Origin of the sequence: Variovorax sp. W1I1 (genome assembly GCF_030815625.1) — a bacterium.
In the GTDB taxonomy this organism is placed as follows: Bacteria; Pseudomonadota; Gammaproteobacteria; order Burkholderiales; family Burkholderiaceae_C; genus Variovorax; species Variovorax paradoxus_C.
The window spans coordinates 1,963,602-2,187,318 of sequence record NZ_JAUSWZ010000001.1; the positions used below are offsets into that span (position 1 = coordinate 1,963,602).

The window sequence follows — 223,717 nt, forward strand, 5'->3', positions numbered from 1 at the left end:
TGCCCGCTCCACCTTCGAGATCATGGCCTTGCTGACGCCCGACAGCTCGGCCAGCTCGGCCAGGCTGAGTCCCTTGGCCTGCCGCAGCGCGAGCAGCCGGGTCGCGATGAGGGCGTCGAGGTGGCCGGGGGCTTCGCTGGGCGGGGGTGATTCGTTTCTCATATGAGATTATTATTCTCTTATATTGAACGACAGAGAAGCACCATGCGCCTCATCACCTGCACCGAGGAAGCCCACGCCGGCGCCATCCTCGCGATCCTCAACGACGCCATCGTCACCTCCACCGCGCTGTACGACTACAAGCCGCGCACGCCCGAGAACATGGTCGCGTGGTTCGCCACCAAGCGCGTCAACGGCTTCCCGGTGATCGGCGCGGAGGACGAGAACGGCAAGCTGCTGGGCTTTGCGAGCTACGGCAGCTTTCGCGCCTTTCCGGCCTACAAGTACACGGTCGAGCACTCGGTGTACGTCGAGGCCGGCCATCGCGGCGCGGGGCTCGGGCGCACGCTCATGGAAGCGATCATTGCCGAGGCGATCGCGCGGGACGTGCATGTGATGGTCGGCGCCATCGACGCTGCGAATGCGGGCAGCATCGGCCTGCACGAGCGGCTGGGGTTCGAACACTCGGGCACCGTGCGGCAGGCCGGCTTCAAGTTCGGCCGCTGGCTCGACGTGGCGTTCTACCAGCGGATTCTTGCGACCCCGCTGAACCCGGTCGACGGCTAGGCGAGCGCGAAGAATCGCATCACGACTTCGGCCGGGTGCCTGACACCGGCGCCGACGAACATGCGCTCGTTGATCCATCGCAGCGCAGGTGAGGCCGTCTCGAAGCGCGGGTTGCAGCGGAAGTAGACCTCTGCCGGATCGACCGGCTCGCCGCGCAACAGCTTCGCCATCACCTCTGGCGCAGCCGAGCGCACCGCATGGTTCTGCACATAGATCAGGTCGCCCGCGTCGGTCTCGAGGCCATAGCGCGCATCGAGTTCGGAGAGCGTGTCGCTCACGATCAATTGAAAGTCGCTGCCGCCCGGCAGCACGCGTGCGCGCCAGCCGTGGCCCGACGCCTCGCCGCCCGTGATGGGCACGATGCGCCGCAGCCCGCGCGCGCTCTGGCCCAGCACCTGCGGCACGCCCACCTGCACGCGCAGGTCAGCGAAGTGCTCCAGCGTGGGCGCGGCGATCGAATCGAAGATGTTGCTGCTCATCGCTGAGGTACGGTTCAGGCGGCCGTCTCTGCGCTCGCGCGGTCGAGCATTTCGATGGTGCCTGCGTCGAGCTTCAACTGCGTGGCGACCACCAGCTCTTCGAGCTGCGCGATCGATGTGGCGCTGGCGATCGGCGCCGTCACGCCCGGCCGTGCGATCTGCCATGCAATGGCGACCTGGCCCGGCTTGGCGTTGTACTGCTGCGCCACCTTGTCGAGCGCATCGAGGATGCGCAGGCCCCGCGGGTTCAGGTACTTCTTCGTGGTGTTGGCGCCGCGCGCGCTCTTCGAGGCATCGGCTTCGGTGCGGTACTTGCCGGTCAGGAAGCCGGCCGCGAGCGCGTAGAAGTTGATCACGCCCACTTCGCGCTTCACGCACAGCGGCTCCAGTTCGTCTTCGAATACGGCACGGTCGTACAGGTTGTAGAGCGGCTGCAGGCTCTCGTAGCGCGCAATGCCCAGACGCTCCGACACGTCCAGCGCCTCGGCCAGCCGGGGCGCCGTGTAGTTGGATGCGCCGATGGCGCGCACCTTGCCTTCCTTGATGAGCGCATCGAAGGCGCCGAGCGATTCCTCGAGCGGCGTGTTGGCGTCGTCGTCGTGCGACTGGTAGAGGTCGATGTGGTCCGTCTGCAGGCGCTTGAGCGACGCCTCGACCGCTTCGCGGATGTACTTGGGTGCGAGGCCCACCTTGCCTTCGCCCATCGGCTTGCCGACCTTGGTGGCCAGCACCACGCGGTTGCGCTTGCCGCTCTGCTTGAGCCACTTGCCGATGATGGTTTCCGACTCGCCGCCCGTGTGGCCCGGCACCCAGGCCGAGTAGACGTCGGCGGTGTCCACGAAGTTGAAGCCCGCGTCGAGCCAAGCATCGAGCAGCTTGAACGAGGCGGCCTCGTCGACCGTCCAGCCGAACACGTTGCCACCGAAGGCGAGCGGCGAAACCAGGAGGCCGGAGCGGCCGAGCGGGCGAAATTGAGACATGACGAGGTTTCCTGAAGAAGACAGATGGAAGGCAAATGGAGGGAAGAAATCAGACGAAGCCCACGGCGCCGAGCAGCGCCCCCGCGCCCAGCAGCCAGAGCAGGTGGACGCGCGTGCGCCAGACGATAAGCGCGGCCACGCCGGTCAAGAGCCACAGGTGCCAGGCAGGCGCGTTGCCGGCATGGTTACCCGCGGCCAGCACCCAGCCGGTGGCGATGAGAAGGCCGACGACCACCGGCGCCATGCCCTGCTTGAAGGCGCGCACCTCGCGGCGCGTGCGGTTGCGGTGGCCCCAGCGGGTGGCGAAGTAGGTGAGGGTGGTGCTCGGCACCATGATGCCGAGCATGGTCACCATCAGCCCGAAGAGGCCGAGGAGCCACGCCGTCGGCCCGGCGCCGATGCCGCCGCCCGCATTGAGCCCGACGTTCCAGCCCATCAGCGCTACGAACAGCACGTTGGGCCCGGGCGCCGCCTGGGCGATGGCGACCGACGAGCTGAACTGCGCATCGGTGAGCCAGCCGTGCTGGGCGACGAGGTAGCGGTGCATGTCGGGCACCGTGGTGATGGCGCCGCTGATCGACAGCAGCGAGAGCAGCAGGTACTGACCGAAGAGAGCGAGCCAGTCGTGCCATTGCATCGCGATGGTCATTCGAAAACCTCCGCCTTCGGCTGCGGTGCGAGTTTGCTGGGGGCGGCCCGGCGCGCACTCATGGGGCGATCCTCTTCCAGGTCCAGACGCAGGCCACGCCGCCGACCACCAGCAGCACCCAGCCGAGCGGCACCTTGAACACCGCGATCGCCGCGAACACCAGCGCCATGAACGCGAGGCAGACCGGAAAGCCCAGCGGGTGCTTCTGCAATTGCGGAATCAGCTTGATGCCCGTAGCGGCGATCAGCCCGCCCGACACCGCCCCCATGCCCCGCAGCGCCGCCGCCACCTGCGGGTTGCCGGCGTAGTGCGCATAGAGCACGGCCAGCGCGAGGATCACGACGAGGGGAATGGTCAGCATGCCCGCTACCGCTGCAACGGCGCCGCGCAGCCCGAAGTAGCGGTCGCCGATCATCAGGGCGAGGTTGATCACGTTGGGCCCGGGCATCACCTGGGCCACGGCCCAGTCTTCGAGGAACTGCTCGGGTGTGAGCCACTTCTTCTTCTCGACCATCTCGCGCTGGACGATGGCGAGGACACCGCCGAAGCCCTGCAGCGCGAGCCAGGTGAATGAAGCAAAAAGGTCGCGTGGCGACCGGGGCTGTGGCGTGTCTTGCGGCGTTGCCGCATCGGAGAGGGGCGCTTGCATGTGGATGCGATTATCGTAGGCAGGCCTGCAACATGCCGGGCATCGCGCCGACATGACCCGGCCGGTTCAACAGGGAAATTCCATGCTCATGCAAATCCGCGCGCTCTTCGATCTCTGCAAACGGGCCTTCGCATCGTGGTCGAACGACTACGCCCCCAGCATGGGCGCTGCGCTGGCGTACTACACGGTGTTTTCCATCGCGCCGCTGCTCCTGATCGTGATCGCAGTGGCGGGCCTGGTGTTCGGCCAGGAGGCCGCGCGCGGCGAGATCTTCGCGCAGCTCTCGGGCCTCATGGGCGCGCAGGGCGCAGCGGCGGTGCAGGGCATGCTGCAGGCGGTCAACAAGCCGACCGAGGGCATCGTGGCCACGGTGATCGGCATAGGCCTGCTGGTGGTCGGCGCGACCACGGTTTTCGGCGAATTGCAGGACGCGCTCGACCGCATCTGGCGCGCACCGGCACGCACCAAGAGCTCGGGCATCTTCAACCTGCTGCGGGTGCGGCTCCTGTCGTTCAGCATGATCATGGGCATCGGCTTCCTGCTCATGGTGTCGCTGGTGGCCAGCGCGGCACTGGCGGCGCTGGGCAAATGGTGGTCGCCGATGTTCGGCGCGTGGGAGAGCCTGGCGCAGGTGGTGAACTTCGTCTTCAGCTTCGTGATGGTGACGGTGATCTTCGCGATGATCTACAAGATCATGCCGCGCGCAAAGGTGCAGTGGCGCGACGTGTGGGTGGGCGCGGCGGTCACCGCGCTGCTCTTCACGGTCGGCAAGCACCTCATTGGCCTCTATATCGGCAAGAGCAGCGTGGCCTCGGGCTACGGCGCCGCGGGCTCGCTGGTGGTGGTGCTGGTGTGGGTGTACTACTCGGCGCAGATCTTCTTGCTGGGCGCCGAGTTCACCTGGGTTTACGCGCGCACCTACGGCTCGATGAAGGACAAGGCGGGCCTGCCCGATGCCAACCCGTCGCCGACGCGCGACGTGCCCCTGGCGCACAACGACACCTGAGAAGGCGTGAATAAACCTACTGCGCGGTCCGATCTCGCACCTGCGGTCCTCACCGTACAGAGTACGGCTCCGGTCCTCGATGCAAGCTCGAACCGCTCGCTACGGTTTCTTCACACCTTCTGAGCGCTCATTGGATCAACCGGCGAAGCCGCCTTCGTCGAGGAACTTCTGTTCTTCCGCAGTCGTGCTGCGCCCCAGCATCCGGTTGCGGTGCGGAAAGCGGCCGAAGCGCGCGACGATGTCCCGGTGCAGCACGGCGAAGCGCTGCGTGTTGGCGTCGAGCGCCGCATTGAGTTCGACCGAGCGCTCCTGTTCGGCCAGCACTTCGGAGTGCATGAAGGGCAGGTAGAAGAAGGGGCGCAATTCCTTTTCGAACTGCTGGTCGAAGCCCGCGGCGAGCGCCTTCTTCGCCACGGCCAGTGCGAGGCCGTCGGTGGCGAGCATGTGCGGGTTGTTGCGCCAGGCGTTGCGCGGCAACTGGTCGAGCAGCACCAGAAGGGCGAGCGTGCCTTCGGCATCGTCGGTCCAGTGATCGAGTTCGCCGCGGGCGGCGGCCTGGTGTGCATCCGAGAAGCGCGAGAGGAATTCGGCATCGAACGCATCGCTCTTGGCGAACCAGCGCGACGGACCGGCTTCGCGCCAGAAATCGACCACTTCGCGGGCGGCAGGGAGGGCTTGGGAGGTCATCGTTGCATTCTCTTTCACTCTGTGGCGCACCTGCAAAGACGGGGCGGTGGCCGACATGACGAGACGCGGGTGCTGCCTATGCTGTGGAAGCTTTCACAACTTCAGGAGACAAGCTCATGACCCGATACGGCACTTTTTTGCGCGCAGCCCTCATCACCGGTGTGACCAGCGCTGCGCTGGTCGGCTGCGGGATGATGTCCAAGTCGAACACCGCCAGCTTCAGCGGCGCGATGAACGCGGCCAGCGAAGTCCCGCCCAACATGACGCGCGGCAGCGGCATGGCCGAGGCCTGGCTCAACCGGGACACCAACGTCCTCAAGTACAAGATCACCTACACGGGTCTCAGCGGCCCGGCCACTGCGGCGCACTTCCACGGTCCTGCCGCCGCCGGCGCGAATGCCGGCGTGGTGCTGCCGTTCGCCAACGCGGCCAGCCCGATCGAAGGCCAGGCCACGCTCACGCCGGCGCAGGCGGCCGACCTGGTCGCGGGCAAGTGGTACGCCAACATCCACACCGCGGCCAACCCGGGTGGCGAGATCCGCGGGCAGATGCTGCCGAAGATGTGACCCTCTGTCGGCGGAGGGCACCGGGGACTTAGGCCTCCGGTCAGGTTGCGGTCGCGGGCGTGGTGTCAAATGAATGCATGACGACGCCCCCTCAGAAGAAAGCCCGTGCGGCATCCACCCAGCCCCTCAACCCTTTCGCTTCGCGTCGCGAAGACATGCGCCAGGCCCGCAAGGCCCTGGTGCTGCAGGGCGGCGGGGCGCTCGGTGCTTACCAAGCCGGCGTGTATGCCGCGCTCAGCGAGACCGAACTGCAGCCGCACTGGATCGCCGGCGTCTCGATCGGCGCCATCAATGCAGCGCTGATCGCGGGCAACGCGCCCGAGCACCGGGTCGACAGGCTGCGCGAGTTCTGGCACCTCGTGTCCTCCGGGCCTTCGCAGCGCCTGCCCTCATGGTTTGGTGATCGGGCCACGCAGAACCAATACAGCGCGGCGATGGCTTCGCTGGTCGGCATTCCGGGATTCTTCGAGCCGCGCTATTCGCCGGCCCTGCTGATGGGTGGTGCGGCGCCGCTCCTGAGCTACTACGACACCTCGCCGCTGAAGGCCACGCTCGAGCGCCTCATCGACTTCGACCGCATCAACGCCTGCGAGGCCCGCTTCAGCGTGGGCGCGGTAAATGTGCGCACCGGCAACTCGGTGTACTTCGACAACACGCGCCAGCGCATCGGCCCCGAGCACATCATGGCCAGCGGCGCGCTGCCGCCGGGCTTTGCGCCGGTGCACATCGACGGCGACGATTACTGGGACGGCGGCATCGTCTCGAACACGCCGCTGCAATACGTGCTGGACATCCATCCGCGCAACGAACCCCTGGTGGTGCTGCAGGTCGACCTGTTCAATGCGCGCGGCGAAATGCCGCACAACATGGCGGGCGTGATGGAGCGGCAGAAGGACATCACCTATTCGAGCCGCACCCGCATGAACACCGATGCGATGGCCGCGAACATGAACCTGCAGCAAGCGATTGCCGACCTGATCACCAAGCTGCCGGCCAACCTGCGCAAGGACCCGAGCGTGCTCGCGGTGCAGTCGCAGCTCACGCACGAGCCCATCGACATCTTTCACCTGATCTACCGCGACAAGCCTTACGAGCTCGAATCGAAAGACTATGAGTTCTCGCGCGCCGCGGTCGAGGAACACTGGGAGTCGGGCGCGCGCGACATGCGCACCACGCTGGCCCATCCGGAGACCCTGCGCGCCGACGCCACCGTCAACGGCGTGACGACCTTCGACCTCGGCGAGCACGGCGCGGGCCGGGTCAAGCGGCCGGGCCTGTCGCGCTGAAGAAGGCGATTCAGCCTCGACTAAGAAACCAGCGCGAGACTGGATCGGTCACTTCACCAGGAGGAAATGTTCATGAACATTGAAGATGTACGGCGGCAGGCTTTCGCCATGCCGCTCACCAGCCCCGCCTTTCCGCCCGGACCGTACCGGTTCATGCGCCGCGAATTTCTCATCGTCACCTACCGCACCGACATGGACGCATTGCGCGCCGTGGTGCCCGAACCGCTCGAAGTGGTCGAGCCGCTGGTGAAGTACGAATTCATCCGCATGCCCGACTCCACCGGCTTCGGCGACTACACCGAATCGGGCCAGGTCATTCCGGTGCAACTGCGTACCGCCAAGGGCGTGGAGAAGGGCGCGTATGTGCATGCGATGTACCTGAACGACCATCCGCCGATCGCCGGCGGCCGCGAGCTCTGGGGCTTTCCGAAAAAGCTCGCCTCGCCGACGCTCGACTACGAGACCGATGTGATCGTCGGCACGCTCGACTACGGCAAGGTGCGCGTGGCCAAGGCGACGATGGGCTTCAAGCACCGCGCACTCGACCCCGCGCCGATCCTTGCAGGCATCGCGCAGCCGAACTTCCTGCTCAAGATCATTCCGCACGTCGACGGCACGGCCCGCATCTGCGAGCTGGTGCGCTATCACATGGCCGATGTCACGCTGCACGGCGCGTGGACCGCGCCGGCCTCGCTCGAACTGCATCCGCATGCGCTCGCGCCGGTGGCCGACCTGCCGGTGCTGAAGGTCGAATCTGCGGTGCACTACATCGCGGACATGACGCTGGCGCTGGGCACGGTCGAACACGATTACTTGAAATGAGCACACCCCCAGGCTGCGCGCACTTCGTGTCGCTTCTCCACCCCCCTCGCCGGGGGCGACACCTACGGCCCGGCAAAGCCGGTTCCGCCGTGTCTCCCGAATGGATCGCGGCGTAGCCGTCTTTTCCCCAATTTCTCCAACCCTCAAGGAACATTCACCATGCAACTCAAGGACAAGGTCGCCTACATCACCGGCTCGGCCAGCGGCATCGGCAAGGAAATCGCCATCCTCTTCGCACAGGAGGGCGCCAAGATCATCATTGCCGACCTCAACAAGGAAGCCGCCGACGCGACGGCCGCCGAACTCAAGGCCACGGGCGCACAGGCCGTAGGCGTGGCGGTCGACGTGACCAACGAAGACCAGGTCAACGCCTCGGTCGAAGAGGGCGCGAAGGCCTTCGGCGGCATCGACATCCTGATCAGCAACGCCGGCATCCAGATCGTGCATCCGGTCGAGGAGTTCAGCTTTGCCGACTGGAAGAAGATGCTCGCCATTCACCTGGACGGCGCGTTCCTCACCACCAAGGCGTGCCTGAAGCACATGTACGCGCAGGGCCGCGGCGGCAGCGTGATCTACATGGGCTCTGTGCACTCGAAGGAAGCGTCGCTGCTGAAGGCGCCCTACGTCACGGCCAAGCACGGGCTCATCGGCCTGGCCAAGACGGTCGCCAAGGAAGGCGCCAAGCATGGCGTGCGCGCCAACGTGATCTGCCCGGGCTTCGTGCGCACGCCGCTGGTCGAGAAGCAGATTCCCGAGCAGGCCAAGACGCTGGGCATCAGCGAAGAGGAAGTCATCAAGAACGTGATGCTCAAGGAAACGGTGGATGGCGAATTCACCACCACCGAGGACGTGGCGCGCGTCGCGCTGCTGTTCGCGGGCTTCCCGACGAATGCGCTCACCGGCCAGTCGCTCGTCGTGAGCCACGGCTGGTTCATGCAATAGGCGCTAGAGCTTCATCTCCCACGTTTCGCCCACGAGCTGCTTTCCATAGCTCTCGTGCGGCTCCGACTTGACGAGCTGGAAGCCGCGCTTGGCATAGATGGCGCGCGCGGCCACGAGATCGCTGTTGGTCCACAGCGTCATCTTCTTGTAGCCCTTGCGGCGTGCGAAGGCGATGCATTCGTCAACCAGTTTGCCGCCCAAGCCCAGTCCGCGCGCGGCAGGTGACAGGATCAACAAGCGCAGTTGCGCCACGCCGGCCGACTTGCGCACCACGAAGATCGAGCCCATGCGCTCGCCGTTGAGCTCGGCGATCCAGCAGCGCTCCCATTCGGGCTGGAACTTGAGCAGGAACTCCCCCGCGATCTGCGCCACCAGCGCCTCGAAGCTGCTGTCCCAGCCGTATTCGCGCGCGTAGATCTCGCCGTGCTGCTGCACCACCCAGCCGATGTCGCCGGGCGCCGGGTCGCGCAGGATCGCGGCCTGGGGTTTGGCGGGCGCGGCGGCCGGATCGAGCAGCGATTGCATCGTGGAGATCGCCTGCACCAGCTGATTTCGCTGAGCCGGGGCAAGCGGGGCGAGCAAAGCGGCGGCTTCTTCGCGAGATTTCTGTTGCAGCGGCGCGAATGCGGCATGGCCGGCCTCGGTCAGCCGCAGCACGCTTTGCCGGGCATCCCGCGCATGGGGCTCGCGCGTGAGCCAGCCCTCGGATTCGAAGCGGCGCAGGATGCGGCTCATGTAGCCGGCATCGAGCCCGAGGTCGCGGCCGATCTCGCTGGCGACCGCTGTTTCGCGGTGCGCCAGCTCGTACAGCACCCGCACATCGGTGAGCGACATGGCGCTACCGAGGTACGGATCGAGGGCGCCGATCCGGCGCGTGTAGAAGCGATTGAACTGCCGGATGGCCTTGACGGCGGCAACGTCGATGGTGGGCGAGGGCGTAGACATGGTTGCCATTGTCATTTTATTGATTGACTTTGGCAACCAATGGAGGCCGCATTAGAGCCCGGTCACTGGATGTTTGTAGCGACAGACATGCTCGAAAACCCTAAAATCGCGGGTTGCCCACGACAGCACCAGAGCCCCCCAGGCTGGGTCTGTCCCTAACTCCCCACTGATGAACGCCCCCGTCGACGTCTCCTTTTTTGCGCGCGCCGCCAAGCCGCTGACCAGCTACCGCAAGTACTGGGCGGCCCGTTTCGGCACGGCCAAGTTCCTGCCGACCTCGCGCAAGGAGATGCAAGCCCTCGGCTGGGACAGCTGCGACATCATCGTGGTCACGGGCGACGCCTATGTCGACCACCCCAGCTTCGGCATGTCGGTGATCGGCCGCATGCTCGAAGGGCAGGGCTTCCGCGTGGGCATCATTGCCCAGCCCGACTGGCAGAGCGCCGAGCCCTTCAAGGCGCTGGGCAAACCGAACCTGTTCTTCGGCGTGACCGCCGGCAACATGGATTCGATGATCAACCGCTACACGGCGGACCGGAAGATCCGCAGCGACGACGCCTACACCCCCGGCGACATCGGCGGCGCGCGCCCCGACCGTGCGGCCATCGTGTATTCGCAGCGCTGCAAGGAAGCCTGGAACGACGTGCCGATCATCCTGGGCGGCATCGAAGGGTCGCTCCGTCGCATCGCGCATTACGACTACTGGTCGGACAAGGTGCGCCGCTCCATCGTCGTCGACTCCAAGTGCGACCTGCTGCTGTACGGCAACGCCGAGCGCGCCATCGTCGAGATCGCGCACCGCCTGGCCGCCAAGGAACCGGTGCAGCAGATCACCGATGTGCGCGGCACCGCCTACGTGCGGCGCGAAACGCCCGAGGGCTGGTTCGAGATCAACTCCACCAGCGTCGATGAGCCGGGCCGCGTCGAGGCGCACGTCAATCCATACCTGATGGTGTCGGACCAGGCCAAGGCCAACGGCGCCACCTGCGCGAAGGAAGACGAGGCGCAGGACGTGGCCAAGGCCGCGGAAGCCGCCGGATCGCCTGCGCTTCAGTCGGTGCAGTCGGTGGTGAACCCAGCCATCAAGCCGCTCACCTTCATGCCCAACCCCGCGCTGCAAAGCCGCGGCAAGATCAGCGTTCCGCCGCGCGACCGCTCGGTGATCCGCCTGCCTTCCTACGAACAGGTGCGCAGCGACCCGGTGCTCTACGCGCACGCCAACCGCGTGCTGCACCTGGAAACCAACCCCGGCAATGCCCGCGCGCTGGTGCAGGCGCACGGCGAAGGCACCACGGCGCGCGATGTGTGGATCAACCCGCCGCCTATTCCGCTCACCACCGCGGAAATGGACTACGTGTTCGACCTGCCGTACGCGCGCAGCCCGCATCCGCGCTACGCCGACGAAAACGGCAGCCACGACGGCGCGACCAAGATTCCCGCGTGGGAAATGATCCGCTTCAGCGTGAACATCATGCGCGGCTGCTTCGGCGGCTGCACCTTCTGCTCCATCACCGAGCACGAGGGCCGCATCATCCAGAGCCGCTCCGAAGAATCGATCATCAAGGAGGTCGAGGCCATCCGCGATTCGGTAAGCGGCTTCACCGGCACCATCTCCGACCTGGGCGGCCCGACGGCGAACATGTATCGCCTCGGCTGCAAGAGCCCCGAGATCGAGTCGGCGTGCCGCAAGCCGAGTTGCGTGTACCCGGGCATCTGCCCGAACCTGGGCACGAACCACGATCCGCTCATCAAGATCTACCGCCGCGCGCGTGCGTTGCGCGGCATCAAGAAGATATTGATCGGTTCCGGCCTGCGCTACGACCTGGCCGTGCAGTCGCCCGAGTACGTGAAGGAGCTGGTGCAGCACCACGTGGGCGGTTATCTCAAGATCGCGCCCGAGCACACCGAGCAGGGCCCGCTCACCAAGATGATGAAGCCCGGCATCGGCAGCTACGACAAGTTCAAGCAGATGTTCGAGAAGTTCTCGGCCGAGGCGGGCAAGAAGCAGTACCTCATTCCGTACTTCATCGCCGCGCATCCGGGCACCAGCGACGAGGACATGATGAACCTGGCGATCTGGCTCAAGAAGAACGGTTTCCGCGCCGACCAGGTGCAGACGTTCTATCCGAGCCCGATGGCCACGGCGACGACGATGTACCACACCAACAAGAACCCGCTGCGCAAGATCACGCGCGAGAGCGAGACGGTGGACATCGTGCGCGGCGACAAGCGCCGCCGCCTGCACAAGGCGTTCCTGCGCTATCACGATGCCAACAACTGGCCCCTGCTGCGCGAGGCCTTGAAGAGCATGGGCCGCGCCGACCTGATCGGCAACGGCAAGCACCATCTCATCCCGACGTGGCAGCCGCTCACCGATGGCGGCTACACGAGCGCGCGGCGCAAGAACTCGACCTCGGCGCCGGCGGCTGCCAAGGCCTCGGCGCCCGTCAGGCTCGCGCCGGTGAAGCCCTCCAAGGGCCGCATGCTCACGCAGCACACGGGTCTGCCGCCTCGCGATAACGGCAGTGGTGGCGGCAGCGGCAAGCCGGTCAACAAGCCTTCATCGCGCAAGGTGCGTTGATCGGGCGGGTAGCGGGCGACCGCTACGCGTACTGCATCTCGCCGTTCCCGAACGACCAGTTCTCCTTCATCACCTCCACGAGGTTGATGAAGACGTCCTCGCGACGGATGCCCAGCTTCTTGTGCAGGTCGTCGGCCACGCGCTTGTAGAAGGCCTTCTTCATCTCGATCGTGCGTCCCTGGTTCAGCGTGATCTGAATCAAGACGAAACCCGCCGAGTACTCGACGCCCAGGTAGCTCTTGGGATGAACCAGGTCCTGCGCGGCATGCCGGGTGATGACTTGGAATTTGTCGTCCTTGGGCACATTGATGGTTTCGGTCATCGCCTGGTAGATCAGGTCACCGATGGCCGGGCCCAGCGTTTCCGGCGAGGCATCCGACAGCTCGATTCGAACGAATGGCATGGAGGTTTCTCCTGGTTGGGATCGTTTCAGTCTAGGACAGGGATACCCCGCAGCCAGAACACCCAGGCCAGCACCGCCGCGCAATGGAGCACGACGGTGGCGCGGTACACCATCAGAAAGCTCTGCTTGCTCGACTTGTGGCGAAGCAGCCGTTGCCCGGCCCAGGCACCCGGCCAGCCGCCCGCCAGCGCAAGCAGGTGCAGGGTGCTTTCCTTCGTGCGCCAGCGGCCGGTCTGCGCGGCGTTCTTGTCGAAGGCATAGGCGAAGAAGGCCAGCAGGCTCAGTCCCGGGACCACGCCGAGAACCAGCAGCGGCAAGCGGCCGGACCAGACGGCCGCACCGAGCAGCACTCCGTACGCCAGAAGGAAAAGCAGGCCCCACGAGGCCGAGGGTTCGGAAGTGCTGGAGCGGCGCGGATTCGACCGCCTCGATACGGGGCGGCGATGGCTGTTGATGGGCGTGTGCTTTGGCACCGGCCGCGAAGCCCGAGCCGACACCGCCTGCACAGCCACGGCGCGCGGCCCCTTGCCGCCGACATGGATCTCTTCGAAGCTCAGTTCCATGCCCACCTGCGGCTTTGCTTGCCGGTCGCTGAAGTCGCGCAGATGTACGAACACATCGGCCGATATCTCAGGACTGCGGATGAAACCGAAGCCGCGGTCGGCCTCCCAGCGGACGAGTCGACCTTGGCGTTTCATGCGGTGTGATGAGCGGGAAGAGGGCACATGGCCGAGATTCTCTCTTGCCCCTCCAGGACCCGGCTTCTATCATCGGCCGCTCATGAATCTGCACCACTCTCCCCCCACCATCGCCTGCCTCTGACGCGCGCCTCGCGCCGCGCTCAGACCCGCAAGTGGTCGCCGTCGTCTGCCTCCTGCAAGGCCGGGTGACGGCCGGATGGTCATGCCTGCCCTCTACAGAAACAGAGCGGCGGGCGTCATGGAGAACTTTCAACAATGAACGCAAGAATGTCTGCCGCCCTGGCCTGGGGCGGCGTGTTGCTGGCTGGCGCGCTATGGGGTGGCGGCGCGCTGGTGGCGCAATTTCTCATCGATGGCGGCATCGCGCCGCAGAGCCTGTCGCTGGCGCGCTTCGCGCTCGGAGTACCGCTGTTGTGGTGGCTGCATTGGCGGGCGGAGCGCGTGGCGCAGTCCACCGATGCGCACTGGCGCGATCTGACCCGGCGCGAGCAGGTTCAGGTCGTCGGCACCGGCGCCGCGATGGCGCTCAACGTGAGCTGCTGGTTCGCGGGCATCGCGCACCTGGGCGCCGCATTGCCGACGGTGATCTCGATCTGCTGCGCGCCGGTGATCGTCGCGCTCGTCTCGGTGCTGCGCGGCTACGAGCCCTTCGGCCTGCGCCTCGTCGCCGGGCTGTTGCTGGCACTCGCCGGCGTGGCACTGCTCGTGATGCCCGCAGGCGGATGGGGCCCGCTACCTGCCGGACATGCCGCCGGCCTCGCCTGGTCGTTCGCCTCGGCCTTCTGCTACGCGCTGGTGGTGCTCGGCAACGCGCGCATGCCGGCGCGGGTGCCGGCTGTCACCGCGTCGGCGTGGGGCATGAGCGTGGCGGCGCTGTGCATGCTCGCGGTCGCGTGGCCGAGCGGCATCACCTGGCCCAGCGGCGCGGCCCAATGGCTGGGCGCGGCCTACACCGGCATCATCACGACCTCGGTGGCCTACCTGGCCTTTGCCTGGGGTGCACGGCGCCTGTCCCCGACCGCCGCGGTGGTCGGCACGTTGATCGAGCCGCTGGTGGCGGCGTTGCTGGCGGCGCTGTTGTTCGCCGGGCCGATGGCGCCCCGGCAGTGGCTGGGTGCCGTGCTGCTCGCGGTGGCCATGCTGCTGCTCATGAGGCGCGGCGCGAAGACGGCACCTGAAACAGACGCCGATTGAAGCCAAAAGTGGTCGCGCCGTTGTATGGTGTGGCTCCATGAGCAGTTCGCCCCACCTGCCGGCATCGTGGACACGCACCCTGTGCGGCGCCGTCCTGTTCGCGTCCTCGCTGGCCTGTTGCGCGGCACCTGCCGAGTCCGCCGCGCCCGCCCAGGCGCTGCGCGACACCCACCAGCGGCTGAGCGACAAGCTCGACCACAGCAGCTTCGGCCGTCCCGTGCAACTCGATTCGAGCGAAACGCCCGGCGGGCTCGAGGGCGACGTCTACGCGGTGATCGACCATCCGCTGTCGGAGGTCACGGCGGCGTTCAAGGGATCGGCCCACTGGTGCGAACTGCTCACGCTGCACATCAACAACCGGCGCTGCAAGACCGGCACGGCGCAGGGGCGCGAGACGCTCACGCTCTACGTCGTGCGGCGCTATGACAAGCCGGTCGACCAGGCCTTCGAGCTGCCCTTCGTCTATCGCGTGGCAAGCGCGACACCCGAGCACCTGTCGGTCGAGCTCTCGGCTGCAAGCGGGCCGTTCGGCACGAGCAACTACCGCGTCACGCTCGAAGCGATTGCGCTCGATGCGCAGAAGAGCTTCGTGCATTTCAGCTACGGCTACGACCACAACATGATGGTGCGGCTCGCCACCCAGGCCTACCTTGCGACCTTCGGCCGTGACAAGGTCGGCTTCACGGTGATGGGCAAGGCGCCCGACGGCAAGCCCGAATACATCCGGGGCCTGCGGGGGCTGGTGGAGCGCAATGCGATGCGCTACTTCCTCACGCTCGATGCGTACCTGTCGAGCGACGCGAAGGATGCCGACGAGCGCCGCCAGCGCCACTGGTTCACGGCGGCCGAGCAGTACCCGCGGCAACTGCACGAGGTGGATCTCGACACCTACCTCGCGCTCAAGCGCGAAGACCGGCAGCGCGACGGTCGCTGAAAACCCGGGCCTTCAATCGGCCAGCGTGAGCAGCGGCACGTCGCGCTCGCGGCTCATCGCATCGAGCTCGGCGCGCGTGCGGGTCGCGAGCCATGCGGCCAGCGCCTTGTGCGTGGCCGTGGCCATCATGTCGGGCGGCGTCACGCCGGCCGCTTCGCAGAGGCGATTCGCGAAATGCGGCTCCAGCGCCGCCACCGCCACGCGGCCATCGGCACAGGGATACACACGGTAGCCCGCATGCGCCCCGCCGACCGCGCCCGAGGGCCGCGTGAGGCCCCAGGTGCGCGGCAGGGCCAGCCAGTCGGCCGAGGCGTTCAGGGCCACTTCCAGATAAATGCCGCTTGCCTTGCCACCGCCGCGGGCGCGACGCAGCACGGCCGTCAGCACCGCTTCGCTCGCGAGCAGCGCGCCGCCCATGTCGGCGTAGAGCGTGGGCGGCAGCTCGGTGCCGGTCACGAGACCGCTCTCGGCGACGTAGGTGAGGTCGTGGCCCGGCTCCTCGGCGCGCTCGCCCGGCGCACCGACGATGGCCACCTGCGACAGCGACGGATGGCGCGCCTGCAGCGCCGGCCAATCGAGGCCGAGCTTGCGCAGCGCGGAGGGGCGGAAGGAGGTGAGCAGCACGTCGGTCTTGGCAAGTTCGGCGTGCAGTTGCTGCTGGCCCGCTTCGGTCTTGAGGTCCGCGGTTTCGATGGCGATGCCTTCGTGCAGCGCGGCATAGGCCGGCTGGTTGTAGAGCGCCATCGGGTCGCCGGCCGGCGGTTCGAGCTTCAGGCAGGTGGCGCCCATCTGGCGGCAGCGCAGCAGCGCGGCCGGGCCGGGCAGGTTGAGCGCAAGGCTCAGGACGCGCACGCCTTCGAGCGGCAGGAAGGAGATGAGGCTGGACATGGTTGTCGATCCGGAGAACAGGTCAAAAGACATTCTCACCCGACCCGCGCGGGAGCCAGATTCCGCAAGCCGCCGCGTCGGCGCCGCGCGTAGCATGCGCGATGGCAGCGCACGTTCTTGCCGTTGCCGCACGATCCAACGTGACTCAAGGAGACCCCCATGTTCCAACCTTCCCTGATGAGCGGCCAGCGCATCCTCGTGACCGGCGGCGGCACCGGCCTCGGCCGCGCGATGGCCGAGCGCTTCCTCGGCCTGGGCGCCGACATCGCCATCTGCGGCCGGCGCCAGTCGGTCTGCGAGGAAACGGCGGCCGAGTGGCGCCAGCAGTTCCCGGGACGTCGCATCGACACCTTCGGCGTCGACATCCGCATCGCGCAGCAGGTCGACGAAATGGTCGAGAGCCTGTTCCAGAGCGGCGGCCTCACCGGCCTCATCAACAACGCGGCGGGCAACTTCGTCGCGCCGACCGAGAGCCTCTCGCCGCGCGCCTTCGACGCGATCGCGAACATCGTCTTCCACGGCAGCTTCTATGTGACGCAGGCGGTGGGCAAACGCTGGGTGGCGGAGGCCAAGTCGGGCAAGTGGAAGCAGGGCGACCCCTTCCGCAGCGTGATGAGCATCATCGTGACCTGGGTCGACAACGGCAGCCCCTACGTCGTGCCGTCGGCGATGAGCAAGGCCGGCATCGAGGTGATGACCAAGTCGCTCGCGGTGGAGTGGGCGCGGCACGGCATCCGCCTGAACGCCGTGGGCCCCGGCGAGATTCCCACCGAAGGCATGAGCAAGCGCCTGAACCCCGGCGAGGAACCGGGCGCGCGCACCAAGGAGATGAGCCCGATGGGCCGCACCGGCCGAATGAGCGAGCTGCAGAACATCGCCGCCTTCCTGATGGCGCCGGGCCAATGCGACTGGCTCACGGGCCAGAGCATCATGATGGACGGCGCCAACGCGCTGGCCAACGGCGGCAACTTCTACGAGCTGCGCCAGTGGAGCGACACCGAATGGAAGGACGCGCGCGAACGCATCGAGGCGCAGAACCAGAAGGACAAGGCGCAGCGCTGACGGCTACTTGCGCGGCGGCTTCGCCGCATGCACGGTGACGTGCTTGTTCACGGGGCTCGACAACACCAGGGAGGTGGTCACCGCGCCGTCCACCGCCAGCGCGTCGACCACGCGCTGCAGGTCGGCCGGCTCGGCGATGGCGCAGCGCACGAAGAAGCAGTCTTCGCCGGTCACGCGGTCGGCGCTCAGCACCTCGGGCATGGCATCGAACAGCTTCAGGTATTTGGCGATGCCCGCATGCGTGGTCTCGATGCGGATGATGGCCTGCAGCCCCACGCCCAGCGCTCGCAGGTTGACGCGGGCGCCGTAGCCTTCGATCACTCCCGCATCCTCGAGCTTGCGCACGCGCTCGCTCATCGCGGGCTGCGAGAGGCCGATGCGCTTGCCCAGTGCGGCCAGGCTCTGGCGCGCATCGGTCTGCAGGGCTTCGAGAATCAGGCGGTCCTTCTTGTCGATGTTCATGGTGTGTTTCATGACCGATGGGTGATCGGTTTGCGGCCCTGATTTTCGATGGGTTGCCATTCGGCGCGAGCGCAGCCGCCGATATCGTGGCGCACACCCTTCAGGAGAAACAAACGATGCAACTCGTCGGCATGCTCGATTCCCCTTATGTGCGCCGCGCCGCCATCTCGCTGCGGCTTCTCGGCCTTGCGTTCGAGCACCGCCCGGTCTCGGTCTTCAGCACCTTCGAGCAGTTCCGCGCGATCAACCCGGTGGTCAAGGCGCCCACGCTGGTGTGCGACGACGGCACGGTGCTCATGGACTCCACGTTGATCATCGACTACGCGGAAGCGCTGGCCGGTCGCAGCCTGATGCCTGCCGAGGTGGCACAGCGGCAGTGCGCGCTGCGCATCACCGGGCTGGCGCTGGCCGCTTGCGAGAAGACGGTGCAGATCGTCTACGAACACAACCTGCGCCCCGCCGAGAAGCTGCATCGGCCATGGCTCGACCGGGTGCAGGGGCAGCTCGTCGCGGCATACGCGGCGCTTGAGAAAGAAGTCGCTGCGATGCCGCTGCCGGCCGATGAATCGACGATGACGCAGGCCGGCGTTTCAGCCGCGGTGTCCTGGTCTTTCACGCAGCTGATGACGCCTGAAGCGATTGCGCCGGCCAATTTCCCACTGCTGGCGGCCTATGCCGCACGCGCAGAAAGCCTGCCGGTATTCCTGGCTTCACCCCAGGTGTGATTCAGTCCGCGATGTCCGCGCCGCGCTCGGCCAGCAATCCGCGCAGCAGCGAGCGGTGGCAGCGCGATTCGTCCTCGCAATAGCAGCCGACCGCCAGCGCGGTGCCGTGCGAGAGCGCGGCGAGCAGGTCGAGGCTGCGGCTCGCGTCGGCTTCGGCCATCTCGGACTTGTACTTGCGCGCGAAGGCGTTCCATTGCGCGGGCTCCTGCGTTGCCTGCGCCTCCTGGCCCAGCTTCATCGTCTCGGCGGATGGCGCGAGGTTGGGGTACCAGACGTCGTACCAATCCTGCGAGGCGAACTCGGTCTTCGGAACACCGCGCGGTGGACGGCGAACGGTGCCGATACGCAGGCCCTCGCCGGGTGCCCGAGGCGTACCTAGTCGAACGATGCGGATGCTCATGGGTGGGTCCTCCTTCTGTCCTGTCTTGTCAGGTGCCGACGATGCCGCCGTCGCGTCGCCGGATCGCCAGCGTCGCCGAACGCGGCCGCGCGCTGCCCGGCGCGGTGCCGTCGGGCCATGCGCTGTTGTGCGTGGTGCTGCCATCGTCGCGCGCCTCGCCCGGATGCTGGATGTTCACGAACAGCGTGCGGCGGTCGGGTGTGACCACGCAGCCGGTGATCTCGCTGCCGTTCGGTCCGGTCAGGAAGCGCTTGATCCGGCCGGTGGCCGGGTCTGCGCACAGCATCTGGTTGTTGCCGAGCGAAGCGTACGCGGGCCTGCCGATCACCTGGCCGCTCATGTCGGTCTGGATCCAGAGCAGGCCGCCGCTGTCGAAGTGCAGGCCGTCGGGGCTGCCGAACATGTCGGCATCGGTCGAGGGATACCGCGCACCGCTGCCCGCCTCTGCAGGGTCGCCAGCGAGCGCGAAGTGGTCCCAGGCGAAGCCGGTGCTCGCCGCATCGCCGCCGTCCTCGCGCCAGCGCAGGATGCCGCCGAAAAGATTGTTGGCACGCGGGTTGGCGGCATCGGGCGCGGGCTTGCCGGCATCGCCGCGCTGGCTGTTGTTGGTGAGGGTGACGTAGACCTCGCGGCTGTGCGGATGCACGGCGATCCACTCGGGGCGGTCCATCTTCGTGCCGCCGACGATGTCGCCTGCAAGGCGGGCGTGGATCAGCACCTCGGCCTGGTCGGCAAAGCCACTGGCCGCATCGACGCCGTTGCGGCCGTGCGTGAGTTCGAGCCACCGGCCACGTCCGCCGGCGTCGTAGCGCGCGACGTAGAGCGTGCCGTCGTCGAGCAGGTGGCGGTTGGCGGCGCGCGCTGCAGCGTCGGTGCCGGGGCGCACTTTCTCGCGGCTCACGAACTTGTAGATGTATTCGAAGCGCGCGTCGTCGCCCATGTAGACCACCACGCGGCCGTCTTTCGATGTCGTGCAGGTGGCGCTCTCCTGGCGCTTGCGGCCGAGGGCCGTGCGCTTGATCGGCGCAGCGCTGGGTTCGAAGGGGTCGATCTCGACCACCCAGCCGAAGCGGTGCGGCTCGTTCGGATGGCGGCTGAGGTCGAAGCGTTCGTCGAAGCGCCAGTACTCGACCCACTGCGTGGCCGGGACCGTGCCGTAGCGGCGCTGTGCGTCCGTCATGCCGGTCGCCGCTTCCTTCGGGCCGCCGAAGTAGCCGTGGAAGTTTTCTTCGCAGGTGAGATACGTGCCCCAGGGCGTGACGCCCATCGCGCAGTTGGCGAAGGTGCCGAAGACCTGGTCGCCGGCCGGGTTGGCGGCGGTGCGCATCAAGGGCGTGCCCGCGGCCGGGCCGGTGATGCGCATCGGCGTGTTGCCGTGGATGCGGCGCGCGAAGGGCGAGGGCTGCACCTGCTGCCAGCCGGTGGAGGTGTGGCGGACCTCGATCACCGAGACGCCCATCGCGTGGAGCGACTTGCGCACCTTCTCTGCGGTCCACACCTTGACGCCGTCGGTGTGCAGCAGTTGCTCGTCGGTGTACTCGTGGTTCATCACGAGCAGGCCGCGATCCCCACGCGCGTCGAGCGCGAAGAAGTGCATGCCGTCGTGGTGCATGCCGGCCTGCACCGCTTGGTCGGCGGCGCTGTTGGCGCCGTCCGGCGCGAAGGCCGGCATCTGGCCCGCGATGCCGGTGGGCGTGCCCCAGGGGTAGAGCAACTGCCATTCGTATTCGGGCGGCACGGCGACGGCATCGCGCAGGGACACGGGCACGCCGGTGAACCCGAGCGCATCGCCGTTGCTGCGCGCCGTGGAAGGCACCGCGCAGCCCTGGCCGAACAGCGCCACCACGGCGGCGGCCGAACCCGATTGAAGAAGGAAATGGCGACGGTCCAGCGGCATGGCAGAGGTGTTGGGTAGGCGACAGCCGCCATCATCGCCGAGGCACTGTGCCGGGCGATACTGGCCAAAACCCAACGAAACCCACAGGAGACCCGCATGAGCGATCGCATCGAATGGACCCGCCACCCCGACGGCGTGGTGGAACTGCAGCTGGCACGCGCCGACAAGATGAACGCGCTCGACCCCGCGATGTTCGATGCGCTGATTGAAGCCGGCGAGGCCTTGCGCGGCGACGCGGCGGTGCGCGCCGTGGTGATTTCCGGCCGAGGCAAGGCGTTCTGCGCGGGGCTCGACATGGCTTCGTTCGAGCGCATGCAGCAGGGCGCCGGCGAGGGCGTGTTGGGGGAGGGCGCGGCAGGGGCCGATCTGGTGAAGCGCACCCACGGCATCTCCAATGCCGCGCAACACGTCGCGATGGTCTGGCGCGACGTGCCGGTGCCGGTCATCGCCGCGGTGCACGGCGTGGCTTTCGGCGGTGGTCTTCAGGTGGCGCTGGGCGCGGACGTGCGCATCGTTGCGCCCGACACGAAGCTGTCGGTGATGGAAATCAAATGGGGCCTCGTGCCCGACATGGCCGGCATGGTGCTGATGCGCGAGCTGGCGCGCAACGACGTGGTGCGCGAGCTCACCTTCACCGGGCGCATCTTCTCGGGTGAAGAGGCGCTGCAGATCGGCTTTGCCACGCGCCTCTCGGCCGACCCGCTGGCCGAGGCGCTGCAGATGGCGCACGAGATCGCGGGCAAGAGTCCCGATGCGATTCGCGCCGGCAAGCGCCTGCTCAATGCAGCCATGTCGCAGAGTGCCGCGGAGCTGCTGATGGCGGAATCGGTCGAGCAGAAAGCACTGATCGGCAGCGCGAACCAGGCCGAAGCCGTGAAGGCCAACATCGAGCGCCGCGCACCGCGTTTCGGTCCGCCCGCCTGACCCGCAAGCCACCGTTGCGTTGCATCGTCCGCGCTCCGAAAGGAAGCGCGGCGTCTCCCTTTCCGAACGATTTACGCATTCCGATTGCCGAATAAATCCGGCATTTAACACACATCGGGTATCTGTGTGTAAGAATTAAGTAGTTGTTCTATGGGAGGGATGGATGGAAATGGAATCACTTTGTGTGCAGAAGGTCACGTCTTGTCGGGGAGTAGTCCCTTGGAAGGATGGCTCCTGAACGCGCACTCCTTAACAATCGACGGCTTTGCCTAGCGACGGCGGCCCCGCATGTCGACCACCACGTTCTTTTGTAACCTCAGCGTGCCCATCCTGGTGGGCGAGGATCGCTACAAGTACATCCCCATCGTCGGGGTTTTCCGCAGCATTCCGTTCGATCAAGTCGATGAGTGGGTGATGCACCCCGACGGCGGGCCACGCAGCGATCGCGAACTCGCGGCCGAAGTGCTTGTCGAGATCCGCAAGCCCCTCGGCGCCAGCGGGCGCACCGCGCCGCACGCTTTCGATGTGGCCGACATCCTGCAACTGGATCGCGCTGCCGCGATCGTTGTCTCCACTTTCCTTGCCGCGCTGCCTCGCGTCTGAGGCTTCGCTTCCTTTTCCTCTCTCGTTCTTCTTGCGCCTTGACCCAGCTCAGGCCGCAATCGCTCCCACCGCCCAGTAGAACGTCGGCCTTGCTCCGTTGAGCAGGTGGTCGCCGACCACGCGCCCCTTGTAGATCGTCGGGTTGTGCGATGCCAGCGTGCGCGCGTTGCGCCAGTGGCGATCGAGCCGGCGGTCTTCCTGAAGCGCCGAGGCGCCGCCGATGTCGAAGAGCCGTGTGCCCGCCAGCAGCACCGCATCGACGATGCCGGCCTGCGCCTTCGCGGTGTTGAGCTCCACCTCGAACAGCAGGCTCTCGGGAACGGGCTCGCCGCGCTGGCGGAAGCGGTCGACCTCGCCGAGCCCGCGCGCCACCGCCTGCACGGTGGACGCCGCGATGAACGCGGTGCTCGCCAACTGGCCGATGACCTGCTGCACCAGCGGATCTTCGCGCGGCGTGTCGCCGCTGCCGTGGCTGTAGACGCGCTTGCGCGGCTGCACGAAGGCGACCGCATCACGCACGATCGCGCGTGCAATGCCCGCCAGCGTGGCGAGGTGCGTGAGCTGGAAATGCGCGGTGAGCGGGGTCGGCTGGTCGCGCACGTAGAGCAGCACGTTCTCGGGCTTCACCCGCACGTTGCGAAAGCGCGTGGTGCCCGATGCGCTCAGCCGCTGGCCGAAGCCGCGCCAGTCGTCCACGCGCTCCACGCCTTCGGCTTCGGAGGGCACGAGCGCGATCACCCGGTCGCTGCTGCCATCGGCGTTCAGGCGCTGGGCCGAGACCGAGATCCAGTCGGCGTAGAGCGTGCCGGTGCTGTAGTACTTGTCGCCGTCCAGGCGCCACGCATCGCCGTCGCGCGACAGCGTGGTCTGCAGCGCGCCGAGCGCGCCTTCGCCGAGTTCGGTGGTGGCGTTGCCGAAGATCACGCCTTCGGCCGCGAGCCGCATCCACGGGCCATGCAGCGACGGATCGATCTCGGCGAACAGCCGCTCGATGAAGCCGAAGTGCGCGCGCAGGATCTGCGGCAGGTTGGAGTCCGCTTCGCCGAGCTCGATGAGCAGGTCGTACAGCTGCTCGACCGACGCTCCGATGCCGCCGTATTCGACCGGCACGCGCAGGGCGCCGAAGCGTTCGGCGTTGAGCCAGGCGACCGGCTCATGGGCCAGTTCGCGATCGTTTTCGCGCTGCGCCGCATGCACGGCGATGCGGTTGAAGATGGGGCGAAAGCGCGCGAGGAGTTGCTGCGAGGAGGGCGCAGCCGGCGCCGCGTTGGCGCGCGCCGGGCGCGGGGTGTCTTGGAGGATGGGCATTGGCCCCGCACTGTGCCCGCCGCCACGTAGCTTGGGAAATGCGCTTTCCGAGTTTGCTTATGCCGGGCGCACCGCCTGCATCGGGCTATCGCTTCCCGCGCGCATCCACCGGCCAGATCGCCACCAGCGCCCCGCCTTCGACCACGTGATAGACGTCGTGCAGGTTCACCGTCGGATCGCAGTGCGGCGTCACGAACTCGATGCGCGTGCCCAGTGCGGGGCGCGGCCCGGCCGGCATCAGCTTGCCGTGCTCGTCGCCGAAGAAGGCATAGCGGCTCGCGGCATCGGTGCCTCGCGCGACCAGCGGCACGCCGCCGTCGGTGGCGAAGCACTTGGTGCCGCCGTCGACGGTGACCCAGTCGGCCGCGTTGGTGCTGACCACGGCTGTCTGCACGAAGAGCGCCACTTCGAAGGGCGAGGGCTCGGTGCCGGCGGCCAGCACCTGCGTGTATTCCGCGTCCATGAAGACATAGGAGCCGGCCTGCAGTTCGGTGAAGGCGTTCTGCTCCGAATCGAGGTCGTGGGTGCCGGTGCCGGCACCGGTGACGATCTCGAAGTTGAATCCCTTGCGCCGGGCCGCCGCGACGATGCCCGCCACGGTTTCGCGCAGGGCCGCCGCCCTCGCGCTGCGCTCCTCGCGCGCCACGATGTGCTGCAGGTTGCCCGCATAGGCCTGCAGGCCGCGCAGCCGCAGGCCCGGCTCGGCGGCGATGGCGGCGGCGAGCGCGAGCACCTGTGCCTCGTTCGCGGCGCCGGTGCGGTTGTAGCCGGCGCCGTAGTCGACCAGCACAGGCAGCGGATGCAGCAACCCGCTCGCGGCCCGGGCCAGATCGGCCACGTTGGTGAGGTTGTCGGCCACCACCATCACGCCGCCGGGCGCCGCGCGTTCCGCGAGTTTCACGAGGCGCGCGATCTTGCTCGGCGTGACGGCGGGCGAGGTGATCAGCACGCTGCGGATGCCGCCATCGACCATGATTTCCGCTTCGCCCACGGTGACGCAGCTCACGCCGATGGCGCCCGCGGCCACCTGGCGCCGCGCGATCTCGATCGACTTGTGGGTCTTCACGTGCGGCCTGAGGCCGATGCCGCGCGCCTTCGCAAAGGCGGCCATGCGTTCGATGTTGCGCGTCATCGCGGGCAGGTCGATCAGCAGGGCGGGGGTGTCGAGCAGATGGCGGCCGCCGGGAACGCCGATCAGCGGCGAATTGGCGTGCAGGGGTCTGGGCATTGTTTTGTCTTCCTTTGTTCTCGGATTCGGGAAATCAGGCAATCGGCGAGTCGGGGTCTCGCGACGCAGGGATGCCTGCGCGCGAAATGATCGCATCGAAACATCCGGAATGCGCAGCCGGCCGGGCAGCTTCTTTCGCTGCACGCAGGCGAAGGTGCTACCGGGGCCGCCTTGCCGTGTGCTTCGGCAGGCTCGCGCCGCGTTAAAGCGGCGGCCCGACGCGCCGCAGCGCCATCCACCACAGCAGCCCCGCGTTCACCGCCCAACTGCCCGCGAGCAGCATCAGCGCGGTGTTCGCCACGCCGGGCGACAGGTCGAGCGTCAGCAGGCCCAGCGACCACGGCAGGCCGCCCGCGATGGCGAGCAGCATGCCCGCGTCGCTGTCCGGCACGGCCGCGGTCCCGAGCACGCACACCACGCCGGCGACCGTGTAGATCGACGCCGCGATGCGCCAGCCGGGGCGAAAAGTCGGTTGCGAGCGTGCCGTGGACATGACCCGAGCATCGCCGATTGCGGTGACGGCCGTGAAGGCTGGATACGCGCAGGAACGTAGTGTTTTGGCGACGGTTCGTCGGCGGGCCTGCCAACGAAATCACGATCGCGGGGCCTCGCTGCGGCAGCAGAACCTTCACAGCCGTTTCGCGCGACTGTCACTTGACCGCGCCACCATGCGCCCATGGCTGGCCAACTCATCTCCATCGCCCTCACCGTCGACCAACACGACGCCGGGGATTACTTCTGGGTGCTCCTCGAATCCTTCGACAACTCGATGGAGTTCGAACCGCTGATGGAGGCCGCCACGGGCTTCGCCACGTACGGCGATGCGCTGCAGGCAGGCTACGTCGTGCTCAAGGGCCTGTCGGAAGACCTGGGCGTGGGGCCTCGGGAAGAGGGCGACGATGCGAGCCTGATGGCGATGGACGACGTGGGCGACGCCGACTGACGCTTCGCGTCTCCGTGAAGACCCGGCTCGGCAGCGGCTGGGCGTAAGTAGCTCCAGGAATTCGCAGCATTCGCAATAGCCTGCGATCGCCTTCGCAAGAGTTCGCCCTTTCAGTCCTTCTGCAAAGTTCGCAATCTGCGTAGATTGCGAAGCATGACGACACCCGTTGGAACAACCGAACTCCGCGAGCTGGTACTGCCGGTGCACGCCAATCACCGCGGCACGCTCTTCGCCGGCCAGGGCCTGCAATTGATGAGCAAGGCGGCCTTCCTGGCCGCACGCGATCTGGCACAGCGCGAGGTGGTGATGGCCGGTGTGACCAGCGTCGCCTTTCTTGCGCCGGTGCCGGTGGGCTATCAGCTCATCCTGCGCGGCTGGGTCAGCCGCATCGGCCGGTGCTCGATGACCGTGTGCGTGACCGGCATCGCCGACGTGCCGGGCGTTCCCGCGGAAGAAGTCCTCAAGGGCGTGTTCGAGATGGTGGCGGTCAACGCCGCCGGCCGCCCCACCGGCATCGATCGCTCTTATCTGAACAAGGAAACCGCGTGACCACGACCACCACCGCCACGAACGAAACGGCCGCCCCGGCTGGTTTCAAGCCCAAGAAATCCGTCGCCCTCTCGGGCGTGACCGCGGGCAACACGGCGCTGTGCACCGTCGGCCGCACGGGCAACGACCTGCACTACCGCGGCTACGACATCCTGGACATCGCCGAGGTCTGCGAATTCGAGGAAATCGCCCACCTGCTGGTGCACGGCAAGCTGCCCACGCGCGCCGAACTCAAGGCCTACAAGACGCGGCTGAAGGCGATGCGCGGCCTGCCGGCCAACGTGAAGGCCGCGCTGGAGAGCCTGCCTGCCGGTGCCCATCCGATGGACGTGATGCGCACCGGCGTCTCGGCGCAGGGCTGCGTGCTGCCCGAGAAGGACGACCACAACCTGCCCGGCGCGCGCGACATCGCCGACCGCCTGATGGCCTCGCTCGGCTCGATGCTGCTGTACTGGTACCACTGGAGCAGCCAGGGCAAGCGCATCGAGGTGGAGACCGACGACGATTCGATCGGCGGCCACTTCCTGCACCTGCTGCACGGCCAGAAGCCCTCCGAGGCCTGGGTGCGCGCGATGCACACCTCGCTGAACCTGTACGCCGAGCACGAATTCAACGCCAGCACCTTCACCGCGCGCGTGATTGCTGGCACCGGCAGCGACATGCACTCGGCCATTGCCGGCGCCATCGGCGCGCTGCGCGGCCCCAAGCACGGCGGCGCGAACGAGGTCGCCTTCGAGATCCAGAAGCGCTACGACGCGCCCGACGAAGCCGAGGCCGACATACGCCGCCGCGTGGAGGCCAAGGAGGTCGTCATCGGCTTCGGCCACCCGGTCTACACGGTGAGCGATCCGCGCAACGTGGTGATCAAGGGCGTGGCGAAATCGCTGTCCGAGGAGGCCGGCTCCACCAAGATGTTCGACATCGCGGAGCGCCTGGAGACGGTGATGTGGGAGGTCAAGAAGATGTTCCCCAACCTCGACTGGTTCAGCGCGGTGAGCTACCACATGATGGGCGTACCCACGGCGATGTTCACGCCCCTCTTCGTGATCGCGCGCACCAGCGGCTGGGCCGCGCATGTGATCGAGCAGCGCGTGGACAACAAGATCATTCGGCCGAGCGCCAACTACACCGGTCCGGAAGACCTGAAGTTCGTGCCGATCGCGGCGCGCGTCTGAGAGGCTTTCCGATTCCCCCGATGAACCCACGACACAGAAAACAACTCCCCGGCACCACGCTGGACTACATCGACGCCCGCGCCGCGGTCGATGCGCTGCAGCGCGGCGCATGGGACACGCTGCCCTACACCGCGCGCGTGCACGCCGAGAACCTGGTGCGGCGCTGCGACCTGACGATCCTCGACGAGTGCCTGCTGCAGCTCATCGAGCGACGGCGCGATCGCGACTTTCCCTGGTTTCCGGTGCGCGTGGTGTGCCACGACATCCTGGGCCAGACTGCGTTGGTCGATCTTGCAGGTTTGCGCGATGCGATCGCGGCCGAGGGCGGCGATCCGTCGCAGGTGAACCCGGTGGTGCCGGTGCAGCTGATCGTGGACCACTCGCTGGCCGTGGAGTGCGGCGGATTCGATCCGCAAGCCTTCGAAAAAAACCGCCAGATCGAAGACCGCCGCAACGAAGACCGCTTCCATTTCATCGACTGGACGAAGCGCGCCTTCGCCAACATGGAGGTGATCCCGGCGGGGAACGGGATCATGCATCAGATCAACCTGGAGAAGATGTCGCCGGTGGTCTACGTGCAGGACGGCCTGGCCTTTCCCGACACCTGCGTGGGCACCGACAGCCACACGCCGCACGTCGATGCGTTGGGCGTGATCGCGGTGGGCGTCGGCGGCCTCGAAGCCGAGAACGTGATGCTGGGCCGCGCCTCGTGGATGCGCCTGCCCGACATCGTCGGCGTGGAGCTCACCGGTCGGCGCCAGCCCGGCATCACCGCCACCGACATCGTGCTGGCGCTCACCGAGTTCCTGCGCAAGGAGAAAGTGGTCGGCGCGTACCTGGAGTTCTTCGGCGAGGGCACGCGTGGCCTCACGATCGGCGACCGCGCGACCATCTCCAACATGTGCCCCGAGTACGGCGCCACGGCCGCGCTGTTCTACATCGACGACCAGACGTTGACTTACCTGCGGCTCACCGGCCGAGAAGACACGCAGGTCGCGCTGGTGGAAACGTATGCGAAGACCGCCGGCTTCTGGGGCGATGCACTGAAGACCGCGAGCTACGAACGCATGCTGAAGTTCGACCTATTGAGCGTCGTGCGCAACATGGCCGGCCCTTCCAACCCGCATCGCCGCCTGCCGACTTCGCAACTCGCCGAGCGCGACATCGCCGTCGGCCTGGCCGAGGCCCGGCAGCAGGAGGCTGCGGGCCTGATGCCCGATGGCGCCGTCGTCATCGCGGCCATCACCTCGTGCACCAACACCTCGAACCCGCGCAATGTGATCGCCGCGGGCCTGCTGGCGCGCAACGCGAACCGCTTGGGCCTCAAGCGCAAGCCGTGGGTCAAGTCGTCACTGGCACCGGGCTCGAAAACGGTGGAGCTCTACCTGCGTGACGCCAGCCTGCTGACCGACCTGGAGCAACTGGGCTTCGGCATCGTCGCCTTCGCCTGCACCACCTGCAACGGCATGTCGGGAGCGCTGGACCCGAAGATCCAGCAGGAGATCATCGAGCGCGACCTGTACGCCACCGCGGTGCTCTCGGGCAACCGCAACTTCGACGGGCGGATCCACCCGTACGCGAAGCAAGCCTTCCTCGCTTCGCCGCCGCTGGTGGTGGCCTACGCGATCGCGGGCACGATGCGTTTCGACATCGAGCGCGACGTGCTGGGCGTGGTCGACGGCAAGGAGATTCGCCTGGCCGACCTGTGGCCGAGCGATGAGGAAATCGACGCGATCGTCGCGGCCTCTGTGCGGCCCGAGATGTTCCGCAAGGTGTACGAGCCCATGTTCGCGATCCATGCGGACAACGGCGAGAAGGTGAGCCCGCAGTACGACTGGCGGCCGCAATCGACCTACATCCGCCGCCCGCCGTACTGGGACAGCGAAGGCGTGGGAGCGCTCGCTGCCGTGCCGCGCACGCTGCGCGGCATGCGGCCATTGGCCCTCCTGCCGGACAACATCACGACCGATCACCTGTCGCCCTCCAACGCGATCCTGCTGGACAGCGCCGCCGGCGAGTACCTGGCGAAGATGGGCCTGCCGGAAGAAGACTTCAACTCGTACGCCACGCACCGCGGCGACCACCTGACGGCCATGCGCGCCACCTTCGCGAACCCGCAGCTCGTCAACGAGATGGCGGTGGAGGGCGGTGTGCAGAAGAAGGGATCGCTCGCGCGCATCGAGCCCGAAGGCAATGTCGTGCGCATGTGGGAGGCCATCGAGACCTACCTGGACCGGAGGCAACCGCTCATCATCGTGGCCGGCGCCGACTATGGCCAGGGGTCGTCCCGCGACTGGGCCGCCAAGGGCGTGCGGCTGGCCGGCGTGGAGACCGTCGTGGCCGAGGGCTTCGAGCGCATCCATCGCACCAACCTGCTGGGCATGGGCGTGATGCCGCTGGAGTTCAAGCCCGGCACCACGCGGCTCACGCTGGGCCTGGACGGCACCGAGACCTATGACGTGATCGGCGAGCCCAGGCCGCGCGCCGACCTCACGCTGGTCGTGCACCGCACGAGCGGTGAGGTCCTGCAGGTGCCGGTCACCTGCCGGCTCGACACGGCCGAGGAAGTGTCCATCTACGAGGCGGGCGGCGTGCTGCAGCGTTTTGCGCAAGACTTCCTGGCCGAGAACAAACTCGCCGCCTGAGACAACCCTCATCCCCAACGCTATGGCATCCGTTCCCCAGATCAAGATTCCCGCCGTCTACATGCGCGGCGGCACCAGCAAGGGCGTGTTCTTTCGCCTGCAGGACCTGCCAGAGCCGGCACAGCAACCCGGCCCGGCGCGCGATGCGCTCCTCCTGCGCGTGATCGGCAGCCCCGACCCCTACGCCAAGCAGATCGACGGCATGGGCGCGGCCACCTCGTCCACCTCCAAGACTGTGATCCTTTCGCGCTCCGCGCGGCCGGACCACGACGTCGACTATCTCTTCGGCCAGGTCTCCATCGACAGCGCTTTTGTCGACTGGTCGGGCAACTGCGGCAACCTGTCGGCGGCGGTCGGGCCGTTCGCGATTGCGCAGGGGCTGATCGAGCGGGCGCGTGTGCCGCAGAACGGCATCTGCACCGTGCGCATCTGGCAGGCCAACATCGGCAAGACCATCGTGGCCCATGTGCCGATCACCGAGGGCGAGGTGCAGGAGACCGGCGACTTCGAACTCGATGGCGTCACGTTCCCTGCGGCCGAGGTGCCGCTCGAATTCATCGATCCGGCCGACGAGGGCGACGGTGAAGGCGGCGGCGCGATGTTCCCGACCGGCAAGGTCGTCGACGACCTCGAGGTGCCCGGCGTGGGCACGCTCAAGGTCACGCTGATCAACGCGGGCATTCCCACCATCTTCGTCAACGCCGCCAACATCGGCTACACGGGCACCGAGCTGCAGGATGCGATCAACGGCGACGCGAAGGCGCTGGCCATGTTCGAGACCATTCGCGCACACGGCGCCGTGAAGATGGGGCTGATCAAGAACATCGCCGAAGCGGCCAAGCGCCAGCACACGCCCAAGGTCGCCTTCGTCGCACCGCCGAGGGACCACACGGCCTCCAGCGGCAAGTTGGTGAAGGCAGGGGATGTCGACCTGCTGGTGCGTGCGCTGTCGATGGGCAAGCTGCACCACGCCATGATGGGCACGGCGGCCGTCGCCATCGGCACGGCCGCCGCGATTCCCGGCACGCTGGTGAACCTCGCGGCCGGTGGCGGCGAACGCCAGGCCGTGCGCTTCGGCCATCCGTCGGGCACGCTGCGCGTCGGTGCCGAGGCCCGCAAGGCCGACGATGGCGAATGGGTGGTGACCAAGGCCCTGATGAGCCGAAGCGCCCGTGTGTTGATGGAAGGCTGGGTGCGCGTACCCGGCGACAGTTTCTGATGATGATCGGCAGTTCTCTGATGTCCACCCGCAAGCAACTCAAGTCCCTCGCCGAAGCCCGACGCGGCCTGATCGTTCCCGGCGCCTTCAATGCGCTCTCGGCCAAGGTCGTCGAAGACCTGGGCTTCAAGGCGATCTACATCACCGGCGCCGGCGTCACCAACATGTGGTTCGGCATGCCCGACCAGGGCTTCATGGGCCTGGCGGAAATCGCCGACCACACGGCGCGCATCCGCGACGCGGTGTCGGTGCCGCTGATCGTCGATGCGGACACGGGTTTCGGCAATGCGCTGAATGTGCGCCACACGGTCCGCACGCTCGAGCGCGCGGGCGCCGACTGCATCCAGTTCGAAGACCAGGTGGCGCCCAAGCGCTGCGGCCATTTCTCGGGCAAGGAAGTGATCGCGACGGAAGAAGCGGTCAGCAAGATCAAGGCGGCCGTCGATGCGCGTCAGGATCAGGATCTCTTGATCATGGCCCGCACCGACGCGGCCGCCGTGCATGGCTTCGAGGCTGCCGTCGAGCGGGCGCAGAAGTTTGCGGAGGCGGGGGCGGACATCCTGTTCGTCGAAGCGGTCACCAGTGCGGATGAGATTCGTGCGCTGCCGCAGCGACTGGCCAAGCCGCAGCTGATGAACATGGTGATTGGCGGCAAGACGCCGATCTTCAACGCCGAGGACCTGGGCGAGCTCGGCTACGGCATCGTGCTCTACGCCAATGCGGCGCTGCAGGGGGCCGTTGCCGGCATGCAGAAGGCGCTGACCGTGCTGCGCGATGAGAAGCAGGTGCTGGAATCCAGCGGGCTGGTCACGACCTTTGCCGAGCGCCAGCGGCTGGTCGGCAAGCCGGAGTGGGATGCGTTGGAGCAGCGCTATACGTGATGAGGCCGCGGGAAACTGCACTCACGAGGCAGGCGTGAAAAGCACCGTCCCCTGCGCAAGCACACTGGTCCGGTCATCCGCGCTCTTGATCGCACCCTGCAGTTCGAGGACGCAGCCGCCTTTCGAATGCGCGGCCATCGACGTCACGCGCCACTCGATGAGCACTGTCTCGCTCGCCCGCACGGGACGCAGCAAGTCGACGGAGAAGTTCATCCCGAGCACCTTTCCCTTTTTGCCGAAGTGGCTGCCGGTCAGCCCCATCAACAGCGAGGTGGTGTGGGTCGCGCTGGCGATCAATCCGCCGAAGCGCGTGCCCTGTGCAAACGCCGCATCGTGGTGCAGGGGGTTCTCGTCTCCCGCGGCCAGCGCAAAGGCCCGCACCTGCGCTTCGTCGAAAGTGTGGTGTCGCGAGAAGCGGTAGCCCGGTCCGACCGGCGCCAGGGCCGCGGCGGCTTCGAACTCAGCCATGGCTCGCGAGCCGCGTGATGGCATCCTGGCTTCCGGCCTGCTGGCGCAAGCGGAACTTCTGGATCTTTCCCGTGGCCGTCTTCGGCAACGGGGTGAAGATCACCCGGCGCGGACACTTGAAGTGCGCCAGCCGCTCCCGGCAGAACGAAATGATCTCCTGCTCGGTGGGCGCGGCGACACCGGTCTTGAGTTCGATGAACACGCAGGGCACCTCGCCCCATTTCTCGTCGGGCTGAGCCACCACAGCCGCATGCAGCACCGCCGGGTGTCCATGGACGATGTCCTCGATCTCGACCGACGAGATGTTCTCGCCGCCCGAGATGATCACGTCCTTCGAACGGTCGGTGATCTGCGCATACCCGTTGGCATGCAAAACCGCGACGTCGCCGGTGCGGAACCAGCCGTCGGCGAGCGCCTTGCGCGTTGCCGCCTCGTTCTTGAAGTAACCCATCATCACGGTGTTGCCGCGCAGCATGAGCTCGCCCGCCGATCTGCCGTCAGGCACGACGGCCTCGAGGGTGTCGGCATCGCCGACCATCAGGCCCTCGAACATGGCGGCGCGCACGCCCTGGCGCACCCGCAGCGCGCCCTGCTCGGCGGGCGCAAGATCGTCCCAGCCGTCCTGCCACACGCAGCTCACCGGCGTCCCCGAAACCTCCGTGATGCCGAAGACGTGCTCCACGTCGAAGCCCATCGCCAGCACCGCATTCAGCACGGCGAGAGGCGGCGGCGAGCCGGCGGTCAGCACGCGCACGGGGCGCGGCAGCCGGGTGTCTTTGGCCGCGTCCGCGAGCATCGCCATCACGACGGGTGCTGCGCAGAGGTGATCGATCCGGTGCCGGTCGATGGCCTCCAGCACCGCTTCGGCGGACACCCGGCGCAGGCAGACATGGGTGCCCGCGGCCGCGGTCACGGCCCAGGTGAAGCACCATCCGTTCGCGTGGAACATGGGCAGGGTCCACAGATACTTCGGCGCCCGGGGCATCGCCCAGTTCGTCATCTGCAGCAGGCTCATGAGGTAGGTGCCGCGGTGGCTGGCGACCACGCCCTTCGGGTCTCCGGTGGTGCCGGAGGTGTAGTTCAGGGCGATGGGTTGCCACTCGTCGCTGGGCCACCGGCCGGAGAAGTCAGCGTCCCCGCTCGCCAGCAAGGATTCGTAGTCGGTCTCGCCGATGGGTTCGCCCGGTGGTGCGAGGTGGTCGTTGATGTCGATGACCGCAGGCGCGCGGTCGAGGAGCTTCAGGGCCGCGGCCACCGTGGCGGCGAACTCGCGGTCTACCAGCAGCAACTTGCACTCGCCGTGGCGCAGGATGAACGCGATGCCTTCGGCATCCAGCCGATGGTTGATCGCGTTGAGCACCGCGCCGGCCAGCGGAATGCCGAAGTGGGCCTCCAGCATGGCCGGTGTGTTGGGCGCGAGCACCGACACGGTGTCGCCCGCCTCGATGCCTCGCATCGCCAGCGCCGACGCCAGCCGATGGCAGCGCTCCCGCGTCTCGGCCCAGGTTCGCGTCAGCTCGCCGTGCACCACCGCCACGCGGTTCGGATGTGCCAGGGCGGCGCGGTCGAGAAAGCCCAGCGGCGTGAGCGGCACATGATTCGCCGCGCAGCGTTCGAGGCCCTGTGCATAGGATGGCGCGCTCATGCGGTGGTCTCCTTGGGGGTGTCGTGAAATGTGGTGAAGGCGGACACGGGCTCGCGCTCGGTGACGAGCGAGTTCTCGACCGACGACGGGTCGGCGTAGCCCAGGCTCATGCCGCAGACCAGCATCTGGCCGGCGGGAATGCCCAGCAGGCCCGCGATCTGGCGATGGAATTTCAGGAAGGCGGCTTGCGGGCAGGTGTGGAGGTTCCGGCCGCGCGCGGCCACCATCACGCTCTGCAGGAACATGCCGTAGTCCAGCAGGCTGCCTTCCTGGAGTTCGCGGTCCACCGTGAAGAACAGGCCCACGGGCGCATCGAAGAAGCGGTAGTTGCGCCCGTGCTGCAGGTGCATGCGCTGCTTGTCGCCCTTGGCGATGCCGAGCAATCCGTAGAGGTCCCAGCCGACCTTGCGACGCCGCTCCAGGTACGGCGAAAACCATTCGCGCGGGTAGTAGTCGTAGGGCTCGAGCAGCTCGCCCGACCGGCCGGGATCATCGTCGAGCACGGCAATCGCAGCCGACAGACGGGCCTTTGCAGGCCCCGTCAGCACATGCACATGCCAGGGCTGCATGTTCATGCCGGAGGCGCTGTAGCGCGCGGTCGAGAGGATCGCCTCGATCTCGTCCCTAGGCACCGGCTGGGGCAGGAACGCCCTGACGCTGCGTCGGGTGGCAATGGCCCAGTCGACCGCTCCCCGCAACGCCTCTGCATCCAGCGGCGACGCCATCGTTCGGTTCATTCCGGTTTCCTTGCTATGTCGACGCCGGGCGAATCGCCCCGTCGCGGTCACGGCCGAGGTGCTGCATGTTGTCTCCTGTCGTTCTGGCGTTTTGGCTATCGCGAGATGCGATTTCGAAAGGAGGTTAGTTCTGCAGGCGCTCCGCTTCCATGCCCGCGCGTCTCGATCTGGATGGGGCATTCGGACATGCCGGCGCCCCTGGCAAACGCCGAAAGGTTCGGCTTATTCCCGCGTGGGCGCAGACGAGCGATAGGCGCCGGGGCTCACGCCTGTCCATTTCTTGAAGGCGCGATGGAAGGCACTGGTTTCCTGGAATCCGGTGCGGGCGGCGACTTCGGCCACGGTCAGCGATGCGCTCGACAGGAGGTCGATGGCGATGTCCCGCCGCAAGTCGTCCTTCACCCGCTGGTAGCTCACGCCTTCCTGCTGCAGGCGGCGTTGAAGCGTAGTGCCGGAGATGCAGAGTTCCTGTGCGAGCTTTTCCAGTTCCGGCCATGCATCGGGCACCTGGCTGCGCAACCTGTTGCGCACCTGCGCACTGGTGCTCGCGTCGTTGCGGTACTTGACCAGCAGGTTGGCCGGCGCCGCCTTCAGGAAGTTGTCGACCGTTGCCGGCGACTCCGCGATCTTCAGGTCCAGCAGATCGCTTGCGAAGCTGATGTGCGTGGTCTCGCCGTTGAACTTCAGGTTCTCGCAGAAGCGCGTGCGGTAGTGGCTGTCATCGCCGGGAGGCGGGCACCGGAACTGCATCTCGCGCAGGGGAATGCGCCTGTGCACGAGCCAGCATGCCAATCCGTGGACCAGGATGAACCAGGTGCCATAGCCGAACAGCCGGCGCAGCACGCCGCCGTCATGCAGGACGACGCGCGCCTCGTCGCCGTCGCAGACGAGCTCGCCGCGAAAGTCGTCCAGGGTCGAATGAAGGAACCTCAGGATCCGGCGCAGCGCATGCGCCAGGTTGTCGGCGTTGACCGCCGCGCGCGTCATGAGCGCGTAGCTGCCCCGCCGGAGCCCGTGGCTGTCCAGGCCGAAGAACTCGTCGTTCATCAGGTCGGCCATCGCCACCCACATGCGCGAGTACGCAGCCGCCGAGATGCGCGCACGCGGCGCGTTCAACAGCTCGCGATCGATCTTTGCGCTTTCGAGGACGCTGCTGATGTCCATGTTCCGGAGCACCGCGGCGTAGATCGCCTCGTGCACCAGTTCGATGGACACGGTGCCTTTCAAGCCTGCGGACTTCATACGCGCTCGCTTAAGAATCAATGATGGGGGCGAGCGCTTTATAAGCGCATTTCAGCCGCGACCCGCGGGAACTCTCGGCCGGACGTCGCCGCATGTTTCGAAGGGTAGTCCGCACTGCTATGCGGACACGGTACTTTCCTACGCACGGGGCCGGCCGCCGGCTCCACGTTCGACTTTCCCGATTCATTGATACATCCAGCGGAGCCCACGATGCCCATCAGCAAACGCTCAGAGCCCGATGCCGACCACCGCGGCGTCGGTGAAGGAAGAGTTTGTGGAAGCGCTCGGCGCCGCCCCCTGACAGAGGAGGCTTCATGACGAAACTTGTGTCACGCCTTTTTCCGAGCGCGACGAACATGATCCGGCTCGATCACACGCACGTGCTCTCCACCTTCCACCAGTACAAGGCCAGCGCGCCCGTGCGCGTGAAGAAAGGGCTGGTGAACACCATGTGCACCGCCCTGGAAGTGCACGCGCAGCTCGAGGAGGAAATCTTCTATCCGGCAGTGCGCGCAGTCACGCAGAACGAACTCATCGCCAAATCACTCGACGAGCACCAGGAAATGCGGCGACTGATCGGCCTGCTGCGACAGATGGAGCCGGAGGCTCGCGACTACGACGACACCGTGGCCGAGCTGATGCGCGATGTGATGCACCATGTCGCGGACGAGGAAACGCTGGTGATTCCCGAGGCCGAGCGCCTCCTGGCCGACGAACTGGGCGAACTTGGCATGCGGATGACCAAACGCCGCCTGCAACTCGTCGGGCCGCGCAGCGGTGAGATCGCGCTCGACATGGGGCGGGCTGCCTCGGGCAATACCGCGGCGATCGCCATGGTGGGGCTCGCTGCGGTCGGGCTGTTGGTTGCGCGGCGTACCGGTTATCTCGGTTCGGCGCGCAGGCTTGGCAGGAGCCTTTGAGTGCGGTGTGAAGAAAGCGGCGGTGTGGCTCGCGTCGAACGCCGCTGCTTTCCGGTGTTTGCCGGCACTGGCTGCAAATCCGTCTGGGTTTGCGAAACCTGAAACGGGCGGCCGATATTTCGAGAGGCAAAGAAAAACCCGCCACCCTGTGAGAAGTGCGAGTTCCGCGGCAGCGTGAAACTGCATGAAATAAGGGATTGGCCTGCCCGGAGGGGATCGAACCCCCGACAACCTGCTTAGAAGGCAGGTGCTCTATCCAACTGAGCTACGGGCAGATTCCGGGCCGGACAGAAGCAAAAACGAAAACACTTAAAAGAAAACTTGGTCGGGGCGAAAGGATTCGAACCTTCGACCCTCTGGTCCCAAACCAGATGCGCTACCAGGCTGCGCTACACCCCGACAAGCCTTCGATTCTAGCCCGGATATCGACCGGTTCCGGATTTTCTCAACGTTTCTCGTATTGAGTCTTGCCGAAAAGAACCTGGCGCTCCTTGTCGCCGGTGAGCGGCTGGCGCAGATCGGCCAGCACTTTCACGCCGCGCTGCACGGCCGGACGCGCGGCGATGCCGTCGAACCAGGCCTTCAGGTGCGGGAAGTCGGTGAGGGTGATGCCCTGGTTTTCCCAGCTGCGCAGCCACGGGAAGATGGCGATGTCGGCAATCGAATAGCTCTTGCCGGCGATGAACTTGTTCTTCGACAACTGCTTGTCGATCACGCCGTAGATGCGCTTGGCTTCATTCGTGTAGCGGTCGATCGCATAGGCAATTTTTTCGGGCGCGTACAAGCGAAAGTGATGCGCCTGGCCGAGCATCGGGCCGACGCCGCCCATCTGGAACATGAGCCACTGCAGCACGTCATAACGTTCGCGGTCGCCGGTGGGCAGGAACTTGCCGGTCTTGCCCGCGAGGTAAACGAGGATCGCGCCCGATTCGAACAGCGAAATCGGCTTGCCGTCCGGACCGTCGGGGTCGGTGATGGCGGGGATCTTGTTGTTGGGGCTGATCTGCAGGAACTCGGGCGCGAACTGGTCGCCCTTGCCGATGTTCACCGGGTGTGCGCGGTAGGGCAGGCCGCACTCCTCCAACATGACGTGAACCTTGTGGCCGTTGGGCGTGGGCCAGGAATAGACCTCGATGGGCGATGCGGGCATGTCTCGGGCTCCGGAAGGGGATGGGTATGAGGGGAGGGCCGCAGCATATACGTGCGATTCCAAACCCGTGCCAGCGCGGGAATTCGCCTTGCGGCAGTGCGCTTCAGCCCACCTGCAGCTGGTGCGAGTTGCACCACATCCAGTCTTCGCCGGGCTCGAGCGACTGGATGACCGGATGCCCTTCGGCCTGCGAATGCCGCGTGGCATGCCGGTTCTTCGACGAGTCGCAGCAGCCCACGTGGCCGCAATGCACGCACAGGCGCAGGTGCACCCAGGTGTCGCCGGTCTTCAGGCAGTCTTCGCAGCCGCGCGCGGTGTGGGGTGGCGCGATGGTGGCGGGCACGTGGTCGCAGGCTTTGATGGGCACCGAAGAACTCCTATGGATGTTTGATTGAAAAAGCAGGTCAGGCCACGGCCGTCGTCTGCGACAGGTGCTGATGAATCAGCGCCACCGCCGCCGCACCTTCGCCGATCGCGCCACCCACGCGCTTGACCGAGCCCGAGCGCACATCGCCGACGGCGAAGACGCCAGGCACGCTGGATTCGAGCGCCGTGGCCGGCCGCGCGGGAAAGCCGCTGCTCGCCGCCGCACCGGTCAGCACGAAGCCGTGCTTGTCGACCGCGACCGCGCAGCCCTCGAGCCACGAGGTCTCGGGTTCGGCGCCGACGAACAGGAAGATGTTGCGTGCCGGGCAGTCGTGCTCGTTGCCGCTCGTGTGGCAGCGCCACGTCGCGCCGGTGAGGCCTTCGTCGGAGCTGCCGTGCAAGCGCACGAGTTCGGTGTGGGGCTGCAGCTCGATGTTGGGCGTGGCCTCGATGCGGTCGATGAGGTAGCGCGACATGCTGGCAGCGAGCGACGGTCCGCGCACCAGCACGTTCACCTTGGCCGCGTGGCGCGCGAGGAACACCGCCGCCTGGCCCGCCGAGTTGCCGCCGCCGACCAGCGCCACTTCCTGCTGCGAGCAGATCTTCGCTTCGATGGCCGAGGCCCAGTACCAGATGCCGCGGCCTTCGAATTCGGCAAGGCGCGGCACGTCGGGGCGCCGGTAGCGCGCGCCGCTCGCGATGACCACGGTGCGCGCGTGGATCGTGCGGCCGTCGGCCAGCGCGATGCCGAGGCTTTCGCGCTCGTTCTCGCGCGAGCAGTCCAACGAGGTGACCTTCGCCGGAATCAGCATCTCGACACCGAACTTCTGCGCCTGCACGAAGGCTCGCCCCGCGAGCGCCTGCCCCGAGATGCCGGTCGGAAAGCCCAGGTAGTTCTCGATGCGCGCGCTGGCGCCGGCCTGGCCGCCGAAGGCGCGGCAGTCGAGCACGATCACGCGCAGGCCTTCGGAGGCGGCATACACCGCGGTGGCGAGGCCGGCCGGCCCCGCACCGACCACGGCCACGTCGAACAGCTCGTTGTGCTCGACGGTGTCGACCATGCCGAGGCAGCGCGCCAGCGCGTCCTCGGCCGGGTTCACCAGCACCGAGCCGTCGGGGCACACGGCCAGCAACTGGCAGGTGCCATATTGCTCGAGCAGTGCGGCGGCATCGGGGTCTTCGGCGGCGTCGACCAGGTGATAGGGATAGCCGTTGCGTCGCAGGAAGTTTTCGAGGCGCGCCATGTCGGCCGACTGCGGCTTGCCGATCAACACCGGCCCGCTCGCGCCGGATTCGATCAGCGCCACGCGCCGCAAGATCAGCGCGCGGGTGATGCGCTCGCCCAGATCGGCTTCGGCGACCAGCAATGCGCGCAGTTGCTGTGGCGACACGAGCAGCGCCTCGACGTCTTCGTCGGCATGCCCGTCGACCAGGGCGGGGCGGCCGCTCAACTGGCCGACTTCGGCCAGGAATTCGCCCGGACCCTGCCGCACGATCGGCACCACGCGCCCGAGCCCGTCGCGCTGTGTGACGGCGACCACGCCCTTGAGCAGCACGAACATGCCGGGGCCGGTTTCCCCAGCGGTAAAAAGTCGCTCGCCGCGCGCGAATTGCTGCACGCTGCCGAAGCGTGCGATGCGCGCAATCTCGGTGTCACTGAGGACGGGAAAGGTCTGGTGAAAGCGGCTGCTGTCGGTGCCGTTTGCTGTGGTGGCCATGTGTCCAAGCTCCATGTCGCGGGTTCACCGAATTAAACGACGAAGTGCGCTGGACCGGCTGTAACACCGTCATACGCGTGCAATCTTCCTGACACGCCGCCTTCATCGCATGTGCGGAGACTCCCTCGGCAGAAAGGGTTCCCCATGAAAGAACTGCCCAACCCGACGTTTCCGCTTTCGCAGCTCGGGCTGCGCGCGGCCTTGTGGCCTGCGCCCACGGCCGTCGCTGTCGCCGCCGGTGCTTCCACCGCGGCCCGTGTGTCGGTGCCGCAGGCACCCGCCGTCATTCTTCCCCCGCCCGTCGAAGCCAAGCAGGGCATTACGGTCGGCTGGGCCCGCCATCTGGACGACGTGCGCGCCGCGCAGCGCCTGCGCTACGACGTGTTCGTCGGCGAAATGGGCGCGCGCGTCTCCTCGCCGCTGGCCGGTCACGACATCGACCTGTTCGACGATTTCTGCGAGCACCTCCTGGTGCGCGACGAGCTCACGAACCAGGTCATCGGCACCTACCGGGTGTTGACGCCGGCGCAGGCGCGCCGCGTCGGCAGCACCTACAGCGACACCGAATTCGACCTGACCCGCCTGCGCGACCTGCGCGAGCGCATGGTCGAGCTGGGCCGCAGCTGCGTGCATCCCGAACATCGCCAAGGCGGGGTGATCCTCGCGCTGTGGGGCGCACTGGCCGGCTTCATGCACCGCAACAAGCTGGACACCATGATCGGCTGCGCGAGCATCCCGATGTCACACAACGGTGTGACGAATGGTGACGCGGCGGCCAGCATCTGGCGGCAGGTTTCGGCCAGCCACATGGCGCCGATCCAGTACCAGGTGCAGCCACGGCTTCCGCTGCCGGTCGAGCGGCTGGACAGCACGCTCGACGTGGAGCCGCCGGCACTCATCAAGGGTTACCTGCGCCTGGGTGCCAAGGTGCTGGGCGCACCGGCCTGGGATCCGGACTTCAACGCCGCCGACCTGCCGATGCTGATGCGCATCGACGACCTGCCGGCGCGCTACCGCAAGCACTTTCTCGGCGCATGAAACCGGCGGCCGTCCGTCCTGACGACGGGCCGCCCGCCCACCCGCCGGGCATGATGGAGCCGCACAGGACAGGGGACGCCGCGTCACGCGAGCGTCATTCAACTGTCACAAATGACATCGACACTGTCATATTTCCGCCTACGTTTGCTCCCGTGCCGCTTGCTCCAGAATCAGTGTCCATGTCACCAGCCCCCGCAGACCGGTCGCTCGCCGTTGCGGCGCCCACTTTCTCCCTGCTCGACCGGGACCACAGCATCCTGTCGTTCAACGAGCGCGTGCTCGACTGGGCGCACCGGCCAGAGGTCCCGCTGATCGAGCGATTGCGCTACCTGTGCATCGTGTCTTCGAACCTCGACGAGTTCTTCGAGGTCCGCGCCGCGCCACACCTGATCGCCGGCAACGCCGGCGACCACAAGGGCACCTACACCGTCGATTCGTTCGAACAGCTGGCTGAGGCGGCACACAAGCTGGTGGCACGCCAGTACGCGCTGTACAACGACGAACTGATGCCGACCTTCGCGACGCACGGCATCCACATCATTTCGCACGGCGAGCGCAATCCGGCGCAGCGCAAATGGGTGAGCGAGTATTTCGAGCGCGAAGTGCGTCCGCTGCTGATTCCCGTCGGGCTGGACCCGGCGCATCCGTTCCCGCAGGTGGCCAACAAGTCGCTCAACTTCATCGTGCGGCTGGGCGGCAAGGACGCTTTCGGGCGCGAGAACCCGATCCAGATCGTCAAGCTGCCGCGCGTGCTGCCGCGACTGATCAAGATGCCGGCCAAGGTGTCGGACGGCAAGACGCTGTTCGTGGCGCTGTCGAGCGTGGTGCGGGCCCATCTGTCGAGCATGTTCCCGGGCCGCGAGGTGGGCGACTTCTCGCAGTTCCGCGTCACGCGGCACTCCGATCTCGCGGTGGACGAGGAAGACGTGAAGAACCTGCGCACCGCGCTGCGCCAAGGTTTGCAGCACCGTCACTATGGCCAGGCCGTGCGCCTGGAGGTGTCTGCCAGCTGCGCCGAATCGCTCGCGAGCTTCCTCTTGGCGCAGTTCAACCTGCCGCCCGAATCGCTGTACCGGGTGCACGGACCGGTGAACCTGGCCCGGCTCACGCAGCTCATCGACCTGATCGACGAGCCGCAGCTGCGCTTTCCGCCGTATTCGGCGTCGTATCCCGTCACGCTGTCGCCCGCCCAGTCGTTCTTCGAGCGACTGCAGCGCAGCGACGTGCTGATCCATCAGCCCTTCGAGAGCTTCGACGGCGTGCTCGCGTTCCTGCGCGAAGCGGTGCTCGATCCGCAGGTGCTGGCCATCAAGCAGACCATCTACCGCACCGGCGCCGACTCGGAGCTGATGGACCTGCTGCGCGAAGCCGTGCGCCGGGGCAAGGAAGTCACTGTGGTGGTGGAGCTCAAGGCGCGCTTCGACGAAGAAGCCAACATCAACTGGGCCGAGATGCTCGAGTCGATCGGCGCGCAGGTGGTGTACGGCGTGGTGGGCCTCAAGACCCACGCCAAGATGCTGCTGGTGACGCGCCGCGAGGGCAAGCAGCTGCGCCGTTACGGCCACCTTTCCACCGGCAACTACAACCCGCGCACCGCAAAGCTCTACACCGACATCAGCCATCTCACGGCCGATCCGCTGCTCACGGCCGACATGGAAGCGGTGTTCGTGCACCTGGCAAGCCAGAGCCGCCTTCCCAAGCTGAACCGCATGTGGCTTGCGCCCTTCGACCTGCACAAGAACCTGGTTGCGCAGATCGACGCGCTGGGCCTGGCCGCATCGAACGGCGAGCCCACGCGCATCGTCGCCAAGATGAATGCGCTGACCGACGAAGGGCTGATCACCGCGCTCATCCTCGCGGGGCAGAAGGGCGTGAAGATCGACCTCATCGTGCGCGGCGCCTGCACGCTGCCGGCACAGGTGCCGGGGCTCACCGACAACATCCGCGTGCGCTCGGTGATCGGGCGCTTCCTCGAGCATTCGCGGGTCTTCTATTTCCGCAACGGCGAGGACGAGTCGCTCTATCTCTCGAGCGCCGACTGGATGAACCGCAACATGATGCGGCGCATCGAGCTCGCCTGGCCCGTGACCGACCCAAGCCTGCGCCAGCGCCTCATCGACGAGTGCCTGGTGGCTTACCTGCACGACGGCCGCGACGCCTGGGACCTGGGCGGCGACGGCATCTACACGCGCGTCGACCGGGACACCAATGCGGGCGAGGAGGGCGCATCGCGCGCCGTCGAGGCCCACGGTGCCCAGACCGCGCTCATGAACCGGTATGCATCGCGAGGGCATCACGGCGATGCATCCAGCAACTGAAGACCGAAAGACGATGACCATGGACTTGATCTTCTGGCGCCACGCCGAAGCCGAGGACTGGACCGAGGGTTGCGACGACCTGCAGCGCTCGCTCACCGCACGCGGCGAAAAGCAGGCCAAGCGCATGGCCAGCTGGCTCGATCGGCAATTGCCCGATGGCACCCGCATCATCTGCAGCCCCGCGCGGCGCTGCGAGCAGACCGCCCTGGCGCTGGGCCGCAAGTACAAGCTGCGCAGCGAACTGGCGCCCGACACCACGGCCGAAGCCATGCTCGGCGCGGCCGGCTGGCCCAACGGCAAGTCGGTGGTGCTGATGATCGGCCACCAGCCCTCGGTGGGGCAGGCCATCTCGCTGCTGCTCGGTCTCAAGCAGGACAGCTGCCCGGTGCGCAAGGGCGCGCTGTGGTGGATCCGCTCCCGCGAGCGCGACGGCGACGTGCAGACCGTCGTGGTGACGGTGCAGTCGCCCGAACTCCTTTAAGCCGGGCTCAAGCCCCGCTGAGTTCCACGCGCCAGTTGCTGGTCTTCTGCCAGGCCAGCACTTCTTCGCGCAGGAGGTGCGCCGACTGCGGATAGGCATCGGCCCAATCGGGCGCGCACACGATGGTGAACGCCCGCGCGCCCAGTGCCGCGAGATGCAGCGCTTGAGGATCGGGGTCGCGGCGCGCATGGCAGAGGATCACGGCCAGCCGCAGTGCCAGCAGTTGCATCACGAACGTCTCGTCATCGAGCGCGGCTTCGAGCTTGCGCAGCTTGCCGCGCTGTCCCAGCACCAGTTGGCCGAGCGCGTGCAATTCGTTCACCGCGAAGCCGGGCGCGTCGGTGTTGTCGAGGATGTAGGCGCCGTGCTTGTGATAGTCGCTGTGCGACACCAGCGCGCCGATCTCGTGCAGTTGCGCGGCCCAGCCGAGCTTGCGCAGCGCGCGGCCGGCGCGGTTCGACGTGCTGCCGCCGCGCGCGGCGGGGGCGAGCTGCACGAACAGCGAAGCGGCGGCATCGCCCACCCGCTTGGCCTGTGCGGCATCGACCGCGAAACGCGTGGCGAGCCGGGCCACCGTGGCGGTGCGCATGTCGGCCACGCTCTCGTCGCGTTCCAGCAATTCGTAGAGCACGCCGTGGCGGAGGGCGCCCTGGGCGACCTTCATTTCCTCGATGCCGAGCAGGTCGAACACCGCGCGCAGCACGCTCACGCCGCCGCCGATCACGGCCTTGCGGTCTTCGCGCATGCCGTCGATCCGCAGCTTGTCGACGCTGCCGGCCTTGAGGAGGCGGTCGAGCAGCCAATCGAGGCCCTCGCGGGTGACGAGGCCGGGCTCCGCGCCGGCCGCGGCCAGCACGTCGCCAACCGCGCCGATGGTGCCCGAGGCGCCATAGGCCACGTCCCACTGGTCGCGGGTATAGCTGCCGAGCGCGTCATCGAGCACCGCCTTGGCGGCCACTTCGGCGGCGCGGAAGGCGGCGGGGGTGAACTGGCCTTCGGCGAAGTGCTTCATCGACCAAGCGACGCTGCCCACGCGGTACGACTCCACCAGCTCGGCCTGGAGCGAGCGACCGATGATCATTTCGGTGGAGCGCCCGCCGATGTCGACCACCAGCCGGCGTTCGTTGTCGGAGGCGTCGGTGTGCGGGAGCATGTGCGCCACGCCCTGGTAGATAAGACGGGCTTCTTCCCGGCCCGGGATCACGTCGATGCCGAAACCCAGGATGGTGCGCGCGCGCAGTAAAAATTCTTCGCGGTTGCGCGCTTCGCGCAGCGTCTGCGTGGCGACGGCGCGTACCTGCGAGCGCTTGAAGCCGGCCAGCCGTTCGCCGAAACGCGCCAGCGCATCCCAGCCGCGCTGCATGGCTTCGGTCGTGAGATTGCGGGCGCTGTCCAGGCCATTGCCCTGGCGCACTGTTTCCTTCAGGTACTCGGTGCGGTGGATCTGGCCGTGGTCGACCTGCCCGATTTCGAGCCTGAAGCTGTTCGAGCCGAGATCGACTGCCGCGAGGCGGGTGCCGTTTTGCATGTAGTTGTAGTGAAGAGGGCGGTTGCTTTGATCGTAGCGCCGTGACAGGCGCGCCACCTCCCGAATCGCTCGGCGGCGAGGTCGGGAAGGCTAGGCGCGCCCCATGACGGTTGTGTGACAGCGTCACACGGCCGAAGAGGGAAACACAGGCATTTTCCCTCGACAGCAGGGTGTCATATGGATGTCACACAAGCTTTCTAGAGTCCGTCCCAAGCCCGAAAGGGACTACTTCTTACTTCTAAAGGAAGCTTCATGAAAACGACGTTCAAATTTGCAACCGCCGGTCTCGTGGCCGCGCTGTTCTCGATTCCCGCCCTCGCCCAAGACGTGACCGGCGCCGGCGCCAGCTTCCCGGCACCGCTGTATGCCAAGTGGGCTTCGGACTTCAACAAGGCCACCGGCGTCAAGATCAACTACCAGTCGGTCGGTTCGGGCGCAGGCCTCAAGCAGATCGAAGCCAAGACCGTCGATTTCGGCGCGTCGGACGCTCCCCTGAAGGACGACGAACTCCAGGCCAAGGGCCTGATGCAGTTCCCCACCGTCATCGGCGGCGTGATCCCCGTGGTCAACATCACCGGCATCAAGCCGGGCGAACTGAAGCTCAACGGCCAGGTCCTGGGCGACATCTACCTGGGCAAGATCACCAAGTGGAACGACCCCGCCATCAAGGCGCTGAACGGCTCGCTGGCCCTGCCCGACGCTGCCATCGCCCCGGTTCGCCGCGCCGACGGTTCGGGCACCAGCTTCCTGTTCACCAACTACCTGAGCAAGGTCAATGCCGAGTGGAAGACCAAGGTCGGCGAAGGCACGGCCGTGAACTGGCCTACCGGCGCGGGCGGCAAGGGCAATGAAGGCGTCGCAGCCTTCGTGAACCGCCTGCCCAACTCGATCGGCTACGTCGAGTACGCCTACGTCAAGCAGAACAAGATGACCTACGCCCAGCTGCAGAACGCCGCCGGCAATTTCGTCTCGCCCGACGACACCGCTTTCAAGGCCGCCGCTGCCGCTGCCGACTGGAACAAGAGCTTCTACCAAGTGCTGACCAACCAGGCCGACAAGGGTGCATGGCCCATCACCGGCGCGACCTTCATCCTGATGCACAAGGTGCAGGACAAGCCCGCCAATGCGACCACCGTGCTCAAGTTCTTCGACTGGGCCTACAAGGGTGGCGACAAGACCGCCGACGACCTCGACTACGTGCCGATGCCCGACGCTGTGAAGGCCACCATCGCCAAGTCGTGGGGTGAAGTGAAGGACGCATCGGGCAAGCCCGTCGCGTTCAAGTAAGCAACCCACTCACCAGTCCAGAACGGCGCATCCATGAGCAGCACTTCGCTCGAGGACGCGCCGCTTTCGTCTTTGCCGGAGCGACCCGTGTCATCCACTCTTCCTGCTGCCGCCTCGTACGACCTCGCGGCCGACCGTGGCCGCGCCACTGCGCCGCCACCGCCGGTGAAGGCGCCGCGTTCCGGCCCCATGGCCGACCGCCTGTTCGGCTGGGCCGCCAAGGGCGCCGCGCTGCTGACGCTGGCGATGCTCATCGGCATCCTGTTGTCGCTGATCGTCGGCGCCTGGCCCGCCATTTCCAAGTACGGCCTCAGCTTCCTCACCAACAGCACGTGGGACCCGGTCAAGGAGGAGTACGGCGGCCTCGTGATGATCTACGGCACGCTGGCCACCTCGTTCATCGCCTTGGTGATCGCGGTGCCGGTGAGCTTCGGCATTGCCCTCTTTCTGACGGAACTGTCGCCCAACTGGCTCAAGCGCCCGCTGGGCACGGCCATCGAACTGCTCGCCGCCGTGCCGTCCATCGTGTACGGCATGTGGGGCCTGTTGGTGTTCGGCCCGATTCTTTCGACCTGGGTGCAGCAGCCGCTGCAGAAGCTGCTCGCCGGCGTGCCGTACCTCGGCGCCCTGGTGTCCGGCCCGCCCGTGGGCATCGGCATTCTGTCGGCCGGCATCATCCTGGCGATCATGATCATCCCGTTCATCGCCTCGGTGATGCGCGATGTGTTCGAGGTGACGCCGCCGCTTCTGAAGGAGTCGGCCTACGGCCTCGGCTCCACCACCTGGGAGGTCGTCTCCAAGGTCGTGCTGCCGTACACCAAGGCCGGCGTCATCGGCGGGATCATGCTCGGCCTCGGCCGCGCGCTGGGTGAAACGATGGCGGTCACCTTCGTGATCGGCAACATGAACCAGCTCAACTCGCTGTCGGTGTTCGAGGCTGCCAACAGCATCACCTCGGCGCTGGCCAATGAATTCGCCGAAGCCGGCGCGGGCCTGCACCAGGCTGCGCTGATGTACCTCGGCCTCGTGCTGTTCTTCATCACCTTCGTCGTGCTGACGCTCTCGAAGGTGTTGCTGGCCCAGATGAAGAAGAGCGAAGGAACCAAATCGTGAGCACCGCGCAAGACCTCATCAGCGCCAAGGCGCTCGCCGAAACGCGCCAGGCCCGGTTCGCTTCGCGCAACCGCGTCAACAAGATCGCGCTGACGCTCTCGCTCGCCGCGATGGTGTTCGGCGTGTTCTGGCTCGTGTGGATTCTCTGGGAAACGCTGCGCCTCGGGCTGGGCGGCCTCGCGCTCGCCACCTTCACCGAGATGACGCCGCCGCCGAACGAAGTGGGCGGCATCGCCAACGCGATCTTCGGCTCGTTCGTGATGGTGATGCTCGCCACCTTCGTGGGCACGCCGATCGGCATCATGGCCGGCATCTACCTGGCTGAGTACAACCCCAAGGGTTGGCTCGCCTCGGTCACGCGCTTCGTCAACGACATCCTCTTGTCGGCGCCCTCGATCGTGATCGGCCTGTTCGTCTACGCCGTGGTGGTGGCCTACTTCAAGACCTTCTCGGGTCTGGCCGGCGCGCTGGCGCTCGCGCTGATCGTGATTCCGGTGGTGATCCGCACCACCGAGAACATGCTGCAGCTGGTGCCGCCGGGCCTGCGCGAAGCGGCCTACGCATTGGGCACACCGAAGTGGAAGGTCATCATCAGCATCACGCTGCGCGCCGCACGCGCCGGTGTGGTCACCGGCATCCTGCTGGCCGTGGCGCGCATCGCGGGCGAAACCGCGCCGCTGCTCTTCACTGCGCTGAACAACCAGTTCTGGACCGCCGACGTGAGCCAGCCGATGGCCAGCCTGCCGGTCACGATTTTCAAGTTCGCGATGAGCCCGTACGAGAACTGGCAACAGCTGGCCTGGGCCGGCGTGTTCCTGATCACCGTCGCCGTGCTCGCCCTCAACATCCTGGCGCGGGTCCTCACGCGCAACAAACACTGATTGAAGAAGAAGATCTCCCATGCCAAACACCGTCGCACAACCGTCGCGCTCGAAGATCTCGGTCAAGGACCTGAACTTCTACTACGGCAAATTCCACGCGCTCAAGGGCATCAACCTCGAGATTCCCGAGAACAAGGTCACGGCCTTCATCGGCCCGTCGGGCTGCGGCAAGTCGACCCTGCTGCGCACCTTCAACCGCATGTTCGAGCTCTACCCCGAGCAGCGCGCCGAGGGCACGATCGCCCTGGACGGCGAGAACCTGCTCACCTCCAAGCAGGACGTCGCACTCATCCGCGCCAAGATCGGCATGGTGTTCCAGAAGCCGACGCCGTTCCCGATGTCGATCTACGACAACATCGCCTTCGGCGTGAAGCTGTTCGAGAACCTCTCGGCCAGCGAGATGGACGATCGCGTCGAGTGGGCCCTGAAGAAGGCCGCGCTCTGGACCGAAGTGCGCGACAAGCTGCAGCAAAGCGGCTCGGGCCTTTCCGGCGGCCAGCAGCAGCGCCTGTGCATTGCGCGCGGCATCGCGATCAAGCCTGAAGTGCTCTTGCTCGACGAACCGTGCTCCGCGCTGGACCCGATCTCGACCGCCAAGATCGAAGAGTTGATCGCCGAGCTCAAGAACGAGTACACCGTGGTCATCGTGACGCACAACATGCAGCAGGCCGCCCGCTGCAGCGACTACACCGCCTACATGTACCTGGGCGACCTGATCGAGTTCGGCGCGACGGAGCAGATGTTCTTCAAGCCGCAGCGCAAGGAAACCGAGGACTACATCACCGGCCGTTTCGGCTAAGGAGACAAAACCATGAGCGAGAAACATCTTTCCAGCCAGTTCGACAGCGAACTCAACGGCGTCTCGTCGCGCGTGATGGAGCTCGGCGGCATGGTCGAGTCGCAGATCCATACGGCGGTGTATGCGCTGCTGCAGTTCGACCCCGAAGCGGCCGACCGCGTGATGGAAACCGAGCACCGCGTCAATGCGATGGAAATCGACATCGACCGCGAGCTCTCGTCGATCATTGCGCGCCGCCAGCCGACGGCACGCGACCTGCGCCTCTTGATCGCCATCAGCAAGACCACGGCCAACCTGGAGCGCGTGGGCGACGAGGCCAACAAGATCGCGCGCATGGTCAAGTCGATCATCGAGAGCGGTTCGGCCCGCCAGTTGCCCACGACCGAGCTGCGCATCGCGGCCGACCTGGCCTCGGGGCTGCTCCGCACCGCGCTGGACGCCTTCGCGCGCCTGGACACGGCTGCGGCGCTGTCGATCCTGAAGGACGACGACCTGATCGACAAGGAGTTCGACGGGTTCGTCCGCAAGCTGGTCACCTACATGATGGAAGACCCCCGCACCATCTCGGCCAGCCTGGACCTGCTGTTCCTGGCCAAGGCCATCGAGCGCATCGGCGACCACGCCAAGAACATTGCCGAATTCATCATCTACATCGTCAAGGGTGCCGATGTGCGGCACACTTCGATGCAGGAAATCGAGTCTGCGCTGCAGTGACCTCGGCGCCAAGACTCCCATAAAGCATGAGAGAAACCCAGAGTCCTGATCGTCGAAGACGAGTCCTCGATCGCCGAGCTGATCGCCGTCAACCTGCGCCACAACGGCTTCGAGCCGATCTGGTCGGAAGACGGTGCCGCAGCCCAGCGCGAAATCGACGCCTTCCTGCCCGACCTGATCCTGCTCGACTGGATGCTGCCGGGCCAGAGCGGCCTGCAGCTTGCCCGCCAGTGGCGCAAGGATCCGCGCACCAAGGCCATCCCGATCCTGATGCTGACCGCGCGCGGCGACGAGCCCGACAAGGTCGCGGGCCTGGATGCCGGCGCCGACGACTACATCACGAAGCCCTTCTCGACGCAGGAAATGCTGGCCCGCATCCGCGCGGTGCTGCGCCGCCGCGCCCCTGAAGTGGTGACCGAGCGCGTGGAAATCGGCGAGCTGGCGCTCGACACCTCTACGCACCGCGTGACCTGGCAGGGCGGAGCGCTCAAGGTCGGCCCGACCGAGTTCAAGCTGCTGGCCTACCTGATGCAGCACGCCGAACGCGTCCACAGCCGCGCGCAACTGCTCGACAAGGTGTGGGGCGACCACGTCTACATCGAGGAACGCACGGTCGACGTGCACGTCAAGCGGCTGCGCGAATCGCTGGGTGCCGCCGCGCCGATGGTCGAAACCGTCCGGGGAGCAGGCTACCGCCTGACCGCCCAAGTCACGGTTTGAACACCGTGGCGTCCCTCGGCCGCGGGCGCGGATAATCGCCCGCCATGCCTTTCCGAATTGCTACTTTTTTAATAGCGTCCCTTGTAATAGGAGCGGGCGCTATCGGCATTTTTGGCTGGAAGTTCGGGTGGCTGGGCGCCTGGCTGGGGGCGGTGCTGTGGCTCGCGCTCGATGCCTGGCGCGCCGAACGGCTGCTGCAGGTGCTGCGCAACGACGCCACGGGTTTGCCGACCCGCGGACCCGGTGTCTGGGGCGAACTGGCCGAGCGCATCCGCAAGCTGCTGCGCGACCGCGAGCAGCAGACCCGCCAGGCCGAAGACCGGCTGCAGGAGTTTCTGGCGGCCATCCAGGCGTCTCCCAACGGCGTGATCCTGCTCGACGAGCAGGGCCGCATCGAATGGTGCAATCAGACGGCGGCCGGGCAGTTCGGCATCGATGCCGAGCGCGACCTGCTGCAGCACCTTGCCAATCTCGTGCGCGATCCGGCCTTCGTGGCCTACCTGGCGTCGTGGAACTACAGCCGCGACGTCGTCATCGACGCTTCCGGCCCGGGCCACACGCACCAGCGCAGCCATCCGGTGCGGCTATCGGTGCAAGTGCATCCCTACGCGGGCAACCGCCGCATGCTGCTCACGCGCGACATCACGGCGCTGGAGCAGGCCGAGGCGATGCGGCGCGATTTCGTGGCGAATGTGTCGCACGAGATCCGCACGCCGCTCACGGTGCTGGCGGGCTTTGTCGAGACGCTGCAGAACCTGCCGCTCGATGCCGATGAGCGCATGCGTTATCTCTCGCTGATGGGCCAGCAATCGCACCGCATGGAAACGCTGGTGAACGACCTCTTGACGCTGTCGCGCCTGGAGGGCAGCGCATCGCCTTCGGGCAATCAGTGGATTCGCATCCGCGCCCTGCTGGCGCAGTGCGAGGACGAGGGGCGCGGCCTGTCGGGCCGGCTTGCGCCGCTGGGCCATCGGCTCTCGTTCACCATCGATGCCGAGTCCGAGATATCGGGCGCGCCGACCGAATTGCAGAGCGCGATGTCGAATCTGCTGAGCAACGCGATCCGCTACACGCCCGGCGGCGGCGAAGTGGCGGTGAGCTGGCGGGTGCTGACCGACGGGCGCGGCGAGTACGCGGTGAAGGACACCGGCCCCGGCATTGCCGCCGAGCACATTCCGCGGCTCACCGAGCGCTTCTACCGCATCGACCGCAGCCGTTCGCGCGAGACCGGCGGCACGGGGCTCGGCCTCGCGATCGTCAAGCACATCGCACAGCGGCACGGCGCCGAATTGCGCATCGAGAGCACGGTGGGCAAGGGGAGCCGGTTTGCGCTGGTGTTTCCGGCCACGCGGGTGCGCGAGGCGCGCGTGCTGGCGAAGTGAGCTTCGGGCCGGCGTTGTTTGTTCTTCAGCCGGCTCGCTTCTGCATCGTCCAGCGCAGCAGCGCGCTGAACAGCAGGCCCGTGAGCACCAACGCGCCGGCGCTCATGATCCAGAACGCCAGCGGCGATTGCATCGCCGGCCATGGCCCGAGGCCGCGGTAGGCCAGCAGGTAGCTGCCGCCGAGGCCCAAGCCCCAGAGCATCGCGCAGTAGATGACCAGCGGCGCCAGCGTCACGCGGTAGCAGCGCAGCACGAACACGCACAGCGTCTGCAGGGCATCGGCGAGGTGATAGACCGCGACGACCGGCAGCAGCAAGGCGGCCAGCGCGATCACTTCCGGGTTGTCCGAATACACATTGGCAAGCTCGTGGCGCAAGGCGACCATCGCTCCGGCGTAGACGAGGGCGCACAGCATGGCGAGCTCGAAGCCGAGGCGGCAGGCGTGCCGCGCCTTCGCTGCATCGCCGGCGCCGAGCCAGAAGCTCACGCGCGCGCTGGTCGCGATGGCGAGCGAGAGCGGCATCATGTAAGCCACTGCGAGCAGGTTCGAGGCGATCTGGTGCGCAGCCGCCGCAGCGGTGCCCAGGCGCGCGATGAACAGCGCCATCAGCGTGAACGAGGTCACTTCCACCAGCACTGCCAAGCCGCCGGGAACGCCGAGGCGCGCGAACTGGCGGATCTGCAGCCAGTCGGGCGGCTCGATGCGTTCCCAGAGCGCATAGCCGCGATAGAAGGCGCTGCTGCGCAGCAGCCAGACCGCGCAGCCGAGCATGGCCCAGTTCACGCACAGCGTGGCCCAGGCGCAGCCGACAAGGCCCATCGCAGGCAGGCCGGCGCCGCCGAAGGTGAACCAGATCGACAGCGGCAGCTTCACCACCAGCGACGCCAGTTGCAGCCAGGTCACAAGCTGCGGCTTGCCCAGGCTCTGGTTCAGCGTGCTGAAGAGACGAAAGAGGAGGGACGGCGCCAGCGCGAAGGCGAGCACCGCGAGGTAAGCCTCGACCTCGCCGCGCATCTCCGCCGGCACCTGGGTCCAGCGCAGGGCGCCGCCGGGCAGCAGCAGCGCCACCATGCCCACCGCGATGGCGATGCCGGCCAGGTAGAGCGACTGCCGCACCGAGCGGCCGACCTCGCCGCTGCGGCCCGCGCCGTGCAGTTCGGCCCACACCGGCAGCAGCGCCTGCAGCACGCCCATCAGCGAGACGTACACGCTCACGAAGATGGCCGCGCCGACCGAGAGCGCCGCCAGCGCGTGCTCCGAATAGCGGCCCGCGATGATGGTGTCGGTCACGCCGAAAGCCATCACGGCCAGTTGCCCGACCAGCACCGTGCCGGCGTGGCGTGCGATCAATCCCCGTTCGCCCGTCACTTCTTAGGGCACGATCTTTTGATAGAGCAGCAGGTCGTCCGAGGCACTGCTGGGGCGGCGCAGGGTGCCGCTGAAGCGCCACTTCTCGAGCGGAATGATGGTGTGCAGCCGCTCGATCGTGTCGGGGCTCACCACCAGCCAGGGGCAGTCGGTGCCCAGCAGCAGGGGCTGCAGGTTGAAGTTGCCGTGGTGGCGCAGCGCCGCGATGTGCGGCCGGCTGAGCGCCAGTTCGGCGATGCAACTGGGCTGGCCCACGCGCTCGGCGACGGCACGCACCTGCGGCAGGTAGCTGCGCGCGTAGTCGATGGGGGGCAGCCAGAGCGTCATCAGCAGCATCCAGCAGAGCGCGGTGCCGCCGGCCGGCAGCACCAGCGTCTTCCAGAGCGCGGCGCGGTGGCGCCCGGTGCGCCAGCGCACCAGCCAGCACCACGCGATGGTCGCAGCCAGTGCGAGCACGAATGCGATCGGCGAGAACTCGGCCACGAAGCCCGGCACCAGCCGCGCAACGCTGGCCGCGGGCTTGCGTGGCACGCCCGTCAGCATGGCGATCCAGTAGAGCCAGCCCAGCACCGCGAGGCCACTGAAGAAGAGCACGTTGAACCAGTCGATCAGCGCCGCGGCGCTGCGCCGGAAGGTCGGCAGCGCGAAGGCCGCCAGCGTGGCGAAGGCGGGCAGGGCGAGCAGCAGCGAGCGGTCGGAGTAGTCGGTGGTCCAGGTGGCGGCCAGCGGCACGAGCGCGAACCAGAACGGCAGCGCGACATGGCGCGCCGTGAGCTGGCGGCGCCAGCGCCAGAGCGTCCAGATAGCGAGCGGCCAGACCGGCCAGGTGAACCAGAGCAGGAGCTTGGCCTGGCTGCGGATTTCGCTGCCGATCGAGTTGCCGTCCAGCGTGATCTTCCATTGCGACAGGCCGAGGCCGAACACCAGCGCCGCTGCCAGCAGCGTGACGCCGATCATCGTGAAGAGGGCGCCGCGGGTGTAGCCGGGGCCATCGTCGGAGCTCACGTCCGCTCCGGCTTTTGCGACGAGGTGCCGCTCATAGGCGATGTAGAGCGCGCTGCCGACGGCGAGCGCGAGGCCAATGGTGGGAGCGCCGCTCAACGTCATGCCGAGCGTGCCGACCACCAGTGCGATCACCGGGCCGGCGCGGCGGTACGGCAGCGCGGCCACGCCGTAGAACAGGTGCGAGGCGAAGTACAGCTGCGCGAGGGCGGGCGTGGTCTCGTGCCCGAGCTGGGCGAGGCCCAGGCAGGCAATCAGCGCCAGCAGGCCGCCGTCAGCGATGGCGCGCGCGTAGTCGGTCGGACGCGCCTCGCCGCCGAAGGCGAACGCCACGGGCTGGGCGCGGGCCGTGCGGGCAAGGTAATAGACGGCGTACCAGGTGGCGGTGAAGGTGCCCCAGAGCATCAGCGCGAAGACGAATCGCACGGCAAGGTCGGGGTTCAGCCACGCGGGGGCGAGCTTGATCGCGATGGCGCCGATCCAGTAGGGGACCAGTGCGGGCGTCTCGGGCTGCATGCCCAGCAAGAGGGGATCGAACCAGCGCGCGATGCCTTCGGTGCCCCGGGCCAGTTCGGCCATGTAGCCGAAGGCGGTGATGTCGGCACTCTTCCACGGTCCGCGCCCAACCAGGCCCGGCAGCAGGTAGGCCGCGCACAACAGCAGCAGCGCGATGCGCGGCAGCCGGCGCACGGCATTCTGGGCAACGATCGCGGGGGTGGGCTGGTTCAAAGGGCGGAAAGCGGAGAAAAGGGCGAAAGAAGATTCGGAATGAAAAAGGGCAGCGCGGTAAACCGGGCTGCCCTCGACGCCAAAGCGCGTGCTTTACTTCGAAGCAGCGCCGGTGGTCTTGCCGAAACGGTTGCGGAACTTCTCGACGCGACCGCCCATGTTGTCGACCGACTTCTGCGTGCCGGTGTAGAACGGGTGCGATTCGCTGGTGGTGTCCAGCTTGAACAGGGGGAGCTCGCGACCGTCGTCGGTCTTGCCCATTTCCTTGGTGTTCGCGCACGAACGGGTCACGAACTTGAAACCGTTCGACATGTCGACGAACAGGATTTCGCGGTAATTCGGGTGGATGCCTTCTTTTGCCATGGTGTTTCCTTTTGCGCTGTTGGAATCAATGCGCGGTCGATGCGAGAGCCACAAGCGCGTCGACTGTCGAAATGGACTGGGTCGGCGGCTGTCCCGGGGGTGAGGGGATCGCTGGGCAGGACGCCCGGCTGCACTTTTCGCGGAGCCGGCGATTATCGCATACTGGCCGTTTTGAGCGAAAAGTGGCCCACAGATGACTTCCACAGCGTTGCGCGCCGGCCTCGTCGGCTACGGTTTCGCCGGCCAGACCTTCCATGCGCCCGTGCTTTCGGCCGTTCCGGGGCTCGAACTGGCGGCGGTGGCGAGCTCGCAGCCGCACAAGGTCCACGCGGACTGGCCCGGCGTGGCCGTGGTGCCGGACGTGGCGGCGCTCGTGGCCCGCGCGGACATCGACCTGGTCGTGGTCGCCACGCCCAATGCCCAGCACCATCCGGTTGCAAAGGCTGCGCTGGAGGCCGGCAAGCACGTCGTGGTGGACAAGCCTTTCACGCTCGATGTGGCCGAGGCGAGAGAGCTCGAATTGTTGGCTCGACGCAACAATCGCGTCCTGGCGGTCTATCAGAACCGGCGTTACGACGCCGATTACCTGACGTTGAAGGAGCTTCTGGCAAGCGGCGAGTTGGGGCGGCCGGTGTACCTTGAATCGCATTTCGACCGCTTCCGGCCCGAGGTTCGCGAGCGCTGGCGAGAGCAGCCGGTGCCGGGTTCAGGCCTGTGGGTGGACTTGGGCTCGCATTTGGTGGATCAAGCCGTCCAGTTGTTCGGACGGCCCGATACGCTGCAACTCGACACGGCCGTCCTCCGCGATGGAGCGCTGGTCGAAGACTATTTCCACGCCGTGTTGCGCTACGAGAGCGGCCCACATGCACCCTTGCGCGTGGTGCTGCACGCCACGACACTCGCGGCCCATGCCGCGCCACGCTACGTCGTGCACGGCACGCGCGGCAGTTACGTGAAACACGGCGTTGATCCGCAAGAGGATGCGCTGCGCGCCGGACAGCGACCGCCAGCCGAAGGGTGGGGCGCCGATCCGCTCGATGGCGAACTCACGCTGATTGGTAGCGACGGGGCACCGCGCTTTCGCGCCGTGCCCACGCTGGCAGGCAACTACGTCGGCTACTACGCGGCGGTCCGCGACGCGATCCTTGGCACGGGTCCGAACCCGGTCCCGCCGGAGCAGGCGGTCGCGCTGATGGAACTCCTCGACGTCGGTCGCCAGAGCGCAGCCGAAGGTCGCGCCATCCGCATCGAACGCCCATGAAAAAAGCGCGTTGACCGGTGAGGGTCAACGCGCTTTTGCGGAGGAGCGGGATGGTGCTCAGCCGCCGCGACGCATCATGTCGAAGAACTCGACATTGGTCTTCGTCGCCTTCATGTTCTTGAGCATCAGCTCCATCGACTCGATCTCGTCCATGTTGTACATGAGCTGACGCAGGATGCGGGTCTTCTGAAGGATCTCGGGGGCCAACAGCAATTCTTCGCGGCGCGTGCCGCTGCGGTTGAGTTGGATCGAGGGGAACACGCGCTTTTCGTACAGGCGGCGGTCGAGGTGGATTTCGGAGTTACCGGTGCCCTTGAACTCTTCGAAGATCACTTCGTCCATGCGGCTGCCGGTATCGATCAGCGCGGTGCCGATGATGGTGAGCGAGCCGCCTTCTTCGACGTTGCGCGCGGCGCCCAGGAAGCGCTTGGGACGCTGCAGTGCGTTGGAGTCGACGCCGCCGGTCAGCACCTTGCCCGACGAGGGCACGACGTTGTTGTAGGCGCGGGCCAGACGCGTGATCGAGTCCAGCAGGATCACCACGTCCTTCTTGAGTTCGACCAGGCGCTTGGCGCGCTCGATCACCATTTCGGCAACGTGCACGTGGCGCGCAGCGGGTTCGTCGAAGGTCGAAGCAATGACTTCGCCCTTCACCGTGCGCTGCATTTCGGTCACTTCTTCAGGGCGCTCGTCCACGAGCAGCACCATCATGTGCACGTCGGGGTAGTTGGCGCTGATCGCGTGGGCGATGTGCTGCATCATCACCGTCTTGCCGCTCTTGGGCGGCGCCACCAGCAGGGCGCGCTGGCCTTTGCCGATGGGGGCGATGATGTCGATGATGCGGCCGGTGATGTTCTCTTCGCCCTTGACGCCATCGCGTTCCAGCTTCATCTGCTCCTTGGGGAACAGCGGCGTGAGATTCTCGAACATCACCTTGTGCTTGTTCTGCTCGGGCGGGCCGTCGTTGACCTTGTCCAGCTTGGTCAGCGCGAAGTAGCGCTCGCCATCCTTGGGCGTGCGCACTTCACCTTCGATCATGTCGCCGGTGTGCAGGTTGAAGCGGCGCACCTGGCTGGGCGAGATGTAGATGTCGTCGGTGCTGGCGGTGAAGCTGGTGTCGGGGCTGCGCAGGAAGCCGAAGCCGTCGGGCAGGATTTCGAGCACACCGTCGGCGAAGACCTGTTCGCCGGCCTTTGCGCGCTTCTTGATGATCGCGAACATCAGCTCCTGCTTGCGCATGCGGCCGACGTTTTCAATCTCAAGGGCTTCGGCCTGCTTGAGGACTTCAGACACGTGGAGTGCCTTGAGTTCGTTTAAGTGCATGGAATGACCCCTCGCGGGGTAATCGAAACGGAAAACGGGGGGAGGTTGAATGTGTAGCGAGAACTGCTGCACTAACCGGGGAACTCGAACCGGTTGCCTGGAAGGGCCGGTGATCTGTGGGAGATTATGACAGGAAAAACGCGCCGGCCAAGCGCATTGCGCGCTGGCCGGATCGAATGTCGCTTATGCGAGTTGCTGGTCGATGAAGGCGGTGAGTTGCGCCTTGCTCATGGCGCCGACCTTGGTGGCGGCCAGTTGGCCGTCCTTGAACAGCATGAGCGTGGGGATGCCGCGAATGCCGAACTTGGCGGGGATGTCGCGGTTCTCGTCCACGTTCAGCTTGGCGATCTGCAGTTTGCCTTCGTAGGTGGCCGACACTTCGTCAAGAATCGGGGCGATCATCTTGCAAGGGCCGCACCATTCGGCCCAGTAGTCGACCAGCACCGGCTGGCTGGACTTGAGCACGTCGGCTTCGAAGGAGGAATCGGAGATGTGTTTGATCAGGTCGCTGGCCATGTGATGTGTCCTTGTGCGCAGAGAGTTTCGGTGCAGCTAAAGTGCTGGTCATTGTGACAGAAACCAAGGGGTGACGTGCCATGCGCAGCCGCTATGGCAGTGATAGCCAAAGCCCTTGCAGATCACGACAACGCGCTCTCAAACCCCTCGATAGAACATGAACGAAGGCCACCCCGTCCACGCCTTGTGGTGCGACCCCGCCGAGGGCGTCGTCGCGCGGATCGTCCGCGCGCTCGCCGAGCGCGAGCTGCATGCGGCGCGCACCGTGGTGCTGGTGCCTTATGCGCAATTGATGGGCGTGGCGCGCGGCATGTGGGCGCGTTGCGGCAGCGCGGGCTTCGTGCCGCGCTTCGAGACCACGCACAACTGGGCGCGCAGCGCGGGCGGCTTCCTGCCGACGGGCTACGACATCGCGTTCGACATGGCGCGTGACCTCATCACGGCCCAGGCGCTGCTGTCGCAAGCGGGGTTCAACAACGAGCGCTTCGCATTGGCAGGCCGCGTCGTCGAGCTGGCCTACCAGCTCGCGCCCCTCGCATCGGCGTCGTTGCCGGACGCCCGCGTAGGCGAATGGGCGCAGCGTGCCGCGCATGTGGCCGAGGCGGGCAGCGAGTCGGAGTGGTTCCGCATCGAAAATGCGCTGATCCGCATCGCCGTCGCCTGGGCCGCGACCTCGGGCTACGCAACGGACGTGCTCCTGCGAGAAAGCACGCGCAACCAGGTCGATGCATTGATCGTGCTCGAAGGCTTCCAGACCGATCCACTCACCCAGACCCTCTGCGCCCTGTGGGGCGATCACGCGCTGCACCTCTCGCTCGTGCCCGCGAACACTCCCGTGGCTCCCGCAGCTTCCCATGTGGCGGCAGACCCGGAGGATGAAGCCGAGCTCGCCGCCGCCTGCGTGCTGCGTCACCTCGCCGAGGGCCGCGCGCCGGTCGCGCTGATCGCCACTGACCGCGCGCTCACGCGCCGCATCAGCGCACAGCTCAAGGCGCAGGGCATCGTCACGCACGACGAAACCGGCTGGAAGCTCTCGACCACCCGCGCTGCCGCCACGTTGATGAGCGCGCTGCGCGCCTGTGCCCACGACGCGGCGAGCGATCAAGTTCTGGAATGGCTCAAGAGCGGTGCCGATGGTGATGCGCTGGCCGTGCAGGCGCTCGAAGCACGCCTGCGACGCGAAGGCCTGCGCGACTGGTCAGCCTGGTGCAGCCTCGTGGCCCGTAGTGAGAAGCCGAACGACGTGGCGTTGCTGCCCTACACCGAAGCCATCGAGGCGCGCCGCGCATCGATGATGAAGTCCAGGCCCGTGGCCGAATGGCTGCGCGCGTTGCGCGAACTGCTCGAAGGCAGCGGGCAATGGACGCCTCTGGCCGACGACATGGCAGGCGGGAAAGTCATCGCCGCGCTGTGGCTCGATGCCGATTCGCACGGCGATGCCGACGAATTCCCCGGCGGCCGTCACACGCTCGCCGAATTCACCGCCTGGGTGCGCGACGTGCTCGAAGACGCGAGCTTCGTGCCGCCCACCGGCGACCACGCGCCCCGGGTGATCGTGCTGCCGCTCTATCAACTGCTCGGCCGCGTATTCGGCGCCGTGGTCATTCCTGGGTGCGACGATCGCCGGTTGCCCGCATCGCCCGAGCCGCCCGGCAATTGGAGCGCAGCCCAGCGCCTCGAACTGGGCCTGCCTTCGCGCGAGACCCTCGAAGCCGCGCAGCGCTCGGCCTGGACCGCGGCCTTGCACAACCCCTGGTGCGAACTGGTCTGGCGCCAATCCGACGCGAGCGGCGAACCGGTCCGACCGAGCCCGTTGGTGCAGGCGCTGCAGCTCGACCATGTGCTGCAGCCCACCGTCGATCCGCGTCCTGCGCGCGACGTAACCGTGCAGCCGACCGCCGTTCCCACGCCTTCGGGCGCGCTGCTACCGCTGCAGAACATTTCGACCAGCGTCTACGAAGACCTGCGCCGCTGCCCCTATCGCTTCTTCGCGCTGCGGCAGTTGGGGCTGCGCAGCGCCGACGAGCTCGACGTGGAGGTCGACAAGCGCGACTTCGGCAACTGGCTGCACGCCGTGCTCGGCCATTTCCACGAGTCGCTGATCGAAAGCCCGACGCAGGATGCGCAGGAGCGCGTGGCATTTATCGAAGAAGCCGCGCAGCGCGCCACGCGCGAGTACGGCCTCTCCGATGCCGAGTTCCTTCCTTTCGCCGCGGCATGGCCTGCGGTGCGCGACGGCTATCTCGAATGGCTCACAGGGCATGAAGCGGGTGGCGCGATGTTTGTCGAATCCGAACCCTGGAAGGAGCAGCCACTGGGTGACCTGCGTCTGGTCGGCCGCCTCGATCGAGTCGACCGCACGTCCGATGGACAGGCCTTCGTGATCGACTACAAGACCGAGTCCGCGAGCGTTACCAAGGAGCGAGTGAAGGACCCGACCGAGGACACGCAGCTCGCCTTCTACGCAGCGCTGGTGGCTGACGACACCTTGCGTGCGGCCTACGTCAACGTGGGCGAGAAATCGTCCGGCACTCAGACCGTCGAGCAACCGGCGGTGGTCGAGGCGAGAGACGCATTGGTGGCCGGCATCATGAGCGACTTCACGCGCATCGCCGAGGGCGCGGCGTTGCCCCCGCTGGGCGAGGGCGCCGTTTGCGACTATTGCGCGGCGCGCGGCCTGTGCCGCAAGGACTTCTGGGAGGTGTCGAAGTGAACGGCGCAGCCTACGAACACAACGGCCGGCACGTCACGCGCGAAGCCTTCTATACCGTCGCCTGCGATCCGCGCCGATCGGTGGCCGTGGAAGCCTGCGCGGGCGCGGGCAAGACGTGGATGCTCGTGTCGCGCATCCTGCGCGCGCTCCTCGAGGAGGGCGACTCCGCCTGCGAGCCGCATGAAATCCTCGCGATCACTTTCACCAAGAAGGCGGCCGGCGAGATGCGCGAGCGTCTCGACCAATGGCTTGAGCAGTTCGCAGAAGAAAGCCCCGAAGAACTCGTGAAGCAGCTCGTGATGCGCGGGGTCGAACCTGCTGCCGCACTGGCTGCCGTGCCGCGATTGAAGGGCCTCTACAGGCGCCTGCTCGAAGGTGGCCGACCGGTGCAGTTCCGCACCTTCCACGCCTGGTTCGCGGGCCTGCTGCGCAATGCGCCGCTCGCGGTGCTGCGCGAATTGGGCCTGCCATCGAACTACGAACTGCTCGAAGACGATGCCGAGGCGCGCGGCCACACCTGGCGGCCGTTCTTCGAAGCGGTCACGGCCGACAAGCATGCACTCGCCGACTACTACGCCGTCGTCGCGACGCACGGCCGCTCGCAGACGGCAAAGGCGCTGGGCGAAGCGCTGACCAAGCGCGTCGAGTTCTCGCTGGCCGATGCTGAAAACGCCGTCCAGCACTTCAGCGCCATGTACCCGGCGCTCGAAGGGCTGGACGAGCCGACCCAGGCCCTGCGCGGCGACTCGGTCCGCCGCCGTTGGCTCGACCGCGCCGCCGCACTCGGCCGCGAGACCAACAAGACGCCGCAGAAGGCGGCCGAGGCCATCATCGACGTGTTCGGCGTCGGCGAGCCCGCAGTCGAATCGCTCTCCGCAGCGCTCGCGCACCTGAGAAAGAACTTCTTCGTCGCCAGCGAAGACAGGCTCACCAAGAACCTGCAGAAATTCCCCGCCGCGCAGGAGGCTGAAGCCGAGCTCCAGGTGCTGTGCGCCGCGCAGGCCCAGCACGCGGCATGGCTCTACCAGCAGCGCATGACACGTCTTACGCGCCTTCTCATCGCCGCTTTCGCGGACGTCAAGCGCGCCCACGGCTGGGTCGACATGAACGACGTCGAGCAGGCCGCGCAGTTGCTGCTCGGCCAGTCGGCGCTGTCGGGCTGGGTGCAGGAACGGCTCGACGCACGCATCGCGCACCTCTTGATCGACGAGTTCCAGGACACCAATCCGCTGCAGTGGCAGGCACTCTACGGCTGGCTCAGTTCCTACACGGGCGCGGGCAGCAGCGCGCCGCGCGTGTTCATCGTGGGCGACCCGAAGCAGAGCATCTACCGCTTCCGCCGCGCCGAGCCGCAGGTGTTCATCGCCGCCAAGAAGTTCGTGCGCGAAGGGCTCGATGGCGAGCTGCTCAATTGCGACCACACGCACCGCAACGCACGTGCGGTGGTCGGGCTGGTCAACCAGGCCATGCTCGCCGCGCAGGATGCGGGCGAATTCGACGGCTATCGCGCCCACACCACCGAGCGTGGCGACGAGGGCGAGCTTCTCAAGCTGCCGGCCATCGACCGCGATGCGCTCGGCGACGCGGTGGAAGCCGCACCCGCAGACGACGGCATGCTGCACTGGCGCGACAGCCTCGTCACGCCGCGCGTGCTGCATGAAGAACAATTGCTGCAGAAGGAATGCGAGCAGGCCGCACGTTGGGTAGCGCAGCGCATCGCCGACGGCATACCGCCGAGGCAGATCATGGTGCTGGCGCGCCGGCGCAATCGGCTGTCCGCGATGCAGGACGCGCTGCGCCAGCGCCACATCCCCGTGCAGCAACCCGAGAAAAACGAGCTGCACGATGCTCCCGAGGTGCAGGACATGGTCGCGCTGATCGATGCACTCGTGTCGCCCACCCACGATCTCTCGCTGGCGCGGGCGTTGAAGTCGCCGCTCTTCAACATCGACGACGAGGTGCTGGTGCAACTGGCGTTGCGGCAGCGCGAACATTCGTCATCAAGCTGGTTCGCGTTGATCCAGAAGGGCGAGGGTTTGCCGCCGGTGTTGGTCGAGGCGGGTGTCAGTCTGAAGAAATGGCAGCGCTGGCTCGTGACCCTGCCGCCCCACGATGCCATCGACGCCATCTTTCACGACGGCGACGTGCTTGCGAAGTTCGGCGCCGCCGTGCCCGCCGCGATGCGCCAGAGCGCGCTGGCCAACCTGCGCGGTCTGATGTCCGCATCGCTCGAGATCGAAGGCGCGCGCTTCGCCACGCCGTATGCACTGGTGCGCGCGCTGCGTGCGGGCGGCGTGCGTGCGCCGTCCGTCGCCGCGCCCGATGCGGTCCAACTGCTGACCGTGCACGGCGCCAAGGGCCTGGAAGCCGACACCGTGCTGATGCTCGACTGCGATGCCGCACCGCCCCGCGCCCAAACCATGGGCGTACTGGTCGAGTGGAAGGGCAGCGACAGCGCGCCGACGCGCTTCGTGTTCCTCGCAAGCGAGAAGACACCGCCGGCCTGCGCCGCTTCGCTGCTCGAAGAAGAACAGCGCGCGCGCCATCGCGAAGAGCTCAACGGCCTCTACGTCGCGACCACGCGGGCGCGTGAGCGGCTGGTGCTGTCGTCGGTGAAGCCGGCGCGTGCCAACGAGGGCAGCTGGTGGGCTCGGCTGGAGTCGGCCTGCGAGCCGACCGAGGCAGATGAGCCGCTGGTTGCATTGCCCGTTGAGACCGGTGTGCCCAGTTTCTCGATGAAGCAGATGCCTCCGACGCCTGCCGCCGTCGATCAGCCTTCCGCCAAGAAAGCCGCCGACGCCACGGTCGACGCGCGCGCCGCCGCCTTCGGCCAGGCCATGCACCGGCTGCTCGAATGGGCGGTGCCGGGCGAGACGCTGCCCTCGGCCCACGTGCGCGCCGCGGCCCGCGAATTCATGCTCGATCCGCAACAGGCACGCGGCGCCGCGACGCTGGCCGAACGCATCCGCGCGGGGGCGGGTGCCTGGGTGTGGGACGATCGCAGGGTCGATTGGCATGGCAACGAAGTCACGCTGGTCCACGAAGGCGAGACCCTGCGCATCGACCGGCTGGTGCGAGAGCGCGAGACCGGTGCCTGGTGGATCCTCGACTACAAATCCGCAGCGCGCCCCGAACGGGACGCGACGTTGATCGCACAGATGCAGCGCTACCGCGCGGCCGTGCAACATGCCTACCCTGGTGCCACGGTCCGCGTCGCGTTCCTCACCGGGCAGGGCGAACTGGTAAATCTCGAATGACCCTTTCCCCAACCGTCGCCGTGATCGGCGGCGGACCTGCCGGCCTGATGGCGGCTGAAGTCCTCGGCGCGTCCGGCGCGCAAGTGCACGTCTACGACGCGATGCCCTCGGTGGGCCGCAAATTCCTGCTGGCCGGCCGCGGCGGGCTGAACCTCACGCATTCGGAACCCTTCGATGTGTTCATGAGCCGGTTCGGCGAAGGCCGCGCGCAACTCGAGCCGATGCTGGCGCAATTCGGCCCGCAGCAAGTGCGCGAATGGGCGACCGGCCTCGGCATCGAGACTTTCGTGGGCACATCAGGGCGCGTGTTTCCGACGGACATGAAGGCTGCGCCGCTGCTGCGCGCGTGGCTGCATCGGTTGCGCGCAGCGGGTGTGCAGTTTCATATGCGACATCGCTGGCTTGGCGATGCGGCGTTCGATGCGGCCGCGCTGCGGTTCGCCACGCCGGCTGGCGAGATCTCGGTGAAGGCAGATGCCGTAGTGTTGGCGCTCGGCGGTGCGAGCTGGGCGCGGCTGGGGTCCGACGGTGCGTGGGCGCCGTGGCTGCAAGGGCGCGGCATCGATGTCGCACCGCTGCTGCCTGCCAATTGCGGCTTCGACGGGGCAGGGTGGAGCGAGCATTTTTCCAGCCGCTTTGCGGGGCAGCCTTTCAAGTCGGTGGCGATTTCATTTGCCGACAGCCAGGGGCGCAGCTTTGCGCGCAAGGGTGAGTTCGTTGCGACGGCGACGGGTATCGAGGGCAGCCTGATCTATGCGGCGTCGGCCTTGCTGCGCGACGAGATCGCTTCGCAGGGCAGCGCCACGTTGTTGCTGGACCTGTTGCCAGACCGGAGTGCCGAGCAGGTGCTGGCGGCTGTGAAGCATCCGCGCGGCGCCCGCTCGCTCAGCAGCCACTTGAAGAGCAGGCTTGGGCTCGAAGGCATAAAGGCCGGTGTGCTGCACGAGGCGCTGAGCCGCGAGGCGATGCAGGATCCGGTGCAACTGGCGGCGACGATCAAGGCGGTGCCGTTGAAGCTCGTCGCGACGCGACCGATCGATGAGGCGATCAGCACCGCGGGTGGCGTACGTTTCGACGCGCTCGATGCGCAACTCATGACGAGCGCATTGCCGGGCGTGTTCGTGGCGGGAGAGATGCTCGATTGGGAAGCGCCGACCGGCGGCTATCTGCTGACCGCATCGATGGCCAGTGGTGCGGCTGCGGCGCGCGGTGCAGCTCGGCAACTGAGTCTGTAGGGTCCTCGTGTCAATGAAGTTTCTAGTGAAGCGAGACCTTCCGATGTTTGCTTCAGAGAGTCAACGCTCCAAAGGCCACCGCTTAACAGTTGAGGCCTCTTAACTGGCGAGTGGCTCGATAAGATCTTTTGCCGAGGATGGTTTCAAGTACGCCGTGACGCATGCTTTGAGCCGATCGGCAAAATCAAAAATATCATCGACGCTCGCAATGGCAATGCGCTCTTCATCTTTCTTGTCGTCGAACAAACCGATTACCAACTTGTTCTCGTTGTTGAACCTCAGTCGGCAAATGGGCTTCCTGTTGTTGTCATCGAACAAGATCGCGCAGTAGCTGGCTGCGTCGCGTATGGAAACCATAGCTGGTTTGACGATGGGCCGAACGATTGCGCGAATGACTTGGAAGGCTTCCAATTCGATAGCCGAAGGAACGAAGGCTTCGCCCACCGAGATTGGCGTATCAGTAGAGACAGTCACTTCGGGTGAAAGCGCAGGCTCAGGTGTCATCGCGCCTTTCAAGCGCTCGTTGATCTTGTCACCTACAAGCTGCTGAAAGGCATGCTTGGTGATTAGAGTGAACTGATCTTTCACGGCATTTTTGAAGTGTTTGCCCGCCAAGAATTCTGCTGATACGAGCCGAACAAAATCCTCAGGCGGATTTGTCATCCAGCCAGCCAGCGTGTTTTGTATCGCACGCGTGTATTTCAGATGGTTCGCAGTGACTAGGATGTTCTCAAGGTCGAAAGCAGTCTTGGCGAACTTCTTGAGTTCTTCAACGTCTTGATCGCGAAAATCAAGAATATTGAACTCAAAGAATGGCTTCTCGTCCATCTTGTTCGGTTTCTCAAGGTCAGTGAAAAACCGATACATCAGACCGTTTGTGAGGACGCCGAATCTGGCCTCAGTGACATGAAAATATCTGAACAGTTGACTCGCATGGTTAATGTTCAGATCTCCGCCGCTCTTTTTGCACTCAAAGAGCATGATGGGTTTGCCGTCCTTCAAGATGGCATAGTCCACTTTCTCCCCCTTTTTGGTCCCCACATCGGCGATTAACTCGGGCGTGACTTCCAGGGGGTCGAACACGTTGTAGCCAAGGAGTTGGATGAATGGCATCACCATTGCATTTTTTGTAGCCTCCTCGGTCTGAAGCAGATCTTTGGCGATTGCAACGCGAGAGGCTAGTGATCTAACTTGATCAATGAAATCCATCTGTACTCCTCGTTTATTTTGGACGCCGGGTGTTAATACGCTGGCCAAAGCATTCTGAGGAAGAGAGGTAGCAGCCGCAAGTTGTACTTACGCGAATACTCGTAAGTCCCGTGATGAATGCCGAGAATTAGCGAGCAACCCGCCAGAGGGGCTTGCGCTCCAATAGTTCTAGACGCAGTGCTTAGTGTTGAGGCGCGGCACAACCACAGCACATTCCAGAAGCGAGGTCTGTGGAAGGCTTCGCACCCGAGGGATTTCACTTAGAGTTTTGCGAGCTACGTTCACTTCGCATGGAGTGAACGAGCGGCTGAAGAAGTTGACGAGCCTTACCCCTGGCACTGACTACGCAGTTAGGGCTGCTTGGTTCCCCACCTGACCCGGTTGGCCACTTCACCATGCAGGGAGGCCCGTCAGGCTGGATTCTAACCTCGCGGGATTTGCCCCCTTCGACGAGGCGTGAATGAAAATTTCGAGCGCGCCGGTCGGGAAACAAGCGTGAAGTCGCCTCTCCGCGCCTTTTAGAATGCCCGCAATGTCTTATCTCGTGCTCGCTCGCAAGTTCCGTCCGAAAACCTTCGGTGAGATGGTCGGCCAGGGGCATGTGGTGCAGGCGCTCGAGAACGCACTGACCACGCAGCGCCTGCATCACGCCTATCTTTTTACCGGCACGCGGGGCGTGGGCAAGACCACGGTCTCGCGCATCCTGGCCAAGTCGCTCAACTGCCAGGGGCCGGACGGGCAGGGCGGCATCACCGCCACGCCGTGCGGCGTATGCCAGGCCTGCCGCGACATCGATTCGGGCCGCTTCGTCGACTACACCGAGCTCGATGCGGCCTCCAATCGCGGCGTCGACGAAGTGCAATCGCTGCTCGAGCAGGCGGTCTACAAGCCGGTGCAAGGGCGCTTCAAGGTCTTCATGATCGACGAAGTGCACATGCTCACCAACACCGCGTTCAACGCGATGCTGAAGACCCTCGAAGAGCCGCCCGAATATCTCAAGTTCGTGCTCGCGACCACCGATCCGCAGAAGGTGCCGGTCACGGTGCTTTCGCGATGCCTGCAGTTCAACCTGCGGCCGATGGCGCCCGAGACGATCCTCGAACACCTCACGAGCGTGCTGCAGACCGAGCAGGTGCCGGCCGAGCCGCAGGCGCTGCGCCTCCTGGCGCGCGCAGCACGCGGCTCGATGCGCGATGCGCTCTCGCTCACCGACCAAGCCATTGCTTTCGGCAACGGCGAGCTGATCGAGACCGGCGTGCGCCAGATGCTCGGCAGCGTGGACCGCGGCCATGTGTTCAAGCTGATCGAGGCGCTCGCACAGGGCGATGGCAAGACGGTGGTCGACACCTCCGAGGCGCTGCGCCGCGATGGCATGTCCGCCGCTTCCACGCTCGAAGAAATGACGTCGGTGCTGCAGGCCATGGCCGTGCTGCAGGCGGTGCCTTCGCGGGCGGAGTCCGCCGATTCGGCCACCGACCCCGACGCCGCCGACACCGCCCGCCTTGCATCGCTGATGCCGGCCGACGAAACGCAACTGCTCTACAGCCTCTGCCTGCACGGCCGTGGCGAGCTGGGCCTGGCGCCCGACGAGTACGCCGCGCTGACGATGGTGCTGCTGCGGCTGCTGGCATTCAAACCTTCCAACGCGGCCGCTTCGACGGCTACCCCGGAAAAAAAAACTCTGAATGAAGCGCAGGGCGCGGCGCAAAGGGCGCCGGCCCCGGTCGCTGCGCCTTCGCCTGCCCCGGCGCCGGTGGCCAGGCCACCGGCCGAATCACCGCCTCCGACAGCGCCCACGCCGCCTGTGCCGGCTTCCGCTGCAGCATCGAATGCGCCGGCATCGGTCCCCGCCGGTCATCGCCTGGCCGTTGTCGACGAACCCATGCGGTCCTCGGATCACAGGCCTTCCTCTTCGGACGCCCCCGCCAAGGTCGTCGGCATGCCGATCCGAGTGCAGCCGCCTCCCGGCCAGCGCGATGCGCCGCGCACCGACGAGCAACGCGGCCCGGCTGCGCCGATCCCGCCCAGCGAGGACGGCGACTTCTGGTACGCCACGGTCACCCAGTTGGTCGCGGCCGAAAGCATCACGGCTCTCGCGCGCGAACTCGCATTGCAATCGCAGCTCGTGGGTCGCGACACCGACCAGTGGATCCTGCGCATCGAGCGCGAAACGCTCAACCAGCCGTCCAGTCGCGAGAAGCTGACCGCAGCCCTCAACGCGCTCGGCCACGACATCAAGCTCGCCATCGAGATCGGCGGCGTGGTCGACAGCCCCGCGCGACGCAACCGGCATGCGGCCGAGGAGCGCCAGCGCGTGGCCGAGGAAGCCATCCACAGCGACCCCGAGGTGCAGATGCTGATGCGCGACTTCGATGCGAAGATCGTCCCCGGAACGCTGCGGCCGGCCTGACCTCGGCACCGCAGCCGCGTCTCTTATCCTTCACCCCTTTTCCTCACCACACACACAGGACCAACGATGTTCAACAAAGGACAACTGGCCGGCCTCATGAAGCAGGCGCAGGCAATGCAGGACAACCTCAAGAAGGCCCAGGAAGAACTGGCGCACATCGAGGTCGAAGGCGAATCGGGCGCCGGTCTCGTGAAGGTCGTCATGACCTGCAAGCACGACGTCAAGCGCATCACCATCGACCCGAGCCTCCTGGCCGACGACAAGGACATGCTCGAAGACCTGGTGGCCGCCGCCTTCAACGCAGCAGTGCGCAAGGCCGAGGAAACCAGCGAGCAGAAGATGGGCAAGCTCACCGCGGGCATGCCGGGCCTCCCGCCTGGCATGAAGCTGCCGTTCTGAGCGATTGATGGCCGACGCCAGTTCGCTCGACGCCTTGGTCGATGCGCTGCGCCGCCTGCCCGGCGTCGGCGTGAAGTCGGCTTCGCGCATGGCGTTTCATTTGCTGCAGCACGACCGCGACGGTGCCCAGTTGCTGTCGCGCGCCTTGCAGCAGGCGGCGGGCAACGTGCGGCACTGCGAGCTCTGCAACACCTTCACGGAAGCGCCGATCTGCAGCGTGTGCATGGACTCGCGCCGCGATGGGACCAAGCTCTGCGTGGTCGAGACGCCTGCCGACCAAGCCGCGCTGGAGCGCACCGGCGCCTTCCGCGGCTATTACTTCGTGCTGATGGGCAAGCTCAGTCCGCTAGACGGCATCGGGCCGAAGGACATCGGCCTGCAGAAGCTGTTCGACCGCGCACTCGACGGCACGGTGAGCGAAGTCATCCTCGCCACCAACTTCACCGCCGAGGGCGAGGCGACCGCGCATGTGATCGGGGAAGCGCTCAAGCAGCGCGGCCTCACAGTGACGCGTCTTGCGCGCGGCGTGCCGGCCGGCAGCGAGCTCGAGTACGTGGACCTCGGCACCATCGCGCACGCATTGGTCGACCGTCGATAGCGCATGACCCTTTCCCTGCTCACCATCGCCTACTGGTGCGTGTTTTGCGCCTGCGGCCTGCCGTACCTCGCGGCATGGATCGCGAAGGCCGGCGCCTTCGGCCCGCGCGACAACGTGCATCCGCGCGAATGGGCCGCGAAGCAAAGCGGCTGGCGTGCACGCGCCAACAGTGCGCAGGCCAACACCTTCGAAGGGCTGCCGTTCTTCATCGGCGCAGTGATCATTGCGCACCAGCTCGGCGCCAACCAGGCGCGGCTGGACATGCTGGCCGCGGCCTATGTCGTCTTGCGCGTGATCTACCTTGCGATCTACATCAAGGGCATCGGCGGTGTGCGCAGCGCGGTCTGGGCGCTCGCGTTTCTGGTCAACGTCGCGATTCTTTTTCTCGCCAAATAAGCTATTTGGCAGAGGCGGGGTGAAGGCCTTGGGAGGCCTTCATGCTTACGTGGAAACCCGCACGGGATGACCCCGATGCAGGCAACGGGCGCGCACCCCTAAGCTCGATTCACTTCACAAGAATCAATGAGCCCGCAGGACCGCTTCATGCTGCATCGCAGAACCCTCATTTCCGCCTCCGCCGTCGCCGCCGCAGCGATTGCGCTGCCGCGGGTTTTTGCGCAAGCCAAGCTGGAAAAGACCAAGGTCTCCATCGCGGTCGGCGGCAAGGCCGCGTTCTACTACCTGCCCCTCACCATCTCCGAGCAGCTCGGCTACTTCAAGGCCGAAGGGCTCGAGGTGGAGATTTCCGATTTCGCCGGCGGCGCGCGTGCGCTGCAGGCGGTGGTGGGCGGCTCGGCCGATGTCTGCTCGGGCGCCTACGAACACACCATCAATCTGCAGGCCAAGAACCAGTTCTTCCAGGCCTTCGTGCTGCAGGGCCGCGCACCGCAGATCGCCGTGGGCGTGTCGACCAAGAACATGGCGGGCTACACCGGCATCCAGGATCTCAAGGGGAAGAAGATCGGCGTTTCCGCGCCGGGCTCGTCGACCAACATGGTGGCCAACCTCGTGCTCTCGCGCGGCGGCCTCAAGGCGAGCGACGTGAGCTACATCGGCGTGGGCGTCGCGGCCGGTGCGCTCACCGCGCTGCGCTCGGGCCAGATCGACGCCATCAGCAACACCGACCCGGTGATGACGATGCTCGAGCAGAAGGGCGACGTGAAGATCATCAGCGACACCCGCACGCTCAAGGGCACGCAGCAGGTGTTCGGCGGGCCGATGCCCGCGGCCTGCCTCTACGCGCCGATCGATTTCATCCAGAAGAACCCCAACACCTGCCAGGCGCTGGCCAATGCCATCGTTCATGGCCTGAAGTGGCTGCAGACGGCGGGGCCGGGCGACATCATCAAGACGGTGCCCGAGACCTATTTGCTCGGCGACCGGGCGCTGTACCTCGCGTCTTTCGACAAGGTGCGCGAATCGATCGCCACCGATGGCCTCGTGCCGGCCGACGGACCGAAGACGGCCCTCACGGCCATCGCGAGCTTCGACACTGCGGTGAAGGCTGACAAGATCGACCTCATCAAGACCTACACCAACGATTTTGCTAGGCGCGCGAAGGACAGGTTCAAAGCCTGACTCCGAACGTCCCCGCGACCCGGCCTTGGCCGGGTTTTTTAATCCTGCAGACATGTCCGACCACGCACTCGAACTCCTCTCCATCAGTTGCACCTTCCACTCGAAGGACGACCCGGGCCAGCGCTACACCGCGGTCGCCGACACCACGCTGCGCATCAAGGCCGGCGAGTTCGTCTCGGTGGTCGGGCCTACGGGATGCGGCAAGTCGACGCTGCTGAACGTGGGCGCGGGGCTGCTCGAACCGTCGTCGGGCACGGTCAAGGTGTTCGGCGAGACGCTTGCGGGCGTCAATGCACGCGCGGGCTACATGTTCCAGACCGAGGCGCTGATGCCGTGGCGCAGCGCTGTTGCCAACGTGATGGTGGGGCTGCAGTACCGCGGCGTGTCCGATGCCGATGCGCGTGAGCAGGCCGAGGCGTGGCTCTCGCGCGTGGGGCTCTCGGGCTTCGGCGATCGCTATCCGCACCAGCTTTCCGGCGGCATGCGCAAGCGCGTGGCGCTGGCGCAGACGCTGGTGCTCGACCCCGACATCATCCTCATGGACGAGCCCTTCAGCGCACTCGACATCCAGACGCGCCAGTTGATGGAGAACGAAGTGCTCGAGATCTGGAGCGCGAAGAAGAAGGCGGTGCTCTTCATCACGCACGACCTGGACGAAGCCATCGCGATGAGCGACCGCGTGGTGGTGCTGTCGGCTGGTCCGGCCACGCATCCCATCGGCGAGTTCGACATCGACCTGGCCCGCCCGCGCGACGTGGCCGAGGTGCGCATGCAGCCGCGCTTCGTCGAACTGCACACGCAGATCTGGGAGGTGCTGCGCGACGAAGTGCTCAAGGGCTACGCGCAGCAACTGAGGAAAGCCGCATGATCCCGCGCCTGAACGAACGCAATGCGCGCTTCTGGCAGCTGGTGCTGCTGGTGCTCATCCTGGTGGGCTGGCATGTGGCGTCGCGCAACCAGCAGTTCGCCTTTTTCGTCGGCGAGCCGATCCAGGTGGCGGGCCGCATCTGGAGCTGGTTCCTGCCGTTCGAGGTGCCGCCGAACCTGCTGTTTCCCGAGGGGCTGAAGGGCAACGCCGACATCTACCGGCACCTGGGCACCACGCTCTTGGAGACGGTGCTGGCCTTCGGCATCGGCACCGTGATGGGGCTGGCGTGCGGGCTCTGGCTTGCGCTCGCGCCCACCGCGAGCCTGATCCTCGATCCGTACATCAAGGCCGCCAACTCGATGCCGCGCGTGATCCTCGCGCCGATCTTCGCGCTGTGGTTCGGCCTCGGCATCTGGAGCAAGGTGGCGCTGGCGGTCACGCTGGTGTTCTTCATCGTGTTCTTCAACGTCTACCAGGGCGTGCGCGAGGTGAGCCCCGTGGTGCTGGCCAACGCGAAGATGCTGGGCGCCAACCAGCGGCAGTTGCTGCGCACCGTCTACCTGCCGAGCGCGACGAGCTGGGTGTTCTCCAGCCTGCACACCTCGGTGGGCCTGGCCTTCGTGGGCGCGGTGGTGGGGGAGTACCTGGGCTCGGCGCGCGGCGTGGGGTACCTGATTCTTCAGGCCGAGGGCACCTTCGACGTCAACACCGTCTTTGCCGGCATCGTGGTGCTCACCGCCTTTGCGCTGGCGCTCGACGGCCTCGTGGGAATGATCGAGAAGCGCCTCATGAAATGGCAGCCGCGCAGCGGCGAGACCGAGAAGCTCTGAAGCGCGCGGCCGCACAGCCGCGCCGGGACTCAGGCACCCTTGCCGTGGGCTTCCGTGTTCACCTGCACCAGCGCGCGGCCCGCGAAGATGCCGCCCGCCATCTCCAGCACGACGCGCTCCGCATCGCGCCGCCGCAGTTCGCCGATGACCTCGTCGGCCTCCGTGCTGGAGGCGCCGAGTGCCAGCACACCCTGGCGGCCGAAGACCATCGCCGATTCGAAGGTTTCGCGGATCTGGAACTCGACGTCGAGCTTGCCGATCTCCAGCATGTGCTCGCGGTCGTAGGAGCGGACCAGCAACTGCGCATGCGGGAACTCGGCCTTCAGCAGCTCGACGATGCGCGTGGTCGCGGCCTTGTCGTCCACGCAGACCATGACGACCCGCGCGCTGTGCGCACCGGCGGCATGCAGCACGTCGGCGCGTGAGCCGTCGCCGTAATACACCTTGAAGCCGAATTCGGCGGCGTCGCGGATGACCTGGGTGTCGGTGTCGATGATCGAGATCGAGGCGCCGCGCGCGAGCGCGCCCTGGATCGCGATCTGGCCGAAACGGCCGAAGCCGATGACCAGCACGTTGCCGGCCAGCCCCTCGGCCTTCTCGACGCCCTCCATCGAGGCGGCCGAGGCCGGCGCGAAGCGGCGGTGCGCGAGCACTGCGAGCGGCGTGAGCGCCATCGACAGCACCACCACCGCGGTCATGTTGGCGTTGACCGTCGGGCTGATCACCTTGGCGCCCAGCGCGGCGGAAAACAGCACGAACGCGAACTCGCCGCCCTGCGCCATCAGCACCGCGCGGTCGAGCGCGTCGGCGGGCGAGCTCTTGGCGAGCCGCGCCACGCCGTAGATGCACAGCGCCTTCACCACCATCATCGACACCACGCCGGCCACGATGAGCTGCCAGTTCTGCGCCACCACCGCGAGGTCGAGCGACATGCCCACGCCGATGAAGAACAGGCCCAGCAGCAGGCCGCGGAAGGGTTCGACGTCGGCCTCGAGCTGGTGGCGGAAGGTCGATTCCGACAGCAGCACGCCCGCGAGGAACGCGCCCATGGCCATCGACAGCCCACCCAGCTGCATCAGCAGTGCGGCGCCCAGCACCACCAGCAGCGCCGCGGCCGTCATGACCTCGCGCGCCTTGGAGTTGGCCAGGATGCGGAACAACGGATTGAGCAGCCACACGCCCGCAGCCACCAGCGCGGCAAGCGCGCCCGCGGCGATGCCGACACCGATCCAGCGCGAGGGCGCGACGGCCTGCTGCGCCGCATCCACTGGCGCGATGAAGGCGACGATGGCCAGGAGTGGCACGATCAAGAGGTCTTCGAAGAGCAGGACAGCGACGATCTTCTGCCCGCGCGGTGCGGCGATGTCGCCGCGTTCGCCGAGCAGCTGCATCACGATGGCGGTGGAGGTGAGCACGAAGCCCATCGCGCAGACGAACGACACGGCCAGCGGAAAGCCGAAGGCCATGCCGACGCCGGTGAGCAGGATGCCGCACACCACCACCTGCAGGCTGCCGAGGCCGAAGATGTCGCGGCGCATGCTCCAGAGGTGCGAGGGCCGCATCTCCAGCCCGATCACGAACAGGAACATCACCACGCCGAGTTCGGCGGTGTGAAGGATCGTCTGCGGATCGGTGAAAAGCCCAAAGCCGAACGGGCCGATGGCCAGCCCCGCGGCCAGGTAACCCAGGACCGAGCCGAGGCCCAGCCGCTTGAAAAGGGGAACGGCGACGACCGCGGCTCCCAACAGCGTGACGACCTTGACGAGATCGCCCGCGCTTCCTTCAACAGCCATGGCATGGCCCTCCCTTTTGTTGTGTTCCGGCGCTGCCCGCCGGTGGGAGGCAGCGCTTCCTCAGCGCCTTTTTTTTGCGCTTTCTCAGCGCTTCTTTTTCGACGGCGTGCCGCCGCGCTTCTCGCGCACGACCTGCTTGCCGGCCGGCACCTTCACGACGTTCTTGCCGCGGGCCGTGTTGGCTTGAGCAGGTGCGCTGCTGCGCTTCGAGGACGCCGCGGCATGGCCGCGCGCCACCGCCACGCCGGCGCCGACCCGAGCGGCCGGTGCCGCGCGCACCGGCAGGTACACCACGACGCTGTAGCCGCGCTTGAATGCGTGGTTGGGCTTCACGTCGTTCCACTCGGCCACGTTGGAGGGCGCGAGCTTGTAGCGGCGGGCGATGGTCGCCACGCTGTCGTTGCGGCCGGCCTTCACGGTGGTGCGGCGGTTGACGATTTCGGGCTGAAAGCTCAGGTGGCCGCCATCGGCGACCACGGCAGCCACGTCTTCCTTCACGCGGGCGCCGCGCGGCACGATGAGCGTGGAGCCTGCCTTGATGAGCATGCGCGGCGGCACGTTGTTCATCGCGCGCAGGTCGCTCTCGCTCATGCCCGAGCGCTGGGCGGCGTCGGCCACCGTCATGGTGTTGGGCACGACCCAGGCGGTCCAGCTCGCGTACTGGCCTTGCGAGTAGGCGTCGAAGTTGCGCTGGAACACGGCCGCGTTGTCCCAGGGCAGCAGGATCTGCGGCGTGCCCGCGGCGATCAGCACCGGCTTGTGCGCGGCGGGGTTGAGCGCACGGAAGTCTTCGATGCGCACGTCGGCCAGCTTGGCCGCCAGTTCGACGTCGAGGTCGCGGGTGAGCGTGACGGTCTGGAAGTACGGGTGGTTGGCGATCAGCGGCAGCTCGGCGTTGAAGGCCTGCGGATTGGCCACGATGTTCTTCACCGCCTGCAGCTTGGGCACGTACAGCCGCGTCTCGGCCGGCATGTTGAGGTCGCTGTAGGTGGTGGGCAATCCGGCGCGCTGGTTCTTGGCGATGGCGCGGCTCACGCTGCCTTCGCCCCAGTTGTAGGCGGCCAGTGCGAGCTGCCAGTCGCCGAACATGCCGTAGAGCTTCTGCAGGTAGTCGAGCGCGGCGCGGGTGGAGGCCAGCACGTCGCGGCGGTCGTCGCGGAAGATGTTCTGCTTCAGGTCGAAGTCGGTGCCGGTGGCCGGCATGAACTGCCACATGCCCGCGGCGCGTGCACTGGAGACGGCCTGCGGGTTGAACGCGCTCTCGATGTACGGCAGCAGCGCGAGTTCGGTCGGCATGTTGCGCCGCTCGAGTTCCTCGACGATGTGGAACATGTACTTGTTCGAGCGCTCGGTCATGCGCTGGATGTAGTCGGGCCGGCTGGCGTACCACTGCTCGCGGTCGCGCACCAAGTCGCTCTCGAGGTTGGGCATCTTGAAGCCGCGACGGATGCGGTCCCACATGTCGGTCGGCGGAGCCAGCGTGACCACGCTCTGCGAGTGGGCCTCGCCGCTGGAGAGGGGCGAGAGGGCGTCACGCGGGTAGACGGGGGCCGCGCTGCCGGCGACCTTGGAGCCGGTGCCGCCGGCCGTGGTGCCGGTCTTGGGGGAAGTGCTGGATGAGGAGTTGTTGTCGGTCGGTGCCGCGCAGCCTGCGAGCACCAGTGAACCTGCAAGGCAGGTGGCAGCGATAAATTTCATCGGAAGTCGTTTTTCCATTGGCGCAGTGCGGCGAACACATCGGCTTCGGCCGCGTTGGCGGAAAGCTCGGCGTGCGCGCGCACCGCTCGAAGGACAGTGGCTTCGCGGCTGCGAAGAAAGGGGTTGATCAGGCGTTCGGTCGCCAACTGCGAGGGCAGCGTGGGCTGCCCCTGTGCGCGCAGGCTTTCGCAACGCGCGTTGTAGTGAGTCAGATCGGCGTTGCCCGGTTCCACCGCGCGAGCGAAACGCAGGTTAGCAAGTGTGTATTCGTGGGCACAGCACACGCGCGTGTCGTCGGGCAGTGCGGCGAGTGCGTCGAGCGAGGCCAGCATCTGCGCGGGCGTGCCTTCGAAGAGGCGACCGCAGCCGCCCGAGAAGAGCGTGTCGCCGCAAAAGAGCAATGGCTCGCGGTCTTCTGCAGCGGGAAGAAAGTAGGCGATGTGGCCGGCCGTGTGGCCCGGCACGTCGATCACTTCGAAGCGAAGGCCGAGCGCTTGGGCGATGTCGCCTTGCACGTACGGCGTGAAGGGCTCGGGGATGCGTTCGCGGGCGGGACCGTGCACCGGCGCGCCCGTGGCGGCATGCAGTGCGGCCACGCCGCCCGTGTGATCGGCGTGGTGGTGCGTGACTAGAATCGCGGCCAGCTGCAGCTTGTGGTGCGCCAGCGCATCGAACACCGGTTGGGCGTCGCCCGGATCCACGACGATGGCGCTGGACCCGTCGTGCAGCATCCAGATGTAGTTGTCAGCGAAGGCGGGCAGCGGAACGAGGGTCATGAGCGGTCAAATTATAGGTTTGCAGGATTGGTTCGCGACCCCCCCGGGACGCTACCTCCTCGCGTGGGAGCAGGCCCAGTTCGACCAGGCGGTGGCCGATGTGTTCGGCTATCACGCGCTGCAACTGGGCGCACCCGAAGTCGAGGGCCTGCGCACCAACCGCATGCCGCACCGCTGGCTGGCGCTGAGCGATCCGATGCGCCCGGCCAAGGCCACGCTGCTGACCGACTTCACGGCGCTGCCGTTCGCGGCCAACAGCCTCGACCTCGTGGTGATGCCGCATGCGCTGGAACTCAGCCCCGATCCGCACGCCACGCTGCGCGAGGTCGAGCGGGTGCTGGTGCCCGAGGGCCGCGTGGTGATCTGCGGGCTCAATCCGGCGAGCCTCTGGGGCATGCGCCAGCGGCGCGCGCACGTGTACCGCAAGCTCGGCGTCGGCGATCTCTACCTGCCCGAAGGCGGGGAGTTCATCGGCTACTGGCGCATGCGCGACTGGCTGCGGCTCCTGAGCTTCGAGGTGGAATCGGGGCGCTTCGGCATCTACCGTCCTGCCGTGCGCAGCGACGCCTGGCTCGAGCGCTGCCGCTGGATGGACAAGGCCGGCGAGCGCTGGTGGCCGATCTTCGGCGCGGCATATTTCCTGGTGGCGGTGAAGCGGGTGCGCGGCATGCGCCTCCTGAGCGCCGACTGGCGCCGCGCCGCTGCACGCGCCACGGCGCCGGTGTCGATCGCGGGCAAGGTGCATCGACAGCAGCGGGATCAAACGGATTGAATTGAACAGAGAAACAAGGAAAAGAGAGCTTGAACGAAGTCGTGATCTACACCGATGGTGCATGCAAGGGCAACCCCGGACCCGGGGGCTGGGGCGCGTGGCTCAAGTCGGGCGCCACCGAAAAGGAACTGTTCGGCGGCGAACTCAACACCACCAACAACCGCATGGAGCTGACCGCGGTCATCGAAGGCCTCGCCGCGCTCAAGCGCCCGTGCAAGGTGCTGCTCTACCTGGACAGCCAGTACGTGCGCATGGGCATCACCGAATGGATCCGCGGCTGGAAGGCCAAGGGCTGGATGACCGCCAGCAAGCAGCCGGTGAAGAACGTCGAGCTCTGGCAGCGGCTGGACAAGCTGGTGGCCGAGGGCGGCCACACGATCGAATGGCGCTGGGTCAAGGGCCACTCGGGCGACCCCGGCAACGAACGCGCCGACATGCTCGCCAACAAGGGCGTGGACAAGGCGCTGGGGCGGATCTGAAGACGACGACGGCTTAGATCACGCCGTCGAACAGCATCACGTCGACCTCTTCGCCGGCGGCGACGTGGCCCTGGTCGTGATGCAGCACCACGAGCCCGTTGGCCTCGACCATCGAGCTCAGCACGCCCGAACCCTGGTTGCCCGCGACGCGGACCTCGGGCAATGAGCCCGCCACGGCCTTCACGAACCCCCGCTGGTATTCGGTGCGCCCGGGCTTCTTGCGGATCGGCCCGGCACTGCGTGCGCGCAGCAGCGGCGGAGGTGCCGAGGACGCATCGTGGCAGCCCATCATCCGCAGCAACGCAGGCCGCACAAAGGCGAGAAAAGTGACCATCACGGCCACTGGATTGCCGGGCAGGCCGAACAGCACGGCCGGGCCGGAGTGCTCTTCGCCCTCGCGTGGAATCAGGCCCACCGCCAGCGGCCGGCCGGGTCGCATCGCGACATGCCAGAAGGCCATCTCGCCGATCTGCTGCATCACATCGCGCGTGTGGTCTGCGGCGCCGACGCTCACGCCGCCACTGGTGACGATCGCATCGGCTTCGCGCGCGGCGCGCTTCAGTGTCGCGGCCAGCGTGACGGGATCGTCGTGCACGAGGCCGAGGTCGATCACCTCGCAGCCCAGCCGCGTGAGCAAGCCGAACACGGTGTAGCGGTTGCTGTCGTACACCGCGCCTTCGCGGGGCGGCTCGCCGATGCAGAGGATCTCGTCGCCGGTCGAGAAGTAGGCGACGCGCAACTTTCGCAGTGCCGGCACGCCGGGCAGGCCGAGGCTCGCGACCATGCCAAGCGCGGCCGGCGAGAGACGTTCGCCGCGTTTGAGGGCAGGCTGGCCTTTCATGAGGTCTTCGCCCGCGAAGCGGCGGTTGTCGCCGCGGCGCAGCACGCGGTCGGGAAAACTCACCACGTCGCCCTCGACCTGGCAGAACTCCTGCGGGATCACGGTGTCGAGGCCGGCCGGCATCATCGCGCCGGTCATGATGCGCACCGCATCGCCCGGGGCCAGCGCGCCGCGCCAGGTCGCACCTGCGAGCGCGGTGCCCACCACGCGCAGCTTGATGGAATGGTCCGCGGGGGCGTCGGTCGGAAGGATCGCGCCATCGAACGCGTAGCCGTCCATCGCCGAGTTGTCGTGCGGCGGCACGCTCACGGGCGAGATGAGGTCTTCGGCCAGCACGCGGCCCAGCGCCTCGCGCAGGGACACGCTCTCGCGCTGCGTGACGACGAGGGGCGCCACCAGTTGGGCCAGCGAGGCCTGGACCGCATCGACGCTCAGCGCGTCCGTGTCATGGCGAGGGAGGGCTGCAGCGATGTCGGCAAGGCTGCTCATCGATTTTCGAGGGCTTGCAATTCGGCGAGCGTGTTGGCGTTGAAGAAGGCGTCGGGTGCATCGCCGGGCCGGTCGAAAGGAACGAACACGGTGCGGTGTTGCGCGGTCCACGCCTGGACTTTGCGGCCGCCGCCTTCGGTGAAGCGCATCAGGCTTTCGTGCAGATGGGTGCGCAGCAAGCAGAACACGGGCTGCGGGCGCAGCACGGGCGCTGCACCGCCTTCGGTATCGGGGGCGGTGACCATCGCGATCTCGGCGTTGTCGGCTTCCAGGGCTTCGGCCAAGCGCGCCGCCAGGTCGGTCGGAAAGCGTGGTGTGTCGCAAGGCACGGTGAGCAGGAAAGGCGTCTCGCAATTCTCGAAACCCGTGAGGAAGCCCGCGAGCGGCCCCGGGTAGTCCGCAAGGCTGTCGGTCAATACCGGAACGCCGAAGGCTTCGTAAGCCGCCAGGTTGCGGTTGGCATTGATCAGCATCTGGCCGACCTGCGCGCCCAGGCGCAGCACCGCATGGAGGGCGAGCGGCACGCCGTTGAAGTTCTGCAGGCCCTTGTCGACCCCGCCCATGCGGGAGCCGCGTCCGCCGGCCAGCAGCAAGCCGGTGATGTCGGCGGGCGTGATGGCGGGGTGCGCAGGCATGGCGGCGGGCCCCGTCATCCGCCGATGTAGCTCATCTCGACGCGGCGCGGCGCCTTGTCGGTTGCATCGCCGTGATCGGTGCTGTCGGGGCCGCGCAGGGCGCGCAGCTCGGAATAGCGGTCGGCCCGGCCCTGCCAGATGTGGCCGATGGCGGAGCTGATGTCATCGTCGCTGGCAGTGCCGCGCAGCAGCGGACGCAGGTCGTGGCCGGCGCTGGCGAAGAGGCAGAGGTACAGCTTGCCCTCGGTCGACAGGCGCGCGCGACTGCAGTCGTGGCAGAAGGCCTGGGTCACGCTGCTGATCACGCCGACTTCGCCGCCGCCGTCGGCATACGCCCAGCGCTGGGCAGTTTCGCCGGGGGTCGTGGCTTCGAGCGGCACCAGCGGGAATTCGCCGGCGATGCGCGCAATGACATCGGCCGAGGGCAGCACCTCGTCCATGCGCCAGCCGTTGGTGGCGCCCACGTCCATGTATTCGATGAATCGCAGCACCACGCTGCCGCCATGGTGCTCGCGGAAGTAGCGCGCCATCGGCAGGATTTCCTGCTCGTTGGTGCCGCGCTTGACCACCATGTTGACCTTGATGGGGCCGAGGCCCGCGGCCCGGGCTGCGTCGATGCCGGCCAGCACGTCGGCCACCGGGAAATCGACGTCGTTCATGTGGCGGAAGACGGCGTCGTCCAGGCTGTCCAGGCTCACCGTCACGCGCTGCAGGCCGGCGGCCTTGAGCGCGGCGGCCTTGCGGGCGAGGAGGGAGCCGTTGGTGGTGAGGGTGAGCTCCAGCGGTGCGCCGTCGGGCGTGCGGATTTCGGCCAGTTGCTCGATCAGCGCCTCGATGTTCTTGCGCAGCAGCGGCTCGCCGCCGGTGAGCCGGATCTTGCGCACGCCGTGCGCGGCGAACAGTCGGGCCAGGCGCGTCATTTCCTCGAAGCTCAGGAGCGCGCTGTGCGGCAGGTACTTGTAGTCCTTGTCGAACACGTCCTTGGGCATGCAGTAGCTGCAGCGGAAGTTGCAGCGGTCGGTCACGCTGATGCGCAGGTCGGTGAGCGGGCGGCCCAGGCGGTCGTGCAGCAGTCCGGTGGCGGGCACGGCGATGTCCGGCACGGCCACGGCGGGTGGCGTGCGGCCGATCCGGGAGATCGGGATGACGGTGCTGTGGCTGCTGCTGTTCTTCATGGCTGGGTGGGGAGCCCCCGATTTTGCGCCAGGCCTCAAGGGCCCGTTGGACGCAGGCTACTTGATCACCGCCGCATAAATCATGTCCCGGGTCAATGTTCTGTAATGTGTCCGGTATTTCGGCGACTGCAGCATCAGCACGACGAACATCTCGTTTTTCGGGTCCACCCACATGTAGGTGCCGCCCGCGCCGCCCCAGTTGTATTCGCCGCCGGCCGAGGGGTAGGGCGCCTCGCCGTCGTTGCGGCGCACCGCGAAGCCCAGGCCGAAACCGTAGCCCGCGCCCGGCAGGTAGAGCGGGCCGGGCACGATGCCGGCGCCCGCGTTGGAATGGTCGGCTGTCATCAGCGCGATGGTGCGCGGACCCAGGTAGCGCTTGCCGTCGAGCGAGCCGCCGCTCAGGAGCATCTGCAGGAAACGCGCGTAGTCGCCGGCCGTCGAGACCAACCCGCCGCCGCCCGACTCGAGCTTGCGCACGATGCGCGGATCGTTCAGGTCGGCGCCCACGCCGAAGCTGCGGTCGGTGGGCAGTGGTTCGGCAATGCGCGGCTGGCGCGCCGGCTCGGGCACGTAGTAGGTGGTGTCTTTCATGCCCAACGGATCGAAGAGGCGCGCCTTCTCGAACTGGTAGAGCGACTGTCCCGAGACCACCTCGATCACCCGGCCGAGGATGTCGGTCGACTGGCTGTAGTCCCAGGTGGTGCCCGGCTGGTAGGCCAGCGGCAGCTTGGCCAGGCGCTGCGAGAACTCGGCGTTGGTCGGATCGTTGGCGCCCAGGCCCGCCGCGTTGTAGGCCTGCTTGACCAGCCCCGGCCCGAAGAAGCCGTAGGTCAGGCCCGAGGTGTGGCGCATCAGGTCCTGCACCGTGATCGGCTTGCGCGCGGGCACCGTTTCGAGCACCGGCTTGCCGTCGGCACCAGGCTTCTCGACGCCCACGGTCATGCTGGCGTATTCGGGCAGGTACGTCGAGATCGGGTCGTCGAGCTTCAGGCGCCCGTCTTCCACCAGCATCATCGCGGCCACCGAAGTGATGGGCTTGCTCATCGAATAGATGCGGAAGATGCCGTCGCGCTGCATCGGCGTGCCCGCGGCCGCATCGAGCTTGCCGACCGGCTCGAACCAGGCCACCTTGCCCTGGCGGGCCACCAGCAGCACCGCACCGGGGATCTTGCCGGCGGCCACGTCGGCCTTGAGCACGTCGGTGAGCATCTGCAGGCGCTCGGTGGAAAGGCCGACGCGCTCCGGAGAGGCGGTCGGCAGCGACTGCGCGGCCGCCAGGAGCGGCATCGCGAGGCCGAGGCCGAGCACGGCCGTGCGCAGGGTGCGCTTGAAAAAATCCATGGTGTTGTCTCCGTCCTTTTGTTGTTGATGAAAGGCTGGTGCGACGGTCTTGGCGCCGTCTGGGAATCTTGTTTTGCGGGGCTGGCTAGCCGCGGCAGAGCTTCAGGTTCGTGCGGGTCGCGCGGACCACCGGCAGGATGTCGTCGGCGTCGGCGGGCGGGTAGTTGTCCCGCACGCCCTGGTCGGTCCGGGCGGCGTCTTCGGCCAGCGGCTCCAGCGTCTTGAGGCAGGCGGCGCGGTCGCCGAGCTTGAACTGCGTGATCGCCAGGTCGTTGCGGATGCGGCCCGTGCTGATCCAGTCGAGCGTCTTGCCGCAATCGCCGAGCACGGGGGCGAGGGTGGCCAGGGCGGCGGTGTAGTCCTTGGCGTCGTACTGGCGCTTGAAGGTCTTGCGGGTGGCGGCCACCGCCTTGTCGGCGCAGGCCGGCGTCGGCTTGATGAAGGTGCCCTCGAAGGAGGCGCGCATGCCGCAGCTCTGGCGGCAGTCGTCGGAACCGTTCGTGCTGACCTCGACGTTGCCATCCTTGAGCGTGAAGCTCACCACGCAGCCGGTGTCGTCGATCTTGGCCTTGCCGCGCGCGATGGTGCCGTCGAGCGTGCACATGTGGGCATTCGAGCCGACCGTGGTGATGTTGAAGCGTCCGTTCGGCTTGACCTGCAGCGAGCCGCCGCCGCCTTCGTAGATGTAATCGCCGGCCGGCGGGGTGGCCAGTTGGGCGCTGGCGAGGCCCGCGCCGAAGAGCAGCAGCAGGAAGGTCGGCACGAGGGGCAGGGCGCGGTGCAGTTTCATCGGTGCAAAGCCTTTCGAAGGACGCGGGGCAGTGTATCGGGCTCGTCGCGGCAGGTACCCGACTTGGCTTGTTTGCAGCATGTCGCGAGGCGATGTCTTGACGTCGCCAATGCGAATTACTATCATCTGGGCGCCTGAGTACGCACATGTCGACAACGCAAAAGGCTCTTTCAACCAAGGAGCTTTCGACCGTGCCGTACACCCTGCCAGCCTTGCCCTATGCCTTCGATGCGCTCGAACCGCACCTCGACGCGCAGACGATGGAAATCCATCATGGCAAGCACCACCAGACCTATGTGAACAACCTCAATGCGGCCGTCAAGGACACGCCGCACGAAGGCACGCCGGTCGAGCAACTGATCGTCGACATCGAGCAATTGCCCGAGGCGCTGCGCGCGCCGGTGCGCAACAACGGCGGCGGGCATGCCAACCACAGCCTGTTCTGGACCGTGATGGCACCCGTCGGCCAGGGCGGCGGCGGAGCGCCCGCGGGCGATCTCGCCAAGGCCATCGACGCCGACCTGGGCGGTTTCGACGCCTTCAAGGAAGCCTTCACCAAGGCCGCGCTCACGCGCTTCGGCAGCGGCTGGGCATGGTTGACGGTCGCCAATGGCGGCAAGCTTGCGGTGGAAAGCAGCGGCAACCAGGACAGCCCGCTGATGCGCGGCATCGGCTCGGGCAACACGCCGATCCTCGGTCTGGACGTGTGGGAGCACGCCTACTACCTCAAGTACCAGAATCGCCGCCCCGAATACATCGCGGCCTTCTACAACGTCGTGAACTGGGCCGAGGTGGCCCGGCGCCATGCCGCCGCCCTCGCGGCCATTCGCGACTGAGGACATTGCCCATGAACGACGAGCCGCAACATCCGCAGGCGACATTCGCGACGGCGCGGTCGAGGCCCACACCTTCGATGCGCGAATGGGTCGGGCTGGCGATCGTCACCGCCGGCGCGCTGGCGCTGGCGTCGCAGTTCTGGCAGTTCGTGCGGTCCGACCCGGTGGTGTGGAACGCCTTGCTCGGCGGGTCGGTCGCCGCGCTGGCAACCGCGCTGGGCACGCTGCCCGTGGTGTTCTCGCAGAAGCTGCCCGAGCGGCTGCAGGACACGCTCTTCGGTTTCGGCGCCGGCGTGATGCTGGCGGCCTGCGCCTTCTCGCTGATCATTCCCGGCCTCGACGCGGCGAAGAACATCGGCGTTTTCGGCGGCGGCAGTTGGGCCGCGGGCGGCGTGATCGGCGCGGCCATCCTGCTGGGCGGCGTCGTGCTCATGGTGATGGACCGCGTGCTGCCGCACGAGCATTTCATCAAGGGGCGCGAAGGGCAGTCGGCCAAGCAACTGCGGCGCACCTGGCTCTTCGTGTTCGCGATCGCGCTGCACAACGTGCCGGAAGGCCTGGCCATCGGCGTGGGCTATGCGGGCAACAACGGGCTGCGCGCGGATGCGCTGGCCACCGGCATCGCGATCCAGGACGTGCCGGAGGGGCTGGTGGTCGCGGTGGCCTTGCTGGCGGCAGGCTACAAGCGCTGGTTCGCGGTGGTGATCGGCATGGCGTCGGGGCTGGTCGAGCCGCTGGGCGCCGTGCTGGGCGCCGCGGTCGTCGGCCACTCGGCGCTGTTGCTGCCGTGGGGACTGGGGTTCGCGGCGGGCGCGATGCTGTTCGTCATCAGCCACGAGATCATTCCGGAGTCGCATCGCAAGGGGCACGAAGCTTTTGCGACCAGCGGGCTGATGCTTGGCTTCGTGCTGATGATGTTGCTGGACACCGCGCTGGGCTGAAGCCCAGGCGGCGCCGCTCGGCGTCAGCCGTGCTTGACGGCGACTGTCTTCAGTGTCGTGAAACCGTACAGCGCCTCGAAGCCCTTTTCACGGCCGTAGCCTGACGACTTCATACCGCCGAAAGGCAGTTCGACGCCGCCACCCGCACCGTAGTTGTTGATGAACACCTGCCCGCTGCGCACGCGCCGAGCCATGCGGAACTGGCGCGAACCATCGGCGGTCCACACGCCGGCGACTAGGCCGAACTGCGTGGCGTTGGCGAGCGCAACCGCTTCGTCTTCGTCGGCGAACTGCATCGCCGCGAGCACCGGGCCGAACACTTCTTCCTGCGCAAGACGGTGGCCGACCGGAACGTCGCGCAGCAGCGTGGGTGCCTGGTAGAAGCCGGTTTCGGGTGCTTCCTCGACGACGATGCCCTGCGCCACCATCGGGATGCCGGCGTGCTGGGCGTCGCTCAAGAAGTCCCACACGCGCTGCTGCTGCGTCTGGCGGATCAGCGGACCGACGTCGAGGTCCATGGCCGCGGGGCCGACGCGCAAGGCTTCGAAGGCATGGCCCAAGCGTTCGAGCAGCGGCTCGTAAATGCTGCGCTGGATCAGCACGCGCGAGCCGGCCGAGCAGGTCTGGCCGGCGTTCTGCACGATGGCGTTGATGACGACCGGAATGGCCGCATCGAGATCGGCATCCGCAAAGATGATCTGCGGGCTCTTGCCGCCCAGCTCGAGCGTGACCGGGCAATGCCGCTCGGCCGCCACCTGCTGGATCAGCGTGCCGATCTTCGGGCTGCCGGTGAAGCTGATGTGGTCGATGCCTTCGTGCCGCGCGAGCGCGTCGCCCACCTCGTGGCCGTAGCCCGTCACGATGTTCAGCGCGCCGGCCGGAAAACCGACTTCGGCCGCCAGTTGCGCCACGCGGATCAGTGAGAGGCAGGCGTCCTCGGCCGGCTTCACCACGCACACGTTGCCCGCGGCCAGCGCACCGCCCACGCTGCGCCCGAAGATCTGCATCGGGTAGTTCCACGGAATGATGTGCCCGGTGACGCCGTGCGGCTCGCGCCAGGTGAAGACGCTGTAGCCGTCCTGGTAGGGGATGGTTTCGCCGTGCAGCTTGTCGCAGGCACCGGCGTAGAACTCGAAATAACGCACGAGCGCCACCGCATCGGCGCGCGCTTGTTTCACGGGCTTGCCGCAGTCGCGCTGCTCGATCAGCGCTAGCTCGTCGACGTGCTCGGCGATCTTCTGGGAGAGCTTGTAGAGCAGACGGCTGCGGTCGGCGGCGCTGACCTTGTGCCACACGCCCTCGAAACAGTCGCGCGCGGCGCGCACGGCGGAATCGATGTCGGCGGCGTTGCTGCGCTGGATTTCGTCGAACGGCTGGCCGTCGGAGGGGTCGATGACGGGGAGGGTGCGGCCGGAGGCGGACGGGACGTCGGCGTTGGCGATGTAGTTGAGCTGCATGGGGCGGGATTTTGCGCGAAGCACGCCGAACCCATGGCCCCGCGGCCGGCTTGCCTTACTTCGCCGCCGTGGCTTTGGGCAGCGCCCGCACCGCATTGAGCGTGCGCTCCACGTGCTTGTCCGGATTCAGGTTCTGGTAGTAGTAGGCGACCTTGCCGTCCGGCGAGATCACGTACGACAGCCGGTTGGCAAAGTCCGGCCGGGTCTGCATCAGCGCGTCGAAGCCGTTGATCACGGTCTTGGCTTCGTCCGATGCCACCGGAAACCGGCTCTGGCAGGACTTGACCGAAAACTTCGAGAGGGTGTCGATGTCGTCGGCCGAGACGCCGATCACGGTGGCGCCCAATGCCGCGAACTGGTCGACCGCTTCGGCGAAGGCGTGCGCCTCGATCGAACAATCGTTGGAGTCGGCCGCGGGAAAGAAGTACAACACCACCGGTCCCTTGGCGAGCGCGTCGGCCAGCGAGTAGCGGAAGGTCTTGCCGCCCAGCGCGGCGTTGGCGGTGAACTTGGGCGCGGGGTCGCCGATGTCCAATGCTGCCCAGGCGGGGTGCGCGAGAGCAGCGATGGCCGTCATCAGGGCGATGCGTGAGAGGATCGAGCGGGCCATGATGTAACTCCTTGCCGGTGTGGCGCGAATTCTAGGACGGCGCATCGTTCGCAGGGGCGGGTGAAACTGACGCGCCCCGGACAGCGTATTCATGGCAACGACCGAGAAAACGAACGAGGGCAATCATCATCATGAACGGCTGGGATCGACTTCTGCGCATGGCGCTCGCGGGCTTCCTGCTGGCCGCGCTCGCCGCCTGCGGTTCGCTGCCACCGGCGAAAGACCGACCCGCCGAGCACGCGGCCTCTGCCGACCCTTCGACCAGGCTCGCGAAGATCGCCGCCGCTTCAACGCCGCCCGGCGAACATTCGGGCTTCCGGCTGATGCCGCTGGGCGTGTATTCGCTCGACGCGCGCATCCAGCTCGCGCAGCGCGCCCAGCAGTCGCTGGTGGTGCAGTACTACCAGCTCGAGAACGACGCGGTCGGCCGCCTCTTGCTGCGCACGCTGCGCGAAGCCGCGGCGCGCGGGGTGAAGGTGCGGGTGCTGGTGGACGACCTCTACACCGTCAAGAGCCAACAACTGCTGCTGGCGCTCTCGGAAACGCCCAATGTGCAGGTGCGGCTCTACAACCCGTTCTGCTGCGGCCGCAACGGCTTTCTCTCGCGCTTCGCGGCTTCGCCCTGGGAGATCGTGCGGCTCAACCACCGCATGCACAACAAGCTCTTCATTGCCGACGGCGCGATGGCGGTGGTGGGCGGGCGCAACATCGCCGACGAGTATTTCGTGCTCAGTGAGGCGCAGAACTTCATCGACATGGACGCGCTGGTGGTCGGCAAGGTTGTGCCGCAGCTCGAATCGATCTTCGACGCCTACTGGAACAGCGTGCAGGTCTGGCCCATCGCCGACATCGTGAAGGGCGAGGGCGGCCACATGCCGGGTAGCGCCGAGTTCGACGACTGGATCGGCATGGCCGCGCCGCCACCGAAGATCGTGCTGCCGCCTTCCGACATCCTGGGCTATGGCCCGATCGCTGAAGAGCTCGACGGCGGGCGCATGGGCCTTCTGTGGGGCGAGGCGCGTGCCATTGCCGATCCGCCGACCAAGCCCGCGACCATGACGGCCGAAGAGGCCATCTCCACCAGCGTGACGATGAAGGTCTGGGGCCTGTTGATGGACGCCAAGACCGAGGTCGACCTGACCTCGCCGTACCTCGTACCGGGCGAGCGCGGCATGGCCGCTTTCGACGATCTGGCCAAGCGCAAGGTCAAGCTCACGCTGCTGACCAATTCGCTCGCGGCCAACGACGAGCCGCTGGTGCACACCGGCTATGCGCGCTACCGCGAGCGCCTGCTGCAAAGCGGCGCCGACCTGTACGAGCTGAGCCCGCAGCGCACCAGCAAGGGCGAGCGCTTCGGCATGTTCGGCAAGTCGCTCGGGCGGCTGCACGCCAAGACCGCCGCCATCGACAGGACGCGCATCTTCATCGGCTCGATGAACCTGGATCCGCGCTCGGCCAGCCAGAACACCGAGATGGGGCTGGTGGTCGACAGCCCGCAGCTGGCGCGCGAGATGCTGCGCATCATCAACATCAGCAAGCTGCAGAACTCCTACCGCCTGCGATTGGCCAAGGACACCGGCACGCTGCAGTGGCTCACCAACGACGGCGAGAAGGAGGTGATCCTGACCTCCGAGCCCGAGTCGGATTTTTTCCAGCGCTTCTACAACATGCTCATCGCCCCCATCATTCCCGAGATGCTGCTGTAGCCTCGGGGGATGGCGCAGACTTTCACTTCACTGCCCGCCCTTCAGGTCATGCTGTGGGGCGTGCTTTTTTTCGGCGGCATCTATCTTGGCTTCGGCGCCATCACCTGGCTGTTGACGAAGCGGGTACTGCCGGCGATGGGCATCGGGCGGGTGCTCGATCCGCGGCCATTGCAGCCGGGACAGTTGCGGCGGGAACTGGGGCAGTCGGGCATCTCGGTGCTGATCTTCGGTCTGGGCATGGTGTTTCCGTGGGGCTTGCTGCAGCTGGGCTGGGCGCGGCTCGATCCGGATGCGGGCTGGCGACAGATCGCCGTCGAGATCCTCGTGTTGGCGGTGTGGAACGACGTGCATTTCTGGATCAACCATCGCCTCCTGCACACGCGCCTCTTGCGCCGCTTTCACGGGCCGCACCATCGCTCGTTCGTGACCACGCCGTGGGCCACCTACAGCTTTCACCCGATCGAGGCGCTGATGCTCGGCAACGTGATCCTGCTGCCGATGGTGGTGCATGACTTCAGCTTCTGGGCGCTGGCGGCGGTGCCGGTGTTCAGCCTGTTCTTCAACTGCGTGGGGCATTCGAACTACGACTTCTTCACCGGGGTGTCGTACAGCCACTGGTTCGCCGCGAGCCGCCGGCATCATCTGCACCACGCCTGCCACAACGGCAATTACGGCTTCCAGTTCACTTTCATGGACCGGTTGTTCAAGACGCGCATCGCCGCTGACGCGGCCGAGCCGCACTTCCAGGCCTTCCGGGACAAAGAGGCGCGGCGGCATGGCACGCCCGCCTGAGGCGTCGCCTCGCCGGACGCGCCTTCGGCACTGGCGCGATTGGCAAAGCCTCGCTTACCTGGTCGCGCTGCCGGCATTGGCGGCGTGGCAATGGGTGAACGGCTTCAACGTGTCGCTCTATGCGCTGATGCTGTTTCTCACGCTCGGGATCGGCGTGATCCATCACAACCACGTGCACCTGCGCATGTGGCGCGGGCGGCGCATGAACCGGCTGACCGACTTCTGGATCACGCTGCTGCAGGGCCATCCGACTTTCGTGTTTTGGCCTGCGCACGTGGCCAACCACCATCGCCACCGGCATGGCCCGAAGGACGTGGCGCGCACCTACCGTTTCGGCGGCGATACCAACCACCTGTGGGGCTATCTGCTGCATCCGTTCCAGGCGGTGTGGGTGCTGATGCCGGTGTTCGTCGGCTGGCTTGCGCGGCTGCGGGCGCATCGGCGTGGCGCCTGGCGTTACTGCATCGCGCAGTACGTGCTGTGGCTCGGGAGCTGGGCCGTGCTGCTAGCGCTCGATTGGCGCAAGGCACTGCTGTTCGTGATCGTGCCGCAACTGCATGGCCTGCACTGGCTGCTCGCGACCAATTACCTGCAGCATGCGCATGCCGATGGCCGCAAGCCCTCTCGCGAAGAGGCGTTGCGCGATACCCCGGGTGGCAGGCTGAACTACGCGCGCAATTTCGAAGGGCTGGTGAACCCGTTGCTGTTCAACATCGGCCTGCACACCGCACATCACGAGAACCCGCATGCCCATTGGTCCGAGCTCACGCACCTGCACCACACGCGCTACCGCGCGCAGGTCGATCCCGTGCTCAACGAGGGCGGGCTGGTTCCCTACATGGTGCGGGTCTTCGTGCTGGGGACCGTGTGGCCGCGTTTTCGCAGCCGCTCGCTGATGCCTCCCGATTCCTTCACTCACTGAACCATGCCTGTTTCATTCCAACGCGTGTACCTCGAGAGCGCCGGCTATTTCATGCCGGGCGAGCCCATTCCCAACGACCGCATGGACGCATACATCGCGCCGCTCAACCGCATGTCCGAGCGCATCAAGCGGCGCATCCTCGCGGAGAACGGCATCCTCACGCGGCACTACGCGATCGACGCGGAGGGCGTGACGCAGCACACGAATGCGCAGCTCGCCGCGGGTGCGATCCGCGATTGCCTGCAGCGCGGCGGGGCCGAGCTGTCGCGCGTGTCGCTGCTGACCAGCGGCTCTTCGGGCGGCGACACGCTGATGCCGGGCTTCGCCAACATGATCCAGGGCGAGCTCGCCGCGCAGCCCATGGAGACGCATTCGGTGCACGGCATCTGCGCGGCCGGCGTGTCGGCGATCCAGACGGCTGCGCAGGGCATCGAGCTGGGCGCGCATCGCAGCGCGATGGCGGTGGCGAGCGAGATGCCGTCGCGGCTCTTCAAGCGCTCGCGTTTCGCGGCACGTGGTTATGAAACCGACTTCGACTCGCACTTCCTGCGCTGGATGCTGTCCGATGGCGCGGGCGCACTGCTGTTGTCCGATGGCTCGCCGGCGCTGGCGGGCGCGCCCGGATTGCGTCTGAAATTGAAGTGGGTGCACCAGCGCGCCTTTTCGGGCGACTACCCCGTGTGCATGCAGCTCGGATTGACCGAGGATCGTGCGCGCGGCCACCTCGATTTCGGTTCGTGGGCCGAGGCGGAAGCTGCAGGTGCGCTGTCGCTGCGGCAGGACATCCGCCTGCTGCCGCACCTGTTCGACATCGGCATCCACGAATACGCAGGGCTGGTGCGCGACGGCTGGGTCGATCCGAAGCGGGTCGATCACTTCCTGTGCCACTACTCGTCGGAAAAATTCATCCCGGTGGTCGAGGACCTGATGAACAAGGCCGATCTCTCGATTCCGCGCGAGCGCTGGTGGAGCAACCTCGCGTGGCGCGGCAACACGGGGGCTGCGTCCATCCTCGTCATGCTGGCCGAATTTCTGCATACGAAGACCTTGAAGCCGGGCGAGCAGATCTTCTGCTACGTGCCCGAATCGGGGCGCTTCATGGCGGCGTACATGCTGCTGGAAGTCGAAGCGGCCGACGCGGCGCCTGTGACGATGGTGTCGCCCCGTGCTGCCACCGTGCCGGACGACGATTTCGTTATCGCACCTCCGCATGACCCGGCCGCCGCGCCCGAAGGCCTGGGCGCCTTGCTCACCGAGCTGGCCGCCATCTGGCACGACTACCGCTCCCGCGTCTGGCGCACGCCGCTGATCCGCCAGATTCGCGAGCGCCGCCTCGCCTTGCCCGACTACCTGAACTGGATGGAGCAATGGGTGCCGCAGGTGCGCGAAGGCAGCAAGTGGATGCGCGAAGGCGCCGCCTCGCTGAGCGGGCCGTACCAGATGCTGGCCTCCCTGATCGACGTGCATGCGGGCGAAGAGCAGAACGACTTCAACATCCTCTTCAGCGACTACAAGAAGGCCGGCGGCACGGTCGCGCAGATCGATGACCTGCGCCGCAACCCCGGCGGCGAGGCGCTCAACGCCTATCTGCACGGCCTGGCCGCCACGCGCGACCCGATCGGTCTGTTGGGTGCGATCTACATCATCGAGGGCACGGGCCAGCGCATCGTGCCGGCGCTGCTGCCGCTCATCAAGGCGAGCGTGAAGCTGCCGCCCGACGCCTTCCGCTTTCTCGAGTACCACGGCCACAACGACGAGAACCACCTGAACCGCTGGCTCGCCGCGGTGGAGATGGTCATGGCCGTGGAAGGGCAGGCCCGCGCCGCCCGCCAGATCATCGACACCGCGCGCCATACGGCCGCGCTGTACCTGATGCAGTTCCAGCACATCACGGAGCGGATGCCCCATGAGCCGCCGGGCCGCCCCAAGGCGAATACCGCAGCCGAAGGCGGAGGTTTCCTATGAGCCGAACGCCTGAATTCCTCACGCAAGCCCACGACGAGCGCGACCCGAGCCCGTGGCTCGCGCTCTACCTCGACCAGAGCACGCCGCTGCCGGACAACGTCAAGTCGGCGTGGCTGGCGGATTCGAGTTCCGGGTCGCGGCAGTACTTGCTGCCGTTCCTCAGGCCGATTGCGCGGCTGACGATCATCCTGATCCAGATCGTGAAGGTGTTCGTGCCGCGCAACTGGTCGCACTCGATGCTGCTGCACCGCTTTCTGGCGTGGGGGCTCAAGCGCTTCGTGTCGCCGGAGGCCAACTGGCTGATTCTTCGGCACTTTCACCTGGGGTCGCAGGTGCTGGCGTTCATCGGACGCAACTCGCCGGCGCCCGTGGCCACAAATCCGCTGGAGCCGGCGGACATCGACGCGCTGAAGGACGAGATGTTCTTGAAGCACGATCTGAATCTCTTCAATTTCGTGATTCGCCTCAATACGGCGCTGCGCGAGAAGGGCGTGTCGCTGTGCAAGGCGGAGGAGGTCGATTTCTCGATGATCAAGGAGCCGGGGTTGCGGCTGGAGGACATGCCCCACGGCAAGCTCAATTTTCTCGACCTGCAGAGCGCCATCGAACTGTTCACGCCGCTCTACCAGCTGATGTTGACCGACAACGATTTCTGGCGCGCGGCCAACTCCTTGCAACTGGATGAAACCATCGGCATCTACACGGCGACGATCCTGAATGCGCCCGAGCACCTGATCCTGGTCAACAACAAGCACCCGCTGGTGCCCCTGTCGACCCTGCGGGCGGGGCACCGGCTGGTGATTCACGGGCTGTCCACGGAAATGCTCCACAGCCTGCTCCAGCGCATGCAGGCGGCCCGGAAAGCGGGGGAGCCGGAAACGGCCCTGTACGACCAGCCACTTGCATAGGCGTATGCTGCCCCCAGATGCGAACCATGAACACGACCCATAATCCGTCCCCCAAGACCGATCTGGCAGTGACCCATGTGCTGGCTCAACTGCTGGAACGGCTCGAACACAGTGCCGTACCCGTTGGCGCCGAGCAGTACCGCTCGGTGGTCGAGCACCTGGTGCATGCGTTCGAAGATGTCGAGCCAGGCGCCGATCTGGGCCGCCTGCTCGATGCCTATCCGGCCGCATCCGAGGTTTATGAGAACCTCAACTATCAGCACGCCGGGCTTTGCCGCTCGGCATTGGACGTTTCCCTTGCGGCTGAAGTCAGCGCTCGGGAAGCCATTGCACGCGCCATGGGCGGTGCCAAAACGAACAAGGACAAGACGCATGGCGAAGGGTGAAGTGAAGACGGCAGTGGTGGCGGACGGCCTGCGCTACAAGACCAAGACACCGGGTTCCCCGTTCCGCGCTTCGGCGTCGTTCAGCGGGGCGACCATGTCCTGCTTCATGTGCGGCAAGCACCGCGTGCGCTCACAGCTACGCACGCGCCAGGTGCTGGGCAAGTCGCAAACCGTGTGCGCGCCTTCGTGCAAGGCGCTGGACGAAGCACTGGAGCAGTCGGAAGCCTCTTCGGGCTGACTTTCGTCTAGCACGAATCGGCGACGTTTTGGCGACATGTCCGCGCGAACATGTCGCAGACGTCCTTCCAAAACGGACCTAATCGATATACAGTTAGACACAATTGATGCATGTGATTGCATTCATTCAAAAGTTCTAATCTGTAGCCGATGACAAAACAAAACCAGCAAGGCCTTGGCTGCCCGGCATCGGGCGTGGACGTTGACGTCGACGCATGCAAAGGGGTTCAGCCGTGAGCAAACCTCGCCATGTCGTCATGCAGGTGGTCAAGCGCTCGTCCGGCAGCGCCACGCACCACGTCGAATTCCTCATGGACGACAACTTCGCGGAACGCCTGCGGCAGTTGCGTTCGCTGGTGCCGCCCCTGGGCACGCTCAACAAGCAGCGCGATCTGGTGATCGACAAGGTGCGTGTGCGCCTGCCCAACGCCATCTGGCGTTCCGGCAACGAGATCGACATGGAGGGCGGGGTCGAAGGCTCCTGCATCGTCATCGCGGCAGAAGGCTCCTTCAACTGTGGCGGCAAGGATCGCAAGACGCGCGAGAAGCTCGTGACGTACAACTTCTCGATCGCGCGGCTGGTCGAACTCCACGCCGAGCGCCCCGAAGGCGAAACCCTCTACATCCGCGATGGCACCTTTGCCAACGACGAGCCGGCCGACTCGGCCGCCGGTCGCTGGATCGCATCGATGCACGAACTCGAAGTGGTGATGCGGGTGCCCGATGCGCCCTCGGATTTCGACACCCTGCACGACCTGGCCCTGCGTCCTGACCAGCAGCAAGCGAACAGCGCTGGGGGCACGCACCGCGCCAGCATGTTCTAGGCTGCTGCGGCGGCAGTGGCCGCCTCTGGCGCAGCACCCACGGGCGTGTATTGCGCGCGGTTGTCTGCCAGCCAACGGGTCGACAGGCTGCTGTCCTGCTGGGCCGGATGGAAGTCGGCACGCAGGTAGCTGCGCCAGCCGCCCAGGTTGCCGCGCAGCAGGCCGTTCTTGCTCAACAGGATGCGCGCCGCGCTCTTCCAGGTCGCCCACTTCCACAGCTGTTTTTCGTGGCGCAGGTTGTCGATGGTCTGGTGCATCAGGTCGCCGAGGAACATCACGGTCACGCGGCGGAACCAGCGCTTGCGCCATTCGTCCGAGCCGCCCGTGGCCTTGTAGATGTCGAAGGCGACGGACTTGTGCTCCAGCTCTTCGGCGCTGTGCCACAGCCACATGGTGCGCAGCCGCGGCTCCGCGCCATCGAGGATCTCGGGGCGGGCCAGCAGCCATTCGGCGAACATCGCGGTGAAGTGCTCGGTGGCGGCGGTGACCGCCAGCGCATGGCGCGGATCGGCTTCCTCCATCAGCGCCAGGCGCTTGTTGGCGCGTGCCGTCCAGCCGTCGACCAGCCCCTGGTTCTCCAGGTGGTTGTTGAAGAGCGAGTGAATGCGCCGGTGCGTGGCCTCCTGGCCGATGAAGCCGCGCACGTCGGCGCGGTACTTTTCCTGCAGCTCGAGTGGCAGGGTGGCGACGGCGTCGCGCACGGCGTCGATGAAGAATTGTTCGCCGAAGGGAAAGCTCATCGACAGGGCGTTGAAGAAGGCGGTCGAGAATGCATCGCCGCCACACCAGTTGCGGGCAAAGGGCGATTGCAGGTCGATCAGTAGGCGGCGGACAACGAGTTCAGTCATGAAAACAATCCTCGGGACATCGTGGGAAGAAAGGCTGGTACAGATTCGTACCGCATGCCTCCATGGTGCGGATCGATGCTGGTACTGTCAAGTACCGAGACGTAGGAAAATGTGCCATTCATGAGCGACACCATCGAAAAAACCGTGGCCTCCAAGTCCGCCGAGGGCACGGAAAGCGAGCACTATGCGCGCCTTCTGCAGGGCATGGCGCAGGCCGTGGCCGCCAAGGGCTATGCGGACACGACCATCGCCGACATCGTGCGCGAAGCCGCCGTGTCGCGCCGCACCTTCTACGAGCACTTCAGTACCAAGACCGAGTGCCTGATCGCGCTCTACGAAACCGCCAGCCGCCTCGCGCTGCAGGCCGTGAGCGAGGCCTTCGATCCCGCGCAGCCCTGGCATGCGCAGGTCGAGCAGGCGATGACCGCGTACTTCGATTACCTGGCGCAGGACCCGGTCCTGCTGCGCACGCTCTTCGTCGAGATCCTCGGCCTCGGCATGCCGGGGCTCACCGCGCGCCGCCGGGTCAATGACGAGATCGCCAACTTCATCCAGGTCGCCATCAACAGCAGCGGTACCGAAGGCGGCCCGGCAGCGCACCTGACGAGCGAGATGGCGATGACAGTCGTCGGCGGTATCAACGAACTGGTGCTGCAGGCCATCGAGCAGGAGCGTGCCGGCGACCTGCGCGAACTGGTGGCACCTGCCACGCGCCTCGTGCGTGCCGTGGCAGCCGAGAGCCAGCGCTAAAAAGAAGACGCGCTCTGCGCCGCGCGCCAAGCGGCCAGGATCAGCGTTTCGATGTCGTGCATCGCACGGTTCCGGGAGCGGCAGCAGGCATGCGAGAGGCTCAGGCAACCGCAGGAAGGGCGCTTCGGCGATCTATTTTTCTGCTCAGCACGATCGATGTCTGCGTCTGGTTGATGCCGTCGAGCTGGCCCAGTTGGTCCAGCAGCACGTCCAGCTTTTCCGGCGTTTCGCAGCGCAGGAAGACCATGTAGTCGAACTGGCCGCTCACGGCCGACAGTTCCTCGACCTCCGGAATGCGCTCGAGCGCCCGGATCACCGCGGGCGCACGCTTCGCATCGACGCTGATGCCGCAGATCGCCCGCACAGCGGCATGCTCCAGCTTCTGGCCGAGGCGCACGCCATAACCCGCAACGACGCCTTCGCGTTCGAGGCGGGCAATGCGCGCCACCACGGTGGTGCGTGCGATCTTGAGCTTGCGCCCCAGACTTGCCGCGGGGTCCCGGGCGTTGGCCTGCAGAAGGCTCAACAGGTGGCGGTCAAGGTCATCGAGTCCTGCATTCATCGCGCTGCCTCCTCATTTTTGGGGACCTGAAACGGCATGCTACGACAGGGCGCGCAGCCCGCGCGAACTCATCGACGCGTGCTCTCCGGCCGCTAGGCAATGGCTGCGGCGGGCTCGTGCGTCGCGCTTCGCGGACCTGCGTGAAACGTCAGGCTTCGGCGAGTTCCTGGTCTGAGGAATGGGCAGCGGCGCTCACGCCTAGCCCCTTGTAGTAATGGCCCACGCGCGTTGCAAGAAACTCCTCGAGAGACGCCTGTTCCTGCCCGACGAAGCCGCGCGCAGGCAGCTTGCCCTGCAGCAGCAGCTCAAACACGCCGACCACGCCGGCCGCCGTCGTGAGCTCGATCGCCGTGCGGTCCTTGCCGCGCAACGGGGCGCCGAACACGCGGCTCACGCGCGTCTCCTGCTCGAAGCGGCCGTCGCGCAGGCCCGAGGCCGAAGCGAACAGGATGACCACGTCTTCGCGGCTGTGCGGCACGGCGTGCTCCAGCACCTGGCGCAGCAGGTCGCGGCGCTCGATCAGGCGCAGGTCATGCAGCAGGAAGTTCATCGCCTCGCGATGGCCCGGATAGCGGATGGTCTTGTAGTCGAGGTTGCGCACCTTGCCATGCAGCGTCTCGCACAGGGTACCGAGGCCGCCCGAGGTGTTGAAGGCTTCGAAGGCCTCTGCATCGAGCGTGAAGGTCTCGTGGCCTTCGAGTGCCTGCACCGACACGACCTGGCCGTTGACGATCGCATCGCAGGGATTGCAGTACTCGTTGATGACGCCGTCGATGCTCCAGGTGAAGTTGTAGCGAAGGCTGTTGGTGGCGTTGCGCGTCAGCGCGCCGACCCGCAGGCGCAGGTCGTACAGCTCGTCGAAGTGCCCGGCCAAGTGGCCGCCGAGCATCCCGATCACGCCCGGCGCCAGCCCGCTTTGCGGCATCAACAGCGACCTGGCTTCCCCGGAGAGCAGGCGGATCGCGTGGGTCGCCGCCACGTCTTCCGTGAGGTCGAAGTAGTGCACGCCCAACCGCGCGGCCTGCGTGGCCACGCGCGCTGCAAGGAAGAACGGCAGCGCGTTGATGACCACGGTGTGCGAGGCCAGTTCGCAGGCGAGCGCCGTGTCGTCTTCGACGTTCAGCGTGATCTCGCGGACCAGCGGATCGCTGGACGGCTTGGCGGTGCGCTGATCGGCCAGTGTCACGGGGATGCGGTGGTAGAGGGCAATCATGTCGGCCACCGTGCTGCCGACCTTGCCGCCGCCCAGAACCAGAACACGCTTCACATGCAGCTTCGACATTTCTTTCTCCTCAGGGCCAACGGCCCTGTAAAGAAAATGTAAAAGCGCGGGATGGCAGGTACCAGAGCGCAGATCGTCGAAGCGGCCGCGCATTTCGCCGTTCCGACGAAGCCATGTGACGATTCACTCGCAAGCCGAGATGAGGCTGCAGCTCACCAGTCGGAAAGGGCGGCGAGGCTTACTCGCGGCCATTGCGTTCAGCCTGGTTTTCTCTGCGCCGGGTCGTAGAAGAACTGCTCTTCGGCGATGCGCTCGCCGTCCCAGCGTTGCCAGGCGATCTCTTCCATGCGCATCCGGCTGCCGCCCTTGAAGGTGAACTCGAAGACCCAGTGGATCGCCACATGGTCGCCGTTCACCAGCACGGGCCGCACGCACGTGGACACCACCGACTCGGTGCGGCCGAGCACGGCGCTTTCCTGCGCGACCAGCGTGCTGCGGCCCCGCCGCGGCTCGGCCTGGTTCTCGCGCATGGTGGCGTCTTCGGTGTAGTAGTCCTCGATGACCTGCGCATGCGCGCCGCCCTCCACGGCGGCGATGAAGGCTTCGAGCCGTGCGGGCGTGGGCATCTTCAGGACTTCACTTTCACTTCGACGCGGCGGGCCTCGGAAGGCGGGCCGTCGGCCTGCGACTGCTCGGGCTTGGCCAGCTCGATCTTGTCTTCGGGCGCGCCCGAGGCCTTGAGCGCGTCGCTCACGGCCATGGCGCGCTGCTTCGCCAGCTCGGCATTCTTTGCCGGGTCGCCGCTCGCATCGTGGTAGCCGCTCACGAGCACGGTGCTGCCGCTCTGCACGGCCTTGATGACGTCGGCCAACGCCTCCTTGGCGTTGGGCGCGACTTCGGAACTGGCGCTCGCGAAGTAGAACTTCACGATGCCGTTCTCGACCTTCACCGCGGCGGCTTCGGCCGCCGTCACGGCGCCCGTCGCAACCGCTGCAGCCGGTGTGGCGGGGGCCATGGCTGCGGGGGCGGGCGCCGTGGCTGCAGGCGGCGTCTCGACCTTGGCGGGCGCCATCGCCGCCGCATCGCCGGAATGGAACTTCACCACCAGCGGCACGATGAGCAGCGCCACGATGTTGATGATCTTGATCAGCGGGTTCACGGCCGGGCCGGCGGTGTCCTTGTAGGGGTCGCCCACGGTGTCGCCGGTGACGGCCGCCTTGTGCGCCTCGGAGCCCTTGCCGCCGTGGTGGCCGTCCTCGATGTACTTCTTGGCGTTGTCCCACGCGCCGCCGCCCGTGCACATCGAGATCGCGACGAAGAGGCCCGTGACGATGGTGCCCATCAGCAAGCCGCCCAGCGCCTTCGGACCGAGCAGCAGGCCGACAAGAATCGGCACCACCACCGGCAGCAGCGACGGGATCATCATTTCCTTGATGGCCGCGCCGGTCAGCATGCCCACGGCCTTGCCGTACTCGGGCTTGCCGGTGCCTTCCATGATTCCGGGGATCTCGCGGAACTGGCGGCGCACTTCTTCCACCACCGCACCGGCCGCGCGGCCCACGGCTTCCATCGCCATCGCGCCGAACAGATAGGGAATCAGGCCGCCGATGAAGAGGCCCACGATCACCATCGGATCGCTCAGGTTGAAGCTGATGTTCAGCCCGAAGCTCTCCAGCTTGTGGGTGTAGTCGGCAAAGAGCACCAGCGAGGCAAGGCCGGCCGAACCGATGGCGTAGCCCTTGGTCACGGCCTTGGTCGTATTGCCGACGGCATCGAGCGGGTCGGTCACGGCGCGCACGCTGTCGGGCAACTCGCTCATCTCGGCGATGCCGCCGGCGTTGTCGGTGATGGGGCCGTAGGCGTCCAGTGCGACCACGATGCCCGCCATGCTCAGCATGGAAGTCGCCGCGACCGCGATGCCGAACAGGCCGGCCAGCGAGTACGAAGCCAGGATCGCGATGCAGACGAAGATCACCGGCCAGGCCGTGGAGCGCATCGAGACGCCCAGGCCCGCGATGATGTTCGTGCCGTGGCCCGTGGTCGAAGCCTGCGCGATGTGCTGTACGGGCTTGTACTGCGTGCCGGTGTAGTACTCGGTGACCCACACCAGCGCCGCGGTGAGCGCCAGGCCCACGAAGCAGGCGCCGAAGAGCTTCAGCTGGCTGCCGCTCGCGGCGATGGCGTTGTCCGGAATGATCCAGGCCGTGACGAACCAGAACGCGATCAGCGACAGGACGCCCGCGACCGCCAGGCCCTTGTAGAGCGCCGGCATCACGTTGACCATGCCCGGCGACGCCTTCACGAAGAAGCAGCCGATGATCGACGCGATGATCGACACGCCGCCCAGCGCGAGCGGGTACAGCACAGCATTGCCGGGTGCCGTGGTGACCATCAGCGCGCCGAGCACCATGGTCGCGATCAACGTCACCGCGTAGGTCTCGAACAGGTCGGCCGCCATGCCGGCGCAGTCGCCGACGTTGTCGCCGACGTTGTCCGCGATCACGGCGGGGTTGCGCGGATCGTCCTCAGGGATGCCGGCCTCGACCTTGCCCACCAGGTCGGCGCCGACGTCGGCACCCTTGGTGAAGATGCCGCCGCCCAGCCGCGCGAAGATCGAGATCAGCGAGGAGCCGAAGGCAAAGCCGATCAGCGGGTTGAGGATGGCTGCCAGGGTGTGGTCCGCCTTGGGGGCGCTGCCGGCCAGGAACCAGTAGAAGCCGGTCACACCCAGCAGACCCAGCCCGACCACCAGCATGCCGGTGATGGCGCCGCCGCGGAACGCCACGTCCAGCGCCGGGCCGATGCCCTTGGTGGCGGCCTGCGCCGTGCGCACATTGGCGCGCACCGACACGTTCATGCCGATGAAGCCGCAGGCGCCCGAGAGCACCGCGCCGATGATGAAACCGACGGCCGTGGTCAGGTCCAGGAAGAGGGCGATCAGGACCGCGAGGACGACGCCGACCACCGCGATGGTGGTGTACTGCTTGGCGAGGTAGGCCGAGGCGCCGGCCTGGATGGCGGCGGCGATTTCCTGCATCCGGGCGTTGCCCGGGTCCTTGGCGAGAATCCAACTTCGGGCCCAGAAACCGTAGCCGACGGCCACGAGGCCGCAGACGATGGCGAGTATCAGGGGGGTGTTGCCGATCATGCTTTGCTTCTCCATTCGTTCGTTGTGACTTGTGGAGACGGACAGCATGGATCCTGCGCGCAACGCGTACGGGACCCAGGTTTTCCGTCGCGTTGCTTCCTCGAAGCTCGCTGCACCGAGGTGCGGAGCCGATTGGCCAACGGTTGCAATTTACAGGCAAAAACGCGGGTGCGTGCGACCGGGCGGTGACACGGAAAGTAAACTCAGGGTTTGTCCCGGTCTCCCCAATACTTTTCAACTACTCGAAAAACGTCATGTCCTTCGACAAAGTCTCCCCCGGCAAGAACGTCCCCGATGCCTTCAACGTCGTGATCGAAATCCCGATGAACGCCGACCCGATCAAGTACGAAGTCGACAAGGAATCCGGCGCGATCTTCGTGGACCGTTTCATGACGACGGCCATGTACTACCCCGCCAACTACGGCTACGTGCCGCAGACCCTGTCGGGCGATGGCGACCCGGTCGACGTGCTGGTGATCGCCCCTTACCCGCTGCTGCCGGGCGTGGTCGTGCCCTGCCGCCCCCTGGGCATCCTGATGATGGAAGACGAAGCCGGCGTCGACGGCAAGGTGCTGGCCGTGCCCACCGACAAGGTGCTGCCGATCTACAGCCACTGGAAGTCGGTCGACGACGTGAACCCGATGCGCTTGAAGGCCATCAGCCACTTCTTCGAGCACTACAAGGATCTGGAAGCCGGCAAGTGGGTCAAGGTGCTGGGCTGGGAAGGCATCGATGCGGCCAAGAAGGAAGTCATCGACGGCATCGCCGCATACAAGAAGTAATCCGGGTCTTCACTTCTCGAACTCGAACGGCGAGCGGCGCGGATCGCGCACATAGACGCCTTTCAACGCGGGTGCGCATTCGGGCCCGTCGGCGACCGTGATGCGGTCGGCGGCGAACTGGAAGGTGCGGGTGCAACGCCCGCCTTCCGCCACCCTCAGGCGCTGTCCGGCTTCGAGCACGTTCCTGCCCTGCAGCAGCATGTTGCCTCGCGGGTTGGGGCAGATGTAGATCTCCACATCGAGCTGCCCGGCATCGCCGGGCGTGACATCGAGGAATCGGCCCTCGTGCGGGCATTTGCCCTGCACGTAGCGGCCCATCCAATGCAGCAGCGGATGGCTGAGGTAGGCAATGCGGCGCTCGTAGTCCCTCTTCAGGCATTCGGTGTCGCGGCGGCACTCGCCGTTACGCCCGGCGATCCAGTCACGCTGGTCGCGCCGCAGGAAAACCGCCCATTGGCCCGTGTCGGGCATCTCGAGCTGGCGCCGGTAGAGCGCGGCCAAGGCCTCGTCCTGCCGCGAGAGGCCCGGGTCGGCGCAGATGGCCTTCTCGGTCGCGTTGCCGGCCTTGGTGCAATCGAAGCTTGCGGCCGAGGCGAGGCCAGCGGTTGTGAGGCAGAGCGCCACAAGGGCGAGACGAGTCGATGAGCGCATTCGGTTTCTCCTCGGAGTCGGGACTTTTCGGGTCCGGATGCTAGGAGAGGCGCCGCGCGCCGTCGATGTGCCAAACGGTCAAAGGCGCTATGCCCTTGGACAGAGGCTGCGCTTCAGCCGGCCTTGAACGGGCTGCGCTCGCCCAGATGGTCCATGTAGTTCTCGATGCCGGCCCCCTCGCGCTCGAGAAAGCGCTCGACCGCGTCCGAGAACGCTGGGTGCGCGAGCCAGTGGGCGCTGGTGGTCTTCACCGGCATCAGCGCGCGCGCCATCTTGTGCTCGCCTTGCGCGCCGCCCTCGAAGCGCTGGGCGCCGTGTTCGATGCACCAGGCGAGGGGCTGGTAGTAGCAGGCCTCGAAGTGCAGGCAGTCGACGCGCTCCAGCGCGCCCCAGTAGCGGCCGTAGGCGACCAGCGGTTCGTCCGGCTGCGTGGAGAGCGCGATCAGGCTGGTCGCCATGGGCTTGCCATTGCGCTCGGCGACGAACAGGAGCCAGGCCTCGGGCAGGGTATCGGCCATACGCTGGAAGAAATCGCGCGTGAGGTAGGGCGGGTTGCCGTGCTCGCGGTAGGTGCGTTCGTAGCAGCGGTAGAAGAAATCCCAGTCGGTCTTCGAGATGTCCTTGCCGCGCGACCAGCGGAAGCTCACGCCGGCGTCGGCGACCTTGCGACGCTCCTGGCGGATCTTCTTGCGCTTGTCGTGGGCGAGGCTGGCGAGGAAGGCGTCGAAGTCCGGGTAGCCAGGCTGCTCCGCGGCGGAATGCTCCGCGTCGGACAGCGAGGGCACGTCGGGGCTCGGCGTTGGCACCGCATTCGTCCAATGGAATTGCACAGTGTTGCGTAGCATCAGCCCGGCTTCGGTGCATGCGGCGATGTCCCCGTCGGCGCCGAACAGCAGGTGCAGGGAAGAAAGCCCTTCCTGCTTGCACCACGCAACCAGCGCCTGCACCAGCAGCGTGCGGCTCTGCGCATCGCGTGCCAAAAGGCGTGAGCCCGGCACCGGCGTGAACGGCACGGCGATGACGGCCTTGGGGTAATAAGCAAGCCCGTGCTGCTCATAGGCGTTGGCCCAGGCCCAGTCGAAGACGTACTCGCCGTACGAATGGTCCTTGATGTAGACCGGGCAGGCGGCTTCGAGTTGCTTGCCGCGCCAGAGCGTGACGAACTGCGCCGTCCATCCGCTCGCGGGCGATGCACTGCCGCTTTCGTGCAGCGCCGCGAGGTATTCGTGGCGCATGAAAGGCGAGGGCTCGGCCTGCGCGGCGAGCAGCGCATTCCAGGCTTTCGGGCTCACGTCCGACGGTGACGCCAGAACCCGAATGACATAATCGTTCAAGCCTTTTTCTTCCTTCTGTATGACGCTCAAGCTCGCCATCGCGCAACTCAATTTTGTGGTGGGCGACGTCGACGGCAACGCAAGAAAGATTGTCGATGCCGCACGCGAATCCCATGCACAGGGTGCGCGTCTGCTCCTGACGCCCGAACTCTCGATTGCCGGCTACGCGGCGGAGGACCTGTTCCTGCGTCCCGCCTTCACCGAAGCCTGTGATGATGCCGTGAAAGGCATTGCCGCTGCGCTCGCCGACCTCAAAGACATGGTCGTGGTGGTGGGGCATCCGACTGGGGGCAGCCTTCGCAGCCGCTCCGTGGCGGTGCAGATGCGGCACAACGCAGCGAGCGTCATCAAGGAAGGCCGCATCCTCGATACCTACGCCAAGCGCGAGCTGCCGAACTATCAGGTGTTCGATGAGCGCCGGTATTTCACGCCGGGGCAAGGCACCTGCGTGTTCGAGGCAGGCGGGGTTTCCGTCGGTCTGCTGATCTGCGAGGACGCCTGGTTCGACCAGCCGGCCGAGCTGGCACGTTCGGCCGGAGCCGAGGTGCTCGCCGTGATCAACGCCTCGCCCTATCACGTGGGCAAGGAAGGCGAGCGCGTCGCGCGCATGGCCGACCGGGCACATGCCGTGGGGCTTCCGTTGGTCTACGCGCACCTGGTCGGTGGGCAGGACGAGGTGGTGTTCGACGGCGCCTCCTTCGCGCTGCAGGCGAGCGGCGCACTCGCGATGCAGGTCGAGAGCTTCCAGGAGAAGTTGGTCTTCGCGCAGTTGGAGCGAACACCTGAAGGTGGCGTCGGCTTCGTAGTCGAGCCCGGTGCGGTGGCCGCCCCGCGCGACGCCGAAGCGCAACTGTGGGACGCCCTGGTGCTCGGCGTGCGCGACTACATCGGCAAGAACGGCTTCCCGAGCGCCATCCTGGGGCTCTCGGGCGGCATCGACTCCGCATTGGTGCTCGCCATCGCGGTCGATGCACTCGGCAAGGACAAGGTGCGCGCGGTGATGATGCCTTCGCCTTACACCGCCGACATCAGCTGGATCGATGCGCGCGAGATGGCGAACCGCCTGGGCGTGCGCTACGACGAGATATCGATCAAGCACACCTTCGAGTCCTTCAAGGGTGCCTTGGCCGAGGAATTCAAGGACCGCCCCGAAGACACGGCCGAGGAAAACATCCAGGCCCGCATCCGCGGCACGCTGCTGATGGCCTTGTCGAACAAGTTCGGGTCCATCGTGCTCACCACCGGCAACAAGAGCGAAATGGCCACCGGCTACTGCACGCTCTATGGCGACATGGCGGGCGGTTTCGCGGTCATCAAGGACCTGCTCAAGACCACGGTGTTCGCGCTCGCGCGCTGGCGCAACGCCCATGACCCGTACGGCACCGGCGCCGCGCCGATCCCCGATCGGATCATCACGCGCCCCCCGAGCGCCGAGCTTCGGCCCGATCAGACCGACCAGGACAGCCTGCCGCCCTACGACATCCTCGACGGCATCCTGGCACGCTACATGCAGGACGACGAGGGCATCGACGAGATCATTGCCGCGGGCTACGAACGCGCCGTGGTCGAGCGGGTCGCACGGCTCATCAAGGTCAATGAATACAAACGGCGCCAGGCGCCAGTAGGAATCCGGGTCACCCACCGAAGCTTCGGCAAGGATTGGCGTTACCCTATCACCAGCAAATTCAACGAAACCGCCGGAGCACGAAAACCATGAAGCAGATCACCGCCATCGTCAAACCCTTCAAGCTCGAGGACGTGCGCGAGGCCTTGGCCGAAGTGGGCGTTACCGGCCTGACCGTGACCGAGGTCAAGGGCTTCGGCCGTCAGAAGGGCCATACCGAGCTCTACCGCGGCGCCGAATACGTGGTCGACTTCCTGCCCAAGATGAAGGTCGAAGTGGTCGTCAACGAGGGCGATGTGGAGCGCTGCATCGAAGCCATCGTCAATTCGGCGCGCACCGGGAAGATCGGCGACGGCAAGATCTTCGTGACCGCCGTGGAGCGCATCGTGCGCATCCGTACCGGCGAAGAAAACGAGAACGCCGTCTGAAGCAAAAAAGCCCCGTCGAACGGGGCTTTTTCTTTCGAGACTGACCCGTCCTGCCCAGCGTTGACACCTTTCATCAGTGAAAGGAAAAAGCGCAATGGGCACAGGCGTCAAGAGAACTCAGCGTGACTACACGATGGCCTTCAAATTGGCTGTCGTCGAGCAAGTGGAAAAAGGGGAGCTGACCTGGGGCCAAGCGCAGAGTCGCTATGGGATCCAGGGCAACTCGACAGTGTTGAACTGGCTGCGCAAGCACGGTCGCCAGGGGTGGGGTCGTGCGGCATCATCGGCGGCTATGCCGATCGACAAGACAGCCATTGCACGGACGCCAGAACAGCGGATCAAGGAATTGGAAACGCAACTGGCCATGGCGCAGGAGAAGGCCCGGTTGTTCGAAGCGGTGCTGGAGGTCCTGAAGAAGGATCACGGCGTGCGTGTCGTAAAAAAGCCTTCGGGCAAGTCCTCGCGCAAGGCCTCGTCCAAGGGCTGAGCGTGACGCGGGCCTGCCACCACATGGGCATCAGCCGTCAGGCGTACTACCAGGGCCAGCACAGGGCCACCCGGCGCCACGAACGCGCCGAAGCGGTGGTGCAGTTGGTCAAGGAACAGCGCATGCGCCAGCCGAGACTGGGTACGCGCAAGCTGCACTACCTGCTGCGTGAGCCGTTGCAGCGCCAAGGCATCGAATTGGGGCGTGATGCGATGTTCGACGTGCTGCGCAACGCGCGCCTGCTTGTGGCGAACCGCCGGGCGTACCACAAGACGACGGACAGCCATCATCGCTTTCGCCGCCACCCGAACCTGGTCAAAGCGGGGCCTACGCAGATTCGCGTCACGCGCAGCGAGCAGCTGTGGGTGGCCGACATCACGTACCTGCCCACGGTCGACAAGGTGGTCTACCTCAGCTTGGTCACCGACGCGCATTCCCGCAAGATCGTGGGCTGGCACGTCCATGCCAGCCTGCAGACGGAGGAGGTGGCGCGGGCCCTGAAGATGGCGCTGCGCGAGCGAAAGACGCGCGAGCAACTCGTGCATCACTCTGATCGCGGCATCCAATACTGCTCGAACTACTATCAGGCGCTGCATCGCCGCCATGGCCTGAAGTGCTCGATGACCGACGGCTACGACTGCTACCAGAACGCACTGGCCGAGCGCATCAATGGCATCCTCAAGACCGAATTCCTGCTGAGCCAGCCAGCTGACCTGGCTCAGGCCAGACGACTGGTGGCCGAGTCCGTGCATATCTACAACCACGAGCGGCCCCATCTGTCGCTCAAAATGCAAACGCCCGATGCTGTGCATCGGGCGTCCGTGGTCGGCTGAGGCCGGCTATTTGGGTGTCAACGCAATTCAGGACGGGTCAGACGGGCGTCAGAGGTTTTCCGACAGCCTGTCTTCGCGCGGATGGAGCGGCACTTCGGCGCGCAGTGCCGTGAGCAGTTCGGTGGCGTCGGTGCCGGTGCGGATCAGCGTCATCTGCCAGTCGCCCATGAAGCCTTCCCGCACGCTGTGCGCGAGGAAGCCCAGCAGGCCGTCGTAGTAGCCAGCGGTGTTGAGAATGCCGATCGGCTTGTCGTGGTAGCCGAGCTGGCGCCAGGTCCAGATCTCGAACAATTCCTCGAAGGTGCCGATTCCCCCCGGCAGGGCGATGAAGGCATCGGCACGTTCGCCCATCATGGCCTTGCGCTCGTGCATGGTGTCCACCACGTGCAATTCGTCGCAGAGGGGATTGGCCAGTTCCTTGTCGACGAGGGCCTTGGGGATGATGCCGACGACGCGGCCGCCGGCCAGACGGGTGGCTTCGGCCACCGTGCCCATCAGGCCAGTGCGGCCGCCACCGTAGACCAGTTGGCCGCCATGCTGGCCGATCCACTGGCCGACAGCCTTGGCCGCCTCGGAAAACTCGGGGCGCTCGCCGGGACGCGAGCCGCAATACACACAGATCGAAAATTCAGGATTCATCCCGCCATCATGCCTCGGGACGCGAGGCCCGCTCATGACACGAAGCGCGTCCACAATGCCGCCGCCCAGATGCCGCTGCACAGCGTGAGCGACAGCAAAACCGCGGCACTGCCCATGTCCTTGGCGCGCTTGGAGAGGTCGTGCCATTCGGGGCCGATGCGGTCGATGGCGGCCTCGACGGCGGTGTTGAGCAACTCCACGATCATCACCAGGATGGCGCTGCCGGCAAGCAAGGCCACCTCGACCCAGCTGCGGCCGAGCCAGAAAGCGGCCGGGATCATCACGATCGACAGGATCGCTTCCTGCCGGAAGGCGGGTTCGCTCCAGCCGGCGCGAAGCCCGTGCAGCGAGATCAGCGTGGCATGAAAGACGCGCTCAAAACCCTTGCGGGCCTTTTGTGGATTGACGGCGGGATCGGGAAGCTCGGGCAGGGCACTCATCGGCGGCTCATGGGCTTGGAGGTGATGAGCCGCGTACCGGCCCAGGCGTCGTGCCAGAACTGGCGCTCGGGGTGAAAACGGGCGAGAACCGCCCAGACAGCGACCCAGCCGAAGATCAGGACGGTCGATTCGCCGCCAGACAGCTTGAAAGGCGCGATCGCGGCAAGCGGCGGCAGGAACCAGATCCAGCTGAGGAGGTAGCGAGCTAAAGCTCGGCGCTGGCTGACGGGCTGGCCGTGAATGTCGACGATGCGGATGTTCCAGGTCTTCATCGCGAGCGTTTGGCCCTTGGCCCAGAACCAGACGAAGTACACGCCGAACACCACGAAGAGGAACGCCTGGAACAGGTGTCGGCGCGAATCCATGGCGTCGCGCATCTGGCCCAGCGTGCTGAACAGCCAACCCGAGACGAACACGACCGCGAACAGCAGCATGCCTTCGTAGAGCCAGCAGGCCATCCGGCGCCACAGGCCGGGCACCGTGGAAGCAAGAGCGCCGTTTGCCGGTGCGTCGGGCGAGGCAGGCTGATCGGGCCCCGACGCCTCGGGAGAACTGGAAACCATCGAAGCCTTGCCTGGTATCAGGGAGCGGAGGGAAGCTGCTCGGCCGCCGCAGGCGTCGGCGCCGGGACCTGAGCCTCGGCGGGAACCGGCGGCGATGTGACGTTGGCGGTAGCTGGCGCCGCGGCAGGCGCAGTGCTCGTGGCAGCAGGCATCCGCTCCAACGGGGTCGTCACAAGGATGGCCGCGGCGGGCATGGACGATGGGGTCGGCGGTGCCAAAACGATCCTGGGCGTGTGTTGGCCGGGCGGCGTGACGGCGGGCACCGGTACGAGCTTTTGCGACGAGACGGGGCGCACGGGAATGGCCGCACCGCGCGGCTTGGCCGGTGCGCGCTCGGCGAGCTTGCGCTTTTCTTCCTCGCTCAAGGCCTGGTATTGCTCCCACTTGGCCTTGCGCTCGTCGGCCGGCAGGCGTTTGACCTCCGCGAAGTTCAGGCGCGCCTGGGCCCGCTGCTGATTGCTCAGGGCGGCCCACTCGATCATGCGGCTGTGCAGGGTGACTTGATCATCCGTCGACATGGTCGCGAAGTTTCGTGACAGTGCCAGCCACTTGCGCTTTTGCCCGGTGTTCATCGTGGTCCAGTGCGAGACCAGGGGCTTGAGGGCCAGTTGCTGTTCGGCGGTGAGCTCGCTCCAGAGCGGCTTGGTTGCAGGAACTGTCTTGGTGGCGCCGGCTGCCGCGGAGTTTGCAACACCCGTCTGTCCAGCCTTGTTGACCTCGGAGGGCGGCTGGGCGGAGGCAAGCGTCAGGCTGAACGCCGCAACGGCGAGCGCGCCCGCCCAAACGGATGCGCCCGCCGTGAGCGGGCGCAAGGGACGGGGGGTGTTCGCGCTGGATTTGGAACGGCGTCGCATTCGGTCGGGGAGGGTCAGTCGGAGGCGCCGTCGGCCTTCAGGAATTGAGCGAAGCCCGGGTCGGTGTAGGCGGCCGGGGGCAGGTCGCCGGTGAGGAGCGCGGAGTCGACTTCGGCCAGCTCGCTGACGCGGTCGTCGTCCTGCATCACGCTGATGGTGATGAGGCCGGCCACAAGCGCGATCAGCGGCACCACCGACCCGATGCGGGTCCACCAGCCACCGCCGAGCGTGAGCGCGTGGCCGGACTGCACCACTTCCGGCGCAGTCCGCAATTGCGGTGCTTGCTTGCGCGCGGCTACCGCCTGCGCACGCGCAACGCGCAACCGCTCGCCGATGTCGTGCGAGAGCTCCTGGTTGCCGTCGGAGAGCCGGGCAGCCAGGCGCTGACCGAACTGATCTTCGGCGGCGTTAAAAGAAGTTGGAACCTTAGTGTTCATAGCGATATTCCCTTGGCCTTGAGCGCCTTGCTCAGAGCGTGGACGGCTCGCGAGCAATGGGTTTTGACGCTGCCCTCGGAGCAGCCCATCGCAGCGGCCGTCTCTGCGACGTCCATTTCCTCCCAGTAACGCATCAGGAAAGCCTCGCGTTGACGGCCCGGCAATGCAGCGATCTGTTCCTCGATCTCGTGGAAGACCTGGGCGCGGCGGGTGGTGTCTTCGGCGCTTTCCGTTTCTCTGGAGTCTGTTGGCGAGACGAAGTTCTCCAGAAGATCGAAATCTCCGTCGTCGTCGACCGAGTCGAAATCGCTCAGATTCGAGAACAGCGCGCGCCGGGTTTTCTGGCGGCGGAACCAGTCGAGCGTGCAGTTCGACAGGATGCGCTGGAACAGCATCGGCAGTTCGTTGGCCGGCTTGTCGCCATAGTGCTGCGCCAGCTTCATCATGCTGTCCTGCACGATGTCGAGCGCCGCTTCTTCGTCCCGCACGTGGTAGACCGAGCGCTTGAAAGCGCGTCGTTCGACGCTTTTCAGGAAGTCGGAGAGTTCTTGTTCAGTGGCCAAGCGAGAGGGGGCGCGCAAGGCGCGCCGCGTGGGAAGGGATATCTAGCGAACGCTTATGTTTTCCGCCGCGGATTATGCCCCGATGCCTTTACAAGCCACCTGAAGCGAATCTGAACCGCCGGGTAATGTCATAATCCGCGCTGCAAGTCAAAAGGCAAACGGGTCAAGGTCCGGCGGAACATCAGTCCGCTCATGGCTATGGCCTCAAGTCCTGGCGCGGCCCCACAAGGGTTGGCAAGGGGCACCCAAGGTTTTTCGTTCCCGAAAAAACACAAAGGTTGATCATGGAAATCTCGAAGGCGGAGATCATCTCCGCAGCAGCCGCGTCCTCAGGCGCCGGCAACCCAACGCAAGAACTCATGGGCGCTGAAGTGCTGATCAAGGCACTGCAGGCCGAAGGCGTCCAGTACGTCTGGGGCTACCCCGGCGGCGCGGTTCTGTACATCTACGACGCGTTCTACAAGCAGGACACCATCCAGCACGTTCTGGTGCGCCACGAGCAGGCAGCCGTGCACGCGGCCGACGGCTATGCACGCGCCACCGGCGAAGTCGGCGTGGCACTGGTCACCTCGGGTCCCGGCCTGACCAACGCGGTCACCGGCATCGCTACGGCGTACATGGACTCCATTCCGATGGTGATCATTTCGGGCCAGGTACCCACCGCTGCCATCGGCCTCGATGCCTTCCAGGAATGCGACACGGTCGGCATCACCCGCCCCATCGTCAAGCACAACTTCCTCGTCAAGGATCCCAAGGATCTGGCCATGACGATGAAGAAGGCCTTCCACATCGCACGCAGTGGCCGTCCCGGCCCCGTGGTGGTGGACGTGCCCAAGGACGTTTCCTTCAAGAAGACGCCCTATGCCGGCTATCCCGACAAGGTCGAGATGCGCTCGTACAACCCGGTGCGCAAGGGCCACGGCGGCCAGATCCGCAAGGCGCTGCAACTGCTGCTCGCGGCCAAGCGTCCGTACATCTACACCGGCGGCGGCGTGCTCCTGGGCAATGCATGCAACGAACTGCGCACGCTGGTCGACATGCTCGGCTACCCGGTCACGAATACGCTGATGGGCCTGGGCGCCTATCCGGCGAGTGACCGCAAGTTCCTCGGCATGCTGGGCATGCACGGCACCATCGAAGCCAACAATGCGATGCAGAACTGCGACGTGCTGCTGGCCGTGGGTGCGCGATTCGACGACCGCGTGATTGGCAACCCGAAGCACTTCGCGACGAACGAACGCAAGATCATCCACGTCGACATCGACCCCTCGAGCATCTCCAAGCGCGTGAAGGTCGACATCCCGATCGTCGGCGACGTGAAGGACGTGCTCACTGAGCTGATCTCGATGATCCGCGAGAGCACCACCAAGCCCGACGCCGGCGCGCTGGCCGACTGGTGGAAGACCATCGAGGCCTGGCGTTCGCGCGACTGTCTCAAATACGACCGCGGCAACAAGGACGTGATCAAGCCGCAGTACGTGGTCGAGACGCTCTGGAACATGACCAAGGACGCCGACGCGTACATCACGTCGGACGTGGGCCAGCACCAGATGTGGGCCGCGCAGTATTACCGCTTCGACGAGCCGCGCCGCTGGATCAATTCGGGCGGCCTGGGCACCATGGGCGTGGGCATTCCCTACGCCATGGGCATCAAGCTCGCGAAGCCCGATTCGGAAGTGTTCACCATCACCGGCGAAGGCTCGGTGCAGATGTGCATCCAGGAACTCTCCACCTGCCTGCAATACAACACGCCGATCAAGATCTGCTCGCTCAACAACCGCTACCTGGGCATGGTGCGCCAGTGGCAGGAGATCGAATACTCCGGCCGCTACAGCCACAGCTACATGGATGCACTGCCGAACTTCGTGAAGCTGGCCGAGGCCTATGGCCACGTCGGCATGCTGATCGAGCGTCCACAAGACGTGGAGCCCGCGCTGCGTGAAGCGCGCAAGCTCAAGGACCGCACGGTGTTCATGGACTTCCGCACCGATCCCACCGAGAACGTGTTCCCGATGGTGAAGGCCGGCATGGGCATCACCGAGATGCTGTTGGGTTCCGAAGATCTTTGATCTCCGGCGCATTCGCTTTTAACTCTTTACTGACGAATCTATTGCCCGCCAAGCCTGCGCATTACCGTGCGTGGGGGAGGGCGGCGAAAAGAGGAGTCACGCAAACATGAAACACATCATTGCAGTGCTGCTGGAAAACGAGCCGGGTGCTCTTTCCCGCGTGGTGGGCCTGTTCTCGGCCCGTGGCTACAACATCGAATCGCTGACCGTCGCGCCGACCGAGGATGCAAGTCTCTCGCGCATGACCATCGTCACGACCGGTTCGGACGATGTGATCGAACAGATCACCAAGCACCTGAACCGCCTGATCGAGGTCGTGAAGGTCGTCGACCTGACCGAAGGTGCCTACACCGAGCGCGAGCTCATGATGGTGAAGGTGCGGGCGGTGGGCAAGGAGCGGGAAGAGATGATGCGCATGGCCGAGATTTTTCGCGGCCGCATCATCGACGTCACCGACAAGAGCTACACCATCGAACTCACCGGCGATCACGGCAAAAACGACGCTTTTTTGGAAGCGATCGACCGTAGCGCTATCCTCGAGACTGTCCGCACCGGTGCCAGCGGCATCGGGCGCGGCGAGCGCATCCTGCGCGTGTAGGGGGTGAAGATCCCCTCAGTTCCATCGTTTATCAAACACGACATGAGGAGAAGGTAATGCAACAGTTGTTGGGCTTCGACAAAATGGTGACTCCCATCATCATCCGGATAGTCTATTTTCTCGGACTGCTGGTGGTCTTGATTACCGGGGTCGCAACGCTTTTCAGCGGCGGCCTGCGAGGGGTTCTAACCGGCCTCGCCATTTTGGTTTTCGGCGCGATCATGGTTCGCGTCTATAGCGAATTGCTGATCCTGCTGTTCCGCATTCACGACAACCTCGTGTCCATCAACCAGCAAATGAAGGACCGGAATCCCTCCGGCCAACTGTGAGTGAACGCACCCCCGCTTGAGGGGGTGCTCGAGATTAATTAGGAAAGACGCATCATGAAGGTTTACTACGACAAGGACGCCGACCTCAGCCTCATCAAGGGCAAGACGGTCGCAATCATCGGTTACGGGTCGCAAGGTCATGCGCACGCGCAGAACCTGAACGACAGCGGCGTCAAGGTCGTGGTCGGCCTGCGCAAGGGTGGTGCTTCGTGGGACAAGGTCGGCAAGGCCGGCCTGCAGGTCGCCGAAGTGGCCGATGCCGTGAAGTCCGCCGACGTCGTCATGATCCTGCTGCCCGACGAGCAGATCGCCAATGTCTACAAGAACGACGTGGCCCCGCACATCAAGGAAGGCGCCTCGCTCGTCTTCGCGCACGGCTTCAACGTGCACTACGGTTTCGTGCAACCGCGCGCCGACCTGGACGTGTGGATGGTCGCCCCCAAGGCCCCGGGCCACACCGTGCGCAGCACCTACACGCAAGGCGGCGGCGTGCCCCACCTCGTGGCCGTGCACCAGGACAAGACCGGCAAGGCGCGTGACCTCGCGCTGAGCTACGCCACCGCCAACGGCGGCGGCAAGGCCGGCATCATCGAGACCAACTTCCGCGAAGAAACCGAGACCGACCTGTTCGGCGAACAAGCGGTTCTGTGCGGCGGCACGGTCGAGCTGATCAAGGCTGGTTTCGAAACGCTGGTGGAAGCCGGCTACGCGCCCGAAATGGCGTACTTCGAATGCCTGCACGAGCTCAAGCTGATCGTCGACCTGATCTATGAAGGCGGCATCGCCAACATGAACTACTCGATCTCGAACAACGCCGAATACGGCGAGTACGTCACGGGCCCGCGCATCGTGACCGACGAGACGAAGAAGGTCATGAAGCAGGTGCTCAAGGACATCCAGACCGGCGAATACGCCAAGAGCTTCGTGCTCGAAGCCGCTGCCGGCCAGCCCGCGCTGATCAGCCGCCGTCGCCTGAACGCAGAGCACCAGATCGAAGTCGTCGGCGAAAAGCTGCGCGCGATGATGCCCTGGATCAAGAAGAACAAGCTGGTCGACCAGACCCGTAACTGATCTTCGCGCCAGGAGGGTGCTTCGGCACCCGTTTCCCGAGGGCCACCCGTCGCGGTGGCCCTTTTGTTTGTCGGGGGCGCAGGGCCCCCTGAACTACACTGCGAACCATGCGACTCACAGATCAAAATGCTATCGAATGGATAGCTGCTCGCGCAGTGCCCATGAGGGACGGAGGCAACTTCAATGCATGACGACACGCTCCCCGACGATGTGCAGCCGCGCAAGCGTCGCAAGGGCATCTACATCCTGCCGAACCTGTTCACGCTGGCGGCGTTGTTCGGCGGCTTCTATTCGGTCGTGATGGCCATGAACGCGCGCTTCGATCTCGCGGCGCTCGGCGTATTCGCCGCGATGATCCTCGACAGCCTGGACGGGCGCGTCGCGCGCATGACCAATACGCAAAGCGCGTTCGGCGAGCAGATGGATTCGCTGTCCGATATGGTGTCGTTCGGCGCGGCGCCGGCGCTCATCGCCTACGAATGGTCGCTCAAGGGCCTGGGTCGCTGGGGCTGGATCGCGGCCTTCGTTTACTGCGCTTGTGCGGCCCTGCGGCTTGCGCGTTTCAACGTGAACACCGGTGTGGTCGACAAGCGCTGGTTCCAGGGGTTGCCGTCGCCTGCCGCGGCGGCGCTCGTCGCGGGCTTCATCTGGCTTGTGAACGAATGGGGCAAGCGCGGCGGTGAGGTGCTGTACCTCTCGTGGACGCAGATCACCTGGGTCACCTTCGCGTTCACGCTCTATGCGGGCCTCTCGATGGTGACGAACGCACCGTTCTACAGCTTCAAGGACGTGCAGATGAAGAAGAGCGTGCCCTTCGTCGTGATCGTGCTCATTGCGCTCGGCATCGCGGTCATCAACATCCATCCGCCGACGGTGCTGTTCGGCCTCTTCGTGGCCTATGGTTTGAGCGGCTATGTGGTTTACGCATGGCGCAAGGCCAAGGGTCAGCCGGTCAGCGTGATCAGCACCTCGACCGAAGAGCCCGACGAGCGGGGCTTGCACAACTGAATGTCGCTTATGCTACATTCGCAACCCTCATGACCAAGATTTCGCTGCTGGCCCTACTAGCCCTCCCTCACGGGCGGAGACGGTAGCGCACGCGCAAATCCCTCACCACGGCCCGTTCGCACCAGCAACGGGCCGTTTGTTTTTGGGGTTGCTGGTTGATTACCAACCATCACAGAGAAATCGACATGCTCAAGCAACCGCAAGCCAAATACCGCGCATTCGCCCCGATCGGCCTCAAGGACCGCACCTGGCCCGATGCCGTGCTGACCAGGGCCCCGATCTGGCTGTCGACCGACCTGCGCGATGGCAACCAGGCCCTGGTCGAGCCCATGGACATCGCGCGCAAGATGCGGATGTTCGAGACCCTCGTGGCGATCGGCTTCAAGGAAATCGAAGTCGGCTTTCCGTCCGCATCGCAGGTCGAATTCGACTTCGTGCGCAAGCTCATCGAGGAAGACCGTATCCCCGACGACGTGACGATCCAGGTGCTGACGCAGGCCCGTGACCACCTCATCGCCCGCACCTTCGAATCGCTGCAAGGCGCCCCGCGCGCCATCGTGCATCTCTACAACGCCGTGGCCCCGGTGATGCGCCGCGTGGTGCTCGGCATGGACGAAGACCAGATCGTCGAACTCGCCAGCAGCCACGCACGCATGTTCAACGACTTCGCCGCGAAGCAGCCGAACACGAAGTGGACCTTCCAGTACTCGCCCGAAATGTTCTCGGGCACCGACGTTGTGTTTTCCAAGCGCGTGGTCGATGCAGTCACCGAAGTCTGGGCGCCGACGCCCGAGCACAAGTGCATCGTCAACCTGCCCACGACGGTCGAGCATTCGACGCCCAACATCTTCGCGGACATGATCGAGTGGATGCACCGCAACCTCGCTCGCCGCGATTCGATCGTGCTGTGCGTGCACCCGCACAACGATCGCGGCACCGGCACCGCCGCCGGTGAGCTGGCCTTGATGGCGGGCGCCGAGCGCATCGAAGGCTGTCTCTTCGGCAACGGCGAGCGCACCGGCAATCTCGACCTCGTGAACGTTGCGCTTAACCTCTACACGCAGGGCGTCTCACCCGAACTGGACTTCTCGAACATCGACGAGATCCGCGCGACCGTCGAGCACTGCAACCAGATTCCGGTGCACCCGCGCCATCCTTATGTCGGCGATCTCGTCTACACCTCGTTCTCGGGCTCGCACCAGGACGCGATCAAGAAGGCCTTCGCCGCGCGCAAGGAAGGCGACATCTGGGACATGCCCTACCTCCCCATCGATCCGAAGGACGTGGGCCGCAGCTACGAGGCGGTGATCCGCGTGAACAGCCAGTCGGGCAAGGGCGGCATGGCCTACCTGCTCGAGAGCGAGTACGGCCTCGAGATGCCGCGTCGCCTGCAGATGGAATTCATGCAGAGCGTGCAGCGCGTGATGGACGTGGCCGGCAAGGAGCTCACTGCCGCCGACCTCTGGCAGCTCTTCGTGAGCGAGTACGGCATCGAGACCGCGCAATCGTTGCAGCACCGCGTGATCGAAGAAGAAGGCGAGGGCGCCAACGCCTCCGTCATCCTGCGCGGCGACCTGCCATGGGATGGTGAAAGCCGTGCCATCGAAGGCCGTGGCAACGGCCCGATCGACGCCTTCACGCAAGCGCTGAGCAAGGCCACTGGGCACACCGTGCGCGTGATGGACTACCACCAGCACGCGATCGGAGCCGGCGCCGATGCGAAGTCGGTGGCGTACCTCGAACTGCGCGTGGACGAAAGCCAGACGCTGTTCGGCGTGGGTATCGACGCCAACGTGATCACGGCGTCGCTGAAGGCCATCGTCTCGGGCGTGCAACGTGCGCGGAGCCGGGGCGCGCGCAGCGCACAATCGGAGGTTGAAGTCGCCTGAAGGCATGACCCCCACGCTCCCGCACTGCGTGTCGTCGCTGCCCCCCGAGGGGGCCGCAGGCCGCCTTGGGAGCGGCCCGGCGTCGGCCCGATCGGCGGCTGATAAAACCCAAGGAGATTCACGATGGCTGACCAACTCATTATTTTCGACACCACCTTGCGCGATGGCGAGCAATCGCCCGGCGCTTCCATGACGCGCGACGAGAAGATGCGCATCGCCAAGCAGCTCGAGCGGCTGAAGGTCGATGTCATCGAAGCCGGTTTCCCGGCCAGTTCGAACGGCGACTTCGAGGCGGTCAAGGCGATTGCCAACGCGATCAAGGATTCGACGGTGTGCGGCCTCTCGCGTGCCAACGACCGCGACATCGCGCGTGCGGCAGAAGCCCTCAAGGGCGCCGCCCGCGGCCGCATCCACACCTTCATCGCGACCTCGCCGCTGCACATGGAAAAGAAGCTGCGCATGTCGCCCGACGAGGTGCACGAGCAGGCGAAGCTCGCCGTGCGCTTTGCGCGCAACCTCGTGAGCGACGTGGAGTTCAGCCCCGAAGACGGCTACCGCAGCGACCCGGACTTCCTGTGCCGCGTGCTGGAAACCGTGATCAACGAAGGTGCCACCACCATCAACGTGCCCGACACCGTCGGCTACGCCATTCCCGAGCTCTACGGCAACTTCATCAAGATGCTGCGGGAGCGCGTTCCCAACAGCGACAAGGCGATCTGGTCGGTGCATTGCCACAACGACCTGGGCATGGCGGTGGCCAATTCGCTCGCCGGCGTGAAGATCGGCGGCGCGCGCCAGGTGGAGTGCACCATCAACGGCCTGGGCGAGCGTGCGGGCAACTGCTCGCTCGAAGAAGTGGTGATGGCGGTGAAGACGCGCCGCGACTACTTCGGGCTCGACCTCAACATCGACACCCAGCACATCGTGGCCGCGAGCCGCATGGTGAGCCAGACGACTGGCTTCGTTGTGCAGCCCAACAAGGCTGTCGTGGGCGCCAACGCCTTCGCGCACGCCTCGGGCATTCACCAGGACGGCGTGCTCAAGGCGCGCGACACCTACGAGATCATGCGTGCCGAAGACGTGGGCTGGGCCGCCAACAAGATCGTGCTGGGCAAGCTCAGCGGCCGCAACGCGTTCAAGCAGCGGCTGCAGGAACTGGGCGTGACGATGGCCGGCGAGGCTGACATCAACGCCGCCTTCCTCCGGTTCAAGGAACTGGCCGATCGCAAGTCCGAAATTTTTGACGAAGACATCCTTGCACTCGTCAGCGCGGAAGAGTTGTCGAACGTTGACGAACAGTTTGCTTTTGTCTCTCTCGCCCAGCACAGCGAAACCGGCGAGCGCCCCCAGGCGAAAGTCGTCTTTACCGTTCAGGGCAAGGAAGTGACCGGAGAATCCGACGGCAATGGCCCGGTTGATGCTTCCCTGAAGGCCATCGAGTCCCACGTGAAGAGCGGCGCCGAGATGGTTCTTTACTCGGTGAATGCGATCAGTGGCTCGACAGAGAGCCAAGGTGAAGTTACAGTTCGGTTACAAAACGCAGGGCGGGTGGTCAACGGTGTGGGTGCAGACCCAGACATCGTGGTTGCTTCGGCAAAGGCTTATTTGAGTGCGCTCAATAAGTTACAGAGCCAAGCTGAGAGAGTTGCAGCGCAAGGTTAGGTTTTCAGGCGTTCCTTGGTATTCGAATGAAGAAGAGGATGCAAGTAACTGATATTGCGTGTCTTTTTTGAATTCGATACACTGCGGTCCTCGTTTGTCGCCGCTGGTGGAGATTTATTAATGCCTGAAGCCCGTCTCCGCCGAGTTTCCAGCCAGCGGTTCTTGCCCGCATTCAAATTCATCGCCGTCGCGCTCTGCGCCACGGCGTTTTTGCTGCCTGGCGCCCAGGCCGCAAAGAAAGAAAAGACCACAGCCGCCAAGACCTCCGTCGCCAAGAAGGCGAAGGGGCCGGTGCCGGTCGAAGTCAAGCGCAATGCGTCCTCCGGCAAGACGGTCGCCAAGCGAAGCGAAAAGGCTGAAAAGGTCGTTCGCGGCGGCCGCAACGTGGTGGCCACGATCCGCAAGAAGAACGGTAAGACCGTGGTGGCCGTCCAGCGCCGCTCGGTGGTGCGCGTGGAAACGCCGGCGCGCCAGTCCTTCGGCCAGATGGCCGGCCTGCACGGCACAGACGACGCACTCGACCTGAAGTCGAGCGTTGCCCTCGTGATCGACCAGGACACGCACGAAGTGCTGTTCAGCAAGAACGACCATGCCGTGCTGCCGATTGCCTCGCTGACCAAGCTGATGACCGGCTTGCTCATCAGCGAAGCCCGTCTGCCGAATGACGAGCTGATCACGATCACCCAAGACGACGTCGATACCGAAAAGGGCAGCCGTTCGCGCCTGACCGTCGGCACGATGTTGTCGCGCGGCGAGCTGCTGCACCTGGCCCTGATGTCGAGCGAAAACCGTGCGGCGCACGCGCTGGGCCGCACCTATCCGGGTGGCCTCTCCACTTTCGTGAGCATCATGAATGCCAAGGCCAAGATGCTCGGCATGAAGGACACGCGCTACGTGGAGCCCACGGGCCTGTCGAGCCGCAACCAGTCGAGCGCGCAAGACCTGGCACTGCTGGTCAACGCCGCTTACGCGGATGCCACGGTGCGCTCGCTTTCCACGTCGCCTGAATACCAGGTTGAGGTCGGCAACCGCGTGCTGCAGTTCAACACCACCAATCGTCTCGTGAAGAGCCCCGACTGGGAAATCGGCGTGCAGAAGACCGGTTTCATCAACGAAGCGGGTCAATGCCTGGTGATGCAGGCCAAGGTGGCCGGCCGCAAGCTGATCATGGTGTTCCTGGATTCGGCGGGCAAGTTCAGCCGTATCGCCGATGCCGAGCGCGTTCGCCGTTGGGTCGAGGCGACGCATGCCGTGCCGGGTTCGCCGGCCGCTTCGCGCAGCGTGAGCTACCAAGTCGCAGGCTGAATCGCAGCAGGGCCGCAATAGCGGTCGCAAAAAAGAAAGCGGGCCAAGGCCCGCTTTGTCTTTTGGAGCTCCGCAAAGGGGCTCAGACGCTCGCTGAAGGCGTGCTGGTTGTCGGGGCAGGCGTTGCCGCAGCCACGCCATCCTTGAACCCCAGCGCGCCCGAGATTTCGTTGGCCGTTGCCTGCAGCTTGGGCAGCCAGCCTTCGTCCAGCCGGTCGGCAGGCGCTGAGATCGAGAGGCCCGCCACCAGCTTGCCCTGGTCGTCGTAGATGCCGGCGGCCATGCAGCGCACGCCCAGCTCCAGTTCTTCGTTGTCACGGGCAATGCCGTACTGGCGCGCCTTCGACAGCTCACGCTCCAGCGCAGGCAATTGCGTGATGCTGTTGCGGGTGTGGCCCGCCAGGCCTGTGCGGGTCGCATAGCTGCGCACCCGTGCCGGATCGTCTGCTGCCAGAAAGAGCTTGCCTGTCGAGGTGAGATGCAAAGCTGCGCGCCCACCGATCGCACGCACCACCTGCATGCCCGAGCGCTCGCTGTAGGAGCGCTCGATGTAGACGATCTCGTCGCCCTGGCGCATGCTGAGGTTCACCGGCTGCTGCGTGAGCTTGTGCAGCTCGCGCATCGGGCCCAGTGCGGCATCGCGCACATTGAGCCGACCCTTCACCAGGTTGCCCAGTTCCAGCAGGCGCATGCCCAACCGGTAGCTGCCCGCCTCGGGCCGGTCGACAAAGCGACCGACCGCCAGGTCGTTGAGGATGCGGTGCGTGGTCGAAGGGTGGAGCCCGGTCTTCTCGCTGATTTCTTTCAGGGAGATGGCCTCCTCGCGGGATGCCAGGACGTCGATAAGCGAAAACATCCGCTCGATCACCTGGATCACGGGAACTGCAGGAACGTCGGATTGGTTTTTTCTCATGGCGCTGTGCGGTGATGACCGAGCGCCATTTTATCTTGTGAAATCGCCGGATGGCTGCCAGTGTCCATCCACCAACACTTCGTGCGGGGAAAAGCGCGCCTTGTAGTGCATCTTGGGGCTGCGTTCGATCCAGTAGCCGAGGTAGACGTGCGGGAGGCCCAGCTTGCGCGCCTGCTCGATCTGCCACAGCACGCTGTAGGTCCCATAACCAGCGCTCGTATCCGGTTCGTAGAACGTATAGACCGCCGAGATCCCGTCGTTCAGCACATCGAGGATCGACACCATCTTGAGTGCGCCTGCGCTGCCGTCGGCCAGCGTCTCGCGAAACTCGACCAGCCGCGAATTGACCCGGCTCTGCAGCAGGAACTGGGTGTACTGGTCGATGCTGTCGTGGTCCATGCCGCCGCCCGCGTGGCGGCCGTTCTGGTAGCGCAGGTAGAGCTGGTAGTGCTCGGGCACGAAGCACAGCTTGAGCACGCGGGCCTGCAGGTCGGCATGCTGCTTGGCGGCGCGGCGCTGGCTGCGCGTCGGCCTGAAGCCGTTGGCCAGCACGCGCAGCGGAATGCAGGCGCGGCAGCCATCGCAGTAGGGCCGGTAGGTGAACATGCCGCTGCGCCGGAACCCGCTGAGCACGAGGTCGGAATAGGCGTCGTTGTGGATCAGGTGGCTGGGCGTGGCCACCTGCGAGCGGGCCTGCCGGTCCGGCAGATAGCTGCAGGGATAGGGCGCCGTCGCGTAGAACTGCAGCGTGTGAAGCGGGAGATCCTTGAGGTGCGTCACGTCGGTGAAAGAGGTCGCGCGGAAAGGAGTTCGGCCCAGTATACGGGCTCGAATTGCCACTGTGGCCCCTCCTGTTCCCGGGCCTTGGCCACGTGGGCGACGAAGCGCTTGCGCGGCATTTCCCGGGCGCCCAGGCTCGCGAGGTGGGCGGTGTTCTGCTGGCAGTCGATCATTTGCACGCCTGCGCGCCGGCACAGGCTCACCAGGGCGGCCAGCGCGATCTTCGAAGCGTCCGGCCGGCGGGTGAACATCGACTCGCCGAACACCGCGCGGCCGAGCGCCACGCAGTAAAGGCCGCCCGCGAGCTCGCCGTCGATCCAGGTTTCGACGCTGTGCGCATGGCCGGCCGCGTGCAATTGCGTATAGGCCTCCACCATGTCCGGCACGATCCACGTTCCCGACTGGCCGATGCGCGGCGAGAGCGAACAGGCCTTGATGACCGCCGCGAAATCGTGGTCGATGCGCACCTCGCAGCCGGGCGTTTCCGCGAATCGGAGCAGGGTCTTGCGAAGCGACCGGTGCAGCTTGAAATCGGCCGCCTGCAGCACCATGCGCGGGTCGGGGCTCCACCACAGGATCGGCTGGTCATCGCTGAACCAGGGGAAGACGCAATGGCTGTAGGCCTGCACGAGCGTATCGACATCGAGTGCGCCGCCCGCCGCCAGAAGGCCCGGAACAGGGTCGGCCACCCCCCATGCCGATGCCGGGTCGGGCAGGGTGTCGCCGGGTTCGAGCCAGGGCAGTTGTCGCATGGCCGTAGGTATACACGGCTTCGCCGGCATCCCCTGTGGGATGAGGGAAAATGGCGCCCCGGCTGCCGGGTGTCGCAAACGATTGCGGTCGGCGCGCCACAGGCCTGCCGTCGCAGCGGACAAGAACCCCCGAAGCCCATATAGTGCTGCTTCCCATTTGCCCCCAAAAAGCGGATCCAGCGGGCCAGCGTTGCCCACCGGGAATCAGCACAAGAGGACCACGTTGACCACTGAACTCAACCCCACCCGCTTTGGCAGCGGCCAGGCGGTGCGCCGCCTCGAGGACGAAAGCCTGCTGGCAGGCGCCGGACGCTACACCGACGACGTCACGCTCCCCGACCAGGCGCATCTCGTTTTCCTTCGCTCTCCCTATCCGCACGCACGCATCGTTTCGATCGACACGAGCACGGCCGCCGCCATGCCCGGCGTGTTGCGCGTCATTACCGGGGCCGAGCTGGCCGCCGCCGGGGTCAAGCCGATGCCAGGTGCCGCCGGGTTCAAGCGCGCGGACGGCAGCGACAGCGCCAGCCCGCCGCGCTACGCCATGGCGAACGAGCGCACGCGCTTCGTGGGCGAGGCGGTGGCCGCAGTGATTGCCGAGACTGTCCAGCAGGCGCGCGATGCCGCCGAGGCCGTGATGGTCGATTACGAAGACCTGCCCATGGTGGTCGACCTTGCCAGCGCAACCGCCGATGGCGCGCCGCAGTTGTGCGAAGAGGCCACCGGCAACATCGCCGCCGAGATGCGGCACGGCAACAGCGAGGCCGCGACCGCCGCCTTCGCCAAGGCCAGCCACGTGGTCGCACTCGATGTCATCAACCAGCGTGTGGTCGCCCTCACCATCGAGCCGCGCTCGGTGCTCGCCGTGCACGACACCAAGACCGATCGCCTCACGATCCGCATGAGCACGCAGATGCCCTCGGGCGTGCGCGATTCCGTGTGCGCCGCCATCGGCCTTGCTAAAGAAAAAGTGCGCGTGGTGGTGGGCGATGTGGGCGGTGGTTTCGGCATGAAGACCGGCGCCTATCCCGAAGACATCGCGGTCGCGTTCGCCGCGCTGCAAGTGAAGCGCCCCGTGAAGTGGGTGGCCGACCGCAGCGAAGAATTCCTCTCCAGCGCGCACGGCCGCGACATCGAGGCGCGCGCCGAACTCGCGCTCGATGCCGAAGGAAAGATCCTCGCGCTGCGCATCAAGACGCTGGCCAACGTGGGCGCCTACGCCACCGGCACAGGCGTCGCGATCCAGCTGCTCATCGGCCCCTGGGTGCAGACCAGCGTCTACGACATCCAGACCATCGACTTCCATTTCAAGGCGGTGCTCACCAACACCGCGCCCACCGGCGCCTACCGCGGCGCGGGCCGGCCCGAAGCCATCTTCACCATCGAGCGCCTGATGGACGAGGCGGCGCGCCAGACCGGCATCGACCGCATCATCCTGCGCCGGATGAACTTCATCCAGCCCGACCAGATGCCTTACAAGAACCCGATGGCGCAGGTCTACGACACCGGCAACTTCGAGTCGGTGATGGACCAGGCGCTCACGCTCGCCGACTGGCAGGGCTTCGAGGCGCGCGCCGCCGAGTCCGCGAAGAACGGCAAGCACCGGGGCCTGGGCATCGCCACTTTTCTCGAATGGACCGGCGGCAACGTATTCGAGGAACGCGTCACCGTCTCTGTGCAGGCCGATGGCGTGATCGAGGTGTTCTCCGCCGTCAACGCCATGGGGCAGGGCATCGCCACCTCGCTCGCGCAGCTCGCGGTCGATGCCTTCGGCGTGCCCATCGAGAAGGTGCGCGTGGTGCTGGGCGACACCGACCGCGGCGACGGCTTCGGCAGCGCAGGTTCCCGTTCGCTCTTCACCGGCGGCTCGGCCGTTCGCATCGGCGCGGAGCGCACCATCGACAAGGCGCGTGAACTCGCGGCGCAAGAGTTCGAGGCCGCCATCGACGACATCATCTACAGCCGCGGCAGCTTCTCGGTGGCCGGCACCGACCTGGAGCTCGACCTCTTCACGCTCGCAGGCAAGCAGCCCGAGCGCGAGATCTTCGTGGATTCCACCAGCACCGTCGCCGGCCCGACCTGGCCCAACGGCTGCCACATCTGCGAGATCGAACTCGATCCGCCCACCGGCGAAATCAGCGTGGTGGCCTACAGCTCGGTCAACGACGTGGGCCGCGTGATCAATCCGATGATCGTGCGCGGCCAACTCGAAGGCGGCGCGGTGCAGGGCATCGGGCAGGCGCTGTACGAGCAGGTGGTGTACGACCAGGAAACCGGCCAGCCGGTGACCGGCAGCCTGATGGACTACGCCGCGCCGCGCGCCGACATCGTCGACACCATGTTCCACATGGAGATGGACGAATCGACGCCTTGCACCAACAACCCGCTGGGCGTGAAGGGCGTGGGCGAGCTGGGCACCATCGGCGCCACGCCGGCCATCGTGAACGCGGTGGCCGATGCTTTCGCGCGCAACGGACTCGCGGCGACTGCGCCGCGCCTGCATATGCCGCTGAGCCCGTCGCGGGTATGGGCGGCGATGCACACAGTGGACTGAACATCCGCCAACAGGTGTTCGAAGGGCACATCTCGCATGCTCATCACCACCGAACTGCAGACCGACCCGATCCGCGTCTCCAGCTACCGCTGCGACGCGGGGCCGGGCGCCCCGTCGTTCACCGAGATGCACGAGGACTATTCGGTCTCGTACGTGCGCAAGGGCAGCTTCGGCTACCGCACGCGTGGCAATGCATACGAGTTGGTGGCCGGCTCGGTGCTGGTGGGCTGCCCGGGTGACGAGTACGTCTGCACCCATGACCACCACATCTGCGGCGACGAGTGCCTGGCATTCCACCTCTCGCCCGGCTTCGTCGATCTCGTCGGCGGCGACAAGCAGACCTGGCGTACCGCGGGGCTTCCGCCATTGCCCGAACTCATGGTGCTCGGCGAACTCGCGCAAGTCGCAGCCGAGGGCGATAGCGACATCGGCCTCGATGAACTCGGCATGTGGTTCGCGAGCCGTTTTGTCGAAGTGGTGGGTGGCCGCGGCAAGCCGATGTCGCCGCAGTCCGCCGCGCCGCGCGACAGGCGCCGCGCGGTCGATGCCGCGATCTGGATCGACGCCAACTCGCACGACGACATCGGCCTCGAAGGCGCGGCCTCCGAAGCGGGCCTGAGCTCTTTCCATTTCCTGCGCCTGTTCTCGCAGGTGCTCGGCGTCACGCCGCACCAGTACCTGGTTCGCTCGCGCCTGCGCCACGCCGCACGCCTGCTGGCGGACGACGACCGGCCGGTGACCGATGTGGCCTTCGACGTGGGCTTTGCCGACCTGAGCAACTTCACGCGCACCTTCCACCGTGCGGCCGGCGTGTCGCCGCGCGGCTTTCGCCAGGCGGCCAAGGGCGACCGCAAGATTCTCCAAGACCGCATGACGGCCCTGCTCAATGATGACCGCCTGGTTCATTCATCAAGCAGGAAGTCATCGCCATGTACGACCACATCGGACTGAAAGTCAAAGACCTCGCCGCGAGCCGGCGCTTCTACGAAGCCGCGCTCGCGCCACTCGGCCATGTGCTGGGCAGCCACGACGACAGCTATGCGGGCATCGGCCCGGCCGATGCGCCCGCCCTCTGGCTCTATGCGGCCAAGGGCGCCCAGGGTCCGGGCACGCACCTCGCGTTCCGCGCACCCGATCACAAGGCCGTCGCGGCCTTCCACAAGGCCGGCCTGGAGGCCGGCGGCACCGACAACGGCGGCGCCGGTCCGCGCGCCGACTACAGCCCGACCTACTACGCGGCCTTTCTCATCGATCCCGACGGCAACAACGTCGAGGCGGTCTGCCCCTGAAGCGCGAAAAGGAAAAAAGCACCATGGCCACGATTTACAAGGAATTCACCGTCGAGGCCGATGCGGCGCAGGTGTGGGATGCGCTGCGCGACTTCGGCGCGGTGCACACGCGCCTCGCGCCTGGCTTCCTCACCGACTGCAAGCTGGACGGGCAAGGCGCGCGCATCGTGAGCTTTGCCAACGGCCTCGTCGCGCGCGAACTGCTGGTGGGCATCGACGAGGCGAATCGCCGGCTCGCCTACACCATCACCGATGGCAAGGCGAGCCACCACCATGCATCCGCGCAGGTGTTCGCCGATGGCGAAGGGCGCTCGCGCTTCGTGTGGATCACCGACGTGCTGCCCGACGAGTTGGCCGCCTACGTCGAGCCGATGATGGAGAAGGGCGGCGAGGCGATGAAGAAGACGCTGGCGTCGAGCCGTTGATCGAAGCGTCGAAGAAGGCCGCTCAGAAATCCTCGAGCGGCAACCCCACGTAGTTTTCCGCCAGCGCGGTGGAGGCCGCGTGCGAATGCACGAGGTAGTCGAGCTCGGCTTCCTGGATCTTCTGGCCGAAGGCGCCCGTCTCGGGAAAGCGGTGCATCAGCGAGGTGAACCACCACGAGAAGCGCTCGGCCTTCCACACGCGGCGCAGGCACAGGTCCGAATAGCGATCGAGCGCCGAAGCCGACTTCTCGCCGTAGAAGATCTCTAACGCACGCGAGAGATAACCCACGTCGGCCGTCGCGAGGTTCAGACCCTTCGCGCCGGTCGGCGGCACGATGTGCGCCGCGTCGCCTGCGAGAAAGAGCGAGCCGAAGCGCATCGGCTCGGCGACGAAGCTGCGCAGCGGCGCGATGCTTTTCTCCAATGACGGACCGGTCACCAGCCGTTCGCGGGCCTCCGGGTCGAGGCGCGCGCGCAGCTCGTTCCAGAAGGCCTCGTCGCTCCAGTTCTCGACACGCTCCTCGGTCGGCACCTGCACGTAGTAGCGCGAGCGCGTGGCGCTGCGCATGCTGCACAGCGCGAAGCCGCGCTCGGTGTTCGCGTAGATGAGTTCGTGCGACACCGGCGGCACATCGGCCAGCACGCCGAGCCAGCCGAAGGGGTACACCTTCTCGTAGGTCTGGATCGCATCGGCCGGCACGCTCGCGCGGCTCACGCCGTGGTAGCCGTCGCAGCCGGCGATGAAGTCGCATTCGATCTCGTGCGTCTGGCCATCCTTCTCGTAGCGCACGCGCGGCTTGGCCGAATCGAAGTCGTGCAGGCTGACGTTCGCCGCGCTGTAGATGGTCGTGAGGCCTTCGGCGGTGCGCGCTTCCATCAGGTCGCGCGTCACCTCGGTCTGGCCGTACACCGTGACCTGCTTGCCGCCGGTGAGGCCGTGCATGTCGATGCGGTGCCGCGCGCCCTTGAACAGCAGCTCGATGCCTTCGTGCGGCAGCCCTTCGGCGCGGGCGCGTGCATCGACACCGGCGCGGGCCAGCAGGTCCATCGTCACCTGTTCGAGCACGCCGGCGCGGATGCGGCCGAGCACGTAGTCGCCGCTCTGGCGTTCGACAATGACGTTGTCGATGCCTGCCTTGAAAAGCAGTTGACCGAGCAGAAGGCCGGCGGGGCCCGCGCCGATGATCGCGACCTGGGTGCGCATGTTCGTGTCTCCGGGAGGTGTTTCGCCGAGCGTAGGGCGCGGCCGGCCACTTGGTTCACGGCATTTGGAGGCTCTGTGCGATCATGCGAACGCGTGCGCGATGATCGCGCAACACTTCAAGTTGAGACCCGAATGACCATCGCCAAGGCTGATTTCATCGAGGGCATTGCCAAGGGAATGGCGGTGCTCGAAAGCTTCGATACCGAACGCCAACGCCTCAATGCCACGCTGGCCGCGGAACGCGCCGGCCTCACGCGCGCCGCCGCCCGGCGCCACCTGCTCACGCTCGCCCACCTCGGCTACCTGGAGACCGACGGCAGCTATTTCTGGATGGCGCCCAAGGTGCTGCGCTTCTCGGGGAGCTACCTCGCCTCGTCGCGCCTGCCGCGCGCGCTGCAGCCCACGCTCAACCGCTTGGCGGCGCAGACCGGCGAATCGTTTTCCGCGGTGGTGCTCGATGGCGAAGAGGTCGTCATCGTCGCGCGCAGCGGCAGCTACGGCACGCCGACGCGCGTGCTGGCCTACGGCCTGCACCTGGGCGCGCGGCTGCCGGCGCATGCGACCTCTACCGGGCGCGTGCTGCTGGCGGCCATGGCTTCCACCCAGCTCACGCAGTGGCTCAAGGGCCGGCACCTCGCGCGGCTGACGCCGCAGACCGTCACGCAGGCGCGGGGCCTGCGCACGCTCATTGCCCGCACGCGCAAGGACGACTATTGTTTTGCGAGCGAGGAGCACGAGCTCGGCGTGCAGGCGCTCGCGGTGCCGCTACGCGACATGCAGGGCCACACGGTGGCCGCGCTCAATGTGGTGCTGTCGGGCACGCGCTACCAGGAAGAGGCGCTGCAGCGCGAGATGCTGCCGCTGCTGTTCGAAGCGGCGCGCGAAGTCCGCTCGTTGCTCTGAACTGAACTTCGCCACGGCTGCCGCCTCGAATCCCGAAGACCGGACAACGGAAAAACAACCATGCGACTCCTGCTTCTAGAAGACGACGTGATGATCGGCGAGGCCGTGCTCGACCTGCTGCGCGCCGAGCAATACGCGGTGGACTGGGTCAAAGACGGCGAGGCCGCCGAGTCGGCCCTGCGCACCCAGCAGTACGACCTGGTGCTGCTCGACCTGGGTGTGCCGCGCCGTGACGGCCTGGAGGTGCTGCGCAGCCTGCGCGCCCGCAAGCAGCGCATGCCGGTGCTCATCGCCACCGCGCGCGATTCGGTGCAGCAGCGCATCGAAGGGCTCGATGCCGGCGCCGACGACTACGTGCTCAAGCCCTACGACCTCGACGAGCTGCTGGCCCGCATCCGCGCCTTGCTGCGCCGCGCGGCCGGGCGTGCCGAGCCGGTGTACGAGCACATGGGTGTGAGCATCAATCCCGCCACGCGCGAGGTCACGGTGGCAGGGCAGCCGGTGGTGCTGTCGGCGCGCGAATGGGCGGTGCTCGAGCCGCTCCTGGCGCGTCCGGGCATGGTGCTCTCGCGCGCCCAGCTCGAGGAAAAGCTCTACAGCTGGAAGGACGAGATCAGCAGCAACGCGGTCGAGGTCTACGTGCACGGTCTGCGCAAGAAGCTCGGCGCCGAGTTCATTCGCAACGTGCGCGGTGTCGGCTACATGGTGCCGAAGGTATGACCCGGAGCCTGACCGGATCGCTGCGCGCGCGCCTCCTGTGGTTCCTGCTCGCGGCCATCGTGCTGGCCGCGGGGGCGCAGGCCCTCGTCGCGTACCGCACGGTGCTGCACGAGGCCGACGACATCTTCGACTACCACATGCAGCAGATGGCGATGTCGCTGCGCTCGGGCCTGCCACCGAGTGCGGCGGTCGGCGGCATCGGCGGCGGCGAGCAGAACTTCGAGTTCGTGGTGCAGGTGTGGACCACCGACGGCGTGCGCGTCTTCGAATCCGCGGACCAGGCGGCGCTGCCGCAGCTCGCGGTGCTGGGCTTTGCCGACGTGCGCGCGCGCGGCACCACCTACCGCGTGTTCTCGATGCAGACGCGCGGCCTCGTGATCCAGGTGGCGCAGGACATGGCGGCGCGGCGCAGCATGGCCGGCACGCTGGCGCTGCGCACCATCGCGCCGGTGGCGCTGATGGCGCCGCTACTGATGCTGGTCGTGTGGTGGGTCGTGAGCCGGTCGCTCGCGCCGGTGGCCCGCGTGAGAACGCAGGTGGCCTCGCGGCAGGCCGACGATCTGTCGCCGGTGAGCGAAGAAGGCCTGCCCGAGGAGGTGCGCCCGCTGGTGCAGGAATTGAACCTGCTCTTCGGCCGTGTGCGCCATGCCTTCGATGCGCAAAAACACTTCGTCGCCGACGCCGCGCACGAACTGCGCTCGCCGCTTGCCGCGTTGAAGCTGCAGGTGCAGGGCCTGCAACGCGCGCCCGACGATGCGGCACGCGAGATCGCGGTGAGCCGGCTGGTCGCGGGCATCGACCGCTCGACGCGGCTGGTCGAGCAGATGCTCGCGCTGGCCCGGCACGAGGCCAACATGGCGGCCGGCGCGAAGCCGGAGCCGGTAGACCTGGGCGAGGTGGCGCGCCTCGCGATCTCGGATGCGGTGGCGGGCGCGCAGGCACGGCGCATCGACATCGGCATCGCGCATGCCGATGCGGCGGTGGTCGTCGAAGGCCAGCCCGAGGCGCTGCGCATGATGCTGCGCAACCTGCTCGACAACGCCGTCAAGTACACGCCTGAAGAAGGGCGCGTAGACATCGGCATTGCGAAGCTCAGCGATGCGGTCGAACTCAGCGTGGACGACAGCGGCCCGGGGCTGCCGGAAGCCGAACGCGAGCGCGTGCTCGATCGCTTCTACCGCTCGGGCGAACCGCAGGCGCCGGGCAGCGGGCTGGGGCTGTCCATCGTCAAGTCGATTGCGGAACTGCACGGCGCGACGGTGACGCTGGAAAAGTCGCCCAGCCTCGGCGGGTTGCGCGTGCGGGTCGTCTTCGCTCCCTCTCCCTCTCCCTCTGGGATAGGGCTGGGGTGAGGGCGATGTGCCGCCGATGAGGCGCGGCGGTTGGGTGGAGGCCGATGCCCTCACCCCAACCCTCTCCCAGAGGGAGAGGGAGTAAATCCCGAGACCGTTTAAGGCGCGCTTAAGTCAGCGCAACGACATTCCTTTCATCGTGTTTTGCGTCCATACGCAATTGAAAGGAACCGCTCCATGAACACCCGCCTGACTTCCCCCCGCGCCCTGGCGATCGCCCTGGCAAGCGCCGGCGTGATCGGCGCCGTCGGTGCCGGCGCCTACACCAGCGCCGTGAGCGCCCCGACCAACGCCACCCCCATCGCTGCGGCCCCCGCGATGGTGACGCTGCCCGACTTCTCCACCATCACCTCGCGCGACGGCCCCGCCGTCGTCAACATCAGCGTGACCGGCACCATGAAGGCGTCGGACGACGAAGCCGCCGCCGAGATCCAGGGCGTCGACCCCGAAGATCCGATGTTCCAGTTCTTCCGCCGCTTCCAGGGCCAGATCAACCCGCGCGGCCAGCAGCAGCAACAACGCGACGTGCCGGTGCGCGCGCAGGGCTCTGGCTTCATCGTCGACCCGAGCGGCATCATCATCACCAACGCCCACGTGGTGAAGGATGCGAAGGAGGTCACCGTCAAGCTGACCGACCGCCGCGAGTACCGCGCCAAGGTGCTCGGCGCCGATGCCAAGACCGACATCGCCGTGCTGAAGATCGACGCGAAGAACCTGCCCGTGCTCGCGCTGGGCAACACCAAGGACCTGAAGGTCGGCGAATGGGTGCTGGCCATCGGCTCGCCCTTCGGCTTCGAGAACACCGTGACGGCCGGCGTCGTGAGCGCCAAGGGCCGCTCGCTGCCCGACGACAGCTACGTGCCCTTCATCCAGACCGACGTGGCGGTGAACCCCGGCAACTCCGGCGGGCCGCTGCTCAACACGCGCGGCGAGGTGGTCGGTATCAACTCGCAGATCTACAGCCGCAGCGGCGGCTACCAGGGCGTGTCGTTCGCGATCCCGATCGACGTCGCCGTGCAGGTGAAAGACCAGATCGTCGCGACCGGCAAGGCCTCGCATGCACGCCTGGGCGTCGCGGTGCAGGAGGTGAACCAGGCCTTCGCCGATTCCTTCAAGCTCGACAAGCCCGAAGGCGCGCTGGTCTCGAACATCGAGAAGGGCGGTCCTGGCGACAAGGCGGGCCTGAAGGCGGGCGACGTGATCCGCAAGGTCGACGGCCAGGCCATCGTCTCTTCGGGCGACCTGCCCGCGGTGATCGGCCAGCAGGCGCCGGGCAAGAAGGTCACGCTCGAGGTGTGGCGCCAGGGCGAGCGGCAGGAACTGCAGGCCAAGCTCGGCGATGCCGGCGACAAGCCGACCCAGGTCGCGAAGGCCGACACCGGCGCGGGCCAGGGCAAGCTGGGTCTGGCGCTGCGCCCCCTGCAGCCGCAGGAGAAGCGTGAAGCGGGTGTCGATACCGGCCTCTTGATCGAAGACGCGGCAGGCCCCTCGGCACAGGCCGGTGTGCAGGCCGGCGACGTGCTGCTGGCCATCAACGGCACTCCGGCACAGAGCCTGGAGCAGGTGCGTGAAGTCGTGGCGAAGGCGACCAACAAGTCGGTGGCCCTGTTGATCCAGCGCGGCGAAGACAAGATCTTCGTGCCCGTCCGCATCGGCTGACGGCAGGGCGCAAGCGGATGAAGCCGCCAGGCAACCTGCCCCTCGTGGTGATCGAGGAGCGCGCGGCGGCCAGCGGCCTCTCCGCGCACATCCTGCCCACGTCGGCCACGATGATCGGCGTGTGCATGACCGTGATGTCCATCGGCCACCTCGGGCCGCGCGACGACATGCGGTTGCTGATCGACCGGCTTCTTGCCATCGACGCGCTGGTCTTCCTGGCCAGCGCGCTGCTGTCTTTCATCTCGATGCGTTCGCGCCGTTCGGGCGCGCGGCTGGAGGCCTGGGGCGAGATGGTGTTCATCGCCGGCCTCGGGCTGCTGGCGTTGGGAGCGGTCGCGCTGGCTTTCGCGCTGCGGTGAGCCTGGCCCGGCAGGGCCGCTTCAGGGCATGGCGCAGGGCCATTCGAGCCGCACGCGCGTGCCGCCGCCGGCCTGGTCGTCCGCCGGTTCGATTTCCAGCCGCGCGCCGATCGCCTGCGCGCGCGAGCGCATGTTCGAGATGCCGTGGCCCGCCGGCCTCGCGGCCGCGTCCACGCGCTCACCGGTCCCTCCGGTCCCGCCCGTCGTGCGGGACAGGCCCCGCCCGTTGTCGGTGAGCACGATGCGCACCAACGGCGGCGCTTCGTCCCCGTGCCAGCTCACCTGCATCACGATGCGCGTGGCAGCCGCATGCTTGAGCACGTTGGTGAAGGCCTCCAGCAGGATGCGCTGCAACTGCAGCGCGGCCTGCGCCGCGAAAGGCTCGATGGTGGGGATGAGCGCCACGTTCCAGACCAGTTCGATGCCGGCCGCGTCCAGCCGCGGCTGCAGCCGGTAGCGCAGCGTCGCCAGCACGGTGGAGAGGTCGTCCTGCGTGGGCTGAAGCGAATCGACCGCCATGCGCATCTCGTCGAGCGCGAGCTTCACATGTTCCTCGACCACGGCCCGGTCGGGCGCGGGCTGCGTCACCACGTTGAGCAGGCCCACCAGTTGCGAGCCGACGCCGTCGTGGATCTCCCGCATGATCCGCTGCCGCTCCACCAGCACCGCCTGTTCCTGCTGCTGCAGGCGCACCGTTTCGAAGGCGCCGCGCAGTTGCTCCTCGCGCTCGGCGACGCGTGCCGAAAGGCTGGCGTTGAGCGCGCCGTAGTCGGCCACGGTGCGGCTGTAGCGCTCGACCACGAGGCCGGCCAGGATCACCACGAAGAAGAACATCGCATGCGGCGTGAGCGTGTAGTAGGCACCGCCGAAGAGGCCCATGCGCACCAGCAGCAGGTCGTGCGCACCGGCCAGGATGGCCAGCATGCCCGCCGCCATCAGCACGCCCGCGATGCGCCGCCGAGCCACCAGCGCGCCGTGGATCACGTAGGGCAGGCAGACGATGGCGGTCACCTGAAGGACGACCAGGCCGATGGTCCACAGCAGCGGCTTGGCGAGCGCGAAGGAAGCGCAGGCCAGCGTGACCGACAGCGCCAGCGCCCCGTAGATCGAGCGCACCAGCCAGGGCGGGTTGCGGTCCAGCACCAGCAGCACGAAGCGCGCAATGAGCCCGATGTGGCAGGCGTAGCAGACCGCCACCAGCGCGCCCCAGAGCGGCCAGGGCACCGGCACTTCGGGCCAGACGCGGTCGAGGTTGCGCGTGACGCCCGAGAGCGCGGCCAGCGCGAAGCAGCCGTAGAGCGCATCCCGCTGGCGCAGCCACAGACCTCCGGCCAGCCCGCCCATCAGCAGCAGGCTCACCGAATACACGATGGCCGAGTTGTTGCGCCAGTTCTGCTGCGTGCGGTAGAGCGCGGCCAGCGGCGCCTCGGCGCCGTAGCGGATGCTCGCGAGCCCGCCGCCGCGCTGGCGCTGCAGCGTGGTCCGGATCACCAGTTGCTGCGGCTGGTCGCTGCGGTGCAGTGCCGCCGCGACCGGCACCAGTTGCGAGCCCTTGGCCGCGTCGTAGCCGGGGTTGCCGAGGCTGCCGAAGCTCGCAAGCAGCGCACCGTCCAGCGAGATCGTCACCTGGTTGCCCACGCCCGAGAGCAGCAGCGCGGCGGGCCCGCCCTCGGGCACGGCCACGGCCGGCAGTTCGATGCGGTAGCTCGCCTTGCCGCCGCGGCCGGGAAACGCGTGGTCCCATCGAAACGGCAACTGAACCCGGCGCACCTGCGGCGGCAGGCCGTCGGGCTCCAGCGTGGCCTCGGCGGAGCGCACGTCCATGCCGTCGGGCAGGCTGCCGGCGGCATCGACCGAGCGCGCATGGCCGGTGGAGGCCGGCAGGAGCAGCGCGGGGGCCAGGACCAGGAGCGACAGCGTTGCGGCGGCGAGCACGGGCCAGCGCAGGCCAGCCCGCCGGATCGCCTCAGGGAAGCCAGCCCAGGTTGCGGGCTTCGAACACAGCTTCCGATTTGTTGTGCACATCCAGCTTGCCGTAGATATTGCGGATATGGGATTGGACCGTCGACGCCGAGACTCCCATCTGCGCGCCGACTTCGACATAGGTGAAACCACGAGAGACCAGCCCGAGCACCTCCGATTCGCGCGGCGACAGGCGCTCGGGCGCCACGGTGGAGAAGCGGGCGGCACTGGCGCCGGGGCTCGCCGGGGCGGGCTGCGACGCGTCGGCGCGGGTTTGCCAGCGCCGCAGCAGCTGCCGTGCGATCACCGGCGACATCGGCGAGCCGCCCGCGCGCAGGTTGCGGATGTGGGTGGCGAGGTCGGCTTCGGTGCCGTCCTTGAGCAGGTAGCCGCTCGCGCCGGCCTCGAAGGCCAGCACCATGTTGGCCTCGTCGCCGAAGATCGACAGCACCATCACCGCGCAGGCCGGCTGCATGCTGCGGCAGCGGCGAATCACCTGCAGGCCGGGCAGGTCGGGCAGGCCCAGGTCCACCAGCAGCACCTCCACCGGGTTCTCGCCCAGCCAGCGCAGCATGTCCACGGCGTTCGAGGCGCTGTAGGCCAGCGCGAGCGAAGGGTCGGCACCGATGACGCGCGCGATGCGCTCGCGCACGCCGGTGTCGTCCTCGACCAGCGCGACCTGCGTGGTCGTCATGGCATGGGGCCGCGGGCGAGGCGCATGGGCGGGTTCCTGGGAGGGTTGCGACAGCCGCCAGCCTACGGACAGGCGAGGCGCTTGCCCATCCTATAGATGAGGGAGGCGGGCGGTGGGCTTTTGCGGTTTGCGCGGCTCGCGTGGCCTGGGCGGCGTGGGCGGGCTGGACGAGGTGCGCGCCGCAGCCTTGCCGAGCCGCCCCGCGACGAGCGCCAGGTGCTCGGCCAGCGCCGGCGGCGACTCCACCTCGAAGTCATGCCCGAGGCAACCCAGCCACACGGCCAGCGCATCGAGCGAATTGGCCGCGGTCGCGATCCGTGTCGTGCCGTCGTCGATCGCTTCGGGCACCCCACCGACCCAGCCCAGGTGCGCCTCCAGCGCCTTGGCCGGCGCATGCACCACGACGCTTGCGTGGTGCAGGTAGGGCGAGACACGCAGCGCCTGCGCCATGTACGCCGCCACGTCGCCATGCGGCAGCCGGCGCGGCGTGAAGCGCGCGCCGGTCGGCACGGGCGCCACGATGCGGTCGAGGCGAAAGGTGCGCCAGTCTTCGCGCGCCGTGTCCCAGGCCAGCAGGTACCAGCGCTGGCCCGACTGCACCACCCGATGCGGCTCCACCGTGCGCGCGGTCGCCTTGGCGTGGTGGTCGCGGTAGTCGAAGCGCAGCGCCGCTCGGTCGGTGCAGGCTTCGGCAAACAGCGTGACCGCCTTCAGCCTCACCTCCGACTTGCCGCGCGCGAGCGGCACGACCGCCGCGCGCACGCTGTCGAGCCGTTTGCGCAGCCGCGGCGGCATCAACTGCTCCAGCTTGGCGAGGGCGCGCATCGAGGCGTTCTCGATGTCGCCCTTGCCATCGCTCGGATTGCCAAGCCCCAGCGCCACCGCGATGGCCTCTTCGTCTTCGAGCAGCAGCGGGGGCAGGGCGGTGCCGGCGCCGAGCCGGTAGCCGCCGGCCACGCCCGAGGTCGAGTCGACCGTGTAGCCCAGGGTGCGCAGCCGGTCGACGTCGCGGCGCAGCGTGCGCTCGGTGATTTCGAGGCGTTCGGCCAGCCCGGCGCCGGTCCATGCGCGTTGGGCCTGGAACAGGGAAAGGAGCCGGATCAGGCGTGCGGAGGCGGACAGCATGGGCCGCATGATGCCTCGGATCGAGGACAGGATCTGTCCGCAATGGGTCGTAGCCTCGGGTTTCTCTTTCGCCACTCAAGGAACCACCCATGAAGAAGACATACAACGGCAGCTGCCACTGCGGCAAGGTCCGCTTCCACGCCCTCATCGACCTCGCCGCGGGCACCGGCAAGTGCAATTGCTCGATCTGCATGAAGTCCCGCGGCTGGGGCGCCATCGTCAAGCCCGAAGAGTTCACGCTGCTCTCGGGCGAGGAAAACCTGTCGAGCTACCAGTTCGCCTCGCACAGCGCCGAGCACCTGTTCTGCAAGACCTGCGGCATCAAGTCGTTCGGGCGCGGCAATGTGCCGCAGATCGGCGGCGCTTACGTGAGCGTGAACGTGACCTGCCTGGACGACGCGACGCTGGAAGAACTCTCGACGGCGCCGGTGCGCCACATGGACGGGCGCAACAACAACTGGTTCGAGGTGCCGGCGGAGGTGCGCTATCTCTGAGGAGCCGGCGCCATGCCGTGGCGGCGCTTGGCTTCGGCGCTGTCGTCCGAGGCCATGAAATCGAGCAGGGCGCGCACGGCGGCCGGGTGTGGGGTGCCGACGCCGGGCGCGGCCGAGAAGGTCGTGACGATCTGGATCGGCTGTGGCAAGGGACCAAGCAAGCGGATGCCTTCGAGGCCGATCAGCTCGCTCATCTGCTGGAAGCCGAGCGCAGCCTCGCCGCGTGCGACCAGCGCACCGACCGGCACGCCCGGCGGTGCCTGCACGAGGCGGTTGCGGACCTCGTCGGCGATGCCCCAGCGCGCGAACAGCGCGAGCAGCGCCACGCCGCTGGGGCCTGTCGAATAGGCGATGTTGGCCGCCGACTGAACGGCGTGGCGCACGGCATCTTCCGTGGCGATGTCGGGCAACTCGGCATCCGCATGCACCGCGACGCCGACCTCCGAGCGGACGATGTCGACCTTGCCCGCCGCATCGAGCCTGCCCGCTGCAATGAGCTTGTCGATCGCGTCCGAAGCCAGGGCCACCATGTCGAACGACTCGCCATCGACTACGCGCCGTGCGGCATCGATGCCGCCCGCTGCCTCGAAGGAGACCGGCACGCCGGTGCGCTGCGCGTATGCCGCCGCGAGTTCGTCAAGCAACCCGCGGGTCGCCATCGAGCAGATGCCCCGCAGGGACGTTGCCATGGGTGTCAATCCGGCTTGATGTTGGCTTCGCGGATCAGCTTGCCGTAGCGCGCCGCATCGCTCTTGAGCAGGTTCTCGAACTGCGCGGTCGGACCCGGCAGCGGCACGCCGCCGGCTGCGGCGAGCTGCTCGCGCACCTCCTTCGAATCGATCGCCTTCTGCACCGCCTCGTGCAGCTTGGCCAGCACCGGTGCCGGGAGCCCGGCCGGCGCCACGAAGCCGTACCAGACGCTGGCCTCGAAACCCGGGTAGCCCGACTCGGCCACCGTCGGCACGCCCGGCAGCACGGCGGAGCGCTCGGTGCTCATCACCGCCAGCACCTTCAGCTTGCCGCCCTTCACGAGCGGCAGCACTTCGAGCGCGTTGACCGCCACCACGTCGACGTGGCCGCCCAGCACATCGGTGATCGCCTGCGCGCCGCCCTTGTAGGGCACGTGGCTCAGCTTGAGGCCGGCGGTGTGCTGGAACAGTTCCATCGCCAGGTGCGGCGTGGCGCCGTTGCCCGGCGTCGCGACGGTCACGCCGCCCGGCTTGGCCTTGGCCGCGGCCACGAGTTCAGGCAGCGTCTTGATCGGCGAGCCTTCGCGCACCGCGAACACCACGGGCACGCGGCCGACCATCGAGATGGGCGTGAAGTCGCGGTCCAGGTCGTAGGGCGCGGGCTGGTACATCGACGGGTTCACCGCGAGCGCATTGGCCGCGAGCAGCAGCGTGTAGCCATCGGGCGCGCTCGATGTCAGCGACTTGATCGCGATGTTGGTGCCGGCGCCGGGCTTGTTCTCCACGACCACGGGCTGGCCGAGGACCGTCGCCATGCGCTGGCCGACGGAGCGCGCGATGGCATCGACCGCGCCGCCGGCGCTGTAGCCCACGAGGATCTTCACGGGCTTGGAGGGATAGGCGTCGGCTGCGCTCACGCTGAGAGAAGCGCCGAGCGCAAGGAGGCCGGCGAGGGCAAGGAGATGGCGGCGGAGAGAGGATGTCTTCATGGTTTCACGGGAGGGCGGGGCGCTGGCTGTGGTGCGTCCCAGGTCTGCGGCGCGGCATCCTTGCCGGCCACCGAATACAGCGCGCCGGGCGCGTTGCGTGTCTGCTGGAAGTCTTCCAGCGTCTGGCCGCGCATGGCGGCGTAGATGTGCAGGTTCGATACGCCGACGACCGCGCCGAGCTTCTCCAGCATGAAGAAGATGACGCCATAGTGGATGAGCCCGCGCCAGTCGCGTTCGCGCACCAGCGTGCGTTCCTGCGGCGTCAGCGCCGCGGCATCGAAGGCTGCTTCTTCGTCGGCGAGAAAGCGGGCGCGATGCTCGGGCCGCGTCATGCCGTGCAGGAACTTGTTGAGGCGGTATGCGCGCACGCTGGTCTCCAGCGTGAACGGATGCGTGCCTTCGAGCGATTCGACGCCGGCCAGTTGCTCGGCCATGTGGCGGCGATGGCGCTCTATTTCGCGGGCAACGGGCGGGCTCGCGAGGTTCTCGTAGATGGCGGTCGCGATGCCCGTCATCGACGGCAGGTAATAGCTCTGGTGCGTCTTGCGGATGTTGGACGAGAGCGCGCCGCGCATCACCAGCCACATGATCACTTCCGCGCCTTCCATGCCGCCGAGCGTCGCGAGCTCGGCCTGCGTCATCTCGGTGAGGCGCACCGGATCGTTCTCGATGAGCTCGAAGAACTGCGCGTCCCACGCGGTGTTGTTGAAGCCTGCGCGCTCGCCGTGCACCTGGTGCGACAGCCCGCCGGTGGCGACGATGGCCACCTTCAGGTCTTCGGGATAGCTCTCGATCGCGCGGCGCAGCGCCTGCCCGAGCCGGTAGCAGCGCCGTGCCGACGGCACCGGCGACTGCAGCACGCCGACCTGCAGCGGAATCACCGGCACCGGCCACGCGGGCTCGTGCGGGCACAGCAGCGACATCGGCGAGAACACGCCATGGTCGAGCGCGCGGTCCTGGAAGAAGGACATGTCGAACTCGTCCGCCACCAGCGAGCGGCCGATGTGCTGCGCGAGCGCCGGATGGCTGGCGAGCGGGGGCAGGTCGCGCGCGCCGCCGCCTTCGTCGGCCACCGCGTGCTGTTCGCCCACGCCGAGCGAGAAGGCCGAGTAGTGATCGAAGAAGAACGCGCTGACGTGGTCGTTGTAGATGAAGAAGAGCACGTCGGGCTGGCGCTCGGCGAGCCAGCGCTGCACGGGCGCGAAGGCCTCGAAGATCGGCGCCCACACTGGATCCTGCTGCTTCTTCTTGTCGAAGGCGAAGCCGATGGTGGGCGTGTGCGAGCACGCGACGGCGCCGATGATGCGAGCCATGGTGGTTCTTCTTCAGTCGATGTAGCGCAGGCCGGCCTTGGCCAACGGCTCGCGCATGGCGTACATGTCGAGGCCCAGCTCGCCGGCGGCGAAACGCTCGCGCTTGGCGGTCTCATTGGCCTCTCGGGCCTCGGCCGCATCGGCCACCTGCTGCGCGCGCGCGGCCGGCACGATGACCACGCCATCGATGTCGGCAACGACCACGTCGCCCGGGTTCACCAGCGCGCCCGCGCACACCACCGGCACGTTGACCGAGCCGAGGGTTGCCTTGATCGTTCCCTTCGAATGGATCGCGCGGCTGAACACGGGGAATCCCATCGCGTTGAGGTCGCGCACGTCGCGCACGCCGCCGTCGATCACCAGACCCTTGCAGCCGCGCGCCTTGAACGAAGTGGCCAGCAGGTCGCCGAAGAAGCCGTCGGTGCTGTCGCTGGTGCAGGCTGCGACGACGACGTCGCCGGGCTTGATCTGCTCGGCCGCGACATGCAGCATCCAGTTGTCGCCGGGCTGCAGCAGCACGGTGACTGCGGTGCCGCAGAAGCGCGCATCGGGGTGGATGGGACGGATGCGCGGCTGCATCAGCCCGAGCCGTCCGAGCGCTTCATGCACGGTGGAGACGCCGAAGCGCGAGAGCTTTTCGACCGCGGCCGCATCGGCGCGCACGATGTTGCGATGCACGACGCCGAGTTGTTGTGGAAGGGTGTTGTGCGACATGGTCAGAGGCCTTTGGCAATGAGTGCGCGGTCGAGGCGCGGATAGACGCGGCGTGCGTTGCCTTCGAACACCTTGTGGCGCGTTTCGGCATCGAGCATCGGCGTCGCGTCGATGTAGCGGCGCGTGTCGTCGTAGAAGAACCCGGTTTCCGGATCGATGCCGCGCACGGCGCCGATCATCTCGCTCGCGAAGAGGATGTTGTCCACGGGAATCACGCGCGTGAGCAGGTCGATGCCCGGCTGGTGATAGACGCAGGTGTCGAAGAAGATGTTGTTGAGCAGGTGGTCTTTCAGCAGCGGCTTCTTCATCTCCTGCGCGAGCCCGCGAAAGCGCCCCCAGTGGTAGGGCACCGCGCCGCCGCCGTGCGGGATCACGAAGCGCAGCGTGGGAAAGTCGGTGAAGAGGTCGGAGGTGAGGCACTGCATGAACGCGGTGGTGTCCGCATTCAGGTAGTGCGCGCCGGTGGTGTGAAAACAGGCATTGCAGCTCGTGCTGACATGCACCATCGCCGGGATGTCGTGCTCGACCATCTTCTCGTAGAGCGGGTACCAGTGGCGGTCCGACAGCGGCGGCGAAGTCCAGTGCCCGCCCGAGGGATCGGGGTTGAGGTTGATCGCCACGAAGCCGTACTCGCGCACGCAGCGCTCCAGCTCGGGGATGCAGCTGCGCGGATCGACACCGGGCGATTGCGGCAGCATCGCCGCGCCGATGAAGTGGTCGGGGAAGAGCTCGCTCACCCGGAAGCACAGCTCATTGCAGATCGCGGCCCAGGTCGACGAGGTTTCGAAGTCGCCGATGTGATGCGCCATGAAGCTTGCGCGCGGACTGAAGATCGTGAGGTCGCTGCCGCGTTCCTTCATGAGGCGCAGCTGGTTGCCCTCGATCGATTCGCGCAACTCGTCGTCGCTGATCTTCAGGTCGGCGACGCGGGGCTTCAACGCCGGGTTTTTCAGCCCCGCGATCTGCTGGGTGCGCCAGTTCTCCAGCGCCTTGGGCGCGGTGGTGTAGTGGCCGTGGCAGTCGATGATCATTTCTTGCAACCCAATTGGTTTGGCTCGGAGCCATCGAGTGTGGTCGCGGACCCGCTGGCGTGGGGTGAGTTCGGGTTGCCCTACCATCAGACTTTCTTATCGATAGGGTTTACCCGGAAGGCTGAAATGAGTGAGGCGCACCAACCAGACAAAGTGATCGGCAGCGCGCTCGCCATCAACCTGCGCCATCTGCGCGCGTTCTCTGCCGTGGCCGCCGCCGGCAGCATCGCCAGGGCCGCGGACGAGCAGCTCTACCGCGTCGCCTCGGGCGTCACGCGCTCCATTTCCGAACTGGAGAGCGCGCTGGGCAGGCCGCTCTTCGATCGCCGCGCGCGCGGCATGGCGCTCAATTCGTACGGCGACCTGGTGCTGGTGCGCGCGCGCCGCATCGAGCGCGAGTTCGAGGAGGCGCGCGCGCAGCTCGTCGCGCGCGGCGGCATCGGCGCGACCGCCGATGTGCCCTCGCTCTTTGCGTCGATCCTCAATGGCCGCCGGCTCGCGGTGATTGCGAGCCTGGTCGAGAAGCGCAACATGCCGGCGGTCGCGCGCGAGTTCGGCATCACGCAGCCGGCCGTCAGCAGCGCGCTGAAGGACCTGGAGGGCGGACTCGGCGTCGCGCTGCTCGAACGCAAGGCGCGCGGCCTCGCGCCGACGACGGCGGGGGAGATCGTGGCCCTGTATTTCAAGCGCGTGCTCGCGGAGCTGCGCCACATCGGGCCGGACATCGCCGCGAGCGAAGGCATGTTGCAGGGGAGCGTGACCGTCGGCGCGCTGCCGCTCGGACGCACGCAGATCCTGCCGCTCGCGATCGCCTCGCTGCTCGCGCGGCATCCGGGGCTGCATGTGGCCACGGTCGAGAGCCCGTACGACGCGCTGGCCGCATCGCTGCGCAGCGGCGACGTCGACTTCATCCTCGGCGCGCTGCGCAGCCCCGCCGAAGCCAGGGACCTGCAGCAGGAAGCGCTGTTCGAAGACAGCATCGCGGTGATCGCACGCGCAGGCCATCCGCTGGAGCGCATGCAGCGCATCGACTTCGATGCGCTGCGGCAGGCGACGTGGGCCCTCTCGCGGCATAACACGCCGTCACGCGAACTGCTGGAGCGCTTCTTCTCGTCGGCGCGCGAGGCGCCGCCGATTCCTGCAGTAGAGACCGGGGACCTCGCCGTGCTGCGCGGCCTGCTGCTGGAGAGCGACATGCTCACCGCGATCTCGCCGCATCAACTGCGCTACGAAATTCGCGACGGCAGCCTGGTGGTGCTGGACTTTCCGCTCGACGAGACGCGCCGCGAGATCGGGCTGACGCAGCGGCAGGGCGCATTGGCGTCGCCGGGGGCGAGGGCGTTGATGGCGGAGATCGCGGCGGTGCTGGCGCGGTCCCCGGATTTCCGGGCGAGGGCGAGGCGGACGGGCGGTTGATCAGCGCTTATCCGGTTGCGGTGCGCTTCGATCGAACCGGAGTCCCGCAGCGGTTCCACTCCCGAGATCGAGCACAAAGCGCATCTCCGCACCTTCCGAAACAAGCTGGAGACTGAGCTTCGCCTGCAGCGTGTCGCAGCGCAGGTGCGCGCTCTTCCCCGCAGCGGCCGCGTCGCGCACCGACAGCGAATCGATCTGTGCCGTCACGCCGCGGCCCACGGCCTCGGAATGCAGGCCGATGCGGTTGCGGCCCGCGTCGCGGCCTTCGAGGCGGCCTTGCAATCCCGAGAGCGCGAAGACCCCGTCGCCGAGTTGCAGGTCGCCGGACAGCGAGGTGCGGCCCAGCAGGAGGCGCGCCTGCTCGGTCAGCCCGCTGCCCCCTTGGCCGCGGCCGCAGCGCAGCATCGACTCGGCGAACGCCTGCAACTGCAGCTTGCCGCGCTCGGAAATCCACGGGCTCAGCAGCGCGCCGCGGCGCTCGAAGGTCACGCCGGCGAGCGGAGCCGAGGCGAACTGGTAGATGTAGCTGCGGCCGTCGGGCGCATCGACATAGATGCCCAGCCGGCTCACGCCCATGCGCGAGTCGGGGCCGACGTGCTCGACCGTCGCGTCGTTGAAATCGATCTGCCCGCCGCGTAGGGGCACCGTCACGTCGGCATCGAAGAGCAGATGCGCATCGGTGATTTTTCCGCGGATGGTGCCGTGGGCCGTGCCGAGCGGGGCGAGGCTTGTTGCATCGGCCTGCGCTTGAGGAGCGGGCGCCTCTGCAGCCGGCGCCGGTGCATGTGCGGTGGCCCATGCCTCGCGCAGTCGCGGCGGCATGCGCAAAGGACCATGCAGCTTCAAGCCCGAGAACTCCGCCTCGCGGGCCTCGACGCCAACCAACTGCGGCGCGCCGGCTTCGCTGCGTATCTGCGCGACGAGGCCGCGCACGGCCACACGGCCGATCTCCAGCTTGAGTTCGCCTGAGGTGAGATGAAGGGAGGCCGCTTCGAGCTGATCGATCCGGAGGCTGGCCGTACCGTCCTTCTCCGGCCCCCAGGCCAGGCCTTCGATCGCGAAGCGATTGCCCGCGGTGCCGTCGGAAGCCGCGAGGTCCACGCCGAGCAGCAGTTGAAGGATGGAGGACGCGAGAGGAGTCGCCATGGCCTTCTTCTACCAGACCTCGCCATGCCGTTGTGTCGGCCTCCGGCGCATGTGCGGCACACCGGATGGTGGCTCTTCAACCGGGTAGCGGCCCGGCTTTCAGGGCTTGCGCATGACGCGCTCGATCCACGCGAGCAGCACCGCCACGACTTCATCGCGGTTGGTTTCGTTCAGCGTCTCATGGCGCGCGCCGCCGAACACATGGCAGGACACATCGCGCAGCCCCGCCTCGCGGTAGCGCTGCACCAGGGGATAGAACCATTCGGCCTTGTTGCTGACTGGGTCCTGGTCGCCGGTGAAGAGGTACAGCGGCAGCTCGGGCCTGATGCGCGATTGCATCGCCGCGGGCGCCAGATCGTCGAGGTTCGCGAACATGGAACCGAGGCCCTCGGCCGACACCGTGAAGCCGCACAGCGGATCGGCGATGTACTTGTCCACTTGCGCCGGATCGCGGCTGAGCCAGTCGAACGGTGTGCGCACTTCGGGCAGCGCGGCGTTCATGTCTTCGAGGCGGAAGCCGCTCTGCAGCGCGGTGCCCAGCAGGTCGAGGGCCGAGGTGCCCGAGAGCACCGCGCCAGACAGCAGCTCGCTGTGCCGCACCAGGTAGTACTGCGTGGCGAAGGAGCCCATGCTGTGGCCGAGGAGGATGAGCGGCAATCCCGGATGCGCGGCGCGTGCGTGGCGGCTCAGCAGCGCCATGTCGTCCACGAGGCCGGCGAAGTTGCGCGGACCGAATTCGCCGAGTTCGTTGTTCGCCAGGGCATAGGCGCCATGGCCGCGGTGCTCGTTCGCGTAGACGACGTAGCCGGCCTGCGTGAGCGCATCGGCAAGCGAGCGGTAGCGCAGCGAATGTTCGCCCATGCCATGCGCCAGCTGCACGATGGCCCGTGGCGTTCCGGCCTGCCAGCGGTGGGCTTCCACCGGGTGGCCGTCGTTGGCGGTCAGTTCGAAGTTTGTCTCGGTATTCGGCATGCGGTGTCCTCTGTGGAAGAGGGTTGCCATCCTAGTCGTTGAAGGCCCGCAGCATCGCCTTGCGCAGCCACATCTCCGCCGAGTCCTTGTCGGTCACGGCACGCCAGGCGAGCTTGATCTGGTAATCCGGGCCCTCGAAAGGCAGGGGCTCGAAGCGGAGTCCGCCTTGCGCCGACAGCGCCAGTGCCACGTGCTCGGGCACCGTGGCCAAGAGGTCGGTGCCGGCGAGCACGGCGGGGAGGCTGCCGAACTGCGGCACCGAAAAAGCCACGTCGCGCTGGCGCCCGATTTCGCCGAGTGTTTCGTCGACGGTGCCGCACAGGTCGCCCGCATAGGTCACGAGCACGTGGCGGCGCCGACAGTAGTCGTCGAGCGAAAGCTTTCCGGGCACGGTGTCGGCGCGCAGCATGGCGAAGCGCGCCGTGCGGACCTTGCGCACCTTGGCGTCGGCGGGCAGGTCTTTCAGGAACGACATCACCACGCTGACCTCTCCCTGCTCCAGGTAGCTCATTGCGTTGCGATAGCAGACCGTGAGCGTCACCAGCTTGGCGCGGGGCACTTCGGCGCTCAGGGCGCGCAGCAGGCGCGGCAGCATCGCGATCTGCAGGTCATCGGTGAGGCCTATGCGGAAGATCGGCGCGGCGCGATCGGGCTCGAAATCGGCCTGCGCGCGGAACGTGGCTTCGATCTGCGCGAGCGCGGGGCCCAGGCCCTGCATCAGCGCCAACGCGCGCTCGGTCGGCTCCATCACCCGGCCGTGACGCACCAGCAGCGGATCTCCCGTGAGTTCGCGCAGCCGCGCCAGCGCGTGGCTCACCGCGGGCTGGCCGAGGTTCAACCGCTCCGCGGCGCGGCTCACGTGACGCTCCCGCATGAGCGCGGCCAGCACGGTGAGCAGGTTCAGGTCGATGCGGTTGAGTTCGACGGGTTTCATCGGAGGTCCTGGCGTTATCGATCGCGTGCATAGCGGCTATCCGGCGAATCGATTTCCTTGATTGTGCTGCGGCCCCTAGATTGATGCCATCGGTCAATTCAAGAAGGAGATTTTTTCATGAGCAGGATGGTTCGCTTCCATGTGTTCGGCGGTGCCGAGGTGCTGAAGATCGAGGAGACCGGTACGCCGGCGCCCGGGCCGGGCGAGGTGCGCGTCGCGGTGCAGGCCATCGGCCTGAACCGGGCCGATGCGCTGTGGCGCGAGAACCTCTACATCGAAGACGCGACGCTGCCGGCCGGGCTGGGCAACGAGGCGGCGGGCGTCGTCGAGGCGGTCGGGGAGGGCGTCGAAGGGCTGAAGGTGGGAGACAAGGTCGCGGTGCTGCCGGGCGCGGGGCAGGGCCGCTACCCCACCTATGGCGAGAACATCCTCCTGCCGGCGGCGCACGTGGTGCGGTATCCCGGCAACCTGTCGGCCGCGCAGGCAGCGGGTGCCTACATGGCGTACCTCACGGGCTACTTCCCGATGTTCGAGATGGCGCAACTCAAGCGTGGCCAGGTGATGCTCGTCGCCGGTGCCTCGTCGGGCACGGGCATCGCGGCGCTGCAGATGGCGCGCGCGGCGGGCATCGTCGCCATCGCGGTCACGCGCACGGCCGCCAAGCGCGATGCGCTGCGGGAGGCGGGTGCAGCGCATGTCGTCGTGACGGACGATGAAGACGTGGTCGAGCGCGTGATGAAGCTCACCGAAGGCCGCGGCGTCGACCTGGTGTACGACGGCGTGGGCGGCGCGCAGGTCGAGCGGCTCGGCGATGTCGTCGCGCATCGCGGCTGGTACGTGCTGTATGGCCTCTCGGGCGGCGCGGAGTTCAAGTACCCGGTGATTGCGCAGTTCCGCAAGAGCTGGCGCTTCCACGTCTACAAGGTGCTGGAGCACACCGGCGCGGCCACGATGGGATTGCCGCGCGACGAGGCGGCGCTCGCCCGCGCGCTGGCTTTCATCGACGCAGGCCTGGCCGACGGCAAGCTGCAGGTGCGCATCGACCGCGAGTTCGCATTCGATGACGTGGTGCAGGCGCACCAGTACCTGGAGCGTGCGGGGCATATCGGCAAGGTCGTTCTCACGGTTTGATGGGCGCATCGGCGGGCAGGGGCCGGGCGAGCTTCTTGCACGTCGGGGCAAGTCCCATGGCGGCAAGCGCGACCCGGCGGTAGATTGCAGGCACGCCCCCGTGGCAAACAATGGTTTTCAACCCCCTGACCCCCCAGGAGTGCCCGTGGACGCATGGTCGAGCCAGCAGCTTTCTCCCTTGTACGGACGCGAGGTGTTCCGCTCGCGCGAAGCGGACGAGACACACGCGCTGGTCGCCCATGAGCTGAAGGACCATCGCAGCGTCTGGGGGCGTGGCAAGGTCGATGCGGTGTTCTGCCGCGCCGAGCTGAGCGCACTGTCGCTGTGCATCCTGCGCTACGGGTGCGACGTGGACATCGAGCCCGATGCGCTCGGCAACTTCGTGCTGGTGCAGATGCCGCTGCGCGGCCATGCCGAAATCCGCACGGGCGGCCAGACGCTGCACATCCATCCGGGGCAGGGCGCGGTGGTGTCGGCGCACAAGCCGGTGCGGCTGCGCTGGCATGCCGACTGCGAGCAGCTGATGCTCAAGATCGAACTGGGCCGCCTGCAGGAAGTGGCGCGCCGCGCCTTCGCCGCGCGCCACGCCGACGAGGTCGGCGAGATCGATTTCGACATGCCGCTGCGGTTGGACGACGCCGCCGGCACGCAGTGGTGCCGCATGGTGGCCAACCTTGCGTCGCTGCTGCCCGCAGCGGGCGACAGCAGCACCGCGTACGACCCGCGCTGGCTGGCCCATTGCGAAGACAACCTCATGCTCTACCTGCTGTGCCACCGGCCCAACTCGGTGCGGCGGCAGCACGATGCGCTGCGGCTCGGTTCGGAGGCGGCCAGCCTCGGGCAGCTGCGGCGCGCCGAGGAGTTCATGCGCAGCCGGCTCGACACGGCCGTCTCGCTCGAAGAGGTGGCGGAGGCCGCGGGCGTGACGCGGCGCATGCTGGCGCTGCTCTTCAGGCGCCACCGCGACCTCTCGCCGATGGAGGTGCTGCGCAACATGCGGCTCGATGCCGCGCATGCGCAGCTTGCGCGCCACGACGGCGCGAGCGTGACGCAGATCGCGCTCGACTGCGGCTTCTCGCACCTGAGCCGCTTCGCCGCCTGCTACCGGGAGCGCTTCGGCCAGCTCCCGCGCGAGACTTCAAGACATTAGGACTTCATCGCGCACTTCGCGGCCGAGCTGTCCTGGTAGTTCTGCAGCACGGTGCCGATCACCTTGTTGGTGATGCGGCCGCTGGCGTCCTTGCCGATCACGCGCAAGTAGTAGTTCTGGATCGGGAAGTTGTTGGCGCCGTAGCTGAAATCGCCGCGCACCGACTTGTACTTCGCGGCCTTGATCGCCTTGAGCAGCGCGGGCTTGTCGGCCACCTTGCCGCCGGCATCGCGCACGGCCGCGTCCATGGCCATCAGCACGTCGTACGCCTGGCCGGCATAGAAGGAGGGATTGCGTCCGTTGTTCTGCTGGCGGAACGCGGCCACGAAGCGCTGGTTGGCGGGGTTGTCCAGGTCGTAGGACCAATGCGCGGTGTTGAAGAGCCCGAGCATCGGCTCGCCGACGGCGGGGATCATGTCCTCGTCGGCCGAGAAGGCGGTCGAGATCAGCGCCACGTCTTTCGACAGGCCCGCACCGACGAACTGCTTGATGAAGCTCACGCCCATCGCGCCGGGCAGGAAGAAGTAGAGCGCGTCGGGCTTGCTCGCGCGGATCTGGGCGATCTCGGCCGAGTAGTCGAGTTGCCCGAGCTTGGTGTAGAGCTCGTCGCCCACGGCGCCCTTGAAGTTGCGCTTGAAGCCGCTGGCCGCGTCCTTGCCGCCGGGATAGCTGGGTGCGATGAGCGCCACTTTCTTGAACCCCTTGTCGGAGGCGAACTTGCCCGCGGCCTCGTGGTACGCATCGTTGGGGTACGACGCGCCGAAGAAGTAGGGATTGCACTTGGCGCCCGAGTAATCGCTCGGGCCGGTGTTGCTCGACAGGTAAGGCACCTTGGCTGCGAAGAGCGGCGGGCCGACGGCGAGCGCAACGGACGAGCCCACAGGGCCGGTGAAGAGGTCGATCTTGTCGCGCAGCAGCATGCGCTCCACCACCTGGCGGGCCAGGTCGGGGTTGCCGGCGGTGTCGGCCTCGACGAACTCGACCGGCACGCCGCCGAGCTTGCCGTCGAGCTGTTTCATCGCCACGGCGAAGCCGGCCTTGGCCTCGGCGCCGCCGACGGCGAAGGGGCCGGAGAGGTCCATCGCAAGGCCGACCTTGACGGGCTGGGCCTGCGACAACGATGCGCCGGTAACGACGGCCAAGGCCAGTGCGGCCGTTCGGATGCTTGCCTGCGACATGAGAAATCTCCTCTGAAGGGATTCGGTGGACGTGGGGGGTGAATGCAATGCGCGTCGCAGTCTGCGTGCCGCCGTGGCATCGGGCTATCCGTTTCCTGCAGCGACGTCGCTTGCAAGAAATGGACAGACAGCGGCAAGGGCGCTGCCCAGAATTTCGCAAGCCCCACCACTTTGGAGACACCCACGATGAGTCAGTACATCGACATCCCGGCCGGCGACGGCCGCAGCTTTCGCGGCTACCTCGCGCTGCCGGCTTCCGGCAGCGGCCCCGGCATCGTGCTGTGCCAGGAGATCTTCGGCATCAACGACTATGTGCGCGAGGTGGCCGACCTCTATGCAGAAGAAGGCTACGTGGTGCTCGCACCCGATCTCTTCTGGCGCATGGAGCCCAACGTCGATCTGGGCTATTCGCCGGAAGACTGGCAACGCGCCTTCGGCTTCTTCCAGAAGTTCGACATCGAGGCCGGCATCGCCGACGTCACCGCGAGCGTGAAGGCGCTGCGCGCGCACCCGGCCTGCACCGGCAAGGTGGGCGCGCTGGGCTATTGCCTCGGCGGCAAGCTGGCGTATCTGGCGGCCGCGCATTCGGGCGTGGATGCGGCGGTGGGTTACTACGGTGTCGGCATCGAGGCCGCGCTCGACCTGGTGCCAAAGATCGAATGCCCGATTGCGCTGCACTTCGCCGAGCTCGACCAGTTCTGCCCGCCCGAGGCGCGCGCCCAGGTGCTCGATGCCTTCGCCGGCAAACCGGGCGCGCAGATGTACGTCTACCCCGGGGTGGACCACGCGTTCGCGCGCACCGGTGGCGACCATTTCGACAAGCCTTCCACGCTGATGGCGCACCAGCGCTCGATGGCGCTGTTCAAGGAAGCCATCGGGCCGGTCTACGACCTCTCGGCGCTCTGGGACAAGCACTGCGAATACGAGTTCGGCACGCGCGACGTCGTCGCCACCATGGGCACGATGGTGAGCGAGCCCTACGTCAACCACATCCCGACGATGACGGGCGGCGTGGGTGCGAAGGAGCTGTCGCGCTTCTACAAGCATCACTTCATTCCGACGACGCCGCCCGACACACGGCTCACGCCGATCTCGCGCACCGTGGGCGCGACGCAGATCGTCGATGAAATGCTCTTCTCTTTCACCCACACGGTGGAAGTCGACTGGATGCTGCCGGGCATCGCGCCGACCGGCAAGCCAGTGGAGATCGCGCTGGTGGCGATCGTCAAGTTCCGCGGCGACAAGCTTTATCACGAGCACATCTACTGGGACCAGGCGAGCGTGCTGGTGCAGATCGGCTTTCTCGATGCCAAGGACCTGCCCGTGGCGGGCGTTGAAACCTCGCGCAAGCTGGTGGATGAGACGCTGCCCTCGAACACGCTGATGCCGCGCTGGTCGAAGTCGAACGGGCTCACGATCGCCGATCCGGCGCTGCCGCTCGGATGACACAGGGCGCAGACATGCTGGCGCTGGTCGTGGCCGAGGTCAGGCCGCTCACGCCGGCGATCAAGGCTTTCGTGCTGCGGCCGGCGAATGGCGGTGACCTGCCGCCGTTTTCACCGGGCGCGCACCTGAGCGTGCAGGTGACGCAATCGAGCGGGCAGCGCGCTTATTCGCTGGTGCGCCCGCACGATGGCTCCGGCAGCTACGAGATCGCGGTGTTGCACGAGCCGCAGGGCTCGGGCGGCTCGGCCTGGATGCACGGCCTCGTGCCCGGCGCGGTGCTGGCCGCGCACCCGCCGCGCAATGACTTCGCACTGCACCAGGGTGTCCAACCGCTGCTGGTGGCGGGCGGTATCGGCATCACGCCGCTGCTGTGCATGGCGCGCGCGCTGGCCGCCGAAGGCCAGGCCTTCGACTTCTTCTATGCGACACGCAGCGAGGAAGCGACCGCCTACCTGGATGAAGTGCGCGCGCTCGGCGGCACGGTGGTGCACGACGGCGGCGACCCCGCACGCGGCCTCGACCTGCGCGCGCTGCTCGCGGCGCAGCACGGCGGGCGCCACTTGCATGTTTGCGGGCCGCGCGGCATGGTGCAGGCAGTGGTCGACACCGCCCGCGCACAGGGCTGGCCCGACGACCATGTGCACTTCGAACTCTTCGCCGGCGCGCTCGCACAGGCCGGCGACATGCCCTTCGAGGTGCGCACGCTGCGCTCGGGCAAGACGCTGACGGTGGCGCCCGGCCAGAGCCTGCTCGACGTGCTGATCGCCGCCGGGCTCGACCCGATGTACGACTGCCGCCAGGGCGACTGCGGCGTGTGCGCCGTCGACGTGGTGGAGGGCGTGCCCGACCACCGCGACCACAACCTGAGCCCGCGCGAGAAGGCGGGCGGCAAGACCCTGTGCACCTGCGTGTCGCGCGCCAAGACGCCGCACCTGGTGCTCGACATCTGATGACGCTTCAGGAGACCCACCCGATGAATTCCGTGATTCCCATCATTCCCATCGCAGCGACAAACGCGATCGACATCCAGGCGCTGGTGCAGCCCGACCGCGTGCACAAGCGCGTCTACACCGACCCCGCCATCTTCGAGCTGGAGATGGACCGCGTCTTCGGCCAGGCCTGGCTGTACGTGGGGCACGAGAGCCAGGTGCCGAACGTCGGCGATTACTTCACCACGCGCCTGGGCCGCGAGCCCGTGGTGATGGTGCGCCACACCGATGGCGCGGTGAACGTGCTGTACAACCGCTGCCCGCACAAGGGCGCCAAGATCGTTCCCGACGGCAGCGGCAGCGCAGGCAAGTTCTTGCGGTGCCTGTACCACGGCTGGACTTTCAAGTGCGACGGCAGCCTGCTGTCGGTGCCGCTGCGCAGCGGCTACGAAGACACGGCGCTCGACCTCAAGAGCGGGTCGCATTCGGTGCGCAAGGTGGCGCGCGTGGCGAGCCACCGCGGCTTCGTGTTCGCGAGCCTTTCGGAAGACGGCCCCGAGCTGGCCGACTTCCTTGGCGGCGTGGCCACGTCGCTCGACAACTTCTGCGACCGCGCGCCCGATGGCGAAGTGGAAGTGGCCGGTGGCGTGCAGCGCGTGATTCAGCGCAACAACTGGAAGATCTTCTTCGAGAACCTGCACGACACGATCCATGCCGTGGCCACGCACGAGTCGTCGTGGCGCGCGGCCAAGGAAGAATTCGAAGCCATGCCTTCCGGCACGCCCAAGCCCTTCGAGGTGGTGATCGTCGACGGCAACGGTGAGCCGCTGGAGTTCTGGGAGAACCTGGAGCTCAAGGGCTACGACAACGGCCACGGCTTCATGGAAGGCATCTTCGTGCCGCCGACCGACCCGGTGAGCCTGGCCTACGTGGCGGCGCTCGAAGCCAGCCAGGGCGCGCAGCGCGCCGACGAGATCTTGCGGGTGAACCGGCACAACACCATCGTCTACCCGAGCTGTTCGCCGCACACCTCGTTCCAGCAGATCCGCGTGATCCGGCCGCTGTCGGTGGACCGCACGCTGGTGGAGATCTTCAGCTTCCGCCTGAAGGGCGCGCCCGAGGCGACCTTCCAGCGCACCTTGAAGTACACCAACATCGTCAACTCGCCTTCGTCGAACGTGATGCCCGACGACCTGGAGGCCTACAACCGCGTGCAGGAGGGACTCGGCTCCGACGGTGGCGACTGGGTCAGCATGCACCGCGCGGCCGGGCGCGACCAGCCGCTGCCGGGCGGGCGGGCCTCCAACGGCAACAGCGAGATGCCATCGCGCAACATGTTCGCGGCATGGGCCTCGTACATGGGCGTGCAGACCGGGAGCGCCGAATGAACTTCAACGACTGGCACGAGCAGCAGGCGATCGCGCAGTTCCTGCACCACGAGGCGCGCCTCCTGGACGAGCACCGCTGGGACGAATGGCAGCGGCTCTTCACGCCCGACGGGCTCTACTGGGTGCCGCTGGTGCATGGGCAGACGGACCACATCAACCACGCCTCGCTGTTCTGCGAAGACGCGCTGCTGCGTTCGATGCGCGCGCGGCGGCTCGAGCAGGCGCGCGCCTATTCGCAGCAGCCGCCCACGCGCACGGTGCATGTGGTGGGGAACATCGGGCTCGAATCACGCGACGAGGAAGGCTGTGTCGTGCGCTCGACCTTCCTGCTGCTGGAATGGCGCAAGACCGAGCAGCGCACCTTCGGCGGCAGCGTGCTGCACACGCTGCGGCGCGAGGGCGACGAATTCCGCATCCACACGAAGCGCGTCGAACTCGTCAACTGCGACGCGCCGCACGAAGCCCTGCAGGTGTTCATGTGAAGGCCGCGCTGCTGGCCATGCACTACCAGAACGACGTGCTGCACGTCGATGGCAAGGTGCGCGTGGGCGTGGCGGCGGACGATCCGGCGCGACCGCGTCTCATCGCCTCGGCCGCGCGGCTGATCGCCGGTGCGCGGGCGAACGGCGTGCCGGTGATCTTCGTGCGCATCGCGTTCGCGCCGGGGTATGTCGATTGCCTTCGCAACTGCACGTTGTTCCGGCGCGTGGCCGAAACCGGCGCGGTGCTCGACGGGGAATGGGGCGCGGAGTTCTATGAAGAACTCGCGCCGCTGCCCGGCGAGGCCATCGTCACCCACAAGCGCAACAACCCGTTCTGGGCGAGCGGGCTCGAAGATGTCGTGCGCAACACCGGCGCATCGCGGCTCTACGTGGCGGGCATCGCGACCAACCACGTGGTCGAGCACGGCGCGCGCCACGCGAGCGACCTGGGTTACGAGGTGGCGGTCGTCGCCGATGCCTGCAACACTGCGCAGGCGCATCTGCATGCGGCGAGCCTGGAAACACTGGCGATGCTCGCGGATGTGATGAACGTCGACGAAGCAATCGCACAGATGAAGGCCATGCCATGAACTGGAACTTCGAAGGAAAAGTCGCCATCGTCACGGGGGCGGCCGCGATGCTCGGCGCTTCAATCGTCCGTGCTTTCGTGAAGGCCGGTGCGCAGGTGCTGGCGGTGGACATCGATGCCGCGCGTGGCGAGGCGCTGGCGGCAGAGCTGGGTCCGCGCTGTCGCTTCATCGCATGCGACATTGCCTCCGACACGGCGCTCGATGCGCTGGTGACCGATGCACTGGCCAGCGAGGGGCGCATCGACTTCCTCATCAACAACGCGGTGGTGTACGGCGACAAAGGGCTCGCGTCTTCGCGCGGCGAATGGCTTCAGGCGCTCGACGTCAACCTCGTCTCCGGCGCGCTGCTGGTGCACAAGACGGCAGACGCGCTCGCGGCGCAAGGCGGGGCCGTCGTGAACATGGGAAGCGTCGGCGGCAAGTTCGGCACGGCGGGCCGGGCGCTCTATCCAGCGGCCAAGGCGGCCATCCTGCAGCTCACGCGCAACCAGGCCGCGAGCCTCGCGCACCGGCGCGTGCGCGTGAACTCGGTGTCGCCCGGATGGACTTGGTCAGACGCGCTCTCGCGCATGGCGGGTGGGGATCGGGCCTACGCGGACCGCATGGCTGCGCCTTTGCATCCACTCGGTCGCGCGGGCGATGCCGACGACGTGGCGCAGGTGGTGCTGTTCCTGTGCTCGGACGCCGCGCGCTTCGTGACCGGCGCGGACATTCCGGTCGATGGCGGGTTCTCGATGCTGGGCCCGGACCAGGGGCGATCGGCGCGCGACTGGTTCGGCGCTTAGTTAGCGAGCCGATACCAGCCGATGCCGTCGTCGGCGATGTCGCAGACGACTTCGCCACGGTGCAGCAGGTAGTTGAGGCAGGCGAGGCTTTCGCCGGTCGCCATGCCCAGTAACTGAACATCGGACTCGGCGATGCTGCGCGCGAAAAGGCTCGCGAACACGTCGACTGCGCGCTTGGGCGTCTTCAAGGTGTTGCGCAACCGGTCGAGCGAGCGTTCTTGTCCCGTCTGTAGCCGGTCGATGCGCGCATGCAGGCCGCGGAAGCACTCGTTGTGCGAAGGCAGCACCAGCACGTCGTCGGGTATTTCGCGCTTGAGCTTGGCGAGCGATGAAAGCCAGTCGGCCATCGGATCAGCGTCGGGCTCGATCGGCGAGACCGACACGTTGGACGAGATGCGCGGCAGGATCTGGTCGCCCGAGATCAGCACCTTGAGGTCGGGGCAGTACAGGCACGCATGTTCGGGCGAATGGCCGTTGCCGGTGACGATGCGCCAGTCGTGCGCGCCGATGCGCAGCACCTCGCCGTCGCGCAGCCGCCGGAAGCTGTCGGGCAGCGGATGGATGTGCTTGCCGAAATTGCCGAAGCGCGTGCGGTAGGTCTCGATGGCGGCATCGCTCCAGCCGGCGCGCCGGTAGAAGGCGATGGCATCGTCCGGTGCTTCGCGGCCGGTGTCGGACACCATCACGCGGCACATGAGGTATTCGGAGCGGGTCATCCACAGCCGCACGCCGAACTTGCGCGTGAGCCAGCCGGCCATGCCGACGTGGTCGGGGTGCATGTGCGTCACGAAGACGCGGGTGAGGCCGCGCGTGTCCGGCGAATTGGCGAAGAGCTCGCGCCAGACGGCGACCGTTTCTTCGGTGCGCACGCCCGTGTCCACCACGGCCCAGCCGGCGCCGTCATCGAGCGCCCACAGGTTGATGTGGTCGAGCGAGTAGGGCAGCGGCATGCGGATCCAGTGCACGCCCGCGGCGACCTCGATCGACTTGCCGCGCGGCGGGAGTTCCGCAAAGGGGTAGACGAGCTTGCCTTTTGCCGCTTCCGCCGTCTCTTCCAGACCATCCATCGTGTTCACCTCCAGAGGAGTGAATTGTGAACCCGGCCGCAATCCGGGCCGGGCCTCCCCCGATGACGATGGATCGACGCGCTTACTTGCGGCGTGAGCGGGGCGCGCCCGGCGCCGAGGTTTGCGACGGTGCGGCGCCGCCGTCCACGCCGAGACGACCGCCGCCGCCCAGGCCCTGGCCGCGCACCGTTTGCGCCTTGTAGTTGCGCAGCGAACGAACCATCTGGTTGAAAGCGTCCATGAAGGCCGCGGCGATCACCTTGCCCTGCGGCGTGCGCGTGTAGCCGCCGACGCCGCCCGCGGCGGAGAGGCCGCCCAGGCCGCCGAAGCCCGCGAAGTCGGTCTTGGAGGCGCTGCCTTCGGCGGCCGCCACCTGCACACCCGAGCGGTTGTCGATGAGCGTCAGGAGAGCGCTGGCTTCCTTGGTCTGCAGGCTGGCGCCGATGCTGGCGATGGCGCGGCCACGGCCGCCGCCCACAAGGCCGCCCAGCGCACCGCCGATGCCACCGGCGTCGTTGTTGCTGAACACGATCTCTGGCGACAGGCCGTAGTCGGAAGCGACCATCTGGCCGCGGCCGAAGTTGCTGCCGCCGCGCATTTCGCCCGACTGCATCAGCGCGCGCTCGCGCGTCATGGCGTTCATGCCGGCCGCGCCGCGCTCGACCACCACGAAGCAGTTCGATTGCTGCACCAGGAGGCGCAGCAGGTTCGCGGTCGGCGGGAGCTTGTATTCGCCGGTGAGAACGGTGTACCAGCCGGCGTTGACGTTCTCGATCAGCGAGACGGTGCCCAGCGGCGAATCGCAGCGCTCGAGCTGGCTGCTTTCACCGGAGGTGGCCGAACCGGCGGCGCTGCCGGTGGCCATGGTCTTGGCCGACTGGCTGCCCATTTGCATGTCGGTGGTCGCGCAGCCGGAGAGAACCAGCGCGCCGGCAAGAACGCTTGCGCTTGCGAAAGAGAATTTGGAAGAAGCCATGTCCGGATCCAGAGAGAGAAGAGTGAAAAGGCGCCCCAATGGGAGACGCCACTCCTCGGATTCCGAAGTGGGACCGCATGGCCTTTGTGACCTCCCCCGATTCGTCGCGCCGCCAGCGACCGCGCGACGATACGACCCCAGGAAGCGGCATGCCAGTGCCGAAAGTCATGGTCCGTGCGCGGCGAAGCGGGCGAGATTATTACCGAGTGCGAGCCCCGTGGGCAGAGGGAAACAAGCTCCCCGGAACAGTCAGGGAGATGGCCTTGGGCGCGATGCGTAGGCCGTTACAGTCGGGCCTTCATCACGAGGAGTTTTCAGATGGCAACCACCAAGAAGAATGTCGTTGGCGAAGCAGCAGCGGAACTGACCCGTCAACAAGTCGCGCAGGCCCTGGCCATTGCCGGCGCATCGAATTTCAGCGGCGCTTCCGATCCGGCTTTCGTCGGCTCCGTCCTGGTGGCCTTGGCCGTCAACACCAACTCCGTCAGCGCGACCATCGACAGCGCGAAGGGCCGCACCCCCGTCGTTCAGCACTGATCCTTCGCGTGATCCGCCCGGGGCTTTTCAGCCCTGCGGGCGGTGCGCGTCGCACGTGTCGCACGCGCCGTCTTCCATGGCTTTCGACTGCTCGTCGAGCCATTCGAGTTCGTTCGGTGCGTAGGGGCGGGACCACGACATCCCGTCCAGCCGCACGCGCACCATCAATCCCCGCGCGGTCGTGACCGTTCCCGGCTGGCCTTGAAAATTGACCCGCGCCCCTTTCCTCGCGGGCACGTTGAACTGCGCACAGATGTCCTCGAAACCCAGCCGTGGGGCGGGCTTGCGTTCTTCGTTCGTACTTGCCATGCAAGTGCTACGCAGGAGGGGGCAATCCGGATTCAACCGGATCGCTTCATCCAACGCCCTTGTTAGTCGGGCGAAGCGAAATAGGCAGCGGGATCGACCGCGTTGCCGTTCCTGCGCAACTCGAAATGCAGCTTGACGCGATCGGCTTCGGTGCGGCCCATGTGGGCGATCACCTGGCCTCGCTTCACCGATTGCCCCTCCTTGACCAGCAGCTTGCTGTTGTGCGCATAGGCGGTCACGAAGGTCGCGTCGTGCTTGATCATGATGAGCTGGCCGTAGCCGCGCGGGCCCACGGCCGAATACACGACCTTGCCGTCGCGCGCGGCGATGACGGGGTCGCCTTCCGATCCCGCGAAGTCGATGCCCTTGCTGTTGCGGCCGTTGAATCGCTGGATGACGGTGCCGTTCGACGGGCGAAGGAAATTCCGCTCCGCCTTGGCCACCGGGGCGGATGGCGTGGACGATGCGGAGGGTGCCGGCTCGCTGCTGCGCGAGCGGCGCTCCGGTGCGGGGCGTGCGTCGTTGCGAGAAGAAGGCGCGGGCTTGGCGCTTGCGGATTTCTTCGGTGCGGGTGTGGGCGCCGGGGCTGGCTTGGAGGCGCAGCCGATGAGCAGGACACCCAGCATGCCCGAGGCAACGGCCAATGCGATCCGATGGGAAATGAGCGAGCGGGGCGGGGAAAGATCGGGAAGTCCGGGTTCAGCGTGCGGCTTGAAATGCATGGTGAGGACTGTATTGGAATCCGCCTTGCGTTCGCCCTACTGGACGAACGAACTGACGGTCAACTCCCTACGTGATGGTCCGCAGTGGCATGCGTGCGGCCGTGGGCGGTGGACTCCTTCATGGCGTCCCTCAGTTTTCGCAGCGTATTGGTAAGGGCCTGCGGGGTGGTGCCGACCTCGCGGGCCGCAATGCCGGGGCGCACGCCGCCGACGAGAACCATGTATGCGGCATCGCGAGAGAGCGTGGCCCTCAACCTGGCGCGTTTCGACAATGCATTGAATTCGCTTCGCGTCATCCTTCGTCTCCTCCTTTCGGTGCTCGGAGTCTGACGAGATTTCAGCGTCGAGGAATGGGCGTCTTTGGAAACTGCAGGTAAGAATTTATCCCGTGGCCCGGCTTCGTTTCGCTTTGCTTTGCTTTGTTGATCAGCCCGGCACTCGCATCGGCAGAAGGCCGATGGGCGAGATGCGCGCAATGACCTCGGCCTGCATGAGCGCGGGAGAGTGGGCCGGAAGAAAGGTGGCCTGCACGGTCACGCCGGCCGAACCCATGCTGCGGTTGACCGTTGCCGTGGTGATCGCGCCGGGGAGCTTGAGCACTTGCTCGACCTGCAGTTGCTGCGCTTCGCTGCAAAGCGGCAGGCTGAATTCGTATCGACTCGTGTTGTTCATGGATGAAGACCTCGATTCGGTGGACGGACGAGGTACGAGTCTAGCGGCGGTGCTGAGCGTCAAACAAGCGGCCCACAAGTGAAAATGCCCCGCTACCTTTTGAGTAGCGGGGCATCCAGTTGCCTTGCGGCTTGTAGTGGCTCCTCGACCTGGGCTCGAACCAGGGACCTACGGATTAACAGTCCGGCGCTCTACCAACTGAGCTATCGAGGAACAAGCCTCAGATTATAGCGCGGTTTTTTTGGCCTTCTCAAGCCTCCGAAACTTTTGCGCAAAAAAGTTTGCTTCGCGCATGTTCACAGCGCGACGCTCAGGCCCAGACGCAGCGTGCGCGGCGCGCCAGGGAACAGATAGACATGCCCGAACTGGTAGGGCGATTCCTTCCAGTAGCGGCGATCGAACAGGTTGTCGACGGCCAGTGTCCAGCTCGTGTTCACGCCGCGCAGTTTCGTGTCGTAGCGCAGCACCGCATCGACGCGCGTCCACGAGGGCAGCGTGATCGAGCCATCGGCAAGCACGTTGCGGCGTCCTTCGTGCGAGAGCTGTCCCGCCACTTCGAGTCCGGGCACCGAGGGCACGCGATACGCCGCCTGCGCGCGCAACACCTGCTTGGGCACGTTGGTCGGCCATTGCCCATTGCTTGCCGGTTCGACGATGCTGCCGCGGCGCTTGGCATCCATCAGCGTCATGCTGCCGCCGATGCGCCACGGGCCTTGCGTCCACTGCGCACCGGCTTCGAGGCCGCGGTGCACCGCACGGCCGTCGTACTTCGCTTCGCATGGCGTGATGCCCAGGCGGTTGCATGCGTCGAGATTGGTCATCGGCCGCGAGATGTCGAACCACGCGAGCTGCCAATTGAACGCGTCGTTGCCGCCCTTGATGCCCAGCTCCCACTGGCGCGACTTCAGTGCTGGCAATGCCTGGCCGGCGTTGTCGTACTGGTCGCCCCGGTTCGGAACGATCTGCGATTCGACGCCCTTGCCCCAGCTCGCATACGCGAGCAGCCCGGGCTGGATGGCATAGCTTGCGGCGATCCACGGCGTGGTCACGCCTTGCTTGTAGCCCGTTGGATCCGAGCCATCGTTGCCGATGCTGCTGCGGTCCAGTCGCGTGTGGCGTACGCCGAGCCAGGTGGTGAAGCGATCGTTCCAGCGGATCGCGTCCTGCACCGAGAGCTCGGTCGAGCGCTCATCGCGGTTGGTCTGCGGCGTGATGGCGTCGGGGCTCGGCGGCACCATGGCCGTGGCCCAGATGTTGCCCGTACCCGCGTAGTTGTACGCCTGTTCCTGGAAGCGGTTGCGCACGCGGCTTTGCAGGAGCCCGAAGCCCAGCTCGTGCCGCACGCTGCCGGTCTTCACGTTGCCCTTCAGGTTCAGGCTGCCCGCGCTTTGCGTGCGGCGCTCGTTTTCGCTGCGGAAGTCGTAGACGTCGAAGGTGCCGTCCGAGCAGTAGCGGTCGTAGTTGCCTTCGGCGCCGCAGCCGAAGGCGTAGGCCAGGCGGTCGTCGGTCTTCAGGCGCTGCTGGCCGATCTGCGCGCTCCAGCGCCAGTCGGCATTCAGCGCCTGGCTGAAGCGCACCGTGCCGGTCAGCGCCTTGAACACCGAGGGCTGCGACCACGGCTGGTTGTTGAGGTTGATGCGCGGATCGACCGGCGCGGGCAGCACGCTGCCCAGGAGGCTGTAGCCGTTCTGGCTCGGCTGGGTCTTGCGGCTTTGCTCGACTTCGAACTCTAGCACCGAGTCGCGCGTGATGCGCCAGTCGGCCGCGAGCGAGAACATGTTGCGGTTGCCGTCCAGGTTGTGCGTGAGCGGCTTCAGGTTTTCGCTCGCGATGTTGAGCCGGTAGCCGAACTGGCGGTTCTCGCCGAAGCGGCCGCCCAAGTCGAGCGCGCCGAGCACGCTGCCGCGGCTGGTGGTCTCGATGCGCACCGTGCGCAGGTCCCGCTCGGTCGGGCGCTTCACCACGTAGTTGACGAGCCCGCCCGGCGCGCTGGTGCCCGCCTGGATGCCGCTGGTGCCGCGCAGGATCTCGACGCGCTCCTTGTTGTCCAGCGGGATCGAGGTCTCGGCGCTGATCGGCAGGCCTTCGCGCCGGTAGTTGAAGCGGTTGTCCAGCACGAAGCCGCGCACGGTGAGGTAGTCCCAGTAGCCGGCGGAGTTGTAGGCATCGGTCACCGACGAATCGAACTGCGTGAGATCGGCGAGCCGGCGTGCGCCGCTGCTGATGAGCTGCTTGCTGTCGATCACCGTGGCCGACAGCGGCAGCTCGCGCAGCGGCACGTCGCCGAAGCCGCTGACATCGGCCTGCGGCGCCGTCGCGCCTTCATTGACGACGACTTCGGGCAGCGCGGCCTGCTGCGCATGTGCGCTGCAGGCGGCCGCGAAAAACACGGCGGCAACCGCACGCGAGATAGGGGAGCGTGTCAGGGCCAGGGAATGTGAAAGGCGTCGTTGAGTCATTGATTGCTTGATGTGTTCAGTTGCCGGTGGCGGCGCCCATGGCCGCCATCCATTGCGCGGCCTTGGCCTCGGGATCGGCGGCGGTCACCAGCGCGCGCACCACCGCGACCGAGCCCACGCCGGTGGCGAGCACCTCGGGCAGCCGCACCGTGTCGATGCCGCCGATGCCCACTTGCGGATAGCCGCGCAGCAGACGCGCGTACGCCGCGAGCCGTGCCACGCCTTGCGGCGCGGTCGCCATCTTCTTGAGCGTGGTCGGATAGACCGCGCCCATCGCGATGTAGCTCGGGCTCACCGCATCGGCACGCACCATCTCGGCATAGCCATGCGTGCTGACGCCCAGGCGCAGGCCGGAGGCACGCAGCTGCTGCAGCTCGTCCGGCGACAAGGCATCGAGGTCTTCCTGGCCGAGATGGATGCCGTAGGCGCGCGTGGCGATGGCGACCTGCCAGTGATCGTTGATGAAGAGCAGGGCACCCGTGCCTTGCACGGCCTCGACGGCCGCCTGCACCTCGCGTTCGATAGCCGCGGCATCGTCGGATTTGAAGCGCAGCTGCACCGTCGGCACGCCGGCGCGCGCCATGCGGCCGACCCACGCCGCATCGGGCAGCACCGCGTAGAGGCCGAGCCGTTCGGGGCAGGGCAGGAAAGCGTCGTCGCGCGCGGCGGGCGGAAACGAGCGCATGCCGAAGTCGGCGGGCGCGTCGGGCCATCGGGCGGCGTCGAAATGGCCGATGCGTTCGGTCTGCGCGTGCCAGGCAAGCGCGAGGCATTCGGCATCGACTTCGATGAAGCCGAGCGCGGTGCAGGCCTGCTTGGCGCCGCGATAAACCGCGTCGTCCGAAGAGAAAGACGTGGCACCCACGGTCGATGCGGTGATGGCGCCGAAGCGCAGCCCGTGCGCCGCAACGATGGCATGGGCAATGGCGCGGGCGTCGTTCATGTCGCTCATGCCGCTCATCCCGCGTGATGCCAGAAGGGCGTGCCGAGCACGGGCGTGCTGGGCTGCGCCGAGTCTTGCGCGGCCATCGCGCCTGCACGCCACGCGGTGCGGCCAGCGCCTACCGCATCGGCAAAGGCACCGGCCATCGCGACCGGGTCCTGCGCGAGCGCAACCGCGGTGTTGAGCAGCACGCCGTCGTAGCCCCACTCCATGACCTGGCAGGCGTGCGAAGGCAGCCCGAGTCCGGCATCGACGAGCATCGGCACCTTGAGCCGTTCGCGCAGCACCTGCAGCGCATACGGATTGACCGGGCCACGGCCGGTGCCGATAGGCGCGGCCCACGGCATGACGGCCTGGCAGCCCACGTCGACCAGCCGCTGGCACAGCACCAAGTCTTCGGTGCAGTAGGGCAGCACCTGGAAGCCGTCGCGAATCAGTTGCGAGGCGGCGTCGACGAGGTTCAGCGTGTCGGGCTGAAGCGTGTAGTCGTCGCCGATGAGTTCGAGCTTGATCCACGGCGTGTCGAACAGCTCGCGCGCCATGTGGGCGGTGGCGATCACCTCCTGCACGCTGTGGCAGCCGGCGGTGTTGGGCAGCACGGGCACGGCCAGCTTGCGCAGCAGCGCCCAGAAGCCGCTGCTCGTGTCGTTGCCGGCCGAGCCCTGGGGGCCTTGGTTCGCGGTCTGGCGGCGCAGCGAGGCGGTGAGCATGGCGGGCTTTGCGCGTTTCACAGCCGCTTCGAGCAGGTCGGGCGAGGGGTAGCGCGCGGTGCCGAGCAGCAGGCGGCTTTGAAAGGTCTGGCCGTACAGAACCAGCGGGTCGTTCGGTGGGGTGGTCATGGTGTTGTCTCCAATCCTTTTTCAGCCGCCCGTCACGGGGCGGATCACTTCGATGCGGTCGTCGGGCTGCAGCGCGCGCGCGGCGTAGGCCGAGCGCGGCACGAACTCGCGGTTCACCGCCACCGCGAAGGGCGGCACGGCCTCGAGCGCGGCCAGCGCATCGGTGAGCGTGGCGCTGTCGGGCAGCGTGTAGGGCTTGTCGTTGATCAGGATGTTCATCGTCGTCATGCGTCGTCGGATGTCGTGGTGTCCATGCCGAAGCCCTGCGCGAGTGCGGAGTGGCCATGCACGAGCAACTCCATCGCCGCGTCGAGCAGGGCCGGCGCGATCATGAAACCGTGGCGATAGAGGCCGTTGATCTGCAGCACGCGCGGCTGCGGCTGGCGGATGGCGGGCAAGTTGTCGGGCAGCGTGGGGCGGCACTGCGTGGCGATCTCCACGATGCGCGCCTCGGCGAAACCGCTGTGCACCGCGTAGGCCGCGCTCAGCAGTTCGAGCGTGGAGCGCACGCTGGCGGGCGACATGTCGTCCGATTCGATCTCGGTCGCGCCGATCACGAAGAGGTTGCCGGGCTTGGGCGCGATGTAGAGCGGGTAGCGCGGATGCACGAGCCGGGTCGGGCGCTGCAGCGCGACCTCAGGGGCATGCACTCGGATCACTTCGCCACGCACGCCGCGCAACGCGCTCCACTGCGGACGGGCACCGAGGCCGCGGCAGTCGATCACCCAGTCAGGCTGGCCTGGCGTGCCGGGCGAGAAGTCGGCGGGTGCGTGCGGCGACTGCCAGTGCAGCGTGACGTTCGGGCTGTCCTGCAGCGTAGCAAGGAGTGCGGCGAGCAGCGCGCGGTTGTCGAGTTGGCCTTCGCCCGGAAGCAACAGCCCTTTGGTGAAGCGCTGGCCGAGTGATGGTTCCAGCGCCGCGATGCCTGTGCCGTCGAGCATCTGCATCTGCGCGAGTTCGGGCACTTGCGCACCGGTGTTGGCGAGCACGCGTTCGAACCGTGCGGCTTCGGTCGCGTCCTGCCGGTGCCACAGTACCAGCGTGCCTTCGCGCTGGAAGAACACCGGTTGCGCCAACGGCGCGAGCAGCTCGGGCCAACGCGACAGTGCGTAGTGGCCCATGCGCACGACAGACACCGGCGCCACGGCCGATTCGGCCAGCGGCGCGAGCATCGCCGCCGCCACGCGCGCGGCTGCACCTTCGGCTTCGGGGCTGCCGGCTTCGTACAGCGCGACCTTGCAACCCGCCTGCGCGAGCGTCACCGCCATCAGGCGCCCCATGAGGCCCGCGCCGATGATCGCGACCGATCGAAACGGGACGCCGCTCATGCCGATGCCCCCGCGCTCTTCGTGGCTCGCCGATAATTTTCCGCATGACCCAAGGACCATCTCCCGCGCCGCAGGCGCCCCTGCGCTACGCACGCGTGCTCTCCATCGCAGGCTCCGACAGCGGCGGCGGCGCCGGCATCCAGGCCGACCTCAAGACCTTTGCGGCCCTCGGCTGCTACGGCATGACGGCCATCACCGCGCTCACCGCGCAGAACACGCGCGGCGTCTCGGGCATCCATGGCGTGCCGCCCGAATTTCTGAAGGCCCAGATCCAGGCCGTGGTCGAGGACATCGGCGTCGATGCAGTCAAGCTCGGCATGCTGCATGCGCCCGAAGTGGTCGAGGTTGTCGCTTGGGCCATCGACCACTACAAGTTGCCGAACGTAGTGCTCGACCCGGTGATGGTCGCCACCAGCGGCGATCGCCTGATCGCCTCGGAAACCGTGCAGGTGCTGGTGCGCGAACTGTTCCCGCGCGCCGTGGTGGTCACGCCCAATCTCGATGAAGCGGCGCTGCTGATCGGCCATGCCATCGACGGCATCGAGGCGCTCGACGGCGCGGCCGATGAACTGCTGGCGCTCGGCGCGAAGGCCGTGCTGCTCAAGGGCGGCCATCTGCCCGGCAATGAAGTGGTCGACGTGCTGTTGCAGTCGGACGGCACGCGCAAGCGCCTGGCCTCGCAGCGCATCGCGAGCCGCAACCTGCATGGCACCGGCTGCACGCTGTCGTCCGCCATCGCGGCGCACCTGGCGTTGGGGCTGAAGCTGCCCGAAGCCGTCGAACGTGCGCGCGCCTACATCCTCGGCGCGATGGCGGCCGGCGCGGATGTGATGGTCGGTGCAGGCCACGGTCCGCTCAACCACGGCTTTGCGCCAGTGCCGATGCACCGGCTGCCGCTGCCGGCGAAAGCTTTGGCCGGCTGATCCAGGCCAGCACGAAGGTCGCGGCCAACGTCGGCAGCGCGGAGCCGAACTGCGGTGCCCATTTGGCGAGCGCGTGATAGGCCGTGATACCCGCGATCCAGATCAGCGCCGCGGCCCAGTCGATCTGGCGCGTGCCGGTGGAGGCCACACCTCGCCCGCTGCCGAGCCGCCCGAGGATCACGCCGTAGAGCGGCACGAACACCGAACTGAGCAGCAGCAGGAAAGGTTCGAGCGTGTGCATCGGCAGCACCAGCGCGAGCGCGATGCACAGCGCGGCCAGCAGCAGGCCCCAGCGCTTCACGCTCCAGCGCGGCAAGAGGCTGTGCGTGGAAACAGAGCCCGAATAGACATCGCCGTACGCGTTGTCGAGCTCGTCGATGAGGATGAGCCCCAGCGCCACCAGCCCGCCCTGCGCGAGCAGCAGCGCGGTGACCAGGCCCGTGCCCGGCTCGGCCACGCTCACCACCATCACGCCGAGCGCATAGCACCAGATGTTGGCGAGCGCATAGCCGATCCAGGTGCCGCTGAAGGCGCTGCCGAGGCCCCCCGTACTGCGCTTGCCGTGGCGCGCGTAGTCGGCCACCAGCGGCAGCCACGACACCGGCATCGCGATCACCAGATCGAGCGCGCCGAACATGCCCATGCTGCCGTCGCCCGGGCGCGCCCAGAAGGCGTCGAGGCCCTTGGCCTGCAGCCGCGTCGCGAACTGCCAGGTCAGCCAGAGCAGCGAGATCACCACCAGCGGCAGACCGAAGCGGCTCACGAAACGACGCACCAGCTTGACCATCGAGCCTGCGAGCAGCGCCAGCAGCACCGCGCCCCAGAGCAGCGTGGTGAAGACGCCGCCCCAGAAGCTGCCGAGCGACGCGCCGAACGCAACCTGGCCGATGGCCTGCGTGCCTTCCCGCATGATCACCAGCTCGAAGGTGGTCCAGCCCACCAGCTGCACGATGTTGAGCAGCACCGGCAGCCGCGCGAAGGCGCTGCCGTAGGTCGCGTGCATGAGGCCGGCGCTCGCGAGGCCGGTTTCGCAGCCCAGGCGCGCGGTCCAGGCCAGGAGGCCCGCGCCGATGACGGAGCCGAGCGCAATCGCCAGTGCTGCATCGCGCGTGCCCACGGCTGGCACGAGGTAGGCGCCGATCTGCATCACCAGCAGTCCGACGCCCAAGCTGAACCAGAGCGAGGCGTGGTCGCTCCAGCCGAACACGCGGCGGGACGCGGGCAGCGGCGTCAGCGCCTCGTTGCCGGCAGAGGAAATTCCGTTGTTGTCGTTGTCGTCGTGTGCCATCCGTTTGCTCCAGTGCAAAAGGTTTGGCAGGTGGGCGAGGCTCCAGCAGCGCTGCCGCCACGCGAGACAACGTGACAGGCCGCCGGACCAGCTTCCCTGCGCGAGGATTACCTCAGTCAGGTTCAAAGGGACTCTCTCAGTCAGCCCCGGAACGGATTCCGGTTCGACACCCCTAGCGTGTGTTTCGCGCCTGAGCGCGAAGCGGGCGTGATTGTACGAGCCTGGCGCCGAGGCTTCCAGCCCCGGCGAGGAAGATGCGCGGAGGGCGCGCCGCCGCAGTTGCAGCGGCCGGACGGCCCGCTCAGGCGGAGGCGGTCGCGGCGACGCCGGCTTCAACAGCCGGTGGTGGTGACGCCATGGATTGCGCTGCCGGCCGTTCCGCGCCGCCCCGCACCTCGATCGCCGCGCAGCGCCCGTACGTGTCGTCGAAGCGCACGATGTCGTCCTCGCCGAGGTACCCGCCGGTCTGCACCTCGATCACCTCCAGCATCGTCTTGCCCGGGTTCTCCAGCCGGTGGATCGTGCCCGAGGGCAGGTAGATCGATTCGTTCTCCCGCACCAGCTGCACCTCGCCGCCGCGCGTGGCGCGGGCCGTGCCCTTGACCACGATCCAGTGCTCGGCGCGGTGGTGGTGCATCTGCAGCGACAGCTTGCCGCCGGGTTTCACGGTCAGGCGCTTCACCTGGAAGCGCTCGCCCATGTCCACGCTGTCGTATGCGCCCCAGGGCCGCACCACGCGGCGATGTTCGGTGGCCACGGCCTTGCCCTCGAGCGACAGCATGCGCACCACGTCGGCCACCTGCTCGGCGCAGCCGGCGCCCGCCACCAGCACCGCGTCGGGCGTGTCCACGATGATCAGGTCCTCGGTGCCGAGCGCCACCACCGGCCGGTGCGGCGCATGCACGAAGGTGTTGCGCGAGCGCAGGGCGCTCGCCATGCCGCTCAGGCGGTTGCCCGCGTCGTCGGCCGGATGCAGCAGGGCCACCGCGTTCCAGCTGCCCACGTCGCTCCAGGTGCCCTCGAAGCGCACGACCGCGACGCCGGCATGTTTTTCGAGCACCGCATAGTCGATGCTTTCGCCGCGGCAGCCCTCGAAGGCCTCGCGGTCCAAGCGCAGGAAGCTGCCGTCGACCGAGACCGCTGCGGCCGCGCGTTCGCAGGCCGCGAGGATGTCCGGCGCGTGCGTGCGCAGCGCCGCGACCAGCGTGCGGGCCTGCACCAGGAAGATGCCGGCGTTCCAGCAGTAGCCGCCATGCAGGATCAGCGATTCGGCCACCGACGCCGTCGGCTTCTCCACGAAGCGCGCCACGACGCGGCTCTCGCCATGCCCGGTCGGTCCGGCCGCCTCGATGTAGCCATAGGCCGTGCTCGGAAAACTGGGCGCCACGCCGAAAGTGACGATGCGGCCCGCCAGCGCCGCATCGACGCCTTCGCGCACCGTGGCCGCGAACAGCGCCGCGTCGGGGATGTGGTGGTCGGCGGGCGCGAACAGCAGCAGGTCGTCGGGCTCGGCCAGCAGCGCGGCCGCGGCCATGGCGGCGGCGGTGTTGCGCGGCATCGGCTCCAGGATCTGCCGGCCCTCGGTCCTGGCGTTCTCCATCGCTTCGCGCACCAGGAAGCGATGGTCTTCCGAGGCCACGCAGGTGATGGTCCGGTTCAGTGCGGAGAGCCGCTCGAGCGTGAGCTGCAGCAGGCTCTTGTTGCCGATCAGCGGCGCGAACTGCTTGGGCAGCGCCTTGCGCGACAGCGGCCACAGCCGCGTACCGCTGCCGCCGCACAGAAGCACCGGATGAATGGTGGGATCGTTCATGTTGACCAGCCTTTTTCGGAGTTGGTGAAGAAGAAAAAGCGGTTCGAAGCGAAGAGCTCGAAGAAGACCTGTGGGCGCCGCGCTGCCGCGCGCTACCGGTGCGACGCCAGGGCGGCTTCGGCGTCGGCCGGCTCGCGTTCGAGCGGCAGGGTCACGCTCACCCGCAGGCCGCGCGGCGACAGGTTCGCGATGCTGATATCGGCGCCAATGGCTTCGGCGCGCGCGCGCATGTTGCGAAGCCCCCCTGCCTTGGGGCGCGCCGCGCCGGGTTCGTGCCGGCCGGGGCCGGGCAGCCCGCGGCCGTCGTCCCGCACCTCCAGCGCGAGCATGCCGTCTCTGTCGTCCCTGGCGAGCCGCACGTGCACGTGGCGGGCGCCGGAGTGGCGCAGCGCATTGGCGAGCGCCTCCTGCACGATCTTGCAGAGTTCGTGGTTCGTGCGGCAGTCGTCGTCTCCTGCCGCGGAAGGGACGTCGGACACCTGCCACTGGAACGCGATGCCGCTGCGCCTGAAGGCCGGCTCGAAGCGGTAGCGCAGATTGCCCAGCATCTCGCCGAGCGACATGCATTCGGCGCTGAGGCCGTCCACGGTCATCTGCAACTCGAGCAGGCACTCCTGCAGGCCGTGCGCGATCTGCCTGTTCGCATGGCCGTGAGGAGGAAGGCTGGCCAGCAGCATCATCAGGCGCGAGGCAACGCCGTCGTGCAGGTCGTTGGCGATCCGCTGTCGCTCGGCCAGCGTGGCCGAGAGGATCGGGTCATATGCTTCGGATGGCATGAGGAAACTCCCGTTTCGAATCGGAGGGGGCGGCGCGCCAGGTCCCGCCGCTCAGATGAGGCCGGTGTGAACGGCGAAGTTCACGGCCTGCGCGCGCGAATGCACATGCAGCTTCTTGTAGATGCTCTTGATGTGCACGTTGACCGTCTGCCAGGTGATGCCGAGCCGCTCGCCGATTTCGGCCGACACGTAGCCGCAGGCCACGAAACGCAGGATCTCGCTTTCGCGCGGCGTGAGCGTCGCGTCACGCCCGGGCTGGCGCGGCGGCGGCGCGTTGCCGGCGGGGTCATCCTGATGAGCGTGACGATGGTTGTTGTTGAGCCGGTGCAGCAGCCGCCGCGCGAGCCGGGGCGTGATGGCGGCGCCGCCGTTCACCACGTGCAGCACCGCCTCGGCAAAGCTCTGGAGCCACGCGTTCTTGAGCAGGTAGCCCGTGGCGCCGAGCTCGAAGGCGCGCAGCACGTGCGAATCGTCCTCGAGCGCCGAGATCACGATGATCTCGCCGTTGCTCTGGTGGTTGCGCGCTTCGCTGATCAGCTCGAACCCCATGCCGTCGCTCAACCTCAGGTCGACCATCAGCACGTCGAACTCGTGCCGGGCCAGCAGCTTGCGCCCCTCGCGGATGCTGTCGGCCTGGCCTTCGAGCTGGATGCGCATGTCCGACAGCAATTCCTGGGCGATCACGCGGCGCACGAACTCGTCATCGTCGATCAGCAGCACCCGCACCGGTGCGGTTTCCTGGCCGGTGAGGAAATCCGGCCATGGCATCGGCGTCGGCACGCAGACGCCCGCGGCGTACCCCGAGCGGCGATCGGCCATCGCCATAGGGGGTTTCTCACTGGAAATTGGAAGCGAACTGTTATCAAACATTGTCAATGCCCCAGGTTGGTGAGTTGGCAAACGATTGTTTTAGCAACAAAAAGATAACAAGGCACCTCTTTTTGGCTGGAAAGGGCGCTTTGGTTCACTCGCCCTTTGGCGTACACCGGCTGGCATGGAACCAAGTCGGTGCACGCGGTTCTGGCTTTTCCGGAGGCGGTGCGGGCGGTCATGCGGCAGCCAGTCTTTTTGCGGTGAGCTCGGGGGACGGCTCGTCGAAGCCGCGCGGGTTCGCGAGCTGCCAGCGCCAGCAGTCCGCGCACATCTGGTCCAGGTTGCGGCGCGCGCGCCAGCCGAGCCGGTCGCGGGCATGCTGCACGTCCGCCCAGTAGGCGGCGGCATCGCCGGGACGGCGCGGCCCGATGTGCACCGGGATCTCCCGGCCCGCGGCCCGCTCGAACGCGGCGATCACCTCCAGCACCGACGCACCGCGGCCCGTGCCCAGGTTGACCGTGAGGAGCCCCCGGTGCGTGGCCGCATACCGCAGCGCCGCCAGGTGGCCCTCGGCCACGTCCATCACGTGCACGTAGTCGCGCACGCCGGTGCCGTCAGGTGTCTCGTAGTCGTTGCCGTGCACCACCACATGCCCGCGCCCGCCCACCGCGACCTGCGCGACGTACGGCAGCAGGTTGTCGGGCGGACCGTGCGGGTGCTCGCCCAGGAGGCCGCTCTCGTGCGCGCCGATGGGGTTGAAGAAGCGCAGGCATGCGATGCCCCAGCGCTGGTCGGCCCGGGTGAGGTCCGCGGCCATGCGCTCGACCATCTCCTTGGTGCGCCCATAAGGATTGACGGCCGCATAGGTCGCGCTCTCCCGGATGGGCGAGTGCTGGTTGTCGCCGTAGACGGTGGCCGAGGACGAGAAGATCAGCGTGCGCACCCCCGCACGTTCCATGGCGCGGATCAGCGCGAGGCTGCCCGCCACGTTGACGTAGTAGTAGCCGATCGAATCGCTCACCGACTGGCCGACCGCCTTCAGCCCCGCGAGATGCATCACCGCGTCGAACCCATGCTCGGCGAATGCGCGGTCCAGCGCCACCGCATCGCGCACATCGCCGCGCACCAGCGGCGGCTCCACGCCGGTGATGTTCGCCACGCGCTGCAGCGAGCGCGGGTCGCTGTTGACCAGCGTGTCCAGCACCACCGGGCGCAAGCCGGCCTCGATCAGCGTCACGCAGACGTGGCTGCCGATGAAGCCCGCGCCGCCGGTCACCAGGATCTTGGGGTGGCTCATCCCTTGGCTCCCAGCGAAGAAGGGCTGACGGCCACGGCTTCGGTGCCGGCCACGCAGCGAAACATCTCTTGCTCGAAGCGCGACAAGATCGCGTGCTGGTCGAGCTCCGATTCGGCGAACGCCCGGCCCGCCGCGCCCAGCGCCTCGCGCACCGAGGGCGAGAGCGCGAGCTGCTCGATGGCATCGGCCAGCACGGCCGCGTCGCCCGGCGCCACCACGATGCCGCGGTCCGTCATCACGCGGCTGAGCTCTGTGCCGGGGTTCGCGGTCACGATCACCGCCTTGCCGCTCGCCAGCATGCCGGCGAGCTTGGAAGGCATGACCAGGTCCGCGGCGTCGGCGCGCTGCGGCAGCACATGGATGTCGGCCATGCCCAGCAGCTCGTTGAGCCGCTCGGCGGGCTGCAGGTCCAGGAAGTGCACGTTGCGAAGGCGGATGCACGCCGACATCAGCGGGCCGCGGCTCGGCCCGTTGCCGCAGATCACGAAATGAATGCTGCGCGCATGCGCCAGTTGCTGCGCGGCTTCGCCCAGCAGCTCGATGCCCTGCTTGGAGCCGAGGCTGCCGGCGTAGAGCACGACCACCGCGTCGGCCGGAATGTCCAGCTCGGCCCTGTAGCCGCGAACCGCGGTGCTTTCCGGACTTTCCGCGGATGCGGCGCCCGGGCGGATCGCCGAAACGTCCACCCAGTTCGGAAACAGCACCAGCCGGGCTTCCTCGATGCCCTTGCCCCGGGCTTTTTCGACCATGGCGCCCGAGATGGTCGAGACGCGGTTGAACCGGGTGAGCAGCCAGCGCTCCAGCGACAGCGCAAAGCGCCGCACGCCGGCACCGCGCACCCAGCCGAGGCCGAAGGCCGCATCGACCTCGTAGTCCTGGATGTGCAGCCACGACTTGATGCCCAGCACCTTCGAGAAGAACAGCACCGCGGGCGCACAGAACAGCGGCGGCTCCACCACGAAGACGAGGTCGGGCTTCCAGCGCGCCTGCGCCAGCAGCAGCGGCATGCTCGACAGCATGAAGGAGAACAGGTGCGCCATGCGGCCCAGCGTGCGCGGCCGCGCGGGCACCCAGGTCGGCGCGCGCCACACGGTGACGCCGTTGATGTCGCTCTTGCGGTAGGCCCAGGCCGAGTGCCCCTCGAACACCTTCCATTGCGGGAAGGAAGGCGGCGCCGCGATCACGCGCACCTCGTGGCCCTGGCCCGCGAGCCATTCGGCCATCTCTCCGGAGTACTTGCCGATGCCCGTGAGCTCGGGCATGAAATTCATCGAATACAGCAGGATTTTCACGGGCGCCTTTCAGTGGTCTTTGTGGTTCTTGGCGGTTTTCAATGGGCCTGGCGCAGCAGGCGAAGCAACGGAAAGAAGCCGAACAGCGCGCGCATGCGCAGCTCGTACAGCAGCAGGTCGGAGAAAAAGGCGGCGAAGAACACGTAGTGCGGCCGGCCGGGAAAGAGCGCGATCACGGCGCCGTAGGAGGCCATCCGCAGTGCCACCTCCAGCAGCGCCCATCGCCCGAGCGAGCCCACGGGGGTGTTGAGCGCCAGCACCATCTCGTGGTGGACCGTGTAGGTGCGCAGCAGGAAGTAGGGCGCGATGCACACGAAGATGCCCAGCGCCTCGCCGCCGACCTTCAGCAGCGGTGCGGCCACCGCCAGCACGCCCGCGAGCAGCGCGAAGAGCACGCAGCCGAGCAGGAACGAATGCCGCGCGAGCCGCAGCGTCGCGGCGGCGGCCGCATTGCCCGAGGTGGCGTTCAGCATGGCCGGCGTCTTGGTGACCAAAAAGGCCTGCACGAACTGCGAGGGCGCTTCGGCCAGCAGGAAGGCCAGCTTGAACGCACCCACGTAGCCCAGCGGCATGAAGAGGGCGACGACCAGCAGGTCCGACTTGCGCAGCAGGAAAGTGAGCAGCGCGTACACCGTGGCATGGGCTTGCGAGGGGAGGTCGAGCGCGGGCTTTCCGGCCGGCGGCGCGGGGCCGTTCATCGGCAGGCCGATGGCCGCGCCCACGAGCACGAAGGCGACCAGGTTGATGGTCAGCAACTGCGCCACGCCGATCTCGGCATTGAACGCGGCGAGCGCGGCCACGCCCAGCACGAGCAGCGTCGAGCGCAGGCCCGACTCCAGGTTGAGCAGGCCCGCGATGCCCAGGCCCCGGCTGTACGACAGGCGCAGGCTGTTGAACGCGAAGACCGCGAGCGTCGCCGCGATCAGCGCGAAGGGCATGCCGGCCACCGGCAGCCGCTGCGCGCTCACGATGACCGCCGCGAGCACCGTGGCGAGCGGCAGCCCGATGGCCAGCGTGCGCACCAGGTCCCCGCGCGTCACGGCGGGCGGCACCTGGGCGGCATTGCGGGAGAACAGCAGCGTGCTCCCCAGCGTGCCCACCACCAGCGCCACTTCGAGCACCGACTGGTAGATCGAGTACTCGCCGAAGCGCGCCGGCGCGACCTGGGCCGCCATGAGAAAGATCGCGAGAAAACCCGACAGGTACACATAGAGCCGCGAGGCGAGCGCACCCAGCCCCAGGCGCCGCGCGATGCGGGCGCCCGGCAGGGCGAACGAGGCTCCGGCGGACGGCTTCATGGTGCGTTCCGGTCCGCCGGAAATTCCGCCGGCGCGGCGGCGAAGCTCGGTGCGTCCGCCGCGCGCCGGACCCGCATCGCCAGGCCGAAAGCGGCGTTCTTCGCCCGGCGCGCCATCTGCAGCGCCCAGGTCAGCGCCGCGACGCTGCGCACCCGGCCGTGCAGCGCGAGCCGCATCACGCGCTTGGCGGAGCCCTGGAAATGCAGCGCGAGCACCCGCACCGCATCGCCGGCCGGCGTCTCCAAGCAAGGCCGGCCGTCGACGAACGCGAGGCGCTTGGCGCCGCCGCGAACGCGGAACTCCTGTGCGAGGTGGTTGGTTCCGCCGTTGATGTTGTGGTCGATCACCTGGCCCTCGAACACCCGGTTGATCGGCGCGGCGTTGCCCGTGGCCTGCGCCCACAGGTAGAGCAGCGTCATGTCCGAGACGCCGCCGCGCACGCCGCGCGCCGCGAAGCGCTCGGCAATGTCGCGCAACTGCTGCAAGCCCATCGGTGTGGTGTAGGTCTCGATGAGGCAGGCGACGAAATCGTGCAGCGCCGTCGCCTTCCAGTAGCTCACGTGCGGCGAGATCTGGCAGGGGTTCCAGCCGTCGCCCGGTCGGATGAACGAGCCGGAGAAGCCCGCGCCTTCCACCAGCTTCGCGATGTGCGCGCCGGCGCCGCGAAACAGCAGCACGTCGCTGTCGATCAGCACGAATTCGCGGCACTCGGGATGCGCCGCCAGGTGGCCGGCCAGGATGAAATAGCGCCGAAAGCAGATCTTCTCGAACTCGGGCGTGTTGCTCGACAGGTGCACGTAGGCCTGGCAGAAGCGCTTGTACGCATAGCCGGCCTCGGTCTCGCCCAGCACGAGCAGATGTTCGTCCGCGCGCAGGGCCGCCTCGCGGCACAGGCGCAGCGTGTCGTTCTGGCGGTCTTCCACGACGATGAAGGCAGGGGTGTTGTTCATGGCGGGGCGGTGGTTGTCGAACGGGGTGTTCAGGGCCGCGGCGCGGTGGCGCTGCGCACCAGGGCCACGTGCGCGGGCAGAAAATGGAAGTTGTTGTCCAGCGGCAGGTCCAGCGTGAGCATTCCGCCGGCGGCGGTCGCGTCGCCGATCCAGCCGCGCAGCTGCGCGGCCGAGAAGCGCGCCGTGCTCGGCCGGCCCCAATGCGTACCCAGCGGCGTGAGCACATGCAGCCTGAGCTCGGACGGCGGCGACACGAGGCGCGCGGTGGGCTGCAGGTACTCGCCCGCCATGAGGTTCTGGCATGGCGCGCTCTTGAGGCTGAAGCGCGCCTGCCCCTCGCCGGCGTTGAAGGCCAGCCAGCGGTTCGATGCGCCGCTGCGGGCGGCTGCGCACAGCTTGCCCCAGTCGTCAGCCGTCATGCCGGTGGTGTTGTAGACGCCGTCGAACCACCAGCCGGTGGCGAGCGGGCCGTAGTGGTCCGACCAGTCCCTGATCACCGCCGACCACGCGGCGATGAAGCGCGGCGGCGGCGGCAGTTGCTCCGAAACATCGCCCAGGCATTCCATGAGGTACGGGTCCGCTTGGGGCGCGCGGAACGGCAGGTACAGGATGAGCGCGATGTCCCGGCGCTGCAGCGCGCGGCCGATCGCCAGGGGCAGGTCGCGCGGCGCGCGGTTCCTGGCGCTGCGCGGGCACAGCGTTTCCAGCGCGGCATTCGGCGCGATGTATTGGCCGTTGTTCTGCCCGAGCGTGAGGATGAGGTAGCTCGCGCGCATCTCGGCGAGCGAGTCCGCCAGCGCCTCGGCGTCGAAGCGCGCGAGTTCGCCGGCGGACTGCTTGTCGGGCAGGTAATGCACCATCACGCCGAAGCTGGGGGCGGGCGGGCCGGCCCTGCCGGATTCAGCGGATGGAGCAGGGGCGGCAGATTGCACCTTGGGCGCTCCCGCCTGCGCAGGCATGTGCCATGCCCACGCAGCCATCGCGAGCGCGACGGCGGCGAGCCCGCGAAGCAGAACGGGAGCGACCCCTGGGCACACGCGCTTCGTCATTGCATCGCCTCCGTCAGCGGAGCGGGCCGGCGCTTCAGCGTGAAGTAGCTTGCGGCCACCGCGCTCGGCACGCAGTCGCGCGAGTGCTGCCAGGTCGGGCGGGTGCGCTGGTGGTCGGCGAGGTAGCGTCCCACCGGTGCGAGGTCGCAGCGCTCGCTGCCGATGAAGAACGCGTAGCCGGCGAACAGCTCCCGGTGCACCGGAATGTCCGAGAGCAGCAACGGCACGCCCAGCGTGGCCGCCTCGGCCGCCGAGAGGTTGAAGCCCTCCGAGGTGGACAGCGAGATGAACGCCGTCGCCCCGCGGTACAGCCGGAACAATTCGTCGCGCGGAACCAGTCCGCGGTGCCGCACGCTGCCCCGCAAGGCCGGCGCCTGGGCGGCGATCATCCGTTCGATCTCGGCCGCGCCGTTGCCGGTGATGTCGAGGTGGTCGACCAGGCCTTCGCGCTTCATGCGCTCGAACAGCTTCAGGATGCCGCCGAAGTTCTTGTGCGGGTAGTAGTGGTAGGCCGCGATCAGGTAGCGGTCACTCTGCGTGCGGGCGCCGTCGGCGGCGTTCTCGCGGCTGCGGCCGCCCGGTCCGGCGTCCACCGGATTGAAGATCACCGCCGGTCGCGCGCAGCGTGCGAAGTGCCGCTCGAAATCTTCCTGGCTGCTCCTGCTGATGAACACCACGTCGGCCGCGCTGCGCGCAAGGCGGCGCAGGTTCCAGTCGAGCCACAGGCGCTTGGCCGGCGTGAAGTACTGGGGGTACGACTTGTACTGCAGGTCGTGCACCACCACGATCGAATCGGTGTGGCGCCCGAAGGGCGAGAACGGCAGGAAGTAGTTGGGGAAGAGCGAGAACATCCGCTCGCCCGACAACCATGCGCGCACGCGGTGGAAGTTGTAGAGCAGGATGTCCAGCACGAAGCGGCTGATGCGCAGGCGGCGCGCGGCCGCGTAGACGAGCGGATGGCGCTCGCTCACCGGCTGCACCTGGTCGTCGGGCGACAGGCGCATGCTGCGCAAGAGCACTTCGGACACGTTGAGCACGCCGCCCGCCGACCGGTTCAGCCGGATGGTGTCGTAGAAGAGATAGGTGGCCATGGGCGCTTGTCCTTCTCCGTCTTTCACGCGGCGGGCGCGCCGGCGCGCGCCGCATCGAGCGTGGGCTCCGCGCCCGTTTCGCGCACCGCTTCCCGCCCCGGGACGCGCACCGTGCGCCGGAACCACGAACTCAGGCTGCCCGCGACCAGCGCCGCGATCAGCCCCGACGCCGCGAACGGCCCCCAGCCGAGGATCGGGCCGCGCATGAACGGCACATAGGCCGCGAGCATCACCAGCGCGCACAGGTAGGTGGCGGTCAGCGCGCGGCGCGGATCGACGATGCGGTCGACCCAGCGAAAGCCCGCCGAGATCGCGAGGCCCAGCAGCGCCGGCCCCAGCAGCCCGAAGTCGAAGTACGCGGTGGCGAACGGCGGCAGCGACAGGTTGCGCTGCGAGAAATTGGCGGCCACCGCCGACCAGCCGAGCGGGTCGAAGCCGGGAAACATCTTCAGGTCGCGCGGCAGGAAGAACGACACGGCCGACAGCAGGTAGCGCCCGAGGCCGGCGTCCGGCGAGGGCGCGCGCTCCAGCAGGCCCGCAATGACGAACATCGCATCGAAGTCCTGGCTGAACGGAAACGACTCCAGCCCCGCGCCCCACATGGCGTCGCGCGAGATCAGGTTCAGCACCGGGCCCAGGCCCGCGATGGCGCCGAAGACCACGGCCGCCAGCGTCCAGCGGTGGCTGCGCGCAATGGCATGGATGAGCAGCGGCAGGAGCCCGATCAGGATGATCTGGCGCGCCGTGTTGACCGGGTTCGCGGCCAGGGCCGCCAGCGCGAATGCCAGGCCCGCCGCGCACCAGGCGCCCAGCGTGCGCTGGCGCACCGCGTGGATCGCCAGCGCCACGAAGCACATCAGCACCACCAGCTTGGGAATCGTGGAATAGACGATGAAGTCGATCGGCAGGCTGTCGTCGTCCGCGACCACGCCGCGCGCCACGAAGTTGAGGTCGGGCCGGATGAACAGCGCCGCGAACGCCGCGAGCGAGCAGCTCAAAAGCAGCAGAAAAGGGTGGGCCACGCCCGCGCCGCGATCGGCACCGCGCAGCGCCCGCGCCGGCGGCTGCGCGGGCATGCCCAGGCGCGCGCCCTCCACGCCGGCCATGTACAGCAGGAGCAGCATCAGCGCCTGCGTGTGCGCCGCGCTGCCCAGGATGCCCACTTCCCAGAAGTCGACGTCCGCGGCGATCTGCATCGCGGGGGCGAGCGAGAAGTAGATGAGAACCACCGTGTAGTGGATGAGCAGGAACACGCTGTCGCCCGCGGCGCCGAGCATCGACAGCTGCACCGCCGCCAGCACGAACACGGCCCCGTAGCCCCAGACCGGGTCGACCAGCCCGCAGAGCAGGGCAGCGGCGATGCCGCACCAGAAGGTGAGGGTTCTCATGGCAACCTTTTTCCGTGTGGTGTGCGCGCGCGTCAGGCGTGCTCGGCGACCGCGTCGACGGGCCGCGTGGCCTTCTGGTAGTCCGCGTAGGTGCGGCGCAGGCCCTCGGCCAGCGGCACCGTGGCGCGCCAGCCGAAGGTGGCGGCGCGCGACACGTCCAGGAGCTTGCGCGGCGCGCCGTCGGGCTGCGCGAGGTCGTAGCGGATGCTGCCCTCGTAGCCCACCGTCTCGCGGATCTGCTCGACCAGCTCGGCGATCGACACGTCCTCGCCGGTGCCCAGGTTGATGTGGCCGCGCATCGGGTCGGTGTGCTGGTCGTAGGCCGCGCGCGGCAGGTTCATCACATCGAGGCAGCCCTCGACCATGTCGTCCACGTACAGGAACTCGCGCCGCGCGCGGCCGCTGCCCCAGATCAGCACGCTCGGCGCGCGGCTGATCTTGGCGAGGTGGAAGCGCTGGATCAGCGCGGGCACCACATGGCTGTTCTCCAGGTGGTAGTTGTCGCCGGGTCCGTAGAGGTTGCTCGGCATCACGCTGCGGTAGTCGATGCCGTGGGTGGCACCGTACTGCCGGTTGTAGCTTTCGCAGAGCTTGATGCCCGCGATCTTGGCGATCGCATAGGGCTCGTTGGTGGGCTCCAGCTTGCCGGTGAGCAGCGCGTCCTCGCGGATCGGCTGGTCGGCCAGCCGCGGGTAGATGCAGCTGGAGCCAAGGAACAGCAGCCGCTTCACGTCCGAGACGAAGGCCTGGTGCGTGATGTTGGCCGCGATCAGCAGGTTCTCGTAGATGAACTGCGCGGGGTAGGTCATGTTGGCGTGGATGCCGCCGACCTTGGCGGCCGCCACGTAGACCTGGTCGATGCGCTCGGTCGCGAAGAAGCGCGCGACCGCCGCCTGGTCCAGCAGATCGAGTTCCGCGCGCGATCGCGCCACCACCTCGTGGCCGAGTTCGACCAGCCGCCTCGTGAGCGTCTGGCCCACCATCCCGCGATGACCTGCAACATAGATACGCATATCGTTCTTTCGGTGAAGGAGTTGATGAATCGGAGGAGAGAAAAAAATCGGTGGCGGGGCCGGCTCAGCGCGAGCCGCGCGCTCCCGCGACGACGCCGAAGGTCTTCAGCACGATCGCCATGTCGCCCAGCACCGACAGCGTGGCCACGTACTCGGCGTCCATCGCCGCGCGGCGGCGGTAGCTCACCTCGTTGCGTCCGCTGATCTGCCAGAGGCCGGTGATGCCGGGGCGCACGGCGCAGTAGTGGTTCCAGTACGGCCCGTACAGGCCCTTCTGCGCGAACATGCAGGGGCGCGGGCCGACCATGCTCATGTCGCCCTTGAGCACGTTCCAGAACTGCGGGAACTCGTCGATGCTGTACTTGCGCAGGAACGTGCCCAGGCGGGTGATGCGCGGGTCGTGCTCGAGCTTCTGGAACTTGTGCCACTCGTGCCGCGCGTCTTCGTTCTCGCGCAGGTGCCGCGCCAGCACCGCGTCGGCGTCCGGCACCATGGTGCGGAACTTGTAGAAGCGGAACACCTTGCCGTTGCGGCCGTAGCGCGGCTGCATGTAGATGGCCGGGCTGCCCGAGGTGAGCAGCACGCCCGCCCAGATGAGCGCATAGGCCCAGCCGAAGCACACGAAGAAGGTGCCCGCCATGAGGATGTCCACCGCGCGCTTGGTGCCGCGCAGCAGCCGCGAGCCGCCCAGCGGCGCCGTCCCGCCGGCATGGGTGCCGGGCGGCGCGGCCACGGGCGCGCCGCTCCCCTGTGTTCCGGAGTGCAGCGTGTTCATGATGCGGCGTGCTCCGGCTCAGGCTGGCGGGTGTGGCCGAGGGCCGGATAGGCCTGCGGGGGGAATCGATAGACGCCATACCCGTAGCCGTAGCTGCCGTAGCGCTGCTGCCGTGCGTCCAGCCCGTTGAGCACGACGCCGTGGAACGACGCGCCCACGTGCGCGAGCCGCTTGGCGCTTTCCAACAGGTCGCCCAGCTGGCTCTCGCCCGCGCGGGCCAGGAGCAGCAGCGTGCCCATGGCCGATGCCATCGCCACCGTCTCGGTCGCCCACAGGATGGGGGGCGCATCGATGAGCACGATGTCGTAGCGCCCCGAAAGCGTGGCGAGCAACTGCGTGAACGCATCGCCCGCGAGGGCCGTGGCCGGGTCCTGCGGCAGCGTGCCGCTGGTGATCACGTCCAGGTGCGGCAGCACCTGCGCATGCGTGGCCTCCGGGAGCGTCGCGCTGCCGGCGATGAGCTCCGCGAGGCCCTTGTCATGCGCCAGCCCGAACTGGGCCGCGAGGCTGCCGCGGCGCACGTCGGCATCGATCAGCAGCACGCGCTTGCCCGAGGCCGCGAGCATGGCGGCGAGGTTCGCCGAGACGAAGGTCTTGCCCGCGCCCGGCGTGGCGCTGGTCAGCAGGATGCGGTTGTTCGGCGCGCCGAGCATCGTGAAGCGCAGCGTGGTGCGCAGCCGGCGCACGCCCTCCAGCGCCGCATCTTCCGGATGCAGCGCCGCGAGCACCTTCACGCCCGGCTTTCCCTGGCGGATGGCGCGGTCGAGGCGGGCCTGCTGCAGGCTGAGCGCGATCGTGCTGTACACGTCCAGGCCGGTGTGCGCCTCGATCTCTTCGGGGCTCGCGACCGTGCGCTTGAGCGTCTTGCGCAGGATCGCGGTGGCCGCGCCGAGGAACAGGCCCGCCACCAGCGCGAGCGCCATCACGATGGCCGCCTTGGGCCGCACCGGCTTCTCGGGCAGCAGCGCGGGGTCGAGCACGCGGACGTTGCCGATCTTGCCTTCGCGCGCCAGACGCATCTGCAGCGAACTGTTCAGCAGCGACGCATACAGGTCGGTGTTGACCTTGATGTCGCGCTGCATGCGCACCGAGTTCTGCTGCAGCATCGGCATGCGGCGGATGCGGCTGTCCACCGCGCCGAGTTCCTTGCGCAGCGAGGCGATCTGCGCATCCAGCGTCATCACCACCGGATGCTGGGCGGTGAAACGGCTCATGAGGTCCAGGCGCTTCAGCCGCGCATCGAAGAGCTTGGACTGCAGGTCGAGGTTCTGCGTGAGGGCGTTGCGGGCCTCGTCGTCCAGGCTGATGGTTCCGTTCTGGTTGCGGTACTGGTTGTAGACGTCCTCGGACTGCTCCAGCTGCTGCCTGAACTTCGGCAGCTCGGTGCCGAGAAAGTCGAGCGTGCGCTCGGCCTGCACCGTCTTCTGGTCGATGTTCTGCCGCACGTAGAGGCGAGACACCTCGTTGAGCAGCTCGGTCAGCTGCGTCCGGTTGCCGGTCTGCCAGCTCACGTCCATCACGCCGGACTGCTTGCCTTTCTCGATCACGCGCAGGTCGTTCTGCAGCTCCAGCAGCACCAGCTGCCTGGAGCGGCGGGTGAGCTCGAAGGCGCCGCCGGGCCTGGCTTCGAACGAGCCCACCAGCAGGCGGATCGCGCCGCCCGGCACCGAGGCTTCGAGCGGCACGCCCACGCTTCCCTGCAGCGGCGTGGCGAGGTCCGGGTGCGTGAGCGTGTAGCTGCCGTTCTCGCCTGCGGTGAGCAGGAAGCGCTTGCCCTCGAACGCCGGCGGCACGTCCATCTGCGCGACCGCGATCCGCTCGGTGCCGGTCACCCAGTCGCCCAGGCCGAGGAAGCCCGGGTTCGAGAGTTCGGTCGAATGCCGGGCGATGAAGTCGCCCACCAGCGGCAGGTAGTGCGGCCGCGCCTCGATGAAGAGCCGGGTGTTCTCGATCGCCTGGCCGAGCACCATGCGCGACTTCAGGATCTCGGCCTCGCCCGAGGTCGGCGTCTTCACGCTCACCCCGTTGACCGCGGCATCGGCGGGCGTGGAGGAGCGGTCGGCGTCCTCCACCTGGATCAGCACGTTCGCCTCGTACACCCGCGGCCCGAAGAGCGCGTAGCACGCGCCCACCAGCAGCGCCGCGGCGGTGATCGCGGCAATCAGCCATCGGTGGTCGAGCAGGATGTCGATGTATTCCCTCGGCCCCGAGCGAGGGCGGTCGGGTTCCGCGCCCTGGGGTGCGGGAAGCGGGGGGTACCAGCGGGCGTTCATGGGGTCACCTTCTTTCCGTGTCGGGTGTGCGGGTGGGATGCAGACGGGCGCGGCGGCCTACCTGCTGCGCGCGGTGTCGCGCGCGAGGTTCACGACCTGGGCGGCCGGCAGGATCAGGCTCGCGACCCGGTTCCACGAGACCAGCGGCACGCGGTCCACGTAGACCACGTCGCGCGGCTTCAGCTCGAAGCGGTCGGCCAGCGCGAGCGCGGCGGGGTTCTTCGCGTTGATGTTGAAGATCTCCGGCCCGTCGGATGTGCTGGAGGTGCCGGACGCGCCGGTCGCGTCGGCGGTATCGAGCGCGCTGTCGGCACGCCGCGCGTTCCGGATCACGTAGATCTGCCCCGGGTCGGAGGAGAACAGGTCGGGCCCGCCCGCATCGCCGAGCGCCTCGTTCAGGCTCAGCCGGCCGTTGCGCATGAGGAGCGCCGAGGGCCGCAGGATCTCGCCCATCACGTAGACCCGGCTGTCGTCGCGGGCGCCCACGTACACCACGTCGCCGTTGCGCAGCGGGATGTTGTTGGCGTCCGCGCCGTAGCGCTTGAGCGCCAGCAGGTCGATCGCCACCGTGCGGTCGCCGCGGGTGAGCAGCACCTGCGAGCGGTCTCCCGCGGCGGTGATGCTGCCGGCGCGGTTGAGCGCTTCCGAGAGCGTCATCGGCACGTCGGTGAAGATCTGCAGCCCGGGCGCGCGCACCTCGCCCTCCACGTAGGCGCGCTGGCTGCGGAACGACTGGATGCGCACGCTAACCTGCGGCGCCTTCACGAAGCCGCGGATGCGCCGCGCGATCAGCTCCGAGGCCTCGCTCTCGGTGAGGCCCTGCAGCTTCGTGCGGCCGATGTAGGGAAAGCTGATCTCGCCCGCGGCATCGACGATGAAGCCGGGCGCCACCGTCACGCCGGTGGGGTCGCTCTGCTGCGCGATCACCGCGCCCGCGTTGGGCAACAGCTCGGGATGGTCGTAGACGATGACGCCCACCACGTCGCCCGGCCCGATGGTGTAGGACCTGGCGCGGCCGAACAGCGCGCGCACCTCGGCTGGGAGGCCGGTGTTGCGCGCGTTCTGCGCCTGGATCAGCTCGGGCGTGATCGTCGTCACCTTGCCGGTGCCGACGGAGCCGTCCGACGAACGCAGCAGGCCCGGCGTGCCGAAGCCCGGCGCGCAGCCGCACAGGCCGAGCGAGACCAGCATCGACAGCCCCAGCCATCGGACCCGCGCCGCCGCGAACGAGGCGCGGGCGCCGAGGCTTGCGGATCCGGTGAAGAACGGAACGCGGGCGCCCTGCGGCGCGCTCGCTGGTTCGATGCGGTTCATGAGGTTCTCCTTGGCTGGTGTGGATCGGGTGATCGGGGTGATCGGGGTGATCGGGTGTGATGAGGTCAGGGGTTCATGAGGGATTCATGAGGTCAGGGCGCGGCCCACTTGGCCGGCATGGGGCGGGCGACGCCCGCGGCCGGGCGGCTCGCGCCGCGCCGTTCCGTGCCGGTGCCGAAGCAGCGCTCGGCGACCCAGTCGCCCACGGTGCGCAGGTACTGCTGCTGGCCCTTGGCCGTGCAGACGGTGTGGTCGACCTCGCGCATGAATTCGTAGTGCAGCGACTGTGCGAATGGTTCGCCGCGGAAGGGGCCGAGCTGGTCGCGGTCGCGGTCGCACACATGCAGCGATCCCGAGTACAGGAGCTGCAGCGCGACGTGCCGCTCGGACAGCAGCGCCATCGTCTTGCCGAACCAGGCCTGGGTTTCCGCCGGCGACGTCTCCTCGGTGAAAAAGCCCGGCATCGGCTTGGCCGCTTCGCTGCGAAGGAGCCGGCGCTTGAGCCAGCGCTGCGTCTTGCCCGCGAACGAGGGATGCGCCGGCGCGGCCAGCGCGCGCCGCAGCGTGCGTTCCCAGCGCGTGCGCCGCTGCGGAAAGGCATAGCCGTCGAACAGCGAGAGGCCGATCACGCGCGCATCGACCGCGGCGATGGCCATGGCGTGCTCCGCGCCCGAGCACATGCCCACGATCGCGAACTGTCCGATGCCCTGCATGTTCTGCAGCAGGTCCATGCCGGCCTGCAGGTCCCGCAGCGCACGCACCGAGAGGCCGGCGGCGTCGGCCGGCGCATCGCTGTCGCCGATGCCGCCCAGGTCGAAGCGAAGGCTCGACACGCCGCGCGCCGCCAGCGCATGCGCCAGCTTGACGTTGACGCGGCGCGGCCCGACCCGGTGGTTGGCGCCCATGTTGAACATGAGGCAGGCCACCGCGGCGGGCGCCTGGCCCGCGGGCGCCGTGACCATGCCGACCAGCGCGTTGTCCGCCCCGAAGCGGACCGGGGTGTGCGTCATGGGCGTGAGGTGCGCTGCGTCATTCATGGAGAGCCCCTTGCAGGCGGTTGAGCGCGTCGGACGGAACCATGGCGCTGTTGGGATAGGGGTCCGCCGTCCAGTCGAGCCGGTGCTGGAAATACGCGAGCCGCACCGGCATGTGGCGCGACTGCTGCTCGGCCGCCCATTGCGGCGTGTGGGCGTCGTCGGGCGGCGTCAGCACCAGCGTGTCGTGCAGCGCGGTGAGCGGCAGCGCCTCCGGCGTGAGCGCGCCCAGCTGCTCGCGCAGCGCGGGCGAGAGCAGGGCGCCCAGCGCCTCCTCCGGCAATGCGGCGGGATCGCGGCCGAGGCTCCTGCGCCACGAGAGGTCGGGAATGCAGAAGCTCGCATCGATCGCGGCCACGTGCTGCTCGCGCAGGAAGCGCGCGTAGCGGCGCCCATCGATCACCGGCTCCCACAGCACCAGGCGCACCGGGTCGCAGCGCCCGTTGCGCGCCGCCAGCACCGCGAGCGTGGCCCCCAGGCGCGCGCCGACCCAGACGATGCGCTTGCCCGGTGCGCGCCGGCGCAGTTCCTCGTGGGCCGCGCACAGGTCGCGCCGCCAGCCGTCGAGTTCGCCCTGGCTCTCATCGCCGGGCGAATCGCCCGTGCCGTGGAAATCGAAGCGCAGCGTGGCGATGCCGGCTCGTGCGAAGCGTTCGGCCAGCACCTTGAAGAAGCGGTGGGTGCGCAGGCCCTCCTGTCCGAACGGGGGGCAGACGAGCACCGCGCTGTCTTCGGCGCGCGCCTCGTCCGCCGGATGGAACAGGCCGAAGAGCTGGCGCGAGGCCGGGCCGAACATGAGGGGCTGCGCCGGCGCGCAGCCCGGGCCGGAGGCGGACGCCGCATGGGAGGCGCTAGCGTGCTGGGCCATGTCGTGTCACCCCTTGCGCAGCAAGCTGCCGAATGCGCGGCCCAGCAGGCTCTCGCCGCGCGATGCGCCCGCGGTGGGGACGGCCGGCAGGCCCGCCAGCTCGCCCGGCTTCGTGTCGGCCGCGGCATTGCCGTTGCCGCCGTTGCCACCATTGCCATTGCGGGGCGACGCGATCTGCGCGAGGTTCTCGAACAGGTAGCGCCGCATCTCCACGCGCAAGCCCAGCGTCTGCTCGGCCTGCTTGACCGCGTTCAGCACCAGCAGCGAGTCGCCGCCGAGGTCGAAGAAGTTGTCGCTCGCGCGGATGTCGTTGACGTCGATGCCCAGCACGCCGGCCCAGATCTGGGCGAGCGGCGCCTGCTCCGGCGCGAGCAGGCTCGCTGCCGCGGCGCGCCCGCCGGCATCGGCCAGGGGCTTGGGCGCCTTGTCCGCGCGCTCCGGCTCGTCGGCCGCGAGCTTGCGCAGGTAGGCCGCGCTTGAGGAGCCTTCGTCCGAGGCCAGGTAGGCGAGCGTGGCGGCGGGGCGCTCGGCGGCGCGGTGCAGGAGCTCGAGGTAGCGGTCGCGCAGCTGCGCACCGGTCTCGCGCAGGTAGATGTCGGCGTTGTAGATCAGCGCGCCTTCCAGGCCGTGCGGCTTGTCCATCAGCCACACGCCGATGTCGTCGGTCGCGCCGCGCTGCATCAGGTGCATCTGGCGGGTCTGCAGGCTGCCCAGGTGCCGCGCGCGCTCGCGCGCATCCTGGAACGAGAACATCGACTGGTAGGCCCCGGCGTTCCTGTTCGGGCCGCCGAGGCCGTCGCCGGCCACCATCCGCTCGAACGGCACCTGCTGGCAGTTCATGAGCGCGAGCAGCTCCTGCTTCACGCAGCGCATGAAGTCCGGCAGCGACTGGGCGAGGTCGACCCGCAGCGACACCGGCAACACGTTGTTGAAGACGCCCATCACGTCTTCCGTCTCGGGCTGCAGGCGCCCGCGCACCGGGTTCGCGATGACGACCGCATCGCTGCCGATGACCCGGCTCATGGTGAGCGCATAGAGGCCGAAGGTCAGCATGCTCAGCGTCACCTCCATGCCGCGCGCGATCTCGCGCAGCCGCCCGGTCGTGGCCAGATCGATGTGGATCCACTGCGTGCCGCCCTGGCCGCTCTTGCCCGCGCGGCGGGGCATGTCGGTGCGGGGCAGGCGCGGCGGCGGCCCGCTCGCCAGCCGGCGGCGCCAGAAGCCCAGCTGCTCCTCGAAGGCCGGCTCCCGCATCCAGCCGGCAAGCCATTCGGCGTAGTCGCCGTGCGTGGTCTCCAGCGGCGGCAGCCCGTGAGGACGGCCGCGCTCGGCCGCGTCGTAGATCGCCGTGAGCTCGCGCTGGAACAGGTCGAAGCACCAGCCGTCCCACACCAGGTGGTGCGGCACGAACACGAAGGCGTGGTCGTCGTCGTCGACCTGGAACAGCGCCGCGTGGGCCATCGGCGCGCGGCGCAGGTCGATGGGCTGGTCGGCGAGCTCCTGCATGCGCTCGGCCAGTTCTGCCTCGCGCTGGTCCGCGGGCAGGCCGCGCAGGTCGATCACCGGCAGCGAAAATTCCACAGTCTGCGCAATCGATTGAACCGGCTGCCCGGTGGCCGGATCGGTGCCCACGCAGGTGCGCAGCGCGGGCTGGCGGCGAATGATTTCGCAAAGCGCCGCCTCGAAGCGCGCTGCATCGAAAGGACCGGTCAGCCGCTGCGCCGAGGGCACGTTGTAGACCGAGCGCCCCGGGTGAAGCTGTTCCATGAAAAGGATGCGCTCCTGCGAGGGCGTCATCGGCGCGCTGGTGCGGTCGATGCGGCAGGCCAGGGGCGCCTGCACCCCGGCGCCGGCGGCTTGCAGACCGGCAATCGCCGCGGCCAGGCGCTCGGGGGTGGGTGCCTCGAACAGCGTGCGCAGCGGCAGCGCGACCTTGAACTCGCGGGCGAGAAGCGTCGCCAGCCGCGCGGCCAGCAGCGAATGGCCGCCCATCGTGAAGAAGTCGTCCTGCATGTCCAGGCCCGGCAGGCTGAGCACCTGCTCCATCGCCGCGAGCACCGTGCGCTCGGCGTCGTTGCGCGGACCGGCGCCGCGGCGCACCTCGTCGCGCGGCAGCGCCTCCGGCACGGGCAGCGACACCCGGTCGAGCTTGCCGTTGGGCAGCGTGGGCAGCGCCTTGAGCGTGACCACGTGCTGCGGCAGCATGAAGGCCGGCAGGTGCTTGCGCAGGTGCTGCATCAGCGCGGCCGGGTCCAGCGCCGCGCCGGGCACCAGCGCCAGGTAGGCCACCAGTCGCACGTCGCCCGGGCGGTCTTCGCGCGCCACCACCACGCTGCGCGAGACGCCGGCGACCTCGTTGCAGCGGGCCTCGATCTCGCCGGCCTCGATGCGATAGCCGCGCACTTTCACCTGGAAGTCGAGCCGCCCGAGGTGTTCGAGCAGGCGGTCGTTGCGCCAGCGGCCGCGGTCGCCGGTGCGGTAGACCTTGCGGTTCTGGCCCAGCACGCGCGCGGTGACGAAGCGCTCGGCCGTGAGTTCGGCCCGCTCGTGATAGCCCAGCGACAGGCCCATGCCCGCGATGCAGATCTCGCCGGGCACGCCGATGGGGCAGGGCTGCAGGTTGGTGTCGAGGATCCACACCTCGGTGTTGTCGATCGGAAGCCCGATCGACACGCCGCGCGAGGCCACCACGTCGCGCTGCATGTTCCAGGCGGTCGACCACACGGTGGTTTCGGTCGGGCCGTACACGTTCCAGAGTTCGGCGCAGCGATCGAGCAGCGCGAGCGCGAGCCGCCCGCGCACCGCCTCGCCGCCGATCCAGCCGCGAAAGCCCTTGGCGCCGGGCCACTGCGCATCGAGCAGCAATTGCCACATGCCGGGCGTGGCCTGCAGCACGGTGACCGCTTCCGCCTCGAGCAGCGCGCGCAGGCTGTTGCCGTCCATGGCGGTCTCGCGCTGGACCATCACCACCTGGGCGCCCACCGCGAGCGGCAGCAGCAGCTCGATCACGGCAATGTCGAACGAAAGCGTCGTCACCGCGGCGATCCGGTCGTCCGCGCCGAGGCCGGGCGCCTTCTGCATCGAGGCGAGCAGGTTGGCGACCGCGCCGTGCGGCACGCACACGCCCTTGGGCAGGCCGGTGGAGCCCGAGGTGTAGATCACGTAGGCGGGGTCCTCGGCCCGGGCATCGCAGACATCCGGCGCGAGCGCATCGGCGGGCGCCTGCAGCCATGCGGTGTCGCGGTCGAGCTCGAACAGCCGCGACCCCGCATCGGCGTTCCATTTGCGCGGTGCGGCGGCGATGTCCGAGGTGGTCACAAGCAGGCTGAGGCTGGCGTCGGTGGCGTAGTGGTCCAGCCGCGCCTGCGGAAAGGCCGGGTCGAGCGGCACGTAGGCCGCGCCCGACTTCAGCACCGCGAGCACCGCTACGAGCATGTCCAGCCCGCGCTCCAGGCACAGGCCCACGTACTCGCCGCGGCCGATGCCGCGCGCGCGCAGCGCATGGGCCAGGCGGTTGGAACGCGCGTCCAGATCGCCGTAGCTGAAGGTGCGCGCACCGTCGCGCAGCGCGGGGCGGTCGGGGTGCTGCAACGCGCGCGCCACGAAGCCGGCGTGCGCGAGCGGCGCGCCTTCCACCGCGATGGGCGGCGGCTGCAGCGCGGCCAGCGCGCGCGCGGCTTCGGGCGACAGCACCTCCAGGCGGCCGATCGGCTCGGCGGGGCTGCGCACGGCCGAGCGCAACACGCACTCGAACATGTCGAGCCAGCGCTGCACGCTTTCCTCGTCGTAGAGGTCGGTGTTGTACTGGGCCTCGATCTGCAGGCCGCCGTCCACCGGCCGCAGGTTGAGGAAGAGTTCGAAGTTCTCGTGGCGGCGCGCCACCGTGTCCTGCTCGACCTTCAGGCCCGAGAAGGTCTGCACGCCCGCGGCCACGTCGGGGTCGACGTTGAACATCACGCTCACGAGCGGCTGGCGGCTCGCATCGCGCTGCAGCGAGAGCTTGCCCAGCAGCGCGCCGTAGGTGAGCGCCTGGTGCTCGAAGGCGTCGAGCACGGCGGTCCTGCATTCGCCCATGAGCGTGTCGAAGCGCAGGTCGGCCGGCGCTGCGAGGCGCAGCGGCAGCAGGTTCACGCAATGGCCCACGAGGCCGGGCATGTCGCGCGCCAACTGGCCCGAGGCCGGAATGCCCACCACGATGTCGTCCTGCCCGGTGAGCCGGTGCAGCGTGGCGGCGAAGCCGGCGAGCAGGCCCGCGAAGAGGCTGGTGCCGGTCCGGGCGCTCATGGTGCGCAGCGAGGCCACCAGGCGCCGCTCCAGCAGCCGCTCGGTGCGCCGCGAGGCGAAGGTGCGCACGGCGGGGCGCGGATGGTCGAGCGGCAGGTCGAGCACGGGCAGCGTGCCGCCCGAGAAGCGCTCGAGCCAGTAGTCCACATGCTGCTGCATCTCGGGCCGCGCGGCGTCGGCGGCTTCCTCGGTGGCGAAGGCATCGAAGGTGGGGGCGGCCTTCAGCGGCAGGCCGTCGCCGGTCTCCTCGGCATAGAGGTGGCCGAGCTGCTCGGTGATGACCGCCCACGACCAGCCGTCGCAGACCACGTGGTGGGCCGACATCAAGAGCTCGTGCTCGCCTTCGCCGAGCCGGTAGAGCTCGGCCCGGAAGAGCGGCCCGCGCTCCAGCGGGAACGGCGTGCTCACCGCCGCTTCATGCGCGTCCTGCAGGGCGAGCGCGCGGGCTTCGGGATCGAGCGGGGCGAGGTCGCGCTGCACGAGCGGGTCGGGCCCCGCCTGGCCGACCAGCATGCAGGTGCCGTCCGGCGAGATGGTCGCGCGCAGCGACTGGTGGCGCTCGACGACCCGCGCCACGGCGCGTGCCATCGCCTGGCGGTCCAGCGGGCCGCGCAGCCGCAGCACCACCGAGTCGTTGTAGGCCAGCGATGCCTCGGTGCCCAGCATCGCGCCGAGCCAGACCTCGCGCTGCGATTCGGTCGTGGGAATCACGCATTCGACGAATGCGCCGACATTGGCGGCCGTGCCCATCGCGGCCGGGGTGGGGCGAAGAACGGCGTTCATGCGGCCCGCCCGTTGGGAATCTGGATCGCTTCGGGGGCGGCCGGCACGTACCAGAAGGGCTGGCCGTCGACATCGCGCGCGAGGATCGAACCCTCTTCCACGGGCTTGTGCACATCGAAGGCATGCACGGCCGGCGCGCGGCGTGGGAGGAACCCCGACTCCTGCATCTCGGCCACCGATTCCTTGAAGGCGCGCTGGATCGTGGCGATGTCTTCCTGGCTGTGCGCCGTCGTGAGGAAGCACGGGAAGTTGTCCAGGATGTGCACGCCGCGGCTGCGCATCATGGCGAAGAGCAGGTCCTGCAGCGGATGGTCTTCGAGCCAGTTCACGCGCCAGAGCGAGGCGAAGTGGCGAATGGCGATGGGCGCGCCGACCTCGGCGCACCAGGCGGTGAGCTCCCCGGCCATGGCGGCGGTGCTCGCGCCGAGCGCGGCCTGCAGCGCGGGGCCGGCTTCCTTCAGATGTTCGAGCGAGGCCTTGGCCGCCGCCAGCGCGAGCGGATGCCGCACGAAGGTGCCCGCGAAGTAGGTCACGCCGACGCCCGGGATGGAGTCGTCGCCGTACTGCCAGGCGCCGCCGTCGAGCGCGTCCATGAACGGCCGCTTGCCCGCGATCACGCCGACCGGAAAGCCGCCGCCGATCACCTTGCCGTAGGTGGCGAGGTCGGCGCGCACGCCGAAGAGTTCCTGCGCACCGCCCAGGCCGGTGCGAAACCCGGTGATGACCTCGTCGAAGATGAGGCAGGTGCCGCTTTGCGTGGTGATCTCGCGCAATGCCTGCACGAACTCGCGCGGCTGGAAGTCGGGGCGGCGGCTCTGCACCGGCTCCACCAGCACGGCCGCCAGGTCCTCGGCGTTCTCGCGGATGAAGGCCAGCGCCTCGGGCGTGCCGTAGTCGAGCACGCGCACGTCGCCGAACATGCCGCTCATCACGCCGGGCGCGGCCGATAGGCCCTTGCCGCCCTTGCCGGCGCGCACCAGCACCTCGTCGAAGGTGCCGTGGTAGGAGCCGGTGAACACCACCACCGTGCTGCGGCCGGTGACGGTGCGCGCGATGCGCAGTGCCGCCATCACCGCTTCGGAGCCGGTGTTGCACAGGCCCGCGCGCTCGCAGCCGGTGAGCTCGCACAAGAGCCGTGTCACCTCGGCCGCGAGCGGATGCTGCGGCCCGATCTCATAGCCGGCGTCGAGCTGCTTTCTCACCGCCTCCTGCACGAAGTCGGGCTGCCAGCCGAAGAGGTTGAGGCCGAAGCCGTTGAGCGCATCGACGTATTCGTTGCCGTCGATGTCCCAGAGCTTCGAACCCTTGGAGCGCTCGACCACGATCTGATACGTGATCTCTTTCGTGAGCGGGCGAAAGCCGTTGACCACGCGCGGATCGGCCATGTGGGCGCGGTTGTCCTCGGTGAAGCGCTTGCTGTTCTGCGTGCGCGCCACGTAGCGGCGCACGAAGGCGGCCAGCCGCGCCTTCTGCCGCGCGCTCGGCTCGGCGGTTGGCTTGGTGTGGATGCGGGCGATGGCGCCGAAGGCCTTGGCGACGTCGTAGCGCACGGGCTCGCGGGTGGCGTCGGGCGATGCGTCCTGGGCCGGCACCGCGTGTGCCGTCTGCACCGGCACGGGCATCGGCATCGGGATCGGGATCGGGGATGGCACGCTCATCGCCACGGCCGAGGTCGAGCCGGACAGCAATGCGAGCTGCTGGCGCATCAATTCCATTTGCTGCGCAATCAGCTGGTTCACCGCACCGGTGGAAGGCGAGGGCAACGAACTGGCCATTTGCACCATCTGCACCGTCGGCTGCACGGCGGGCAACTGCACGGGGGCCGCCGCGAGTGGCTCGGGCGCGGCCTCGACTTCGGGCGGCAGGATCTGCTGCAGGAACGCCGCGAGCGCATCGAAGCTGCGGTAGTTCTCCATCAACTGGCGGAAGCTCAGGTTGACCTTGAAGGTCTTCTTGATCTGCGTGGCCGCCTGCGTCAGCGTGAGCGAATCCAGCCCGAGCTCGGCGAACATGGCCTCGCCCGCGGCATCGGCCATGTCGATGCCGGAGATGTCCTCGAACAAGCTCCGCAATCGCATGTCCACCGAGGGCGCGCGCGACGCGGCGGGAAGGGAAGGTGAGGGCGGATGGGTCGAAGGCACTGCAGCGGTCACGGTCGGCTCCAATGAAACGGGTGGGACGGAAAGAGCAGGGGCAAGCGCGGGAACGAGGGCGGCCAGCATCGGCGCGGCCGAGGTGACGGGCGCGGTGGCCGGGGCCGTGGGCGCGATGTCGACCCAGAGGCGCTTGCGTTCGAAGGGATAGGTGGGCAGGCACACGCGCCGCGCGCCGCCGCGGGCGGACAGCCGCGCGAGTTCGATGTCCGCGCCACAGGTCCACAGGCGCGCGGCCGCGAGCCGCAGCGTGCGGGCCTCGTCGGCCGGCTCGCCGTGCAGCAGCGGGACGGCGGTGACTCCCGCATTCGACGATGACGGAGCCAGTGCCTTCGCGCCGTGCTGTCGCACCAGCGTGGCGAGCGTGTTGCGCGGGCCGACCTCCACGAAGACCGGATGCGCGGCCGCCGCCGCCGCGCTCTGAAGCGCGGGCGAGAAGCGCACCGTGCCGCGCAGGTGCCGGGCCCAGTAGGCGGGGCTCGTGGCCTCCGCGTCTGCGAGCAGCCGGCCGGTGAGCGTCGAGAAGATCGGAATGGCCGGTGCGTGCAGCGCGACCTCGCCCACGAGCGCCTCGAAGGGCGCGACCGCGCCGTCCATCATCGAAGAGTGGAAGGCGTGCGAGGTCTGCAGCGCGCGGCAGGCGATGCCTTCGGCTTCGAGCGCGGCCTGCATCTGCGCGATGGCGACGGCGGGGCCGGCGGCCACGCAGGCGTTGGGCGCGTTGTCCGCCGCGAGCGAGACGGACGGCCAGGCCGCGAGCCGCGCGGCGAGATCGTCCGCGCCGAGCCGCACCGACAGCATCGTCCCCGCGGGCATCGCCTGCATGAGCGCGCCGCGGCGGGCGACGAGGCGGACGGCGTCTTCGAGCCGCATCACGCCGGCGATCACGGCCGCGACGAATTCGCCCACGCTGTGGCCGATGAGCGCATGCGGCCGCAGGCCCAGCGACAGCAGCCGCCGCGCGAGTGCGTATTCGAGCGTGAAGAGCGCGGGCTGCGTGACCTCGGTGGGTGCGAGCGCAAGCGGGTCGTCGCCGAACATGCGCTCGCGCAGATCGAAATCGGTGACGCCTTCGAGCGCGCGCACGCAGTCGTGGAAGGCCGCGGCGAACACCGCGTCGCCGGTATGCAGCGCCCGGCCCATGCCGGCGTACTGCGCACCCTGGCCCGGGAACATCAGCACCGGCTGCGGTGCGCGCGCGGCGACGCTGCCGCTCACGCGCCACGGCGCATCGTTCATTCGCAATGCAGCGATGGCGCTTGGGACGTCGGCGGCGACCACGGCGCGGCGAAAGGTGTGCGCCTTGCGGCCGACGCTGAGCGTGAAGGCCGCGTCCGCGAGCGCGAGACCGGGATGCGCTTCCAGATGCGCCGCGAGCTGCTGCGTGGCCACCGCGAGCGCGGCTTCCGAGCGGGCCGACAGCGGCAGCACATGGATGCCGGTCGCGGCAGACGGCGCGGCGGCGCGCGCCGGCGCCTCTTCGAGCACCACGTGCGCATTGGTCCCGCCGACGCCGAAGGAGCTCACGCCCGCGCGGCGCGGCAGGTCGGCGCGCGGCCAGGGCTGCAGCTGGTTGCTCACGTAGAACGGCGTGCGCGCGAAATCGATGGCCGGGTTCGGCGCATTGAAGTGCGCGGTCGGCACCATCACCTCGTGGTGCAGCGACAGCGCCGCCTTGATGAGCCCCGCGGCGCCCGCGGCCGTGACCATGTGGCCCATGTTGCTCTTGAGCGAGCCGAGCGTGCAGTAGCCGCGCGCGTCGGTGTGCTCGGCGTAGGCGACGGCCAGCGCCTCGACCTCGATCGGGTCGCCCATCGGCGTGGCGGTGCCGTGCGCCTCGACGTAGCCGATGCTTTGCGCATCCACGTCGGCCGCCGCGAGCGCGGCGCGGATCACCGCGGCCTGGCCGTCCACGCTCGGTGCCGTGAAGCTGGCCTTGGCGCCGCCGTCGTTGTTCACGCAGGCGCTGCGCAGCACGGCGTAGATGGTGTCGCCATCGGCCTGTGCATCGGACAGGCGCTTGAGCAGCACCACTGCCGCGCCGTCACTGAACACCGTGCCCTTCGCCTCCGCATCGAAGCTGCGCGTGCGGCCGTCGGGCGAGAGCATCGAGCCCTCGTTGTAGAGGTAGCCGCTGCGCGGCGGGCAGGTGACCGAGGCGCCGCCCGCGAGCGCCATGTAGCACTGGCCGGTGCGCAGCGCATGGAAGGCCTGCGCGACCGCGACCAGCGAGGTCGAGCACGCGGTGTTCACGCTCACCGCCGGCCCGCGCAGATTGAGCCGGTTGGCCACGCGGGTGGTGATGTAGTCCTTCTCGTTGGCCAGCATCACCTGGAATTCGCCGACGGCTTCCACGAGGTCGGGACGCGAGGCGACGTGGCGCTGGAAGTAGGTGGCGTTGTACGTGCCCGCGTACACGCCCACCGGGCCGGGCGCCTCGTCGGGCACGTAGCCCGCGCGCTCCAGGCACTCCCAGCAGATCTCCAGGAACACGCGGTGCTGCGGGTCCATGAGCGTGGCTTCCTTCGGGCCGAGGCCGAAGAAGGCGGCGTCGAAGTTCTCGATGCCCTCGATCACGCCGCGCGCCCGCACGTAGGCCGGATCGCTGCGCAGCGCCTCGCTCACGCCGGCATCGAGCGTGGCGTCGTCGAAGAAGCTCACGGAGTCGCGGCCGGCGACCAGGTTGTCCCAGAACTGCTCGACGTCGTTCGCACCGGGAAAGCGGCCCGCGGTGGCGATGAGCGCGATCGGCTCGTCGCCGCCGCGCGGCGCGCGTGGGGTGCGCGTGTCCGGTCGCGTGGACGGGACGTGCTTTGTCTCGACGGCGGGCTGCAACTGCGCAGCGATGGCGGCCGGGGTCGGATGCCGGAAGAAGAGGTTGGTCGGCAGCGGTGAGGCGTGCGGTGCGGCGTCGTGCTGCAGGTCGGCGAGCACCTGCAGCACCAGCAGCGAGTTGCCGCCGAGGTCGAAGAAGTTGTCGTTGCGCCCGACCTTGCCGATGCACAAGGCGCGCGCGAAGGCAGCGCACACCTGGGCTTCGCGTGCGTCGCGCGCTTCCTCGAAAGGCTGCGCAAGTTCGGGGCGTTCGCCCGCGGGCTCGGGCAGCGCCTTGCGGTCGAGCTTGCCGTTGGGCGTGACTGGAAGCTGCGCGAGCCACACCTGCGCCGAAGGCAGCATCGCCGCGGGCAGGCGCGCCGCGAGGTGCGCGCGCAGCGCGTCCCATGGCAGCGGCTCCGAGCGCGCGACCAGGTACGCGACGAGGCGCAGTTGCCCGTCGCTCGCGGGCCTAGCGATCACCGCGCACGACTGCACCGCGGGATGCGCGAGGATCGCCGCTTCGATTTCGCCGGTCTCGATGCGGTGGCCGCGGATCTTCACTTGCCCGTCGATGCGGCCGATGAATTCGATCGTGCCGTCGGGCAGCCAGCGCGCGAGGTCGCCGGTGCGGTAGAGCCGCTCGCCGGGCGCGCCGAACGGATCGGGCACGAAGCGCGCGGCGGTGAGCTCGGGCTGGCCGAGGTAGCCGCGCGCGAGACCATGCCCGCCGATGCAGAGTTCGCCGACGAGGCCGCTGGGCAGCAGCGCGAGCGACGGGCTCAGCACGCGCAGCACCGTGTCCTTGATCGGGCGGCCGAGCGGCACCGAGCGAAGCTCGTTTGCGAGGCTCGCCGGGTCGATGCGGTGGGTGGCCGCGAAGGTGGTGCACTCGGTCGGGCCGTAGCCGTTGCTGAGCACGAGGCCGGGCAGGGCGTCGAGCGCGCGCCGCACATGCGCCACCGACAGCGCCTCGCCGCCGGTGAAGAGGTGCGTGAGGCCCGCGAGGTGCTGCGGATCGCCATCGACCACCGCGTTGAACAAGCCTGCCGTGAGCCAGGCCGTGTGCACCTCGTGCCGGGCGATGGTGCGCGCGAGGCCGGCGCCGGTGGGAACCCGTTCGCCGTGGATCACGCAGCGCCCGCCGTTCAAGAGCGGCCCCCAGATCTCGAGCGTCGAGGCGTCGAAGGCGAGCGGCGCCGCATGCAGCACCGCGCGGCCGGGCGCGAACTCGGCGTAGTCCACGCCGACCACCAGCCGCAGGATCGCGCGGTGGCAGATCTCGATGCCCTTGGGTACTCCGGTGGAGCCGGAGGTGTACATCACGTAGGCGACCGATTCGCCGTCGATCACCGGCATATCCGGCATATCCGGCGACGTATTCGCAGAGCCGCGATGCGCGTTGCCTTCCGTGGCGTCATTGAGATCGCCTGGCAGCAGCACGGCGCTTTCGACGGGCACGAGGTGCCGCAGTGCCTCGGCCACCACCACCCGCGCGGCGCCCGCTTGGCCGAGCATGCCGGCGACGCGCTCGGCCGGAAAGTCGGCCGGCACCGGCACGTAGGCGGCGCCCGCCTTCAGGATGCCGAGCATGGCGACGACGGCGTCCATCGAGCGCTCGAACATCATTCCGACGTTGTCGCCGGGCCGCACGCCCGACTGCCGCAGGTGCTGCGCGAAGCGGTCGCTGCGGCGCTCCAGTTCGCCGTAGCGCATGGCCTCGTCGCCTTCGACGAGCGCCACCGCATCGGGCGTGGCCGCGGCCTGGCGGCTGAACATCGCGGGCACGGTGAGTGCGCGGTCGATTGCGCCGGGCGGCGTGTTCCACGCGTCGAGTTGCTCGCGGCGGTCGGCGTCGGGCAGGGTGCGGATGCTGCACAGCGCTGCGTCGGGACGGGCCAGCAGGTCGGCGGCGGTGTCGGCGATGGCGGCGAGCAGCCGGTCGGCGGCGGCCGCGTCCATGAAGGTCGCCGCGGCGTCGAGCTGCAGGCGGGCGGGGTACCCCGGACGGGCGTTCAGCGACAGGCGGATGGCGTTGTCGCCGTCGTGTGGCGACGCGCGGCGCTGACGGTCGAGCTGCGCGAGCCACGTGTCCGCCGTGCCGTCCGGTTCCGCCCCGAGCCAGCGCGACCGCAGGAGCCGCCACGCCCCGTCGAACAGCGTGTCGGGCAGGAAGCCCGTGGTGTCCAGCGACGCCAGCCAGCGCTGCGCGAAATCCGCTTCGAGCGTCAGCGTGGCGGCGAGCCGCTCGTCGGTGGCGTCGCGCCGCGGAACGAACAGGTCGTCCAGCGAGGGTGCCGGGGCGGCGTCGGCTGCGGGCGACGGCGAAGCGAATCGAGTGTTCATTTAATTACCAAGCTGAAATTCAATGATTAATTCTTGAATTAAAATTGCCCAATAAAACCAAAACTCCGAAGCTGATCGGCTTGTCGCGATCCTAGAAGTTCGCCGAAGTGGCTGTGTGGGTGTTTCGAGGGGTTATTACATTCGGATATACATATTTCCGAGTCAAACTACCCGATTTGTACCGTTTGAGGTACCCAAACAATGATTTTGAATAATTTGCAGCGAAACTGACGGCGTAATTTACTGGCCGGTGCTCGCGGCAAGCTCTTCCAATAGAAAGACGGGTATCTCGTGCGAGCCACCGCCTGGCTTGGCGATCGGCAGCTCTTCCCGGAGAACAGGGCGTTTTCAGAGGGGGCACAGGTTTTCGCATAGAACAAAAACGGCGGCTCTGTAATTTGTATTCAAGAGCCCATCCTGTAACGGGAAGAGAATCAATGGCGGGGGAGTTGAAAAGTGCGGGAAATGGATGCAGTATTTGCTGAATTTTCATAACCACTCCGAAGACTGCATATGCTCAACGACATCCTGTTACCCGACGTTGTTCTCAGGCAATCCGAAGGCTATTGGGAATCCGATCTCCACGGCAATTCAGAAGGCCGGTCGGCCAATGCCTTTTATTTCGGAAATAGGGAGTGGGCGCAGGAATACTTCGACGCCTGCCACCGCGATGCCCATTTCAAAAGCCGCTGGCTGGCCGCGGCCGGCGGCGATTGGACGGGCAAGGTCGTGGTCGATCTGGGCTGCGGTCCCGGCAATGTCTTTGCCACCGTGGGCGGCAAGCCCAGGATGCTGCTGGGCGTGGATGTGGCGGGCGGTTCGCTCGCATTGGCATCGCGCATCGGCTACACGGCGGTGCTGGCCGATGCGGCGCAAACGCCATTTCGCTCGGGCATTGCCGATATCGTGGCCATCAATGCATCGCTGCACCATTGCGACGACATGGCGGCGGTGCTGCGCGAAGGCGCGAGGCTGGTGCGGCCCAATGGATTGCTCATTACCGACCACGACCCGCAATTGACCGCCTGGGACTACAAGGGCGTCGCAAAGCTGCTTTGGGATGCGCGGCTGTGGATCTACCGGTGGATTCGCCACGGCTTCCACAAGAGCGACACGCAGCAGACGTGGGGGCTGCGAACCGAAATCCACCACAAGCCGGGCGACGGGGTCACGCCGGAATTCTTCAGGGCCACGCTCGAGCCGCTGGGCTTCGAGGTCGATGTCCATGCGCACAACCACCAGATCGGGGCCGACGCGTTCAAGGGCGAGGTGGGGCCCGCGCAGTGGAAATACCGCCTGGGCAACCTGCTGTCGGGCCGCGATCCCAAGGCTCCCGCGAGCGCGCTTTCGCTCATGTGCATAGCGCGCCGCACCGCGCCGGCGCCTGAACTGCCCTAGCTAGCGCCCCTCACTGGCCGAACGGCCGTGCAGATGCCCCAAAGGCACTGCACGGCTTTCTTGCGTCCGTGCTATTCCCAAAACTTGCAAAAAATAGTTCAATTTGGAAACTAAATAGTTGCTTCGCGCGTACCCACGGCTGACAAGCTGGGTGCGCGGCTTCGTACGCAGCTTCGGGCCATCGCCTCTCAGGGTTCGGGAGGGGCGAGGTACCACCTTGAAGAAAAGCTGAAACGCAGGGGGAAAACCGTTTGGGTCACGCACTGATTGTTGAAGACGACGAAGACGCGGCGCGAATGATCGCCGCGCTGGTCGTGCGCGAGGGCCACATGGTGATGTGCGCCCATTCGATCGAGGCGGCCCGCCGCCTCATCGCCATGCAGCGGCCCGATCTGCTGCTGCTCGATCTGCATCTGCCCGACGGCAGCGGGTTCGACCTGCTGGCCGATCCCGAACTCCTTCGCGACACGGCGCTGGTGCTCATGACGGGCCAGGCGAGCCTGGAGACCTCCATTCGCGCGCTGCGCCTGAGGGCCGCCGACTACCTGGTCAAGCCGATCAACCCGCAACACCTGAAGGGCCTGCTGTCGCGCCTGATCCCGCCCTCGCAGTTGCGCGCGGAGCTGGACGAGGTGCAGGACCGCTGGCGCGAAACCGGGCGCTTCGGCCACCTGATCGGGCGGTCGCAGGAAATGCAGCGCGTGTACCGCCAGATGACGCGCGTGGCCGGCACCGCGGTGAGCGTGTTCGTCCATGGCGAGAGCGGCACCGGCAAGGGACTGGTCGCACGCGGCGTGCACGACCTGAGCCGGCGGCGCGACCAACCCTTTCTGGCGGTCAATTGCGCCGCGCTCTCGCCGCACCTGATCGAGAGCGAAATCTTCGGCCACGAGCGCGGCAGCTTCACCGGCGCCGAGCGCCAGCACCCGGGCTTCTTCGAGCGGGCGCACGGCGGCACGCTGTTCCTGGACGAAGTGACCGAGATGCCCATCGAGCTGCAGGCCAAGCTGCTGCGCGTGCTGGAAAACGGCACCTTCACGCGCGTGGGCTCCACGCAGGTGCAGCAGACCGATGTGCGCGTGATCGCGGCGACCAACCGCGACCCCGTCGAGGCGATGACGCGCGGCAAGCTGCGCGAAGACCTGCTCTACCGGCTGCATGTGTTTCCGATCGGGCTGCCGCCGCTGCGCGAGCGCGGCGACGACATTCCGCTCATCGCCCACAGCTTCCTGCAGGAGTTGCACCTGGCCGAAGGCGGTGCGTCGCGCTTCAGCCCGGCGGCGCTGGCGTGGCTGCGCGGCTACGCCTGGCCGGGCAACGTGCGCGAACTGCGCAACGCGGTGCAGCGCGCATGGGTCATGACCACCGGCACCGAGATCGGCGAGGAGTGGCTGTCGACCACCGCCGCCGCCTCGTCCCGCTCGCCGCGGCTGCAGGCGGCGCCGTCTTCGCGCGCGACGATGGCGGGCTTCGACGACACCGCGCCCGGTGTCTTGGAGCCGGAGGGCGGCGACCTGGTCGTGGTGGTCGGCACGCCGCTCGCCGACGTGGAACGGCGCGTGATCCTCGCAACCTACGAGCGGTGCGGGCGCAACAAGGAACGCACGGCCGGTGTGCTCGGCATCAGCATGAAGACGCTGTACAACCGGCTGAAGGAGTACCGGGTGTGAAGGCTCTGGCGCCATCGGGCGCGGACTGAACCGGGGCGAGAATCGGCGCAATAAAAGCGCCCAAGTTGCGCAAGAGAGGACTGCGCACATGACAGACGATTCGAGCCGCCCGGACGCGGCGCGGGCACCGCCCACGCCTTCTTCTTCTTCTTCACCCCGCGCAGGCCTGCGCCGCTTCCGGGTCGACGTCGGCACCATCATCTGCGCGGTCGCGCTGCTCCAGTCGATGCTGCTCGTAGCCTTCGGCTACTGGGGCGCGGAGCAGCTGGTTTCGAAGGTCGGCGAGTCGGCGCACAAGGTCAACCACGACCGCGTCGAGGACAACGTGCTCGCCTTCCTCGCCAAGACCGAGGCGCTGGTGCGCGCCATCGCGCACACGCCCAGCCTGCATCCGGCAGGCCATGACGGCGACCGGACCGCCGAGCTGCTCTGGGCTGCGCTGGAGCAGACGCCCGAGCTCGACAGCATCGACGTAGCCAGCGACGACGGGCACCTGCTGATGGCGATGCGCTACCCGGAGACGGCGGTGCGGCAGGTGCTGCGCGACGCCGACTTCAGCACCGAGACCTGGGAATACAAGCAGCCGCCCGACGGCGACGGCGACGAAGACCCGCGGCAACGCTACGAGACAACCCGCGTCGAGTCCTTCCGCAGCGACGACGACCCGACGAGCGACGAAGATTTCGTCCAGGCGATGAAGGCGCAGCGCCCGGTGTGGACATCGCCTTTCGTGCTCCCCGCCGAGAAGGAACTCGGCGTCAGCCACGCGCGGCCCAGCCGGCGGCGCGATGACGAAGGCCGCACGCAGACGCTGGTGGTGTCCGCCAGCGTGTCGCTCGGGCATCTCTCCAGCCTCGTGCGCCTGTTCGGCGGCACGGGCCATGGCCACAGCGCCTTGCTGAGCGCCGACCATCACGTGATCGCGCGCAGCGACAACCCCCACCTCGTCCGTGTGCTGGAAGATCCCGACGGCGGCGTTCTCGGCGCGCTGCACGCCCACATGCTGGCCAGCGGCAGCAGGGGCTGGACGGAAGACATGGCCTTCACGCTCGATCACGGCGGGGCGCGCTACCAGGTGCAGACATCACGCATTCCGTCCACCGGCTGGCGGCTCGTCAGCTGGGAGCCCGAAGACGCGCTGCTCGGCGGGCTGCACCGCAACGTGCTCTGGTCGCTGCTGCTGACGCTGAGCTTCCTGGCCGTGTCGCTCTTCATTTCGCTGCGCCTGTCGAAGCTGGTGACCGCGCCGATCGAGAACCTCTCGCGCACGGCGCGCCGCATCGGGCGGCTGGAACTGGACGCGCTGCCGCGCGAGTCGAGCCGGGTGTTCGAGATCCAGAACCTGAGCCAGGCGCTGGACGATTCGGCGCGCAGCCTGCGGGCCTTCAGCAAGTTCGTGCCGGTGGATGTGATCAAGCAGCTCGTCGCCGAAGGCCATGCGCTCGCGCCCAACGGTTCGCCGCGCCGCGTGACCGCGATGTTCACCGACGTGGAAGGCTTCACCAGCATCTCGGAGTCGATGGAAGCCGGCGTGCTGATGCGCCAGTTGACCGAGTACTTCAACCTCGCCACGCGCGTGTTCGCACGGCATGGCGGCGTAGTCGACAAGTTCATGGGCGACGGGATCATGGTGCTCTGGGGCGCGCCGGCCGACCTGCCGGACGCGGAGTACCAGGCCTGCATCGCCTCGCTCGCGCTGCACGAGGAGATGAAGGCGCTCAACCGCAAGTGGCTGGGGGAAGGCCTGCAAGAGTTTCGAACGCGCATCGGCATTCACACTGGTGTCGTGATCGCAGGGGTGCTCGGCTCGAGCGACCGGCTGTCTTACACGGCGCTCGGCGATGTGATCAATGTAGCGAGCCGCATCGAGGGCACGAACAAGCAACTGGGCACGCGCACGTTGATCTCGGAGGCGACGTTCGCGGGGCTGGGCGGGCGACTCGCCACACGGCGGATCGAGGAATCGATCGAACTGCGCGGCCGCCAGACGCGCATGGTGCTGTACGAGTTGCTGGAGACGCCAGACCCCGCTACTTCTGCGAACCCTTGACCCTGCGCGCGAACGCCTCCAGTCCATCGACGGTGATCTGGATGTGCCGCTCGAAGCTGCTGTCCAGCGGCACGGTGGTGCCGTTGTCCCAGCGCACGATGAAGGCGTTGTTGGCGAGCAGCGGCAGGTTGCGCGCGAGCACCGGATGGTCGAGCGGGCGGATGGTGTGGACGCGCTCGCGAAGCTCCTCGGCCCAGGCCTGGGTGTTGTCGGCGGGCAGGGGAGAGAACTCCATCGTCAGGAAGCCCAGCATCGCCGCGATCACGCAGTTGTAGGCCTCCAGCAGCGACTGGCCCTCGAAGCCGGCCTCCGTCAGCGCCTCCAGCACGCCTTCGACCAGTTCGGTCTGCAGGCTGCCGTTGGACACCAACTGCGCGCCCAGCAACTGCGCCACGTTCGGATGACGCCGCACCGTGGCGCGGCAGCGGCGGAACAGTTCGGCGATCCATTCCTGCCAGAGCAGTTCCGTTGGCGGCGTGACCTCTGCCATCACCGTGGCGGCGACCTCGGCGAGCAGCGCCTCGCGCGTGCTGACGTGCCAGTGCACCGTCGCCGGATACACGCCGAGCTTGGCCGCGATCTCCCGCATGCTGAAGGCGCCCAGGCCGAATTCGTCGATGTGCGCGAGCGCGGCTTCGGCGATGAGCCGTTTAGAGAGCGCGCCGCCGCCGGTGGGGCGGCCGGCGGTCTTGGGTTTGGGCGCGGGAGCGGTCTTTTTCATGGAGGAAATGGCGTTGTGCAGCGGGCGAATTGATTGTATAAACATTATTAATTGAGCAGTGATCAATTAACCGGGGCAAAGCGCCAACTCACCTTCAAGGACCGTTCCATGACCGACGCCGCCATCGACCAAGCCCTCGCCGGGGCGCATCAACGCTTTACCGAAGGCAACTCCGAGAGCCGGCGCCGCTTCGACGAGCAGACGCGCTACATGCCCGGCGCCAACACGCGCTCGGTGCTGTTCTACGCGCCGTTTCCGCTCACCATCGCCAAGGGCGAGGGGGCTGCGCTCTGGGATGCGGACGGCCACCGGTATGCCGACTTCATCGCCGAGTACACGGCCGGCGTCTACGGCCACTCGGCGCCCGAGATCCGCGATGCGGTCATCGAGGCGATGCAGGGCGGCATCAACCTCACGGGCCACAACCTGCTCGAAGGCCGGCTGGCAAAGACCATCTGCGAGCGCTTTCCGCAGATCGAGCAACTGCGCTTCACCAACTCCGGCACCGAGGCGAACCTGATGGCGCTCACGGCCGCGCTGCACTTCACCGGGCGCCGAAAGATCGTGGTGTTCTCGGGTGGCTATCACGGCGGCGTGCTCGGCTTTGGCGACAAGCCTTCGCCGACGACCGTGCCCTTCGACTTTCTCGTGCTGCCCTACAACGACGCGCGGCGCGCGAGCGAAGAGATCGCCAGGCACGGCCCGGAGATCGCCGCCATCCTGGTCGAGCCGATGCAGGGCGCGAGCGGGTGCATTCCGGGGTGCCTCGATTTCCTGCAGGCGCTGCGCGATGGCGCCACAAAGGTCGGTGCGCTGCTGGTCTTCGACGAGGTGATGACCTCGCGCCTCGCGCCGCAGGGGCTGGCCAACAAGCTGGGCATCAAGTCCGACCTCACGACGCTGGGCAAGTACATCGGCGGCGGCATGTCGTTCGGCGCCTTCGGTGGGCGCGCGGACGTGATGGCGCAGTTCGATCCACGCACTGGCGCGCTCGCGCATTCGGGCACGTTCAACAACAACGTGATGACGATGGCGGCCGGGTATGCGGGGCTCACGAAGCTGTTCACGCCCGAGGCGGCCGGCGCGCTGGCCGAACGCGGCGAGACGATGCGGTCGCGGCTCAATGCGCTGTGCGCGAAGGAGGGCGTGGCGATGCAGTTCACCGGCGTCGGCTCGCTGATGAATGCGCATTTCGTCAGCGGTGAGGTGCGGCGCGTGGCCGATCTGGCGGCAGTTGACGGGCGCTTGCGCCAGCTGCTGTTCTTCTACCTGCTGAGCCGGGGCATCTACACGTCGCCGCGCGGCTTTGTCGTGCTCTCGCTGCCGCTGTCCGATGCGGACATCGACGCCTACGTCGCCGCCATCGGCAGCTTCATCGGCGAATACCGCGCGCTTATGCCTGGCGCGAAGTAGCAGCCACGCCCAGCAGCTCGTGCAGCCGCGTGCTGGTGGTCGTGTACTGCAGCGGCACCGCCTTGCCCGGGAACACGATGGCGGTGGCGCCCCAGGCCGCCAGCGTGGCTTCGTGGAAGCCGCAGACGATGAGCTTCTTCTTGCCCGGGTAGGTGTTGATGTCGCCCACAGCGAACACGCCGCGCTCGCGGGTTTCGTACTTCTCGGTGTCGACGGGCACCTGCTTGCGCTCGAGCTCCAGGCCCCAGTCAGCGATGGGCCCGAGGCGCGGCGAGATGCCGAGGCACGCGACCAGCGCGTCGAGCGGCAGGTCGACGGTCGTGGCATCGGGCGTGGTGATCTGCAACTGCTTGCCGTCGAAGGCGGTCGGCTGTCCGACCTTGAAGGCCAGCTTGCCGGCGGCCACGAGGGCGCGCATTGCGGCGATGTTCGCTTCGCTGGCCTGGAAGCCGTCGCGCCGGTGGACCAGCGTGACGTGCTTCGCAATGGCGGTGAGTGCAACGGTGGTTTCGAGCGCGATGTCGTCACCGCCATTCACCACCACCGTCTGCCCGGCGAAGCGGTCCAGCGATTCAGGGTGATAGAAAAGTGACGTGCCTTCGAATTGCGCGATGCCCTCGAGCGTGATGCGCTTGGGCACGAAGGCGCCGACGCCGGCTGCGATGAACACCGTCTTCGCGAGGAAAGCCTTGCCGGCCGACGTGGTCAGCAGCAGGCGCTCGTCGGCTTGGCGGGCGAGGGTGGCGACCTGCTCGCCGAAATGGAACTGCGGCTTGAACGGCGCCACCTGTGCGAGCAGCGACTGCGCAAGGTCGCGCCCGCTGGTCACCGGCGTGCCGGGAATGTCGTAGATCGGCTTGTCGCCATAGAGCGCCACGCACTGGCCGCCCGCGGCGGGCAGTGCATCGACGATGTGGCAGGAGATTTCAAGCAGGCCCAGTTGAAAGGCCTGGAACAGCCCGACAGGGCCTGCACCGACGATCAGTGCGTCGGTTTCGATGGGAGCAGGCAGCGCGCTCAGCGCACCAGCTCCCCGACCTTGTCCGTCTTGTCCTTCCACTCTTCAGCGTCGGGCAGGGCGGGCTTGCGCTTGGTGATGCTCTTCCAGCCATCGGCCAAGGCCAGCTCTGCATTGATCTTGATGAAGGCGATCTGGTTGGCCGGAAGGTCTTCTTCGGCGTAGATCGCGTTGACCGGGCACTCGGGGATGCAGACCGCGCAGTCGATGCATTCGTCCGGGTCGATCACCAGCATGTTGGGACCTTCGCGGAAGCAGTCGACGGGGCAAACGTCCACGCAGTCGGTGTATTTGCAACGGATGCAGGCTTCGGAAACGACGTGGGTCATTTGTCTTTTAAACGTCAGTTTGATCGGGGAAAACCCCAGATTTTAGGCCTTTGCGGCGGCGGGCTGCACGAGAACGGCAGCAGCGGTCTTGTGGGAGGCGGTATCGACCAGCACCAGCGAGCCCAGCGCACGCGATTGCGTGAAGGGCAACACGGCCAGCGGCTGCTGCAGTGCGAGCACCACATCGCCGATCGAATTGGCCTCCAGCTGCGTCGCGGGCTCCGATTCGAGCGTCGTGATGTTCACCCGATCGACGATGCGCGCGACCTTCGCCTTGACCCAGCGATGGCCCTGCAGCGCCCAGTACACGCGGCCCGCGACCAGCGGCTCGTCGTCGAGCCAGGCGACGGTGGCGGTGATCTCGCGCACCGGCTCGAAGGCGCCGGGCGCCAGCAGCCAGTCGCCGCGCGACACATCGACCTCGCGGTCGAGCACGATGCCCGCGCTGTGGCCCGCATGCACCGACTTCGGCTGGCGCGTGTGGCTCAGCACCTGCGCGACGGTGGCGGTCTGGTTGCTCGGCAACACGGTCACGCGCTGGCCGGGCTCCACATGACCCGAGGCGACGCGGCCCCAGAACACGCGGCGGCCCTGCGAGGTGTCGGCGGAGGAAGAAAACTTCTCCACCCACTGCACCGGAAAGGCGAAGGGCACGGCCTCGTCCTGCGCCGTGACCGGCAGGTCTTCGAGCAGCGCGAGCAGGCTCGGGCCTTCGTAGCCGACCCAGTCGGCATGGCGCGTAGCCACGTTCCAGCCCTTGAGCGCGGAGATCGGCACGATGCCGGCCACTTGCACGCCGGCCGCTTCGGCAAAGGCGTTCAACGCGGTCGAGATGCGCTCGAAAGCCAGGCCCGCGTCGTCGATGGCGTCGAGCTTGTTGACTGCGAACACGATCGACTGCACGCGCAGCAGATGGCACAGCAGCGTGTGGCGGCGCGTCTGCGGCAGCAGCTCGCGCTTGACCACGGTGCCGTCTTCCACTTCGGCGGCCCAGGCCAGCTTGGTCGCATCGACCAGCACCACGGCGGCATCGGCGGCCGAGGCGGCGGTGACCATGTTGCGGGTGTACTGCTCATGGCCCGGCGCGTCGCCGATGATGAACTTGCGCTTGGCGGTCGAGAAGTAGCGGTACGCCACGTCGATCGTGATGCCCTGTTCGCGCTCGGCCGAGAGGCCGTCGGTCAACAAGGCGAGGTCGGTTTCGCCGCCGCGCTGCACGCCGGCGAGCTGGTCCTGCAGCACGGTCTTGCTGTCCACCAGCAGGCGGCCGATGAGCGTGCTCTTGCCGTCGTCGACCGAGCCGCAGGTGATGAAGCGCAGGGCGGTGCCGGTGTCGCCGTGCACAACAGCGAGTTCGTTGGGGGTGGCTGTCGTCGTCGCGCTCATCAGAAGTAACCGTCTTTCTTGCGTTTTTCCATGGATGCTTCGGAGGTCATGTCGTCCATCCGGGTGGCACCGCGTTCGCTGACATCGACCGTGAGCGTTTCGATCACCACATCGCCCGCATCGGCCGCGAGGCTCTCGACCGGGCAGGTCGTCGTGATGTCGCCCACGGTGCGAAAGCGCACGTCGCGCACCTGCACCGTTTCGCCGTCGCGCGGCGGGGTCAGTTCGGTGACCGGCACCAGCAGGCCACGGCGTTCGACCACTTCGCGCTTGTGCGTGTAGTAGATCGACGGCAGGCCGACGTGCTCGCGCTCGATGTATTGCCACACGTCGAGTTCGGTCCAGTTCGAGATCGGGAACACGCGGAAGTGCTCACCCGGGGCGAGGCGCGTGTTGAACAGCGTCCACAGCTCAGGGCGCTGGTCCTTGGGCTGCCATTGGCCGAAGGAATCGCGGTGCGAAAAGATGCGCTCCTTGGCGCGCGCCTTTTCCTCGTCGCGGCGGGCGCCGCCGATCAGCGCATCGAAGCGGAATTCTTCAATCGCTTCGAGCAGCGTTACCGACTGGTGCGCGTTGCGCGATTCGCCCGGATGGGCGAGGCGCACGGTGCCGCGCGCCATCGAGTCCTCGACGCTGCGCACGATGAGTTCGGCGCCCAGCTCCTTCGCGCGCTGGTCGCGGTAGGCCGTCACTTCGGGGAAGTTGTGGCCCGTGTCGATCATCAGCAGCGGGTAGGGAATGCGGCCCGCGCCGAACGCCTTTTCCGCGCACTTCAGCAGCACCAGCGAATCCTTGCCGCCCGAGAACAGCAGGGTGGGGCGCTCGAAGGCCGCCGCCACTTCGCGCAGGATGAAGATGGTTTCTTCCTCCAGCGCATCGAGGTGCGTATTGGACAAGTGGGACAGGTCCGCCGGCGACAGCAGCAGTTCGGTTTCGGTTCGGGCGTTCATCGGGTGAGGGCTGGATTCAGAGGGTCGGTGAAGCGTTGGCGCTCAATGCGCGATATGCAATCCGCACTCGCGGTTGTCTTCGCCCTTGGTCGGGTCCACGTAGTCGAAGTTGTTGGGCAGGCCGTGTGCCGTGCAGTACTCGTACAGCTCCTTGGACGACCAGTGCAGCAGCGGCGCGACCTTGATGAGGCCGTCCGGATTCACGCTGACCGGGTCCATCTGCGCGCGCACGGCCGTGTCGGTCGCCCGCAGCGCGGTGAACCAGACCTTGGGTGCCGTCTCGCGCAGCGCGCGGGCAAAGGGCTCCAGCTTCACTTCTTCGGTGAAGGCAGCATGGCGCGGATCGTCGAGCGCCGGCGTCGGGCCTTCCACTGCTTCGCGGTGCGCACGCGAGCGGCGCGGCAGGTAGATGTGCAGCTCGAGGCCCAGCTGCTTGGTCACTTCGTCGGCAAAGCGGTAGGTGGCCTCGGTGTTGTAGCCGTTGTCCATCCAGATCACGGGAACATCGCGCTTCGCACGCGTGACCATGTGCAGGATCACCGCCTCGAACGGGCGGAAGTTGGTGGTGATGATCGAAGGCTGGCCCAGGCCGATTGCCCAGTCCACCAGGCCTTCGGCATTGCGGCCGAGGTCGGTGTTGATGCGCGCGAAGTCGATGTCGGTGGCGGTGCTCATGTCGAATGTTCTCTTCTTCTTGCGGCTCAGTTGCCGGTCACGAAGTGCGGTGCGGTCTTCACGGCATCGCCTTGGTAGAAGGCGGAGAAGCGGTCGAACTGGCGCTGCGCGTCGGAGGCGTCCACGCCTTCCTTCAGCACCGCGCTCGAAAAGCCCGTGCGCTCCATCTGCACCAGTTGGTCGATGAGCACGTCGCCCGTCGCACGGATGTCGCCCGTGAAGCCGAGCCGGCGGCGCAGCAGGAAAGCCTGGCTGTAGGCGCGGCCGTCGGTGAACTTCGGAAAGTTCAGGTCGATGCGTTCGATGTCGGCCAGGCACACCTCGATGGCGAGCGGGTCGGCATCGTTGGCGAGCTGCAGAACCTTCGGGTCGCCGTCGTCGATGTGTTCTTCAGCGGAAAGAATGTTCAGCGTCTTGTTCATGCTGCTTCCTCCACCTTGAACCGCGCACCGTTGGCTGCGGCCTTGAACGGGTCGTGGCCCACGCGGCGCAGCGTGTCGATGAAGGTCTCGCCCGACGAACGGGTGTCGCGATAGGTCGTGAGCACGGCCTCGATCACGCCCGGCACTTCGGCCGCCGAGAACGAGGGGCCGACCGCCTTGCCGGCCTGCGACGCACCGCTGAGCGCGGAACCGTCGGAGCCGCCGAGGGTGACCTGGTACCACTCCTTGCCGTCCTTGTCGACGCCCAGGATGCCGATGTGGCCGCTGTGGTGGTGGCCGCAGGAGTTGATGCAGCCGCTGATGTGCAGGTCGATCTCTCCCAGGTCGTCGAGCTCGTCGAGGTCTTGATAACGCTCGGTGATGGCTTCGGCGATGGGGATGGAACGCGCATTGGCCAGCGCGCAGAAGTCGCCGCCGGGGCAGGCGATCATGTCGGTCAGCAGGTGCACGTTGGCGCTCGCGAAACCGGCGGCGCGGGCGGCGAGCCACAGCGCGTGCAGGTCTTCGGCGTGCACCCAGGGCAGCACCACGTTCTGGTCGTGCGTCACGCGGGCTTCGCCAGCGGAGAAGCGATCGGCCAGTTGCGCGAGCGTGTCGAGCTGGTCGGCCGATGCATCGCCGGGCGCCTGCTTCAGGCGCTTGAATGACAGCGTGACGGCGCGCAGCGCGGGGTTCTTGTGCGGCGCCACGTTGCGGGCGAGCCAGCGGGCGAACTGCACGTCGTCGGCCGCGTGGGCACGCAGCTCGGCGTCGGTTTTTTCGGCGCTCTGCAGCACGCGGGTGGCCAGCGTCGGCGGCACGAAGGAGGCGGCCACGCGGTCGTACTCTTCCTGCGTGATGGTGTGCGGTGCGCCGTCGTGTTCGAGGATCTGCTTGTACTCGGCCTCGACGTCGTCGATGTAGCGCTGGCCTTCGGCCTTCACCAGGATCTTGATGCGCGCCTTGTAGATGTTGTCGCGGCGGCCATAGCGGTTGTAGACACGGATCACCGCTTCGAGGTAATTCATGATCTGCTGCCACGGCAGGAACTCGCGCAGCACGGTGCCGATGATCGGCGTGCGGCCCATGCCGCCGCCCACTTGCACGCGAAAGCCGATTTCTCCCGCTTCGTTCTTCACCACGTGCAGGCCCACGTCATGCCAGCCGGTGGCGGCGCGGTCTTCGGTGGCGCCGGTGATGGCGATCTTGAACTTGCGCGGCAGGAAGGCGAACTCAGGGTGCAGCGTGCTCCACTGGCGCATGATTTCCGCGAACGGGCGCGGATCGGCGATTTCGTCGACCGCAATGCCGGCACGCTCGTCGCTCGTGATGTTGCGGATGCAGTTGCCGCTGGTCTGGATGCCGTGCATGTCGACCGAGGCCAGCAGGTCCATCACGTCGGCCGATTTGGCGAGCGGAATCCAGTTGTACTGGACGTTCTGGCGCGTCGAGAAGTGGGCGTAGTGGGTCGGGAGCTTGTGGCTGCCGAGCAGGCCCTGCGTTTCGATGGCCTTCTTGTAGACCTCGGCTTCGGGCTCGTCGTATTCGCGGGCAATCTTTGCCAGCACGCGCAACTGACGGCTCGAAAGCTCGCCATAGGGCACGGCCACGCGCAGCATCGGCGCATAGCGCTGGACGTACCAGCCGTTTTGCAGCCGCAGCGGGCGGAACTCGTCCTCGTGCAGGCGGCCCTTTTGCCAGCGCTCGAGCTGGTCTCTGAACTGGGCGGCCCGTTGGTGAACGAACTGGCGATCGAATTCTGTGTATTGGTACATCGTGAGTGCTGTCTTGAAGTGCGGTGCGTCCAGCGCCCCAGCAAGAAGCCGAGATTCTGAAAGCGGGCCTTATGGAAACAAACTATTTTTTGGTTCGCGCTTTATGCGGATAAGCTAATTCACCAATGGCCATGCGGGTTTGCGGGCGGTTGGATGCTTATTCTGGATAAGGGCGGTGGGGTGGAATTGGCTTTCCGGGCCCGTGGATTTTAGGAACCGCTGAGCTTCTTACGCATTGATCTGGCTTTCTTTCCCGAGGCCGGGTCTCGCCCCGGCGGGCGACCTACTTTTCTTTGCTTCGCCAAAGAAAGGTAGGCAAAAGAAAGGCGACCCCGCTGTCTGCGACCCTTCGCTGCGCTACGGGCAACCTGCGGTGCTCACGTTTCGCGGGGTCTCGCAGAACTCGCCTTCGGCTCAAACAGCTGCGAGCCCTGATCCGCGAAACGCTGCGCTCCTCGGCGCAGCCAGAGGGGCTTGGACACCGAACGGGCCATTGCTTCGCTCGGCTCGAGGGGCAGACACGCAGAGCGTGTCTGCCTTGAATTGAGTGCTGTGAGCGCTGTGCCCGGGGCAAGGCCAAGCGAAGCGTCGGCCCGAAGTGCCTTGAACGCCGAGCGCAGCGATGGCGCGGCCGAAAGCCCTTCTGTATGCGCCGAGGAGCGGAGCGTTTCGCGGATGAGGGCTCGCCCTTGTTTGAGGTTCTATGTTTTTTGCAAGCCGTTCTTTGGCAACAACCGCTGCGGATCGAACAACTCAGCGCCCTTCCAAACAGCAAAGGCCACTCGCAACAACTTGCGCCCCAGAATGATGAACGCCTGCGTAGTGGCGAAGCCCTTGGCCCGTATCGCCTCGTACAACGGCCTGAGTGCCTTGCTACGACTCGCCGAGAAGCCCACCAGATAGATCTGCCGGCGCAGCAGCGACGGCCCCTTCTTGCTCAATCGACGCCTGCCATGCTTGGCGCCCGAATCATTGGGCCGAGGGTCCAGTCCGCAGTACGCCACCAACGCATCTGCATTGGTGAACTCCAAGCGACTGAACAGCGTCGCCAGCAACGCCGAGGTCTGTGGGCCAATGCCAGTGATCGTGCGCAACCTCTGGCAGCCGCTGCGCAGCCGTGCATCGCTGGCAATCAGCTCCTGCACCTTCCCGTCCATCGCGCCAAGCAAGTCATCAAAGGCCTGGTACACGCCGCCGGCATCGATGTCGCATGCATCCACGCCGCTCACGATCTGCCGCAAGGCCGAGCGTTGGGCTGCCAGTCGCGCTCGGCGTGTGAGCAGATCCTGCAGCCGCTGCTGCACCGAGCTGGCAGCCTGCCAGGGGTGCAGGCGCTCGTGATGCTCGGCCAGATAACGCGCGATGACCCCGGCATCCACGCCGTCGGTCTTGGCCCTGGTGCCCAAGGCCCGGGCGTAGAAGTACACGTCGCGTGCATTGAGCACGTACACCTTCAACCCGGCCTGGTTGGCCAAGTGCGCCAGCAGGCCGTGATACCGCCCCGTCGACTCCATCGCGATGAGGGCCCCGGGCGGCACCTCCCGCAGCCAGTTGGCAATGCAGCTTGCATCGTTGGGCACGCTGCGAGGTCGATGCTCAGGCCCCAGCGAAATGACCAGCTCGGCCTTGGAAACATCCACGCCGATGTACAGGGTTGGCTCTTGCATGGCAGCACCTCCAGTTGGACAATTTGCCAAGCTGGGGTGCAGCCCACCCTCCACGTTTGCTTGCGTCCAGATCGGCGGTCGTCCCGTCCGAAAACGGAACTCCGCTCAGTTCCTAATCGACGTTGGAAGGTGGGGCGGGAGAAATCTCAAAACTGTCGGTCCGCTGCCGCGGCCGAGTGCGAAGCGAGTCCCTCCACCCCAGCGCCTCAACCATACAAGCGAAGCGAGTTTGGGCGAGACCCCGCGAAACGTGAGCACCGCAGGTTGCCCGTAGCGAAGCGCAGGGACGCAGACAGCAGGGTCGCCTTTTCTTTGCTTACGTTCTTTTGGCGAAGCAAAAGAAAGTAAGTCGCCTGCCGGGGCGAGACCCGGCCTCCGCCCTCAGCAGAGAAAAAGCAACTTCACCGCAACATCGAAGACATCGCCGAACAGCAGTTCAACATCCGCACAGCCGCCTCCACCGTCCCAGCGCTGAAGCGCAGAGTCACACCATCGACCCGCTCAAAGCTCGGCCACTGGCAAAACAGATCAGCCATCATCGGCGACTGAGTCCGCAGCGTGACCACCTGCGGCCCCTCGAAGACCAGCGGCTTCGCACGGCCCCGTGCAGCCAGTGCCTCAACCACCCCGGCGCGAATCGCCTTGCGCGATTGCTCCGGCGACAGCGACACGCCGCTGTTGAAGCCAGTCGCCTTCTTCGTCTCCACAAACGTCGCATGAGGAAAGAGCGCCCGGTTCTCGGAGATGAACACGTCATCCCCACTGCCCATCACCACGGGCACGCCGTACTCGCCGGCCAGCGCGCCATAGATCCCGGCCTCACCCAGTTCCTGATCCCCGAACCGGATGCCCGCAAAGGCAAAGCCGTTGATCGTGTGCGCCAGGATGCCGCGCCCCTGCGCCCGCGAGTGGTAACCCACCATGCAGACCGCCTCCACGCCGTCTTCCTCCACGCCCGCCACCATGCTCAGGTACCGCGGCTTGCCCTGCACGACGCGGGCGCGCGCATCGAGCACATCGGGCGGCATGTTGCGAAAGCCGCCGTGCGAGTCATTCACCAGCACCTCGCTGGCGCCCGCATCGAAGGCGCCGGCAATCGCCGCGTTGGCCTCGTGCGCCATCAGCACGCGGGCACGTTCGTACTCCGGGTTGCCGGCCCGCGCCTGCTCGTGGTGATAGACGCCCGCAACGCCTTCGATGTCGGTGGAGATCAGGACTTTCATGGGAGGGCGTGCACTTCTGCGGAAGAGAAAAGGGAAGAGGGCGGCAACACCTCGGACAGCGCCGCCCGGTGATTGCCATCGCGGCCCGTCACGGCCGTTGCGCGCCAGAGCGCGTGAAGAATGGCCTGCTCGGTGCTGTCGGCGGCGGCCTGGAAGAGGCCATCGAGCAACCCGTCGTGCACCATCGCGATGGTCGGCATCGGGCGGTCGACGCGATCGGGCACGGTGTAGGCGGTCGAGAAGGCCAGCACGATGTCGCCGCTGCCATGGCCGAAGACCGAGCCGGTGCGCGCGAGGCCCGCACCCGCGCGCAGTGCGAGGCGGCGCAGTTGGCGCGCATCGAGCGGTGCATCGGTCGCGACCACGATGATGATCGAGCCCTTCTCGGGCTCCTTGCATTCGGCCGTGGCCTGCTGCGTTGCCAGCCGCTCGCCGACCGCGTGGCCGGCCAGTACCAGTTGCGGCTGCCGCCCATAGTTCGCGAGCACCAGCGCACCCACCGTATGCACTTCGCCGCAGGGCGACGACACGCGGCGCGAGGCGCTGCCGATGCCGCCCTTGAGCTGGAAACTCGACATGCCGCGCCCCGCGCCGACGGAGCCTTGCGCGAAGTCGGGGCCTGCGGCGTCGAGCGCCTGCAGGTAGTCGGCCTCGGTGATCGCGAGCTGCTGGATGTCGTTCAGAAAACCGTCGTTGCACTCGAAGACCAGTGGGTTCACCGTCGGCAGCGACCGGCCGCTCTCGGGGTTGGCCGCGATGCAATGCCGGATCTGTGCCGTTGCCACCGTGCCGACCGAGAAGGTGTTGGTCAGCGCGATGGGCGTTTCCAGCACGCCGAGTTCCGCGAGTTGCACCAGCCCGACGCTCTTGCCAAAACCGTTGAGCACCACGGCCGCGGCCGGCACCTTGTCGCGGAACGGATCGCCCGCATGCGGGCGGATCACCGTCACGCCCGTCTGCACGGCGCCGTCGTCCAGCGTCTGGTGGCCGACGGTGACGCCTTCGACGTCGGTGATGGCGTTGCGCGGGCCCTGGAGCAGGGTGCCGATGTAAGGCAGGTTGGTCGTCGATGCCATGAAGAAAAGCAGATTACTCGCGGTCGATCTTCGGATCGAGCGCATCGCGCAATGCATCGCCCAGCAGGTTGAACGCGAGCACGGTGAAGAAGATGGCCAGGCTCGGGAACAGCGCCACGTGCGGCGAGGTCACCATGTCGGCGCGCGCCTCGTTGAGCATCGCGCCCCACTCGGGCGTCGGCGGCTGCGCGCCCATGCCGAGGAACGAGAGGCTGGCGGCCGTGATGATCGAGGTGCCCACGCGCATCGAGAAGTACACGACGATGGACGAGATCGTGCCCGGCAGGATGTGCCGCACGATGATGGTCCAGTCCGATGCGCCGATGCTGCGCTCGGCCTCGATGTAGGTCTGTTGCTTCAGCACCAGCGTGTTGCCGCGCACGAGGCGCGCGAAGGCCGGCACGCTGAACACCGACACCGCCACCACCACGTTGGTCATGCTGCTGCCCAAAATGGCGACCACGCCCAGCGCCAGCAGGATGCCGGGAAAGGCGAACAGCACGTCCGAGATGCGCATCACGATGCGGTCCCACCAGCCTTCGTAGTAGCCCGCCAGCAGTCCGAACGCCGTGCCGATGAAGCCGCCCACCAGCACCGACAGAAAGCCCGCCATCAGCGAGATGCGCGCACCCGCGAGGATGCGGCTGAAGATGTCGCGGCCCAGCGGATCGACGCCGAACCAGTGCGTGGCCGAGGGGCCGCTGTTCAGCATGTCGTAGTCGAAGAAGTTCTCCGGGTCGAAGGGCACGATCCACGGCGCGAACACCGCGACGAACACCAGCAGCAACACGAAGATCGCGGCCACGATGCCCACCGGCTGCTTCTTGAAGCGGCGCCAGCATTCGCCCCATGGCGTGCGGACCTTGCCGGCGTTCTGAAGCGTGGCGACCGGGGAGGTCGGAAGAATGGTTTCGGCAGGCACGCCGGAAGCTTGCGTCATGGCTGCTTGCTCACTTGTAGCGAATGGTCGGGTTGATGTAGCCATACAGCACATCGACCACCAGGTTGATCAGAATGAACTCGAGCGAGAACAGCAGCACCAGCGTCTGGATGACGGGGTAGTCGCGCATCTGCACGGCATCGACCAAAAGGCGCCCGAGGCCCGGCCAGTTGAAGACCGCCTCCACAAGGATGGAGCCGCCCAGCAGGAAGCCGAACTGCAGGCCCATCATGGTCACCACCGGGATCAGTGCATTGCGCAGCGTGTGCTTGAAGATCACCCGGGATTCGTGCACGCCTTTGGCGCGCGCGGTGCGCACGAAATCTTCCTGGATCACCTCGACGAACGAGGCGCGCGTGAAGCGGGCCATCACGGCCGCCACGGCGGCTCCGAGCGTGATCGAGGGCAGGATGTAGTGCTTCCAGGTCGCGGCGCCCACGGTGGGCAGCCAGCCGAGCTGCACCGAGAAGATCTGCATCAGCAACATGCCCAATGCAAATGCGGGAAATGAAATGCCCGACACGGCGAGCGTCATGCCCAGCCGGTCCGGCCATTTATTGCGGTACACGGCAGAGACGATGCCGATGCCCATGCCGAAGATCACGGCCCACACCATGCTGGTGATGGTCAGCATCACCGTCGGGAAGAAGCGCTCCGCGATCTCCACCGACACCGGCCGCCGCGTGCGGATCGAGGTGCCGAAGTCGCCTTGCAGCATGTGGGTGAAGAAGCTCACGAACTGCTGGGGCAGCGGCTTGTCCAGCCCGAGTTCGGCGCGGACCATGGCCACGGTCTGCTCGTCGGCCTCCTGGCCGGCCGCAAGGCGCGCCGGGTCACCGGGCAGCATGTGGACGAACAGGAACACCAGCACGGCCACGATGAGCAGTGTCGGGATCAGGCCCAGCAAGCGTTTGAGAAAGTAATTCAGCATGGGGTGCGGATGTCGCGTGCGGACGGCGGCACAGTGCCGCCGCCCGCCGGACAGTCAGTCAGAAAACAAGGAACCGGCGATCAGTTCGACACCGAGATGGCGTCGATGTTGATGTTCGCGTCAGGCATGACGTAGACACCCGACAGGCGCTTGGCGTGCGCAGAAAGGTTCTGCTCCGTCACCAGCGGCACGCGCGGCAGGTCCTTGCGGATTTCGTCCTGCGCGGTCTTGTAGAGCGCGGCCTTTTCCTTGTCGTCCACCGTCACCAGCGCCTTGGCAATCGCGCCGTCCACCACGTCGCTCTTGTAGAACGACATGTTGTTCAGCTTCGGTGCCCACGACTCGGAAGCGAACAGCGGACGCAGGCCCCAATCGGCTTCACCCGTGGACGACGACCAGCCCGTGTAGTACATGCGCACCTTGGACGTCTTCGGATCGGGCCATGCATCCACCAGCTCGGTGCGCTGGCCCACTTCGAGCGCCTGCACCTGCAGCTTGATGCCCACCTGCGCGAGCTGCTGCTGCACGAACTGGATCGTCTTCTGGCTGGTCGTGTTGTTGTAGGCGCTCCACAGCACCGACTCGAAACCATTGGGGTAGCCGGCTTCGGCCAGCAGTTCCTTGGCCTTCTTCACATCGTACGGAATCGGCGCCATCTTCTCGGCGAACTTCACGCCCTGGGGCATCACGCCTTGCGCGGGGAAGGCATAGCCGCCGAATGCCACCTTGGACAGCGCTTCCTTGTTGATCGCGTAGCCGATGGCTTCGCGCACCTTCGGGTTGTCGTACGGCTTCACCAGCATGTTGAAGGCCAGGAAGCGCGTGATGATCGAGGGCGAGGCCACCACTTCGAGCTTGTCGCTCTTCTTCAGCAGCTCGGCCTGCTCGTAGGGAATGGGGAACGCGAAGTCGGCTTCGCCGGTCTGCAGCATCGCGGCGCGCGTGTTGTTCTCGAGCACCGGCTTCCACTGCAGGTTGTCGATCTTCGGGAAGCCCTTCTTCCAGTAGCCGTCGAACTTCTTGGCTTTGACCGCATCGGTCTGCTTCCACTCCACGAACTCGAAGGGACCAGTGCCCACGGGGTGGAAAGCGATGTCCTTGTTGCCCCACTTCTTGAGCGCCGTCGGCGAAATCATCGCGGCCGAGGCGTGGGCCAGCGAGTTGATGAAGGGGCCGAAGGGCTCCTTGAGCGTGATGCGCACGGTGGTCGGGTTCAGCGCCTCGACCTTGCCCACGCGGTTGAACTGGTTGTAGCGCAGGAGCTTGTTGTCCTGGTTCAGCACGCGGTCGAGCGTGAACTTCACGGCTTCGGCATTGAAGTCGGTGCCGTCGTGGAACTTGACGCCGCTGCGCAGCTTGATGGTGTAGACCAGACCGTCCTTGGACACGTCGTAACTCTCGGCGAGCACGTTCTGCACCTTCAGGTCCTTGTCGAACTGGAACAGGCCTTCATAGAAGGACTTGGTCACCGCGGTGGTGATGGTGGTGTTGGTGTTGTACGGGTCCAGCGTTTCGGGCTGGTAGCCGATCGACAGCACCACGTCTTTGGAGGCCAGGGCCGTGCCCGATGCAGCCAGTGCCGCCAGGCCCAGCAGTGCGGATGCCCATCGCAGGGAAGAAGAAGATTGCTTCATGGAAGAACTCCAGTCGGTTCGTGAGAAAAAAAGCAGGAGGGCCTGCGGGATGAAAAATCGGAAATCAGAACGCGCCGCCGATGGCGTGCCGTGCCACGAAATGCCCTGGCGCAACCTGCACCAGCGGCGGCACGTCGGGCTCGTCGCCCACCGCGCGAATGGGGCTCGGGATCTCGCCTTCGAGCAGCGCGCGCGGCTTGTGGCGGCGCGATGGGTCGGCCACCGGCACCGCCGCCATCAGCTTGCGGGTGTAGGCGTGCTGCGGCGCTTCGAACACTGCGCGGCGCGGGCCGATCTCCACGATCTGGCCGAGGTACATCACGGCCACGCGGTGGCTGATGCGCTCGACCACCGCCATGTCATGCGAGATGAAAAGGAACGCGACGCCCAGT

206 protein-coding genes, 3 tRNA genes, 1 other RNA gene and 1 riboswitch (2 of these 211 only partly in view) are annotated in these 223,717 nt (G+C 67.2%); of the genes, 91 read left to right on the forward strand and 119 right to left on the reverse strand.

The window, feature by feature from the left end; translation table 11 throughout:
* Positions 1-162 carry the beginning of a helix-turn-helix domain-containing protein gene (locus QFZ83_RS09325; RefSeq protein WP_013542088.1) on the reverse strand. It extends 438 nt beyond the left edge of the window, so 162 of the gene's 600 nt are visible here — the first part of the coding sequence; it begins with the start codon at positions 160-162; the stop codon falls past the left edge of the window.
* Between the two features lie 42 nt (positions 163-204).
* On the opposite strand from QFZ83_RS09325, the gene QFZ83_RS09330 reads away from it, so the two are divergent.
* Entirely contained in the window at positions 205-726 is a 522-nt protein-coding gene (locus QFZ83_RS09330) for a GNAT family N-acetyltransferase (RefSeq protein WP_306878350.1), read from the forward strand.
* Here QFZ83_RS09330 and QFZ83_RS09335 read toward each other — a convergent pair.
* From QFZ83_RS09335 to QFZ83_RS09350, 4 genes are read right to left on the reverse strand one after another with little or no spacing between them, the layout of a single operon-like run.
* Complete coding sequence (locus tag QFZ83_RS09335) at positions 723-1,205, reverse strand: DUF3237 domain-containing protein (protein WP_307505320.1); 483 nt, start codon at positions 1,203-1,205, stop codon at positions 723-725. The genes QFZ83_RS09330 and QFZ83_RS09335 overlap by 4 nt on opposite strands.
* 14 nt (positions 1,206-1,219) lie before the next feature.
* Positions 1,220-2,185 (reverse strand): aldo/keto reductase, encoded by a 966-nt coding sequence (locus QFZ83_RS09340; RefSeq protein ID WP_013542085.1) that lies wholly within the window; start codon positions 2,183-2,185, stop codon positions 1,220-1,222.
* 49 nt (positions 2,186-2,234) lie between these two features.
* Positions 2,235-2,834 (reverse strand): chromate transporter, encoded by a 600-nt coding sequence (locus QFZ83_RS09345; protein ID WP_307505323.1) that lies wholly within the window; start codon positions 2,832-2,834, stop codon positions 2,235-2,237.
* 58 nt (positions 2,835-2,892) lie between these two features.
* A complete protein-coding gene (locus QFZ83_RS09350) occupies positions 2,893-3,483 on the reverse strand; it encodes a chromate transporter (RefSeq protein ID WP_307505326.1) in 591 nt (196 codons plus the stop codon).
* Positions 3,484-3,565: 82 nt separating this feature from the next.
* On the opposite strand from QFZ83_RS09350, the gene QFZ83_RS09355 reads away from it, so the two are divergent.
* Entirely contained in the window at positions 3,566-4,489 is a 924-nt protein-coding gene (locus QFZ83_RS09355) for a YihY/virulence factor BrkB family protein (protein WP_307505328.1), read from the forward strand.
* Between the two features lie 135 nt (positions 4,490-4,624).
* Here the strand turns inward: QFZ83_RS09355 and QFZ83_RS09360 are convergent, their stop codons facing one another.
* Positions 4,625-5,176: a DUF924 family protein gene (locus QFZ83_RS09360; protein WP_307505331.1), complete on the reverse strand. Its 552-nt coding sequence runs from the start codon at positions 5,174-5,176 to the stop codon at positions 4,625-4,627.
* A 116-nt stretch (positions 5,177-5,292) separates the two neighbouring features.
* On the opposite strand from QFZ83_RS09360, the gene QFZ83_RS09365 reads away from it, so the two are divergent.
* From QFZ83_RS09365 to QFZ83_RS09380, 4 genes are all read left to right on the forward strand, one after another.
* On the forward strand, positions 5,293-5,742 hold the full coding sequence (locus QFZ83_RS09365) for a CHRD domain-containing protein (RefSeq protein ID WP_307505333.1): 450 nt from the start codon (positions 5,293-5,295) through the stop codon (positions 5,740-5,742).
* Positions 5,743-5,897: 155 nt separating this feature from the next.
* Positions 5,898-7,028 carry a patatin-like phospholipase family protein gene (locus QFZ83_RS09370; protein ID WP_373425065.1) on the forward strand — a complete coding sequence of 377 codons (1,131 nt, stop codon included), beginning with the start codon at positions 5,898-5,900 and terminating at the stop codon, positions 7,026-7,028.
* A gap of 72 nt (positions 7,029-7,100) precedes the next feature.
* A complete protein-coding gene (locus tag QFZ83_RS09375; protein ID WP_307505338.1) occupies positions 7,101-7,850 on the forward strand; it encodes an acetoacetate decarboxylase in 750 nt (249 codons plus the stop codon).
* Positions 7,851-8,009: 159 nt separating this feature from the next.
* Positions 8,010-8,792, forward strand: a complete 783-nt coding sequence (locus QFZ83_RS09380) for a 3-hydroxybutyrate dehydrogenase (protein ID WP_306878338.1) — start codon at positions 8,010-8,012, stop codon at positions 8,790-8,792.
* Between the two features lie 3 nt (positions 8,793-8,795).
* On the opposite strand, the gene QFZ83_RS09385 is transcribed toward QFZ83_RS09380, so the two are convergent.
* Positions 8,796-9,752, reverse strand: a complete 957-nt coding sequence (locus QFZ83_RS09385; protein WP_373457499.1) for a GNAT family N-acetyltransferase — start codon at positions 9,750-9,752, stop codon at positions 8,796-8,798.
* 154 nt (positions 9,753-9,906) lie between these two features.
* Here QFZ83_RS09385 and QFZ83_RS09390 point away from each other — a divergent pair, with 154 nt between their 5' ends.
* The gene (locus tag QFZ83_RS09390) at positions 9,907-12,318 is read left to right on the forward strand and encodes a YgiQ family radical SAM protein (RefSeq protein ID WP_307505343.1); all 2,412 of its coding nucleotides are present in this window, start codon (positions 9,907-9,909) and stop codon (positions 12,316-12,318) included.
* A 22-nt stretch (positions 12,319-12,340) separates the two neighbouring features.
* Here QFZ83_RS09390 and QFZ83_RS09395 read toward each other — a convergent pair whose 3' ends face one another.
* Both QFZ83_RS09395 and QFZ83_RS09400 read right to left on the reverse strand, forming a co-directional pair.
* Entirely contained in the window at positions 12,341-12,721 is a 381-nt protein-coding gene (locus tag QFZ83_RS09395; protein ID WP_306878334.1) for a tautomerase family protein, read from the reverse strand.
* A 26-nt stretch (positions 12,722-12,747) separates the two neighbouring features.
* A complete protein-coding gene (locus QFZ83_RS09400; protein WP_307505346.1) occupies positions 12,748-13,419 on the reverse strand; it encodes a cold shock and DUF1294 domain-containing protein in 672 nt (223 codons plus the stop codon).
* A 270-nt stretch (positions 13,420-13,689) separates the two neighbouring features.
* Between QFZ83_RS09400 and QFZ83_RS09405 the strand changes: the two genes are divergently transcribed.
* Complete coding sequence (locus QFZ83_RS09405) at positions 13,690-14,616, forward strand: DMT family transporter (protein WP_307505348.1); 927 nt, start codon at positions 13,690-13,692, stop codon at positions 14,614-14,616.
* Positions 14,617-14,653: 37 nt separating this feature from the next.
* Complete coding sequence (locus tag QFZ83_RS09410) at positions 14,654-15,550, forward strand: hypothetical protein (protein ID WP_307505350.1); 897 nt, start codon at positions 14,654-14,656, stop codon at positions 15,548-15,550.
* Between the two features lie 12 nt (positions 15,551-15,562).
* Here QFZ83_RS09410 and QFZ83_RS09415 read toward each other — a convergent pair whose 3' ends face one another.
* On the reverse strand, positions 15,563-16,438 hold the full coding sequence (locus QFZ83_RS09415) for a CoA transferase (RefSeq protein WP_307505354.1): 876 nt from the start codon (positions 16,436-16,438) through the stop codon (positions 15,563-15,565).
* 159 nt (positions 16,439-16,597) lie between these two features.
* On the opposite strand from QFZ83_RS09415, the gene QFZ83_RS09420 reads away from it, so the two are divergent.
* On the forward strand, positions 16,598-17,500 hold the full coding sequence (locus tag QFZ83_RS09420; protein WP_307505357.1) for an SDR family oxidoreductase: 903 nt from the start codon (positions 16,598-16,600) through the stop codon (positions 17,498-17,500).
* Positions 17,501-17,503: 3 nt separating this feature from the next.
* Here QFZ83_RS09420 and QFZ83_RS09425 read toward each other — a convergent pair whose 3' ends face one another.
* Positions 17,504-17,962 carry an Lrp/AsnC family transcriptional regulator gene (locus QFZ83_RS09425; protein ID WP_307505359.1) on the reverse strand — a complete coding sequence of 153 codons (459 nt, stop codon included), beginning with the start codon at positions 17,960-17,962 and terminating at the stop codon, positions 17,504-17,506.
* Between the two features lie 116 nt (positions 17,963-18,078).
* Here QFZ83_RS09425 and QFZ83_RS09430 point away from each other — a divergent pair, with 116 nt between their 5' ends.
* The gene (locus QFZ83_RS09430; RefSeq protein ID WP_307505362.1) at positions 18,079-18,687 is read left to right on the forward strand and encodes a glutathione S-transferase; all 609 of its coding nucleotides are present in this window, start codon (positions 18,079-18,081) and stop codon (positions 18,685-18,687) included.
* Position 18,688: 1 nt separating this feature from the next.
* On the opposite strand, the gene QFZ83_RS09435 is transcribed toward QFZ83_RS09430, so the two are convergent.
* Together QFZ83_RS09435 and QFZ83_RS09440 are read right to left on the reverse strand one after the other, a co-directional pair.
* Positions 18,689-19,087 carry a DUF488 domain-containing protein gene (locus tag QFZ83_RS09435; RefSeq protein ID WP_307505365.1) on the reverse strand — a complete coding sequence of 133 codons (399 nt, stop codon included), beginning with the start codon at positions 19,085-19,087 and terminating at the stop codon, positions 18,689-18,691.
* Between the two features lie 28 nt (positions 19,088-19,115).
* Positions 19,116-20,984, reverse strand: coding sequence for a PhoX family phosphatase (locus QFZ83_RS09440; protein WP_307505368.1), 1,869 nt, complete (start codon positions 20,982-20,984; stop codon positions 19,116-19,118).
* A gap of 96 nt (positions 20,985-21,080) precedes the next feature.
* Between QFZ83_RS09440 and QFZ83_RS09445 the strand changes: the two genes are divergently transcribed.
* Together QFZ83_RS09445 and QFZ83_RS09450 are read left to right on the forward strand one after the other, a co-directional pair.
* Entirely contained in the window at positions 21,081-21,908 is an 828-nt protein-coding gene (locus QFZ83_RS09445) for a crotonase/enoyl-CoA hydratase family protein (protein ID WP_307505371.1), read from the forward strand.
* 288 nt (positions 21,909-22,196) lie between these two features.
* Positions 22,197-22,511: a hypothetical protein gene (locus tag QFZ83_RS09450; RefSeq protein WP_013542063.1), complete on the forward strand. Its 315-nt coding sequence runs from the start codon at positions 22,197-22,199 to the stop codon at positions 22,509-22,511.
* Between the two features lie 48 nt (positions 22,512-22,559).
* Here the strand turns inward: QFZ83_RS09450 and QFZ83_RS09455 are convergent, their stop codons facing one another.
* From QFZ83_RS09455 to QFZ83_RS09465, 3 genes are all read right to left on the reverse strand, one after another.
* Complete coding sequence (locus tag QFZ83_RS09455) at positions 22,560-23,819, reverse strand: acyl-CoA dehydrogenase family protein (protein ID WP_307505374.1); 1,260 nt, start codon at positions 23,817-23,819, stop codon at positions 22,560-22,562.
* A gap of 85 nt (positions 23,820-23,904) precedes the next feature.
* Positions 23,905-25,047 carry a DSD1 family PLP-dependent enzyme gene (locus QFZ83_RS09460; RefSeq protein WP_307505377.1) on the reverse strand — a complete coding sequence of 381 codons (1,143 nt, stop codon included), beginning with the start codon at positions 25,045-25,047 and terminating at the stop codon, positions 23,905-23,907.
* A gap of 202 nt (positions 25,048-25,249) precedes the next feature.
* Complete coding sequence (locus QFZ83_RS09465; RefSeq protein ID WP_307505379.1) at positions 25,250-25,540, reverse strand: hypothetical protein; 291 nt, start codon at positions 25,538-25,540, stop codon at positions 25,250-25,252.
* A gap of 183 nt (positions 25,541-25,723) precedes the next feature.
* On the opposite strand from QFZ83_RS09465, the gene QFZ83_RS09470 reads away from it, so the two are divergent.
* The 6 genes from QFZ83_RS09470 to QFZ83_RS09495 all read left to right on the forward strand — a co-directional run bounded on the left by QFZ83_RS09470 (position 25,724) and on the right by QFZ83_RS09495 (position 32,459).
* The gene (locus QFZ83_RS09470) at positions 25,724-25,990 is read left to right on the forward strand and encodes a hypothetical protein (protein ID WP_013542059.1); all 267 of its coding nucleotides are present in this window, start codon (positions 25,724-25,726) and stop codon (positions 25,988-25,990) included.
* A gap of 153 nt (positions 25,991-26,143) precedes the next feature.
* On the forward strand, positions 26,144-26,539 hold the full coding sequence (locus QFZ83_RS09475) for an acyl-CoA thioesterase (protein WP_013542058.1): 396 nt from the start codon (positions 26,144-26,146) through the stop codon (positions 26,537-26,539).
* Positions 26,536-27,714, forward strand: a complete 1,179-nt coding sequence (gene prpC, locus QFZ83_RS09480; protein ID WP_307505381.1) for a 2-methylcitrate synthase — start codon at positions 26,536-26,538, stop codon at positions 27,712-27,714. The genes QFZ83_RS09475 and prpC overlap by 4 nt, the downstream gene beginning before the upstream one ends.
* Before the next feature lie 20 nt (positions 27,715-27,734).
* Positions 27,735-30,359, forward strand: coding sequence for a Fe/S-dependent 2-methylisocitrate dehydratase AcnD (acnD, locus tag QFZ83_RS09485; protein WP_307505383.1), 2,625 nt, complete (start codon positions 27,735-27,737; stop codon positions 30,357-30,359).
* 22 nt (positions 30,360-30,381) lie between these two features.
* Positions 30,382-31,578 carry a 2-methylaconitate cis-trans isomerase PrpF gene (gene prpF / locus QFZ83_RS09490; RefSeq protein ID WP_307505386.1) on the forward strand — a complete coding sequence of 399 codons (1,197 nt, stop codon included), beginning with the start codon at positions 30,382-30,384 and terminating at the stop codon, positions 31,576-31,578.
* A gap of 20 nt (positions 31,579-31,598) precedes the next feature.
* The gene (locus tag QFZ83_RS09495; RefSeq protein WP_307505388.1) at positions 31,599-32,459 is read left to right on the forward strand and encodes an oxaloacetate decarboxylase; all 861 of its coding nucleotides are present in this window, start codon (positions 31,599-31,601) and stop codon (positions 32,457-32,459) included.
* A gap of 21 nt (positions 32,460-32,480) precedes the next feature.
* Here the strand turns inward: QFZ83_RS09495 and QFZ83_RS09500 are convergent, their stop codons facing one another.
* The 4 genes from QFZ83_RS09500 to QFZ83_RS09515 form a co-directional block, all read right to left on the reverse strand.
* Positions 32,481-32,927: a MaoC family dehydratase gene (locus QFZ83_RS09500; protein WP_307505391.1), complete on the reverse strand. Its 447-nt coding sequence runs from the start codon at positions 32,925-32,927 to the stop codon at positions 32,481-32,483.
* Positions 32,920-34,572: an AMP-binding protein gene (locus QFZ83_RS09505; protein WP_307505395.1), complete on the reverse strand. Its 1,653-nt coding sequence runs from the start codon at positions 34,570-34,572 to the stop codon at positions 32,920-32,922. The genes QFZ83_RS09500 and QFZ83_RS09505 overlap by 8 nt, the downstream gene beginning before the upstream one ends.
* Positions 34,569-35,309 carry a nitroreductase gene (locus tag QFZ83_RS09510; protein WP_307505398.1) on the reverse strand — a complete coding sequence of 247 codons (741 nt, stop codon included), beginning with the start codon at positions 35,307-35,309 and terminating at the stop codon, positions 34,569-34,571. The genes QFZ83_RS09505 and QFZ83_RS09510 overlap by 4 nt, the downstream gene beginning before the upstream one ends.
* Positions 35,310-35,531: 222 nt before the next feature.
* Complete coding sequence (locus QFZ83_RS09515; RefSeq protein WP_307505401.1) at positions 35,532-36,551, reverse strand: AraC family transcriptional regulator; 1,020 nt, start codon at positions 36,549-36,551, stop codon at positions 35,532-35,534.
* A gap of 314 nt (positions 36,552-36,865) precedes the next feature.
* Here QFZ83_RS09515 and QFZ83_RS09520 point away from each other — a divergent pair, with 314 nt between their 5' ends.
* Positions 36,866-37,471 (forward strand): hemerythrin domain-containing protein, encoded by a 606-nt coding sequence (locus QFZ83_RS09520; protein WP_307505404.1) that lies wholly within the window; start codon positions 36,866-36,868, stop codon positions 37,469-37,471.
* A 198-nt stretch (positions 37,472-37,669) separates the two neighbouring features.
* On the opposite strand, the gene QFZ83_RS09525 is transcribed toward QFZ83_RS09520, so the two are convergent.
* The 5 genes from QFZ83_RS09525 to QFZ83_RS09545 all read right to left on the reverse strand — a co-directional run bounded on the left by QFZ83_RS09525 (position 37,670) and on the right by QFZ83_RS09545 (position 40,705).
* A tRNA-Arg gene (locus QFZ83_RS09525) sits at positions 37,670-37,746 on the reverse strand.
* A gap of 47 nt (positions 37,747-37,793) precedes the next feature.
* Positions 37,794-37,870, reverse strand: a tRNA-Pro gene (locus QFZ83_RS09530).
* A gap of 46 nt (positions 37,871-37,916) precedes the next feature.
* Positions 37,917-38,621, reverse strand: coding sequence for a glutathione binding-like protein (locus tag QFZ83_RS09535; RefSeq protein ID WP_306878312.1), 705 nt, complete (start codon positions 38,619-38,621; stop codon positions 37,917-37,919).
* A 103-nt stretch (positions 38,622-38,724) separates the two neighbouring features.
* Complete coding sequence (locus QFZ83_RS09540; RefSeq protein ID WP_307505407.1) at positions 38,725-38,988, reverse strand: UBP-type zinc finger domain-containing protein; 264 nt, start codon at positions 38,986-38,988, stop codon at positions 38,725-38,727.
* A gap of 37 nt (positions 38,989-39,025) precedes the next feature.
* On the reverse strand, positions 39,026-40,705 hold the full coding sequence (locus QFZ83_RS09545) for an FAD-dependent oxidoreductase (RefSeq protein WP_307505410.1): 1,680 nt from the start codon (positions 40,703-40,705) through the stop codon (positions 39,026-39,028).
* A 144-nt stretch (positions 40,706-40,849) separates the two neighbouring features.
* On the opposite strand from QFZ83_RS09545, the gene QFZ83_RS09550 reads away from it, so the two are divergent.
* The 3 genes from QFZ83_RS09550 to QFZ83_RS09560 all read left to right on the forward strand — a co-directional run bounded on the left by QFZ83_RS09550 (position 40,850) and on the right by QFZ83_RS09560 (position 44,542).
* Complete coding sequence (locus tag QFZ83_RS09550; protein ID WP_307505413.1) at positions 40,850-41,743, forward strand: GNAT family N-acetyltransferase; 894 nt, start codon at positions 40,850-40,852, stop codon at positions 41,741-41,743.
* Between the two features lie 179 nt (positions 41,744-41,922).
* The gene (gene ppk1, locus QFZ83_RS09555; protein ID WP_307505416.1) at positions 41,923-44,061 is read left to right on the forward strand and encodes a polyphosphate kinase 1; all 2,139 of its coding nucleotides are present in this window, start codon (positions 41,923-41,925) and stop codon (positions 44,059-44,061) included.
* Between the two features lie 19 nt (positions 44,062-44,080).
* Complete coding sequence (locus QFZ83_RS09560; protein ID WP_306879022.1) at positions 44,081-44,542, forward strand: histidine phosphatase family protein; 462 nt, start codon at positions 44,081-44,083, stop codon at positions 44,540-44,542.
* Between the two features lie 7 nt (positions 44,543-44,549).
* On the opposite strand, the gene QFZ83_RS09565 is transcribed toward QFZ83_RS09560, so the two are convergent.
* The gene (locus QFZ83_RS09565; protein ID WP_307505419.1) at positions 44,550-46,070 is read right to left on the reverse strand and encodes a Ppx/GppA phosphatase family protein; all 1,521 of its coding nucleotides are present in this window, start codon (positions 46,068-46,070) and stop codon (positions 44,550-44,552) included.
* A gap of 252 nt (positions 46,071-46,322) precedes the next feature.
* Between QFZ83_RS09565 and pstS the strand changes: the two genes are divergently transcribed.
* Genes pstS through phoR form a run of 7 tightly spaced genes read left to right on the forward strand, consistent with a single transcriptional unit; the run spans position 46,323 to position 52,966 of the window.
* Positions 46,323-47,357 (forward strand): phosphate ABC transporter substrate-binding protein PstS, encoded by a 1,035-nt coding sequence (gene pstS, locus QFZ83_RS09570; protein ID WP_306878303.1) that lies wholly within the window; start codon positions 46,323-46,325, stop codon positions 47,355-47,357.
* A 33-nt stretch (positions 47,358-47,390) separates the two neighbouring features.
* Positions 47,391-48,470: a phosphate ABC transporter permease subunit PstC gene (pstC, locus tag QFZ83_RS09575; RefSeq protein WP_307505422.1), complete on the forward strand. Its 1,080-nt coding sequence runs from the start codon at positions 47,391-47,393 to the stop codon at positions 48,468-48,470.
* Complete coding sequence (gene pstA / locus QFZ83_RS09580) at positions 48,467-49,351, forward strand: phosphate ABC transporter permease PstA (protein ID WP_013540925.1); 885 nt, start codon at positions 48,467-48,469, stop codon at positions 49,349-49,351. The genes pstC and pstA overlap by 4 nt, the downstream gene beginning before the upstream one ends.
* Before the next feature lie 19 nt (positions 49,352-49,370).
* Complete coding sequence (gene pstB / locus QFZ83_RS09585) at positions 49,371-50,150, forward strand: phosphate ABC transporter ATP-binding protein PstB (RefSeq protein ID WP_013540926.1); 780 nt, start codon at positions 49,371-49,373, stop codon at positions 50,148-50,150.
* Between the two features lie 12 nt (positions 50,151-50,162).
* Positions 50,163-50,864 carry a phosphate signaling complex protein PhoU gene (gene phoU, locus QFZ83_RS09590; protein ID WP_280807891.1) on the forward strand — a complete coding sequence of 234 codons (702 nt, stop codon included), beginning with the start codon at positions 50,163-50,165 and terminating at the stop codon, positions 50,862-50,864.
* A gap of 45 nt (positions 50,865-50,909) precedes the next feature.
* Entirely contained in the window at positions 50,910-51,584 is a 675-nt protein-coding gene (gene phoB, locus QFZ83_RS09595; RefSeq protein WP_307512670.1) for a phosphate regulon transcriptional regulator PhoB, read from the forward strand.
* A 44-nt stretch (positions 51,585-51,628) separates the two neighbouring features.
* Positions 51,629-52,966, forward strand: a complete 1,338-nt coding sequence (gene phoR, locus QFZ83_RS09600) for a phosphate regulon sensor histidine kinase PhoR (RefSeq protein ID WP_307505427.1) — start codon at positions 51,629-51,631, stop codon at positions 52,964-52,966.
* A gap of 25 nt (positions 52,967-52,991) precedes the next feature.
* Here the strand turns inward: phoR and QFZ83_RS09605 are convergent, their stop codons facing one another.
* The 3 genes from QFZ83_RS09605 to QFZ83_RS09615 all read right to left on the reverse strand — a co-directional run bounded on the left by QFZ83_RS09605 (position 52,992) and on the right by QFZ83_RS09615 (position 56,429).
* Entirely contained in the window at positions 52,992-54,335 is a 1,344-nt protein-coding gene (locus QFZ83_RS09605; protein ID WP_307505431.1) for an MATE family efflux transporter, read from the reverse strand.
* 3 nt (positions 54,336-54,338) lie between these two features.
* Positions 54,339-56,066 carry a hypothetical protein gene (locus QFZ83_RS09610; RefSeq protein WP_307505433.1) on the reverse strand — a complete coding sequence of 576 codons (1,728 nt, stop codon included), beginning with the start codon at positions 56,064-56,066 and terminating at the stop codon, positions 54,339-54,341.
* A 93-nt stretch (positions 56,067-56,159) separates the two neighbouring features.
* Positions 56,160-56,429 (reverse strand): type B 50S ribosomal protein L31, encoded by a 270-nt coding sequence (locus QFZ83_RS09615; RefSeq protein ID WP_007836661.1) that lies wholly within the window; start codon positions 56,427-56,429, stop codon positions 56,160-56,162.
* Between the two features lie 193 nt (positions 56,430-56,622).
* On the opposite strand from QFZ83_RS09615, the gene QFZ83_RS09620 reads away from it, so the two are divergent.
* On the forward strand, positions 56,623-57,690 hold the full coding sequence (locus QFZ83_RS09620; protein ID WP_307505437.1) for an oxidoreductase: 1,068 nt from the start codon (positions 56,623-56,625) through the stop codon (positions 57,688-57,690).
* Positions 57,691-57,747: 57 nt separating this feature from the next.
* Here QFZ83_RS09620 and rho read toward each other — a convergent pair whose 3' ends face one another.
* Both rho and trxA read right to left on the reverse strand, forming a co-directional pair.
* Positions 57,748-59,013, reverse strand: a complete 1,266-nt coding sequence (gene rho / locus QFZ83_RS09625) for a transcription termination factor Rho (RefSeq protein WP_013540932.1) — start codon at positions 59,011-59,013, stop codon at positions 57,748-57,750.
* A gap of 183 nt (positions 59,014-59,196) precedes the next feature.
* Positions 59,197-59,529 (reverse strand): thioredoxin TrxA, encoded by a 333-nt coding sequence (trxA, locus tag QFZ83_RS09630; protein WP_013540933.1) that lies wholly within the window; start codon positions 59,527-59,529, stop codon positions 59,197-59,199.
* Positions 59,530-59,686: 157 nt separating this feature from the next.
* On the opposite strand from trxA, the gene QFZ83_RS09635 reads away from it, so the two are divergent.
* From QFZ83_RS09635 to QFZ83_RS09645, 3 genes are read left to right on the forward strand one after another with little or no spacing between them, the layout of a single operon-like run.
* A complete protein-coding gene (locus QFZ83_RS09635; protein WP_307505440.1) occupies positions 59,687-62,242 on the forward strand; it encodes a PD-(D/E)XK nuclease family protein in 2,556 nt (851 codons plus the stop codon).
* Positions 62,239-65,499 carry an exodeoxyribonuclease V subunit beta gene (locus tag QFZ83_RS09640; RefSeq protein WP_307505443.1) on the forward strand — a complete coding sequence of 1,087 codons (3,261 nt, stop codon included), beginning with the start codon at positions 62,239-62,241 and terminating at the stop codon, positions 65,497-65,499. Before QFZ83_RS09635 ends, QFZ83_RS09640 begins: the two co-directional genes overlap by 4 nt.
* On the forward strand, positions 65,496-66,734 hold the full coding sequence (locus tag QFZ83_RS09645) for a TIGR03862 family flavoprotein (protein WP_307505446.1): 1,239 nt from the start codon (positions 65,496-65,498) through the stop codon (positions 66,732-66,734). Before QFZ83_RS09640 ends, QFZ83_RS09645 begins: the two co-directional genes overlap by 4 nt.
* 99 nt (positions 66,735-66,833) lie before the next feature.
* Here QFZ83_RS09645 and QFZ83_RS09650 read toward each other — a convergent pair whose 3' ends face one another.
* Together QFZ83_RS09650 and ffs are read right to left on the reverse strand one after the other, a co-directional pair.
* Complete coding sequence (locus QFZ83_RS09650; RefSeq protein WP_307505449.1) at positions 66,834-67,943, reverse strand: type I restriction endonuclease; 1,110 nt, start codon at positions 67,941-67,943, stop codon at positions 66,834-66,836.
* Between the two features lie 315 nt (positions 67,944-68,258).
* An RNA gene (gene ffs, locus QFZ83_RS09655) (signal recognition particle sRNA small type) lies at positions 68,259-68,355 on the reverse strand.
* A 120-nt stretch (positions 68,356-68,475) separates the two neighbouring features.
* Here ffs and dnaX point away from each other — a divergent pair.
* The 7 genes from dnaX to QFZ83_RS09690 all read left to right on the forward strand — a co-directional run bounded on the left by dnaX (position 68,476) and on the right by QFZ83_RS09690 (position 74,626).
* Positions 68,476-70,353 (forward strand): DNA polymerase III subunit gamma/tau, encoded by a 1,878-nt coding sequence (gene dnaX, locus QFZ83_RS09660; RefSeq protein ID WP_307505453.1) that lies wholly within the window; start codon positions 68,476-68,478, stop codon positions 70,351-70,353.
* Positions 70,354-70,419: 66 nt separating this feature from the next.
* Entirely contained in the window at positions 70,420-70,752 is a 333-nt protein-coding gene (locus QFZ83_RS09665) for a YbaB/EbfC family nucleoid-associated protein (RefSeq protein ID WP_007836669.1), read from the forward strand.
* A gap of 7 nt (positions 70,753-70,759) precedes the next feature.
* Entirely contained in the window at positions 70,760-71,350 is a 591-nt protein-coding gene (recR, locus tag QFZ83_RS09670; protein WP_013540938.1) for a recombination mediator RecR, read from the forward strand.
* A gap of 3 nt (positions 71,351-71,353) precedes the next feature.
* The gene (locus tag QFZ83_RS09675) at positions 71,354-71,746 is read left to right on the forward strand and encodes an MAPEG family protein (protein ID WP_306878279.1); all 393 of its coding nucleotides are present in this window, start codon (positions 71,354-71,356) and stop codon (positions 71,744-71,746) included.
* A 147-nt stretch (positions 71,747-71,893) separates the two neighbouring features.
* On the forward strand, positions 71,894-72,928 hold the full coding sequence (locus QFZ83_RS09680; RefSeq protein WP_307505462.1) for an ABC transporter substrate-binding protein: 1,035 nt from the start codon (positions 71,894-71,896) through the stop codon (positions 72,926-72,928).
* Positions 72,929-72,980: 52 nt separating this feature from the next.
* Positions 72,981-73,796 (forward strand): ABC transporter ATP-binding protein, encoded by an 816-nt coding sequence (locus QFZ83_RS09685; RefSeq protein ID WP_307505465.1) that lies wholly within the window; start codon positions 72,981-72,983, stop codon positions 73,794-73,796.
* Positions 73,793-74,626 (forward strand): ABC transporter permease, encoded by an 834-nt coding sequence (locus QFZ83_RS09690; protein WP_306878277.1) that lies wholly within the window; start codon positions 73,793-73,795, stop codon positions 74,624-74,626. The genes QFZ83_RS09685 and QFZ83_RS09690 overlap by 4 nt, the downstream gene beginning before the upstream one ends.
* 29 nt (positions 74,627-74,655) lie before the next feature.
* Here the strand turns inward: QFZ83_RS09690 and QFZ83_RS09695 are convergent, their stop codons facing one another.
* From QFZ83_RS09695 to gloB, 3 genes are all read right to left on the reverse strand, one after another.
* Entirely contained in the window at positions 74,656-76,419 is a 1,764-nt protein-coding gene (locus QFZ83_RS09695) for a monovalent cation:proton antiporter-2 (CPA2) family protein (RefSeq protein ID WP_307505468.1), read from the reverse strand.
* A gap of 84 nt (positions 76,420-76,503) precedes the next feature.
* Positions 76,504-78,117: a transglycosylase SLT domain-containing protein gene (locus QFZ83_RS09700; protein ID WP_306878275.1), complete on the reverse strand. Its 1,614-nt coding sequence runs from the start codon at positions 78,115-78,117 to the stop codon at positions 76,504-76,506.
* Positions 78,114-78,893 (reverse strand): hydroxyacylglutathione hydrolase, encoded by a 780-nt coding sequence (gloB, locus tag QFZ83_RS09705; RefSeq protein WP_307505471.1) that lies wholly within the window; start codon positions 78,891-78,893, stop codon positions 78,114-78,116. Before gloB ends, QFZ83_RS09700 begins: the two co-directional genes overlap by 4 nt.
* Between gloB and QFZ83_RS09710 the strand changes: the two genes are divergently transcribed.
* Both QFZ83_RS09710 and rnhA read left to right on the forward strand, forming a co-directional pair.
* Positions 78,892-79,665 (forward strand): class I SAM-dependent methyltransferase, encoded by a 774-nt coding sequence (locus tag QFZ83_RS09710; protein ID WP_307505474.1) that lies wholly within the window; start codon positions 78,892-78,894, stop codon positions 79,663-79,665. The two genes, gloB and QFZ83_RS09710, sit on opposite strands and share 2 nt — an antisense overlap.
* Positions 79,666-79,694: 29 nt before the next feature.
* Positions 79,695-80,144 carry a ribonuclease HI gene (gene rnhA / locus QFZ83_RS09715; protein WP_042576760.1) on the forward strand — a complete coding sequence of 150 codons (450 nt, stop codon included), beginning with the start codon at positions 79,695-79,697 and terminating at the stop codon, positions 80,142-80,144.
* Between the two features lie 13 nt (positions 80,145-80,157).
* On the opposite strand, the gene glp is transcribed toward rnhA, so the two are convergent.
* The 5 genes from glp to QFZ83_RS09740 all read right to left on the reverse strand — a co-directional run bounded on the left by glp (position 80,158) and on the right by QFZ83_RS09740 (position 85,415).
* Positions 80,158-81,474: a gephyrin-like molybdotransferase Glp gene (glp, locus tag QFZ83_RS09720; RefSeq protein WP_307505479.1), complete on the reverse strand. Its 1,317-nt coding sequence runs from the start codon at positions 81,472-81,474 to the stop codon at positions 80,158-80,160.
* Positions 81,471-82,109, reverse strand: coding sequence for a molybdenum cofactor guanylyltransferase MobA (gene mobA / locus QFZ83_RS09725; RefSeq protein WP_307505482.1), 639 nt, complete (start codon positions 82,107-82,109; stop codon positions 81,471-81,473). Before mobA ends, glp begins: the two co-directional genes overlap by 4 nt.
* A 14-nt stretch (positions 82,110-82,123) precedes the next feature.
* A complete protein-coding gene (gene moaA, locus QFZ83_RS09730; RefSeq protein WP_307505484.1) occupies positions 82,124-83,284 on the reverse strand; it encodes a GTP 3',8-cyclase MoaA in 1,161 nt (386 codons plus the stop codon).
* Between the two features lie 57 nt (positions 83,285-83,341).
* Complete coding sequence (locus QFZ83_RS09735; protein WP_307505486.1) at positions 83,342-84,625, reverse strand: serine hydrolase; 1,284 nt, start codon at positions 84,623-84,625, stop codon at positions 83,342-83,344.
* An 85-nt stretch (positions 84,626-84,710) separates the two neighbouring features.
* Positions 84,711-85,415 carry a hypothetical protein gene (locus QFZ83_RS09740; protein ID WP_307505488.1) on the reverse strand — a complete coding sequence of 235 codons (705 nt, stop codon included), beginning with the start codon at positions 85,413-85,415 and terminating at the stop codon, positions 84,711-84,713.
* A 146-nt stretch (positions 85,416-85,561) separates the two neighbouring features.
* Here QFZ83_RS09740 and QFZ83_RS09745 point away from each other — a divergent pair, with 146 nt between their 5' ends.
* Both QFZ83_RS09745 and QFZ83_RS09750 read left to right on the forward strand, forming a co-directional pair.
* Positions 85,562-86,251 carry a superoxide dismutase gene (locus QFZ83_RS09745; RefSeq protein WP_373423449.1) on the forward strand — a complete coding sequence of 230 codons (690 nt, stop codon included), beginning with the start codon at positions 85,562-85,564 and terminating at the stop codon, positions 86,249-86,251.
* A 77-nt stretch (positions 86,252-86,328) separates the two neighbouring features.
* The gene (locus tag QFZ83_RS09750; protein ID WP_307512675.1) at positions 86,329-87,192 is read left to right on the forward strand and encodes a ZIP family metal transporter; all 864 of its coding nucleotides are present in this window, start codon (positions 86,329-86,331) and stop codon (positions 87,190-87,192) included.
* 23 nt (positions 87,193-87,215) lie between these two features.
* On the opposite strand, the gene QFZ83_RS09755 is transcribed toward QFZ83_RS09750, so the two are convergent.
* Complete coding sequence (locus QFZ83_RS09755; RefSeq protein WP_307505491.1) at positions 87,216-88,649, reverse strand: aldehyde dehydrogenase family protein; 1,434 nt, start codon at positions 88,647-88,649, stop codon at positions 87,216-87,218.
* A 55-nt stretch (positions 88,650-88,704) separates the two neighbouring features.
* The gene (locus QFZ83_RS09760) at positions 88,705-89,259 is read right to left on the reverse strand and encodes a peroxiredoxin (protein WP_306878257.1); all 555 of its coding nucleotides are present in this window, start codon (positions 89,257-89,259) and stop codon (positions 88,705-88,707) included.
* Between the two features lie 131 nt (positions 89,260-89,390).
* On the opposite strand from QFZ83_RS09760, the gene QFZ83_RS09765 reads away from it, so the two are divergent.
* The 8 genes from QFZ83_RS09765 (at position 89,391) to QFZ83_RS09800 (ending at position 96,999) form a co-directional block, all read left to right on the forward strand.
* Complete coding sequence (locus QFZ83_RS09765) at positions 89,391-90,965, forward strand: phospholipase D family protein (protein ID WP_307505494.1); 1,575 nt, start codon at positions 89,391-89,393, stop codon at positions 90,963-90,965.
* Positions 90,966-90,974: 9 nt separating this feature from the next.
* A complete protein-coding gene (locus tag QFZ83_RS09770) occupies positions 90,975-91,757 on the forward strand; it encodes a sterol desaturase family protein (protein ID WP_307505497.1) in 783 nt (260 codons plus the stop codon).
* Complete coding sequence (locus QFZ83_RS09775) at positions 91,741-92,679, forward strand: fatty acid desaturase (RefSeq protein ID WP_307505502.1); 939 nt, start codon at positions 91,741-91,743, stop codon at positions 92,677-92,679. Before QFZ83_RS09770 ends, QFZ83_RS09775 begins: the two co-directional genes overlap by 17 nt.
* Positions 92,680-92,682: 3 nt before the next feature.
* The gene (locus tag QFZ83_RS09780; protein ID WP_307505505.1) at positions 92,683-94,644 is read left to right on the forward strand and encodes an iron-containing redox enzyme family protein; all 1,962 of its coding nucleotides are present in this window, start codon (positions 92,683-92,685) and stop codon (positions 94,642-94,644) included.
* Positions 94,641-95,552, forward strand: a complete 912-nt coding sequence (locus QFZ83_RS09785; RefSeq protein WP_307505508.1) for a hypothetical protein — start codon at positions 94,641-94,643, stop codon at positions 95,550-95,552. Before QFZ83_RS09780 ends, QFZ83_RS09785 begins: the two co-directional genes overlap by 4 nt.
* A gap of 17 nt (positions 95,553-95,569) precedes the next feature.
* Positions 95,570-95,938, forward strand: coding sequence for a hypothetical protein (locus QFZ83_RS09790; protein ID WP_041942874.1), 369 nt, complete (start codon positions 95,570-95,572; stop codon positions 95,936-95,938).
* Complete coding sequence (locus tag QFZ83_RS09795; protein ID WP_013540963.1) at positions 95,925-96,176, forward strand: hypothetical protein; 252 nt, start codon at positions 95,925-95,927, stop codon at positions 96,174-96,176. The genes QFZ83_RS09790 and QFZ83_RS09795 overlap by 14 nt, the downstream gene beginning before the upstream one ends.
* 232 nt (positions 96,177-96,408) lie before the next feature.
* Positions 96,409-96,999, forward strand: a complete 591-nt coding sequence (locus tag QFZ83_RS09800) for a hypothetical protein (protein WP_307505511.1) — start codon at positions 96,409-96,411, stop codon at positions 96,997-96,999.
* On the opposite strand, the gene QFZ83_RS09805 is transcribed toward QFZ83_RS09800, so the two are convergent.
* Positions 96,996-97,847, reverse strand: a complete 852-nt coding sequence (locus tag QFZ83_RS09805; protein ID WP_307505514.1) for a metal-dependent hydrolase — start codon at positions 97,845-97,847, stop codon at positions 96,996-96,998. The two genes, QFZ83_RS09800 and QFZ83_RS09805, sit on opposite strands and share 4 nt — an antisense overlap.
* Before the next feature lie 120 nt (positions 97,848-97,967).
* On the opposite strand from QFZ83_RS09805, the gene QFZ83_RS09810 reads away from it, so the two are divergent.
* On the forward strand, positions 97,968-98,597 hold the full coding sequence (locus QFZ83_RS09810) for a TetR/AcrR family transcriptional regulator (RefSeq protein WP_307505517.1): 630 nt from the start codon (positions 97,968-97,970) through the stop codon (positions 98,595-98,597).
* Positions 98,598-98,697: 100 nt separating this feature from the next.
* On the opposite strand, the gene QFZ83_RS09815 is transcribed toward QFZ83_RS09810, so the two are convergent.
* From QFZ83_RS09815 to QFZ83_RS09830, 4 genes are all read right to left on the reverse strand, one after another.
* A complete protein-coding gene (locus QFZ83_RS09815) occupies positions 98,698-99,159 on the reverse strand; it encodes an Lrp/AsnC family transcriptional regulator (protein WP_013540967.1) in 462 nt (153 codons plus the stop codon).
* Positions 99,160-99,307: 148 nt separating this feature from the next.
* Positions 99,308-100,441 carry a saccharopine dehydrogenase family protein gene (locus QFZ83_RS09820; RefSeq protein WP_307505523.1) on the reverse strand — a complete coding sequence of 378 codons (1,134 nt, stop codon included), beginning with the start codon at positions 100,439-100,441 and terminating at the stop codon, positions 99,308-99,310.
* Between the two features lie 197 nt (positions 100,442-100,638).
* Entirely contained in the window at positions 100,639-101,007 is a 369-nt protein-coding gene (locus tag QFZ83_RS09825; RefSeq protein ID WP_307505526.1) for a nuclear transport factor 2 family protein, read from the reverse strand.
* Between the two features lie 2 nt (positions 101,008-101,009).
* Positions 101,010-103,529, reverse strand: coding sequence for a sodium-translocating pyrophosphatase (locus QFZ83_RS09830; protein ID WP_307505529.1), 2,520 nt, complete (start codon positions 103,527-103,529; stop codon positions 101,010-101,012).
* Positions 103,530-103,783: 254 nt separating this feature from the next.
* Between QFZ83_RS09830 and ppa the strand changes: the two genes are divergently transcribed.
* Complete coding sequence (ppa, locus tag QFZ83_RS09835; RefSeq protein WP_013540971.1) at positions 103,784-104,311, forward strand: inorganic diphosphatase; 528 nt, start codon at positions 103,784-103,786, stop codon at positions 104,309-104,311.
* Positions 104,312-104,320: 9 nt separating this feature from the next.
* Here the strand turns inward: ppa and QFZ83_RS09840 are convergent, their stop codons facing one another.
* A complete protein-coding gene (locus QFZ83_RS09840) occupies positions 104,321-104,962 on the reverse strand; it encodes a lysozyme inhibitor LprI family protein (protein ID WP_307505532.1) in 642 nt (213 codons plus the stop codon).
* A 113-nt stretch (positions 104,963-105,075) separates the two neighbouring features.
* A complete protein-coding gene (locus QFZ83_RS09845) occupies positions 105,076-106,296 on the reverse strand; it encodes a GNAT family N-acetyltransferase (protein ID WP_307505534.1) in 1,221 nt (406 codons plus the stop codon).
* A 19-nt stretch (positions 106,297-106,315) separates the two neighbouring features.
* Between QFZ83_RS09845 and QFZ83_RS09850 the strand changes: the two genes are divergently transcribed.
* The 3 genes from QFZ83_RS09850 to QFZ83_RS09860 all read left to right on the forward strand — a co-directional run bounded on the left by QFZ83_RS09850 (position 106,316) and on the right by QFZ83_RS09860 (position 109,668).
* Positions 106,316-108,013 carry an NAD+ synthase gene (locus QFZ83_RS09850; RefSeq protein ID WP_307505537.1) on the forward strand — a complete coding sequence of 566 codons (1,698 nt, stop codon included), beginning with the start codon at positions 106,316-106,318 and terminating at the stop codon, positions 108,011-108,013.
* Positions 108,010-108,348 carry a P-II family nitrogen regulator gene (locus tag QFZ83_RS09855; RefSeq protein WP_013540975.1) on the forward strand — a complete coding sequence of 113 codons (339 nt, stop codon included), beginning with the start codon at positions 108,010-108,012 and terminating at the stop codon, positions 108,346-108,348. Before QFZ83_RS09850 ends, QFZ83_RS09855 begins: the two co-directional genes overlap by 4 nt.
* A 94-nt stretch (positions 108,349-108,442) precedes the next feature.
* A protein-coding gene (locus tag QFZ83_RS09860; protein WP_373457494.1) for an IS3 family transposase occupies positions 108,443-109,668 on the forward strand; the annotation gives its coding sequence in 2 pieces (ribosomal slippage) (positions 108,443-108,785 and positions 108,785-109,668; 1,227 coding nt in all).
* 48 nt (positions 109,669-109,716) lie between these two features.
* On the opposite strand, the gene QFZ83_RS09865 is transcribed toward QFZ83_RS09860, so the two are convergent.
* Genes QFZ83_RS09865 through QFZ83_RS09890 form a run of 6 tightly spaced genes read right to left on the reverse strand, consistent with a single transcriptional unit; the run spans position 109,717 to position 113,164 of the window.
* Positions 109,717-110,307, reverse strand: coding sequence for a TIGR00730 family Rossman fold protein (locus QFZ83_RS09865; RefSeq protein WP_307505541.1), 591 nt, complete (start codon positions 110,305-110,307; stop codon positions 109,717-109,719).
* A gap of 32 nt (positions 110,308-110,339) precedes the next feature.
* The gene (locus QFZ83_RS09870; protein ID WP_013540977.1) at positions 110,340-110,747 is read right to left on the reverse strand and encodes a diacylglycerol kinase; all 408 of its coding nucleotides are present in this window, start codon (positions 110,745-110,747) and stop codon (positions 110,340-110,342) included.
* Positions 110,744-111,310 carry an RDD family protein gene (locus QFZ83_RS09875; RefSeq protein ID WP_013540978.1) on the reverse strand — a complete coding sequence of 189 codons (567 nt, stop codon included), beginning with the start codon at positions 111,308-111,310 and terminating at the stop codon, positions 110,744-110,746. The genes QFZ83_RS09870 and QFZ83_RS09875 overlap by 4 nt, the downstream gene beginning before the upstream one ends.
* A 17-nt stretch (positions 111,311-111,327) precedes the next feature.
* On the reverse strand, positions 111,328-112,164 hold the full coding sequence (locus QFZ83_RS09880; protein WP_307505547.1) for a DUF3106 domain-containing protein: 837 nt from the start codon (positions 112,162-112,164) through the stop codon (positions 111,328-111,330).
* Positions 112,165-112,178: 14 nt separating this feature from the next.
* Entirely contained in the window at positions 112,179-112,601 is a 423-nt protein-coding gene (locus QFZ83_RS09885) for a DUF3619 family protein (protein ID WP_013540980.1), read from the reverse strand.
* Positions 112,598-113,164, reverse strand: a complete 567-nt coding sequence (locus QFZ83_RS09890) for an RNA polymerase sigma factor (RefSeq protein ID WP_013540981.1) — start codon at positions 113,162-113,164, stop codon at positions 112,598-112,600. Before QFZ83_RS09890 ends, QFZ83_RS09885 begins: the two co-directional genes overlap by 4 nt.
* Before the next feature lie 284 nt (positions 113,165-113,448).
* Between QFZ83_RS09890 and QFZ83_RS09895 the strand changes: the two genes are divergently transcribed.
* The 8 genes from QFZ83_RS09895 to QFZ83_RS09930 all read left to right on the forward strand — a co-directional run bounded on the left by QFZ83_RS09895 (position 113,449) and on the right by QFZ83_RS09930 (position 123,095).
* Entirely contained in the window at positions 113,449-115,233 is a 1,785-nt protein-coding gene (locus QFZ83_RS09895; RefSeq protein ID WP_307505553.1) for an acetolactate synthase 3 catalytic subunit, read from the forward strand.
* Between the two features lie 106 nt (positions 115,234-115,339).
* Positions 115,340-115,831 carry an acetolactate synthase small subunit gene (ilvN, locus tag QFZ83_RS09900; RefSeq protein ID WP_013540983.1) on the forward strand — a complete coding sequence of 164 codons (492 nt, stop codon included), beginning with the start codon at positions 115,340-115,342 and terminating at the stop codon, positions 115,829-115,831.
* A gap of 56 nt (positions 115,832-115,887) precedes the next feature.
* Positions 115,888-116,160, forward strand: coding sequence for a DUF4282 domain-containing protein (locus QFZ83_RS09905; RefSeq protein WP_013540984.1), 273 nt, complete (start codon positions 115,888-115,890; stop codon positions 116,158-116,160).
* 54 nt (positions 116,161-116,214) lie between these two features.
* Complete coding sequence (gene ilvC, locus QFZ83_RS09910) at positions 116,215-117,231, forward strand: ketol-acid reductoisomerase (protein WP_013540985.1); 1,017 nt, start codon at positions 116,215-116,217, stop codon at positions 117,229-117,231.
* A 183-nt stretch (positions 117,232-117,414) separates the two neighbouring features.
* A complete protein-coding gene (gene pssA, locus QFZ83_RS09915; RefSeq protein WP_013540986.1) occupies positions 117,415-118,239 on the forward strand; it encodes a CDP-diacylglycerol--serine O-phosphatidyltransferase in 825 nt (274 codons plus the stop codon).
* 185 nt (positions 118,240-118,424) lie between these two features.
* Positions 118,425-120,128: a 2-isopropylmalate synthase gene (gene leuA, locus QFZ83_RS09920; RefSeq protein ID WP_307505556.1), complete on the forward strand. Its 1,704-nt coding sequence runs from the start codon at positions 118,425-118,427 to the stop codon at positions 120,126-120,128.
* 123 nt (positions 120,129-120,251) lie between these two features.
* Entirely contained in the window at positions 120,252-121,790 is a 1,539-nt protein-coding gene (locus tag QFZ83_RS09925; RefSeq protein WP_307505559.1) for a 2-isopropylmalate synthase, read from the forward strand.
* A gap of 120 nt (positions 121,791-121,910) precedes the next feature.
* Positions 121,911-123,095 (forward strand): serine hydrolase, encoded by a 1,185-nt coding sequence (locus tag QFZ83_RS09930; protein WP_306879021.1) that lies wholly within the window; start codon positions 121,911-121,913, stop codon positions 123,093-123,095.
* An 82-nt stretch (positions 123,096-123,177) separates the two neighbouring features.
* Here QFZ83_RS09930 and QFZ83_RS09935 read toward each other — a convergent pair whose 3' ends face one another.
* The 3 genes from QFZ83_RS09935 to aat are packed head-to-tail and all read right to left on the reverse strand — an operon-like array spanning position 123,178 to position 125,540.
* The gene (locus QFZ83_RS09935) at positions 123,178-124,008 is read right to left on the reverse strand and encodes an IclR family transcriptional regulator (RefSeq protein WP_306878220.1); all 831 of its coding nucleotides are present in this window, start codon (positions 124,006-124,008) and stop codon (positions 123,178-123,180) included.
* Between the two features lie 30 nt (positions 124,009-124,038).
* Positions 124,039-124,788: an arginyltransferase gene (locus QFZ83_RS09940; RefSeq protein WP_307505561.1), complete on the reverse strand. Its 750-nt coding sequence runs from the start codon at positions 124,786-124,788 to the stop codon at positions 124,039-124,041.
* On the reverse strand, positions 124,785-125,540 hold the full coding sequence (gene aat / locus QFZ83_RS09945; protein ID WP_307505564.1) for a leucyl/phenylalanyl-tRNA--protein transferase: 756 nt from the start codon (positions 125,538-125,540) through the stop codon (positions 124,785-124,787). Before aat ends, QFZ83_RS09940 begins: the two co-directional genes overlap by 4 nt.
* Before the next feature lie 223 nt (positions 125,541-125,763).
* Between aat and QFZ83_RS09950 the strand changes: the two genes are divergently transcribed.
* From QFZ83_RS09950 to QFZ83_RS09965, 4 genes are read left to right on the forward strand one after another with little or no spacing between them, the layout of a single operon-like run.
* Positions 125,764-128,094 carry a xanthine dehydrogenase family protein molybdopterin-binding subunit gene (locus QFZ83_RS09950; RefSeq protein WP_307505567.1) on the forward strand — a complete coding sequence of 777 codons (2,331 nt, stop codon included), beginning with the start codon at positions 125,764-125,766 and terminating at the stop codon, positions 128,092-128,094.
* 36 nt (positions 128,095-128,130) lie between these two features.
* Entirely contained in the window at positions 128,131-129,045 is a 915-nt protein-coding gene (locus QFZ83_RS09955; RefSeq protein WP_307505570.1) for an AraC family transcriptional regulator, read from the forward strand.
* Positions 129,024-129,383, forward strand: coding sequence for a VOC family protein (locus QFZ83_RS09960; RefSeq protein WP_307505573.1), 360 nt, complete (start codon positions 129,024-129,026; stop codon positions 129,381-129,383). The genes QFZ83_RS09955 and QFZ83_RS09960 overlap by 22 nt, the downstream gene beginning before the upstream one ends.
* A 23-nt stretch (positions 129,384-129,406) precedes the next feature.
* On the forward strand, positions 129,407-129,808 hold the full coding sequence (locus QFZ83_RS09965; protein WP_307505576.1) for an SRPBCC family protein: 402 nt from the start codon (positions 129,407-129,409) through the stop codon (positions 129,806-129,808).
* A 22-nt stretch (positions 129,809-129,830) separates the two neighbouring features.
* Here QFZ83_RS09965 and pobA read toward each other — a convergent pair whose 3' ends face one another.
* Positions 129,831-131,012: a 4-hydroxybenzoate 3-monooxygenase gene (gene pobA, locus QFZ83_RS09970; RefSeq protein WP_307505580.1), complete on the reverse strand. Its 1,182-nt coding sequence runs from the start codon at positions 131,010-131,012 to the stop codon at positions 129,831-129,833.
* 132 nt (positions 131,013-131,144) lie between these two features.
* Here pobA and QFZ83_RS09975 point away from each other — a divergent pair, with 132 nt between their 5' ends.
* The 5 genes from QFZ83_RS09975 (at position 131,145) to QFZ83_RS09995 (ending at position 136,005) form a co-directional block, all read left to right on the forward strand.
* The gene (locus tag QFZ83_RS09975; protein WP_306878207.1) at positions 131,145-131,915 is read left to right on the forward strand and encodes an IclR family transcriptional regulator C-terminal domain-containing protein; all 771 of its coding nucleotides are present in this window, start codon (positions 131,145-131,147) and stop codon (positions 131,913-131,915) included.
* A 60-nt stretch (positions 131,916-131,975) separates the two neighbouring features.
* Positions 131,976-132,635, forward strand: coding sequence for a response regulator transcription factor (locus tag QFZ83_RS09980; protein ID WP_176657107.1), 660 nt, complete (start codon positions 131,976-131,978; stop codon positions 132,633-132,635).
* Complete coding sequence (locus QFZ83_RS09985; protein ID WP_307505587.1) at positions 132,632-133,987, forward strand: ATP-binding protein; 1,356 nt, start codon at positions 132,632-132,634, stop codon at positions 133,985-133,987. Before QFZ83_RS09980 ends, QFZ83_RS09985 begins: the two co-directional genes overlap by 4 nt.
* Positions 133,988-134,164: 177 nt before the next feature.
* Positions 134,165-135,646 (forward strand): Do family serine endopeptidase, encoded by a 1,482-nt coding sequence (locus QFZ83_RS09990; protein ID WP_307505590.1) that lies wholly within the window; start codon positions 134,165-134,167, stop codon positions 135,644-135,646.
* 17 nt (positions 135,647-135,663) lie between these two features.
* Positions 135,664-136,005: a hypothetical protein gene (locus QFZ83_RS09995; RefSeq protein ID WP_307505593.1), complete on the forward strand. Its 342-nt coding sequence runs from the start codon at positions 135,664-135,666 to the stop codon at positions 136,003-136,005.
* Positions 136,006-136,026: 21 nt separating this feature from the next.
* On the opposite strand, the gene QFZ83_RS10000 is transcribed toward QFZ83_RS09995, so the two are convergent.
* The 3 genes from QFZ83_RS10000 to QFZ83_RS10010 all read right to left on the reverse strand — a co-directional run bounded on the left by QFZ83_RS10000 (position 136,027) and on the right by QFZ83_RS10010 (position 139,786).
* Positions 136,027-137,940, reverse strand: a complete 1,914-nt coding sequence (locus QFZ83_RS10000; protein ID WP_307505598.1) for an ATP-binding protein — start codon at positions 137,938-137,940, stop codon at positions 136,027-136,029.
* 31 nt (positions 137,941-137,971) lie between these two features.
* Positions 137,972-138,661: a response regulator transcription factor gene (locus QFZ83_RS10005; RefSeq protein WP_013541004.1), complete on the reverse strand. Its 690-nt coding sequence runs from the start codon at positions 138,659-138,661 to the stop codon at positions 137,972-137,974.
* Positions 138,662-138,751: 90 nt separating this feature from the next.
* The gene (locus QFZ83_RS10010; protein ID WP_307505601.1) at positions 138,752-139,786 is read right to left on the reverse strand and encodes a YafY family protein; all 1,035 of its coding nucleotides are present in this window, start codon (positions 139,784-139,786) and stop codon (positions 138,752-138,754) included.
* An 89-nt stretch (positions 139,787-139,875) separates the two neighbouring features.
* On the opposite strand from QFZ83_RS10010, the gene QFZ83_RS10015 reads away from it, so the two are divergent.
* On the forward strand, positions 139,876-140,280 hold the full coding sequence (locus QFZ83_RS10015; RefSeq protein ID WP_307505603.1) for a GFA family protein: 405 nt from the start codon (positions 139,876-139,878) through the stop codon (positions 140,278-140,280).
* Here QFZ83_RS10015 and QFZ83_RS10020 read toward each other — a convergent pair.
* From QFZ83_RS10020 to QFZ83_RS10040, 5 genes are read right to left on the reverse strand one after another with little or no spacing between them, the layout of a single operon-like run.
* A complete protein-coding gene (locus QFZ83_RS10020) occupies positions 140,271-140,969 on the reverse strand; it encodes a substrate-binding domain-containing protein (RefSeq protein WP_307505607.1) in 699 nt (232 codons plus the stop codon). The two genes, QFZ83_RS10015 and QFZ83_RS10020, sit on opposite strands and share 10 nt — an antisense overlap.
* A gap of 5 nt (positions 140,970-140,974) precedes the next feature.
* Complete coding sequence (locus QFZ83_RS10025; RefSeq protein ID WP_307505610.1) at positions 140,975-141,958, reverse strand: tripartite tricarboxylate transporter substrate binding protein; 984 nt, start codon at positions 141,956-141,958, stop codon at positions 140,975-140,977.
* Positions 141,955-143,271, reverse strand: coding sequence for a gallate dioxygenase (locus QFZ83_RS10030; protein ID WP_307505613.1), 1,317 nt, complete (start codon positions 143,269-143,271; stop codon positions 141,955-141,957). Before QFZ83_RS10030 ends, QFZ83_RS10025 begins: the two co-directional genes overlap by 4 nt.
* 12 nt (positions 143,272-143,283) lie before the next feature.
* Complete coding sequence (gene ligK / locus QFZ83_RS10035; protein WP_307505616.1) at positions 143,284-143,985, reverse strand: 4-carboxy-4-hydroxy-2-oxoadipate aldolase/oxaloacetate decarboxylase; 702 nt, start codon at positions 143,983-143,985, stop codon at positions 143,284-143,286.
* A gap of 2 nt (positions 143,986-143,987) precedes the next feature.
* Positions 143,988-145,016, reverse strand: coding sequence for an amidohydrolase family protein (locus QFZ83_RS10040; RefSeq protein ID WP_307505619.1), 1,029 nt, complete (start codon positions 145,014-145,016; stop codon positions 143,988-143,990).
* 126 nt (positions 145,017-145,142) lie between these two features.
* Here QFZ83_RS10040 and QFZ83_RS10045 point away from each other — a divergent pair, with 126 nt between their 5' ends.
* On the forward strand, positions 145,143-146,432 hold the full coding sequence (locus QFZ83_RS10045) for a LysR family transcriptional regulator (protein WP_307505622.1): 1,290 nt from the start codon (positions 145,143-145,145) through the stop codon (positions 146,430-146,432).
* Here the strand turns inward: QFZ83_RS10045 and QFZ83_RS10050 are convergent, their stop codons facing one another.
* The 3 genes from QFZ83_RS10050 to QFZ83_RS10060 form a co-directional block, all read right to left on the reverse strand.
* Positions 146,433-147,578, reverse strand: coding sequence for a hypothetical protein (locus QFZ83_RS10050; RefSeq protein ID WP_307505625.1), 1,146 nt, complete (start codon positions 147,576-147,578; stop codon positions 146,433-146,435).
* 99 nt (positions 147,579-147,677) lie between these two features.
* A complete protein-coding gene (locus QFZ83_RS10055) occupies positions 147,678-148,550 on the reverse strand; it encodes an alpha/beta fold hydrolase (RefSeq protein WP_307505628.1) in 873 nt (290 codons plus the stop codon).
* Positions 148,551-148,581: 31 nt separating this feature from the next.
* The gene (locus QFZ83_RS10060) at positions 148,582-149,484 is read right to left on the reverse strand and encodes a LysR family transcriptional regulator (protein WP_307505631.1); all 903 of its coding nucleotides are present in this window, start codon (positions 149,482-149,484) and stop codon (positions 148,582-148,584) included.
* A gap of 117 nt (positions 149,485-149,601) precedes the next feature.
* Here QFZ83_RS10060 and QFZ83_RS10065 point away from each other — a divergent pair, with 117 nt between their 5' ends.
* Together QFZ83_RS10065 and QFZ83_RS10070 are read left to right on the forward strand one after the other, a co-directional pair.
* Positions 149,602-150,615: a zinc-dependent alcohol dehydrogenase family protein gene (locus tag QFZ83_RS10065; protein ID WP_307505634.1), complete on the forward strand. Its 1,014-nt coding sequence runs from the start codon at positions 149,602-149,604 to the stop codon at positions 150,613-150,615.
* 145 nt (positions 150,616-150,760) lie between these two features.
* Entirely contained in the window at positions 150,761-151,765 is a 1,005-nt protein-coding gene (locus QFZ83_RS10070) for an AraC family transcriptional regulator (RefSeq protein ID WP_307505637.1), read from the forward strand.
* Here QFZ83_RS10070 and QFZ83_RS10075 read toward each other — a convergent pair.
* Complete coding sequence (locus tag QFZ83_RS10075; RefSeq protein ID WP_307505640.1) at positions 151,762-152,943, reverse strand: ABC transporter substrate-binding protein; 1,182 nt, start codon at positions 152,941-152,943, stop codon at positions 151,762-151,764. The two genes, QFZ83_RS10070 and QFZ83_RS10075, sit on opposite strands and share 4 nt — an antisense overlap.
* A 186-nt stretch (positions 152,944-153,129) precedes the next feature.
* Between QFZ83_RS10075 and QFZ83_RS10080 the strand changes: the two genes are divergently transcribed.
* Genes QFZ83_RS10080 through QFZ83_RS10105 form a run of 6 tightly spaced genes read left to right on the forward strand, consistent with a single transcriptional unit; the run spans position 153,130 to position 158,563 of the window.
* Positions 153,130-154,389 (forward strand): dienelactone hydrolase family protein, encoded by a 1,260-nt coding sequence (locus tag QFZ83_RS10080; protein WP_307505642.1) that lies wholly within the window; start codon positions 153,130-153,132, stop codon positions 154,387-154,389.
* On the forward strand, positions 154,386-155,339 hold the full coding sequence (locus tag QFZ83_RS10085) for a PDR/VanB family oxidoreductase (RefSeq protein ID WP_307505646.1): 954 nt from the start codon (positions 154,386-154,388) through the stop codon (positions 155,337-155,339). Before QFZ83_RS10080 ends, QFZ83_RS10085 begins: the two co-directional genes overlap by 4 nt.
* Before the next feature lie 23 nt (positions 155,340-155,362).
* Positions 155,363-156,706, forward strand: a complete 1,344-nt coding sequence (locus tag QFZ83_RS10090) for an aromatic ring-hydroxylating dioxygenase subunit alpha (protein ID WP_307505649.1) — start codon at positions 155,363-155,365, stop codon at positions 156,704-156,706.
* Positions 156,703-157,188 carry an aromatic-ring-hydroxylating dioxygenase subunit beta gene (locus QFZ83_RS10095; protein WP_307505652.1) on the forward strand — a complete coding sequence of 162 codons (486 nt, stop codon included), beginning with the start codon at positions 156,703-156,705 and terminating at the stop codon, positions 157,186-157,188. The genes QFZ83_RS10090 and QFZ83_RS10095 overlap by 4 nt, the downstream gene beginning before the upstream one ends.
* Positions 157,185-157,778, forward strand: a complete 594-nt coding sequence (locus tag QFZ83_RS10100) for a cysteine hydrolase family protein (RefSeq protein ID WP_307505655.1) — start codon at positions 157,185-157,187, stop codon at positions 157,776-157,778. Before QFZ83_RS10095 ends, QFZ83_RS10100 begins: the two co-directional genes overlap by 4 nt.
* Positions 157,775-158,563 carry an SDR family oxidoreductase gene (locus QFZ83_RS10105; protein ID WP_307505658.1) on the forward strand — a complete coding sequence of 263 codons (789 nt, stop codon included), beginning with the start codon at positions 157,775-157,777 and terminating at the stop codon, positions 158,561-158,563. The genes QFZ83_RS10100 and QFZ83_RS10105 overlap by 4 nt, the downstream gene beginning before the upstream one ends.
* Here QFZ83_RS10105 and QFZ83_RS10110 read toward each other — a convergent pair.
* Together QFZ83_RS10110 and QFZ83_RS10115 are read right to left on the reverse strand one after the other, a co-directional pair.
* Positions 158,560-159,630, reverse strand: a complete 1,071-nt coding sequence (locus QFZ83_RS10110) for an MBL fold metallo-hydrolase (RefSeq protein ID WP_013541025.1) — start codon at positions 159,628-159,630, stop codon at positions 158,560-158,562. The two genes, QFZ83_RS10105 and QFZ83_RS10110, sit on opposite strands and share 4 nt — an antisense overlap.
* An 82-nt stretch (positions 159,631-159,712) precedes the next feature.
* Positions 159,713-160,606 carry a CsgG/HfaB family protein gene (locus QFZ83_RS10115; protein ID WP_307505662.1) on the reverse strand — a complete coding sequence of 298 codons (894 nt, stop codon included), beginning with the start codon at positions 160,604-160,606 and terminating at the stop codon, positions 159,713-159,715.
* A 318-nt stretch (positions 160,607-160,924) separates the two neighbouring features.
* On the opposite strand from QFZ83_RS10115, the gene QFZ83_RS10120 reads away from it, so the two are divergent.
* The gene (locus tag QFZ83_RS10120; protein WP_013541027.1) at positions 160,925-161,143 is read left to right on the forward strand and encodes a hypothetical protein; all 219 of its coding nucleotides are present in this window, start codon (positions 160,925-160,927) and stop codon (positions 161,141-161,143) included.
* Positions 161,144-161,170: 27 nt separating this feature from the next.
* Here the strand turns inward: QFZ83_RS10120 and QFZ83_RS10125 are convergent, their stop codons facing one another.
* The 10 genes from QFZ83_RS10125 to QFZ83_RS10170 all read right to left on the reverse strand — a co-directional run bounded on the left by QFZ83_RS10125 (position 161,171) and on the right by QFZ83_RS10170 (position 168,415).
* A complete protein-coding gene (locus QFZ83_RS10125; RefSeq protein WP_013541028.1) occupies positions 161,171-161,452 on the reverse strand; it encodes a hypothetical protein in 282 nt (93 codons plus the stop codon).
* Positions 161,453-161,514: 62 nt separating this feature from the next.
* The gene (locus QFZ83_RS10130) at positions 161,515-162,174 is read right to left on the reverse strand and encodes a murein hydrolase activator EnvC (RefSeq protein WP_307505665.1); all 660 of its coding nucleotides are present in this window, start codon (positions 162,172-162,174) and stop codon (positions 161,515-161,517) included.
* Between the two features lie 59 nt (positions 162,175-162,233).
* A complete protein-coding gene (locus QFZ83_RS10135) occupies positions 162,234-162,470 on the reverse strand; it encodes a hypothetical protein (RefSeq protein ID WP_306878167.1) in 237 nt (78 codons plus the stop codon).
* A 130-nt stretch (positions 162,471-162,600) separates the two neighbouring features.
* A complete protein-coding gene (locus tag QFZ83_RS10140; protein ID WP_013541031.1) occupies positions 162,601-162,846 on the reverse strand; it encodes a hypothetical protein in 246 nt (81 codons plus the stop codon).
* A 137-nt stretch (positions 162,847-162,983) separates the two neighbouring features.
* Positions 162,984-163,059: transfer RNA gene (locus tag QFZ83_RS10145), tRNA-Asn, on the reverse strand.
* An 83-nt stretch (positions 163,060-163,142) separates the two neighbouring features.
* The gene (locus QFZ83_RS10150; RefSeq protein WP_307505668.1) at positions 163,143-165,305 is read right to left on the reverse strand and encodes a TonB-dependent siderophore receptor; all 2,163 of its coding nucleotides are present in this window, start codon (positions 165,303-165,305) and stop codon (positions 163,143-163,145) included.
* A 16-nt stretch (positions 165,306-165,321) separates the two neighbouring features.
* Positions 165,322-166,257 carry a thiamine phosphate synthase gene (gene thiE / locus QFZ83_RS10155; RefSeq protein ID WP_307505671.1) on the reverse strand — a complete coding sequence of 312 codons (936 nt, stop codon included), beginning with the start codon at positions 166,255-166,257 and terminating at the stop codon, positions 165,322-165,324.
* A 5-nt stretch (positions 166,258-166,262) separates the two neighbouring features.
* Positions 166,263-167,087 carry a thiazole synthase gene (locus QFZ83_RS10160; protein ID WP_307505675.1) on the reverse strand — a complete coding sequence of 275 codons (825 nt, stop codon included), beginning with the start codon at positions 167,085-167,087 and terminating at the stop codon, positions 166,263-166,265.
* 21 nt (positions 167,088-167,108) lie between these two features.
* The gene (gene thiS / locus QFZ83_RS10165) at positions 167,109-167,315 is read right to left on the reverse strand and encodes a sulfur carrier protein ThiS (protein ID WP_373457500.1); all 207 of its coding nucleotides are present in this window, start codon (positions 167,313-167,315) and stop codon (positions 167,109-167,111) included.
* Entirely contained in the window at positions 167,312-168,415 is a 1,104-nt protein-coding gene (locus QFZ83_RS10170) for an FAD-dependent oxidoreductase (RefSeq protein WP_307505677.1), read from the reverse strand. The genes thiS and QFZ83_RS10170 overlap by 4 nt, the downstream gene beginning before the upstream one ends.
* A 44-nt stretch (positions 168,416-168,459) precedes the next feature.
* On the opposite strand from QFZ83_RS10170, the gene thiD reads away from it, so the two are divergent.
* On the forward strand, positions 168,460-169,338 hold the full coding sequence (gene thiD / locus QFZ83_RS10175; protein WP_307505680.1) for a bifunctional hydroxymethylpyrimidine kinase/phosphomethylpyrimidine kinase: 879 nt from the start codon (positions 168,460-168,462) through the stop codon (positions 169,336-169,338).
* Here thiD and QFZ83_RS10180 read toward each other — a convergent pair.
* The 20 genes from QFZ83_RS10180 to QFZ83_RS10275 form a co-directional block, all read right to left on the reverse strand.
* The gene (locus QFZ83_RS10180; RefSeq protein WP_307505683.1) at positions 169,271-170,626 is read right to left on the reverse strand and encodes a cytosine permease; all 1,356 of its coding nucleotides are present in this window, start codon (positions 170,624-170,626) and stop codon (positions 169,271-169,273) included. The two genes, thiD and QFZ83_RS10180, sit on opposite strands and share 68 nt — an antisense overlap.
* Before the next feature lie 76 nt (positions 170,627-170,702).
* A riboswitch (TPP riboswitch) is annotated at positions 170,703-170,810 on the reverse strand.
* Positions 170,811-170,927: 117 nt separating this feature from the next.
* Positions 170,928-172,436 carry a mannose-1-phosphate guanylyltransferase/mannose-6-phosphate isomerase gene (locus tag QFZ83_RS10185; protein WP_307505686.1) on the reverse strand — a complete coding sequence of 503 codons (1,509 nt, stop codon included), beginning with the start codon at positions 172,434-172,436 and terminating at the stop codon, positions 170,928-170,930.
* Between the two features lie 92 nt (positions 172,437-172,528).
* The gene (locus tag QFZ83_RS10190; RefSeq protein ID WP_306878154.1) at positions 172,529-173,212 is read right to left on the reverse strand and encodes a sensor histidine kinase; all 684 of its coding nucleotides are present in this window, start codon (positions 173,210-173,212) and stop codon (positions 172,529-172,531) included.
* Between the two features lie 51 nt (positions 173,213-173,263).
* Complete coding sequence (locus tag QFZ83_RS10195; protein ID WP_306879020.1) at positions 173,264-174,031, reverse strand: response regulator transcription factor; 768 nt, start codon at positions 174,029-174,031, stop codon at positions 173,264-173,266.
* 53 nt (positions 174,032-174,084) lie between these two features.
* Positions 174,085-174,264, reverse strand: coding sequence for a hypothetical protein (locus QFZ83_RS10200; protein WP_307505689.1), 180 nt, complete (start codon positions 174,262-174,264; stop codon positions 174,085-174,087).
* Positions 174,261-175,322, reverse strand: a complete 1,062-nt coding sequence (gene galE / locus QFZ83_RS10205; RefSeq protein ID WP_307505692.1) for a UDP-glucose 4-epimerase GalE — start codon at positions 175,320-175,322, stop codon at positions 174,261-174,263. The genes QFZ83_RS10200 and galE overlap by 4 nt, the downstream gene beginning before the upstream one ends.
* Positions 175,319-176,614, reverse strand: a complete 1,296-nt coding sequence (locus tag QFZ83_RS10210) for a glycosyltransferase WbuB (protein WP_307505696.1) — start codon at positions 176,612-176,614, stop codon at positions 175,319-175,321. Before QFZ83_RS10210 ends, galE begins: the two co-directional genes overlap by 4 nt.
* Before the next feature lie 38 nt (positions 176,615-176,652).
* A complete protein-coding gene (locus tag QFZ83_RS10215; protein WP_307505699.1) occupies positions 176,653-177,912 on the reverse strand; it encodes a polysaccharide biosynthesis protein in 1,260 nt (419 codons plus the stop codon).
* Positions 177,909-178,862 (reverse strand): hypothetical protein, encoded by a 954-nt coding sequence (locus QFZ83_RS10220; RefSeq protein ID WP_307505702.1) that lies wholly within the window; start codon positions 178,860-178,862, stop codon positions 177,909-177,911. The genes QFZ83_RS10215 and QFZ83_RS10220 overlap by 4 nt, the downstream gene beginning before the upstream one ends.
* 29 nt (positions 178,863-178,891) lie before the next feature.
* Positions 178,892-179,911: a hypothetical protein gene (locus QFZ83_RS10225; protein WP_307505705.1), complete on the reverse strand. Its 1,020-nt coding sequence runs from the start codon at positions 179,909-179,911 to the stop codon at positions 178,892-178,894.
* Complete coding sequence (locus QFZ83_RS10230; protein ID WP_307505708.1) at positions 179,908-181,002, reverse strand: glycosyltransferase; 1,095 nt, start codon at positions 181,000-181,002, stop codon at positions 179,908-179,910. Before QFZ83_RS10230 ends, QFZ83_RS10225 begins: the two co-directional genes overlap by 4 nt.
* Positions 181,003-181,025: 23 nt before the next feature.
* Entirely contained in the window at positions 181,026-182,390 is a 1,365-nt protein-coding gene (locus QFZ83_RS10235; protein ID WP_307505711.1) for a hypothetical protein, read from the reverse strand.
* A gap of 32 nt (positions 182,391-182,422) precedes the next feature.
* Positions 182,423-183,403 (reverse strand): GDP-L-fucose synthase, encoded by a 981-nt coding sequence (locus tag QFZ83_RS10240; protein ID WP_306878140.1) that lies wholly within the window; start codon positions 183,401-183,403, stop codon positions 182,423-182,425.
* Positions 183,404-183,467: 64 nt separating this feature from the next.
* The gene (locus QFZ83_RS10245) at positions 183,468-184,178 is read right to left on the reverse strand and encodes a sugar transferase (RefSeq protein WP_307505714.1); all 711 of its coding nucleotides are present in this window, start codon (positions 184,176-184,178) and stop codon (positions 183,468-183,470) included.
* Positions 184,175-186,451, reverse strand: coding sequence for a polysaccharide biosynthesis tyrosine autokinase (locus tag QFZ83_RS10250; RefSeq protein ID WP_306878137.1), 2,277 nt, complete (start codon positions 186,449-186,451; stop codon positions 184,175-184,177). The genes QFZ83_RS10245 and QFZ83_RS10250 overlap by 4 nt, the downstream gene beginning before the upstream one ends.
* A 57-nt stretch (positions 186,452-186,508) precedes the next feature.
* Complete coding sequence (locus QFZ83_RS10255) at positions 186,509-187,765, reverse strand: polysaccharide biosynthesis/export family protein (RefSeq protein WP_307505717.1); 1,257 nt, start codon at positions 187,763-187,765, stop codon at positions 186,509-186,511.
* 92 nt (positions 187,766-187,857) lie between these two features.
* Positions 187,858-188,802 carry an alpha/beta fold hydrolase gene (locus QFZ83_RS10260; RefSeq protein WP_307505719.1) on the reverse strand — a complete coding sequence of 315 codons (945 nt, stop codon included), beginning with the start codon at positions 188,800-188,802 and terminating at the stop codon, positions 187,858-187,860.
* Complete coding sequence (locus QFZ83_RS10265; protein ID WP_307505721.1) at positions 188,795-189,667, reverse strand: serine aminopeptidase domain-containing protein; 873 nt, start codon at positions 189,665-189,667, stop codon at positions 188,795-188,797. The genes QFZ83_RS10260 and QFZ83_RS10265 overlap by 8 nt, the downstream gene beginning before the upstream one ends.
* 6 nt (positions 189,668-189,673) lie before the next feature.
* Positions 189,674-194,734: a non-ribosomal peptide synthetase gene (locus tag QFZ83_RS10270; protein WP_307505724.1), complete on the reverse strand. Its 5,061-nt coding sequence runs from the start codon at positions 194,732-194,734 to the stop codon at positions 189,674-189,676.
* Positions 194,731-202,047 carry a polyketide synthase gene (locus tag QFZ83_RS10275; protein ID WP_307505726.1) on the reverse strand — a complete coding sequence of 2,439 codons (7,317 nt, stop codon included), beginning with the start codon at positions 202,045-202,047 and terminating at the stop codon, positions 194,731-194,733. Before QFZ83_RS10275 ends, QFZ83_RS10270 begins: the two co-directional genes overlap by 4 nt.
* A 513-nt stretch (positions 202,048-202,560) precedes the next feature.
* Between QFZ83_RS10275 and QFZ83_RS10280 the strand changes: the two genes are divergently transcribed.
* From QFZ83_RS10280 to QFZ83_RS10290, 3 genes are all read left to right on the forward strand, one after another.
* Positions 202,561-203,445, forward strand: a complete 885-nt coding sequence (locus QFZ83_RS10280; protein ID WP_307505728.1) for a class I SAM-dependent methyltransferase — start codon at positions 202,561-202,563, stop codon at positions 203,443-203,445.
* A gap of 251 nt (positions 203,446-203,696) precedes the next feature.
* On the forward strand, positions 203,697-205,115 hold the full coding sequence (locus tag QFZ83_RS10285; protein WP_307505730.1) for a sigma-54 dependent transcriptional regulator: 1,419 nt from the start codon (positions 203,697-203,699) through the stop codon (positions 205,113-205,115).
* Positions 205,116-205,203: 88 nt separating this feature from the next.
* On the forward strand, positions 205,204-207,165 hold the full coding sequence (locus QFZ83_RS10290; protein WP_307505732.1) for an adenylate/guanylate cyclase domain-containing protein: 1,962 nt from the start codon (positions 205,204-205,206) through the stop codon (positions 207,163-207,165).
* Here QFZ83_RS10290 and QFZ83_RS10295 read toward each other — a convergent pair.
* On the reverse strand, positions 207,146-207,886 hold the full coding sequence (locus tag QFZ83_RS10295) for a TetR/AcrR family transcriptional regulator (RefSeq protein WP_013541040.1): 741 nt from the start codon (positions 207,884-207,886) through the stop codon (positions 207,146-207,148). The genes QFZ83_RS10290 and QFZ83_RS10295 overlap by 20 nt on opposite strands.
* Before the next feature lie 108 nt (positions 207,887-207,994).
* Here QFZ83_RS10295 and QFZ83_RS10300 point away from each other — a divergent pair, with 108 nt between their 5' ends.
* Positions 207,995-209,299, forward strand: a complete 1,305-nt coding sequence (locus QFZ83_RS10300) for an aspartate aminotransferase family protein (RefSeq protein WP_307505736.1) — start codon at positions 207,995-207,997, stop codon at positions 209,297-209,299.
* Here the strand turns inward: QFZ83_RS10300 and QFZ83_RS10305 are convergent.
* The 14 genes from QFZ83_RS10305 to QFZ83_RS10370 all read right to left on the reverse strand — a co-directional run.
* Positions 209,280-210,359 carry an NAD(P)/FAD-dependent oxidoreductase gene (locus QFZ83_RS10305; protein ID WP_307505738.1) on the reverse strand — a complete coding sequence of 360 codons (1,080 nt, stop codon included), beginning with the start codon at positions 210,357-210,359 and terminating at the stop codon, positions 209,280-209,282. The genes QFZ83_RS10300 and QFZ83_RS10305 overlap by 20 nt on opposite strands.
* Complete coding sequence (gene fdxA / locus QFZ83_RS10310; protein ID WP_007839295.1) at positions 210,317-210,646, reverse strand: ferredoxin FdxA; 330 nt, start codon at positions 210,644-210,646, stop codon at positions 210,317-210,319. The genes QFZ83_RS10305 and fdxA overlap by 43 nt, the downstream gene beginning before the upstream one ends.
* 42 nt (positions 210,647-210,688) lie before the next feature.
* Positions 210,689-212,032, reverse strand: coding sequence for a sulfate adenylyltransferase subunit 1 (locus QFZ83_RS10315; RefSeq protein WP_307505741.1), 1,344 nt, complete (start codon positions 212,030-212,032; stop codon positions 210,689-210,691).
* Entirely contained in the window at positions 212,032-212,982 is a 951-nt protein-coding gene (gene cysD, locus QFZ83_RS10320) for a sulfate adenylyltransferase subunit CysD (protein WP_013541044.1), read from the reverse strand. The genes QFZ83_RS10315 and cysD overlap by 1 nt, the downstream gene beginning before the upstream one ends.
* 42 nt (positions 212,983-213,024) lie before the next feature.
* A complete protein-coding gene (locus QFZ83_RS10325) occupies positions 213,025-213,657 on the reverse strand; it encodes a phosphoadenosine phosphosulfate reductase family protein (RefSeq protein WP_307505746.1) in 633 nt (210 codons plus the stop codon).
* A gap of 26 nt (positions 213,658-213,683) precedes the next feature.
* A complete protein-coding gene (locus QFZ83_RS10330) occupies positions 213,684-214,079 on the reverse strand; it encodes a DUF934 domain-containing protein (RefSeq protein WP_307505749.1) in 396 nt (131 codons plus the stop codon).
* Positions 214,076-215,854, reverse strand: a complete 1,779-nt coding sequence (locus QFZ83_RS10335; RefSeq protein WP_307505751.1) for a nitrite/sulfite reductase — start codon at positions 215,852-215,854, stop codon at positions 214,076-214,078. Before QFZ83_RS10335 ends, QFZ83_RS10330 begins: the two co-directional genes overlap by 4 nt.
* Positions 215,855-216,555: 701 nt before the next feature.
* A complete protein-coding gene (locus tag QFZ83_RS10340; protein WP_307503972.1) occupies positions 216,556-217,521 on the reverse strand; it encodes a transposase in 966 nt (321 codons plus the stop codon).
* A gap of 401 nt (positions 217,522-217,922) precedes the next feature.
* Positions 217,923-218,744, reverse strand: a complete 822-nt coding sequence (locus QFZ83_RS10345; RefSeq protein WP_307505754.1) for a M55 family metallopeptidase — start codon at positions 218,742-218,744, stop codon at positions 217,923-217,925.
* The gene (locus QFZ83_RS10350) at positions 218,741-219,820 is read right to left on the reverse strand and encodes a P1 family peptidase (RefSeq protein WP_307505757.1); all 1,080 of its coding nucleotides are present in this window, start codon (positions 219,818-219,820) and stop codon (positions 218,741-218,743) included. The genes QFZ83_RS10345 and QFZ83_RS10350 overlap by 4 nt, the downstream gene beginning before the upstream one ends.
* 13 nt (positions 219,821-219,833) lie before the next feature.
* Positions 219,834-220,760: a glutathione ABC transporter permease GsiD gene (gsiD, locus tag QFZ83_RS10355; RefSeq protein ID WP_013541051.1), complete on the reverse strand. Its 927-nt coding sequence runs from the start codon at positions 220,758-220,760 to the stop codon at positions 219,834-219,836.
* A gap of 10 nt (positions 220,761-220,770) precedes the next feature.
* Positions 220,771-221,691 (reverse strand): glutathione ABC transporter permease GsiC, encoded by a 921-nt coding sequence (gene gsiC / locus QFZ83_RS10360; RefSeq protein ID WP_307505760.1) that lies wholly within the window; start codon positions 221,689-221,691, stop codon positions 220,771-220,773.
* Positions 221,692-221,771: 80 nt separating this feature from the next.
* On the reverse strand, positions 221,772-223,325 hold the full coding sequence (gene gsiB, locus QFZ83_RS10365) for a glutathione ABC transporter substrate-binding protein GsiB (RefSeq protein WP_307505762.1): 1,554 nt from the start codon (positions 223,323-223,325) through the stop codon (positions 221,772-221,774).
* Between the two features lie 64 nt (positions 223,326-223,389).
* A protein-coding gene (locus QFZ83_RS10370; protein ID WP_307505764.1) for a dipeptide ABC transporter ATP-binding protein crosses the window boundary here: on the reverse strand, positions 223,390-223,717 show its final stretch. Its footprint extends 1,550 nt past the window's final position; the window shows 328 of its 1,878 coding nt (coding positions 1,551-1,878); the start codon falls outside the window, past its right edge; its stop codon occupies positions 223,390-223,392.

Bases quoted from the DNA above. Each gene is read 5' to 3' on its own strand.
- QFZ83_RS09330 (WP_306878350.1), top strand. From the start codon at position 205: ATGCGCCTCATCACCTGCACCGAGGAAGCCCACGCCGGCGCCATCCTC.
- QFZ83_RS09335 (WP_307505320.1), bottom strand. From the start codon at position 1,205: ATGAGCAGCAACATCTTCGATTCGATCGCCGCGCCCACGCTGGAGCAC.
- QFZ83_RS09340 (WP_013542085.1), bottom strand. From the start codon at position 2,185: ATGTCTCAATTTCGCCCGCTCGGCCGCTCCGGCCTCCTGGTTTCGCCG.
- QFZ83_RS09345 (WP_307505323.1), bottom strand. From the start codon at position 2,834: ATGACCATCGCGATGCAATGGCACGACTGGCTCGCTCTCTTCGGTCAG.
- QFZ83_RS09350 (WP_307505326.1), bottom strand. From the start codon at position 3,483: ATGCAAGCGCCCCTCTCCGATGCGGCAACGCCGCAAGACACGCCACAG.
- QFZ83_RS09355 (WP_307505328.1), top strand. From the start codon at position 3,566: ATGCTCATGCAAATCCGCGCGCTCTTCGATCTCTGCAAACGGGCCTTC.
- QFZ83_RS09360 (WP_307505331.1), bottom strand. From the start codon at position 5,176: ATGACCTCCCAAGCCCTCCCTGCCGCCCGCGAAGTGGTCGATTTCTGG.
- QFZ83_RS09365 (WP_307505333.1), top strand. From the start codon at position 5,293: ATGACCCGATACGGCACTTTTTTGCGCGCAGCCCTCATCACCGGTGTG.
- QFZ83_RS09370 (WP_373425065.1), top strand. From the start codon at position 5,898: ATGCGCCAGGCCCGCAAGGCCCTGGTGCTGCAGGGCGGCGGGGCGCTC.
- QFZ83_RS09375 (WP_307505338.1), top strand. From the start codon at position 7,101: ATGAACATTGAAGATGTACGGCGGCAGGCTTTCGCCATGCCGCTCACC.
- QFZ83_RS09380 (WP_306878338.1), top strand. From the start codon at position 8,010: ATGCAACTCAAGGACAAGGTCGCCTACATCACCGGCTCGGCCAGCGGC.
- QFZ83_RS09385 (WP_373457499.1), bottom strand. From the start codon at position 9,752: ATGACAATGGCAACCATGTCTACGCCCTCGCCCACCATCGACGTTGCC.
- QFZ83_RS09390 (WP_307505343.1), top strand. From the start codon at position 9,907: ATGAACGCCCCCGTCGACGTCTCCTTTTTTGCGCGCGCCGCCAAGCCG.
- QFZ83_RS09395 (WP_306878334.1), bottom strand. From the start codon at position 12,721: ATGCCATTCGTTCGAATCGAGCTGTCGGATGCCTCGCCGGAAACGCTG.
- QFZ83_RS09400 (WP_307505346.1), bottom strand. From the start codon at position 13,419: ATGAAACGCCAAGGTCGACTCGTCCGCTGGGAGGCCGACCGCGGCTTC.
- QFZ83_RS09405 (WP_307505348.1), top strand. From the start codon at position 13,690: ATGTCTGCCGCCCTGGCCTGGGGCGGCGTGTTGCTGGCTGGCGCGCTA.
- QFZ83_RS09410 (WP_307505350.1), top strand. From the start codon at position 14,654: ATGAGCAGTTCGCCCCACCTGCCGGCATCGTGGACACGCACCCTGTGC.
- QFZ83_RS09415 (WP_307505354.1), bottom strand. From the start codon at position 16,438: ATGTCCAGCCTCATCTCCTTCCTGCCGCTCGAAGGCGTGCGCGTCCTG.
- QFZ83_RS09420 (WP_307505357.1), top strand. From the start codon at position 16,598: ATGTTCCAACCTTCCCTGATGAGCGGCCAGCGCATCCTCGTGACCGGC.
- QFZ83_RS09425 (WP_307505359.1), bottom strand. From the start codon at position 17,962: ATGAACATCGACAAGAAGGACCGCCTGATTCTCGAAGCCCTGCAGACC.
- QFZ83_RS09430 (WP_307505362.1), top strand. From the start codon at position 18,079: ATGCAACTCGTCGGCATGCTCGATTCCCCTTATGTGCGCCGCGCCGCC.
- QFZ83_RS09435 (WP_307505365.1), bottom strand. From the start codon at position 19,087: ATGAGCATCCGCATCGTTCGACTAGGTACGCCTCGGGCACCCGGCGAG.
- QFZ83_RS09440 (WP_307505368.1), bottom strand. From the start codon at position 20,984: ATGCCGCTGGACCGTCGCCATTTCCTTCTTCAATCGGGTTCGGCCGCC.
- QFZ83_RS09445 (WP_307505371.1), top strand. From the start codon at position 21,081: ATGAGCGATCGCATCGAATGGACCCGCCACCCCGACGGCGTGGTGGAA.
- QFZ83_RS09450 (WP_013542063.1), top strand. From the start codon at position 22,197: ATGTCGACCACCACGTTCTTTTGTAACCTCAGCGTGCCCATCCTGGTG.
- QFZ83_RS09455 (WP_307505374.1), bottom strand. From the start codon at position 23,819: ATGCCCATCCTCCAAGACACCCCGCGCCCGGCGCGCGCCAACGCGGCG.
- QFZ83_RS09460 (WP_307505377.1), bottom strand. From the start codon at position 25,047: ATGCCCAGACCCCTGCACGCCAATTCGCCGCTGATCGGCGTTCCCGGC.
- QFZ83_RS09465 (WP_307505379.1), bottom strand. From the start codon at position 25,540: ATGTCCACGGCACGCTCGCAACCGACTTTTCGCCCCGGCTGGCGCATC.
- QFZ83_RS09470 (WP_013542059.1), top strand. From the start codon at position 25,724: ATGGCTGGCCAACTCATCTCCATCGCCCTCACCGTCGACCAACACGAC.
- QFZ83_RS09475 (WP_013542058.1), top strand. From the start codon at position 26,144: ATGACGACACCCGTTGGAACAACCGAACTCCGCGAGCTGGTACTGCCG.
- acnD (WP_307505383.1), top strand. From the start codon at position 27,735: ATGAACCCACGACACAGAAAACAACTCCCCGGCACCACGCTGGACTAC.
- prpF (WP_307505386.1), top strand. From the start codon at position 30,382: ATGGCATCCGTTCCCCAGATCAAGATTCCCGCCGTCTACATGCGCGGC.
- QFZ83_RS09495 (WP_307505388.1), top strand. From the start codon at position 31,599: ATGTCCACCCGCAAGCAACTCAAGTCCCTCGCCGAAGCCCGACGCGGC.
- QFZ83_RS09500 (WP_307505391.1), bottom strand. From the start codon at position 32,927: ATGGCTGAGTTCGAAGCCGCCGCGGCCCTGGCGCCGGTCGGACCGGGC.
- QFZ83_RS09505 (WP_307505395.1), bottom strand. From the start codon at position 34,572: ATGAGCGCGCCATCCTATGCACAGGGCCTCGAACGCTGCGCGGCGAAT.
- QFZ83_RS09510 (WP_307505398.1), bottom strand. From the start codon at position 35,309: ATGAACCGAACGATGGCGTCGCCGCTGGATGCAGAGGCGTTGCGGGGA.
- QFZ83_RS09515 (WP_307505401.1), bottom strand. From the start codon at position 36,551: ATGAAGTCCGCAGGCTTGAAAGGCACCGTGTCCATCGAACTGGTGCAC.
- QFZ83_RS09520 (WP_307505404.1), top strand. From the start codon at position 36,866: ATGACGAAACTTGTGTCACGCCTTTTTCCGAGCGCGACGAACATGATC.
- QFZ83_RS09535 (WP_306878312.1), bottom strand. From the start codon at position 38,621: ATGCCCGCATCGCCCATCGAGGTCTATTCCTGGCCCACGCCCAACGGC.
- QFZ83_RS09545 (WP_307505410.1), bottom strand. From the start codon at position 40,705: ATGGCCACCACAGCAAACGGCACCGACAGCAGCCGCTTTCACCAGACC.
- QFZ83_RS09550 (WP_307505413.1), top strand. From the start codon at position 40,850: ATGAAAGAACTGCCCAACCCGACGTTTCCGCTTTCGCAGCTCGGGCTG.
- ppk1 (WP_307505416.1), top strand. From the start codon at position 41,923: ATGTCACCAGCCCCCGCAGACCGGTCGCTCGCCGTTGCGGCGCCCACT.
- QFZ83_RS09560 (WP_306879022.1), top strand. From the start codon at position 44,081: ATGGACTTGATCTTCTGGCGCCACGCCGAAGCCGAGGACTGGACCGAG.
- QFZ83_RS09565 (WP_307505419.1), bottom strand. From the start codon at position 46,070: ATGCAAAACGGCACCCGCCTCGCGGCAGTCGATCTCGGCTCGAACAGC.
- pstS (WP_306878303.1), top strand. From the start codon at position 46,323: ATGAAAACGACGTTCAAATTTGCAACCGCCGGTCTCGTGGCCGCGCTG.
- pstC (WP_307505422.1), top strand. From the start codon at position 47,391: ATGAGCAGCACTTCGCTCGAGGACGCGCCGCTTTCGTCTTTGCCGGAG.
- pstB (WP_013540926.1), top strand. From the start codon at position 49,371: ATGCCAAACACCGTCGCACAACCGTCGCGCTCGAAGATCTCGGTCAAG.
- phoU (WP_280807891.1), top strand. From the start codon at position 50,163: ATGAGCGAGAAACATCTTTCCAGCCAGTTCGACAGCGAACTCAACGGC.
- phoR (WP_307505427.1), top strand. From the start codon at position 51,629: ATGCCTTTCCGAATTGCTACTTTTTTAATAGCGTCCCTTGTAATAGGA.
- QFZ83_RS09615 (WP_007836661.1), bottom strand. From the start codon at position 56,429: ATGGCAAAAGAAGGCATCCACCCGAATTACCGCGAAATCCTGTTCGTC.
- QFZ83_RS09620 (WP_307505437.1), top strand. From the start codon at position 56,623: ATGACTTCCACAGCGTTGCGCGCCGGCCTCGTCGGCTACGGTTTCGCC.
- rho (WP_013540932.1), bottom strand. From the start codon at position 59,013: ATGCACTTAAACGAACTCAAGGCACTCCACGTGTCTGAAGTCCTCAAG.
- trxA (WP_013540933.1), bottom strand. From the start codon at position 59,529: ATGGCCAGCGACCTGATCAAACACATCTCCGATTCCTCCTTCGAAGCC.
- QFZ83_RS09635 (WP_307505440.1), top strand. From the start codon at position 59,687: ATGAACGAAGGCCACCCCGTCCACGCCTTGTGGTGCGACCCCGCCGAG.
- QFZ83_RS09645 (WP_307505446.1), top strand. From the start codon at position 65,496: ATGACCCTTTCCCCAACCGTCGCCGTGATCGGCGGCGGACCTGCCGGC.
- QFZ83_RS09650 (WP_307505449.1), bottom strand. From the start codon at position 67,943: ATGGATTTCATTGATCAAGTTAGATCACTAGCCTCTCGCGTTGCAATC.
- dnaX (WP_307505453.1), top strand. From the start codon at position 68,476: ATGTCTTATCTCGTGCTCGCTCGCAAGTTCCGTCCGAAAACCTTCGGT.
- QFZ83_RS09665 (WP_007836669.1), top strand. From the start codon at position 70,420: ATGTTCAACAAAGGACAACTGGCCGGCCTCATGAAGCAGGCGCAGGCA.
- recR (WP_013540938.1), top strand. From the start codon at position 70,760: ATGGCCGACGCCAGTTCGCTCGACGCCTTGGTCGATGCGCTGCGCCGC.
- QFZ83_RS09675 (WP_306878279.1), top strand. From the start codon at position 71,354: ATGACCCTTTCCCTGCTCACCATCGCCTACTGGTGCGTGTTTTGCGCC.
- QFZ83_RS09680 (WP_307505462.1), top strand. From the start codon at position 71,894: ATGCTGCATCGCAGAACCCTCATTTCCGCCTCCGCCGTCGCCGCCGCA.
- QFZ83_RS09685 (WP_307505465.1), top strand. From the start codon at position 72,981: ATGTCCGACCACGCACTCGAACTCCTCTCCATCAGTTGCACCTTCCAC.
- QFZ83_RS09690 (WP_306878277.1), top strand. From the start codon at position 73,793: ATGATCCCGCGCCTGAACGAACGCAATGCGCGCTTCTGGCAGCTGGTG.
- QFZ83_RS09695 (WP_307505468.1), bottom strand. From the start codon at position 76,419: ATGGCTGTTGAAGGAAGCGCGGGCGATCTCGTCAAGGTCGTCACGCTG.
- QFZ83_RS09700 (WP_306878275.1), bottom strand. From the start codon at position 78,117: ATGAAATTTATCGCTGCCACCTGCCTTGCAGGTTCACTGGTGCTCGCA.
- QFZ83_RS09710 (WP_307505474.1), top strand. From the start codon at position 78,892: ATGAGCGGTCAAATTATAGGTTTGCAGGATTGGTTCGCGACCCCCCCG.
- gloB (WP_307505471.1), bottom strand. From the start codon at position 78,893: ATGACCCTCGTTCCGCTGCCCGCCTTCGCTGACAACTACATCTGGATG.
- glp (WP_307505479.1), bottom strand. From the start codon at position 81,474: ATGAGCAGCCTTGCCGACATCGCTGCAGCCCTCCCTCGCCATGACACG.
- mobA (WP_307505482.1), bottom strand. From the start codon at position 82,109: ATGCCTGCGCACCCCGCCATCACGCCCGCCGACATCACCGGCTTGCTG.
- moaA (WP_307505484.1), bottom strand. From the start codon at position 83,284: ATGAAGAACAGCAGCAGCCACAGCACCGTCATCCCGATCTCCCGGATC.
- QFZ83_RS09735 (WP_307505486.1), bottom strand. From the start codon at position 84,625: ATGGATTTTTTCAAGCGCACCCTGCGCACGGCCGTGCTCGGCCTCGGC.
- QFZ83_RS09740 (WP_307505488.1), bottom strand. From the start codon at position 85,415: ATGAAACTGCACCGCGCCCTGCCCCTCGTGCCGACCTTCCTGCTGCTG.
- QFZ83_RS09745 (WP_373423449.1), top strand. From the start codon at position 85,562: ATGTCGACAACGCAAAAGGCTCTTTCAACCAAGGAGCTTTCGACCGTG.
- QFZ83_RS09750 (WP_307512675.1), top strand. From the start codon at position 86,329: ATGCGCGAATGGGTCGGGCTGGCGATCGTCACCGCCGGCGCGCTGGCG.
- QFZ83_RS09755 (WP_307505491.1), bottom strand. From the start codon at position 88,649: ATGCAGCTCAACTACATCGCCAACGCCGACGTCCCGTCCGCCTCCGGC.
- QFZ83_RS09760 (WP_306878257.1), bottom strand. From the start codon at position 89,259: ATGGCCCGCTCGATCCTCTCACGCATCGCCCTGATGACGGCCATCGCT.
- QFZ83_RS09765 (WP_307505494.1), top strand. From the start codon at position 89,391: ATGAACGGCTGGGATCGACTTCTGCGCATGGCGCTCGCGGGCTTCCTG.
- QFZ83_RS09770 (WP_307505497.1), top strand. From the start codon at position 90,975: ATGGCGCAGACTTTCACTTCACTGCCCGCCCTTCAGGTCATGCTGTGG.
- QFZ83_RS09775 (WP_307505502.1), top strand. From the start codon at position 91,741: ATGGCACGCCCGCCTGAGGCGTCGCCTCGCCGGACGCGCCTTCGGCAC.
- QFZ83_RS09780 (WP_307505505.1), top strand. From the start codon at position 92,683: ATGCCTGTTTCATTCCAACGCGTGTACCTCGAGAGCGCCGGCTATTTC.
- QFZ83_RS09785 (WP_307505508.1), top strand. From the start codon at position 94,641: ATGAGCCGAACGCCTGAATTCCTCACGCAAGCCCACGACGAGCGCGAC.
- QFZ83_RS09790 (WP_041942874.1), top strand. From the start codon at position 95,570: ATGCGAACCATGAACACGACCCATAATCCGTCCCCCAAGACCGATCTG.
- QFZ83_RS09795 (WP_013540963.1), top strand. From the start codon at position 95,925: ATGGCGAAGGGTGAAGTGAAGACGGCAGTGGTGGCGGACGGCCTGCGC.
- QFZ83_RS09805 (WP_307505514.1), bottom strand. From the start codon at position 97,847: ATGACTGAACTCGTTGTCCGCCGCCTACTGATCGACCTGCAATCGCCC.
- QFZ83_RS09810 (WP_307505517.1), top strand. From the start codon at position 97,968: ATGAGCGACACCATCGAAAAAACCGTGGCCTCCAAGTCCGCCGAGGGC.
- QFZ83_RS09815 (WP_013540967.1), bottom strand. From the start codon at position 99,159: ATGAATGCAGGACTCGATGACCTTGACCGCCACCTGTTGAGCCTTCTG.
- QFZ83_RS09820 (WP_307505523.1), bottom strand. From the start codon at position 100,441: ATGTCGAAGCTGCATGTGAAGCGTGTTCTGGTTCTGGGCGGCGGCAAG.
- QFZ83_RS09825 (WP_307505526.1), bottom strand. From the start codon at position 101,007: ATGCCCACGCCCGCACGGCTCGAAGCCTTCATCGCCGCCGTGGAGGGC.
- QFZ83_RS09830 (WP_307505529.1), bottom strand. From the start codon at position 103,529: ATGATCGGCAACACCCCCCTGATACTCGCCATCGTCTGCGGCCTCGTG.
- ppa (WP_013540971.1), top strand. From the start codon at position 103,784: ATGTCCTTCGACAAAGTCTCCCCCGGCAAGAACGTCCCCGATGCCTTC.
- QFZ83_RS09840 (WP_307505532.1), bottom strand. From the start codon at position 104,962: ATGCGCTCATCGACTCGTCTCGCCCTTGTGGCGCTCTGCCTCACAACC.
- QFZ83_RS09850 (WP_307505537.1), top strand. From the start codon at position 106,316: ATGACGCTCAAGCTCGCCATCGCGCAACTCAATTTTGTGGTGGGCGAC.
- QFZ83_RS09855 (WP_013540975.1), top strand. From the start codon at position 108,010: ATGAAGCAGATCACCGCCATCGTCAAACCCTTCAAGCTCGAGGACGTG.
- QFZ83_RS09865 (WP_307505541.1), bottom strand. From the start codon at position 110,307: ATGAATCCTGAATTTTCGATCTGTGTGTATTGCGGCTCGCGTCCCGGC.
- QFZ83_RS09870 (WP_013540977.1), bottom strand. From the start codon at position 110,747: ATGAGTGCCCTGCCCGAGCTTCCCGATCCCGCCGTCAATCCACAAAAG.
- QFZ83_RS09875 (WP_013540978.1), bottom strand. From the start codon at position 111,310: ATGGTTTCCAGTTCTCCCGAGGCGTCGGGGCCCGATCAGCCTGCCTCG.
- QFZ83_RS09880 (WP_307505547.1), bottom strand. From the start codon at position 112,164: ATGCGACGCCGTTCCAAATCCAGCGCGAACACCCCCCGTCCCTTGCGC.
- QFZ83_RS09885 (WP_013540980.1), bottom strand. From the start codon at position 112,601: ATGAACACTAAGGTTCCAACTTCTTTTAACGCCGCCGAAGATCAGTTC.
- QFZ83_RS09895 (WP_307505553.1), top strand. From the start codon at position 113,449: ATGGAAATCTCGAAGGCGGAGATCATCTCCGCAGCAGCCGCGTCCTCA.
- ilvN (WP_013540983.1), top strand. From the start codon at position 115,340: ATGAAACACATCATTGCAGTGCTGCTGGAAAACGAGCCGGGTGCTCTT.
- QFZ83_RS09905 (WP_013540984.1), top strand. From the start codon at position 115,888: ATGCAACAGTTGTTGGGCTTCGACAAAATGGTGACTCCCATCATCATC.
- ilvC (WP_013540985.1), top strand. From the start codon at position 116,215: ATGAAGGTTTACTACGACAAGGACGCCGACCTCAGCCTCATCAAGGGC.
- pssA (WP_013540986.1), top strand. From the start codon at position 117,415: ATGCATGACGACACGCTCCCCGACGATGTGCAGCCGCGCAAGCGTCGC.
- leuA (WP_307505556.1), top strand. From the start codon at position 118,425: ATGCTCAAGCAACCGCAAGCCAAATACCGCGCATTCGCCCCGATCGGC.
- QFZ83_RS09925 (WP_307505559.1), top strand. From the start codon at position 120,252: ATGGCTGACCAACTCATTATTTTCGACACCACCTTGCGCGATGGCGAG.
- QFZ83_RS09930 (WP_306879021.1), top strand. From the start codon at position 121,911: ATGCCTGAAGCCCGTCTCCGCCGAGTTTCCAGCCAGCGGTTCTTGCCC.
- QFZ83_RS09935 (WP_306878220.1), bottom strand. From the start codon at position 124,008: ATGAGAAAAAACCAATCCGACGTTCCTGCAGTTCCCGTGATCCAGGTG.
- aat (WP_307505564.1), bottom strand. From the start codon at position 125,540: ATGCGACAACTGCCCTGGCTCGAACCCGGCGACACCCTGCCCGACCCG.
- QFZ83_RS09955 (WP_307505570.1), top strand. From the start codon at position 128,131: ATGCTCATCACCACCGAACTGCAGACCGACCCGATCCGCGTCTCCAGC.
- QFZ83_RS09960 (WP_307505573.1), top strand. From the start codon at position 129,024: ATGTACGACCACATCGGACTGAAAGTCAAAGACCTCGCCGCGAGCCGG.
- QFZ83_RS09965 (WP_307505576.1), top strand. From the start codon at position 129,407: ATGGCCACGATTTACAAGGAATTCACCGTCGAGGCCGATGCGGCGCAG.
- pobA (WP_307505580.1), bottom strand. From the start codon at position 131,012: ATGCGCACCCAGGTCGCGATCATCGGCGCGGGCCCCGCCGGCCTTCTG.
- QFZ83_RS09975 (WP_306878207.1), top strand. From the start codon at position 131,145: ATGACCATCGCCAAGGCTGATTTCATCGAGGGCATTGCCAAGGGAATG.
- QFZ83_RS09980 (WP_176657107.1), top strand. From the start codon at position 131,976: ATGCGACTCCTGCTTCTAGAAGACGACGTGATGATCGGCGAGGCCGTG.
- QFZ83_RS09985 (WP_307505587.1), top strand. From the start codon at position 132,632: ATGACCCGGAGCCTGACCGGATCGCTGCGCGCGCGCCTCCTGTGGTTC.
- QFZ83_RS09990 (WP_307505590.1), top strand. From the start codon at position 134,165: ATGAACACCCGCCTGACTTCCCCCCGCGCCCTGGCGATCGCCCTGGCA.
- QFZ83_RS09995 (WP_307505593.1), top strand. From the start codon at position 135,664: ATGAAGCCGCCAGGCAACCTGCCCCTCGTGGTGATCGAGGAGCGCGCG.
- QFZ83_RS10005 (WP_013541004.1), bottom strand. From the start codon at position 138,661: ATGACGACCACGCAGGTCGCGCTGGTCGAGGACGACACCGGCGTGCGC.
- QFZ83_RS10010 (WP_307505601.1), bottom strand. From the start codon at position 139,786: ATGCTGTCCGCCTCCGCACGCCTGATCCGGCTCCTTTCCCTGTTCCAG.
- QFZ83_RS10015 (WP_307505603.1), top strand. From the start codon at position 139,876: ATGAAGAAGACATACAACGGCAGCTGCCACTGCGGCAAGGTCCGCTTC.
- QFZ83_RS10020 (WP_307505607.1), bottom strand. From the start codon at position 140,969: ATGGCAACGTCCCTGCGGGGCATCTGCTCGATGGCGACCCGCGGGTTG.
- QFZ83_RS10025 (WP_307505610.1), bottom strand. From the start codon at position 141,958: ATGAAGACATCCTCTCTCCGCCGCCATCTCCTTGCCCTCGCCGGCCTC.
- QFZ83_RS10030 (WP_307505613.1), bottom strand. From the start codon at position 143,271: ATGGCTCGCATCATCGGCGCCGTCGCGTGCTCGCACACGCCCACCATC.
- ligK (WP_307505616.1), bottom strand. From the start codon at position 143,985: ATGTCGCACAACACCCTTCCACAACAACTCGGCGTCGTGCATCGCAAC.
- QFZ83_RS10040 (WP_307505619.1), bottom strand. From the start codon at position 145,016: ATGATCATCGACTGCCACGGCCACTACACCACCGCGCCCAAGGCGCTG.
- QFZ83_RS10045 (WP_307505622.1), top strand. From the start codon at position 145,143: ATGAGTGAGGCGCACCAACCAGACAAAGTGATCGGCAGCGCGCTCGCC.
- QFZ83_RS10050 (WP_307505625.1), bottom strand. From the start codon at position 147,578: ATGGCGACTCCTCTCGCGTCCTCCATCCTTCAACTGCTGCTCGGCGTG.
- QFZ83_RS10055 (WP_307505628.1), bottom strand. From the start codon at position 148,550: ATGCCGAATACCGAGACAAACTTCGAACTGACCGCCAACGACGGCCAC.
- QFZ83_RS10060 (WP_307505631.1), bottom strand. From the start codon at position 149,484: ATGAAACCCGTCGAACTCAACCGCATCGACCTGAACCTGCTCACCGTG.
- QFZ83_RS10065 (WP_307505634.1), top strand. From the start codon at position 149,602: ATGAGCAGGATGGTTCGCTTCCATGTGTTCGGCGGTGCCGAGGTGCTG.
- QFZ83_RS10075 (WP_307505640.1), bottom strand. From the start codon at position 152,943: ATGTCGCAGGCAAGCATCCGAACGGCCGCACTGGCCTTGGCCGTCGTT.
- QFZ83_RS10080 (WP_307505642.1), top strand. From the start codon at position 153,130: ATGAGTCAGTACATCGACATCCCGGCCGGCGACGGCCGCAGCTTTCGC.
- QFZ83_RS10085 (WP_307505646.1), top strand. From the start codon at position 154,386: ATGACACAGGGCGCAGACATGCTGGCGCTGGTCGTGGCCGAGGTCAGG.
- QFZ83_RS10090 (WP_307505649.1), top strand. From the start codon at position 155,363: ATGAATTCCGTGATTCCCATCATTCCCATCGCAGCGACAAACGCGATC.
- QFZ83_RS10095 (WP_307505652.1), top strand. From the start codon at position 156,703: ATGAACTTCAACGACTGGCACGAGCAGCAGGCGATCGCGCAGTTCCTG.
- QFZ83_RS10105 (WP_307505658.1), top strand. From the start codon at position 157,775: ATGAACTGGAACTTCGAAGGAAAAGTCGCCATCGTCACGGGGGCGGCC.
- QFZ83_RS10110 (WP_013541025.1), bottom strand. From the start codon at position 159,630: ATGGATGGTCTGGAAGAGACGGCGGAAGCGGCAAAAGGCAAGCTCGTC.
- QFZ83_RS10115 (WP_307505662.1), bottom strand. From the start codon at position 160,606: ATGGCTTCTTCCAAATTCTCTTTCGCAAGCGCAAGCGTTCTTGCCGGC.
- QFZ83_RS10120 (WP_013541027.1), top strand. From the start codon at position 160,925: ATGGCAACCACCAAGAAGAATGTCGTTGGCGAAGCAGCAGCGGAACTG.
- QFZ83_RS10125 (WP_013541028.1), bottom strand. From the start codon at position 161,452: ATGGCAAGTACGAACGAAGAACGCAAGCCCGCCCCACGGCTGGGTTTC.
- QFZ83_RS10130 (WP_307505665.1), bottom strand. From the start codon at position 162,174: ATGCATTTCAAGCCGCACGCTGAACCCGGACTTCCCGATCTTTCCCCG.
- QFZ83_RS10135 (WP_306878167.1), bottom strand. From the start codon at position 162,470: ATGACGCGAAGCGAATTCAATGCATTGTCGAAACGCGCCAGGTTGAGG.
- QFZ83_RS10140 (WP_013541031.1), bottom strand. From the start codon at position 162,846: ATGAACAACACGAGTCGATACGAATTCAGCCTGCCGCTTTGCAGCGAA.
- QFZ83_RS10150 (WP_307505668.1), bottom strand. From the start codon at position 165,305: ATGACTCAACGACGCCTTTCACATTCCCTGGCCCTGACACGCTCCCCT.
- thiE (WP_307505671.1), bottom strand. From the start codon at position 166,257: ATGAGCGACATGAACGACGCCCGCGCCATTGCCCATGCCATCGTTGCG.
- QFZ83_RS10160 (WP_307505675.1), bottom strand. From the start codon at position 167,087: ATGACCACCCCACCGAACGACCCGCTGGTTCTGTACGGCCAGACCTTT.
- thiS (WP_373457500.1), bottom strand. From the start codon at position 167,315: ATGACGACGATGAACATCCTGATCAACGACAAGCCCTACACGCTGCCC.
- QFZ83_RS10170 (WP_307505677.1), bottom strand. From the start codon at position 168,415: ATGAGCGGCGTCCCGTTTCGATCGGTCGCGATCATCGGCGCGGGCCTC.
- thiD (WP_307505680.1), top strand. From the start codon at position 168,460: ATGACCCAAGGACCATCTCCCGCGCCGCAGGCGCCCCTGCGCTACGCA.
- QFZ83_RS10180 (WP_307505683.1), bottom strand. From the start codon at position 170,626: ATGGCACACGACGACAACGACAACAACGGAATTTCCTCTGCCGGCAAC.
- QFZ83_RS10185 (WP_307505686.1), bottom strand. From the start codon at position 172,436: ATGAACGATCCCACCATTCATCCGGTGCTTCTGTGCGGCGGCAGCGGT.
- QFZ83_RS10190 (WP_306878154.1), bottom strand. From the start codon at position 173,212: ATGCCATCCGAAGCATATGACCCGATCCTCTCGGCCACGCTGGCCGAG.
- QFZ83_RS10195 (WP_306879020.1), bottom strand. From the start codon at position 174,031: ATGGCCGATCGCCGCTCGGGGTACGCCGCGGGCGTCTGCGTGCCGACG.
- QFZ83_RS10200 (WP_307505689.1), bottom strand. From the start codon at position 174,264: ATGACCGCCCGCACCGCCTCCGGAAAAGCCAGAACCGCGTGCACCGAC.
- galE (WP_307505692.1), bottom strand. From the start codon at position 175,322: ATGAGCCACCCCAAGATCCTGGTGACCGGCGGCGCGGGCTTCATCGGC.
- QFZ83_RS10215 (WP_307505699.1), bottom strand. From the start codon at position 177,912: ATGAAGCCGTCCGCCGGAGCCTCGTTCGCCCTGCCGGGCGCCCGCATC.
- QFZ83_RS10220 (WP_307505702.1), bottom strand. From the start codon at position 178,862: ATGAACAACACCCCTGCCTTCATCGTCGTGGAAGACCGCCAGAACGAC.
- QFZ83_RS10225 (WP_307505705.1), bottom strand. From the start codon at position 179,911: ATGACGAAGCGCGTGTGCCCAGGGGTCGCTCCCGTTCTGCTTCGCGGG.
- QFZ83_RS10230 (WP_307505708.1), bottom strand. From the start codon at position 181,002: ATGGCCACCTATCTCTTCTACGACACCATCCGGCTGAACCGGTCGGCG.
- QFZ83_RS10235 (WP_307505711.1), bottom strand. From the start codon at position 182,390: ATGAGAACCCTCACCTTCTGGTGCGGCATCGCCGCTGCCCTGCTCTGC.
- QFZ83_RS10240 (WP_306878140.1), bottom strand. From the start codon at position 183,403: ATGCGTATCTATGTTGCAGGTCATCGCGGGATGGTGGGCCAGACGCTC.
- QFZ83_RS10245 (WP_307505714.1), bottom strand. From the start codon at position 184,178: ATGAACACGCTGCACTCCGGAACACAGGGGAGCGGCGCGCCCGTGGCC.
- QFZ83_RS10250 (WP_306878137.1), bottom strand. From the start codon at position 186,451: ATGAACGCCCGCTGGTACCCCCCGCTTCCCGCACCCCAGGGCGCGGAA.
- QFZ83_RS10255 (WP_307505717.1), bottom strand. From the start codon at position 187,765: ATGAACCGCATCGAACCAGCGAGCGCGCCGCAGGGCGCCCGCGTTCCG.
- QFZ83_RS10260 (WP_307505719.1), bottom strand. From the start codon at position 188,802: ATGAATGACGCAGCGCACCTCACGCCCATGACGCACACCCCGGTCCGC.
- QFZ83_RS10265 (WP_307505721.1), bottom strand. From the start codon at position 189,667: ATGGCCCAGCACGCTAGCGCCTCCCATGCGGCGTCCGCCTCCGGCCCG.
- QFZ83_RS10270 (WP_307505724.1), bottom strand. From the start codon at position 194,734: ATGAACGCCGTTCTTCGCCCCACCCCGGCCGCGATGGGCACGGCCGCC.
- QFZ83_RS10275 (WP_307505726.1), bottom strand. From the start codon at position 202,047: ATGAACACTCGATTCGCTTCGCCGTCGCCCGCAGCCGACGCCGCCCCG.
- QFZ83_RS10280 (WP_307505728.1), top strand. From the start codon at position 202,561: ATGCTCAACGACATCCTGTTACCCGACGTTGTTCTCAGGCAATCCGAA.
- QFZ83_RS10290 (WP_307505732.1), top strand. From the start codon at position 205,204: ATGACAGACGATTCGAGCCGCCCGGACGCGGCGCGGGCACCGCCCACG.
- QFZ83_RS10295 (WP_013541040.1), bottom strand. From the start codon at position 207,886: ATGAAAAAGACCGCTCCCGCGCCCAAACCCAAGACCGCCGGCCGCCCC.
- QFZ83_RS10300 (WP_307505736.1), top strand. From the start codon at position 207,995: ATGACCGACGCCGCCATCGACCAAGCCCTCGCCGGGGCGCATCAACGC.
- fdxA (WP_007839295.1), bottom strand. From the start codon at position 210,646: ATGACCCACGTCGTTTCCGAAGCCTGCATCCGTTGCAAATACACCGAC.
- QFZ83_RS10315 (WP_307505741.1), bottom strand. From the start codon at position 212,032: ATGAGCGCGACGACGACAGCCACCCCCAACGAACTCGCTGTTGTGCAC.
- cysD (WP_013541044.1), bottom strand. From the start codon at position 212,982: ATGAACGCCCGAACCGAAACCGAACTGCTGCTGTCGCCGGCGGACCTG.
- QFZ83_RS10325 (WP_307505746.1), bottom strand. From the start codon at position 213,657: ATGAGCACCGCCACCGACATCGACTTCGCGCGCATCAACACCGACCTC.
- QFZ83_RS10330 (WP_307505749.1), bottom strand. From the start codon at position 214,079: ATGAACAAGACGCTGAACATTCTTTCCGCTGAAGAACACATCGACGAC.
- QFZ83_RS10335 (WP_307505751.1), bottom strand. From the start codon at position 215,854: ATGTACCAATACACAGAATTCGATCGCCAGTTCGTTCACCAACGGGCC.
- QFZ83_RS10340 (WP_307503972.1), bottom strand. From the start codon at position 217,521: ATGCAAGAGCCAACCCTGTACATCGGCGTGGATGTTTCCAAGGCCGAG.
- QFZ83_RS10345 (WP_307505754.1), bottom strand. From the start codon at position 218,744: ATGAAAGTCCTGATCTCCACCGACATCGAAGGCGTTGCGGGCGTCTAT.
- QFZ83_RS10350 (WP_307505757.1), bottom strand. From the start codon at position 219,820: ATGGCATCGACGACCAACCTGCCTTACATCGGCACCCTGCTCCAGGGC.
- gsiD (WP_013541051.1), bottom strand. From the start codon at position 220,760: ATGACGCAAGCTTCCGGCGTGCCTGCCGAAACCATTCTTCCGACCTCC.
- gsiC (WP_307505760.1), bottom strand. From the start codon at position 221,691: ATGCTGAATTACTTTCTCAAACGCTTGCTGGGCCTGATCCCGACACTG.
- gsiB (WP_307505762.1), bottom strand. From the start codon at position 223,325: ATGAAGCAATCTTCTTCTTCCCTGCGATGGGCATCCGCACTGCTGGGC.